This is a genomic window from Roseofilum sp. KMC-1 (assembly GCF_057802075.1).
The window spans coordinates 3,220,892-3,451,577 of the sequence record NZ_CM173605.1 but is presented as its reverse complement, the minus strand read 5'-3'; the positions used below and the strand labels follow the sequence as shown (position 1 = coordinate 3,451,577).

Below are 230,686 nucleotides of genomic sequence, written 5' to 3'. Positions count from 1 at the left end.
CATTGCTGCCCAAAATCCCCCCCAGGGGGTATAGATTTGGGCGATCGCCTCTTGAAAGACGGGACGGACAAATTCCGGTTCGACTTGCATCAGTTGTCGCCAATGGGGGATCAGATCGACCAAGTAGAAGTAGATATCGGTGATTGCTGTCCCCAACAGGGAACCGAGATAGAAGAAGTGACCGATTAATCCCCAAGGATGTTTAGCGGGTCTACAGCGCAGTCCTAAATCGAGTAAAACGAAGGGTAGGGCGATCGCCTCGATGGGTAAATGATAGAGGGGTTCCCACCTCAACCACCCCCAATAAATCGAACCTGCTAACCAACTCCAACTGAATCCTAAGCAGAGATCGCCCCAAACTTGACCCCAGGATCGAGTCCTCAGTGCCCAACTTACGCCTATCCAGAATAGGGTCATTACAAAACTTAACTCTGGGAACAGTCTTACTAAGGGAGCTTGGAAGAACACCGGCACAATCACCAACCCCCCAGATGCCAGCCAGATCTGCCAATGTTGGGGGAGTGCCAGACCTTTCCACCATTCCTTTACAGGATTTGGGGCTGACTGGGATGTTGAGGAAGAGTAGGGGGGGAAGGTTGGATGAACCACAATTAAGTTTCGTTACTTAACTTTACATTGTTTAAGATATCAGATTTTTCAATCCTGTCCATTATTGGAAATATCCCCCCAGGGGGGATAAGGTTATGATAACCGATCGCCAGAGAAATGAAAGGAAGAAACGATGACTCGCAGTTTTTAGCAATAATGGGACAGTTATTCATGGATGGTTTCCCATGCTCAAAAAAAGTGGCGATCGCCCCCTCCTAATACTGCTGATGTTCCTATCCGCCCTACTTTTACCCCCCCTCGCGCAAGCCCAAGAAAGTCCCACAGAAACCATTTCTGGACAGATTAATATCTTTCAAGCCTTCATTTTAGGCTTGGTACAAGGAATGACCGAATTTATTCCCATCAGCAGCACCGCACATCTCAAAGTCATACCCGTGGCGCTGGGATGGGGCGATCCGGGTGTAGCTTTCACTGCCATCATTCAACTGGGCAGTATAGCTGCGGTTCTCTGGTACTTCTGGGGAGATTTGAGCCAACTTACCCTAGGAACCCTTGAAGCCATCCAGAAGAAAGACTATCAATCCCATAGTGCCCGTATAGTATTCGGGATTGCGATCGGAACCCTACCCATTGTCATTATCGGTTTAGGGATTAAAATACTTGTACCCAACTTCGACGAATCGCCCATTCGCAAACTCTCTTCTATTGCGATCGCCTCCATCGTCATGGCCATCCTACTCGGATTAGCCGAAAAATGGGGCAGTCGCCAACGGGACTTCGATCGCCTCGGAATGCAAGACGGCATCCTCATGGGATGTGCCCAAGCACTCGCCATTATCCCCGGCGTTTCCCGCTCCGGATCGACTCTTACCGCCGGATTATTCATGGGCTTAGAACGCGCCAGTGCCGCCCGATTTTCCTTCCTCCTCGGCATTCCCGCCATCACCCTCGCCGGATTAGTCGAACTCGCCGGATTACTCGATGAAGGAATTAGCGGAGTGGGCTTATTTCCCCTAATTGTCGGCCTCATTTCTTCCGCCTTTTTCTCCTATGTCGCCATTGCTTGGCTGATCCGCTTTCTCCAAACCCGTAGCACCTGGCTCTTTATCTGGTATCGTCTCATTTTTGGCATCATTCTTTTAATCGCCCTTAGCACCCAACTGATCCCAAACAGCTAAACCATGAGTACCATTCATCCAGCTAAAATCTCCCAAGTTCTCCCCGACTCCATCGCCGCCGAAATCGGTTTTGAACCCGGTGATGCCATTGTTTCTATTAATGGGACAGCCCCACGAGACTTGATTGATTATCAGTTTTTATGTGCTGATGAAATTCTCGATCTAGAAGTCATTGATATTAAGGGCAAAACTCATCAAATCGAAATTGAAAAAGACTACGATCAGGATCTGGGTCTAGCCTTTGAAACTGCTTTTTTTGACAGCTTAATTCAATGCAATAATCGCTGTCCCTTTTGCTTTATCGATCAACAGCCCCCAGGAAAACGGAAAAGCCTTTATCTCAAAGATGATGACTATCGCCTTAGTTTTCTCTACGGCAGTTATTTAACCTTAACCAATTTATCAGAGCGGGAATGGAGCCGTATTGAAGCCATGCGCCTCTCTCCCCTCTATGTTTCCGTTCATGCTACGGAGCCAGAACTTAGAAGTCGCTTATTAAAAAATCCCCGCGCTGGTCAAATTCTTCAGCAATTGGCATGGTTTCAAGAACGGCGCTTACAAATTCATGCTCAAGTGGTTGTTTGTCCGGGAATTAATGATAAAAATCATTTAGAACAAACGATTTTAGATTTAGCCCAATTTCATCAAGGAGAGGTTCCTACAGTAGCTTCAATTGCCGTGGTTCCTGTGGGTTTAACTCGTTTTCGCCCTCCTGAAGATGAATTGATTCCGGTAACTGTGGAAAAGGCTCAAGAAGTGATTGCACAAGTGCAAAGATTGCAGGATAAATTTCAACAAGAAAAAGATGCGACGGTGGTTTGGTTAGCCGATGAATGGTTTTTAATTGCTGGAGTCAATTTACCTCCTGAATCCCATTATCAGGATTATCCGCAAATTGGGAATGGGGTGGGATCGATTCGGTTATTTATTCGGGAGTTTGAGGAGAAAATAAAAGAAAGAATGATTTCTGATGTTTCTCCCCCTAGAACTTTATCTTGGGTGGTGGGAAATACGGTAGAGAAAGCGTTTACTCCCCTGGTAGAACAGTTAAATCAGGTGTCAGGCTTGAGGATTCAGTTACAAGCTTTGAATAGCGACTATTGGGGACAAGAAATGACGGTTACTGGTTTGTTGACTGGGGAAGATTTGCTCAATAAGTTGTCGGGAAAAGATTTAGGGGATGGTATTTTATTGCCGACGGTGATGTTAAAGCATGGTGAACGTTGTTTTTTAGATGATCTGAGTGTAGAAGAGGTGGCAGAAAAGTTAGGTGTGCCTATTTTTTTGGTGGAAGATATTGATGCTTTGCTCGATAGGGTATTTTTATTTGAAAAGAATTAAGAGCAAGGGATTTTGGGGGAGTGAAAGCGTTGTTGCTCGGCGATCGCTTCTTCAGGGGTAAAAAAGTATCCGATCTCTAGAGGAAGCTCCACAGCTTTCTGGTAATAAACATCGGCAACTAATTCTCCCACCTGGGCCGCAAGATGTTGATTAAATCGAAACAATTGACCAAATTGGCGATCGCCCCCCACGACTACAAATGGATCGTTTGGGGAGCTATCCACTGTAAAAATAAATTCTTGCTGGTCATTCCCCAAAGAGATCAACACTCGAAAATCTTGAGTTCCTTGGATGGACTCGATTGAAATAACCTTAGTTTTCATACATTAGTTTCCTGATAAACTCCTCTCGTATTCCAATAATTGAAAAAGTCTTCTGGTTCCATTTTATATCTAGTGCCTTCCCAAGGATCTCGAATCAACACTTTTCCATATGGACATATAACATGCTATCTCATTTCCCAGCTATAAGATTTTATTAAAAATCCCAAAGAACGGGATGATATTCTAGATAATCTGTAACCCTGGAGCCGATCGCGGAAATCTGCTCTAAGTCTTCCTGTGAAAGCTCGATTTCGGTGGCTTTGGCGTTATCTTGCACCTGTTGTAGATTGCGAAAACCGGCGATCGCATGGGTGCGCGGTTGAGCCATTACCCAGGCGAGGGCTAGTTGTGCTAAAGTACACTCTTTTCGGCGGGCAATGGGGCGTAATTGTTCTAGGGTCTGTTGTACCCGTTGGTAATGAGCTGGATTGATAAATAGCTTATTTTTCGCCCGATGATCGCCAGGGAGAAATTGATGATCGGGGCCAAATTTGCCCGTGAGGAGTCCTTGACAGAGGGGAGAATAGGCGAGAATTGACCAGTTTTGCTCGATGCAATAGGTTTGAATTTCGGCTTCAATGGAGCGCCAAAAGAGAGAATAGGGCGGTTGTAAACTGTCGATGGGGCCATATTGCCGGGCTTCTTCCATTTGGTCTACGGAAAAATTAGATACACCGATCGCCCGAATTTTGCCCTGTTGCTTTAAGTCTACCATTGCCTGCATGGTTTCGGCGATCGGTACGATTTCACTGCCCCAACTGCCAGAGGGCCAATGCAATTGATACAAGTCAATATAATCGGTTTGTAAATTCTGTAAGGACTGCTCGCAGGCGGCGATCGCCGCATCATAGCGAAAATCACTCACCCATAACTTAGTGGCAAAAACCATGCGATCGCGCACATCCCGCAATGCTTTCCCGACTAAACGCTCCGAATCTCCCTCACCATACTCGGATGCCGTATCTACGGTCGTTATTCCCGCTTCAAACCCCCCTCTGAGTCCTTCCATGAGTTCCTCCTCATCCGTACCCACCCACATGGTTTTATCCCCTTGCCAAGTGCCCATAATGAGTGGGGTAATCTGAATATCGGTATTGCCTAAAGGGTAAGTTTGCATGGTTCTCCCTCTGTTCTAGAGTATCTTGTAGGGGTGAAGGGCTGGAAAGCGCCTAAATGATGTCTAATTGTTATTTTGACTGACGATAAAATCCATGGCCATTTATCTCGATTCTGCATTAATTTCTGAAGCCCAAACCGCTATTGAATGGGGATGGGTGAAAGGCATTACCACCAACCCCACCTTATTAGCGAAAAGCGATCGTTCACCGGCAGAAACCTTAACCCAACTGGCGGCGATCGCACCTCAAGAGTTATTTTATCAGCTCACCGCCTCTACTTATGAGGGCATGATCGCGGAAGGCAAACGAGCGTATGAGATCGTCGGCGAAAAAACCGTGTTAAAAATCCCGGCAACGGCGATCGGATTTCAAGCCACAGCCTACTTATCGCGCCATATGGACTGTTCGGTGACTGCTATTTATAGTGCCGCACAGGCGGCAATCGCCCAAGAAGCGGGAGCCAAATATGCGATCGCCTACGTCAACCGCGCCACCCGACTTTTAGGGGATGGACTCGCCCTCGTCCAATCCATGGCTAAAATTTTACAAGGCACGAATACTCAAATCCTAGCCGCCAGCCTCAAATCTCCCGACGAAGCAGCATCTGCCCTACAAGCTGGCGCAACTGTCATCACTGTACCCCTAAACCTGCTGCAACAGATGACCACCCATCCCCTATCGGAAAAGACCGTCCTGGAATTTAACCAAAACGGTCGAGGGATAGGGGGATAGGGGAATAGGGGGGGGGTTGCCTATTCAGCTACCCGCACCCTAGCCAAATAAGCATCTGTATAATAATGGCGGAGAATATCCTGATAGGTTGACCCTTGAGAAGCCATCGCATAGGCTCCATACTGGCTCATTCCCAAACCATGGCCAAATCCCCGGCCTTGAACTTGGAAACTTCTAGCCCCTGTCGCTTTATCCCCCGTGCTAACCGGTTGGATCGTAAACAAGGTACTTCTCAACCCTAATGCCTTTCTAAACTCGGCCCCAGTAATGACTTTTTCCCCCTGATCGCCAATAATTTTTAGCGTCCGAACCCGACCTTGGGGCGTTTTTTCTTGAGGGGTAATTGACACCACATTACCCACTCCTTCCGTTAACTCGCTGATATCAGCCAGGGTAAACATCTCTGTCCATTGATAAACGGGAGCTTGTTGATCGTAATCGGGAACGGCTCGCAAATAGGGACGGGCTTCTGACCAAACATCCTCCACATTTTCCGTATGGCCGCCAGAGGAGGAATGAAATACTGCTTCAATAATTGCGCCATTGTAGGCTAAGATTTGCCCTTGGGTGGCATCTACGGCTTGTTGAGTGCTGACATATTCATCTTGTACGCCACCATAGACCTGCCAGAAGGTATCATTACCCACATCATAAATTTTATCGGCTGTTTTTTCTCGGTGATAGAGGGCATAGCTGCGAGCCGATACGGCTTGAGCTTTCAGCGCTTCTAGGGGCCAAGAGGGGATCATTTCGCCGCCGACCACACTGTAGAGATAATGTTCAATATCGACATAATTAATGGCGGTAATTCCTTCATCTGTGGGCATAATGAGCAGTCTACCTCGATACCAGCGATCGCCAATCCACACCAACCCATTATTTTCTGGCTCAATCCACAGTTGTCCCGCTCGCCACTGGGCTAAAGAAACTCCATTATAATCAGACTGAGCCGTAAACCCATCCATGGGGTTTAACTCCCCAATCACCTGACCATTGCCATCTTTGACAATAGCGGCGGTAGAACTGCCAATTTTGACTTGATCGGCATCTTCCTGAATTGCGACCCGCAATTCTACTTCCGCCGCACTCGCCAAAGAAGCCATCACCATCCAGAGCAGGGTAGTGAGCCACCAATGGGGTTTAAGGGGTTTCAATAGGGACTGAAAGGGAATGAAGAAAATACTGAACACAGAAGCCATAGAAAATCAATCCTGAGTGGGAGTCGTTAAAGAATCTGTACGTTATCGAAAATCTTAATAGACCTTAACAGATCGTCGGCTCTTATGAGTCAATTTCCGGGAAATTTCCACAGCCCTTTTCGGTACTGATCCAATTTTGAATTAGCTAGAGAGGCGAAAAATTTTTCGCCCCTACTTCTCAAACCATCTATTCTCTGGCGACTTTGCCCACCCTAATTCTTAGATGATGGTTCTACGCTGCGGCAGGTTCTTCATAGGGAATAAAGAGCTTTTTCTGCGCTCCACAGATGGGGCAAGTCCAATCATCGGCAATGGCAGAAAATGGGGTTCCCGGAGCAATTCCCGAATCGGGATCGCCTTTGACGGGATCGTAGATCATGGAACATTGACGACAAATCCATTTTTGCGTCATTTCATCATCGCTAGGAGCTTGTTTGGTGGGGGGTTGACCGTCTAAACTACTCAGCGCATCCGTATATTGACGGGCATGATGTTGTTCAATGCTGGTGAGGAGGCCAAAATTGTGGGCTGCTTTACGGAAGATTCGGGCATGTTCTTGGGATTCTTGGGTTTGCGCTTCAAATTCAGCCACCGCGTCACTGTCGCGATCTTGCTTTGCTGCTTCAGCAAATTCGGGATACATGATGGTGTATTCGTAGGTTTCGCCTTCAATGGCTAATTCTAAGCACCGGGAGGCGATCGCCTTTTTCTGTTCCTCCGTCAAAGATGCCGCATCATCGACTACTAATTCGGGATGGATTAAGCGAAAATGGGCAAAGGCATGTTCGGTTTCCTGATTGGCTGTTTCTCTAAACAGTTTCGCCAGTTCTGACATCCCTAACTTTTTGGTTACTTCGGCAAAAAATAAATACTTACGGTTAGCCATTGATTCGCCCCCGAAGGCAGCTTCGAGGTTTTTCGCGGTATTGTTATTGGATAAGTCCATCGTTTATGTTTCTATTTTTTGGGCAGATCGTTGTATCAACTCTACCATTATAAAGGAACTCTTAAGCCAAAATAAGTCACGACTAATTCGGTTACACCCGTATTTCGCAGCTCATGAACTTCACCGACATCAATGGCAATACAAGTGCCTGGAGAAAGGGGATATTCCTGATTATCTACCGTAATTATTCCGGTTCCCGATTCAATAAAGAATACTTCACACATATCGGGATGGCTATGAGCATTAGCCACTTCTCCAGGGGGAAACTTGGCTTGGGAAAAGTTAGTTAAATGGGGTAAATCCCCCATGCGTAACATCACTTGTTTGCGAATCTTGAGATTGTGAGAAACCCCTTCTTGGGGGATGTTGTTTAAGGTGGTTATTTTCATCAGTCATCAAGGAGTTCAGACTCTAAAGATGTAGGCAAATTACGGACAACCTCAGCTTGAAACCAAACTCTGAGAATGGTTTGTAATTGAATTCGACTAATATAGGGCCATCCTCCTTCAGTTTCGATGTCTCGCAGCAGCGAATATAAGGCTTGACGGTTATCGGGAAGGGAGTCTTGAAACCAGGTGTCTCGAATATGACGATGCATGTGTTCGAGACTGCGAAGGATAGCTAATAAGGTAAGGGTATCTTGTTCGTGTGTCGCGGCTAAGGTTTCTATCCGCTCCAGAGTGGTGTTGAGTTCCTGTTTCCAGGGTTGTACACTAGGGTCTAAATCCTTGTCCATCCGTGATTGAGTTGACTTATATTCGGGAGTTCGATCGCTTCAGTGTAACCGAAAACTGGCGATCGCCGCTAATCCCCGATCTCAATTGTCCAGAGTGCTGGAGCAGTCGATCGACCTGTTGAAATAATTCGGACTCAGTAGAAGAGTTGTCTAATAGGCGATCGCCTCGCTGAACTTTCTCAGCTAACGGCATTTGGCTATTTATCCTCATCTGCGCTTGTTCAAAGGTTAAATGATTGCGGTTCATAAGTCGTTCGATTTGTTGCTCTTCAGAACAGTAAATCACCCAGATTTCTTCCACCAAATCAGTCATCTGAGCTTCAAACAGCAGGGGGATGGAGAAGACGAGGGTATCCTGGGGAGAGGATTGATTGAGGATAGTATAGAGGCGATCGAGTACATAGGGATGAATTTGTTCCTCTAACCATTGTCGCTCAACAGGGTTATTAAACACAATCTCCCCTAACTGCTGACGATTTAATCCCCCTTCCGGTAACTCGATGGACTCCCCATATCGTTGCACAATGCGCTCAAAAATGGGCGATTCGGGTTTTACTGCTTCCCGTGCGTAACTATCCGCATCAAACACCGGCAAACCATAACGGTGTTCCAGATATTGAGTCACCGTACTTTTACCCGTCGCAATTCCCCCAGTAATGCCAATTTGCGCTTGTTTTCGGCTCATTCCTTGATCGTTCCTTGTCATTTCTATTTAAAATTTAACATGAGTTAACCCATAATTTGTTGAGTTAATTTTTTGAATCTTTCGATCGCTATTTTCCAATTCAGTCGAGACTCGTATTCCTGAAATGAAGACAGAGCCAAAGACTGATAAGCTTCTCGATTCTGTAGCATCTCTAGGATATACTGACTGCACAGTGAACTTTCTACTTCTAAGGGAAAAGTCCTGCCATTCTTTCCTTCTTGAATAATCGTCGGAATTCCGCCAACATTGGTAGCGACGCAAGGCACACCATAGGAATTTGCTTCAATCAGAACATGACCATAAGTTTCAGCCTGTGAAGGTAAAATCAAGAAATGAGACGTAGAAAATAAATCATCTAATTGTTGTTTTCCAGATGCTGTAGACTTATCGATATATCCAATGACGTTCACAAAATCTAGACTCGATGTCCATTTAGGGGGTTGACATCCAACCACATTTAAGGTTGTTTTTACCCCTGCATTGTTTAAGTGTTGAGTAACTTCTACTGCAAAATCCCCTCCTTTTCTTTGCCAATCTACACCGATAAACAACAGTTGGCATTGATTGGGATTTCGCTTTTTAATCGATAATTCAATATCTGATAAAGTTCGGGTACTTTTTAGATTAGCGCCCCAAGGAATAACGCTAACTTTCTCAGGAGATAAATTATAAATTTTAATCGATTCATGAGCTGCCCAATCGGAAGTGAAAATGAGGCGATCGCATTTCTCAAAAGCGGCTTTTTCTAGTCTATAGATATTGCTTTTTGTTTCGTCACACAAATTCTTTAAATAAGAGTAAAAATTAATCAAACTACCTAAAGGCGCATCTGTCCATAGAACCAGGGGTTTAGGGCTTGTTAAGTAAGCAAGGGGGATGGCATTTTCTGGACAGAGTACCAGACTAGAGCCAGAAGTAGATAACTTTTTTTCAATCTGTTTAGCATAATATTTTAAAACTATCGGTTCTGCCCAGCTATAATAATCTTGCTTAAAGAACTTGCGATAAAACAGCCATTTTAAGCGTGTAACTGGAGTCTTGAATTTTGCTAACGGGCCGAGATAGTTTAGGGAAACTTCTTGATCTGCTAATTCTTGAGACAAATAAGAACCAGCCGTATACATTCCCGTATGTTGTTTGGGCCAGCTAGAAGGGTTAAATACATCATAGGTTGTTATATAATCGAGTTGCATCATTTGATCCCATTTCCAAGTTTTTCTATGAGGTCTTGCATCAGCTTATAGGCTAATTTTCCAGCCTTGTCCCAATTGAGGCGCTCTTGGTATTCTTGAAAAGAAGAAATAGCTAAAGCCTGATAGGTTTCCCAATCATAGAATGTGGATTGAATATACTGCTTATACTCTTCAATTTTGGCATTGAGAGAAAAGGTTTTGCCATTTTTTCCTTCTCGGATTAATGTAGGAATACCTCCGACTTGGGTTGATAAGCTAGGGAGTCCGAAAGAACTTGCTTCTCGGATGACGGCTGGTGTGACATCCGCTCTAGAGGGTAAAATCAAAAAATGAGATTGTGCAAAGATAGCATCAAGTTGTTCTCGTCCTTTGTCAGTGGATTTATCAATAAACTCAATGACGGTGACAAAATCGGGTAGAGGTTCATCCTGGGGAGGACGGGTTCCCACAAAGGTTAAGTGGACGGGAAATCCAGACTGATGTAGCGATCGCCCCACCTCTAAGGCAATATTACCCCCTTTACGATACCAGTCTACACCGATAAACAACAGATGGCACGTGGCTTTCGACTTTCCTTGAAGGATACGCTGAATCTCTTCCGGGGTGCGATCGCACTCTATATTTTCCCCTGTAGTCACCACCTTTAGCTTCTTCGGATTCACCCCATAGAGCTTTTGAGCCGTTTCTACAGCCCAATCTGATGAAAAAATAGCTAAATCACAGTTGCTTAACGCTAAACGATCGATATTTTGTAAATGGGTTTTAGAAGCCAAACAACTCTCTCCAAATCCTTCTGGAAAACCGCAATAAGTCGTATCTGTCCATAACACTTTAGGTCTAGGATATTCTAAATAAGCTAAGATGGTAATATTGGGAGAAAAAACAATATCTGGTTTTATATCAAGTAGTTTTTGCCTAATTTCTCTAGCATAATTCCGATTAACAGAAGGCTCTGCCCAGTAATGATAGAGTTGATCGGGAAATAGGGTTTCATAAAACCGCCGTTCCAGTTTCGCCACTAGCGAATGCTTTTCTGCAAGATTACCAATATAGGTAAAAGAATCAGCTTGTTTTTCTAGCGTTTTTGCCATCCGGTAACTACTTCCCCAGTTCCCCACCGCTTGACGAGGCCAACTTTTAGGATTGTAGAGATCCAAATGGGTCACAAAAGCCAGTTTCATGAAATACTTCCTAAACTTGATATTGACTTAGAGCATAATTTTTGATACAATTTTATCGTATCGTAACTTAATCTTTTCCAATCAAGTTCTTCTAAAGGTGCATGTTGAGATCTGGTGTTTTTTATCCACTCTAAGCTCTCTTTGAGTAGATTAGGATTTAACTCATTTTCATAGACTTTAATCCAATCAGAGCCGACCCAGGTTTGCAGTTCCGCCATGGCTCCTTGATTAGGAACCAAGATAGGACAATCGAAAGATAAAGCTAATAAGGCGCTTCCAGAGTTGAGAATTTCTGCAAATGGAAGCACCACTAAATCGGCTGCTCTATAATACAGTTGAAGATCTTCATTGGCAACGTATCCAAATGATAAGCGAATCCTTGAATCTCCTGCTGCTGCCTCTTCAACTTCTCCTTGAGTTTGAGGAAAGTTAGGACGGCCGGCAATTAAAAGAATAGAATTAGGCTCGTTAAGCTCTCGAAACTTTTCGATCAAAAGAGGGACATTTTTATACGGTGCAATATTCCCCAATAACACAAATACAGTGGCAGAGTCTGGAATATTTAGGATTTTCCTAGCCTTGCTCCGATCCACTTCATCAGTATATTCTCCTCGATAATGACCATGGGGAATAATAGCAGAGGGACAGTTCTTTAAGCTAGGATAGCACTCTTGTGCGATCGCCTGTCCGACTTTGCACATACTCACATAGCCATCAATACGCTTAAGTAACTCTGCTTGAAACCATTCGGCTAACTCTGGATGCAAGACTACATGGGGAATCTTATCATGAAATGTCCAAACAATTTTTGTGCCTCTAAACTTAGCCCAATCTATTAAAGCTAACATCAGGCGAGCGCGTAGAGCGGCCACCGTTTTTTGTGGATGGCGCACAATAGTTTCAGCAGCCCAATGGAGATGGAAAATATCATAGCCCTTTAGGAGTAACTGTTGGGGAGAAAATTCTTCAACGGTTACCCCTTGATGAGCCATGGGTTGATATAATAACCAATTATAAGGATTAAGATATCGAGTCTTAAAAGCTGGCCAGGCAAGAACTTTCATAATTTCAATACCATAAAAATTTAAGAGCCTTGTATGCGATTAAAATAACCTTGTTTCCACAGATATAATGGACTGCTTAAGCTTCCCATGAGCATTTCTAACTGACAGGCAGCCACCACATCAGACTTCACTTGATTTCGATACTGTAAAAGCAATATTAACAGCTTTCTTAGATCATTAAGCATATAAAGGGGATAAATCAAGGGTTTTTGCCAAGATTTAGCTTTCAATGTGCGAGTCACATAACGACTCAGACCAATTCCCCGAATCATCGGAATCAGATAATCTCGCTCTAAGCGCCATGGGGGAATTTTATGATCGAGTTCCATTTCTGGATTGTACCAAATTTCCCATCCTTTCTCTTGAATGTAGGATAATAATTCCAAGTCTTCAGCGCTAATGAATTTTCCGTTAATTCTGCCACTTAAGGTTAATTTTTCGGGCACACTTTTTGACCAAGCCTGTTTACGAATGACCATGCCAGCACCCGGTGGTAGTAGGTTATTCTGAGGAGAGTATAACAGGGGATCGGCCCCTCGTTCCACCAAAGCTAAATAGGGCAAAAGGGGTTGAATCTTCTCTGGAGGAGGGGATTCAAATAATCCGTGAATTTGCCCCCCAAATGCACCTAATTTAGGATATTTTTGGGAAAACTGGTAAGCTGAAGTCACCCAATTGGGATAGGGTAAATTATCATCATCGAGAAATCCCACCCATTCTCCTTGAGCTTCTTTGAAAGCACATTGTCGAGCAAAAGCAAGTCCTTGTTGTTGCTCAAAGACATATCGTAAGGGAATCTCTAAATCCCAAGTTTGTTGGTACTCTTGAAAAACTTGGGCAGTGTTGTCTGTACTGTTATTATCCACTAGGATAATTTCCCAGGAGAGCGCATCAACCCCAGTTTGTTGGCGCAATTTATCCAACACTTCTGGGAATCGATTTGCGCCGTTATAGGTGGGAATAGCAACTGTAAATTGTACAGACATTTTTCTAATCCTTACTCGGAGACAGAGGCAACCGGTTCGGGTTCTGGGGATAGGATGACATCCTTGAGTTTATTGAAGGTGAGCGCACCATCTTGGCAATCAATAGTAATGGTATCGCCTTCTATAAACGTATTGTCTAAGATTTGGGTGGCGATCGCATTCTCCACCTGTTTTTGAATCGCCCGCTTCAACGGACGGGCCCCATACACCGGATCGTAGCCCGCCTCTACCAAATGGTCAACGGCAGCCGGGGTAATTTTTAGGCTAATCTTTTGCTCCGCTAACAACTGCTGAGTGCGTTGTAGTTGAATATGGACAATACTAGCCAATTCCCCTTTACCCAAGGCATGGAAGAGGATAATATCATCCACACGATTGATAAATTCTGGACGAAACTGTTTGCGGAGAGCTTTTTGTACCCGCTTCCGCATCTCCTCATATTGGGTATCATCCCCAGAAACATCCAAAATATGCTCCGATCCAATATTACTGGTCATCACAATCACCGTATTGCGGAAATCAATCGTCCGTCCTTGGGAGTCCGTAATTCGACCATCATCGAGGACTTGCAGCAAAATATTAAACACATCCGGATGCGCCTTTTCCACCTCATCTAACAGCACCACAGAATAGGGGCGACGACGGACTTGTTCGCTCAACTGTCCCCCTTCCTCATATCCCACATATCCCGGAGGCGCACCCACTAAGCGGGAAACAGCATGTTTCTCCATATACTCGGACATATCAATTCTGACTATGGCTTCTTCCGAGTCGAACAAACTGGCAGCCAGCGAGCGGGCTAATTCCGTTTTTCCCACCCCTGTCGGCCCCATAAACAGGAACGAACCGATGGGACGACCGGGATCTTTCATTCCCGCCCTGGCACGGCGTATGGCTTCAGCAACCGCCTGTACCGCCTCATGTTGACCGACGACGCGCTCATGTAAATAATCTTCTAGGTGTAGCAGTTTTTGCCGTTCTGACTCTAATAAACTATTGACTGGAATACCCGTCCACTTGGCGACAATTTCGGCAATATCCGCTTCTGTGACTTGTTCGCGCAATAGAGTCGATCCAGTTTCTTGCAAGGCTTGCAGTTGCCCTTCTTTGGTTTCCCGCTCCCGTTCCGTTTTCTCCAATTTGCCATATTTAAGCTGGGCAGCCCGATTTAAATCATAGGCCCGTTCTGCTTGTTCAATTTGCACCCGCAACTGTTCCTCTAATTCTTTGAGGATCTTAATATCATCGATCAGTTGCTTTTCCATTTGCCATTGATCGTTGAATTTTTTCTGTTTTTCCTTCAGTTCCGTAATCTCTTGCTCAATGCGTCTGACTTTTTCTTGAGGTTCTTTCAACTGTTCCCCATCCAAGGAAATTTTTTCCATCTCTAACTGCATGATCCGGCGATCTATGGTTTCGAGTTCCACCGGTTTAGAGGTAATATCCATTCTTAATTTAGCCGCCGCTTCATCAATCAAATCGATCGCCTTATCCGGCAAAAACCGATCCGTAATATAGCGGTTCGATAACTTTGCTGCTGCAACCAACGCCGAGTCCGTAAATTTAACGCTATGGTGAACTTCATAGCGGTCTTTTAACCCCCGCAGAATAGAAATGGTATCTTCGACACCGGGTTGATCTACATACACCTGTTGGAAGCGACGCTCTAGGGCCGCATCTTTTTCAATATAATTGCGGTATTCATCCAGGGTACTGGCTCCAATACAGCGCAACTCGCCCCGCGCTAACATGGGTTTGAGTAAATTGGAGGCATCCATGGCACTCGATTGGCCGGAACCGGTTCCGACTACGGTATGCAGCTCATCGATAAACAGGACAATTTGCCCTTCGGAGTGGGTGACTTCCCGCAAAACAGCCCGCAGTCTGGCTTCAAATTCCCCGCGATATTTAGCTCCAGCGATTAAACTGCCCATATCCAGGGCGATCAGTTGCCGATTTTTGAGAGACTCTGGCACTTCATTATTGACGATGCGCTGGGCTAGGCTCTCGGCGATCGCCGTTTTTCCCACCCCCGGTTCCCCAATTAACACCGGATTATTTTTCCTTCTGCGGGAGAGGACTTGTATCACCCGCCGAATCTCCTCATCCCGCCCGATAACGGGGTCTAGATTGCCCGATCGCGCCAATTCTGTCAAATCTCGCCCGTACTTCTCCAAAGCGTCGTAGCGGTTTTCTGGGGCTTGATCCGAGACCGTCTGACTGCCGCGAATATCCTTAATGGTTTGTTCGAGTTGGGTGCGGGTGCGGTTAAATCGGCGCACCAATTCCCGCCCAATCCGTTGATCTTCGGCAAAAGCGAGTAAAATATGCTCGACAGAAATATATTCATCATTCCAAGTTTGCCGGGCAGTTTCGGCTTCATCCAGGAGTTTATCTAGACTGCGACCGAGATAGAGTTGGTCAACATTGTAGGTGGTTTTCTGACGACTATCAAACTGGGTTAACTGCTGTAATAACCGCCCTGGTTCAATTCCCACCTTTTCGAGGATCGTTTTCGCCAGTCCCCCTTGCTCCAAAAGGGCGATCGCCACATGCTCGACTTCCAACTGCTGATGTTTCCCTCGTCGAGCGATATCCTGAGAGTTGACAATGGCTTCCCAAGCTTTATTGGTAAATTTAGATGAGTCGGTTGGTTGCATGGTTTAAGATAACGGGCGATCGTTTCGCTATAAGCTTATCTATTATATAGAATCTTAAGGGGTGACCCGTCCATTACCCATTCCCCACATGAGGCGCTATAATTGCCTTTCGTACCGATTGACAGCAGGGAAATTTACAGGTATGTCAGACTGGCAAGTAATAGAAGGTGGAGTCACTGCACCCAAGGGATATCAAGCCGCAGGCATTACAGCCGGATTAAAAGCTTCAGGATTACCGGATTTAGCGTTAATTGTATCGGATGTAGAGGCGATCGCCGCCGGAGTCTTTACCACGGTACAAGTCCGCGCGGCTTGCGTAGACTATTGTCGTCAGCGCTTAGAGCAAAAACCGAACGCTAAAGCGATTTTGTGTAACTCCGGTCAAGCCAATGCCGCCACAGGGGAAGCCGGATGGCAAGATGCCCTAGAGTGTGCATCCCTCTTGGGAAACGCCCTCAATGTCGATCCCAATTCGATCCTCTTGGCTTCTACAGGGGTGATCGGTCAACGGATCAAAATGGATATTATGCGATCGGGTATTCCCCAAGTGGTTTCCAGTTTATCCAGTGACGGCTCAAATACAGCCGCTAGAGCTATTATGACTACGGATTTAGTGCCGAAAACTATTGCTCTAGAAGCTCAATTTGGCGATCGCCCCGTGCGTATTGGCGGTATTGCCAAAGGTTCTGGCATGATCCATCCCAATATGGCCACCATGCTCTCCTTCGTCACCTGTGATGCCACAGTTTCCCCCCATCTATGGCAAGAAATGCTCAGTCGAGCCGCTAACCGCAGTTTTAACCAAATTACTGTCGATGGAGATACCAGCACTAATGATACCCTGATCGCCCTAGCCAATGGTCAATCTCGCACTCCTGCCATTACTACTATGGGGCCAGAAGCCGAAAAGCTCGAAGCCATGCTAACTGCCGTTTGCCAGCATCTGGCTAAGGCTATGGCCCGTGATGGAGAAGGCGCAACCTGTTTAGTGGAAGTCGAAGTCACTGGTGCAGATAATGAAGAAGCAGCCAGTAAAGTAGCGAAAACCATTGTCGGTTCGTCCCTGGTGAAATCGGCTATTTTTGGTCGTGACCCCAACTGGGGACGCATTGCAGCAGCAGCCGGTCGCGCTGGAGTCCACTTTGAAGCCGAAAACCTCAATATTACGCTAGGTGAGTTCAAGATGATGGAAAATGGCCAACCCCTGGTGTTTGACCGCGATGGGGCTAGTGCATACATGAAACAAGCGGCCCAAGGGGCATATTTACAAGAGGATACGGTGAAAATTGGGGTTTCCATCGGTAATGGCCCAGGAAAATCGAAGGCTTGGGGCTGCGATCTCAGCTACGATTACGTCAAAATTAATGCTGAGTATACGACTTAAGGGTGATGGGGTAATAGGGAGTAGGTAAAAGGGAGTCATTCCCCAGATCTGCGTGTCCCCGCTCCCTATCTCCCCATTCCCCCACTCCCCTACTCCCAATAAACCTAAAAAGAAGATCGGGAAATGGCCCAACGGGGGTTAAAATAGGATGCCAATGATTGCATAATCTAAATCGACCCAGCGTTTTTATGATTTCGAGTAACGATTTTAGAACGGGCGTGTCCATCGAACTCGATGGCAGTGTATGGCGGGTAATCGAGTTCTTGCACGTTAAACCCGGTAAGGGATCTGCTTTTGTCCGCACGAAGCTGAAGAATGCCCAAACGGGTAGCGTGATTGAGCGGACGTTCCGGGCAGGGGAAACAGTCCCTCAAGCAAATTTGGAGAAGAACACAAAACAGTTTACTTATCGCGATGGAGATCAGTTGGTGTTCATGGATATGGCGACCTATGAAGAGAGTCGCCTGAATGAAAACCAAATTGGCAATCGCGTTAAGTATCTCAAAGAAGGTATGGAAGTGAATATTCTTACCTGGGGTGAGAGAGTAATCGATGTGGAATTGCCCAACTCCGTTATTTTAGAAGTGATAGAAACCGATCCCGGTGTGAAAGGAGATACGGCTACGGGAGGAACGAAACCGGCTACTGTGGAAACCGGCGCTCAGGTAATGGTTCCTTTGTTTATCTCCATTGGTGAAAAGATTAAAATTGATACCCGTGACGATAGCTATTTAGGCCGAGAAAAGTAATTCCATCAACTTAAACCGGTTAAAACCATTGTATACCAAGCACTAGAGAAAGGGTGAAGCAACTGTGAATTTGAACTTTGACGAACTCCGTGAACTACTTACTACTTTAAGTCAAACCGATATTGCGGAGTTGACGTTAAAGAGTGATGCCTTTGAGCTGACGGTTCGCAAGGGAGAAACTGGCCCGGTCGCCAGTGTATCTCATGTTGCCGTCTCTCCTCCAGTTGCCCAAAGTCCAGTGCCTACCCTGACGCAGATCGCTCCACCCACACCTCCGGTGAGTGAACCCTCTCCACCTCCTCTAGAGCAAAAACTAGAAGAGATTAAGTCCCCCATGGTAGGGACATTCTATCGCGCTCCAGCTCCGGATGAGCCGCCCTTTACGGAGGTGGGCGCTCGCATTCGGGTGGGAGATACGGTGTGTATTATTGAGGCGATGAAGTTGATGAATGAGCTGGAGGCGGAAGTCTCTGGAGAAGTGGTAGAAATCTTGGTGGACAATGCCCAACCCATTGAGTTTGGACAGGTGTTAATGAGAGTAAAACCGAATTAGGTTTAAACGCCCTGATTTCACTTTTTATCCTGCTCATTAAAACCGGCTAATCCTTGAAAGAGCATGACTAAACCGCCGATGGCAATGGCGATCGCTAATCCCCCGGCGATCCAGTCTAAAACTTGTGTATTTTCCATGATTCCTCTGAGTGTTGGCTATGTTTAATAGGGGCGAAGTGTGATTAACTCCGATTCAAAGGTTCAGAATATCACACAAACCCTTATCATTAAGTAACAAACCCTTGTTGCTAAAAAGATATGCCCCTTGCTCATGTCATTGGTTTAGGTAAATCGGGAATCGCAGCCGCTAAATTGCTACACCGCCAAGGATGGCAGGTGCAAGTGAGCGATCGCCAAATCTCCGACTCCTTACGCCAACAACAGAAAATCCTTCAGGATCTGGGAATTGCCTGTGAGATTGGACATTCCTTTAGTCTAGAGGATGCTCCGCTTCCTGAACAGATTTTGGTCAGTCCTGGGGTTCCCTGGGATCTTCCCCTGTTGGTGCAAGCTAGAGCGCAAGGCATTGAAACCCTAGGAGAAATGGAACTCGCTTGGCGAGATCTCAAGGATATTCCTTGGGTGGGAGTCACGGGAACCAATGGCAAAACCACGACTACGGCTTTAATTGCTGCGATTTTTCAGAGGGCTGGCTTCCATGCTCCCGCCTGTGGTAATATTGGCTACGCTGCCTGCGAGTTGGCCCTGGGGGAAAAACGGCCCGATTGGGTGATTGCGGAAATTAGTAGTTATCAGATTGAATCGTCCTCTACCCTGTCCCCGCAAATTGGGGTTTGGACAACGTTTACCCCCGATCATCTCAACCGCCATAAAACCCTGGACAATTATTACAATATTAAAGCGCAGTTATTGCGGCGATCGCATCAGCAAGTCTTGAATGGTGATGATGCCTATTTACATCAAGTTGGCCTCAAAGAATGGCCTGATGCCTATTGGACAAGCACTCAAGGCAAACAGCATTTAGTGGGTTCTCCCCAGAAAGGTATTTACATTCAAGACCGATGGGTGATGGTGCAAGGAGACCCCATTTTACCGGCTGCCAGCTTAAGGATGGTGGGGGCCCATAATCAGCAAAACCTATTAATGGCGGTGGCGGTGGCTCGGTTAGCGGGTATTGAACGGGAAGCGATTGCGGAGGCGATTGTCACTTTTCCCGGCGTTCCCCATCGTTTAGAACTCATTTGTACCCTGAATAAAATTGACTTTATTAATGATAGCAAAGCCACTAATTATGATGCTGCTGAAGTTGGCTTATCGGCGGTGCAAGCTCCCGTGATTTTAATAGCTGGTGGAGAAGCCAAAGAAGGCGATGATACCCAATGGTTGCATCGGATTAAATCTAAAGCAGCAGCAGTGTTACTCATCGGTGAGGCAGCACCCCATTTTGCCCAACGGTTAGAAACGTTCGGTTATGATGCCTATGAAATTATGGAAACCTTGGATCGAGCCATCCCCCGCTCCTTAATCCTAGCCCAACAGTATAAAGCTAAAGGGGTATTATTTTCTCCTGCCTGCGCCAGTTTCGATCAATATGCCAATTTTGAACAACGGGGCGATCATTTTCGCCAGTTGTGTTTAGAAATGACAGGAAAGAGCTAAGAATTTGGGGAAATCAATTTAAAAAATGAATCTAAAATGAATTCATAATGAAAGCAAAATAAAAAATTCAAAATAGCTTGCTTTTTAATCAGCATTGATGATGATTCCTCATTTTTGCCCTTACCCTGATAATCGGTAATGGGTAAACCTTTTTTAGGCTTAAAAATCCCCAAACTTTCAATTATTTTATCTCCCACTCACCTGTTGCAATTTCCGCAGTTCCCGATGAACACTAATGCCAATTTCCAAAGTTTCATTAATTAAGCGTCCATAATGACCATCTTGACCTTGGACATCAAAATCAATTAAATCCGATAAATTGCGATCCAATTGATGGAACAAATCATCGGGTAATTGGATTTGATGATACTCGCGCACCAGTCGTTCGGCTTTCAGGGCATGGATAAAGCTATCTTTCGTAATTTTCAGTGCTTCAATCATTTGATTACGATTCTCAGTATCTTGCTCCATATAACCGTCAGTAATCAACCCATCCATACGATAGAATATGGTTACAATGCGCTCATAATTGTCCAGTTCATTTAAAAGATTGAGTAAGTAAATCAAAGATTTAGAACTCAAATAAACGTACAGGTTAATGATGAAAAACAAAAAAGCAGTCAACCCCAAGCTAGAGGCGACGGGTATCCAGTAATTAGGATTAGCGCTATTCCAGGAATTTTTAATCACCAGTAGGGTTGTGCCAGAAGCAATCACTAAGGTAAGAAAAAATAAGCCTAACTCTAGTCCCGAAAATTTTAGCAAAGCTGCATTTCTTTTTTCCTCATTAGATTCCTGATGACTAACTTTCGCCCAAACCCGATAATATTCTCCCAGGAAACTATCATGGATAGAAATACCACTTATTTTTTGCAGAGTTTCATCGGATATTTGCAGATCTTCTGAGTCTGAATTCATAACAATTAGGGGACAAAATACAGATGGGATTGAGTGAAATTAGTTAAATAAAGAAATAAACGACTTGAAAACCGCACTATAAAAATTACTTTCTAAGGGACGGAAAAGTTCAAATTCTCTTCCTGGAGTTCCCATAAAAGGACGCAGTGTCCAACCGAGTTGACTACCAATGATGCCATATAAGAATAACCATCCTAAAAGTATTTTGTGGCGAATTTCATATCCAATTTCATCAACCTTCATTAGTTGTTTCATGCCTTGATAAAACCACTGAATTCCGAAAAATCCAGTCACTCCTAGAATAACAACATTTAAGAGGAGATAGAAGTGATAATCGGCGATGCTTAAGAGGAAGAAAACGGTAATGGGAGCAAAGGCACAGAGTAAAATGCTAATCAATCCCATGGCACTCATGAGTAAACAGAGATATTGTTCAACTTTACATTTAGAGCCAAATAAGACATTGAAGATATATAATGTGGGGAAACAGATGATTAAGGTGAGTAGGTAGAGTGCAGGGAGTTTCATGGCTGAAACTAAGGATTGATACCAATGACCATAGGCTCCCATAATCAATCCATAAAATCCGAAAAGTAGGGAACTAGAAATAAATAGACCCGTGATTTTGGATTTGATTTTAACACCTTGATAAATTTCCTCCATGAATGAATTTCGCTCCCGTAGCATCTGCATGATGATGGCAAAATAATTCATGACCATTGACTCCTGAAGTGATAGATTATAATAGAATGACTTAAAAAGTAATCTTTAAGTTCCCATTTTCCATTGTAAGCTGAACTTTGGGGATTAATATCAATTGTATGAAATATTCAAGCTTATTTAAGATACTATGGATGATGGCTATTTCTGTGCTAATGCAAAGTTCAGAAATAGCCTTAAGAAGGGATGGGGCGATGGCATTACCGATGGGTGGCATTATCGCTCAACCGGTGCAGCGTTTGCGTAGCGTTCCCCCTGGAATTCCACCCACGCAACGACTATCAGAACATACAAAAGCAGTGAAAGCCGTTGCGGTGAGTCCTAATGCTCGCATCGTTGCCAGTGCTGGGGAAGAGAATCAAATTTATCTGTGGGATTTGTGGGAAAGTCGGCCCATAGGGATGCTAACGGGTCATACGGAAGCGGTGTTAGCGTTGGCTATGAGTCCACGGGGTAAATTGATGGCTAGTGCTGGTTTAGACCGCACGATTAAGGTATGGAATACAGCAACAGGAGAGGAAATGACCACATTTACGGGTCATCGTAATGGTATTTTAGCCCTAGCCATTAGTCGGGATGGACGGATTTTAGCCAGTGGGGGCTTGGATCGGATGATTCATTTATGGAATCTGGAAACGGGAAAGGCGATCGGGGTTTTAGAAGGTCATGAAGATTGGGTGCAAGCGTTAACTTTTACACCGGATGGGAATACCTTAATTAGTGGCAGTGCAGATGCAACCATTCGCTTTTGGAATCTTTATACGGGTGAAGAACAACAGATTTTAGAGTCGCCAACCGGTGGTATTTTAGCTTTGGCCTTGAGTGAAGATGGACGGGTTTTGGCTAGTAGTGGGTTTGAGGAGGCGATCGCTCTTTGGAATGTGCGGACGGGATTACTTGAAACCCTGTTAACCGGTCATCGCTTGGGAGTTTTGTCCCTGAAATTTAGTCCCACTGGACATATTTTAGCCAGTGGTAGCGATGATGGCACGGTGAAGTTATGGAATATAGCCACGCGATCGGAAATTCAAACCTTTTCGGGTCATGAAACCGGAGTGAGCGCGATCGCCTTTACCCCAGATCGTCGCTCCCTCATTAGTGGGGGAGATGATGCTATCGTCAATCTCTGGAATCTCGATACTCGTCTCTTTCCCGATAATTTCACCCCCCATGGTGATATGATTTCGGCCCTAGGGTTTACCGGGACAGGAGATTTATTAATTAGTAGCAGTTTAGACCAAAGCTTGAAGATTTGGCCCGTTGCTACAGCTCATCATTCGTCTCCCCTGCATACCTTTTCTGGTCATGAAACCTCTGTTTGGTCTTTAGCCATCAGTCCCATTCAACCGGTGGTGGCTAGTGGCAGTTTTGACGGCAAAATTAAGCTGTGGAATTTGATTACCGGACGGTTAATTGAGACTCTTACCGCTCATCAGGGGGGAGTGTATAGTTTAGCCATTAGCGCCGATAGTCAACTGCTGGTTAGTGGAGGAGACGATCGCACCGTCAAGCTATGGGATCTGCAAACTGGGGTGTTGTTGACAACCCTAGATGGCCCCAGGGAAACGGTTTATACGGTAACCTTGAGTGGCGATCGCCGTTGGTTAGCCTGCGGTAGCGCCGATGGCAGGGTTCACCTGTGGGATTTAAATCGTTTAGAGTTGGTCTCCAGTTTTCCCGCTCATCGGGGAGCAGTATACGGGTTAGCCCTGAGTAGAGATGGTAAATTATTAGCATCTGGAGGAGAAGACGGCCAGGTACGGGTGTGGGATTTGCGACCAGTTGAGCAGGGAAAACTGGAGATTCCCACGAGTCGTCGTTTACAGGAAAATGGAGCGCAGGTGCGATCGCTTGCTATTACCCAAGATGCCCGCTATATCGTCACCGGGTCAAGTAGCCCAGAAGTCAAAGTTTGGAACTTAGTCACCGGGGAATTGATGCATACCTTAAAGGGTCATACCGGAGGTGTTTCAGCTCTCTCTATTCACCCCAATAACCGCACTGTAGCTACCGGTAGCATGGATCAAACCATCCGCTTATGGGACTTAATTACGGGAAAATCCCAGCAAGTTTGGCGTTAGGGGATCATAATAGAGATTAGTGTTTTATCCTTGAGGAGTGTGCGATCGTGAACAGTCAATCCTTAGCTCGCTATATAGAAGCCACCGATGGCATCTCAAAACCCTGGTTGCTCGTCCAGTTACGCTTAAAAAAGCTACAAGAGCGTCGCCACGAACTCGAACCCCAAGAGTACATGGAGCAATTAACCGAAATTCACCAAGATCTGATGAAACTCGGCCAGTGGTGGAAAGGCATTGAGGATCGGGTCTTTTAGCCGTTAAGGATACCATGCTCAATGAAGCTCAACAACATGAAATCCAATAGTTTTCCCCATCGAGTCATCCAATTAATAAGTCTTCTTCAGAATAGCGAATTACCTTGGGTTTTGTATTTTGATAAAATGAAGCCATCAGTAACAAAATCCCGACCCGACCAATATACATAATTAAAATGATAACCAACTTAGCAAACTGAGATAGACTCGCCGTAATTCCTGTAGATAAACCAACGGTAGCAAAAGCAGAAACGACTTCAAAAAGAATAGGTAAAAAATCGATGCCTTGAGAACCCACACTAACTAAGATTGTGCCACAAATAATTACAAACAAAGAAGCAACGATTACCCCTACTGCCTTAATCAATAAAATATTGGGAATTTGGCGCTTGTAACATAACACTTCTTCGCGCTCTTGCAAAGCGGCTCTGGTGGCACTGAGTAATATTCTAAACGTGGTGGTTTTAATTCCTCCTCCGGTACTGCCGGGACTAGCACCAATAAACATTAAGAGAATGGTAATAAACAAGGAAGTTGTGGTCATTTTACCAATATCAATGGTATTAAATCCAGCCGTTCTCGTGGTCACCGACTGGAACCAAGCTGCCAGAATTTTTTCCCATAAATTCAGGGGTTCTAAGGTTGCTGGGTTATAAAACTCTGTCTGTAAGAAGGCGAGTGTACCGATCAGTAATAAGGCAATTGTGGTACTGGTGACAATCTTGAAATGCAAAGAAAAATTAAACCCTTGATTGCGCTTAATGACACGGCGATAAAACCAAGTATATAACTCCATAATCACTTGATAGCCAATGCCCCCAACGATGATTAAGGCAGTAATCACAGCTACTAAGGGGGTGGATGTGGCATAGGAAGAGAGGCTATCACTAAACAAGCTAAATCCGGCATTATTAAAGGCACTAACACTGTGAAAAACGGCTAACCAGAATCCTTGAGCATCGCCATAATCGGATTGAAAAACTTGCCATAAGCAGAAAATACCGGTAATCTCACAAATTAAGGTGACGGCAATAATCGATCGCACCAACTGCCCTACCCCTTCCATCCCTTGGGTATCTAGGGATTGCTGAATGGCGAGTTTATCCCTCAAGCCTAATTGTCGCCCTAACAATAATAGTAGAAAGGTAGTTGCGGTCATGTAGCCTAAGCCACCCACTTGACAGAGCAAGCACAGGAATAATTGTCCCCAAAAGGAGTAGAATTTCCCCACATCGACGATAGATAATCCGGTGACGCAGACGGAGGAGGTGGAGGTAAATAGGGCCTTCATTACATAATCTAGGGGCCCGTCAATGGTGGTAACACCCTCTGGGGTAATAGCAAAGGGTAACATTAATAAAAATGTACCGATCGCAATGACGGCTAAGAAACCAAGACAAATGGTACGCGCGACACTCATATCAATTAACAATTAACAATTAACTATTCCCGAATTGGCTTGTTGCAATCGCTCTTTAACTCTCAGGGCTTTTTGCTTTATGATACAAATATTAACTTGATATTAAGGATTTTTGTGACCCGATCGCCCCCCAACTATGCGTCCGATCCATTTTACCGCTCTGCACCAGGTCTTGCGTTGGAAGATTGCCCAGACTAAGCCAGCAGAGATCAAGCTGGCGAGAACGGCGATGATAAAGGGATGGAGGCGATCGCCGTGATGCTCTTGCCAGGGAAATGTCCAGGGTTCCTGGAAGATGAGGGTGGAGGTGGATGCAACGATCGCACCCACGGCGATTCCCATACCAATAGCCTGAATTTGGTCTTGGAGTTGTTGGTTTTGTTCCTGTAAACTGCGATCGCGTTGCGTTTGCTCAATCTCCACAATCCCACGAATCGAGGCAATAGCTTTATCCGCTAAACTGGAACCCTCCACAAAATAGTTAATTTCGTCAGCGATACGAGTTTGAAAATAGGGAGCAGTAACACAGGTAAACTCGCGGAAAAACTCCAGTTCCTCCGGTTGCACAGCATGATCCTTATCCTGGAGTTGGCGAAGAATCGCCCCTAACGTCACTTCGTAATTTTTGGTATTGATGGCGATCGTATTTCGGTTATGCTTGTAATTCCGCAACAACCGCGCATATTCCAAATCCAACGCCGCCAATTCCTTTAACACCGTTTTCAGGTTTTTTAACTGCTCATTGCTTAACTCTATATCCTTGGGTTTCTGCACCAATAAATATCGAAAATCCTTGACTTGTTTCTCTAAATCTGTATATTCAGCATAGATTTTTCTATACAGCAAGCGGCTATCTCGATAAGCCGATAAAATCTTATTGCGATAGTAAAATAAATCGATAAATTGCCGATAAGCCGCCACAAACTTTTTACTCGGTAACTCTTCCCGAAACAACCAAATTAACACATGAGCGGTAACATCCGGTTCCCCGTGGGAGTCAAAATCCAAAATTTGCCCGCCAAACTCAAAAATCGGGCTGCCAAACAATTCCCCCATTTTGTGCAAAGGTGGACGGTTTTTTGATTCGGGAATCAACTGCCTTAAACACCGTTGGACAAACTCTGTTACACTTGCCTCCGATGGCTCTTGATATTCCTGGGGGAGAAACGCCGTCAACAACAGGGTTTGTCCTAATGAACTTTGGACAAACTCCGGCAAAAATATCCTTTGCTGATTGACTTGCTGGTTCAAATTTCGCCAGAAAGAAATCTCTACATCAGCAGTTTTTTCCCCGTTGACTTCCTCATCTCGCCGGAAATTCACCGTTAAGCTATAACTATCATACAACCGATGGGCAAATATTCTCCCAGTAATTTCTAGGTCATTATCGGCGAGTTTACCCTGTAACTTCACCGACTTATCGGGATAGAGATTCACCACCGCCCCCACAGGTTCTGATTTTTCCTCCGGATGATGATAACCATAGAGTTTAAGCCGTTCCTCAAACCCTAAATTTTCCAGTATTTCATCACCCTTTTGCCACAAAAAATGTGGATTTGGGGCGGTGGAATCGGTTTTACCCGTTAATCCTCGCCACAGATGAAAGGCAAACAGATGTAAATTAGGAGCATAAACCCGGTTGGCTATTGATTCTTTCCGATCCATGTTGTTAAACTTTGGCGAACATAGAGAAACAGAGACATTTTGGGAGCAGATGAACCCGGAGCAATGAGAATCACCTCAGCCACAGTCGTTTCTCCTGATTCGATGATTTGGAAATTGGGAATCGTGTACTGCATTTCCTGGTTATTTGGCTCCTCAATTTCACCCACTTGTCCGCGCAGTTTGGCAAGAGCATTTTCAAAAGCAAGAGCATTTTCAAAAGTTGTTAGCTCTTGGGGAAATTGCTGCATCCAAGTAATAATTTTTGCCGCCGCTTCCTCTGTATCTGTTTCCGGGAGACTTACCAACTCCGTGGCTAATTGCTGGACTGATTGATAGGCTGTTTTGGGTAATATGGAAGGTTCCGTTTCCAGCAGTTGCGCTAACATGAGCAGGGTTTCGGTTGAGTCTTTCATAATTATCCCGTCTTTAGAGCCTTTTTGAACCACTAAATTTATGTATTATAACAGAAAATGTCGGGTGGGCCATGCCCAAAGTGATTATCTAAACCGATAATTTTCGGGGACATTGCCCACCCGACAATTGACTCTTGGCAGGGCGAAGCATTCGGGTCATAAATTCTCGGTTTGTCGCGAGAGATTCTCCGCCCGAATGCTTCGCCCCTACAGATGCTTGGTGTTCATTTTCGATATTATTGCAGATTGCTGATTGCGTACTCGCAATATATGGCTAAACTAACATTATTCACCGTGCATTTTCACTATATCACAGAATGGGTCAATTTTATACACCACCAAAAAATTAAACGCCAATGGCACAAAATGCTCCCCAATGTATTGGGTGTTGATAGGGTTGATAGTCAGGCTGCTTGAAACCTAAATAGAGATTCTCCCGCAGCTTTTTTTTAGCCGGGGCAGTTAAATCTTCAGCCGGGGGGTTTAACCACTCAGTTAACTTCTGTTTCGTCACCGTTCTCATCCACTGTTGCGCCTGCTTTAAAGCCAGAGCAATCGAGGGTTGAGTCTGCATTTCCTCATAAAATTTTACCATTAAAATCGCCGTGGATAAGTCATTCACTGCCCAGAGGCTGCAAATCACGTTGGTGGCTCCGGCATAGAGGAAACCCAGTCCTAAACTGATGTATTCTTCTAACTGTGGGGAAAAGTCCATTAACCCGGTTTCGCACGCGGAGAGAATCACTAAGCGACAGGTGGGTAAATCAAGCTGGAATAATTCCCCCAAGGTGTAACATAAGGTTAAATCCAGGGTTTTACCTTTGCGCCAGGGAATATATCGAGTATTGGCGGTTAATTCTTCCCTTGATTGTTCCCTGGGTGATGATTCCGGTTGCCCGTCTTTATGTTTTACCACCGCTCCCGCTAAGACTAAAGGAGATAGTAAGGGACTGGCAAAGTTAAACGCCCCATGTCCGGCAAAATGGACATATTCTGCCTCGCGCAAATCCTTGACGGTGTTGGGTTCCTGGAGGGCGGTTTTGCTGGCTTGCTGGCGGGCGAGATGGCGGGGAGTGGTGGGGAATTTTGGTAAAATTGCCTCTACTTCTAAGTCGGCATAAGCTAAATCTTCCGTGGGATTTTGGATAGCAAAGAGGCGCTGGCTTGAGGTGGTTTTGCGGTTGCGGCGGGATACTTTTTGCAAAAATTGACAACTGGGGGCATATTTTACCCCATCGGCAAATTTATCCATTAAATATGGCGGGTTGCTGCTGTTGTCCAGGGGTAAAATATGCAGGGGAAATAGGTGCAAGTCCCGATAGGGCACTAAAATCAGTTGGCGATATTTGTCCGTCAGGGGGGCAATCAGTTCTGATATATGCAGGATATCCGCGAGACGATGCAGGTAGTGATTAAATTGCTCTTCCCAGTCGGATTTTTTCTGGGCATAGGTGTCGAGATAGGTTTGGCGGAGTTCTTGTAATTGGGTATAGGCTTCTGGGGTGGAAATCCACACTGAGATCCCCCCTGCCCCCCTTTCCAAGGGGGGTTCTGAGTCTCTTAGCCCCCCCTTTTTAAGGGGGGGTTGGGGGGGATCTCCACCCGTCACCACAAAGGCATAAATCTGCTCGCGGGTACAATACCACTCAATTAGGGCAGTATGTTCGTCCAGTAAACCCTGAATCTCAGAAAATTTGATGGGTTCCACTCGCTGCGTCAGGGAAAAAGTGGGGTCATAGGTTTTGATGATATCCAGGAGTTTGTTTAACTTTTGTTCTGCCTTTTGATATTCTTGGCGAATCGTCTCAATGGCATCAGGAGTCAAACCACTACTGCTGCTGCCCCGTTGCCCCAGAGAGATCCCCCCTGCCCCCCTTTCTAAGGGGGGTTCTGAGTTTTCTTGCCCCCCCTTTTGAAGGGGAGGTTGGGGACGATCCAAAGTTTCCAACAATTGCTGTTTGGCAGTGACTTCCCGACGCAGGGTATCCAGTTGGGTGAGGATTTCTGGGGGAATATCGCCTTTGGGATAGAGTTCCCGGTTTGCCAGAAGTTCGATGAGGTTGCGGGATTTGCTGCGTTCCACACTGGCTAAGGCTCTACCGATATCGCCGCTATTGATGCAGGCTTGTACCAGTTTCTCATAAACTCCGATTTGAGCGGTGCGGCGTTTTTGTTTTTCCTGGTTGGATGCGGCGAAAGTGCAACTGGTTTCTACGGCGGTGATGGCTGCTTCATAGCCATAGATGGCAGTTTCCCAGTCTTGAGTATCAAAGGCGGTATCGCCTAAGTTCCGAGCGAGACGTAAGGCTTCTACAGGGAATCGGTTTGGGGGACAAGCGGCTAAACCCGCCCTCCATGCGAGGAGAGCTTCGGGGATTTGGTTTAACCCTTTATAGACAAATGCCATACTATTGTAACTGTAGGCCATCCCGGAGCGATCGCCCAATTCGGTTTCAATTGCCAAGCATTGCTGAAACAGACGCTCCGCCTCATCCCAGTTGCCGCGATTTCGCTGGATATCTCCCAACAGTCCCCAAGAGGTTGCCATCCCCGCGCGATCGCCCAATTCGGTTCTCAATGCCAAAGATTGCTGATACAGACGCTCCGCCTCATCCCAGTTGCCGCGATTTCGCTGGATATCTCCCAACAGTCCCCAAGAGGTTGCCATCCCCGCGCGATCGCCCAATTCGGTTCTCAATGCCAAAGATTGCTGATACAGACGCTCCGCCTCATCCCAGTTGCCGCGATTTCGCTGGATATCTCCCAACACTCCCCAAGAGGTTGCCATCCCCGCGCGATCGCCCAATTCGGTACTCAATGCCAAAGATTGCTGATACAGACGCTCCGCCTCATCCCAGTTGCCGCGATTTCGCTGGATATCTCCCAACACTCCCCAAGAGGTTGCCATCCCCGCGCGATCGCCCAATTCGGTTCTCAATGCCAAACATTGCTGATACAGACGCTCCGCCTCATCCCAGTTGCCGCGATTTCGCTGGATATCTCCCAACAGTCCCCAAGAGGTTGCCATCCCCGCGCGATCGCCCAATTCGGTTCTCAATGCCAAAGATTGCTGATACAGACGCTCCGCCTCATCCCAGTTGCCGCGATTTCGCTGGATATCTCCCAACAGTCCCCAAGAGGATGCCATCCCCGCGCGATCGCCCAATTCGGTTCTCAATGCCAAACATTGCTGATACAGACGCTCCGCCTCATCCCAGTTGCCGCGATTTCGCTGGATATCTCCCAACACTCCCCAAGAGGATGCCATCCCGGAGCGATCGCCCAATTCGGTTTCAATTGCCAAACATTGCTGATACAGACGCTCCGCCTCATCCCAGTTGCCGCGAAGTTTCTGGATATCTCCCAACACTCCCCAAACGGCTGCCATACCGGAGCGATCGCCCAATTCGGTTCTCAATGCCAAAGATTGCTGATACAGACGCTCCGCCTCATCCCAGTTGCCGCGATTTCGCTGAACAGAACCTAACTGTCCCCAACATAAAGCGATGTTAGCCTTATCCCCGATTGCTTCATACAATGCGAGAGACTGTTGCAAAGATTCCCAGGCTTGGGAATATTCAGAATGTTCATACTGTTGAAAACCCTGCTGCAATAGAGCATCTGCTGTCAGTTTTATTTCTAGCCGTGGCAACTCATAATTAGCCGTTTCTATTTTTTGGGCAAAATTCCGCAACCACCCGGCATTCCCCCGCCCCTGTTGTGCCCTCTTGTCTGCTTCTGCACGCATCACCTGCACCAACCCCGCATCCACCAGTTCCGGATTAGCACTCAATATCGCCACTTCCTCCCCACTGTCACAGTCGAGGAGTTCTTGAATCAGGGAGAGATAGGCTTGCGCTCGTTGTTCATCCATCGCCACGCACCGGGTAGGATCTGCCACTCTGATTTTACCCCACCAGCCAGAAACCGGGTTGCTTCCACCGACTCGTTTTTCAAAAAACTTGTCCCAGAAACCCGGTTTCTTTCCCTCCACGAGCGACCTAGGAGACATGGTGGGTTCGTGCGGGTTTACTTGCAATAGTTGTCAGTCTACAAGATTTGGGTATAACCCGCCCCTACAATTACAGCGCAAAGCGCTGTATTTTTCACCATAGGGAGTAGTTTCGATGAGTTCAGCAGGTTGAGTGAGGACTTGGGTTCTTAAATCTTGTTCGAGTTGTTGCCAGTTCTCTATTTCTAGGGTGAGCATCATCAGAAGTTAACCGGGGGCGTTTTGGCGCTGTTTAATGTTCTCTAAACTCCCGGTGGGAATGGCTGCAATCAGTTGGCGGGTGTATTCTTGGCTGGGATGGTTGTAAATTTGCTCAGAGGGGCCAATTTCTTCTACTTTACCGCGATTCATAACCATGATGCGATCGCTCATAAACTTGACTACGCTTAAGTCATGGGAAATGAAAATATAGGTTAGGTTAAACTCGTCTTGTAGCTCTTTCAACAGGTTCAACACCTGCGCTTGTACCGAGACATCTAACGCAGACACGGACTCATCACAAATAATAAACTTAGGATTCAACGCCAGAGCGCGGGCAATACAGACCCTTTGGCGCTGTCCTCCAGAAAACTCATGGGGATAGCGACTCATCCAACTGGGATCGAGGCCTACCCTCTCTAAAAGATACCGCACGCGGTCGCGCCAGCGAAACGGAGTTTTATCGCGTCGTTTAGACCCAGATTCCAACTCCTGATGAATCACCAACGGCTCCATCACTGCATCCCCAATAGACATCCTCGGATCTAAAGAGCTATAGGGGTCTTGAAACACAATCTGCATTTGTCGGCGAAAGTAGCGCAAAGCCTTAGTGCTTAAAGATTGCAGTTCTTCACCTTCAAAGGCTATCATCCCACCCATGGAAGGAACCAACTGTAAGAGCGTCCGCGCTAGGGTGGTTTTGCCACAACCGGATTCTCCGACTAAGCCTAATGTTTCCCCCGGATAGACTTCAAAGGATACCCCATTGACCGCCATGGTATAGCGTTGGGTTTGTCCCCAGATGCCTTTCCTGGGAAAGCCCACTTTCAGGTCTTTCACCACCATGAGGGGGGATTGTTGATAGAGTTTTTCTAGGCGCTGTTCGACTTCCTGGGGATTAATTTCGGTAACTTTTGTGACACTTTCAGCAGACTTTTGTTCCAGAAAATCAGCCACGGTGGGCAAGTATTTTAAGCGTAAATCGGGTCGAGGGCGACAGGCTAAGAGACCTTGGGTGTAGGGATGTTGGGGGCGGGAAAAAATATCGAGAACGGAGCCAGATTCAACGATTTGCCCTTGATACATGACTACCACATTGTCGGCGATTTCAGCGATTACGCTTAAGTCATGGGTAATAAAAATCAGAGACATGCCCCTAGCTTTTTGCAAGTCCCGCAGGAGATTCAGGATCGTGGCTTGCACGGTAACATCTAAGGCTGTGGTGGGTTCATCGGCAAGTAATAGGGTAGGGTTGCAAGAGATGGCCATGGCAATCATCACCCGTTGCAATTGGCCGCCGGAGAGTTCATGGGGATAGCGATCGAGGATGGCTTGTTTGTGGCGATTGATTGCAGATTGCCGTTGGCGATCGCCGGGTGGCTCCGTAAATTCACCGACTATTTGTGGTTCTAAAATCTCATCCTTGGGCAACAATTGCACCTCTTGCAACAGAGCGATCGCCTGTCGTCTGGCTTCTGAAGGGGAAATCGATTGATGAAATCGTAGGGCTTCAATCAATTGAAAGCCAATCGTATACACCGGATTTAAGGAACTCATCGGTTCCTGAAAAATCATCGAGATTTGGCTTCCCCGATACCGTTGCATCTGTTGTGGGGAAAGATCCCGCAAATTCAGGCGATCGCCCTCCGGAGGATGAAACCAAATCTCACCACTAGCGATATTTCCCGGAGGTTGGGGAATCAGATCCATAATCGCCAGGGAAGTCACCGATTTTCCCGATCCCGATTCTCCCACAATGCCTAGGGTTTGTCCTCGCTTGACTGAGAAAGTAATGCGATCGACCGCTTGAATCACTTTTTCATCCGTCTTGAATTCAACTGTGAGGTTACAAACATCTAATACCGAGTCATTCATGGAGATGGTCGCTGACAAATAAGGGTAATTGGGGAGTAAAACAGTTAATCCACTGACAAATACAGGTATTTTATCCCAATCCCTACGGATTAGGATTAATCGCCTGTTGATTAGCGGCGATCGCCTCTGCATAGCGACCTAATTTTTGCAATGCGACCCCTTGATTAATCCAAGCATCCTGAAAATCCGGTTGCAGATCGGTTGCTCGACTCCAGCTTTTTAGAGCATCTTCCCATCGATCTAAGGCAGCTAAGACAATCCCTCGATTAAACCAGGTTTGTACATCCTCCGGTTGCAGTGCCAGGGTTTGGTCAAAACAACTGAGGGCTTCTTCAAATCGATTGAGTTTGACCCCTAGAACGATGCCTTTATTATGCCAAGTTTCGAGATCTTTAGGATTTAATTCTAGCGCTCTGTCCCAACTGGCGATCGCCTGTTCATAATCTTCAAGATCAAAGAATACATTGCCGCGATTTGCCCAAGCTAGATCGGCATTCGGGTTTAATTCTAAGGCATGGTCATAGGCGGCGATCGCCTCTTCATGGCGGCCCAAGTTCATCAGCGCATTCCCGCGATTAATGGCTGCGCGATCGTGATTGGGGTCTAGTTCCAGGGTGCGATCGAAGGCTTCTAAGGCCTTTTGATCGGCTTCATCGAGTAATTGTTTACCGCGATCGAACCAAACTTGAGGATTATCCTCATCTAAAGCCATTTTAGGACTGGCGGGTTGTAACTGTTCCCCAATTGCTTGAGCCACTGCTCCCAATTCACCACAACCGACTTCCCCTAAGCGGAGCAGGCGCTGTGCCAATTCTTCATTGGGTTCTGAACTTTGGGTGACTTTTTGGCCAAAGCGTTTTAACCAAGCGATCCATTGCTCTTCTGAATAGTCCTGTTTTAACTTTTCCCATTCTTGAAGGACTTGGCTTTTCCCCCGATCCACACCCTCTAGAAAGGACATAAACTGCATTTCATAGTCCGTATCTGTCGGCTCAGTCGTTGGGGTATTAGTTGAGGAGCTAGGGGAGGAAGAGAATAAACCCTTAAACCACTGCCAAACTTGATTCAACCAGCGCCGAAGTTGTCTGAACATCTCCCCATCCTCTTGTCATTTTACTGTTCCATTTTAAAGTTGGTTGGGGTCGATGCCGAGTTCTTGCAGTTTAGCAAATGCGCGATCGCGCTCTTGTTGAATGCGATCGCGCTCTTCCATCACCTCCTCTGGGTCTTGGAACGGTTCCCCATTCGGATAAAATACCGCTAAATCCTCCCCCAACCACTCAAAACGGATTTGTAACAAGGGCGAATTCCAGGGTAAATTCAGAGGCGTAATTAACCTAAACTCTTCCCCTTCACTCCCCCGTACAAATCCCCAAAAATCACGGGATTCTGGGTCATAAAAAAACATCTCCAGCACCCCATATTTTTGATAAAACCTTTGTTTCGCCATCATTTCATTACGGGAATTACTGGGGGATAAAATCTCAAACACCACTTGAGGAGCAATATTATCTTCCTCCCATTGTTTATAGCTTTTGCGATCGCCCCCAGGTCGGCCAAAAACCACCATCGCATCCGGAGCTTGCACGGGAACCGGAGGAGCTTCCACCTGGACGGGATACCAGAATAAATCGCCAGCCACAAAAACATTTTGGTTAGCAAATAAGCGCCTTAAATTGCTCACCAAGCGAACAATCCAGCGATATTGAACCGTATTTTCAGCCATAGGTAATCCATCAGTTTCTGGATAGAGAGTTTGGGGGATAGGGGGAGTTTGAACCATGGGATTCGGAGTCTCAGTTATGGAAGATACAGCAGTTTTCTTGCTCTATGGGGTATTCAGTCTAATTCCGATCGTCGGCTGATTTAATGAAAAAATCCTAAGTCAATTGCGATCTCTAAATTGCTCCAGTAACTCTTGCCGAGACTTTTGCAACATCAAGGAAAACACTTCTTCAGTCGGCAAAGCGACCAGTTTGGGTACAATCTCCTCTAATTCAGAGTCAATGGTCTGAAAACGCAACCTCATCAAGTTTTCCACCGTTTTTCGGCGCTCTTGTTCAATACCTTGTTCAATACCTTGTTGTAAAACCGTTTTTCTCGCCTGTTCCAGTAATTCTCGGTATAAAGGTGATGCTTCTAGTACCGACATATCCCACCTCAGAATTTGTTTAACTAGATTGGTGTCCAATACAAAATTAGCAAAAAAACCGAGCAACGTCTCGAAGTCTTGCAACTGTTCATCGGCTCTCAAAATTCGCACCGCTTCTTGCACCACGAGTTCTTGGTTACCATCTTTGAGCAAGGGCACAAAGGGAATCAGGGGGCGAATGGGAGGGTTGAGAACCGTTTGCACTTCGATTTCCCAAAGATTGATGACTTTGTATTCTCGTAGTGCCTGCAAACCCCCAAATTCCGATTCGTAACGAGTGGGAATGGGTTGCTTTCCGTCGGGTTTGAGCAGATTGACTAATACCGGGTATACAGGAAGTTGGTATTTCTCTTCGGCGAGGGCGGCATAGGCTTGCATCCGCCTGGGCATTTGAGCGTTGTAGTACAGTTGCAACTCATTGACGACGAGAAATTCTCCCTGTTGGGGAGACCGGACTCTCAATAAAACATCAGTTTGGCGGCTCACCCATTCAAAGCTGGTGGACTCCATACCAATGTACTGGAGGTCAGGCATTTGTGTTACCCATTCTACCCAGCGATCGGGATTCAATCCAATCAAGCGTTTGCTGCCAATATCTGCGGGTTTGGCCATTCTTCTAAATAATTAGTAAATAACTTAAACACCGGCAGAGGAGCTAAAGATCGAGCGATCGCCAGTTCCCCTACCGGTGCTTAGAAAAAAAAGGATTCAGAATTTAGAATAATCCCAAGGTCAGAGATTTATCGATGGGGAAAGCAGCTCCAACACCTAACCATAGGGTAACCAGGGTTCCAAACAGGAACACCGCAGTTGCCACAGGACGACGGAACGGATTTTGGAACTTGTTCACGCTTTCGATAAAAGGAACTAGGATTAAGCCAAGGGGAACGGAAGCCATCATGACAACACCCAACAGTTTATTGGGAACCGTTCTCAGGATTTGGAATACGGGATAGAAGTACCACTCTGGCAAAATTTCCAGAGGAGTAGCGAAGGGATCGGCAGGTTCGCCGATAAAGGCGGGATCGAGTACCGCTAAGGCAACGATACAGCCGAGGGTTCCCACAATTACAACGGGGAAAGTATACAGCAGGTCATTGGGCCAAGCGGGTTCACCATAGTAATTATGGCCCATGCCTTGGGCGAGTTTTTCCCGGAGCTTGGGATCGGATAAGGTGGGTGGCTTTTGAATGGACATAGTTCAACAAATGAGTAAATGGGATGATTATATCGAGGCAGTTGGGAGTGGGCAGTCGGGGGTAATCTCCAGGTGGAGCGTCCCCCCATTCCCCCATCACCTAGTGTTGGGCGCTTTACAAGGGGCCAGAGATCCCTTGTTTACGAATCATTAAGAAGTGAGCCAACATGAAGACGGCGATCGACCAAGGAAGGACGAAAATATGAAGGCTATAGAAGCGGGTTAGGGTGGCTTGACCTACACTTTCACCACCTCGCATCAGTTCAACTACGAGGTCTCCAACCACAGGAACAGCAGCAGGAACACCACTTACGATTTTAACGGCCCAATATCCGACCTGATCCCAAGGTAGAGAATAGCCGGTGACTCCGAAGGTTACGGTGATGACCGCTAGGACAACTCCGGTTACCCAAGTTAGCTCGCGGGGTTTTTTGAAGCCTCCGGTAAGGTAAACTCGGAAGATGTGCAAAATCATCATCAGTACCATCATACTGGCAGACCAACGGTGGATGGAGCGGATTAACCATCCAAAGCTGACTTCATTCATGATGTATTGAATGGAGCTGAAGGCTTCAGCTACCGTGGGTTTGTAGTAGAAGGTCATGGCGAATCCCGTGGCAAACTGGATTAGGAAGCACACGAGGGTAATTCCACCGAGACAGTAGAAGATATTAACGTGAGGAGGGACGTATTTACTGGTGATGTCGTCGGAGATGGCTTGGATCTCCAAACGTTCTTGAAACCATTGAAAGGTTTTTGAGTCTCTTACCTGCTTGGTAAACATGCGGTTAACGATCCTATCAAAGATTAATGCGCTCTTATAGAAATGTAACATAGCCAAAGTAATGATAAAACAGGTGATGGTAAAGCGATTTTTTGGGGTGGTATGTTTTCTGGTTTTGTATCTGGCGATCGCCCTTGGGGGTTGGATCTCCCCGGCCTATGCTCTGACTCAAGAACAGAAGCTCTATAATGAGGTCTGGCGCATTGTGAATCGGTCTTATTTGGATGAGACCTTTAATCATCAAAATTGGTGGTTTGTGCGCCAGAAGGCTCTGAAAAAGCCGCTCAGGACTCGTGAGGAGACCTACGCGGCCATTGACCAAATGCTCAAGAGTTTAGATGATCCCTTTACCCGGTTTTTACCTCCAGAATCCTATCGCAGCTTGCAGGTGACGACTTCGGGAGAGTTGAGTGGCGTAGGTTTACAAATTGCTTTGGATGCTCAAACGGGTCTGTTGACGGTGATTGCACCGATCGCCGGATCGCCCGCAGAAATGGCCGGACTTCAGCCGCGCGATCGCATCATAGCCATTGATGGCGTTCCCACCCATGAGTTAACTATTGAAGAGGCCGCTAACCGGATGCGGGGCCCCAGAGGAACGGTAGTCACCTTAACCATTGAACGCGATCGCCAAGAGCAGGAGACCTTGGAGATTACCCGCGACCATATTACCCTAAATCCGGTGGTTGCCGATTTGCGCTCCATCGACTCCCAATCTGCCTCAATTCCCATTGGCTATATGCGCTTAACCCAGTTTAATGCTTATGCCTCCCAAGAACTCGGCCAGGCGATCGCCCGTTTAGAAGAACAAGGAGCCGCAGGCTATATCCTCGATTTACGCAATAATCCAGGCGGATTATTAACCGCAGGCATTGAAATTGCTCGTCAATGGATCGATCGCGGTACGATTGTTTATGTGGTTAACCGTCAAGGAGTTTTAGAAAGCTTTGAGGCCACTGGATCGGCGCTGACTGACGATCCGCTCGTGGTTTTGGTCAATCATGGAACCGCTAGTGCCAGTGAAATTCTTGCTGGGGCCCTCCAAGATAATGATCGCGCTCAATTACTGGGCGAAACCACCTTTGGTAAGGGGTTAATTCAATCTTTATTTGATTTATCCGATGGTTCTGGGTTAGCCGTAACCATTGCCAAGTATGAAACCCCCGATCATCATGATATTAATCAGTTGGGCATTAAACCCGATCGAGTCGTTCCCATGCAGGCGATCGCCCGGAATCAAATCGCCACCGCTTCCGATCCCCAATATCAAGCTGCCCTAGAACTGCTCGCCCAACAAACCCACAGTTAAACTCTCCAAAGCGAGTTAATCGCGTTTACATAATCTGAACCATTTGGGTGCTTGTCCATGGATAAACAAACCCTTTTAGACTGTTATCGGGGAGGAGAACGAGATTTTCGCGGTCTGGATTTAGCTGGGATCGATCTCAGTTACACCGATTTAAGTGGTATTGATTTAAGTCAGAGTAATCTGGCCCGCGCCAATCTCTTTCATGTTAACTTTTCCCATGCTAATCTCAGCCACTCTAATCTGACCCATGCCGATTTGAGCTGTGCAAATTTGTTTTTGGCCTTGCTCAGTGGCTCGAATTTGACCCTAGCAAATCTCAGTAGTGCCTATTTATTTAATATTAGTTTGTCCCATGCCGATTTAAGTGGGGCAAATTTGATTTTTGCTAACTTAGTGCAAGCTGATTTGAACGGAGCTTGCTTACTTCAGGCTTCTTTGGCTCAGGCTAATTTAAGTGGGGCTAATTTAAGTGGGGCAGATTTAAGTCGCGCCAATGTCAGTGGAGCGAACTTAATTAAAGCAGACTTAAGTGAAGCCAATTTAAATCAGACCAACTTAGGACGCTGTAATGCCGCCTATGCCATTTTTCGTAGCACCAATTTGAATGATACGAATTTAACCGATACCCATTTGGTTCATGCGGAAGGTTTAGATCGATCTTTCAATGAGCCAGAAATTTCCCCCTATCAGTGGCAAGGCTTAGAATTTTTTTCTCAGGCTGAATTAGAAATTGCCCAAGCTCTACACCGAGAAAAAGTCTTATTTTATCCCCATGTGCGAACCATTTTAGATGGACAACTAGAGCATAGTCCTTATTTTTTGGTCATTGATCGAGGTAAATGTGGAATATTGCAAATTGACTCTGAATCGGGCTATCTCGATCTCAAACGCGATCGCCTATTGTATCAAAATGGCATAGTCCTCATTGACTCCTATGGGATGGCGCAATGCCAAAAGAACCCCCAAAAAGTTGTCCAAGAATTTCTCCAGCGTCTGAGAACTCTAGATTAACGGTTTGGGTTTCTGTTGTAGTGACCTAGGTTCAGAGGTATGATGGACTTTTCAATCCGATTTTAATATTAATTTAACCGATGAAACGCCGTAGACTCTTAGCCTATACAACCACAGGAGCAGCTACCACCTTAGCTCTGGCGGCTTGTAGCGCCCAAACCACCTCACCCCAGACGAGCAGCAGTCCTACCAGTAGCGCTCTCCCCAACATTCGGTGGAAAATGGCCACCAGTTGGCCCACCTCCCTAGAAACCCTCTATGGGTCAGCTAAAATGGTAGCCGAAAAAGTCGAAGCTATCACCGATGGCCGGTTTATCATCGAAGTCTTTGCGGCTGGGGAAATTGTCCCCGGACTGCAAGTTTTAGATGCCGTGCAAGCGGGAACTGTCGAATGTGGCCATAGTGCTAGTTATTACTATATCGGTAAAAATTCTGCCCTAGTTTTTGGGACTACTGTTCCCTTCGGTCTCAATGCTCAACAGCAAAATGCCTGGCTCTACTATGGCGGTGGCTTAGAGATGATGAATAAGCTCTATGCCGATTTTAATGTGATTGCCTTTCCTGCGGGCAATAGTGGGGTACAAATGGGGGGTTGGTTTAAGCGTCAGGTGAATAGCGTCGCTGACTTAAATGGCCTCAAAATGAGAATTCCTGGCTTTGGGGGCAAAGTCTTAGCCAGTTTAGGGGTAAATGTGCAAGTCTTACCTGGAGGCGAAATTTTCCTCGCTCTAGAGCGGGGGGCGATTGATGCAGCCGAATGGGTGGGCCCCTATGATGATGAAAAGTTAGGCTTGAATAAAGCGGCCCAATATTATTATTATCCTGGTTGGTGGGAACCCGGCTCTACGTTTGAGTTACAGGTAAATTTAAACCAGTGGAATCAGTTGCCGAAAGAATACCAAGATGTTCTCAAAAGCGCCACGGCTGATACTAATATTCATTGTTTAGCTCGCTATGATACCCTCAATCCGCAGGCATTGAAACGGCTTCGGGATGGAGGCACACAGTTACAGCCTTTCAGCCCGGAAATTTTAACGGCTTGTCGTACAGCCACTCAGGAGTTGTTAACCCAAGAAGCGAATAGCAATGCGGCTTTTAAGGAGATTTATGAGTCTTGGCAACAGTTCCAAGCTGATATTTTTGGTTGGCACGCTGTGAGTGAGTTGGCTTACTCTAGTTTTGCGATTAATCAGTCATAGTCAATGTAAATAACAGTGAGACATTTTTGTAGGGGCGGGTTTGAAACCCGCCCCTACTAGATTAATTGACCAATTCACCATCGCGGAAGCGTCCAGAGGTGCGTTGACCATTGGGAGCAATGATTACACCCTGTCCATGGGGAATGCCACCGCGTAATTCTCCTTCGTATCTTGTGCCATCAGGAAAGACGCATTGAACATTCGCATCTAATCCTTCATTGTAAAACCGACCTTGGCAACGGGTTCCATCCGGACGAATCAGCGTACCTTGACCAAAAGGTTGACCGGCAAAAAATTCCCCTTCATAGCGACTTTGATCGGGATAAACAAACCGTCCTCTACCATCTGGTTGACTACTGGTGACATTTGTACCAATGTTCGTTACTAATTCAAAGGTTCCTTCGTAGTATTGGCCATCGGGAAATACGGCCCGGCCAATCTTTAAAATTCCGTTTTCAAAGACTCCTTCTAGACGAGAATCGTCGGCTCTAAGAAAGACTCCTCGACCGTGGGGTTTACCGTTCAGAAATGTTCCTTGATAGCGATCGCCTTCTGCATAAACATAAACCCCTTGACCGTTGGGTAATCCGCCCCGAAGTTGCCCTTGATAATTATCTCCGTTGGGATAATTACATTTAGCGACCCCATCAGCAATGTCAGGGACGCAAGAGGGAATTAATTCTTCATCTGGAGTCCCCAGGGAATCTCCTCCCAATTGGGCGATCGCTCCCTCCGTCATCAGTGTTACACTCGCAAAGCTTAAACTCAAGGCAGCTAAACCCGAATATCCCAAGGTTTTTAAGCATCTCACCATAAGGTTTAGGCAGGATTGATTCTTGTTTATCAGTACCCCCATAATCTTACTCCCAGTCTAAAAGAATAGCGACCAATTGAGAGGCATCACGCCCCCCCAATACTACAGCTTTGACATTAGATCCTGTACGCGGAACCCGGAATTCCCGTTTTTGGTCAGGCTTGAGATTAGCGGTTACATTAATATCAATATCAGTAACAATTGTGCCAGTTCCCTTTTCCTGAAGTTGCAAGGTCAGGCGTTTAACCTCTAGATCTTCGTCGCCAATATTTTGCAGAGTTCCTGAAATCAGGAATCCACCTGAGATTTCCGTTAACTTCACATCTCCGAGTCGCACACCGCGAACCGTCGTTTCTACCGGCCCTCCTGCCGGTTGGGGAGGAGTTTCTGGGGGTAAAGGAGCAGCACCGACTGCACGAGCCACTTCTTGCCCAAACTCTTCTAAAATCACCACCGGTTCAGCCGGAGTATAAATATTAATATCTTTCACATACACCGAACCGCCGCCAATATATTCCCCAACGCCTACATACTGACTCTGTTCGCCAGGAGATTTAACAATGGCCTTCACCACCTGGCCCACTTGTACCACTGCCGACACTTCCACCGCTCTAGCCGTATTCGGAGGAGGTGGCCCCGGATTAAAGGGCACTTGAGCCACTACCGGTCGAAACCTTGGATTTATGCCTAAATTCGGTGGGGGTTCCACTTGGGGCAGTTCGGGTATGGAGAGAGGGGTAATTTTAGGGATCGCTGGTACTGCTGCTCTCGTCCTTGAACCGCCACGGACACCGGAACCTGAACCACCTCCCCCAGCCGCATTATTCGGGGGCGTTGGCGGTGGGGGCGCGACAATCTCGATCGCTGGCAAACCTCCTGCTGGCCCCCCTTCTCCCGTGCCAGAACCTTCCGCAACTCCTGTACCAGAACCCCCCGTAACGATAATCCCCGGAGGATTAAAAGGGTCTTTTTTCCCCGTGGTATTACCCACTGACTGAACGCGCTGTTCGGCATTGGTGGATTGTTCCAGAGCGGATTGGGGGGGAGGGGGCGCTGGCGGTTCTTCGGCCTTGGGTTCTTCTTCTGGAAATACTTCTGCTGGGGTGGTTTGGGGGGCAGCCGCTACGGGTTCCGGTGGGGGCGCTTCAGCGGCCGGGTCTTCTCCTCCCCCACCGAAGAAACCACAACTGGATAAGCCTAGCGTTAAGACGCTCAGAAATAGGAGTAAGAACGATGGACGCATGGAAAACCCCCCACGATTTAGCACGATTAGCTGGCGATTTGAGTTACTGGGTTAATGGTACTGCCATTTTAGGCTGATTTTTAGGGAACGACCAGAATTAAAGATCCCCCCTGACCCCCCTTAAAAAAGGGGGGAATCAAGAAAGTCCCCCTTTCTAAGGGGGATTTAGGGGGATCGAAACGGCTTTCAGATCTCCGTGGTCATCACTTTTTTCAACCGTTCTAGACCTTTTTTCACCTGACGAGAGACCGTCACAGCGCTAATCCCCATCCGTTCGGCGGTTTCTTTTTGGGTGAGGTCATAGAGAAAGACGAATTCTAAGACTTTGCGGGTGCGGTCTTCGAGTTTCACTAGGGCTTGTTGCAGGCGAATTTGGTCTTCTAGGGCTAACTGGAAGCTGCGATAGCGATGGTCGGGAACCAGTTCGCCTAAGCTGGTGGCTTGTTCGCCTTCGTCGCTGACGGGGGCATCTAGACTGAGGAGGGAGCGGTTTTTAGAGGCAAGCTTCACTTCCTGCCATTCTTCTACCGATAGGCCCATGGCTTGGGCGATTTCGGTGTCTTTGGGATAGCGGTTGAGTTGCACTTGCAAATCGCGAATAGTGGTTTCGGCTTGGCGCTGCATGGTTAACCAGCGTCGGGGAATACGGACGGTGTTGCTGCGATCGCGTAAATAATGTTGAATTTCGCCGCGAATGTAGGGAATGGCGAAGGAACTAAAGGCATGGCCTTTACCCGGTTCAAACCGTTCAATGGCGCGAATCAGACCAATACACCCAACTTGAAGTAAATCATCATACCCTTCACTGCATTGGTGCATCCAGTGATGGGCTTCTTTCCTCACTAAACCCATATTCGATTTGACAATTTTATTCCGCAATTCTAGGGAAGGCTGGTGTTGATAAGCAGAGAGCAAATCAATATTTTCATTTTTAAAATTTTGGGAAGCTGAAGTTGTCATAATCTCAGTTGGGTTTTGGTAGATTGGTTCAAGGTTGAGAAATAAATGGTGAGGTCATGCAAAAATACAATTAATATACCACTATATTTTTATTTTAAATGTTTTTATGATTTTAGGCTATGACTTCAGTAGCGATCCGACTGTGTTCTTTATCACAGTTTCTAGAGTAAGGATTATTCGCGATCGCTTGCACCCTGCTTCCGATCTGGGAATTGAAGGGAATAAGCTTGAGCCAAGAGTTGGTTTATTTTCCCATTCCTAGCTTATCAAGAATCTTCACCTGAAGGCAAGCTAATTTCTGCCAACGGCAACATAAAGCAACATATTGTATACTTCGTAAAAGTCCTTACTCCTATCTTATGACTGGTTCTGCCGTCGATCGCCCCCACATTACAGCTATTCTCGCCACGAGCGCCGATGGTAAAATCTCAGACGTGGCTCGCTCTCCGGCTCGGTTTGGCTCGGCGATCGATAAAGCCCATCTAGAACAACAAATCGCTAAAGTCGATGCGGTTCTATTTGGTGCGGGAACTCTTCGCGCTTACGGAACCACCCTAAGTATTAGCGATCCCCAACTCCTACGCCAACGCCAGCAACAATACTATCAGCCCCAACCCGTACAAATTGTAGTCTCCCAGACGGGTAATCTAGATGCTTCCTGTCGCTTTTTTCAACAACCGGTTCCCCGATGGCTTCTCACCACCCCAGAGGGAGCTATTCCTTGGGAAAATCAACGGGAATTAATGCCCAAATTTGACCACATTCTCACGGCTCCTACCCATGAAGGGGGCTTTTATTGGAGTGGAATTTTTGTCAAGCTTGCCCAACTGAAGATTAAGCGCTTGGCTCTATTGGGAGGAGGAGCGCTAGTAGCCAGTTTACTGGCTGGAGATTGGATTGATGAATTATGGTTAACCATATGTCCAGTGCTTTTAGGCGGCGCAACTGCCCCTACTCCAGTCGATGGGTTAGGCTTAAGTATACCTAAATCTTTAACTCTGCTCTCTGCTCACCCTGTAGGGCAAGAGGTGTTTTTACACTATCGGTTAGGTTAGGGAGATGGGGGAATGGGGGAATGGGGGAATGGGGGAATGGGGGAATGGGGGAATGGGGAGATGGGGAGGAATAACCCATTAATTGTTCATTGTTAATTGTTAATTGTTCATTGTTAATTAATTTATGGGATATTCAATTCGTTGGATTTCACAAATTTCTGAAGTTCCTCAACCTGAATGGGATGCTCTGGCGCAACCGTTGAAGACTCCTTTTTTAGAGTGGGAATGGTTGCACAATATGGAGTCCTCTGGTAGTGCTACAGTGCAAGCGGGTTGGCAGCCTTGCCATTTAACGGTGTGGAGAGAGGATACCCTCGTGTCTGCGGCTCCTTTATATGTTAAAGGTCATAGTTATGGTGAGTTTGTCTTTGATCACCAATGGGCAGATCTGGCTTATCGTCTAGGGATTGAATATTATCCGAAACTGTTGGGGATGAGTCCATTTACGCCAGCATTGGGCTATCGGTTTTTGGTGGATTTGGCTGAGGATGAGGATAAGTTAACAGAAATGATGGTAGGGGCGATCGATCAATTTTGCGATCGCCATAATATTTCTGGCTGTAATTTCCTCTATGTTGACCCCAAATGGAAACCGATGATTCAAAAATATGGATTTTCTGCTTGGTTGCACCATAGCAGTATCTGGCATAATCAAGGCTTCCAGACATTTGATGATTATTTGGGTATGTTTAATGCCAATCAACGGCGCAATATTAAGCGGGAGCGTAAAGCGGTTGAGAAAGCGCAATTAACGATGAAAGTCCATAGGGGAGAAGAGATTAGCCATCATCTGCTCTCGGATATGTACCAATTTTATAGCCATCACTGCGATCAATTTGGCTGGTGGGGGAGCAAATATTTAACCAAGACGTTTTTTGAGCGGCTGTATGATGGTTATCGCCATCGCCTGGTTTTAAGTGCGGCTTATCGGGAAGGAAACGATCGCCAACCGGTGGGGATGTCGTTTTGTGTGACGAAAGGCGATCAACTTTATGGACGCTATTGGGGCAGTTTTGAAGATTTTGATTGTCTACACTTTAACGCTTGCTATTATACGCCCATTGAGTGGGCGATCGCCAACGGGATTCAACGCTTCGATCCCGGTGCTGGAGGCAGACACAAGAAGCGGCGCGGGTTTCCAGCGACTCCCCACCATAGCCTGCATCGATTTTACAATCAGCGCTTAATGCAGATTATGAAAACTCACATCGATCAAATTAATGAAGCGGAGCAATTACAAATTGATGCTATTAATCAAGAGCTACCCTTTAATCAAAATCAAGAATGGGTTCAAAATCCTTATTAATGTGCTTCGTGGGGTAATGAGTCATCAGGAATTGGTAAAATAATGCAGTATTTTAAGATCGTTCAGTTATTTTGGGCAACATCCATCGCGGCTGAGTTGGAATATCGCCTCAATTTTGCGATCGCCACCTTAACCAGTCTCGGTAATCTCGCGGGCGGAATTTTTGGCCTATTCCTATTTTACCGAACCGGCTACACTTTTGACGGTTGGTCATGGGAAAAAGCTTTATTAGTCATGGGATTTTTTACCCTGCTGCAAGGCATCTCCAATGCCTTTCTTGCCCCTAATCTCAATCGCATTGTCAACCAAGTGGAAGAAGGAACCCTAGATTTTGTCTTGCTCAAACCCATTAGCAGCCAATTTTGGCTCTCTACCCGGATGATTTCCCCCTGGGGATTACCCGATGTGGCTTTAGGCTTGGGAGTGATTCTCTATGCTGGCGATCGCCTGAATTTAGTCCTATCTGACTTTATTTTCGGCTTATTTGCCCTGTTTTTCGGGATTCTAATTCTGTATAGTCTCTGGTTTCTCTTGGGTACAACTAGCGTCTGGTTTGTCAAAATTTATAACATAACGGAAGTCCTAAGAGCGTTTTTAGATGCGGGACGCTATCCGATCGTCGCCTATCCTGTCGCTTACCGGATTTTCTTTACATTTGTCATTCCCGTTACTTTTTTAACTACCGTTCCCACCCAAGCCCTGTTAGGGGAAATCAACATCATTTGGCTAATCGGTTCCCTGGGACTGGCGATCGCCCTCTTAATTTTCTCTAATGCCTTCTGGAAATTTGCCCTACGTTACTATACCAGTGCCTCTAGTTAATCCATTAAAAATTAAAAATTATTCCGGTGATGATAGCATGAATCTGTTGTCTATTTACAAGCATCTCCTTAATTTATGTTCTCATTTTCTGGAAAACGTCCCACAAATCTAGGGGTTAAAGATGGAAAACTCGCCCCCTGTCCATCCTCTCCCAATTGCGTTTGTAGCCAATGTTCAACCACCGATACTCAACATTATATTCAGCCTTTCTCTTATGCTGGCACTCCTTCAGAAGCAGTCAATAAATTAAAATCTATTATCCAAGGAATGCCCCGAACCGCCATTATTACTGAATCGGAGAATTATCTTTATGCTGAGTTTACCAGCAAACTGATGGGCTATGTGGATGATGCGGAATTTTATGTCGATCAAAATGCCCAACTGATCCAGGTGCGCTCCGCTTCCCGGTTAGGGCAATCGGATTTAGGAGTCAACCGCAAACGCATCGAAGAAATTCGCAGCTTGTTTAATTAACGTCAGTTTTGGTTAAGAGGCTATGTGCTTCGCCGTGGGGAACAGGGAATGGGGAACACTGGCGAGCCTGAGTTAGATCCAAGGTGTAATCTCAAGTCCGGTTTCCGCAAGCGGACATGAAAATGAGTTAAACTAGCGGGCAAGATGCCCGCACTCCCCCATTCCCCCATTCCCCCATTCCCCCATTCCCCAGCGCGTACATTGGAGAAGATACCGAAGCTGCTCTTCATTTTTCCGTGAGAGGTATCCTGCCATTTGGGTTTGCTTGACAATATCGCGAATGAAAACCATGGGATGGAACTCCTAGAGAATACTAAAACTGTGAAACCTTCATGAAGCCTTCATTAGATCTCTCAGGAAAATCACGGTAATTTTATGCAAAACCCTGGTAAATTGCAATAAAACTTAACATTAAACCCTAAAAATGTAAATTTTTGTAAAGTCTGCATAAAAACCGCCCTTAAAAACTGAGAACCCTATAGAGGTGTCATGCAGCACTTCGATCTTAGAGGTTCTCTCATGAGTGCGGAAAGCATGTCAGACTTACCAGAGTTCGACAAAATGTTAAGAGAATTGGCGATCGCCGCCAAACAGCAGCCGCCCAAAAGTCTGCACCGAAAGCGGCTTTTGGAAAAACTGCTCCGGATTCTGATCGGCTCCAATCAACTTGTAAAACCCAGACGCAATCAATTCAAAAACCACTATGCAGAGATTTATATAGAAGCAAAACAGCGACTTTTTTATCATCTTTGCTCCCGAATCGATGATTACGATCCCGACAGAGGCGAAGTCTTACAATGGGCGAACTATCTTCTAGACAGACGATTTTTCATTGAAGCCTCTTCTTGGGTATTGCAAAGCGTTCCCAGGGGTATACAACGACTTAGCCTTGATGATTTAGAAAAACAGTTCAATCAGCCAGAAAATCCGGTCACCTTAGAACAAATCTATCCAGAACGAATGCCCTTACTCTCGGAACAGGTGATTGCCTGGATTCGGGCCGATCCAGATGGACTCTTTAAGCAGACCCATATTGTAGGTAAACCTGCTGCTCACTTCCAGTTTCTTGCCCTCAGAATTATTGAGGGCTACTCCTGGCAGGAAATAGCCGATCAATTGGGCATTTCTCTAGCAACGCTCAATCGGTTTTATCACCGGTGTTTAGCTCGATTTTCTGCCCTAATCCAAGACTATATTTTGACCCAAACTCTCCCTAACTCGAACGATGATGAAAACTAATCCGAAAATGGCAATCCCCTTAACCCTAATTGCCCATGAGCAGGCAGCCAAATCTGCCCATACTCAAGCCGATCCCCGTAAGGGCAAACAGGTCTATTTGAATACCTTAGCGATCCAGGCAGTGAAAACCTATTTAGAATGGTTGGATCTCGCTCCCAATTGGGAAGACTCCAACAGTAGTAATCCCATTTTCCAATCCCTATCGGATAGTGCAGACTTGTTGATTGAGGGCAAAGGTCGGGTAGAATGCCGTCCGGTGTTGCCCGGAGAATCTAGGTGTATTATTCCACCGGAAACCTGGGGCGATCGCCTGGCGTATATTGCGGTTCAACTGAACGCAGATCTCACCGAAGCTACCCTTCTTGGATATCTCCCCCATGCTTATCGCTCAGAAGTCCCCTTAACTGAATTTCATGCCCTCGACACCTTCTTGGAACACCTGCATCCAGTGATACTCACCCAATGGTTAGATGACATGGTGGAATCCGGTTGGCAAATCTGGAGGGAATTCTGGTCATCCCAACCCCAATTCGCTTTTAGAAGTCCTAGTCCTATCCCCTCTGCACCTACCCTCTGCGAACGAGGAAAAAAGCTCCAATTAGACCCCAATGGCGAGCCAATTGGATTATTTGTCGGTATTCATCCGATGGTGCAGGAAGAGTTTGATATTTCTGTTCAAGTTTATCCCCTAGGGAACCAATCCCATTTACCCCCAGATCTACAATTGACCATTTTAGACGATCGAGATGAGGTGGTGATGCAAGCCTCTTCTCGGAGTACAAAATCTATACAACTGGATTTTAGCGCCGAAACGGGCGATCGCTTTTCCATCAAAGTATCCCTTGGGGATATTAGTCTGACTGAATGGTTTATGATCTAGAGCAAGCGCCTGAACAAGCTAGACTTTAAGGGAAAAAAAGTTAGCTGGGGGCAGGTTTACAAAAGTTATGGGTGGGAAATGAAGAGAGTCGGCCAACCTGCCCCTGCTTGTTGATGGTTACTTTTGACTCCTTAACGCGATCTATGACTGAAGACACTGCTTGTATTATTGAAACTTGGGATTTGAGTAAGGTTTACCGGACAGGGTTTTGGTTAAACCAGAAGATTGAGTCCCTGAAATCTTGCTCTTTGAGGGTGTATCCAGGAGAAACTTTTGGTTTACTCGGGCCCAATGGGGCAGGAAAGACCACGCTCCTGAAGACGTTACTGGGAATTGCTCGCCCCAGTTCTGGACGGGGGGTACTGTTGGGTCGTCCTTTGGGCGATCGCCAGATCAAGCAACGGATTGGTTATTTGCCCGAAAATGCCTATTACTACGATTATCTCACCGGTTGGGAGTTTTTGCAGTTTACGGCGGGCTTATTCCAAATTCCCACAACGGTTACTCGCACCCGTATTCCAGAGCTTCTAGAACAAGTGGGATTAGATCTTAAAACTGCCAAAAATAAACAACTGCGCCAATATTCCAAGGGAATGAAACAGCGTATTGGCTTTGCCCAAGCTTTGATTAACGATCCAGAAGTCGTCTTTCTCGATGAACCCATGTCTGGGTTAGACCCCATTGGCCGCTATCAGATCCGCGAGATCATTCTATCCTTGAAAAGACAAGGCAAAACCCTATTCTTTAATTCTCATATTTTGTCCGATGTGGAGCAAGTCTGCGATCGCATCGCCATCTTATCCCAAGGGAACTTAATTTGTTGTGGCTCCTTAGATGAGTTATTAGGTCAAGTGCAATCCTACCAAGCGCGAGGCAAAGGCGGCACTTTAGAGGTGATTAAGCGCTGGATTCCTGATCTCGCTTTCGATCGCGGCTGTTGGGTGGGTGAAGTTCAAGGGAATCCCTATGATTTTATCGCCAGTTTGCGGCTCATGGATGCTGAACTTCTGGAGTTAAAGTTAGCCCGTCAGTCCTTAGAGGAGTTTTTCCAGTCTAAGATTGGGAGTTTATCGAATCTATAGACTTAATCCAGAAACAAAGCGCCTAAATCCTTAAACTGAAAGCGTAAATGTGCCGGAATTCCCTTAGTATGATTAAACTCTGTATGAGTAAGAATGGTATCTTTCCAGGTAACATCCTGAACATTAGAGCGAGTGAAATCGGCTTCCCGCAAATTGGCATCACTTAAATCTGCACGGTAAAGATTCGCTTGGGAAAGATTGGCCCGACACAGGAGCGCCTCACTTAAAAAAGCTCGCTCCAAGTCAGCTTGAAATAACTCTGCTTCGGTTAAATTAGCCTGATTTAAGAAGGCTTGAGTTAAATCAACTCCCACCAAGTTAGCTTGGGAAAAATCCACTTGATTTAAAAAAGCGCCCATTAAATTACTCTGAAATAAATTAGCATGGGATAAATTCGCTTGAGTAAAAAAGGATTGGCTTAAATTGGTGCGTCGTAAAATGCCATGACTCAAATTAGCTCGTCTGAGATTGGCTTGATTGAGTAACGCGCCACTCAAATTAGCATGACTTAAATTAGAGTCACTTAAATTAATGCCACTCAGAAAACTATGGCGAAGAATTGCCCCAGTTAAATCCGCTTTGCACAAAAATGTCCCTTTTAAATTGGCTTTTTCTAAATGGGTTCCACTCCAATTAATGCCATTGAAATTTCCTTCTTTCAATATTGCTCCCCTAAGATCCGGTACAATTTCAGGATGGCTCTTGCGCCAAGTGTTCCAAGCATCTATTCCTTGATGAAGTAAATCTAAATGTTCTTGATTGGCCATAACAGGGATGACTAACGAGCTAAGGAGTGGATTGATTTTCCTCAAGGTGGACTTTCCTTCGGATCGTGAGAAAGTGGAGTTGTATAGGAACCTAAAGGCTTGCCAGATGAGAAGTCTTTATTTTAAATGAGAGGAGGTTGGCTTTGAAGCTAACGTCTCAAGGATGGGGTTTATGGGCCCCGGATGTAAAATTTAATGGTTTGTCCTGTTGCCAATCGCCTAGGGAGGGTCTGTGACCAATTGTCCTGTTTGTGGTACAGATTATATTGAAGGAACCACGAAACTCTGTAAAACTTGTGGTTGGGATTTAACCCCGGAGTCTATTCCCGATCAAGTCCTGCAAGTCCTCCTGCAACGAGAGCGTTTGCGCTTGGCCTGGGCCAAAGGGGTTTGGGCTAGGGCGAGGGAATTGGCCTCGCGGGTGAGGTTACAATCGAAACTGGGGGAATTACAGTCTCAGTTAGAGTTGGCGACTCAAGAGCGATCGCTCCTCCAAAGTCAACTGTCTCAAGTATATTCGCAAATCGAGGGAATTAGTCCAGCCCAACTCCAGGCCTTATTCGTCAATCAAACGGATGGGGGAGAAACTCTGTTAGAGTTGCAACAAACCCAAACCCGACTGCAACAGGAACTCAGTCAAGCTCAGGAGTTACTAGAATTAGCCCAAGCTCAAATTGGCTCGGATGGCTTAGATTTAATGATTGAGGCCCTACAGGATCGATCGCTTCAGATGAAACGAGTGGCCTATTTATTGCTGCAACGCAGTGCTTCGGTTAAGGCCCGCAGAGCAATAGAAGCCTTTAGACTAGAGAGTTATCAACTGTTTTCTTGTGTGTATACAGGCGAACATGATGCACCGGTACGGGCGATCGCTATTTCCCCAGATGGCCAATGGGTGGCCAGTGGCAGCAATGACCACACGATTAAACTTTGGCAGGCGGAAACAGGGGAACTGTACCGCACTCTCACTGGCCATAGTAGTTCAGTTTTATCCGTCGCGATTTCTTCTGATGGAGAAATTTTAGCCAGTGGCAGTAGCGACCACTCGATTAAAGTCTGGAATATACAAACGGGCGAGTTAATGAGTACCTTAGCTGGGTATTCTGGAGAAGTTTGGACGGTAGCCATTAGTCCTGACCATCAAATTGTGGCGGGAGGAAGTGAGGATAAAACGATTAAGCTCTGGAATTGGAAAACCGGAGAGTTAACCAGTACCTTAGCAGGCTATGCGGGGGGCGTGCGCTCGATCGCCATGAGTCGTCAAGGGGATAAAATTAGTGGGGCGAGTAACGATCAAAGTATTAAGGTGTGGAATTTAGACCGCAAGGAGTTACTCTATACTTTAACTGGCCATAGCGATCGCGTGCGCTCTGTAGCCATGAGTCCGGACGGTCAACGGTTAGCCAGTGGCAGTAGTGACCAAACCATTCGCCTATGGAATTTGGAAACAGGAGAAGTCGAACAGGTGCTTTCCGAGCATACAGCGGCCGTCACTTCGGTGATGATTACAGCTGATAATAAGATTCTCGCCAGTGCTAGTGATGACTCTACCGTGAAGTTGTGGGATTTACAGACGGGCAACTTATTACAAACTTTTACGGATCATCTCAATTATGTGGTTGGGGTGGCGATTAGTGCCAATGGTGACACCATGGCTACGGGAAGTTTCGATCGCACGGTGAAAATTTGGCGGGTGGTGGCTTAAAAGAAGAGAATGACCATTGAAATTAGGGGATAACGATAATGATTCAACAAAAGGAGCGTGATTTAAGAAAAATCTGGGCAATGCTGTTAAGTTTTGGCATGGTGTTAAGTCCCCAGTTGGCTTGGGGACAAGGGTTAGAAGATTTATTTCGCCAAGCGGAGGAAGCCCGAAAGGCGGGAGATCATCAAGGGGCTGAGGAAATTTGGCGACAAGTGATTGAGCAAGATCCGAATAATGCTCCGGCTTATTTGGGGTTGGGGAATCGTTTGCGCGATCAGAATAAATTGGAAGAGGCGATCGCCGCTTATGAGAGGGCGATCGCAGTCGATCCGAATTATGCTTTTGGCTATGTGGGGTTGGGGAATGCTTTGCGAGAAAGTAATCAGTTGGAAGCGGCTAAAGTTCAGTACGAACAAGCGATTGAGCTAAATCCAAATTTGCCAGGGGTGTATTGGAATTTGGGTAATGTGTTGGCGGATTTGGGGAGTTTTGAGGAGGCGATCGCCCAATTTCGGATTGCCCTGAAGCTCAAGCCCGATTCTGTACCGGTTTATAATGATTTGGGGGCTGCGCTGCTGAAGTTGGGCAGTGTGGAGGAGGCGATCGCGACTTATAATCAGGCGATTGGTCTCGGATCGCAGTATGTTTCTAGTTATGTGGGTTTAGGGAATGCTCTGAGAGAAAATAATCAACTGGATCGGGCGATCGAGGCTTATAAAAGTGCTATTCAGTTGGATGCTTTCGATCCCTCTGGCTATTTTGGTTTGGGCGATGTTTATTATGAACAACAGGATTGGCCGCAAGTGGTGGAGGTTTACCAAGCGGGGGTGAGGCTGCAAGCTGATTACCGGGTGTATACGGCTTTGGGCTATGGTTGGCAACAGTTGGGGAAATGGAAAGAGGCGATCGCGGCTTATCAAAGCGCTATTAATCAAAATCCGAATGGGGTGCTGGCCCACTACAATCTGCTTGAATCCCAGCGCTTATTGGCTCTAGAAGGTGGGTCTAACGCTTCGGATGACAAAAATGAGGTAACTTCAGAAGAGCCTGAAGAAGAGCCTGAAACTGCCCCTGCTTTAGCCCCCATTGCCCGGATTATTACTCCGATTCCTAATGGGGTGAATGTTGGTACGGGTTGGGTGGTGGAGCGGAGGGAGGATCGCGCCCTGGTTGTCACGAGTCGGGAGGCGATCGCCTATGCTTCTTCTTTAGAAAATAATCGCATTCAGGTGGAGTTTTTTCAATCTACGGATGCGGAAGTTTTACCCCGCTATAATGCCCAACTGATGCATATTACCCCAGAAAATGCGGCCACGAGTTTAGTCGTGTTACAAGTTACGGGGCTTCCTGAAACGATTCAACCGTTGGAGGTGAGTACGGAATTAGGCGATCGCGACGTAGAATTAATTGGTCATCCTTTTAATACTCACCCTTGGCAAACTCTGAGCGGCAATTTAGATCTTGATGCTCAACGGGTTAAGGTTGCAGCTAATTTAGCCCAAGGATATGCAGGTAGCCCCATTTTTAATGAAGATCGACAGGTGATCGCGATGTTAGGCTATGTGGGAGTCGTTAGCCCAGAAACTGAGACTCCCTTTACTCCAGCGATTACGGAGATGGGAGTTGTTTATCCTATGGCGTTAATTCAGGAACAACTCGAAGCCTGGGGTATTGGGGAAAGTGAGTGATGTTCGCGCTGTATTGGGGAATTGGGGATTGGGAATTGGGGATTGGGGGTTGGGGATCTTTCGTTTCAATCCCTAATAGGGATTTATGTTGGTTTCAACCTTGATCGTCATTTTCATATTGTTTCCTCTTGCTTTTGTTTCAATCCCTAATAGGGATTTATGTTGGTTTCAACGTCGATCCCATGGACTGGAGGCTGTATTTCAGGGAGTTTCAATCCCTAATAGGGATTTATGTTGGTTTCAACCTTCGTGTGATTGCCTGGGAGCAGTACAGGGTGGAAGTTTCAATCCCTAATAGGGATTTATGTTGGTTTCAACCCGGGTAGTCAAAAAGACCGAACAGCAAACCATCGACCTTGAGTTTCAATCCCTAATAGGGATTTATGTTGGTTTCAACCCCATTCAATCTGTAGGAATTCTCATCTGCCCATTTGTTTCAATCCCTAATAGGGATTTATGTTGGTTTCAACAGAAAGCCCCTCACAGTCAGGTTTTATTAGAATAGGTGTTTCAATCCCTAATAGGGATTTATGTTGGTTTCAACTCGCAGCAAACGGTTATTATCTTGGGTCGTTTGCGATGTACGTTTCAATCCCTAATAGGGATTTATGTTGGTTTCAACCTAGAGATTGGTAAAATGTGGTTAGCAAGCCAACAAGTTTCAATCCCTAATAGGGATTTATGTTGGTTTCAACCGGATTTCATATCCGAGAGGCCGAGCGCTTTATGTTTCAATCCCTAATAGGGATTTATGTTGGTTTCAACGATCGAGCTGGCTACCACCAAAAAAGCCTCTTGGGTTTCAATCCCTAATAGGGATTTATGTTGGTTTCAACTCGAGCCAAACCAGGATAACACCGGATAAATTTTCATCCCAGTTTCAATCCCTAATAGGGATTTATGTTGGTTTCAACGCTCGCATACATTCCGGCACAATTTCATGATATCTGTTTCAATCCCTAATAGGGATTTATGTTGGTTTCAACATGGCTCGACCCGTCTGAATCCACTCCTGTTTGTTTCAATCCCTAATAGGGATTTATGTTGGTTTCAACGATAGTACGCTCGTAGCTCTCTTGAGTGGGTACGAGGTTTCAATCCCTAATAGGGATTTATGTTGGTTTCAACTCTGGATGGAGATTGCAGACCGAGATATTTACAACAAGTTTCAATCCCTAATAGGGATTTATGTTGGTTTCAACATCAATTGCTGTTTTGCCCAGTCCTTCGCTTGTTTGTTTCAATCCCTAATAGGGATTTATGTTGGTTTCAACTTTAACTACGGTGCGACAACAATGGAAGTATCGTCGATAATGTTTCAATCCCTAATAGGGATTTATGTTGGTTTCAACAGTTACGCCGGACTTTCCGGATAAGGCAATGGGGTTTCAATCCCTAATAGGGATTTATGTTGGTTTCAACTTGACTCAATTTGGCGGGATGCTCTTCACCGCCCCAGAGAGTTTCAATCCCTAATAGGGATTTATGTTGGTTTCAACGAGAGATTGATAGCTAGGTCACCCGTATATCGGCAATCGATAGTTTCAATCCCTAATAGGGATTTATGTTGGTTTCAACTCACTTCGACTATATGCTAAAGGAGAATGGGACAGAGTTTCAATCCCTAATAGGGATTTATGTTGGTTTCAACCGCAGGCTCCTGAGACCCTTACCCTATTTAGTTTTCAAGGTACATTTCCGACGCACACCCCTAATCATAGCTCACCCGCGGCCAAAAAGCAAGCAGAAATCCCTGAAACCCTTGCCCTGTATAGTCCGACGCTACCTTTAAAATCAAAAACGCTGCAAGGCAGACTGAGCAAGCGATACAGCCATTTTAGACCCAAGGGCGATTTCCACACCCCCCTAGCGTCGGATTTTAGGCAAAAAAGATAGAGTTATCGCGGTGTGATTCACCGCCGAGATACTCCTCCTCCAGCGCTTGTTTTACCTGAAAGACAACAGTAAACCAATCTCCCGGTTGGGTTTGCCGAAACAGGCGCACAGTAGGATACCAGGGACTATCCACCCGCAAAACCATCCACCGCCAATCACAACTAAAATGTAATAGTATCCAGGTGGGTTTGCCTAATGTAGCCGATAAGTGGGCGATCGCCGTATCCACCGTAATCACTATATCCAGTTGCCGGATGATCTGCGCCGTATCCAGAAAATCCTCACAGTCTGGATGAAAGGGATAGATAGAGGTTGACTCCAGTTGCTGGCAATGCTCACCTTCAGAACCTTCTTTTTGCAAACTATAAAACTGCACCTTTTGGCAATCCCACAAAGGCGCTAAATCAGACAAAGAACAGGAGCGCAGATAATTATTAGGATGCTCCCGGTTCCCTTGCCAAGCTAACCCCACTTTCCGTTTACCCGGCGTTTCTGGAAGGAGCAGATTAACCGGCAGATCCGGCAAAGGGAAGGGAAGGGGGGGCGGAATGGTTTGTAATGAAGTCTTGCTCAGGTAAGGCAAACTCATGAAAGAGGCATGTTCAGCAAAAGGGGGTAGCGTCTCTTCCCTAGTAACAATTTGTTCAACATAGGGCAAAGTAGCAAACAGACGCTTCAAAGGTGGGCGACATTCCAGGATAATTTTAGCGCCCTGTTCCTGCACCCAAGGAAGATAACGGATCATTTGGATCATATCCCCTAACCCTTGTTCGCTATAGAGCATCAAGGTTTTTCCCCCTAGGGCTTCCCCCTGCCAAGAGGGTTGAGTCAGATTACTAGCGCTGAACTCTTCCGTTTTCCAGCGCCATTCATACTCACTAAACCCTTGTTCGAGAAAACCGAGACTCAGCAGAGCAAAAGCCAGTCCAGTATAAGCTTTAGGTTCTTCGGGGTTCAATCTTAGGCATTTCTGATAAGCAAGGATAGCTTCGGCGATATGCCCCTGTTGGATCAGGGCATGGCCGAGAGTATAATAAGCTTCTGTATAGTTGGGATTAGCTTGGATAGCACGCTGATAATAGGCGATCGCCTCTTGACGACGGTTAAGGTTAATTCCAGCAACTTTTTCTTGCTCTTGTAGGGTATTGCCCAGATTCAGCAGCCCTTGGGCAAAATTAGGATTGAGGCTCAAGGCTTGCTGATAATAGGCAACGGCTCGATCGAAGTCCTGCCCCGCCTTATAGAGATTACCCAGATTATAGAAGCTTTCCACCTGATGGGGATCGATCGCGATCGCCTGCATATAAGCCGATTCCGCCTCTTCCACCCGATTTTGCTGATGGTAGAGTAACCCCAGATTGCTGTAAGCTCCGGCATGATTGGGTTGTAGCTCTAGCAGCCTTTGATAGCAGGCGATCGCCTCTTCTCTCTTCTGACTGGCATTCAAGGCATTTCCCAAATTAAACCGCGCCTCAACAAAATCGGGTTTCAGGGCGAGGGCTGTTTCATAACAGGCGATCGCCTCCTCTAACTTTCCCTGTCCCCGTGCTACCATCCCCAATAAACACAACACATTAGTATTCTCTGGTTCCTGCTGCAAAATCTGCCCATAAACCACTTCCGCTTGGGCATATTCTCCCTGTTGGTGATAGCCCAATCCTTGCTTTAATAATTCCTCAGTAGACATAAGATTGATTAACCATTTTCCGCGAGAATGAAACCGATCCAGCTTGCATACAGCGTTTCGCGCCCTCTGTGGGGGAGTGGGGGAGTGGGGGAGTGGGGGAGTGGGGGAATGGGGGAATGGGGGAATGGGGGAATGGGGGAATGGGGGAGTGGGGCAGATCTCGATCAACCCAAGAATAACTTATAGGCAGGATTATGATTTTCGTCCCAATAGCGATAGCCTAAAGTCTCTAAAAAAGCTTGCCATTCTGCCATTTCTTGGGGCGGTACTTGCATCCCAACGACAATGCGCCCATAGTCTGCACCATTATTGCGATAGTGGAAAAGGCTAATATTCCAGTTTGGACTCATGGAAGCGACAAACTTCATCAGCGCCCCAGGACGTTCGGGAAACTCAAAGCGGTATATTAATTCATGTTCAGCTAGGGGCGATCGCCCGCCCACCATATGCCGCAGATGCATTTTAGTTAGCTCATCATCGGTTAATTCTAGAGTCTTAAACCCCGTTTCCTCAAAGGTTTTAGCGATTTGGGCAGCATCTAAGCGATCTTTAATTTGCACGCCCACAAAGATATGGGCATAGCTGCGATCGGCGATCCGATAGTTAAATTCCGTGAGATTGCGCGTACCTAAACAGTCACAGAACCGGCGTAAACTGCCCGGTTTTTCCGGAATGGTGACGGCAAAGATGGCTTCTCGGCGTTCCCCAAATTCCGCTCGTTCCGCCACAAACCGGAGGCGATCGAAGTTCATATTCGCACCGCAGGCAATGGCAACGAGGGTTTGTCCTTGGATGTTTTCCCGCTCTACATAAGCTTTTGCTCCGGCGATCGCCAAAGCTCCCGCAGGCTCCACAATGGAGCGTGTATCTTCAAACACATCTTTGATCGCTGCACAAGTATCATCAGTCTCTACCAGAATAATTTCATCCACATATTGCTGACAGAGGCGGAAGGTTTCCTCACCCACTTCCCGCACCGCTACCCCATCGGCAAACAAGCCCACTTGCGGCAATCTCACCCGTTTTCCCGCTTTCAGGGATTGATTCATGGCATCCGAATCCACCGGCTCTACCCCAATAATCTTAGTTTCTGGATGCAGGCGTTTCACGTAGGCAGCAATGCCAGAAATGAGACCGCCCCCACCAATGGCGACAAAAATTGCATGGATGGGCTGTTGATATTGGCGTAAAATTTCCATACCAATCGTTCCCTGTCCAGCAATCACATCAGGATCATTAAAAGGATGAATAAATGTTAACCCCTTCTCGGCTCCCAGTTCGCGGGCATGGCCATAGGCTTCATCGTAGGTTTCACCGTATAATACCACCTCTCCACCGTGCGATCGCACCGCATCCACTTTCACCTGCGGTGTCGTTACCGGCATCACAATTAACGCACGGGTTCCCAAATGTCGCGCAGCCAGAGCCACACCCTGAGCATGATTCCCCGCCGAAGAAGCAATCACCCCCTGTGTCAACTGCTCTGGAGGCAATTTCGCCATCCGGTTATAAGCTCCCCGCAGCTTAAATGAAAATACCGATTGCATATCTTCCCGTTTGAGCAACAGCCGATTCCCCAGTCGCCGCGAAAGGTTGCTCGCCACTTCTAGGGGTGTTTCTTGGGCAACATCATAGACGCGAGCCGTGAGAATTTGGACGAGATAATCACAAAACATGGATCTGGGGAAGGGGGCGAAGAGCAAGGGGGGTAATATTTAATTATATCATCTTTCGAGCCTCTGGGCAAAATCGGCGATCGGACTCACGAGAAGTATTATATCAGTTGTAAAATTAGAGAAATGCTAGATTTGTGGTGTACTCACTCGTAAAAAAGAGTTATAATTTTTAAGGTAGCCTCAATTGTACCTATTTCCTATTACTGAAAATACAAGCAATTCTATGAAGCCTACTACCATTAAAGCAGAAGAATTGTTGTGGACATAGGAATAATCGCAGAAAACAATGATATCAAAACCACTTGCAGGAAAAATTGCCCTAGTTACCGGAGCCTCTCGCGGGTTAGGAAAAGGGATTGCCACCGGGTTAGCAGAAGCCGGGGCAACCGTTTATATTACCGGTAGAACGCTCCATGCTTCCTCAGAAGGAATGGGAAGTTTAGAAGAAACCCAAAAAGAACTCGCAGCAGTGGGTGGGGTAGGCATTCCGGTACAAGTGGATCATGGCGATGACGAGCAGGTGCGCCTGTTATTCGAGCGTATCGCTGATGAACAAAACGGACAATTAGATCTGTTGGTGAATAATGCCTATTCTGCGGTTTCCACCCTTCGAGAGACCTACCGTCAAGCCTTTTGGGAATTAGAACCCAACTTATGGGATCGGGTGAATCACGTAGGATTGCGGGGGCATTATATTACCAGTGTGTATGCTGCGCGGATGATGGTTCCCCGCAAACAGGGAGTGATTTGTACTCTGTCCTCTTGGGGAGGATTGTTTCCGGTATTTGGGGTGCTGTATGGGGTAGGCAAAACGGGCTGCGATCGCCTAGCCTTAGAATTAGCCTTAGAACTCAAACCCCATAACATTACCTCCCTCTCCATTTGGCCGGGAATCGTGGGTACAGAACAATTCATCCAATTTGCCCAAGAGCAAGCATCAGGTGGAACTTTGCCAGAGAGAGGTAACCCTTTTGCCGATGGTTTTAATTGGGAAACTCCCTTATTAACCGGTCGGGTAATTGCCTGTCTTGCTGCTGATTCTAACATCATAAAACGCACGGGAAAAGTCCAGATTGTCGCCGAACAAGCCCGACGCTATGGTGTTGTAGACCGAGCTGGAAATCAACCGGCATCTTTGCGTTCTTTACAGTTTATTTTGCCCATGGTTCTGCCCCAGTTACGTCCCTATTCCTCTTGGCTTCCGAGTCTCTATGTTCCCTGGTGGATGTTAGTTTCTGGCGTGCTGAAATCTCCACAAGTTTAATTCCCCCTTGGACTTCTCCCCTTTTGCAAGTTCGGTTTGAGTTGTTTGCCGATGGTTTAGCGGTGTTTTATCCCAATGGGGAACCGTTCAAAGATCCACAAGCAGCGATCGAGGAGTACGATCTTGGACTAAGTGACGAAAACTCCGTATCGATCCGAACGAACTCTGAAATTTTTGTTTAGAATGTGTGTAGCGATTCAGGATTGACCATTATGTGTTGGAATGGACAAGCTTCGGCAACATTAGCAACGTTAGGGTTTACAAGCACTCTATATATTGCCATCAAGGGCGAAGACAAGAAACTGTGGATGCCTCTGGCTTATTTTTCCCTGATGGAAATGCTACAGGCAGCCACATATATAGTCATCGATCAATGTGGTTTACCTCTAAACCAAGTCTTAACTCTACTGGGAAGCTTGCATATTGCATTCCAACCCTTTTTTGTGAATGCATTTTCCATGCATTTCATACCGGAATCAGTTTATAAGCAAATTCGTCCCTTTGTCTATGGAACCTGCTTCGTCGGTACAATCATGCTACTGCTGATGATTTACCCCTTTGAATGGGCAAATCGATGTGATATTGGCCATGTTCCATTTTGCAGCGAACACCTATGTTCAGTTTCTGGAAACTGGCACATTGCTTGGGGAGCGCCTCTTAACGATATAAAATGGCTTTATTTAGGGTATTTTATTCCCGTTTTTCTGGTTCCTGTCTTCTATGGTTCTTGGAAGTTTACTGTTTACCATATTATGGTGGGGCCAGTCCTGGCTCGGCTTCTAACCGATAATATTAATGAATGGCCCGCAGTTTGGTGTTTAATGTCGATTGGATTATTATTAGTCGTGATTAAAAGTCCTTTGCGAAAACTACTCTATATCCAAAACTGGATATTATGGAAGCCATTCAAGTTAGTTTTACCTGAAGATGAGCCTGAGCTTCAAGAGCAAATCTAGCTCGAAACCAGTTCAAACCGATCTACAACTAGGCAATTACCCCTCTTTTTTGGAGAAGGACAAAAGAGGGGTATCCAAAGTATTCAGGAGCGCGGGCATCTTGCCCGCTTCTTAACCCATTAATCGGACTGACTATGACTTTAAAATTTATATCAAATCCGAATAATCAGTTACACTATGTCATTGCGTTTACGAAGTGAACGGAACGCAGTGGAGTGAAGCAATCTCATAATCTCCCTAGTCTCGGCGATTGCTTCTCTGTGGTCACAATGACAAGTGTTTAAACGGATTTGATATTAGCAATTAACCCTTCTACCCGTTCCTTAATTTCCCCTCGCACTCGGCGAAAAGTCTCTAGGGGTTGACCGTCGGGGTCGTCGAGTTGCCAATCTTCAAAGATTTCTCGTAAAACCCAATCTTGGGGCAAATTAACCCCACAGCCACAGAGGGATATTACCACATCATAATCTTCTGCTTTGAATTCACTAATGGGATCGGAGGTTTGACCGGTAATATCAATGCCAATTTCTTGCATGACTTCAATGGCAGTAGGATGAACTCTGGAGGCTTCTAAACCACAACTGGTGACTTCAATTTTATCTTTACCTAGGGTGCGAGCAAATCCTTCTGCCATTTGGGAACGACAGGAGTTTCTTTTGCAGACAAACATGACTTTTTTCATGGAAATTAACCTCAAACTATCTCAAAGAATCAATACAGCGCGGATCGAGTAAAGTTGCTTTTTCTGGATTTCTCGGAAACCAAAAAGCTGTTTTCTTACAAACTTCTACTAATAGTAACATCACAGGCACTTCGATTAAGACTCCCACAACTGTAGCTAAAGAAGCTCCAGAATTAAGACCAAACAACATCACGGATGTGGCAATGGCTACCTCAAAGTGATTGCTTGCACCAATTAAAGCAGCAGGGGCAGCATCTTCGTAGGTAAGGTTTAATTTCAATCCGGCAACATAGGTAATTAAAAAGATAAAGTTGGTTTGAATAAGTAAGGGAACTGCAATTAATAAAATATGCAGGGGGTTATTGACAATCAGTTCTCCTTTAAAAGCAAAAAGTAAAATTAAAGTTAATAACAGAGCTGTTGTGGCAATGGGACTCAGATAGTGTAAAAAACGACGCTCAAACCAGTCTTTTCCTTTGTATTTGAAGATCCAATAACGACTATAAATTCCAGCCGCTAAAGGCAAACCTACATAAATTAAAACTGAAAAGACGATGGTTTGCCAAGGAACCACTAAATTATTGACTGAAAGCAGCCATTTTCCTAGGGGAGCATAGAGGAAAAGCATGGCTAATGAATTGACAGCAACCATAACTAGAGTATGCCCTTGATTGCTATAGGAAAGATATCCCCACATCAGCACCATTGCCGTACAAGGTGCAATTCCTAATAAGATGCACCCAGCAATATAGGAATTAGATAGGGTTACTTCTGAACCTCGAATAATCTCCGTTGAGTTTAATAGAGGTAAAAACAACCATCCTAAAAAGAATTGGGCAAAAACCAGCATTGTAAAGGGCTTTACTAGCCAATTAATAACTAATGTCAAAAGCACAGGTTTTGGACTTTTCGAGGCTTTCACGGCTTGGGAGAAATCTATTTTTACCATGATCGGATACATCATGAAAAATAGACAGATGGCAATGGGAATTGAAACATTATAGATACTCATCGAGTCCAATGCTTCTGCGACCCTAGGAAAGATACGCCCTAAGATGATACCCAGAATAATACAAAGAGCCACCCAAAGGGTGAGGTAAGCTTCAAAGATACTGAGCGTTCCTCCAGCTTTGACTGCCTTGGGGTTAACTTTATTCGTCATAGACTTTTCTTCCCTTTTATATTAATACTTAGCTTGCTTACGCAGCAGCTCGGAAATAGAGAGGCCAAATTGAGATCGACCTTCAAAAACCGTGCCAACTTCTCCCTTATTATACGTGACTTGGTTAATATGATAAGCCTCCTCTGGGAGAGGAACATAACCGACTTCTTGTGCAATTCCCGCCGCTTGTTCTAAATAGTAATAGACAAATTCCCTCATCGCTGGATTTTCTTGAGCCGAGGTCAGATTAATATAGATGAACAAGGGACGGGCGAGAGGATTATATTCACTTTTTTCCACTGTTTCTTGAGAAGGAAAAACTGGCCCATTACCACTATCGACACTCAGGGCTTTTAACTCGTCTTTATTTTGCTCGTAATAGGCTAATCCAAAATAACCCAAACTATTAACATCTGAGCTGATTTGTTGCTCAAGTAATGTATCATCTTCACTAGAAATATAATCACTGCGACTCGATCCCGCAGTTCCCATAACGGCCTCAGTAAAATAATCATAGGTTCCCGAATCTGTACCGGGGCCATATAATTTCAAAGGAACCTCGGGCCAAGAGGGTCGAATTTGATTCCATCGAGTGATTTTTTGCTGGGCTTCAGGTTGCCAAATTTGTTGCAGTTCATTGATTGTAATGTCTTCAACCCAAGTATTTTGGGGATTAACCACTACGGTGATTGCATCAAAGGCAATGGGCAGCTCAATATAAGATACTTTTCCCTGCTTACAGGCTTCCATTTCGGATACGCTAATCGGTCTAGAGGCATTATTAATATCAGTTTCTCCCGCACAAAATTTATCAAAACCTCCCCCGGTTCCAGAAAATCCTACCGTTACTTCTACTGGAACATTCTGACCTTGGTTAAAGCGGTCAGCAGCCGTTTTCGTAATTGGATAAACGGTACTAGAACCATCAATATTAATGGGTTGATAGGATTGAGGACTAGAGGGTTGACACCCATTGAGTAAAGCGGTAGACGCTAGAGCTAAGATGAAGAACCCGATGAATGGTTTGGCCGTTTTCAGAATGAATCGCATAATTTACCACTCTACCGTTAGAGACCCACTTGTTATCATTTCAAAAAATGGTCAAATGTCAAGTTAAGCTTTGGTTAAGTTCTCGTTAATTTTTATCCCCCCATAGAGTCAGAGAGAAAGCTTTTTGTAGCTATAAGGTTTCTAAAAAAGGAGGAATGGGACAATCTAAGAGAATAACGATCGTGCGTAAGATTTCTGCTTCTTCAATATTGACTTGATGATTAAATAAAACGGTATGGGCGCAAGCATCGACAATGGCTTGTTTTAGTTTAGGTGTGGTGTTTATCAGCCGTCTTAGACTGCGACGAATACTAATAATATTCGTGGGGATGAGTTGATTGGGAAGTATTTTTTTATCTGCCCCAGGAAGTCGTTGTAATCCAGATACAAAGGACTGAATTTGTTGCTGCTCATCCTGATGTCCAACTTCGGCTAAGGCGGATAAAACGATCAGGCAATCATTCCAAATTTCATGGATAGTGGTGGATGCAGTTTTGGGATTGCGAGGAGGATGGAAATAGGGGGCGAGACGATGAAGTAAAATGACTTGTAAGGTATATTCTGATAAGGATAATTTGCCGTCTGCATCAATTAAGGTTTGTACTTGTTCGCTCAGATGTTGATAAAGTTCAATGGATAAATTTCTGAGGACGGGAATGGTTAAGTCAATTAGGGGTAAACGGTAAGGAGGATTTAAGTCTTGAAAATAAGGAAAAATCTGCCAGAGATGATCGAGGAGTTCTGGGGGTTCGGTGGTTCTGAGGTGACTGATTTGGCGCTCCTGGACGGCTTTATCCTGTGTGTTTAATAATAGTCCATAAATGAGGGCTTGGGAACCTTGCTCAGATTTGATGGCTGTTTTAATGGCTTCTGGAAGTTGAGAAAGTAAGGATTGGGCATAGTTGAGATGGGCGCGATCGGTTGTGCCAATTTCAGTGATAATGGATTTAGGGTTGGCGTGGATGGTGGTATGTTGTAATTGGGTAATTTCTGGCGTTTCTGGAGTTTCTAAAGTTGCGGTAAGTGGTCTTGCGGGTAAGGAAATATCCTCGGATAATATGCCCGCCGGTAGATTTTCTAATCGTTCAATTCGTTCAGTTAGGGGTGGATGGGTGGCGAAGAAGTGGTGATTGAAGTTGCGGATGGCTTCGCCAAAAAATAAATGGCTGGCTTCTTCGGCTGTAGATGTTTTGATTTTTGAGCCATCTTTTACGTTGCCAATTTTACGCAGAGCGCCGGAAAGTCCAAGGGGATTGCGGGTAAATTGAACGGCGGAAGCATCGGCTAAAAATTCTCGCTGACGGGAGATGGCGCTTTTAATCATTCGCCCGCAAAGAAAGCCGATATATCCGATGGCTAAAAGGGCTAAACCCCCGATTTCTAACAAGCCTTGGTTTTTTCGGGTGGTGCGGGGTGAATTTTGAATGACTTCTAAGATCTTGCGCCCTAGGATGTGAATGAGTAAAATGCCTTGAATGACTCCGATCAGATATAAATTGAGTCGCATATCGCCGTAAATAATATGGCTAAATTCATGGGCAATTACGCCTTGAAGTTGATCGCGGGATAGTTCTTTTAGGCAGCCTTGGGTTACGCCGATGACGGCATCATTAATGGTAAATCCGGCGGCAAAGGCGTTAATGGCAGGTTCGCTATCGAGGATGTAGACGGGGGGAATGGAGGTTCCGGAGGCGATCGCCATTTCTTCGACGATATTCAGCAGTTGTTGCTCCAGAAGATCGGGGGTGTCGGGTTTAACCAAACGCCCGCCCAGACTGAAGGCTACGATTTTACCTCCAGCTCGCAATTGCAGGATTTTATGGCCGCTACCAAAGCCGACAATGAGCAATACAGCGAGGGTAATGAGAACTAAGAGTTCGGGTGAAATGAGCGATCGCCGGGTTTGCAGTTCCATGTAAACGGTGATCGCTACTACAGCATAAAGGGCGAAAATCATCCCCAAAATGGCGATCGCAAACAAGAAAATCAGATAAACCGTTTTCCGCCGTGCTTGCTCTTGATGCTCAAAAAAGTTCATCGTTTGCTAAAAAGAAATGGTAGGCACATTTTTCACATCGGGATCAGTTTCTTGTAGTAACTGTGCCGCCCGAAAATTGAACATACCGGCAATGATATTACTAGGAAAAACTTCGCGCTTCGTATTGTATAGTGTCACTCCATCATTAAACGCCTGACGAGCAAAAGCAATTTTATTTTCCGTCGATCGCAACTCTTCCATCAACTCACTCATATTCCGATCCGCCTTCAAATCTGGATACGCCTCCGCTAGGGCAAACAACCGCCCCAAAGAACCCGTCAGCACCGCCTCCGCATTGCCTAACGTCTGCATGGCGGCTGGATCGCCTGGATCTTGAGAAGCTTGGGAAGTAGCCGTTACTGCCGCATTCCTGGCTTGAATCACCGCATCTAACGTTTCCCGCTCATGCTTCATATACCCCTTCACCGCTTCCAGCAAATTAGGAATCAAATCATGACGACGGCGCAACTGCACATCAATTTGGGCGAAGGCATTCTGATAGCGATTGCGTAACTTAACCAAAGAATTATAGGACTCAATGATAATAGAAGCCACCAGGGCCACCAATGTCCCTAGAACGGCTAGGGTAAGGAGTATTTTTGCCATAAGATGAAAACCCTTTTAGATGGCATTATATCATCGATCGAATTCTCCAAATTCAAGCTCAGATTAATTCCTTGTCCTAGGAAGCTGATATCCTGAAAGATAACCTTTAAAAATGGGACTTTACTACGATGTTAATCCTCATGGAAGCTGGATCGTTTCCTCTCGCCTTTACTCTGGTTTATGTGGTGGGATTTATTGCTGCGGTAGTGATTGGTTCGATCGCCTGGTACAACTCTAAGCGTCCCGCAGGATGGGAAAATGCGGAAAAACCAGATTATATTCCCGACATGAATAAAGATAAAAAAGACTCTTAAGTAGATTCTTCCCTGAGTTGCAAGCGCACCATAAAAAAGCCATCCATCTGATGACGGTGGGGCCAAACCTTAATCCAGCCTTCAGGGGTGGATAAAGGGGCTAGGGGGGAGGGCGATAATGCTCCGCATCGCTGAAGCGATCGCGCTGGTGCAATACTCCACTGGGAATTCTGGTCTAAAAAGTTGCTGATCACCTGCTCATTTTCCTGGGGGTCGAGGGTACAAGTGGAGTAAACCAAACTTCCCCCCGGTTTCACCCAAGAGGCGGCTTTTGCCAGCAGTTCTTGCTGTAGCAGGGATAACTGCACGATGGACTCTGGGGACTGTCGCCACCGAGCATCGGCATGACGGTGGAGCGTGCCTAACCCAGAACAAGGGACATCTAGCAACACGCGATCGCCTTTTTTGTCAAAATCCCCAATCTCCCGCAGATCTCCCACACGGGTTTTAATGCTGTGTAAATCCAGACGTTGGGCATTTTGGATCGCCTTTTTCAACCGCGAATGTTGGCGATCGCATCCCCAAATTGTACCGCGATCGCCCATTAACTCCGCTAAATGAGTCGTTTTACCCCCAGGAGCAGCACAGCCATCAATCACCACCTCCCCCGGTTGTGGATCGACCAAATAGCCCACCAATTGGGCGCTACAATCTTGGATACTCCACCATCCTTGCTCAAAACCGGGCAACTGCTGCACCGCTCCCACTTTTTTCAATAATCGCAACCCTTGGGGAGAATAGGGTAAACGCTCCACCGGAATACCGGCCTCCTGAAACGCTGTTTCCACCTCTGCCACCGAAACTTTATGGATATTAACCCTTAGATCCAGAGTCGGAGGACGGTTAAACCACTCACATAACTGTTGAGTTTCCCCTTCTCCCAGTTGGGTTAACCATTGTTCCACGATCCAATCCGGGTAACTATGGAGAATCGCCAACCGTTGGGCGACTGGATCGGGTAACTTCAGGGGATCGCCCGGTGACCTCATATACTGCCGCAATACCCCATTCACCACCCCCGATAAACCCCGCAAACCATTATTTTTGGCCAACTCCACCGTCGTATGCACTACCGCAGGGGCTGGAATTTGATTCAGATAGCGCAGTTGATACAATCCCAGATGAAAGATCAACCGTAAATCTGCCGGTTGTTCCTCAATCGGTTTACGGGCAAACTGACCGATCAGCGCATCAAGCGATCGCCTCCGTCGCACCACCCCATAAACCAACTCCGTCACCAAACCCCGGTCTACCGTCGCCAATTTCGCCCCACTCAACCCCCGATTTAAGGCCACATCAGTATAAGTATCCTGGCGATCGATCTCCTTGAGAATGGAAAAGGCAACTTGACGAGCATTAGGGTTAAGCATGTAAACTTTTCTCAGACTGACCTTTTAATGATAGGGGTTAGAGGCGATCTTAGGGAAGTCATTGGTCAAAAATCAGAAAATCTTCAGCTCACTAGAGTCTCAATTTTAGCCTCTCCCATGGTCTATAATAATATTCAATTATCTCAATTCTTATCCCTCAATATGGAGTCAATCTCATGGTTCAAAAGATTGCCCTTTTTAATCATAAAGGTGGGGTCAGCAAAACCACCACCACATTTAATCTAGGTTGGATGCTGGCTGAGAAAGGGAAAACCGTCATTCTCGTTGATACCGATCCTCAATGTAACTTGACCGGCATGGTTTTGGGGGAAGGAACAGAAGAGAATCAACAGAGAATTGCTGCCATTTACCAAACCTCCTCCAATATCAAAACTGCTTTAGCTCCCGCTTTTGAATCACAGCCCAAACCCATTGAAGCGGTCGATTGTATTCCGGTGCAAGATCGAGAAAGATTATTTTTATTACCAGGTCATGTTGGCTTTGCTGAATATGAAGTAACGTTAGGCATTGCCCAAGAGCTAAGTGGCTCAATTCAAGCTCTGAAAAATTTACCCGGATCGATTACAGAGTTATTAAACAAGACGGCACAAAAGTATAAGGCTGATTATATTTTGATTGACATGAGTCCCAGTTTGGGACCGATCAATCAGAACCTACTGATGACCAGCGATTTTTTTATCATTCCCACAACAGCTGATTTCTTTTCCGTCATGGCAATTGATTCTTTAAGTAAGGTTTTACCTAAATGGTATAGTTGGGCTAAAACCGCCAGCTCCCTTCCCATTCTCAAAGAAGCGGTTTATCCATTTCCCGAAGTGAACCTGAAATTTTTAGGAATCATTGTCCAAAATTATCGCATTATTAGAGGTAAGGAAACGGCAGCTTTTCAAAACTGGATCGAAACAATAGAAGAAAGTGTTGCTCAAAAAATGATTCCAGTTTTAGCCCATAATCACATGATAGACTCAAGTTATATAAACAACACACAGAACAGTATTGTTCTGGCAAAAATTCCAGATTTTAATAGTTTGATTGCCTTATCTCAACAGCACCAAAAACCAGTTTATGCCTTAACATCCGAACAGCTAAAATCTGCCCTTTGGTATGGTCGGGTTTTGGAGAAAGCCCAAGAAAAACAGGATCAATTTAGAGCAACCTTTTCAGAATTAGCCGATCAAATTATTACTCGTACTTCTTCTGCCCATGCAATCAGCGCTTGATCAATTCCAGATTAGCATTGCCCGTGTTCGCGATTTGATTTCTATTCATAATTCTGTTAAAGCACAATCCACTGCTGCTCTAGATTTATCCGATATTTTGAGAGCAGCTTTAGTGTTATCTGTGAGTGCTTTAGACTATTATATTCATGAAGTCGTCACCCTAGGCATGATACAGATCCATCAAGGGCAACGTACTGAACCGCAAGTCCCACCAAATAGTTTCCATTCCCCCTTTTCCCGGTTTCAGGTATCCTTGGGTGGGGCACGACAAGAACGAATAATCCTCAACGATATTGCCTCTTGGTTAGAGAATGAAATCCAGCAAAGTCAAGGTTCATCATTTTTGCAGCAATCTCATACAGTATCGTCCTTACTGCCTATTCTATCGGATAGCCTAGTCAATAAACTGAATCGTAGCTCTTGGTTAGAAGATGAAACTAGGCAGAAACTCAGTTACCAAAGTTATCAGCAACCGGAAAAGATTGCTGATGCAATTCGACTAATTTCAGATAAAAAGCTATGGGATGAGGTGTCAGCTCTCTTAGGGCGATCGGCAAAAGATATCAAGCAACAACTGAGCTTAATTGTGGATCGGCGCAATAAAATTGCCCATGAAGCTGATATCGATCCGAGTTTTGGCATCGGGAATCGCTGGCCCATTAATGCCATAATGGTTAATGATGCAGTTGATTTTATTGAACAAGTCGTTGAAAGCATTCATCAAGTCCTTTAAGGCTTTCACCTAAATAACCGTATATGACACAAGGAGGTTAGAAACTAGAAACCCGGTTTCTCTCCACTCCCCGTTCCCTGTTTCCTATATAATTAACAGTAAATTTAACAGCATAAATAGCATGAGTCAGTCTTCTATTGGTATCGGCATTGTGGGCACAGGATTTGGGCAAAAAGTCCATATTCCTGCTTTTGAGCATCACCATCGCACTCAAATAATGGCAGTCTATCATCGCGATCTCGCTACCGCTCAAAAGATCGCCGCCCAACATCAGATTCCCCATGCTGTGGATACCGTGGAGGCGATCGCCAATTTACCAGAAGTAGATGCCGTTAGCATTTCTACCCCACCCTTCCTACACTACGAGATGGCGAAAACAGTTCTAAAGGCAAAAAAACATCTATTACTAGAAAAACCCACCACCCTATCCGTTGAATCAGCCCAAGAACTTTATCAATTGCAGGAGCTTCAAGGGGTAGTTGCTGCCATGGATTTTGAATTTCGCTTTGTCCCCGCCTGGCAACGGTTTCAAGAACTGCTTACTGATAACTATGTGGGTAAAAAACGGTTCATCAAAATTGATTGGCTCGCCCCCTCACGCTCCGATCCCAGTCGTCCTTGGAATTGGTATTCCCAAAAAGAGAAAGGCGGCGGCGCATTAGGAGCGATTGGTTCCCATACCTTTGACTATATTGCCTGGCTCTTTGGAGACATCAAGCGCCTATCCGCTCGCTTGAGTACCGCGATTGCCGAGCGCCGAGATCCGACAACGGGGGAACTCAAACCCGTAGATGCAGATGACACTTGTTTACTCATGCTCGAACTCGCTGATGGTACACCCTGTCAAGTCTCCCTCAGTTCCATCGCCTATCAAGGACGGGGGCATTGGGTGGAAGTTTATGGCGATCGCGCTACCCTAATTTTAGGCAGTGCCAATCAAAAAGACTATATCTATGGCTTTACCCTGCAAGGAGCCAAATTTGGCGAACCCTTGAACCCACTAGAAATTCCCCAACGGCTAGAATTTCCCCAAACCTACCCCGATGGACGCATTGCCGCCTTTATGCGCGTCGTTGATGCTTGGGTAGAAACCCTGGAAAACCCATCTGCTCCACCCACCGTGCCCACCCTGCGAGAAGGGGTATACTCCCAACTGTTAATGGACTTAACCCATCAATCCCATACCACCAACCATTGGGTTGAAGTTCCTCCCTTAGCCGATGTTATCTAATCTGAATCAACACTCCAGACTAAGAACTCACTTTCTTCTCCGTCACTAAACTTAAGCTTTGCCAAGCACCCTGGCGATCATAACTGCGAATTAACCGTAGGCGCTCCCTGGGGGAAATGAGCCACCCCACTTCTAAAAAGAAGGGTTTTCCAGATTCCACGTTAACGGGGCTGGTGGTTGACCCCCCGTCGGGAAGCAAGAGAACTTGTACCGGTTGGTATCTTCCCGTAAATTCTAATCTAGACCCCTCTAGGGTTGCCGTTGAGGTAAGCTTAAAATCATTACTGTTCAGGGTTTGAGTGATTTGATTGCCCTCTCGCGAGAGGGACAGAGTGCTTTGAGTGCGATCTGGGGGACGTAGGTCAGGATAGAGAGTCGTCACTTCTCCTTCCCAGGTTCCTAAGAGTTGATCGATGGTTAACGGAGGACGTTCGGGAAGGGTTGTTCCTCGGAGTTTTTCCCGAATCAGGGTAATTTGATCGAGGTAGCTTTTTTGATACAGAATCACGAAGCGGAGGCGGCGCTGTTGGTGGATAAAGCCAAATTCACCGCCAAAGGTGGCAAAAGGGTTATGGTGGGCACTGCCTTGGGAAAAATGCCCATCATCGAAGAAGAGAATATTGCGATGGAGAGATTTGTATTCAAGTTCGAGCATGGGGGGTGGAGTTTCCCCAGGGGGAAATCGCTGCACGGTTTGATAAACGGTTTGGTTATTATCTCTGCCTTCGAGGGTAACCACGGTGGGGGTATCTTTTTCCAGGATGCCCAGGGGCGAGAATTGGGTAAAGGAACCGTCCCAAATGCCGAGGTTTTCTAAGAGGTTTTGCCACTGCGATCGCATAATTCCAGATAGAGTTATTTTTAAGGGATTGGTGTTACATTCCTACAAACTTGGGGAAGTTCTGCCCCATCCACACAAGCTTGTTCTGCCATGGCTGCGGCTACTGCGTCAAATACAGGCGTTGCCCATTGGGCAGCCCTCTCCCAAGATCCAACTTTAGCAAGAATTTCCCTGGCTTGGGCCACTTCTAGGATCGCAACATGGGGATTATATTCGGCTGCCCGCTCAATGAGGGGATGCCAAGCCAGGGCATGACCCTCGCGATCGCTTTTTCCTCCCCTTACTCTCGGCCCGATGTTGCGTAAACCTTGCTGTTGATAGAAGGGTTGCAGCTTGGCTTGAATACGATTTTCCCATTGGCGATCGCGCGGATGCAAGCCAGTCACTAACATTTGTGCCCCCGGAAAGGGATTGGCTTCACTGACAACATGGGCATCGGCGGTTAAAATTAGGGTCTGCACATTGCGGTTGCCTTTATGGACACCAGCGATATAGTGTTCTAAAGCTTGAAACCCGTCGAGATTTTCCCCATACATTTGAATGGTGGGAACCAGGACATAAAATCCAAGGGCGGTTAACCGTTGATAAAGTTCATTAGCGGTCACCGTATTCCAATAGAGTCCCACATGGTAATCATCAACTTTGGCTCCCGGTTGCATGGAGTTAGCGGTATACTGAATCGGTAAAATGGCGATCGGGCGGTTGGTGTTGATGCGAATGGGGGCAACATCGGCATGAGTCCAGTTTTTACCCGTGTAGTTATATCGCACCCGATAAATACCTTGCCCGGCTTCAAAGGCATAGTTGCGCCCATCCTCAACCAGGGTGAATTCGGGAGTTAGTGCGAAGGTTCGGGTTTGGGCGGGTGGGGTGAGTCCAGAGGATAGGCTTAAAACTAATGCCATGCCCAAGGTTTTGGATAAGACACTCATAAAATTCGTTCTTCATCGATCCTTAAGGTAACCATCATACCCTGCCTGCTCTGCCCTAAAATAGGATCATCTCTTTCCTCAGTGCTACCCATCCTTCTATCATGGTTTCAGTTCATCCTCAAATTGAGTATCCAGAAAGCGACGGGTTACCCTTGGCTGATAATACGATCCAGTTTCGCTACATTACCACCATTCAAGGCGGTCTAGATGCCCTGTATGCTAATGACCCTAATGTGTTTATCGCGGGAGACTTGCTTTGGTATCCTGTCGAAGGAGATAATCAAACTCGTGTGGCTCCGGATGTAATGGTGGCATTTGGTAGACCTAAAGGCGATCGCGGTTCCTATCGACAATGGGAAGAAAATAATATCGCGCCTCAAGTGGTATTTGAAATTGCTTCGCCAAGTAACACGCTCAAAGAATTAGAAGAGAAAAAGCTGAAGTTTTATAACCGTTATGGAGTCCAGGAATATTATCTGTTTGACCCAGAGCGAGTCAAGCTCAAAGGATGGATGCGTCAACAACAGGGTAATTTACTTCCTATAGCATCCATGCAAAATTGGGTCAGTCCCCTGTTAAATGTGCGGTTTGTGCTAACAGAAGCAGGAGAATTGCAACTGTATCGTCCTACGGGTGAGAGGTTTGCGACTTATGTAGAGGCGATCGCACGGGTAGAAAATACCCTGCTAGAACTCGAACAAAAAGACCTAGAACTCGAACAAAAAGACTTAGAACTCGAACAAAAGGAGGAAGAGATTGAACAAAAGGAGGAAGAGATTGAACAGCTCAAGCAAGCCCAGCGTCAGGCGATCGCCCCCTTAGCAGCAATGGGACTCGATGCAGAGGCGATCGCCCAAATCTTATCCTTACCCGTCGAGACCGTACAAGACAATCTCTCCTAAAAAAATGCTAGATTCAACCCATTGTCCCATGGGCAAAGCGAAGAGCTAACCCTTAGAGCGATCGCCGATCCATTCGCTCAATTTTGGGCAAGAGTTGAGAATACTGGTTAATATTCACCCGATCCGTAGAATTAAGGCTGGCTTGTTGCAGTTGAGTGAGTAAAGTCTTGCTTTGTAGGAGCAGTTGGCGAATATCTAATCCTGCATAGTCCGGTTGATAGCGACTCAAGCGGCCGATCCCTTCACCGAGTAAAATCATCGCTCCCCGTAAATTTTGATTGCCCAGATGATAAATGCCGACAGCCAGTTGTAAGATACCTTGATAAAAGGTGCGTTCTGGTTCCGAGGCTTCAAGCCAAATGGCTTCTAGGGTATCGTGACAGGCATAAAATTCCTGTTGATTAAATTGTTCAATGCCTTGCCAAAATTCAGGGGGCAGACGATCAGACATAGGCTTTAGCTTCTACGATAGGTCTTCAGATTCTTCTTGATCGAGATATTCTTGAATCTCTTCTAGATTATTATGATTATGACTTGAGGCGATCGCCATCGAACAAGACCAACTACTCGGTAACATGGCTGGCCATCCTTTGCGAATCGCTTCCGGACAAATAGCATGAATCGTCAATTGACAATCAATCATCTGTACCCCAGTTTTCGAGGCTTGTTTTAAGCTGTGCTTAAGAATCGCATCATTCTTAAACTCTAGGGTCTGGTTGCACTGAACACAGACAATGTGATGATGATGATGGGGGTAGGGATGATTCAATTCGTAGTGTTTATGACCTTCTGCCAGTTCCAATTCCCGAATAATCCCCATCCTGGCCATCAGTTTGACCGTGCGATAAATCGTCGATAGGCTAATCCGCTCACCCCTCTGTTTCAGCAGATCGTGGAGTTCTTCGGCGCTCAGATGATTTCCCCTAGGAAGATTCTGAAAAACATGCAGAATCGTTTCCCTCTGGGGGGTTAAGCGCCAACCTTTAGCATTCAGTTCAGCCTTGAGAGAGGTGGGAGTATATAGAGACATGGGGGATTCTCAACAATAGTGCTGTTTTCAAAATTATAAAGCGCGAATTACTGATTTGCAAAAAAACAATTTTATTGAGAATTATTCCAGTTTATCAACCCTCAAGAGTCCCCGTATCATCAAACAAGGGACTCCTCAATGGTTCTAAGCGCTTTTCACCTCGTCTTGGGATTCCGGTAAAGTCAGGATTTCTACGCCATTCTCCGTAACGGCGATCGTATGTTCAAACTGGGCCGAGAGCTTGCCATCTTTGGTCACTGCCGTCCAATTATCCTCTAAAACCTGCGCTTCATAAGTGCCTTCATTAATCATCGGCTCAATAGTAAACACCATCCCCTTACGCAACCGTTTCCCCTTACCCCTTACCCCATAATGGGGAACCTGGGGAGCTGTATGAAACTCACGATTAATCCCATGACCGACAAAATCGCGCACCACGGAAAAGCCATGACCTTCTGCATACTCTTGAATCGCTGCGCCAATATCCCCAATTCTGCCACCCGGTTTTACCGCAGCAATCCCGCGCATCATACATTCATAGGTCACTTCCACCAACTGTTTAGCTACCGGTGAAGGAGTTCCCACAAAAAACGTCCGTGATGTATCCCCATAATAGCCATCCAGAATCGGAGTCACATCGATATTAATAATATCCCCATCTTTGAGTTTTTGTTTGCTGTTGGGGATACCGTGACAAATCACCTCATTCACACTGGTACAAATGGATTTAGGAAACCCATGATATCCCAAAGGCGCACTGATAGCGCCATGTTCGCGAGTCCAGCGTTCAGCTTCATCATTTAATTCTAAAGTGGTTACTCCCGGTTGCACCATGGGCGCTAAGTGATCCAGTAATTGACTGGCTAAGATTCCGGCTTGGCGCATTTTGTCAATTTCGCGCCGCGATAATAATACGATTGTTTCGCTTCCCATGTTTCTAAGATCTCAAAGGTCATCAAGCTCTTCACTCTTTATCTATGATACGGGAATGGGGAATGGGGAATGGGGGAATGGGGAATGGGGAGATGGGGAGATGGGGAGATGGGGAGATGGGGAGATGGGGAGATGGGGAGATGGGGAGATGGGGAGATGGGGAGTGGCGTGTTTATAACTAGAGAGTAGGAGGTCAATTATGAGAATTATGTTAAAAAATGTCAAATTGTTACGAACTTTACTGTTTTTTGTTTTTCTTTATAATCCTGAGCTAACGTAAAGCTATAAGGTTGAATTAACACCATACATAAGAGGTAAACTCTGATGATGAACACCTCAGTTAAGATGCCCCAGCCTCCGACTCCGGCCCATATTTGCCCCATGGATCGCACCTGTAGTTACTTACAGCAAGCCGGTTCTGAACTCAATATCGATCGCGGCATCCTGACCGTTTTGGAAAATCCTCGCAAAGTCGTCACGGTTTCCATTCCCGTTAAGCTTGATACCGGAGAAGTGCAAGTTTTAGCCGGACACCGAGTCCAACATTGCGATGTTCTCGGCCCCTACAAAGGCGGAACTCGCTATCATCCCTCCGTCACCTTACAAGAAGTCTCAGCTTTAGCCATGCTAATGACCTGGAAATGTGCATTACTGGGCATTCCCTATGGCGGAGCCAAAGGCGGTATTGCCATTGACCCCAATCAATATAGTGTGGGTGAGCTAGAACGCATTACCCGCCGCTATACCAGCGAACTGATTAAAGACATTGGCCCAGCCGTTGATATTCCAGCTCCCGATATGGGAACTTCGGCGCGGGAAATGGCTTGGATGATGGATACCTATTCCATGAATGTCGGTCATGCTGTTCCGGGTATTGTCACCGGTAAACCCCTCTCTGTGGGGGGTTCTAAGGGACGACAACAAGCCACCGGTCGAGGAGTGATGATTGTGGTAAGGGAAGCTCTGGCGCAACAAGGGAAATCCTTGGCGGGTGTTTCCGTGGTCGTTCAAGGCTTCGGTAATGTGGGTAGCGCGGCTGCTCTGTTGCTCCATCAAGCAGGTGCTAAGGTGTTGGCGGTTTCTAATGTTTCCGGTGGCGTGTTTGCCAAAAATGGCTTAGATATCCCGGCTCTGTACAAGCATGTGGTTGAACATCACGGCCATATGGGCAACTTCCCTGGTGGCGAACTGATTACCAATGAGGAATTGTTAACTCTGCCTTGTGATGTGTTGATTCCAGCAGCTCTGGAAGATCAGATTACAGAAGATAATGCCCCTAAAATTCAGGCGCAAATGGTGGCAGAGGCAGCCAATGGCCCGGTGACTTTGGTGGCGGATCAAATGTTGCACAGTCGCGGCATTACCGTTTTACCCGATATTTTAGCCAATGCTGGTGGTGTGGTGGTGAGTTATCTGGAATGGGTACAAGGCCAGTCCTATGTGTTCTGGGATGAGGAACGGGTGAACCAAGAGATGGAAGGCTTGATGGTGCGAGCTTATCATCGGGTTTATGAAACTGCACAACAACGGGGAATTCCCTTACGGTTGGCGGCGTATACGTTGGGTGTGGGTCGTGTGGCTCAGGCTCTAAGCGATCGCGGTTTATATCCGTAGTTGAATTGTGTTTTTCTGTTACAAACTAGCCCAACTTTCTTGTCTCGTTTAAGATTCTTTTGCTAGAATTGAGATAATCAATTTTGAAATTGCCTTTTAACATCCAGGGATCAATTTTAAGTCCCTTTTATCCCATTTTATTCTCAGGTAAAGATTCCCGGTAGGGGTGGCGTTGCTTCCCCTCCCCTACCCCCCCTTAATTCATTCTTGGAATCTTTACCTCTTTGATTCAAGTTTTGATATTTCAGCGCTTTTGCTTCTCGATATCGTCTTTTGAGAGGGCATTGCCAATGAGTCGCAAACGGTTGCGCCCTCATCCCCCTTTCATGTCGGCGACAGCCGAAACCCCTTCTCCTGTGGGAGAAGGGGGGTAAAGTCCCTCTCCCACGGGAGAGGGATTTAGGGAGAGGGCGTATCTGATTTGAAAACGCTATATTATTCCAGTTTTTGGAGCGATCAAAAAAATGTTAAAAACTGTTGCTTTAAGAAACACTTATACCCCAGAAGCTAAAGCCAAGGCTTTGGTGTTGTGGAAAGAAAATGCTTTTATCCTTTGGTTCGATCAAGTCGGCTTGGAAGATATTGGCTTAGTTGGTGGTAAAAATGCATCGTTAGGAGAACTGATCCGTCAGTTAACGCCGAAAGGAATTAATGTGCCCCAAGGATTTGCGATTACGGCCCATGCTTATCGTTATTTTATCTCTTCGGCGGGGTTAGAGCCGCAATTGCGGGAACTGTTGACGGATTTGGATGTGGAAAATGGGCCATTGTTGCGTCAGCAAGCAGCAAAGGTGCGATCGCTGATTCTGAACACCAAATTCCCCAAAGAGATCGAAATGGCGATCGCCCTTGCCTATAAGCGCTTAGGCGAACTCTACGGTCAAGATCCGGATGTAGCAGTGCGCTCTTCAGCCACAGCAGAAGACTTACCCGATGCCAGTTTTGCCGGTCAACAGGACACCTATCTGAATATTTCCGGCTTAAACGAAGTGGTTAAAGCGGTTCATCGCTGCTTTGCTTCCCTATTTACCGATCGTGCCATCTCCTATCGCACCCATAAAGGCTTTGACCATTTTGAAGTTGCATTGTCTGTGGGCGTGCAAAAAATGGTACGCTCTGACCTCGCGACTTCGGGGGTGATGTTCTCCATCGACCCCGAAACCGGATTTAAGAATACAGCTTTGATTACCGCTTCCTATGGCTTAGGGGAAACCATCGTGCAAGGCTCCGTAAACCCAGATGAATATCTGGTGTTTAAACCGACATTACGGGAAGGGTTTCAACCGATTTTGCAAAAACGCCTGGGTCGTAAGGCGATTAAAATGGTCTATCGTCAGGATGGCAATCATGCGACCAAAATTGTACCGGTTCCTTGGGTAAGGCAACAACAATTTGCCCTCAGTGATGAGGAAATTCTGAAGTTGGCACAGTGGGCTGTGATGATTGAAGATCATTACTCTAAATTGCGCCAAACCTATACTCCCATGGATATTGAATGGGCGAAAGATGGGACAACGGAGCAGTTGTTTATTGTGCAAGCGCGGCCGGAAACGGTGCAGTCCCAAAAGTCGAGCCAGGTTTTGCGCCATTATCAGTTGCAAGAAAAGGGCGAGGTGTTGGTGCAAGGTCGAGCAGTGGGAGAGGCGATCGCCTCCGGCCCTGCACGAGTCATCCTGGATGTGTCGCAAATCGATCAATTCCAGTCCGGGGAAGTGCTGGTTACCCATCGCACCGATCCCGATTGGGAACCGATCATGAAGAAAGCGAGTGCGATCGTCACCAATACCGGGGGACGCACCTGCCATGCCGCCATTATTGCTAGAGAAATGGGCATTCCAGCCGTTGTCGGTTGCGAAAAAGCCACCGAGCGGTTAACCAATGGTCAGGAAATTACCGTCTGCTGTGCCGAAGGGGAACAGGGCAATGTTTACGCTGGTTTGCTACCCTTTGAAGTGCAAGAAACGGTGTTAGATGAACTCCCGAAAACCCGCACCCAGATTTTAATGAATGTGGGCAACCCAGAGGAAGCCTTCCGGTTATCGGCTATTCCCTGCGACGGGGTGGGTTTAGCTCGCCTAGAATTCATCATTGCCAACCAAATTAAAACCCATCCTTTGGCGCTCCTGCACTTTGACGAACTCGAAGATGCGGATGTAAAAGCCGAGATTGAGGAACTCACGGCACACTATCCCTATAAACCCGATTTCTTTGTCGATCAGTTAGCCTATGGAATGGGGGCGATCGCGGCTGCCTTTTATCCCCATCCCGTCATTATCAGGCTTTCCGACTTCAAGAGCAACGAATACGCCAATCTTTTAGGCGGTCGGCAATTTGAACCCCAGGAAGAAAACCCCATGATCGGTTGGCGCGGAGCCTCCCGCTATTATGACCCCCATTATCGAGAAGCGTTTGCCTTAGAATGCCAAGCTTTAAAACGGGTTCGTGATGACATGGGATTAGTCAATGCTATCCCCATGATTCCCTTCTGTCGGACTCCAGAAGAAGGGCGCAAGGTGTTAGCAGAAATGGCAAAACATGGACTGGAACGGGGTAAACATGGCCTGCAAGTTTATGTGATGTGCGAGTTACCCAGTAATGTAATTTTAGCCTCCGAATTTGCCCAAATTTTTGATGGTTTTTCCATTGGTTCCAACGATTTAACCCAACTCACATTAGGCTTAGATCGAGATTCTAGCTTAGTTGCGCCCTTGTTTGACGAACGTAATGAAGCAGTAAAACGGATGGTGAAAATGGCTATTGAAACGGCAAAAGCAGAAGGTCGAAAAATCGGCATCTGCGGTCAAGCACCGAGTGATTATCCAGAGTTCGCCCGCTTTTTAGTGGAGTTAGGCATTGATTCGATTAGTTTGAATCCCGATTCAGTGTTGAAGACAATGTTGGATATTGCCGAACTTGAGCGCGGATAATTTCCGGGATTGACTTGTTGGTGGGGGCGGGTTTACGACATGAATTGGTGGGTTTCCTAAATGTTGGTATAACCCGCTCCTACGAATCAATCGATCATTCCCAGATTAGGGTTCACTTTCGCCCATACTTTTGACGAATGCGATTCACCTGCTCTTGAAGTTGAGCGCCCTTTTCTGGATTCACCATAGCGATAAAATTGGCAAATCCCTGAATCGAAGCTAACAGATTGCCAGAGTGACCCCAATGTTTTCCTTCTAACCCCTGAGTTTCAATTTGGTGTAGGGTAGCGCGAAATTTTCTCAGGGTTTTGCGGTCTATATTTAAACCTTCATTGACCACAATTCCTGTAACATCCAATTGGGTAGACTTGCGGCGCAAAATGCGAGTTTTCTGCTCATTAAGGGTAAAGCTTTCATAGTCCAGAATTGATGCTGTGCGGCGCAAAATCCTACAAATATTTCTCAGGGAATCACCAGAAGCAGAAAAAGTGAGATCGTCAGCATAGCGGGTATAAGTAAAGCCGAGTTGCTCGGCAACCTGGGTTAAGCGGTCATCTAAACGACGACAAATCAGATTAGAAATGGCAGGACTTGCGGGAGAACCTTGGGGAAGATGGCGCTGATTGAGGGCAATATAATAAGTTTGACCATCTAAGCTCACTTCTTCTACATCCGGAGCAGTACAAATTAAGCCCAAAATTGTTGCTACGGCTTCTGAGTAACCCAAGGAGCGAAATAAACCTTTGACACGGCGATAGGAGATGGAGGGAAAGAAATCTTTGAGATCTAAATTAATAACCACCTCTGCGCCCACATGGGGAGTAGCATTGGTAACGATGGAGCGATCGCGCTGAAATCCATGGGCCGCTTCATGGACGGGGATCTTCTCTAAAATCTCAGCTAAAACCCAATATTGCGCCCGTTTTAACCGAGGCATCGGCACAGAAATCAACCGTTCACCCCCCGTCTTTTTCGGCATTTTGAAGCGAATATAGTGCGATACAGTAGCTGTTTTTCGGTCAAAGGCCAAAAACCTTAGCTCACCCAGAGTAACCCCCATAGCTTGGGCAATATCGGCGGCTGTGGCCAGTGGAGGGAGTCCCTGGCGATCGAGGGCTGAGGGGTTGCTCTGCTGCTCTCCTAAACCGCCAGAAACCTCTTCACCTAAATAAACAATCTCCTGTTGTTGACGCTCTTGCCAAGCTTGCGCCCTCCCTTGTCGTTCCTGTTCCCGTCTTTGCTTCGTTTCTTCCCGCTTACGCCGAGATTCGGCTAACCGTTGTTTTCGCAACTGCTGACGAATAGCTTGTTCGTTTTGCAGTTGATTGTTTTTTTCCCGTAGTTGTCTGAGCTGCTGATGCAATTCTGAGAGACGGCGAATATCATCGGCTGGATCTTGGGGCAGTTCTCCCTGTTCGGGCCAAAATCCATAGCGAATCATTTCTTCGAGGATGAAGGCTTCACGACCCATGGTACGAATGCGATCGTAAAGTTCTTGGCGGGTACGGGGTTGATCGGACATAGTAGGGGAATGGGGGAGTGGGGGAATGGGGGAATGGGGCAATAGGGGAATGGGGGAATGGGGGGACGTGGAGATAACCGATTATTGCTACTCCTTACTGGATTACTCCCCATCCCTAGCCCATGGTTTTAGATCTCTGTCGGATCGATGCCCAGCTCTTGCAATTTTGCGGCTAGTTTAGCTGCTTTTTGATTGGCTAGATTCGCCTCTTCTCTAGCGACAGTGGCCTCTTCTCTAGCGACAGTGGCCTCTTCTCTAGCGACAGTGGCCTCTTCTCTAGCGACAGTGGCCTCTTCTCTAGCAACAGTGGCCTCTTCTCTAGCAACAGTGGCCTCTTCTCTAGCAACAGTGGCCTCTTCTTGAGGGAGCAGAACCAACTCACCATCTAGGGTTCTCCAACGCAACCACAGGCGATCGAGACCTTGATAAGTCCCTTGCCACAAGCCTAAACTTAACTCAATTTGGGGAATTACCAAGCATCCATCAGTTAGGGGAACTCGTTGGTAACGACCTCCCACGAGCTGAAAGGCTTGTAATTCATTGGTATAGCGACTGAAGGTGAAGTAATAGGGAATGCGTAAAATCTGTTCGTAAACTTCCCATTTGGTTGCCGGTTCTCCTGGTTTTCGGGTCGTATTTCCCAGGTCTTCATCTTCGCTACTCGGAGACAGAAGTTCTACGACGATAAAGGGATTGACAGGTTCTTGCCAACAGACATAACTCAGCCGTAGGTCTTCTTGTTCCCCATAAAATCGAGGCACATCGATGGCGGCAAACCAATCTGGACGTTTATGCCATAGGGGATGGCTAGAATTGTAATAAACGTTCATATCTGCGGCTGAAAAGACGCGATCGCAATCCCAGTTCGGGGGTTTAAAGGTCAAAAGCAAAATTTGGGGTTGCCAAATATGAAATTCATCGGCCAAACCGGGTTCCTCCGGGTATTCACTCGGTAAATCATACATGGTTGGTAGGGTTTCACGAGCCGGTAAGGGTGGATCGCTGGGGGGAGAAGAGGTGAAGCTTAAGGTCATAGTTTAGGGTTAAGCCATGCTGCTTTTCCCTGTATAACATATTAGTCAATAATATTATTGATGTTTTATTCAAATTTGGCTCAAGCAGATGTTCAAAGTTTTTGTTTATGGGACGCTCAAACCGGGTGAGGTGAATTACCGGCGCTACTGTGAGGGAAAGATTGTCAAGGAAGAGGAGGCGATCGCCTGGGGTCGTTTATTTTTACTGCCTATGCCTATGGGTTATCCTGCCCTAACGGTAGGAGCCAACCCCATTCAAGGATACTTGCTCTATTTCCAGGATGCATATCTGCTCAATCAGCTCGATCAACTAGAGGGCTATCACCCCGACTCGCCCTTAGAGGATAACCAATATCTACGCCAGTCCATTCCTATATTTCGGCTGACGGGTGAACCTCTGGGTGATGCCTTTGCCTACTTGATGAGTGTAGAGAAGATTGAGCAATACGGGGGGACAGAATTACCGGATGGTTTTTGGTCTCCCGTATCTGGTTAGCGGTCTTTCTGGAGCATTTGATGGAGATCTCCGGTGGCATTAGGCATTCCCAAGGGATTACTGTCCGATTTGGGGATATTAATCAAGGGTTGATCGAGAGCAATACGCATCAGAGCTGCTCCTTCTTGAGCAGCAGGAGTGTTAGCGATTTTGGGGAACAGTTGCCCAGAATCCGCAAATGTTGTCGATAAGGCAGCCACAGCAGCCGCAGCGATCGCCCCTGTACCCCATAATAGGGCAGTGCGTTTGGGTCGTCGGTCTAAGCGGCCCATTACTTGAGTCACCATGTCCTCCACCGGTTGATCTTGGGGAGGAGTCGGTAGCCTTTCAAAACCTTGACGAAGTTTAAGCAGGCGTTGATAGAGACATTGAACCGTGGGGTCATTGTCTAGCCATTCTTCCACCTGTTTACTTTCTGAGGCACTGGCTTCGCCATCGAGATAGGCACTGAGCAGTTCAAAGCGATCGCGTTTTAACATATCCGGTACACCCATATGTGAATTGGGATTGGTGTCATTCCAGGAAGTCAGACGGGATAAATATCCTTGCTTCTGGGAATGGGGTTGACAATTAAAGTGAGGAGTCATGGGGGTCACCTACCAAGTTGATAAACTGAGGATCACACTTAGTGACTAACCCAAGATAGTGTACACCTAATGATCCTAAAAGGGGTATTTTAAGTTTCTAATTAATCTTAAGATTTCTCAACAGAAATTTTGAACGAGTAAGATTTTACTCTTAGCTGTTGAGATACTTTTGGAGTTGAATTTGTAGTCTTTGACGGGCCCTGGCAATCCGGGATTTTACCGTCCCCAGAGACACTCCAGTAATTTCGGCAATTTCTTCATAGGCCATCCCCTCAATTTCCCGCAACACGATGGTTGTGCGGAAAGTTTCCGGTAAATCCGCGATCGCCTGTTGCAATTGTTCATAAAACTCACTTGTGGTCAGGCTCTCTTCCGGCCCTGGATCATCAGAGGGAATATCCCAACTGATCTCCTCATCATCAAACCGGCGCGGCGCATCCAAAGAAATCGGGGGTCTTACCCGTTTACGTTTGCGGAGTTCATCATAAAACAAATTGGTAGTAATCCGACTTAACCAACCCCGAAATTTAGCCGGATCGTTCAGGCGTTTGACATTACGATAAACCCGAATCCAGACCTCTTGGCCTAGATCTGCCCGGTCTTGCCAATCTGGAGCTAAATGATAAAGCATCCGATTAACATGGGATTGATACCGTCTAACTAATTCAGCAAACGCCGATTTATCAGGGCGAAGACCGGCCTGACAGCGAAGGATAAGATCGGTGTTTGAGAGTTTTTCGGGCTGCACAGGCGCTTGAGGAACTCCTGCCCCAACCGTTGACCAGGATAAAGAAACAGATTGACTCATGGATACAATTTTAGGTCGCCAACACTCCAGTCTTTAATGACGGGAGGCTTAGATCTTAGGTTCCCATTGAATCTCACCCTAGTGTACCTGAAATGAGGTAATTCTCCCTAGGGTTGCCCCATCAATTATTCTAGGGGCTGAGATTTTTTTTCGTAATTCCGAGCATAATCTTGTAACAAATGGCTGACCTGAGAGAGGACATTTTCCGTTTTACCCAAGGCTTGCCGTTCCGGTTCTTGGGGTTTTTCTTGGTTTTTGGAGACAGCCGCATCCACTTGCTGTTGAATTAACTCCATTAGCTCTTTTTTAGCGCGATCGCGTTGATAGCTGGCCCCTTCTTCAGTGGTCGCATAGAGGGGTGGGAGGCGATTGAGGGCATAGGCAGCCACATCCCCCAAATCGAGTTTAATTCCCTCTTTTTCCTCGATCGTGGCTACCCGCGTCATAGACTCGGTTAGCACTAATTCTTCCATCACATTAATAAATTGTTTCCGGGGGACGGCCACGACTTCGCCCGTCAATAAACACCCCATTAACCGGTCTAAAGCCATGTATTCCTCAATAGATAGCTCTGAGGCGTTATCACAAATATTTCCCACCTCAGCTTCCATAGCTGGGGTTAAATAGCCATCCTTGAGGGCCTGTTCCACAATCTCTTGGATACTCATAAGGCTGATTTACTCCACAGTTTCCTTGCTCACCATTAACGATATAGTGTTCTTCCATCTTCCTCTAGTTTGCCCCAGGATTTTCTATGATCGGGATCAACTTGACATTGTGCAACACTTTCATTCCTGGGGATTCATGGGTTTATTCAATTCCTTCAGTGCGCCAAGGCACGGGATCGACAGCAACACCATTGACATAAAGTCCCCAATGGAGATGGGGGCCAGTAGATGCGCCAGTCGATCCTACTGTACCAATGACTTGGCCGGCTTTGACCATCTCTCCTTCTCGAACATTAATCGTGTGGAGATGAATAAAAATACTGAGGATACCTTGGCCATGATCTAGACCGATTGTGTTGCCATGGATTTCAAACCCGTTTGCCTCTTTATCTACCAGGGCAATTCTTCCCGCAGCCGGAGCGACCACAGGGGAACCGGTGGGCGCGGCATAATCCACACCTCGATGATAGTAATCGTCAGCAAACACTCCATTGTAGTACCGTTGAACCCCAAAGACGGTGGACACTTCGCCAGAGCTAGGACGCAAGAAGGGGCCATTCCAGAATTTTTCAGGTGTGACGAGGCGCTTAAATTCATCTACGCGGTCAAACTCGTAGTCGGTTCCTTCAAGAGCGGCATCACTTTCGGATAACCAAATGCTTTGGGTGGGAAAGGAGCGATCGCCCATTGGGACGCTAACGGTTTGGCTGGTTCCATCCCCTTGAACCTGAATCGACCAAGTACCGGGTCGATCTAAGGGACTTGACGGAATCAAGGCCCGGAATCGATTGCCACTTAAGGGAAATACAGGGTAAGTCTTATTGCCCATCTGCACAGTGGGAGGCTCAGGGTTGGTCACCTGAATTTGCACGGAAATGGTATCTCCGAGTTGGGCAGATTGGGGATTGACTTGAACTTGCAAGGCTTGTAGGGGCTGGGTTAGAGCCGCCCAAGAGACTAGGGTAAGCAGGGGAAAGGGATATGGGTTAAAGATATTCATCAGGCGATCGCGGGTCTAGGAAACTAAGGTGTAAGAACAACAAGTTTAGGGTTTGGGTTTCATGAAGACAATGGATTGTCGCCAGACGATGGTGGGTTGTTCGTAGTGATCCATTAAGCAAATACAGTTGGCATCTTGCCACACGATTTTACCTACAATCAGGTCATCGGTGACTAATTTGAGTTCCACTTCATTTTTATCTTGGATGAAGTTCTGGATATTACGAATACTGGGTAGGCTGGTATCGAACTCGGACATAGTTTAAGAGAGCTAATGATGGTTTAATTGGGAATGAGAGTCTCCCGAACAAAGTTTAACAAGGGATGTCTGAAAATGGGAGTAGGGGAGTGGGGGAATGGGGGAATGGGGAGATGGGGGAAGATTGCCTATTACCGATTACCATAATAAGAATTGAGTAGAGCAAGGTTATGGAACTGCAATTTACCAAGTATCAGGGATTGGGGAATGATTTTATTTTGCTGGATAATCGGGCCAGTGATGAAGCCCTCTTGATTACACCGGAGCAGGCGATTCGGTTGTGCGATCGCCATTTTGGAATTGGAGCCGATGGGGTGATTTTTGCTCTCCCTGGAGAAGAGGGGACAGATTACACCATGCGGATTTTTAATTCTGATGGTTCGGAACCCCAGATGTGTGGCAATGGGATTCGCTGTTTTGCTCAGTTTGTCGCCCACCTAGATGGCTCTGGAAAAGAGGAATATCGAATTTCGACTTTGGCCGGGGTAATGGTTCCCAAACTGGGGTCAGAGGGTCAGGTAACGGTGGATATGGGCATTCCTCGATTGGGCGGTACAGAGATTCCCACGACCTTGGGATCGGGAACAACTCCGGTAGTGGATCATACTTTGGAGGTGGCCGGACAATCTTGGCTAGTGACCTGTGTGAATATGGGAAATCCCCATTGTGTGACCTTTGTGGAGGATGTGGAGGCGATCGCCTTAGAACAAATTGGCCCCCAATTTGAACATCATCCGGTCTTTCCCGAACGAATTAATACCGAATTTGTACAGGTCATCGACTCCAACCGGGTAAAAATGCGGGTTTGGGAACGAGGAGCTGGGATTACATTAGCCTGTGGAACGGGGGCTTGTGCAACGGTTGTAGCTGGGGTACTCTCTAAGAAGTGCGATCGCCATACCACAGTCGAATTGCCCGGTGGCGATCTCGACATCGAGTGGGCTGCCAACGATCGACTATACATGACCGGCCCGGCTCAAGCGGTGTTTACTGGCCAAATTGTAATCTAAAGAGGACGATTCATGGGTGGGGGAATTTATCTGATTCAGGATGAGGATCATTTGGTGGAAATGATGGAACAATCCTATGATTCAGAAGAGCGCCTGCAAGAATTAATTGAAAAATATCCCAATCTTTTAGCAGGGGATCAAATCGATCGAGCCACCCCTAGACGCTGGTTAGGGATCACTCGTGAAGTCACCTCCACCCTAGATGAAGAAAATGATAACAGTTGGTCTTTAGATCATCTGTTTGTGGATCAAGATGGTATTCCTACCCTAGTTGCTGTTCAGGAAGAAGATAGTAAGCGATCGCGTCGGGAAATGATGGGCACAATGTTAGAATATGCCGCCCAACTTCCCCTACACTGGCCCGTAGAAGCTGTTATTGCCCAATTTGAACTCAATTGTCGGGAGCAAGGACGAGATCCAGAACAGGTATTTGAAGCCTTTTTAGGAATGGATGTAGATGAAGAAAAATTCTGGCAAAAGGTAAAAACTAATCTGCAAGCGGGACAAGTGCGCTTAATTTTCGTCTCCGATGACATTTCCCCAGAGTTTCGGGTAATGATTGAGTTCCTCAATACCCAAATCGATCCCTTGGAAATTTTAGCTCTAGAAGTCAAGCAATATGTCAGCGAAAATGGCTTAAAAACCTTAGTCCCTCGTGTAATCGGCAAAACTGCCGAATCCCACCAGAAAAAATCCAGTACAGCCCTAGAGCGCAGGCGTTGGGATAAAACCTCATTTTTCCGGGAATATGAGGCTCGACAAGGCCAAGAGGAGGCGCAAATTGTCCGCCGGTTATATGATTGGGTGAGCCAACATAAACCTTTGAAAATTAAATGGGGTATGGGAGATACCTATGGCGGTTTTTCGGTTTGGGTTTCACCCTCCAATGGGGAAATAAGTGAGTTTTTTAGTATTAGTATTGATGGTGTACTTCAGGTTTCCTCTAGAAGCTATGCCACCTTACCCCCTTTCAATCAAAAGAAAGAATGGGACTATTTAAGAAATCAGTTTAGCGCCATTGGATTATCCCTGCCCGTCGATCCTGTGGAACCCAGGTTAACCAGTTGTGTCTTATCCAGTTTACAACATGAATCTGCCTTGAATCGGGTGATTGATGTCCTAGAAGCCGTTCTAGGTAAGGTGATGAGCTAGGAAATCGGGACTGAATCATTACTCATTCCAGAGGTTACCCAGAATGTAGGTAGCTTCGATGTTGCGATCGTCTCCCAAAATCATTAAAGTAAACAGTTGATCCGCAAGTTGCGATAGATTTTCTGGCGGCATTGGGTTGTGATTTCGTAATTTCATTAAGGGAGTTGCCGATGGATTAATAATAATAAAATCGGCTTCTTTTCCCGGTTCAAAATTCCCAATTTTATCCTCTAAATGTAAGGCTTGAGCTGCGCCTAATGTAGATAAGTAAAAAGCTTGGAAGGGTGAAAAAGCTTGTCCTTGCAGTTGCAACACTTTATAAGCATCTCCCATGGTTTTGAGCAGGGAAAAGCTAGTTCCTGCACCCACATCTGTAGCTAAACCAACGGGAATGGGAGGAGCTTGGGTTTGGGTTGCTTGTAAATTGAATAATCCACTACCGAGGAATAGGTTAGAAGTGGGACAAAAAGCGATCGCACTTTGACTTTGACTTAATCTTTGCAGTTCCGAGTCACTGAGGTGAATTCCATGGGCAAAAATAGAGCGTTTTGTGACTAATCCAAATTGCTCATAAACATTGAGGTAATCAGATGCTTGGGGAAAAAGCTCTTTAATCCATGAAATTTCTTTAATATTTTCCGATAAATGGGTGTGAATATACAGATCTGGATATTCACTGAAACTACCCGCCATTTCTAATTCTTCTGGGGTGGAAGTCGGAGCAAATCGGGGTGTAATTGCATAGAGCAATCGATCTTGATGATGCCATTTTTGGATTAAACTTTGAGTTTGCTCATAGGCAGTTTGAGGAGCATTTAACAAGAAATTAGGAGCATGGCGGCTCATGAGCATTTGTCCGGCAATAATTCGCATCTTTCGTGCTTTTGCTGCGGCAAACAAAGCATCAACCGATTGAGGAAAAATAGTGGTTAAAATGACGGCTGTAGTTGTGCCATTGCGAAGCAGTTCATCGAGGAAAAAATTAGAAATTTTTTGGGCATATTCTGGATCTTGAAACTTTTGCTCTACTGGGAATACATATTTTTCCAGCCAGGCTAATAACTGCTCTCCATAGGAGGCGATTATTTCGGTTTGCGGACAGTGGATATGGAGATCGATAAAGCCGGGGAAAATGAGTTTTCCCGAATAGTCGGTAATCTCTAAATTATGATATTGAGAACGCAGGGTTTGATAATCGCCAATAGCTTTAATTTGTCCCTTTTCTAGAATGAGTAAGCCGTCAGGAAAATAGCGCACCGTCTCTGATTCTCGATCATGAAAGGGGTTATGGATAAAATCGGCGATCGCCCCCCGGAAGGCTCGGTAGGTATCAGAAAGATTAGACATGGAAAAAATAGGTTAGGGTAAATTGAGGATAATATATCTTGACTTTGGTACAATTATTCTAGTATAAACAAGTATTGCGTCATCAAAACTTAGCCATGGAAACGGTGCAACTGGGTCAAACGGATATTCGGGTCACTCCCTTGGGAATTGGCACATGGGCTTGGGGTGATAAACTATTTTGGGATTATGGTAATACCTATGGCGAAACAGAAATTAGAAAGGCATTTGAAGTAACCCTAGAGGGGGGAATTAGTTTTTTTGATACGGCGGAAGTCTATGGGTTAGGCGAGTCAGAATCTTTGATTGGTCGATTAATGAAAGAAACTGGGCGATCGCCGCAAATTGCCACCAAATATTTTCCCGTCCCTTGGCGCATTAAACCGGAAACCGTATCCGAGGCAATCACCAATAGTTTAAATCGCCTGCAAGTCGATTATATTGAACTCTATCAGATCCATCAACCGGTCAGTTTTTTGATGAGCCAAGAAACTCTGCTCAATCGGTTAGCTGATGAAGTGACAAGAGGCAGAATTCAAAGTATAGGAGTGAGCAACTATTCCGCCAAGCAAATGCGGGAAGCTCACGAAATCTTAGCCGAAAGAGGGATTCCCTTAGCCGTAAATCAGGTGAAATATTCCTTACTGAGTCGGAAAATAGAGGTGAATGGAATCCTAGAGGCTGCCCACGAGTTAGGTATTACCATTTTAGCCTATAGTCCCCTAGCTCAAGGGTTATTAACCGGAAAATATACCTCAGTTAATACGCCTACGGGAGCAAGAAGACTTAGCCCAGAATTTGGCCGGGAAGGGTTACGCAAAATTGCCCCCGTGATTTCCCGCTTAAAGAGAATTGCCGATCAATATAAAAAAACTCCCTCTCAAGTGGCGCTCAATTGGCTGATTTGCCAAGGGGTAATTCCGATTCCAGGGGCAAAAAATGCCAAGCAAGCTCAAGATAATGCGGGTGCTTTGGGATGGAGTTTGAAACCAGAAGATGTGGATGATTTAGAAGAAGTCACCCGTCCTTGGTTGAGTTAGATTTACCCTATGTAGGGGTGAAAAAATTTTCGCCCCTACATGCTGTCTGTAAAGATCTCTTCAGTACAGCAAAAGTCAAGTTAACTCAGTTTTTTCACCATCCAAGTCGATAGGGGTTGAAAGCCCAACTTATTGTACAAGGCGATCGCCGGTGTATTCTGACAAAAGACCTGTAGACTAATTTGCTGCTCTCCATGCTGCTTGGCGTAAAATTCCGCTTGCTCCATCAATGCCGAGCCGAGTCCTTGGCGGCGGTGTTCCGGTAAGATATAGAGCAGAAAAATATGGGTATGCTGCTGTCCATTCACCTGATCGACGGCTTTCCCCATCCATAAACAGCCAAGGGGTTGAGAACGAGGAGTCGAAGAGAGAAAATCGGAAATTTGCGGATCTTCCACCTTCTCTACCCACCAGAGGGGAGTGGTTTGGGCAAAGTGTAACTCGATCGCCTGATTTAAATGGGCAAAATCCTGTCCTGGAAATAACTCCCCATAGGTTTTGTGCATAAAACTAATCAGCAATTCGCGCTCCATCACCCATCCAGCGCGAATGCGATAGCCTGGAACCAATTCATTTTTTGCCATGTACAAAAGAGAAACAGATAGTCAACCTCCATCCTAGGCTAAAACTGAACCCTATACTTAGAAACCGGGTTTCTCACTTTACTATTCTTGAGATCCGCGCAATTTCAGCGTTTCTACTTGATGTTTGAGAGCCGATGGATCATCTGGGTTAATGGCAATGGCTCGATCAAAAGATGCGATCGCCTCATTAATTTGCCCCAGTTCCCGCAAGGCTAACCCGCGATTATCCCAAGCTTGATGATAATCAGATTTGAATTCAATGGCTCGATCCAAAGCGGCGATCGCCTCTTCACACTTCCCTAAGTTCAGTAGAGCAACCCCTTTATTTCCCCAAGCCTCATACAGTCCCGGTTGCAATTCTAAAGCTTTATCATAAGACTCGATCGCCGCTTGGGGTTGCCGCAACATCACTAAGGCATTGCCACGATTTAACCAAGCTTTATAAAGTCCCGGTTGCTGACTTAGGGCGCGATCCCAAGTAGCGATCGCATCCGCATATCGTCCCGCGTTAGCTTGTTGTATTCCCTCATTAAATAACAGCATGGCTTCATCCACAGTGCTATTGCCTTGACGTTGTTGATAAATTTGATAAAGCTGCCGATAAATTGCTTCCACAATTTCTTCAGGACTTTGGCTATTGATGCCCACTTGCTGCGAAAATTGCGCGATTAAATTAGGCATTTCCGTTAATTTTTCCAACAATTCATTCAGGCTAACCGTTTCTGTCCATTGTTTTCCATGGGCATTGTAGGCTAAGTTAATCACCGGTTGTTGCCGAAGATAATCTTCTAGGGAAGTAGCCGATTCAGGTTGAGGATCGCTCACTGGTTCAGATAGGGGTTGTGCCGGTGCTATCTCCCTCTCCCCTGGCGCATCTATCGGCGCTTCATTCACCAGTTCCGGGGTTTCTGGGGAATCATCCCATAAATCAGCCACCATTGCTGGGTAAAACAGAGGACTACTCTTAGAATCGCTTGAATTCACATTAACCGTATCAATGCCATCAACTTTTTCCTGTAGAAGTTCCGAAGAGATAGGGGGGACAACAGTCTTTGAAGCAGGAGGTGGAGATGGGGGAATTTCTGATGGGGTAGGCGCAGCATTGGCGGTTAGACTCGGACTCATATATTCCCATAAAGAACTGCCTTGGGAGCGTAAACGCAGTTGCAGTCCAATTTCATAAGTCGCTTCTCCTACCGGTTGCCATCGGGGGAGCGATCGCATCATTTCCCCAACTTTCATCATCTGATTGGCGTGCTGAGTTTGGGGCGATCGCATACCTAATAATCGAGCGCGATAGACTTTTAACCAATCTAGCCATCGATCCGAATTCGTGCGATCGCCTAATTTTTCAAAAAAGAGCGCCACCCTCTCCGCTTGCCATCCCTGGGCAACCCCTTCCATTAACTGGGAAAACAAAAACTCATAATCCGCATCACTCAGAGGCACAAGCACTGCTTCTGATAACGTCTGATGCGGATTGGATTGCGAAGAACTCCCCTGGGGAGGACTCCCGGTTAAAATCTTGTCTCCAGGATTAAAGATTTGCCCCAAGAAACTCTTAAACCATTGCCAAAGCTGCCTCATGATTGCCCCATCCTGTTGCACATTTAGCTTCTATGATAGATTAGCAGTTTTTGGAATTGGCTTGAGGTATTAGGGGTCGCTTTCAAGTTAAAACCAGTTGCAAGTCTTTTCAAACCCATTTGAGGGTAGGGGGCACAAACATAAAAGTGCCCCCGATTCAGTTTTCCAGATAGAAATTAACAGGAGACAGGGTTTAAGCTAACAATGACGTTCTCTGGCGAGAAACGCCTGTCTGAGGATTCATCTTCTGGTTTTTTATTGGGATCTGCTGTAACCAACAGACGGTTGGTTGGACAAACCTCCATTTCTCCAGCTTGCAGGGCATAGCGCCATTGTCGTCCTAACCGCCAAGCCCGAAATTTAAAAATATTCCATCGGGGATTAGAAGGATAAAGGGAAAACCCAGCTCTTAATGCAGGAATATGTTCTGGAGAAAGAGTTGTACGGACATTAATCGATTCCGTCAGTGGTATAACAGCAGCAGTGCGGTGTTTGATGGTCTGAGTCACTCATTGTACCCCCTGCTTGTTATTACCTATACTATTTTAGTGTACATTAGACAAAGCCATTTGACCATAGTTTAAAATCACCCCATTCCCCCATTCCCCCATTCCCCCATCCCCCCATTCCCCATTCCCCTATTCGCACCCAATCTCATATGAATATGGCTTCTTCGCCTGATTTTTCCCTCTCTTGCCCCATTCCCCTACAAAACTATCCCCAGGTGCTATTAGCCCATGGTGGGGGCGGTAAACTCATGCATCAGCTCATTGAGCAGATGTTTTTACCGGTTTTTGGCCGTGCTGAAGTTTCTCATGATGCCAGTGTATTTGCTGTGCCAGGCGATCGCCTAGCCTTAACCACAGACTCCTATGTTGTCCATCCCCTCATCTTTCCAGGGGGCGATATTGGCTCCATGGCGGTTTATGGAACAGTCAATGACTTAGCCATGGCAGGAGCAAGGCCCTTGTATCTGAGTGCAGGATTTATCCTAGAGGAAGGCTTATCGATGGAGACGCTCTGGCATGTGGTGCGATCAATGCAAGCCGCCGCCCAGAGAGCCGGAGTACGGATTATTACCGGCGATACCAAAGTCGTAGATCGGGGAAAAGGGGATGGTATGTTTATTAACACCTCTGGGGTAGGAGTGATTGAGTCGCCCACCGTCATTTCTCCTCAACAGGTGCGATCGCAAGATGCCATGATTATTAACGGAGATTTAGGCCGACATGGCATCGCCATCATGGCTGTGCGCGAAGGCTTAGAATTTGAAACCACCATCAAGAGTGATTCCGCTCCAGTTGCCGAGCAAGTGCTGCGGTTACTCGAAGCCGGGGTTAACCTTCACTGTTTGCGCGATTTAACCAGAGGAGGATTAGCCAGTACCTTAAATGAAATTGCCCTCAGTTCAGGATTGAACTTGCACATTGATGAATCCTTAATTCCGGTTCGGGAAGATGTGCGTGGAGCCTGTGAAATTCTCGGTTTCGATCCCCTCTATGTCGCCAATGAGGGGCGATTTATCGCCTTTATTCCCCAGTCAGATGTGGACTTAGCCCTATCCATCTTAAAAGAAACTTCAGAAGAAGATACCACTCCATCAGTGATTGGGGAAGTCAGAGAAGCATCTGCTTCTGAGTATTCCCCTCAAGTGAGTCTCAAAAGTCAGATTGGCGCGAGTCGGATTCTCGACTGGTTAAGTGGGGAACAGCTACCGCGTATTTGTTAACCAGTGAGCCATATTGACCCCCATCCCCCCATTCCCCCATTCCCCCATCCCCCATCCCCCATCCCCCCCTCTCAACTAATCAGCAGTAGCAGCCAAAACGCGATCGGCAATTTTATCGGGAACTTCTTGTAAATGGTCATACTTCCAATCAAAGAAACCCACCCCTAAGGTCAAAGAACGCAACTCAATAATAAAGTTTTGCATTTCCGCTTGGGGAAGATAAGCAGAAGTGCGATCCCATCCCTTCCAAGAGTCGAAGGGTTCATAACCGAGAATTTGGCCCCGATGACCACTAAGCAGTTGTAGAACCTTAGCCGTAAATTCCGTAGGTGCGGAAATAGTGATAGCTGCGATAGGTTCGAGTAGGGTAGGTAACCCTTGACTCATACCCGTAGTCATAGCTAACCGAGCCGCTTGTTTAAAGGCTTGCTCGGAACTATCCACACTGTGGTAACTGCCATTGGTGAGGGTAACACCCACATCAACGACGGGGAAGCCCAGAGGCCCTTGGCTGAGGTATTCCCGTACCCCCGTTTCCACACCAGGAATATACTGTTTGGGCACTACCCCACCAACGATCGTTTCATTAAAGCTAAAGCCATCTCCCCGATCTAAGGGCTGGATATTGAGGTAGACATCCCCAAATTGGCCATGGCCCCCACTTTGGTGTTTATAGCGGCCGTGAACATTGGCAACGGGTTTGCGGATAGTTTCCTTGTAGGCAACCTTGGGTAAATGGGTAGCCATGGGGAGGTTGTACTTACGGTTGAGGCGCTCTAGACTAACTTTGAGATGGATTTCCCCTTGTCCCCAAAGGATTACCTCGTGGGTATCGACCTGTTGTTCCCAATAGAGAGAAGGGTCTTCTTCCAGGAGTTTGTTGAGAGCTGGAGTGAGTTTTACTTCATCTTTGCGGTTTTGGGGAGCGATCGCCAGAGCATAGACTGGTTGGACAACATGGGCCTTCGGCATCGCTTCCACATCTTTAGTTGGCGAAAGGGTATCACCGGTGTATACGCCATCCATCCGGGCTAGGGCGACTATTTCTCCCATTCCAGCTTTAGGAACCGACTCTTGTTGTTGTCCGAATAGGCGATAAATTCCACCAGGACGCACCCCATTGAGGAATAAACCTTCAGTAATTTCTCCTTGCCAAACGCGAACCAGAGAGATTTTGCCCCCTTGGGGAGTGTAAAACGTTTTTAAGACTTGGGCAATGGGGGTATCGCTGGCTAAGTCAACGCCTCGCCGCTCTGAGGTGACATCCGGTGAGGGAGCCTCCCGTTTGAGGGCATCCAGGAGGGGACGCACGCCATGGCCTTCGGTAGCGACACCAAGGAATACGGGCACGATTAAATCGGCTCCCAATTCCATTTTTAGGTCTTTGATAATTTCTTCTTGGGGAGGTTCAATTTCTTCCAGGAGTTCTTCTAACAGATGGTCATCAAAGTCAGCTAGGGTTTCCAGCATCTGGCTTCTGGCTTGATGTTCAGCTTCTTTGAGGGATTCGGGAAGGGGAACGGGATCGGCGGGTGCATCGGGGTGATAATGATAGGCTTGTTCGCTTACGAGGTCGATATAGCCGATAATTTGGTCAAGTGCTGCGATCGGGAATTGGTGGGCGATGATGGGGCGAGAGGATACAGATTGCAGAGCAGTAAGTAGAGTGGAAAAACTGGTTAAACAGCGTTCTTCGTCGGTACAGACGCGATCCATTTTGTTGATGAAGACGAGATGGGGAATTTCCCAGTCATCTAGGAATTTGAAGAGGGGGGCAAGGGTGAGAATGCGATCGGGTTCAGCTTCGCAGACGATAATGGCTGCACCGACACCGATGAGAGCGTTGTAGGTTTCTTGGGCAAATTCTATGGAACCGGGACAGTCCAGAAAAGTGAAGTGAATGTCTTCGTAATCTGTGGAGGCTACATTAATTTCAACCGTCATTTGTTGCGATCGCGCTTCAGGCGATCCATCTCCGATCGTCGTTCCCTCTTTGATCGAGCCTTTGCGTGAGATTGCCCCACTAACATATTCCAAACTTTCGAGCAGCGTCGTTTTCCCACTCATGTATGGGCCAACAATGGCCACATTACGGGCCGCAAATACTCCTGTTTCTTTCATCAGATTCTCCTCAATTCTGTAAGGTAAAGGAGGGTGCGATGGACACTCCTGCTTATGGGAGGGCAGCACCATCGATTCGTTACATTAGAGGTTACCTCTTCTCGGTTGAGATTGAACCAATTGCAATCTCTTTTAAAGCAATTGGGCTAGTTTCTTGAACTAAAATGAACGAGTATGATTTTTAATAAATTTTAATGAATTTTTATCAATTTTTTACATCTTTTCGTAATCAATTCCCCATCTCCCCATCCCCCCATTCCCCCATCCCGACCGATCTTAAAACAATCTTTAGTTCCAACCCGGCAAGGGGTGTGCCACAATAATGAACGGTTTTCAACCAGAAATAGGACATTTTCAAGTTGGCTGATCTTCAATGGAATACCTCTATGAATACGCCTGGTTAATCCCCGTGCTGCCCCTAGTGGGCGCAATGCTGGTTGGCCTAGGTCTCATCTCCTTCAACAAAGCAACGAACGGCTTACGGCAGGCCAATGCTGTGGTGATTGTATCCCTATTAGGGGCTGCCATGGCAGGGTCTTTTGCCTTATTGTGGAGCCAAATTCAAGGCCATGCTGTCTATACTTACACCCTAGACTGGGCATCGGCTGGTGATTTTCATCTAACGATGGGCTATACGATCGATCCCCTAACTTCAGTGATGTTGGCGATCGTCTCCACTGTAGCTTTCCTGGTGATGATCTACACCGATGGCTACATGGCCCACGATCCCGGATATGTGCGCTTCTATTCCTATTTGAGCCTGTTTAGCTCATCCATGTTAGGTTTAGTCGTCAGTCCCAACCTGCTGCAAGTGTATGTCTTTTGGGAATTAGTGGGTATGTGTTCATACCTACTCATCGGATTTTGGTACGATCGCCCCGCCGCCGCCGAAGCCTGTCAAAAAGCCTTTGTGGTTAACCGCGTCGGTGACTTTGGCCTCCTCCTCGGTATCCTCGGCCTCTATTGGGCCACCGGTAGCTTCGAGTTTGAAGCCATGGGTGAGAACCTAGCCGATTTAATCTCAGAGGGCGTAATTTCTAGCTTTTTGGCTGGTCTATTTGCCATTTTGGTCTTTTTAGGCCCCGTAGCCAAATCAGCCCAGTTCCCACTCCATGTATGGCTGCCTGACGCAATGGAAGGCCCCACCCCCATCTCTGCCCTCATCCATGCTGCCACCATGGTAGCGGCTGGTGTGTTCTTAGTGGCTCGCATGTACCCCGTCTTCGAGCATACCCCTGTCGCCATGGATACAATCGCCTGGACAGGAGCCTTTACCGCCTTCTTAGGCGCGACTATTGCCATTACGCAAAATGATATTAAGAAAGGATTAGCCTATTCCACAGTTTCCCAACTGGGCTACATGATTATGGCCATGGGCATTGGAGCCTATAGCGCGGGATTATTTCACCTGATGACCCATGCTTACTTCAAAGCCATGCTCTTCCTCTGCTCCGGTTCCGTCATTCACGGCATGGAAGGAGTCGTCGGTCATGACCCCGTTTTAGCCCAAGATATGCGGTTAATGGGGGGATTGCGTAAATATATGCCTATTACCTCAACCACCTTTTTAATCGGTACTCTGGCCATTTGTGGCATTCCTCCCTTTGCGGGATTCTGGTCAAAAGACGAAATTCTCGGCAACGCCTTTGCCGCCAATCCCCTCCTGTGGGCCATTGGTTGGGGAACGGCTGGAATTACCGCCTTCTATATGTTCCGCATGTATTTCTCCACCTTTGAAGGCGAATTTAAGGGCAATGATGAAGCCATCCGCCAACAGGTGCGCGAGTCAGCCGGTGTTGCTGGTTCAGGGAGCCACGATCATCATGACGATCATGGACATCATCATGCCCATAGTCCCCATGAGTCCCCCTTCTCTATGACCTTTGCCCTGATGACGCTGGCCATTCCTAGCGTGTTAGTTGGCTTGGTGGGCACACCCTTTGCTAACTATTTTGAAGCCTTTATCCATGCTCCCGGTGAAACCTTCGACATGGCTGAAGCGGCGGCTGAGTTTGAATGGTCAGAATTTTTGCCCATGGCAGGAAGCTCGGTCGGTGTGGGTTTAATCGGCATTACCCTGGCATCCCTGATGTATCTGAGTCGTAAAATCGATCCAGGGGCGATCGCCAAATCCATTCAACCCCTGTATCAGTTGTCTCTTAACAAATGGTATTTTGACGAGATTTATGATTCCGTCTTTGTGATGGGAATGCGCCGGGTTGCCAGACAGGTGATGGAAGTCGATTTCCGAGTCGTCGATGGTGCGGTGAACTTAACCGGGTTTGTTACCCTAATTACCGGTGAAGGTCTCAAATATCTAGAAAATGGTCGCGCCCAATTCTATGCTCTCATCGTCTTTGGCGCAGTTTTGGGTTTAGTGATCTTCTCTGGAATCAGTTAATTGGGTAATGGGGAATAGGGAACAGGGAACAGGTAATGGGTAATAAGGTATTGGGAGTTCTCCATCCCCCCATCCCCCCATCCCCCCATCCCCCCATCCCCCCATCTCCCCATCTCCCCATCTCCCCATCCCCCTACCCCTACCTACTAAACACGCTATGACTGATATACCTTGGTTAACGATCATCATTCTGTTTCCCATTGCGGCTTCTCTACTGCTGCCGATTATCCCAGACGAGGAGGGGAAAACAGTACGTTGGTACTCTCTGATTGTCGGACTGATTGATTTTGCCTTTATTGTCTATGCCTTCTGCACGGGCTATGACTTAAACAACCCAGATTTGCAGTTAGTGGAAAAATATGCCTGGGTTCCCCAAATTGACCTCAATTGGTCAGTGGGCGCAGATGGCTTATCTATGCCTCTGATTATTCTCACGGGCTTTATCACCACTTTAGCCATGTTAGCCGCTTGGCCCGTGTCTATGAAGCCCAAGCTCTTCTACTTCCTGATGCTGGCGATGTACGGCGGACAAATTGCTGTATTTGCGGTTCAGGATATGTTGCTCTTTTTCCTGGTTTGGGAATTGGAGTTAATCCCGGTTTATCTGCTGCTCTCTATTTGGGGCGGGAAAAAACGGCTCTATGCAGCCACCAAGTTTATCCTCTATACCGCAGGTGGCTCCCTATTTATCCTGCTGGTGGCTTTGGCAATGGCGTTTTATGGGGATACGGTTACGTTTGATATGCAGGCGATCGCCGCTAAGGACTATAACCTAAACTTAGAACTCTTCCTCTATGCTGGCCTCTTCATTGCCTACGCCGTCAAACTCCCCGTTTTTCCCCTCCATACCTGGCTCCCCGATGCCCATGGTGAAGCCACAGCCCCCGTACACATGCTACTTGCTGGTATCCTCCTCAAAATGGGAGGCTATGCCCTCATCCGCATGAATGCCGGTATGTTACCCGATGCTCATGCCGTCTTTGCTCCCGTTTTGGTCATCCTAGGGGTAGTGAATATCGTCTACGCTGCCCTCACCTCTTTTGCCCAACGGAACCTGAAGCGCAAAATTGCCTACTCTTCCATTTCCCACATGGGGTTTGTCCTCATTGGCTTAGGTTCCTTTACCAACTTGGGACTCAGTGGCGCAATGCTACAAATGATTTCCCATGGCTTAATTGGGGCGAGTCTCTTCTTCCTTGTGGGAGCAACCTACGACCGTACCCATACCCTCATGTTGGATGAAATGGGCGGAGTTGGTCAAAAGATGCGGAAGATGTTCGCCATGTGGACAGCTTGCTCCATGGCTTCTTTAGCTCTGCCCGGTATGAGCGGTTTTGTGGCTGAGTTAACTGTATTTATCGGCTTTACCACCAGTGATGCTTACAGTTCCACCTTTAAGGTTTTGGTGGTCTTCCTGGCTGCCGTTGGCGTGATTTTAACCCCAATTTATCTGTTGTCCATGCTGCGGGAAATCTGCTATGGCCCAGAAAACAAGGAGTTAGTCGAACATGAGGTATTAGTCGATTCGGAACCCCGCGAGGTCTTTATTATTGCCTGTTTGCTGGTTCCCATTATCGGGATCGGACTTTATCCCAAAATTGTGACCCAAATTTACGATCCAACCACAGTCGAATATACGGCAAGGTTACGCAATGCAGTACCCACATTGGTTGAATCTTCATCGGTTGCGGTTCAAGAACTTCCTGGTGATATCGCTCAAGGGATGACTGCACCTCAGATTTAACTGAAATTAAAAATTTCCTCCTTTTCAAGCCAGTAGTGATTACTAACACTACTGGCTTCTTTAATTGTTAATTGTTAATTGTTAATTGATTCGCATAAACCCACTGATTCCGTCCCTGAGCTTTTGCCTGATATAGAGCTTCATCGGCAGATTTGAGTAACGCTACTGGCTCCATTTCTGGATAGGGAATACAGGTGGCTATTCCTAGACTTAAGGTCACCACTAGACTGACGCTGGAATTCCGATGGCCAATTTGCAAGACTTGCACTTGGTTTTGGATGTTTTGGGCAATAGCAATCGCTCCTGCTGCTGGAGTATTGGGCAGCATTACCACAAATTCTTCACCCCCATAGCGAGCGACTAAATCCGCAGGACGTTTAACCACTTTTTTAATGGCTAGAGCTACTTGTTTAAGACAATCATCTCCGGCTTGATGGCCATAGGTATCGTTATAACGCTTAAAGAAATCAATATCACACAAAATTAAAGAGAGCGGTTGTTTTTCTCTGGTCAATCGTTGCCATTCTTGGCAAAGGGATTGATCGAAATGACGACGATTAGCCAGTTGGGTTAATCCATCACTGGTGGCTAAACCATAGAGTTCTTGATTGGCTTTCTCTAGTTGTTGATAGAGAAACGATTGGTCGATGGCAATCGCCACTTGAGCTGCCAACTGTTTAAGCAAATCAATATCTAATTGTTTCCAATGTTGGTGATGGGCGATCTCCCCCAGGGATGGATCGCATTCATGGACAATTAAGAGTCCCCAAAGATAATGGGATTTATGGGCTTCATCCTCTAGATGGCAGAAGGAAAAAGGGCGATCGTTATGAGTCGGTAGGGCGGTTAAAATAATGGGTACACTCAGTTGTGCTTGGACTTGAAAAGCTTGCAATAATTGGCAATACGCAAGATCTAAGCCCGCTTTGGATATATCTTCAATTACTTGAATCTTACCTTGACAATAGTGTTTCAACCATTCCGGAGAAAAAGTCCGTAAATTACTCATTTTCCAGCCTAACATTGAGGCAGTCCCTAAACGGCAAGATTCGGCCATAACGACACCACTAGTATCGGCATTAAAGCGATAAATGATTGCTCGATCGCTATTTAAGATTAACCGAACTTCGGATACCGTAGTCTCTAGAATTTCTTGTAAATTTAGGCTTTGACGGATTTTTTGAGTAATGATCCGCATCAATTTTTCTCGTTCTGCCTGCTTGGTTAAGGCTAAATCGGCGAGTTTTTGAGCCGTAATATCACTATAACTTAAGATATTGCCATATCCCCTGAGAGCCATAGGATAAACATCTAGTTGTAACCAAGTCATTTCCCCAGCAGGACTTAAAATCCCAGCTTCATAATGTTGATTTTTTTGCCTGTCATATTCTGCTTCTGAAAAAAAGATAACTTGCTCAAAGGTTTCATAAGACCATTGCTCAATTTGGTCTTTAGGAACGCCTAAAATGGTTTCAGCAGCAGCATTGATTTCTATAAATTTTCCCTGTTCATCAGTGAACACAATACCAATGGGGAGGAGGTCAAAGAGGGTTTGGTATTTTTGCTGACTGGGGGAGATTTCTTGAATGAGGATGATACCAAAAGGGATGGATTCAGGGGCGATTGCTTGGGAAAAAGAGCCTTGATAGAGGCGATCGCCAACGGGCCATATTTGCGATTTATCTTGTTCTTTACCCTTGAGTAAGCATTGGATTAGGGGATCGAATGCATCGGAGTTGTCCCCGGTTTGCCAAAGTTCACCCATGCGTAAGACTTCTTGGTCGCGATCTAAGATCGCAATTGCTACATGGGGTAACTGGGCCAAAACCGAAGATAATAGGGGTTTTACACAGGATAACCAGCTTTCAAGGGGATCGGGGAGATCGACTGGAGGATAAACGCTTGTGGTAAACCCTTGGAGCATACTTGGGTAGTGAACTCCACTACCAGAATTTACTCGATCGGTACTGAGTAGTCGCACTTGAGTTTGTACCCATTGAATTTGTCCGGTGCGGGTGAGAATACGGTAACGGAGTTTGAGCAGAGATGGGTTATGGTGGGAGAGATGGGTAAGCTGCTGTTGAACACCTGGCCGGTCTTGAGGATGAATCAGATCCAGCCAAAAATGGGGATTTTCCTGGAATTTCTTGAGGGGATAATGGGCGATCGCTTCAATCTGTGGACTGATCTCTTGCAGATTGAGGGTGACGGGATGAGCTGACCACAAAACTCCCTCAATCCAGTCTAGTTGAGTGTGGTTAGAGTTCAGGCTAAGGGGTATTTGTCCAAAGCTGATGGCGGTTTTAGCAGAGGGGGAGGAAGGGAAAGATGTAGGATCGTTTCGGGTTTCATGATCAGTCATGTTAAAAGATGACACAACAACAACAAGTAATACAATGGGATTTAAGGGGATATTTGTACTATAGTGTCTGCAATTCTCCGATGTGGCGATTGTCAAGTAAACTTCATGAAGGATTGAATGAGAGGGGAAGGGTGACTCAGAGGAAGGGTGAGGGATTGGTCAAGGATTAGAGGTAGATTTTAAGAGGTATCAACTGTACAACCGGGTGATGCTATGTTAAGAGGAAGTATCGATCGAGGCTAAGGGAGAAAACTTAGGGTCTAATGATAAATGTGTTCCTGGCAGAGCAATTGATTCAGTTGATTAACCAGAAGACGGGATTGGCGATCCGGGATAAAGATCGGGAGCGGTTATGTGAGAACATTATTGACCGGACTCGGTGTTTACGGATGCCTTCAGTTGACGATTATTATCGATTGTTGACCAATCGCAGCGATCGCAGCGATCAAGAGTGGGAGACTCTGATTGATATCCTGACGACGGGAGAAAGTTATTTTTTCCGAGATCAGGGACAAATTCAGCTCCTGCGTAACGATTTACTGCCAGAGTTGATTCGTAAGCAACGGTATCAGGATGAGGAGCAAAGAGGCGATCGCCCCAGTTTAAATATTTGGAGTGCTGGATGTTCTACAGGAGAGGAAGTTTATTCTTTAGCTATTTTGCTCATGGAGTTGCTCCCGGACTGGAGAAATTGGCATCTGCGAGTTCTCGGAACCGATATCAATGCTCTGGCGATCGCTAAAGCTAAAACAGGATTATACAATGATTGGTCATTTCGATTGGTGGAACCCCGATTAAAAAATTCCTACTTTCAAGCTCAAAAAGGATACTGGAAAATCAATTCAGATGTGCAAAAAATAGTTGATTTTCAAACCCATAACCTGAGTCTAGATTCTGTCCCCAAACACAAGGGTCAACCCATAAGTTTTGATTTAGTCATCTGTCGTAATGTATTTATCTACTTGACCAAAGAAGCGATTGATATTTGTTTGGAAAAATTCTGCCATGCTCTCAAAGATAATACCTATTTGATCACCAGCCACACAGAACTATATGGCCATAACTTAAATTGCTTTCAAGTTAAAGTTCTTCCCGAATCAATTGTTTATCAGAAAAAATGTTCTTTGGGCAAAGAAAATCATCTTTATCCAAAGAAAAAAAGCAACTCTTTTGATCGCTACTTACCCCATCAACCGGTTTTTCCTTTGCCCTTTCCTCCCGCTCAAGGGAATCAAGGCTTACCCTCTAACCCTTCCACAACCCCTTACCCGCTAAAATCCTATGCTTCAAAACCTCCTGTAGTCCGTAATTTACCTCCAAAAAACAATCAGAAAAGCCAAGAGCTAGAACATCTGTTTAATCAAAAAGATTATACAAATATAATCAAAAAATCCCGGATATACTTACAGGAGAATCCCAAGGACTTTGTTACCTTACTGTCCATGGCTAAGTCCTATGCTAACTTAGGCCAATTAGATTTGGCCATTCAGTATGCGAATGAGTGTTTATCCGTTAGCGCTTTTGCCATCGATCCTTATTATTTACTCGCCCAAATTGCCGAAGAAAAAGGGGAACTAGAGCAAGCAAAATTATACTTAAAACGGATCATTTATCTAGAACCGAAGTTAATCTCTGCTTACTTAGATTTGGGTTCGCTCTACGCTCAACAAGGAAATAAAATACAAGCCCGTAAGTTTTGGAACATTGCCCTAGACTTATTACAAAAACATCCCCAAGATGCTAAAATAACAGCATCAGAAGACTATTCTAATGAAGAATTGTTGATGTTTATTAAGAAGTGCTTAAAAGAACTTCAATAAAGTTCAGAATGGTGAGTATGGAAAAACAACCGTTTATTACTTTTAGCCTGAACGGTTCACGCTACGGGATAGATGCTCTCTATGTAGAAGAAATTTTCTTCTTACCGGAGTTAACCCCAGTCACTGAAGTTGCACGAGATATTGCTGGAGTTCTCAATCTCAGGGGTGAAATTATTCCCGTTATGGATCTTGAGTGTAGACTCGGATATGCAGTTCAGGAATACAAAGTCAGTGATAGTGTAATCGTCTTGCATTATGAAGACATGCGAATGGGTATTATTGTTAATCAAGTCCATGAAGTGGAGATGATTGATATATCGCAAATTTCAACTCAATTTTCCCAGAGACGACTAAACCGTACTCTCGGCAAAAAAAAATCCCTTCATTTGCTCTCCCTTACCCCTTGTTTACAGGGACTAGCTCAAGTCGATCAAGATATTATCATGGTTTTAAATGCTGAAGCCTTGATTCAACCAGTTGAAAATATCGATCTGACTCCTGTTGATTCAGAGATTCAAGAAGAAGAAGCAGCCGATGCTGAAAATGAGACGATTTATACCCTAAATCGGCCTTTATTTTGCCCCCATGCTAATGAAAAAGAGCGAGAAATTTTTCGCTCTAGGGCGAAAAACTTAAGAGAGACTCTAGCTCATGAAGATCTAAAAGGCTTAATGCCGATTGCGGTGATTGGCTTAAATGAAGAGTATTTTGGTATAGATTTAGAATTGGTGCGAGAATTTACGCCTATTGAACGAGTCACCCCCATTCCTTGCTGTCCTAGGCATATTGTGGGCAATATTAATCTCCGAGGTGAAATTGTTACCTTAGTGAATATTGGCTCTGTTTTAAATCTAAACTATGATCGGGTTCCTGTGCGAGCAGTGGTGGTTTCTACCGAAGGCTTAGTGGTTGGTGTAGTTGTTGATGAAGTCTTTGATGTCATCTACTTATCCAAATCCCAAATTAAACCGATTCCCACAGCAGTGCATGTAGTCGATGAAGAATATCTAAGAGGAACAGTTACTTACGACAAAAAAATGATGGGATTACTCGATTTGAAAAAAATTTTGAGCCGATCAGAATTAAGGGTAAATGAAGCTAGTTAATTATATTTTTGAGGAGAAGATATAGATGTTTTCTAATTTAAAACTAAGAGAAAGACTGCTGTTTAGCTATGCCATACCTATTGGTTTTACAGCGTTAGTTTCAGGCTGGGTTTATGTGACAGCAGAGCAGGTTTTTGATACATTTCAAACGGTGGAGCGAGTTCAAAAAATCATTATAAATATTGGGAGTTTAAGCTTGAATGGACAGGGAATAATTCGCAGCAGCAGAGGATATCTGGCGGTTGAAAATTCCCAGTTTTTACAAGAATATGAACAATATTCTCGTGAGTTTGATGCGGTGGCGATGGATTTAAGGGCTGTGGTAGAAGATCCGGAGCAAGAAGTTCGTTTAAATGAGATGATCGATCTGAAAAATCAATATCAACTGTTTTCAGATCGGACACATACTTTAATCAATCAAGGGAAAAAGAATGAAGCAATTGCCCTGTTTAATTCTGGTCAGGGTACGGAGTTTGTAACAGTATTCGATCAGTTAGCCAATCAATTTTCGGCGGTGGAAGAAGATGTTCTCAAGTTAGAAACTCAAAATGCAACTGATGCTCTGAATACATTGATTTGGGTGATTTCTTTAGGAACGATTTGTTTAATTGTGGTGACGGTATCTTTCGCCTTGTGGATTGCTGGGGGATTGGCTAAGGTGATTAATCAATCTACAGAAGAAATTGCCTCTTCTTCTTCAGAAATTGCGGCTACGGTGGAGCAGCAAGAGCGGACAGCGACTCAACAGGCTTCTTCGGTGAATGAAACGACGACAACGATGGATGAATTGGGGGCTTCTTCGCGCCAGGTTTCGGAGCAAGCGGAAGCATCGGTATCGGCGGCTCAACAGGCGTTGGCGTTGGCCCAAGGGGGCAGTCAAGCAGTGGACAATACTCTGCAAGGGATGGAGGATTTACGGGAAAAGGTGAGTGCAATCGCCCAACAAATTGTTTTGCTCAGTGAACAAACCGGACAAATTGGTAATATTTCCGCTTTGGTGAGTGATCTAGCTAATCAGACGAATATGTTAGCCCTCAATGCTGCGGTAGAAGCAGTACGGGCGGGAGAACATGGTAAAGGCTTCGCTGTCGTCGCTAGTGAAATCCGTAAATTAGCCGATCAAAGTCGCAAATCAGCCGATAAAATTAATGCCTTAGTAATGGATATTCAAGGGTCGATTAATTCAACGGTGATGGTGACGGAAGAAGGAACAAAAACGGTGACGACTGGGGTAGATATTGCCCAAAAAACGGCTCAAGCCTTTAGTGGAGTGGCTGAAGCGATTAATGATGTGGTGTTGAATAACCAGCAAATCTCTTTAAACATCAAACAGCAGGCGATCGCCATTCAACAAGTGGTAGAAGCTATGAATGCCATTAACCAAGGAGCCAAAGAAACCGCCACCAGTATCTCCCAAACCCGCATCGGCACACAAAAACTCAACGAAGCCTCCTTAAGCTTAAAAAGCATTATTTAGGAGAATTTCGCACTCCTATTTGAGTGATCTCCATCAACCCAAATCTTGATGAACATCACACCCTGTCCCGATAGTCATCACCCCGATCCTCTTCATTTTCTCTCATACTAAAAATAGTATGAGTTCTAATCCCTAATTATGATTCAACTACGCCTACTCCCCTTTGCCATACCCGAACTCTTCGCCCAAGCCAGCACGACGCGAACCCTTACCCAAGCTGACTGTTATGGACTCTTAGCTGCTGTCCTCGAAGATTCCCTCGTTGATGAAGAACGTGCTGCCATCGATCGGTTATTGCACGCTGTCTACAAAGGCCGCATCCATACGGTTAATGAAATTTCCGCTATCCTTTAGAAATTGCCTTGACTGATTTACTCTCAACCCCACTCTTAGAAACCGGATTAAATGCGATCCGCAGCCAGTTACGGGCAGGACAGCGAGAAATGACAGACTGGCAGGGTGGAGAATTGGCCGTCTCTGCTGTGCCTGGATCGGGTAAATCTACGGGGATGGCAGGAGCTGCGGCGATCGCCATTGCCCAAAATCGTCTCCATATCCGTCATCAACTGGTTGTCGTCACCTTTACCCGTTCAGCCGCCGCTAGTCTGAAGGGCAAAATTCGCCGCCATCTGCAAACCCTGGGTTTACCCTCCACCGGCTTTGTGGTGCATACGCTCCATGGATTAGCCCTACAAATTGCCACACGCCACCCAGAGTTATCTACCCTCAGTTTAGATGCGCTTACCCTAATTTCCCCCAATCGATCGCACCAACTGCTGCGCCAAAGTGTGGAATACTGGGCTAATAGCCATCCCCGACTCTACCAAAGGCTCCTAGAAGGCAACCAGTCAGAGGGAGAAGAAACGGAACGGTTGCGCCGTCAAGGGGTGCTGCGGACTGAAGTATTACCCAACTTAGCCTATACGGCGATCCATGAAGCCAAAAGCTCCGGTTTATTGCCCTCAGATCTCTTGGAGCTGGCGCAAATTCAGGAAAGCCAACACTCAGGAGATGACTACCCGATTTTACGCATTGCTGCTGGACTCTACGAAACCTATCAACAGCAACTGCGATCGCGCTCTTTAATTGATTATGATGACATGATTCTGGGAGCCTTGCGGGTTCTGGAAGATGTGGGCGCGAGACGGTTATGGCAAAACCAGGTGTTTGCTGTGTTTGAAGATGAAGCCCAAGACTCCAGTCCCCTACAAGCGAAATTGCTAGAGATTTTAGCCCAAGAGGATGGTGCTTTTGTAGGGGCGGGTTCCGTAGGGGCGGGTTCCGTAGGGGCGGGTTCACCCAGATCTTGGCTTCCAAACCAGAGAACCAGTGAACCCGCCCTTACCTCTAGCGAAAATACAGATCAACCCACCTCTAAACCCACCATCAATCTGATGCGGGTGGGCGATCCCAACCAAGCCATTAACTCCACATTTACGCCAGCCGATCCGATTTATTTTCGCCAATTTTGCGATCGCCTACGCACCCAAAACCAACTGATCGCCCTTGACTGTGCCGGGCGGTGTAGTCTCATTATTCTCGACGCTGCTAACTTCATGTTGCAATGGGTTAACCGGCATATTCAGCGCCAAAATCAATCCGCCCCCTTGCCCTTCAGCGTCCAACTCATTAAACCCGTACCCCCAGAAGACCCGCAACCGAACGCTAACCCAGCCCCTGAAGGCAAGGGTTTAGAACTCTATACTCCCCGTGATGTCTTCCAAACGGTAGAATGGATTGGCGATCGCATTAAAAGCCTATTTATCCAAGACCCCTATCACAATGCCGCCGTCCTAGTACGCACCAACGACCAAGGCAGGTTTATCGCCCATCAACTGCGGGAACTTTACGGAACCGAAATCAACCTCTTTGAAGTGGCTGAAAGCGATCGCCACTCCCACGTTCCCGCCGAAATCCTCAATCTCCTCAACTTCCTCCAACGTCCCCATTCCTCCGACGCACTCAAAGCAGCCCTCACCGTCCTCGTCCAGCGTCGCCTCATTCCCCCCCAAGACCTCAACGCCCTCGCCAGCTTACCCGAAGTCTTTCTCTATCCCGGCCCTCTTGACTCTCCCGGAGACGAGACCAGCAAAAGCGCCCGGCGCACCTGTCGTGCCCTCCTGCGGGCCCAACTAGACCTCCCCCCTCACCAACTCATTCCTTTTCTCGGTCTCACCCTACGCTATAGCCAAAACGAACTCGCCACTGCCGATAAACTCGCAGAACGAGTCGCCCAGCAAACCCTAGGCGAGGAGTCCCTATCAGCCCTGTTGAGAGTTCTAACTGAAATTGTGCAATCAGAACGATTTGAGCCAGTGGAAGTAGAGACCGCCGATGATTCCCCTTATATGCGGCCCAATCAGCTTACCATTATTACCATGCACAAAGCCAAGGGATTGGACTGGGATTATGTCTTTTTGCCCTTCTTGCACCAAAACATGATTCCTGGCAGTTTCTGGACTCCTCCCCAAACCCAATTTTTAGGAGAATTTAGTTTAGCCGAAGTCGCTCGCGCCCAAATACGCGCTTATTTGCATGGTGAAGCCATTCCAGAGGGAAACGAAGCTTGGGAAAAAGCAGAACAATTGAAAACTGCCGAAGAATATCGCCTACTCTATGTCGCCATGACTCGTGCTAAACGCCTCTTATGGATGTCTGCGGCTCAGAAATCTCCTTTTACTTGGAGTAAGTTTAATGTCAATCGCCAAATGAGTCTTCAAGCGCAACCGGTTTGTCCTGTATTTAATGCCTTAAAGCGTCAATTTCCTGACTCTGTGATGTCAGTTAAAAATTGAAAGTATCATCAAAGAAACTGATTGAGAGCTATACAGCAGTTTTCGCTGCTATGCGGTACATTTCGATCCCCCCAACCCCCCTTAAAAAAGGGGGCAGTAAAAGTCCCCCTTTTTAAGGGGGATTTAGGGAGATCTTTTCCGACTGTACCTCATTACCGCGCGAAGCGCTGTAATGATAAACCACTTCATGAAACCTAACGCTTTTACCAGATTACTTTTCCCACTGGCGTTTGCTCCATAGATAGCTGCGCTCTTGAGCAGTTTTAGATTTTCATTGACCTTAAAACTCTTATCTTCATCAATTTCTTCATGTTTAGAGACGAGATTAGCGGCAACCATACTGAAAGTGACAGTCTCTTTAAAAGATCTGTAGTTGCCAACACGAAACTCGATAAGCATGAGTGACTCTTGGTACTGGGTCTTTAAATCAGGAATAGGTGACCATTTTTCACCTATTGCCTGTTGACTATAGTAGCATCACCAGGAGGGAATTATGGCACACTCTTCAGGCTTATGCAATGAAGCCCTACTTTCCGCCTCCCATTAAATACAGTAGGGCCATTCTGACGGCGACTCCACTACTGACTTGTTGAGAAATGAGGCTAAATTGGGGATCGTCCATGAGATCGGAGCTAATTTCAACGCCTCGGTTGACGGGGCCGGGATGGAGAACTTTAACACTAGGTAAAGAGAGTTTGAGGCGATCGCGGGTAATGCCAAAGCGATGATGGTATTCCCTGGCACTAGGTAGTAAATGTTGAGTCATGCGCTCTTTTTGCAGACGCAAGGTCATCACAAAATCAGCATCCTGTAAAGCCGGTTCTAATGACCAATGGACAAAGACTTTTCCGGGTCTTTCTTGAGATTGAGATGATACATAGTGGGCAAAGTATGGGGGTAATAAGGTGGGCGGTGCAGCTAGGTGAACTTCACATTGAGTCGCGGTTAAACTCCAGAGATTAGAACGGGCGACCCTAGAATGAACAATATCGCCGACAATGGCAATTTTTTTACCAGAAAGTAACTCTAACCGGGGCGCTTGAGGATCGAGAAGGAAGCAGAGAGTAAAGAGATCGAGCAGTGCTTGGGAGGGGTGTTCGTGTTGACCATCCCCCGCATTGAGAACGCCGACATTAGCATTCAGGCGATCCAATTCGGCGGCGATCGCCTGGGGAACTCCTGATTCTTGATGGCGGATCACCATAATATCGGTTCCCATGGCTAGATAGGTTTTGGCGGTATCTAAGATGGTTTCCCCTTTGGAGAGGGAAGAGGAACCGGGGGTAAAATTGAGGGTGTCAGCAGATAAGCGTTTAGCGGCTAACTCGAAACTGCTGCGGGTGCGGGTGGAGGGTTCAAAAAAGAGGTTAGTGACGACTCGTCCCTGAAGCGTGGGCAGTTTTTTGGCTTTTTTAGTGGGTCGAGAAAGGACATCAGAAAAACTGGCGGCGGTCTGTAAAACGGTGTTGTAATCGTCTGGAGTGAAGTCAGCTAAGGACAGGATATGGGGATGATTAAACGACATGGGGAGAAATGGGTAATCGCTAAACTGCCATAGCTACTCTACAGGAAATTAGGCGGATCGAATCTAGGTTTTGATGAAGGGTCTGAAGTGTCACTCATTACTCCCGGATCATGCCCTTAATCTATCGCCAAGCGATCGCCCCCCTAAGTGTAGCCATCGCCCTGAGTCTGTCTGGATGTATCTCCACCCATCCCACAGAACCCACTCCTACCCCTGTGTCCCTGTCCGAACTCGCCCAAAACCCTGATGCTTCTCCGGTGGAGACGATCGCGGTGACAACATACCAGCTCGATCTCTTTTGTGAAACCTTTGTCAAAAAGGAGATTAAAGTCCCCGAACAAAATGCCCTACAAGCAACGATACATCAGCTCATAGAAGAGGGAACAACGGCTGATTTTGCGATCGCCGGTTATCGTTTGCAACCCAACCCAGCACACCATAGCCTCACTATTGATTTTCGCCTCTCTCCCCAATCTGAGCGTCTGTTTGTCTCCCTCTCTACTTGCGAGAGAATGGCCCTCTTGGGTAGCTTAGAGCAAACCTTAACCCAGTCTTCCCAGTGGAATATCCAAGAGGTAAAATTTACCGATCGCGGTGAACCGATTGGGTTTTAATGGTAAACTTTTAAGAATAATCCATTGTTTTTAAGATTGGTACTGTGGCATATAACATTGGCTTGCTAGGCTTAGGAACCGTAGGAGCAGGAACGGTTGATATTTTATTGAACCCGGAAGGACGGCATCCCCTCTTAGGTGACCTAAACTTGTATCGGGTTGGTGTGCGAGATCTGCATAAACCGAGAGCGGTAAAAGTGCCCGATGAGTTACTCACTACCGATCTCGAAGCCATTGTGACTGATGAAGCCGTGGATATTGTGGTGGAATTAATCGGCGGTTTGGAACCAGCGCGATCGCTCATTCTTCAGGCGATCGCCCATGGTAAGCATATCGTCACCGCCAACAAAGCCGTAATTTCCCGCTATGGTGATGAAATTTATGATGCGGCTAATGCCCAGGGCGTATATGTGATGCTCGAAGCGGCAGTAGGGGGAGGAATTCCGGTGATTAATCCCCTCAAACAAGCCTTGGGGGTGAACCGAATTCAATCGGTCACTGGTATCATTAACGGCACAACCAATTATATTTTGTCCCGGATGCAGCAGGAAGGCTCGGACTTTGGGGAAGTTCTCGCCGATGCCCAAAGTTTAGGCTATGCAGAAGCCGATCCGACAGCAGATGTCGATGGCTTAGATGCAGCCGATAAAATAGCCATTTTAGCCGCTCTAGCCTTTGGCGGTCGAGTCAAGCGGGAGCAAGTCTATTGTGAAGGCATTCGCTCCATCAATGCAGCCGATATTAGTTATGCTGAAAAACTGGGATTTCGGATTAAACTCTTGGCGATCGCCCGTCGAGATCCCTCCCCAGATGCGATCGATCATCTCCAAATTCGCGTCCATCCCACCCTACTACCCCATACCCATCCCCTAGCCAGCGTTAATGGTGTATTTAACGCCATCTTAGTCGAAGGTGACCCCATCGGCCCGGTGATGTTCTACGGCCAAGGAGCAGGATCTGGCCCCACCGCCAGCGCGGTTACCTCTGATATCATCAATATTGCCGCCATCCTCAAAACCGAAAGCGAACCCATTCCCCACCCCCTGCTCAGTTGCACCCATCAGCACTATTGCACCCTAACCCCGATTGAAGAGCTAGAAAGCCGCTTTTATATCCGTCTTATTGCCAAAGATCGTCCCAAAGTCATCGGTCATTTGGGGATGATTTTTGGCGATCAGGGAGTGAGTTTAGAGTCGGTGGTGCAAATTGGATTCAGGGATGATTTAGCGGAGATCGTCATTGTCACCCATGAAACCCGTGAAGGCAATTTTAGACAAGCATTAGCCGAAGTCCAGGGTTTAGAGGCAATTGACTCTGTACCCAGTGTCATCCGGGTATTATGAATATCCCGGTAGGCGGTTTCATCTAAATTTATCTAAAATAGGGTGGGCAGGAGCATAAACTCAATTAATGACCCTTCACCCTTATGCCGAGGGAAGCACGGTGACTAATCCCGAATGGCGATAATTTCAGTATACTCAAATTGATTATCGCTGGCTTTGACCAGGGGATATTGTTGACCGAATCTAGAGAGAAAGTCAGCTTCACAGCCGGGTTTAGGAGAATGATAGACTAACACATACTCTTCCTGAATGCGATCGCCCATTTCTTCCTCCACTTCCCCTCTCCACTGAGTTTTACTCACCAAAACCACAAGCTGAGAAGCCAATTTCGGCAAACTCTTCGCCACTTGACGACGATAAACCTCATCCAAACTGCCAAAAGGAGAATCCATCACCATCGGAAACGTGCTACTATCTGGCCCCAGATGCATTTGATCCTGGCTCCATTGTCTCACCCGATCCATAATTGCGCCAATAAAGGATAAACTCAGAATCTGATTTTCTCCCGTAGATGCAGCTACCGGTTGTTCAAATAACGTCGTTTTATCCAGCAAGCTTAACTCATATTTTTCACTCAGTTGGGGAGAATAAGGCGTAAAAGAAATCTCCTGAAAAATGTCTTGCACCCGCCGTTCTAGCTCTAAACGAAACTCCGTATCCAAACGATTTTTCATTTCCGTAATACAACCAATTGCCTCCGACGCTACCCGAATACGGTTTTGTGCTAACTGCTGTTTTTTCTCATTGGATTGATGCTTAGAAATTTGCTTATCTTTTTGGGCAATTTCTCCATCTAAACGTTGAATTTTCTGCTCATTGCCTCCCGTTTCCCGCTCCAACTCACTCATGCGGGATTCTGTTTGATCCAAACGTTTTTGCAGGTTTTGAATATCCAAATCAGGATAATTTCTCAAGTTGGATCTTATCGTATCTAATTGAGTTTCAATGGCAGATAAACCTTCCCGCGTTTTCATCGTTTCATCGTGCAATGAGTCAAGATTTTTCCAAAATGAATCCGCCCTATTTTCCAGCTCAGAGACTTCTCCCAACAGCTTTAAAGCACTTTCCTCTACATCCCCTACTCCTGCTTTATTCATCCATTGTGCGACTAAAGTATAAGCTTGACTTCCTGCCGCTAAATGGGTTCCACAGATACATTTTTGTTGGGCGAGTAAATCTTGAACAAATTGCTGTTTAATTCCCCTCGGTAACTCCCCCCGGTGGCGTAACTGCTCCATTAAGGCTCTAAACTTTTCAATTGCTGAGGGTAAAAATACAGTATAAGCTTGATTAGAAATTTCTCGCTTTAGATCCGATTTAAGCTGCTTTAATCTTTGCCTTAACTCCTGTTGTTGCTTCTCCAAATCAGCGCGGCGCTGTTGTAAATCTTCCGCACCACTAAGATTGCGTAACTCATTATTTAACTCTTCCTTAATATGACCATGATAACTCAACTCTTGGTCTATTTCTGCTTGGCGATCGCTTAAACTTTTCCGTTGTTTTTCTAAATCACTTTTTTCTCTTAAAAATTGTTTGGTTTGTGGATCGCCAATACTCTCTAATTCCCCTTCCAAACTTTTCTGGGCTTCCTTCAAATGTCGCAGGGCACGTTCAAAAACTTCCACCCCTAACAATTCCTTTGTTGCTTCCGAAATTTCTCCTTTTTTATCTTCCCGTCCCCAAGACTCAATTCGCTCCCCATCAAAAAAGAAATATTGATGTAAACTCTTGGGTAAAATTCGCCCAATCACCTCATCTAAAGGATGCTTGGTTAACTGCCAACGTCCATCATCTCCAGATACCCACAGAGAACACTCCGTTTGACTATATTCTACGGTTTTTCCCCGATTATAAGCTCGACAAAGCCGCTCAACCCGATAGCGCTGATAATCATGTTCAAACTGTAATTCTACAGAACATTTAACGGGTTTACCCGGCTCTACTTCCGAGAGAGAGCGTTTATTGACTAACTGATCGGGAGCTGCAAAAGCTGCTGTAAATCGTTCATATAATACCCAAGTAAATGCATTTAAAAGTGTTGTCTTACCTGCTCCATTATTGCCATGAATAACAGTAATATTCCGATCACCACTGGCAAATTTAACCTCTGGTGTTTGACCATAAAATTGCCGGAAGTTGCATAGCCTAATCGATAGTAATTTCATAGTTTATCCCCCTGATTTTTGTCCTCTCCTTCAATTCCTCTCCCACGACGCTATCCCCCCATTCCCCTATGCCATCACTAAGGTTCTCGCACTTCTTCCTTAATAATATTAAGAATATCCTCCTTAATATTACGAGGACTAGACAAATGTAGCTTATCTTTTTCCGCTTGCAATACCCGTTTGACTACCTCTTGTACCTCTGGAGAGGCTTGTTTAAGGGGTTCTAAAACCGAATCATGGGTTGAATGGGAGTGAGTAGAGGTGGTTTCATAGCCCGATTTCTTCGCGGCGAAAATTCGGGAAATCCGCCCCATAAAACCATTAGAATAAGTCACACTCATAAGCGATCCATACAAGACTGTTCTCTATTGTACCCAATCTTACAGATCTAAAAGTCCGTATTCTTTCTGAAGTCCTAATAATTGCCTGCGAGCTTCTCCCGCATTATCGGCTAAATCAGCAAACTCGACAAAGCGCTGTAACTCTTTCCTCAAGAGGTTACGCTCCACATCCCAGGTTTGTCTATCTAAAGGGGGTGGAACGACAATCATATCAAATAAGGTGGCCCGTTTTTTATGGGGATGGGGGCGTAAAATTCGCCCGCGACGCTGGATGAATTGTCGGGGATTGCGACTACTGGCGAGAATAATGGCTGTTTGAATGGCGGGAATATCAACGCCTTCATCTAAACAACGCATGGCAATTAAGCCTTGTAGTTCTCCTTGTTCAAATTGGTGGCGCAGGGTTTCCCGTTGAGATAAGGAGCTATGAGCGGTATAGGTATTGACTCGATAGCCCAATTCTACACCCAATAATTGGGTAACGGCAGCAATTTGCCGATTGGAGGCACGGCTTTGGTTTTCGGTTGCTCCATCACCACAATAGAATAGGGTATGGCTGGTTTTCAGGCGAGGTTGCATAATTTCTCGCAGTTTCTTGAGTTTATCTTCTGCATTGGCAATTAACCGCGATCGCCGGATCAATAATGCGGTTAATGTCTCATTGTCCTCTAAATCTTCCCCCGCCGCCAATGCCCAACCAATACGGGTGGTTAATTTGGCATATTTATAGGCTTCACTTTCCGTTAAATTCACCAAGACGGGATAATACAAATAATGTACCAATGCCCCTTGATCTATGGCATCTTTTAAGGTTAGTTCTGGAGGAATTACGGGGCCAAAATAGTTAAAAATAGCATCGGTTCCTGTTTGATCGAAAAACCGCTCTGGTGTTGCCGACAAACCTAACCGCAGTCCGATTTGGACAGGTAAACTTTCCTCTAGTTTCACCGTTCCCAAATTATGGACTTCATCTCCGACGATTAAAGTTTTGGGGGGAAAATAGGGCAATTGGGACTGAAAGCCATCCCCCATTAATGTAGAGTTGGTGGTAATCACACTAAGAAAGGGTTGCCTCTGGGTTTGGATATTATACAGTTGGGTGGATAAGGCTTGTTGCCAATGGCGTACACTTTCAAAGGCTAAAATGGGCCTCAGTCCAAAACGCTCACATTCTCGCCCCCATTGGGCAACTAAATGACGGTAGGGACAAACTACAATTAGGGCTTGTAAGTCAATGCATTGATAAAGTTCTGTGGCCATGGCTAAAGCGGTAATGGTTTTACCGCTTCCAGTGGCCATTTTCAGGGTTCCCCGTCCTTGATTGGCCAACCAATTTTTCACCGCTTGCTGTTGATAGGGTCGCAGTTGAATGGCATCAGGAATACGAGGAAACATCTTAAAACTGTGATAATTTTACTGAAGGAGCGCCTTTACCACCCGATCTAAACCGACGGAATGGGACGCTTTGAATAAAATGCGATCGCCCGGTTGTAGAATGGCTTTGATCCGCTCAATTACCTGTTCATGGGTTATATAGACTTCGCAGGGAATCTCCCGGATACCCTCATGAAGACCTTCTACATCTGGGTCATTTTGTAAGACGATTACTTTATCTAAAAATGGCAGTTTTTCGGCCCATTCCCCTAGTTGACGATGATATTCAAAGGAATTTTCGCCTAATTCCTTCATGGTTCCCAAGACGGCGATATGGCGTTTTCCGGGAGTTTGATCCAATAGCTCTAAGGCTGCTTTCATGGATTCTAGACCGGCATTATAGGTTTCATCGAGCAGGATGATATCGTTGGGTAGAACATAGCGTCCTGCTCGTCCCGTGGGTAGAGTGACGGATAATCCCCGTTGTAGCTGCTTCCAGTCTAATCCTAAAACCTTGGCTACGGCGATCGCCGCCAAATAGTTGGAGGCATTATGACGGCCCGGAAGCGGTAGGGGTAAGCGAATTCCTTCTAATTCCAGGGTTTCTGGATCGATCAGTTTGCCATGACAGTCTCCTCCCGTGAATCCGTAGGTGATGGTTTTTCCTGACCAGACTGTGGGCGCAGTTTTCATTAACCGCTCATTATCCGCGTTTAAAATCGCTACCGACTCTTTAGGCATTTTTGCTAATAACTCACACTTGGCTTCGGCGATCGTCTGTTCCGACCCCAACAGCCCAATATGAGCCGTTCCCACATTCACAATCACCCCTATAGTCGGCTGGGCCAACTCCGAAAGTAAGGCAATTTGACCCCGGCCGCGCATGGCCATTTCCAGCACCGCATACTTATGGGTTGCTGATAATTCTAATAAGGTTTTCGGAACTCCAATTTCATTATTGAAATTTTGTTGCGTTTTTAGAATATCCCCTGTAAAATTGCTACCCTGAAGATATCCGAGAACAGCAGCAATCAACTCTTTCGTGGTTGTTTTGCCACAAGATCCGGTGACGGCAATCACTGGAATCTTAAACTGCTTTCTCCACCAACTGCCTAGGGTTTGATAGGCAGCTAAGGTATCTTCAACTTGTAATTGAAGACCGTCATGGGGAAGAGGAGTATCGACAATGGAGGCGACTGCACCCTTGGCGATCGCCCGATCCACAAAATCATGGCCATCAAAGGTTTCTCCTCGCAAAGCCACAAAAGCCGATCCAGGAACGAGAGAACGAGTATCTGTCGAGATCGCCGTCACCTCTAAGGTTGGGTCTAATTGCGGGCCCATGATGACCGTAGCCCCTAAAACGTCAATTAACTGGGCAAGGGTTAGCTGAAATGTCATAAAAACTTAATTATTTCTTTAAGCAAGACGCGGGCCTTCATGACTGAAGTCTTACCTTTCCAGGATAGCTCATAAATTCACGTAATCTTTATAGAAAACTCGGATAAAAAGGAGGAACTTTATCAAAAATTTACAAAAAATTGGCTCAACTACGGGTAAATTGTAGAAAGGTATCATTAACCCGAATCATTTGATCCGTCAGATCGACCCGTTACTCGTGGTTTCTCCCGATCAGGCGATCACTATCTATGATCGAAAATTACCAAAATCAACGGATGCAGGGTGACCCCATTCAGGGAGAAAATAGGGAATAAACACAGTTATATAATTTACTCAAAAAAAATGGGTTAGTCTGGTTTTGAGGCTAGAAGCAGCCCCTTTACTGAAAATTATTAATCTATAGGGTCAACATACTGATTGAGTAAAATATTAAGGGGATAACCCCCACACACATGGAAACTAGGGGGATGTACAATGAATAGGACGATGATTACTGGTTATAATCCATCCAATCGAATGGCACAGGAACAGGTCATCTATGACCACTTATTGGCCTGTGTCCAAGCGGAAACACCCGATCAACTCGTCGATCGCTTTAAAAGATTATTTATTCATGGACTCGGATACGATAATCAGGAAGTGGTAGCTGCCTTAAATAGCCTAACAGCGAGTAAAGGAGCAGAAGAAGATTTCAAATTTGTGATTAATCGCTGTTGTCACATCCTGATTAACCAGTGGCGAACCCATCCCCAACACCAAAGCAGCATTCCCGATTTAGTGAACCTCTTTGACCATACCCGCAATAGTGCTGGTGGAGGCTTATCTCACATGCGCTCGGTTCATCGTCTGCGCTCCCTAGTCCAATCCTTTACGGACACAGAACAATATGTAACCCTATCTCGGTTAGCAGAAGTCTTTAGTGAATCATCCTATAAAGCTGGGGATCAAGTTCCTCTAAAACAGCTCATCCACCGCTATCCCTACCTCTATTCCCACTGCATGTTAAGCGACCAAAGCAGTTCAGAGCAACAGAATACGGTGAGACAGGTACAAACTCAAATGCAACAAAAATTTGAGCAAAACCTATCCCACTATGTCACCTATCGAGTTCGCCAAAGCCAACTGGTGCGCCTATCTTCCCCAGAAAAAGCCAAACGAATGCTCAAACCCCAAGAAAATCCTACCTTACTAGGCGATCGCGAATTAGTCGGGGCCCTTAAACATTATGTGGGTAAAGTGGAAGGATCGTATACCCATCAAGACCTAGCCCAATCCTTTATCGCCCATACCCATCAGGTGAGAACCTTCAAAGAGTACAAAGATACCCTCTATGAATATCTCTCCACCTCCGTAGACTCTAGCTATGGTAAGCGGAAATTTAACAATCAGCTTTACGATCAGCTCAGTAATACCCTCTCCGACAGCGACAATCAAAAACCCAGTGATTTCCTAGTCATCCGTACTTGTAGTCAACTGCTCAACTTTATGGTGGTTCAAGGTCAAAAAAATCCCCAACACTACACCTTTATTGACCTGCTCTCCAACAATGGGCCCACGGCTACCATTGGATTATTGCTCAAAATTGTCCTAGTCTGTCGTAAAGTTAAACCCTACTTAGAAAAGCGGTTAGCCATTCTCTATAACCACTATGAAACCTCCACTCAATCGGCTGTTTCCTGGTTGGTTCATGCTCTCGAACATATGAATATCGCTCTGAGTACCAACTTCGGTAAAGTCGATCTCTCGATCATTCGGTGAAGAGTTTTCACGCTGTAGGGGCGAAAAAATTTTCGCCCCTACCTACTGTTAAGCCGTTACCAACTCAGGACGCTTACTATTACGAATACCTGAAATCGCCTCAGCGTAGCTCGGAGCCTTAAATACGGCAGAACCAGCAACAATCGCATTCGCCCCAGCTTCCAAAACTTGCCAAGTATTATTACCCTTCAAGCCACCATCCACTTCAATCCAAGGATCGAGTCCGCGCTCATCGCAGATTTGGCGTAACTTACGAATTTTGGGAACCACTTCCGGAATAAAACTCTGTCCCCCAAACCCAGGGTTAACACTCATGATCAGAATCAAGTCGCATAATTCCAGAACATACTCAATCAACTCTAGAGGTGTAGAAGGATTCAGCACAACTCCTGCTTGCTTGCCCAACTCTCTAATCTGTCCTAGAGTCCGGTGTAAGTGGGGAGAAGCATTATGTTCAGCATGAACTGAGATAATATCCGCACCTGCCTTAGCAAAGTCTTCCACATACTTTTCGGGTTCCACAATCATCAAGTGGACATCCAGAGGTTTTTGGGTGACAGGGCGAATGGCATCTACAATTAACGGGCCGATGGTAATATTAGGAACGAACCGGCCATCCATGACATCCACATGAATCCAGTCCGCACCGGCTTCATCCACAGCTTTAATTTCTTCTCCCAGACGGCTGAAATCGGCTGACAAGATCGAAGGGGCAATAACAATGGGTTTGGACATGACGATTGGTATTCTCCAAGGCGTTGTGAATCTCTATTATTTTAACAAAGTCTTTAGCATTACCCTAGCCCTTGGTCAAGGAATTCTACAGAAACCCAGTTTTTAGGAACGCTATAATAAGCTAACCCTTATTCACCGTTGTGCGTAGGATTCATGGTTCAAACTGCCCTTTCTCCAGACCTCCTCTATCCAGATTCTGACGGGTTACCGATGGCCGAAAATACGGAGCAATATCAGTGGATTGTCCGTTTAGTGAGCAATCTCAAACATTTATTGAAAGATCGAGAAGCCTTTGTAGCCGGAGATTTGTTGTGGTATCCCCTGCAAGTACAGGAACCCCCTGCACCCTGCCAAGCACCCGATGCGATGGTAGCTTTTGGTCGTCCCCCCGGTTACCGAGGCAGTTATAAACAATGGGAAGAAGATAATATTGCTCCGCAAGTGGTGTTTGAGATTCTCTCACCGAAGAATACCCGCCGGGAAATGGCAGAAAAGCAGAAGTTTTATGAGCAATATGGGGTTTTAGAAGCGTATTACTATGATCCTGAACGCCGAGATTTTTGGGGATTTGTGCGTGAAGCTCCGGATGAGGTTTGCACGTTAATCACGGCATTATATTTACCTTGGACATCGCCCCTGTTAGAGATTCGGTTTGAGTTATTTGAGGATGGGTTATCGGTGTTCTATCCAGATGGGGAGGAGTTTAGGGAACCGGAAGCGGTTTTGCTAGAGCGCGATCAAGCGCGATTGGCACAAGAGCAGGCGCAAGCGGAACGAGATCAGGCACAAGAGAAGCTTAACCAAGCTTTGGCGAAACTTCGGGAGTTGGGTATCGATCCGGATACGCTTTAGGGGATTTAAGGGCGATCGCCCAAATCTATTGGTAAATTAGGGGTTAACTACAATTTCCTAGGAGTTATAGCCGATGATCGACAAGCTGAAATTAATGCTCTGCACCCTAGCAATTTCTGGGTTAGGGATTCCCGTATTTGCCTTTCCCCTGCTCCGATCATCGGTGGGAGATGCGGGAATTGAAGCTCAACGGTTGCATGAGTTTCCGTATAACCTAACAGGGAAAAAGATCGCCATTGGCCAGGTAGAAATCGGTCGTCCTGGGATGTTTGGCGTTGATAAGAGAATAGATCCGAGTCAGCAGATTAGCCCGATGCGGGTGTTTTTTCGGGATGCTTTTGCGGAACATAATAAGCATGTTGACCCCCATGCCCAAAATGTAGCCAGTGTGATGATTAGCTCCAATAAGCAGTTTCCTGGGGTGGCTCCAGATGCGCGACTGTATTCGACTGCTGTGGGGTCTTTGCGGCGTAGTGGCCAAGCGGAGGAGTGTCTGGCTTCCCAACATCTAGCGATGCAAAATAGCGGGGATTTAAGGGCGATTAATTTTAGTTTTGGGGAGTCTTTGAATCAAGATCCCCGACCGAATGCTGTGTTGGATGGTAATGCGCTGTTGACTCAATGTATTGATTGGTCAGCACGGGTACATAATGTGTTTTATGTGATTGCAGGCAATCAGGGCCGGGGGGGGATTTCGATTCCGACGGATACTTATAATGGGGTGACGGTGGCCTTCTCGAAGCTCTATGAGGATCGCTATTCTAAGATCGATTTTGCTAATATTGGCGATCCGAATTTGGGGAATTCGAGTCGTATTATTGGCTATGAAACGAATACAGATAACCGGCGCTCTATTGGTTTGGTGGCTCCAGGACATCAGGTTCCTTTGGTGAATTTGGATGGTACGGTGGGCTATTCGAGTGGGACGAGTTTTGCGGCTCCCCATGTGACGGCAACGATCGCTTTGTTACAAGAGTATGGAGATCGCCAATTGGCAAAAATTAAAGCCGATCCCTTAAAATCAGAACTGAGTCCCCCCTGGACGATGGCTGCTCGTCAACAAGAGGTGATGAAGGCGGTTTTACTCAATAGTGCTGATAAGATTGAGGATTTGGGGAATGGCTTAAATTTGGGCATGTCGCGCACGTTGTACGATCAAAATCATCAGTCTTGGTTGACTTCAGAAGCTTATAGTAATGCTCAGATTCCTCTGGATATTCAGATGGGGGCGGGTCATTTAAATGCCAGTCGTGCCTATGAACAGTTTAGTGCGGGCCAGTGGACTCCAGATAACCCGGTTCCGGCGATCGGTTGGAATTATGATAGTCTTGAAAACCCTGGGACTTATAAAGATTATGTGTTAGCAGCAGATTTGCCACAGGGGAGTATGCTCAGTGTTACCCTGGCTTGGAATCGTTTAGTGGAACTTCAAGATGGCAATCAAAATGAGGCTTATGATATTGGGGAAACCTTTGAAGACCGGGGACTGAATAATTTAGATGTTTTCTTGATGCCCGCAGAGTCTACGGATATTCGCGATAGTATTGGGTCTTCGATTAGTGATGTTGATAGTGTGGAACATATTTTTTATCAAATTCCCCGCACAGGAAGCTATAAAATCCGGGTTTACTATCGTCAACAGGTGAATGAGGCACAACAACCCTATGCGATTGCCTGGTGGACAGCACCGGTTAAAAATTAATATGAAAATTCTACAATCTTTGCATATGGCGATCTTAGTTTCAGACCTAGACAAAGCCGAGCATTTTTATAGTAGGGTTCTGGGTTTAACCCCAATTGATCGCCAACTCAAATTTCCGGGTATTTGGTATCAAATTGGTGACTATCAACTGCACTTGATGATCCAACCTGATGTGGAAATTACCCGATGGGATGGGCAAAAGTGGGGGCGCAATGCCCATATGGCTTTTGCTGTTGATTCCCTAGAGGAAGTGAAGCAACAATTAACTGCCTATGGCTGCAAATTTCAACTGAGTTCTTCCGGGCGATCGGCTTTATTTACGGCAGATCCCGATGGCAATATTATCGAGTTACAAGAGGCTTGAGGGAATGAATAGCTGACTCAATCTAGGGAGTGAGCTATTATATCTCCCCTTTTGTGAAGTCTATCCGAGCGTTTAAATCTATAGGGAGAGGACGATTTGCGCTCGTTCGATGAGTTCGGGAAAGAGAGCGCTAAATTCTGTTTCGGCTTGCTTTTGTGCTAGTAAGGTCATGAGGGTGGTGTAGGAAAAGAAACAGACTCCGGCTAAGTTGCGATCGCGCACCTGTTGTAGAGTTTGTTTAATTTGTCCTAGGGAGGTGTTTTGAGTGGATAGACCGAGACTGACCGGGATTTTATACTTGGCTAGGGCGATGGTCGGATGGTCTAAGGATAGCTTGGAGTCGGAGTGGATCATCAGTTCTTGAATAAAGCGATCCGTTTGCCACAGTTGCGGATCTTGGAGGGTATCGGAGAGGGAGAGATCCGCCACAAAGCTGAGGATAGCGTAGGGTTTGTGTTCTTTGATGCGGGTAGAAATTTGTTTGAGGAAGTCGGTGAGGCGATCGCGTCTCCATTTGACCCAGGCTGAATCTGGAGGGTTACTGGGGGGTTGTTTTCCCCCATGGTCTTGTTGATAAAGTTTTAGGGTGACGGCATCATAGCCTAATTCAATGGGGGGACAGAAGGAGGAGTCGAGTTGAAGGCCTTCTATTTCGTACTGACTGACCATTTCCTTGACTAAATTGAGAATAAAGGCTTGCACTTCGGGATGAAAGGGGTTGAGCCAAACATAGCTTGATGCTGCTGCGCCAAATTGGAAACTGCCATCTTGACGGGTGGCGATCCAATGGCGGCGGTTTTCTAATAAGGGGGAGTTGGCGGGAAGTTTTAGCCCCCCTTGCCACCAGCCAATGATGGCGATCCGCTTGCGCTGAGAGGCTCCGATCAGTTCTATTAGGGGATCATCCGAGGGTTGAGCCAAGCCAGTGAGCTGTTGCAGGAGGGTACTGGGGTACGGGGTTTGCCCTTGAGTCCAGAGGCTGGGATAGAGGGTGTTGAGATTAAATTGGGATAAATAGTCGATGGCGGTTTCGGTGCTGTTGGGAAAGAAGCGTAGGTGGGGAGGCAGTTGGGTTAACCAGAGTCCCCGCAGTTCTCCCGTCAGTTGTACGGGAGGGGAAAGGGTGACTTTGGCAATATATTGGTCGGGAACGGGGGAGACGCTGTTGGCTGTTTGTAGCGCTTGGGCGATCGTAGCGGCAATTTCGGCGCGGGTGGCGATCGCATGGGGACGCAGTTGTTTGACTTCTGGATAGTTGACGACTAATTCGTTTTCCGCAGCAGCCGCGATCGCCGATCGGGCATATTCGGGAATCTCATCCGCATCCTCAAAGGTTTCATTTAAGGTCATCTCTACCAGGTTTTTGGCTTCATACTTTAAGCCATTACTTAAGGCTAGTAAGGCTTGTAAGCGCGAGATCTGATCTGTGGGCTGAAAACGCCCAGTGGGATAACCGCGCAGAAATCCGGATTCATAGGCGTTGCGAATGACTCCATAGGCCCAATAGGAGGGAGGCACATCCTTAAATTGAACCCCGGTTTGCCCCGTTTTGGCATGATGGGGAAAAGCACGAGAGAGTAAGGACGCAAATTCTGCCCGGTTCATGGGAGCATCTGGCTTAAATTGTCCATTGAGATAGCCACTGATGATCTTTTGATCTGCTAGTTGTTCAATTACTGCTTGGGCCCAATGGTTGGTAATATCGGTGAATTTAGCCATAAGAATTTACACTCAAATTTCCGTTATGTAACAGCAGATCCTTATATTGGCAATCAGATGCTTGCATTTGCGTAAAGTTTAGTTGCAATTCCTTGATCTGAACTAAACCCGTGTTTATAGTAAGAACATGAAGCAAGTAAAGCTTCGTTGGCAGATTAACAGCCACTTTGTACAAAACCCAGTTAAAAGTTAAGAGGTAAATAAATCGCTGATTAACTGTTATCTGTCTCATGATAGCACGGCAGCACCCCTACTGAAACTTGAAACTTCCTAAATTAAAGAAGCAGGGAGGCAAATCAATCGTTATTCACGCCCATTTTGGTGAAGAAGGTTGGACTCCAGATAGGCTCAAATAATAACAGGAAGTTGCTCAAGAAGTAAGTAATCTGGGTGCTGTTGTCGTTTTAAAGCAATGAATCATGAATTATTAATATATTCGTAATCAATTACTTGCAATTCAGTAAAGTTTAGTTGCAATCCCTTGATCTCATTCCCAGAAATGTTTATAGTAAGAACATGAAGCAAGTAAAGCTTCGTTGGCAGATTAACAGCCACTTTGTACAAAACCCAGTTAAAAGTTAAGAGGTAAATAAATCGCTGATTAACTGTTATCTGTCTCAAGGCAAAACGGCAGCACCCCTACTAAAACTTGAAACTTCCTAAACTAGAGAAGCAGGGAGGAAAATCGGCAAGTATTCGCGCCCATTTTGGTGAAGAAAGTTGAACTCCAGATAGGCTCAAATAATAACAGGAAGTAGCTCAGGAAGTAAGTAATCCGGGTGCTGTTGTCGTTTTAAATGGCTTTAAATCAATCATAAATAGGCTGAAATTTAAAGATTAGTGATTGTGTAAAGTTTAGTTGCAATCCCTTGATCTAATGCCGAGAAATGTTTATAGTAAGAACATGAAGCAAGTAAAGCTTCGTTGGCAGATTAACAGCCACTTTGTACAAAACCCAGTTAAAAGTTAAGAGGTAAATAAATCGCTGATTAACTGTTATCTGTCTCAAGGCAAAACGGCAGCACCCCTACTAAAACTTGAAACTTCCTAAACTAGAGAAACAGGGAGGAAAATCAGCAAGTATTCGCGCCCATTTTGGTGAAGAAAGTTGAACTCCAGATAGGCTCAAATAATAACAGGAAGTCGCTCAGGGAGTAAGTAATCCGGGTGCTGCTGTCGTTTTAAACTCATTAATGACTGATCGTCGATCGACCCGGTTGCCAGCAAATAGTGGATTAGACGGGGGAGTAGGGGCGAGAATTTTTTCGCTCCTACTGCTATTGTCCTAGCTATAATTCTTCATTCTTCCCTTTTGTTTTTGGTGATGTTTTCCGAGTAAAAAAGCGCTCTAGTTGTTCAGTCCCTTCTTGGAAATGGATCAGGGTAGTGACGATCGCGATCGCTCCATAAACGACTCTTAGCAACCATCCTTGAACGGCAAACACCCAATCGAGCCATTGGGCGCGATCGCCTAAAAAATTAGCTAAAATCGACTTGAGGCGGTTATCTTCAGCCTCTAACTGATTCAGGCGATCCAATTGAGTAGGTAAAAGGGGGAATTTAGCGGTATAGAGATAAAAGCCAAACATGCCGGTTTTTCCTGTTTTCTCTTCTAGAAACTGATCGGTTTTTTGCACAATTTCCGCAGAAGACAACTGAGTATTTTCGGCAATATCATTGAGCCAGTTATTATAGCGAACGACGGTGGGGATGCTGAGAATAAAGGGAATGGTGGGAATGAGTAAGAGGAGACTGACTTGTTTGCGGATACGAGGGGGCAAAAAGACGGTCGAGAGTCCAAACCCCAAGCCCAAAATGGCAAAGGAAATTAAGTTAGACAGCTCGCTCAAGTCTAACATGCGAAAAATATCGCCCACGATCGGTAGGGAATAGATATGCTGATCGGCCAGAAAGATAAACAGTAGTTTACTTAAGACCACCAAACTGACCACCAAAGGAATGATCAGGATATAGAGGACAATGCGAAAAAGAAGTTTTAACCGATCCATGGGGGTAAGGGGTTAAAGATTCAGAAAAAAATGTTTAGCGGCTAGGGTGTATTGATCGATTGTAGACACATCTAGCTTTTGCGAGCGATCGCCGGAAGTCATCTGTAACCAAAGCAGATATTCAATATTTCCGGCTGGGCCCGTAATGGGAGAATGGGTTAAGCCTTGATAAGACCATCCCAGACTGCACGCGCTCTCGTAAACTGTGGCGATCGCCTGACTGTGGTCTTTGGGATCGCGGACAACCCCCTTTTTACCGACACGCGATCGCCCCACCTCAAACTGGGGTTTCACCAAAGCAAGCAACTCCCTCGGAGGAGCTAACAAAGTCCATAAGGCCGGCAAAATTTTGGTTAAAGAAATAAACGACACATCGACCACCGCTAAGTTGGCGGGTTCTTCCCCACTATATAACGCTTCGGCACTCAAATAGCGTAAATTGGTTCTCTCTTTCAACACCACTCTAGGATCGTTGCGAATACGCCAATCCACTTGGCCATAACCCACATCCACCCCATAAACCTGTTTCACTCCCTGTTGCAATAAACAGTCTGTAAACCCTCCGGTAGAAATGCCTCCATCGAGGGCAATTCTACCGGCTACATTTAGATGAAAATACTTAAGAGCATGGGCTAACTTTTCTCCTCCTCTAGAGACAAAGGGCGATCGCTCCTTGACGGCGATCGTCGCTTCTGTAGAAATCAAAGTCCCCGGTTTATCAATCACCACCTGATTAACCATCACTTCCCCAGCCCGGATCAAGCGCTGGGCGAGTTGTCGAGAGTCACAGAGGGACTGCTCTACCAGTAAAATATCGAGTCGTTGTTTAGCCAAAATCAATCAAAAATTACCAATACAAAATGCAAAATTCAAAATGATTCTATCTTCCCATAGATCATATCCTGATATCGATCAAAAACTCAGTATCAAGGAATAGCGCAATTCTAAGAATTTTAAGGGCGAACCACAGTTCGCCTCTACTGGAGATGAATGGGAGTGGATGTTATGCGGATGTCAACCGTTGCCCTTGTTACTTTAGCGGCATTGATCGCACCAGAATTTCGGTCTTCGTCCGATCTGAGCCAATCTCCAATTCAACCCATAGGGGATAATGGAACTGGCCAAAAATCGGATATTGATCCTCAGTTTATTCAGTCTATTGTGCAACAGGTGATGCCGGTGGCCCTAGCTTCTATTAGCCCACCGGAAGTGCTTCCTCTAGTCCCCCAATCGAGGGATGAAGCTTTTGATCGCACTTCTTTATCCCAGGAAGATATTCAACACCTGAAGACGATGATTGCTCAGGTGGTTGATACCTCTATTGCCCAAGAAAATTTAGCCTTAGTGGGAGGGGACGATCGCCTGCCGAAAATTGAAGGAACGATTACCGTTTTAAATTTGTTGATGGCCTTAATTGTAAGTGTGCCAGTGATGGCGGTGATTTTGTTTGGGTTCATTCGGGGTTGGGTGGTTCAAGATTTAGTGAAAATGATCCATTCTCAATTAGAAGAATTCAACGATTTAGATCGGGAGTTAAAGGATTATCAGTTGCGAGCGGATGATTGGATGGGTGAGTTATATCGTCATCTGAATTTATATAAACAACATATTCGCGATGAGTTAACCACGGTTCATGAACAGTCACAACAGTCTCAGATTTCCTTGGAGGAAATCGATAAAATTAAGCGGCAAATGATGCGTCAGTTTCAGGAAATGCTAGGGGAAGCGAAAGCAGAAAAAGAGAGTTTATTCCGGGAAATTTCCCAAACTCGGCCCTCCCAAATGCTGGAGACTGTGCCAGTCAATTTATCTTCTGAAGTGCCTAATTTTTCTCCCCCTCAGTTAAACCGGACGGTTGTTTCGGGTGCTTCTAAGGCTTTACCTGCGGTGAATCCGGCAGAGTTGACGATGGAAGATTATTTACACCAAGCTCAGGAATTAACGGAAGTTCATCGCTATGAGGATGCGATCGCTGCTTATTATAAGGCTTTGGAATGGGTTCCTGATTCCTATGAAACTTGGTTAGCCATTGGGAAACTCTATGTTAAGCAACAGAATTATTATCGCGCTCTAGAAGCCTATCAAAAAGCTATTGATATTGATGGGAATCGAGATGAAGCCTGGTATAATTTAGGAAATACTTTAAGTAAATTGGAAAACTATCCCCGCGCTCTGACTGCCTACGATCGGGCGCTCTCAATTCATCCGGGACGCTATGAAGCTTGGTATAATCAAGGTAGTATTTTAGCGAAATTAGGCCGTTATGCAGAGGCGATCGACTCTTATGATCGCGCCTTAATTCTCCATCCCCAAAGTTGGGAAGCTTGGTATCATCGGGGCAATTTATTGGGATGGATAGGAGAGTACGAAAAGGCGATCCTCTCCTATGATAAATCCGTTAATCTGAATTCTCAGAATAGCGAGTCTTGGTATAAACAGGGTTTAGCCCTAGCCAAATTAGGTCGCCATCAGGAGGCTCTGGCTGGTTATGATATCGCGGTGTCTTTAGGCAAACAGGGAGAGGGGTTATGGCGCAATCGGGGGGTTACCCTGGAGGGCTTAAATCGATATGAAGAGGCGATCGCATCCTATGAGCAAGCCTTAGCTCTTCAACCGGAAATGGTCGATTTATGGTTAAGAATTGCCCATCTTCTAGACCAAATCAATCGTCCAGAAGAAGCTCTAAAAATCTATAATCATGTCTTGTCGATTCAACCCAATCATCCTGAAACTTTAAGGCTCAAAGGCAATATTTTAGCAGAATTACACCAGTATAAAGAAGCGGTGGATTCCTTTAGTCAAGCGATGAAAGCGCAAGAAATGCTTAAGGGTAGTCGTTTAGTAGAAGTTTCTACCCAGTTTTAAAAGGAGAGGGGATCTTAATTGAAGAATAGGCTCAAAACCGTTATGATAGCGGTTACCCGTGCGTTTTCTATTAGTGGGGGGCCAAAAGCCTAGCTCATGAAGTGGTCATGAAATCTAAGTATACTCGCAGTCAAGAAAAAATTATTACCCTGCTCAAAAGCATACAGCGATCGCTCTCTGCTCAGGATATCTATATTGAACTCCGCAGTCGCAGTCAAACCACTGGACTAGCAACCATCTATCGCGCTCTCGAAGGACTCAAACAAAAAGGTGCGATCCAATCTCGCACCTTAGCCAACGGAGAAGCCGTCTATACTTCTATTGAGCAAGATCGACACCATTTAACTTGTCTAAGATGTGGTGAGTCGATCTTGCTTCCTGAATGTCCCGTGCATGACCTAGAAATCGCCCTGCAAAAAAACTACGAGTTCAAGATTTTTTATCATACCCTGGAATTCTTTGGACTCTGTGAGCAGTGCCAACTCTTACCCGCTTCCGAGTTTTAAATAACCAATTTGGTAAAACCGGGGGATAACAATGAGCAAAACTTCACCAAGACAAGCATTAAACAAAGCTTTTCTGAAAGTTAAGCCTAATCGTACTGAGATTGAACGCTTTAAAACCAATCTCAAGACCTTACTGGTGCAAATTAATCCCGCAGAGTCAGAAGAATTTCATAAAAATCTGATTGCTGATTTTTTGAAGAACACCTATTATCAGGAAAATTACTTTAAATAGTTGCTCTTTCTGATGGTCGTGGGTTGCCTAGGCTATAATTAAAACACTGCTTAATTATTGGAGGTCTGCCCATGAAACTAACCGGGATTAAATATGGCAACACTATTGAAATTTCAGAAAATCTGAATATTCCCGACGGAACTCAAGTGGTTATCGAAGTTAAACAGGTTGAGACAATGACCATTGAGGACAAGCTAGAAAAAATGAAAGAATTCTTAGAGAGCGATCGCGAAGGTAGACAAGAGCTAGTAAAAACTTTAATGCAACTAGATGAGGAACGCCATGATGCCTTTGAAAAAAGAATGAACAATGTAGATGATTAAGGTGAAAAATTTGTGTATTTGTTGGATACTAATATTTGCATCGCCCTAATTGATCGACATCCCCAGGTATTACAGCAATTCTACCGTAAATATGCTCAGTGCTGTGTGCCGACAATTGCGATCGCGGAACTGTATAAGGGGGCTTACCGTTCTGAAAAATTGTCAGAAAACTTACAAGATATTGAGGATTTTCTCAGTTTAATCCCTACAATTGTCGAATTTGACTACAAGGCAGCAGTGGAATTTGGCCAAATTCAAGGCGAATTGAAACAATTGGGAAAACCGACCGAAGACTTAGATGCCCTGATTGCGGCGATCGCCCGATCACGCCATGATATTGTGGTGACCAATACAGCAATTTTCGCTGCTATGCGGTACATCTAGATCCCCCTGAATCCCCCTTAAAAAGGGGGACTTTCCTATTCCCCCCTTTTTAAGGGGGGCAAGGGGGGATCTTTTTTTGCTGTACCTCATTACCCCGCAAAACGCTGTAATATTCGTCATTTTCGAGAAATTCCCAATTTGCAGCTAGAGAATTGGTTGGCGAGCGATTCTGCTGGCAAGCCTTGAAAAGCCGCATTTTTCCGCAAGCGGACATGAAAAGGGAAAAATGGGTTAAACTCTTACTTATTACTTATTACTTATTACTTATTACTCATTACTTATTACTTAACAGCGCAAAGCGCTGTAAGGTGGGCAGGGTTTGCTTGTAAAAGTTGAATCCTGTCGTTTATCCTCCTGCCCACCCTACTTGAGAGGTTTAAGAATGCGATCGCAGCGCTTGTAAATCTTGGTCTAAATCAGCAGACATCGTACTCAACTCTCCTGAATCCAGGGAGGTTGCCGCATCACCGACAATTGCCCGCATTCCTTCGAGTGCAGACGGAATACTACGAGGGTCCATAAACATCACCTTACTACTGCCGCTACTGCCAATTTTCATGCCCATGTCCATATAGTTTTGGGCGATTAAAAATTGCAGGGCATCTTTAGCTTTTGGATCGGCTTTCAGCATCTTAGTAATAATTTGCATGGCTTCCGCCGTTCCTTGGGCTTTTAAAACAGCTTGTTGCCGTTCCGCTTGCGCCCTTAAGACCGTCGCTTTTTGTTGTGCTTCCGCATCTAAAATTGCCGCTTTTTGCCGTGCTTCTGCATCTAAAACCTGGGCTTCTGCTCGTCCTTTAGCACTGTTAATCGCAGCATCTCTTTCCCCTTCCGAAGTTAAAATCGCTGCCCGTTTTTTCCGTTCCGCAGACATTTGCAGTTCCATGGAATCTTGCACCGCCTTAGATGGCACAATATCCCGCAATTCTACCCGCGTGACTTTGATTCCCCAAGGATCAGTGGAAATGTCTAATTCTCGTAAGAGGACTTCATTCACTTCTGAACGAGCTGTAAAGGTTTGGTCTAACTCCAGTTTACCCATTTCGGCGCGGATTTGAGTGAGGACTAAATTGGTCATCGCCGCGTGCAAGTTTTCCACCCTATAATAGGCTTTTTCCAAGTCCATAATCTTCCAATAGACTACCGCATCCACGCTAATTGAGACATTATCACGGGTAATACACTGTTGGGGCGGCACATCGAGAACTTTCTCGCGAGTCGTTTCTTTGAAAGAAATGCGATCGACAAAAGGCATTAAAAAATTCAATCCCGGCTCTAGCTTTTTACCGTTGTATTTACCGAGGCTTTCTACCAGCATCTGATCGCTTTGTTTAACAATTTTGACGCAAGATAAAGCGCTACTTCCTAAAAAAAGAGCAACCAGTAGACCAAATAATTCACCCATGAGTAGACCTCCAGAAAATTAAAATTAGATTATTTAAGAATTGAGCATTTTTTGGGGAATCACAATTAAGGTATTCCCTTCTCGACGGAGAACATAAACCATTTCATCGGCGGCGATCGCCAATTGAGGATCATCACACTTAGCCCGCCAAGAATTCCCTTCATATAACACTCTGCCCGGTTGACCGGGTAAAATTTCGGTTAAGGTTTGTGCTTCCTTAGAGTCTTGAATGCTATAGGCAGTCCGCTTTGGTAAGAGTTTGCGAGTTCCCAAAACCAAACCCAAAGAGAACACCATCCAGAGCAGAATTTGTATTCCTAACCCCAGTTGAGGAAACAGCAAGGAAACCCCAGCCACCGCAAATGCTCCGAGTCCCATCAGCAACTCAATAAAGGCGGTGGGGGTTACCAGTTCCATCACACAGAGGATAAAGCCAGCAATCAGCCAAATTAATATCGGATTGAGAGCCATGCAGATTGATGAACCAAGAGTTCTGTAATAAAAGGGGATCGATGAATCCCTAAAAATAGCCTAATCTATGCAAAGAGCGATCGCACAGAAGAATTAACCTAATCTTTAGGGTTGGAGGGTTTACATGAACACATCGGAGTGTTATCTCTGGGCCGTCAATGGATCGTCGGTTCCTGTGGGGGAAATTGTCGCCAACCGCTATCAGGTGGTTGGGTCACAAATTTGGCGGGATACCCAACCGCAAGAGATGCCCGAAATTCCCGATCGCTCCGACCCAAAAGTATTAGCCTATTTAAAACTCTCTCCCTATCATCTCCACCTGCCCCAACTCTACGGAGCAGTGGAAATCCCCGGTCATCCTCTCATTTTACTGCTCGATCGCATCCCCATTACTTCAGAAGGAACCCTCTACCCCTCCCTTACCGAAGCTTGGAGCCAAACGGCTCCCGTGCGTCAAGTCTATTGGTTATGGCAACTGAGCCAACTCTGGAACCCCTTAAATACTTTTGGAGCAGGTGCGAGTCTGCTAACGGCTGATAATATCCGCGTCCAAGGCTGGCGAGTTGGACTACGGGAACTGATTTTTACTCGTTCAAAGTTGAGTTTAAGCGCCCTCTCCCGGTGTTGGCAAACCTGGATAGAGTCTTGCGATCCAGATATCCGGGAGCAGCTTAGTCCCCTCTGTGAAGACATGGGGACAGGTCAAAATTGGAACAAGATTACAGCTTCCCTGAATCAAATCTTATTAGAATTGGCGGCCGAATTGCCCTTAAAGATGACTACGGCTGGGGGGACAGATGGGGGCACAGTGCGATCGCATAATGAAGATAGCTGTTATCCGGTCACCGTTTCCCAAAAAGGGAATCTTACCCCAGAATTCGATCGCATCTCCCAACTGGGGATCATCTGCGATGGACTCGATGGCCATGAAGGGGGGGAAGTGGCCAGCGAATTGGCGGTTCGCAGCGTCAAATTACAAGTCCAAGGCTTACTCTTAGAATTGGCAGAGCAAACCGAAATCATCGAGCCAACCATCTGGATCGACCATATCACCTCTGTAATTCGCATTGTCAATAACTTGATCGCCACCCAAAATGACGCTAAGGGGCGCTCCAGTCGGGAAAGGATGGCTACCACCTTAGTGATGGCTCTACAAATTGCCCAAAAGGTGAAAACCAGCTTTGGTTTAGAGTTTCCCAATGGTCATGAACTCTATTTAGCCCATGTGGGAGATAGTCGTGCCTATTGGATTACCCGCGATTATTGTCAATTATTAACCCAGGATGATGATTTTGCCCATTGGCAAGTCGCCAAAGGGGAATGTTTGCACCGTCAAGCCGTTGCTAGGGACAATGCCATGCAACTCATTCAGGCTTTGGGAACTCAACACGCCGATCATCATGAATTAGTGCCCCATGTACAACGGCTGATCATCGAAGAAGAGGGAATTTTACTCTTATGTTCAGATGGATTAAGCGATCGCCAAACTATACAACAGTATTGGCAACCAGAGATTAATCGAGTTTTGAGCGGTGAGATTACCTTAGAAGAGTCCATTAATCGCTGGTTAGCGTTAGGAATCTCAGACCAGAATCCTGATAATGTATCGGTGGTCTTAATGCATTGTCAGGTTTCTCCACTACAGGAAAGAGAAGGGTTAATTCCCCAGGCAGGAACTGGGCAAAAATCCTTATCCCCAGGAACCATTAATGCCCAGTTATCTTTACCAGATTCTCCAGAGTTTGTCTTGCAGCAAGTTGCCCCAGAACCCGAAGCCGAGCCAGTGCCTGCCCCCTCCCCACCAGAGAAAGTGCCATCCCAGGGAGTTGGGCTAATGCTTTGGGGATTACTGCTGCTGTTACTCCTTGGAGCAGGGTTCGGACTCTGGTATTCCGGGTTAATGGATATTCCTGGGTTAAATACTCCCCAACCGACACAGGAGAAATAATTTTCCCTTTTTATGAGAGAATCAAACATTGTACTCAATCAACAGAAAAGTTAACTGAAAAGCAAGTTAAGCTTGTATTATTGTGGAGCAAAAGTTTATGAATCTGAAAATTGGCGATCGCGTTCGGGTTAAAACTTCTTTAGTCATTTATCACCATCCCCAACATCGGAATGAACCGTTCGATCTGCAAAATCATGAAGGGGATGTAGTTGATTTAGCTTCTACATACAATTTAAAAGGTCAAGAAGTCGCCATCAGCGCTAATTTCCCTGTGGTCGTTCAATTTCCAGAGATTAGTAAACGGTTTAAAGCCCATTTGAAAGAAGATGAATTAGAAGTCATTTAATGGGGAATAGGGAATAGGGAATAGGCAAAAGGCAATCCTCCCCATCTCCCCCATCCTCGCTCCAGTGCTACAGTATGGGTATCCTGGCGATCGCCCCCTAGCATAAGTGTAACGAGTCTATGGCAGATGTAAATTTTAAGCCATCTCTGCTCAGAGGTTTAGTCTTGAGTCTTTTGAGCGGCATCCTGATTAAGGAAAGTTTTGCCTTCTACCAAAATTCTCAAAATCCTGCTTCTAGCCCTACTCCTGCCTCCATAAGACTCGATTCTGAGGAGGATTCTAGCCCTCCTCCTATACCAGACATTGCCCCTTCTAAATTGCCAGAATCCCCTACCCCACCAGAGCCGCCCCCCCCAAGCGATCGCTGGTCAATTCAACTGCCCTCTGAGTCCGCATTGATTGCCAATTATGAGCAATGGTTCACCGGATCGATTCCCTCCTCAACTCCAGATCCGTCCCCAATTGACCCTGCTTTAAACCAGCCTCTAGTAGAAAATCAGACGATTGCGGCAACCCCTTCAATTTTGGCAACCCCCCACGCACCTGTAGCAGAGGCAAAAGCAGTGGGAAATAAAGCATACCTAGAAGCCCTCTCTGCTCCCCTCCCCATCAGTCAAGCACCCGAAAGAGCAGTTTCCTCTGGTTCCCTCGCTCCCGATAGCACTCCCCAAAACTCCGAACTTTTCCAACCCTCAAGCCTTCCCGTCTCCCATCCCACTCAAACTCCAGTTGCTGCTTCTCCCACCGCTACAATTACCATTCCCTCAGCCTATGGTCAAGAGTGGGGCAAAGTAGGCATGGCATTAGGTTTACAATCTCGTACCCGCTATACCCATCATGCTGATGGGGGTTTAGGCATTGGTATGGGATTGGGAAACCCCCAAACTGGAGTCGGGGTTGATGTGGGGGTCAGCATTGTGGATTTAATTGGCGATACGGGGCAAGATGGATCGGTCAGTGTAAAAATCCATCGCCAACTGCCCCAAAATTGGGCGATCGCCGTTGGAGTCCATAATGCGATTCAATGGGGCAATACAGACGGCGGATCGAGCGTTTATGGTGTCGTCACGAAACGGTTCGATCTGCGGGACAATATCTCCGATCCTTTCAGTCGCGTTTATGTCTCTGCTGGAGTTGGTGGGGGACAATTTCGCTCAGAAGACAACATTATGCAGCAACAAGACGCGATCGGTGTATTTGGGGGGGTAGCGGTGCGGGTTATTCCTTCAGTCAATGCGATCGTTGAATGGACAGGTCAAGACCTCACCCTAGGCGCATCCATCGTCCCCATTTCCAAAATTCCCTTCGTCATTACCCCTGCCCTCACCGATATTACCGGCAGTGCCGGAGATGGCAGTCGCTTCATCTTAGGCATCGGCTATGTTTTCTCCTTTTAAACCCTTAAAATATCCTCCCCTATATCATGAAAATTATTCATTTTTTAGCCTGGTTTAGCTGCATCCTCATCCTCATCTTCATCCAATCCTCCCTACAAAGTGCCCACCCCCAAAGTGGCAATCAATCCGATATTACCGGCCCCAATATTCAAGAAACCTTTTCCTTTCCCCCCTCAGAATCCGATCCCACTTCTCAGGATAACAACAACACCTCATTCAAAGAAGTAGAAATCGATCGAGAAGCCTTTGAAAGTCAATTTCTCCAATCCGACTTTGAACAAGCCATTCAACTCTTTGAAGAATTTCAAGCCGTCGAATACGCCAAATATTTCGATCTCAAACTTTATGGTCGAACCGCCAGCGCCTGTGAAATTGCCCAAACTCTCGACAACTTAGCTCAAAAAACTCAACAAAAACCCGCTATTGTTTATGTCGTTGCCCTCGAAAACCAACTCGACATCCTCACCATTTTCCCCCAAAATAACGCTTGTTCCTCTCCCAAATTCTTAAACAAACAAAATTCCCAATCCTCTCCTTTTGCCCAAATTCAAGTTCAAGACCTTACTCGATCTTCTCTAGAAGAAACCATCAATCAATTCCGCCTAGAAGTCAGTAATCCTAGAAAAGTCCGCACCACCAGCTATCAACCCTATGCCAGTCAACTCTACCAATGGTTAATTCAACCCTTAGAAGAATCCCTATCCACTCAAAAAACAGATACCTTAATCTTTTGTTTAGACAAAAAAATTCGCTCTCTTCCCATTACTGCTCTCTACCATGACCAACATTTTCTCATCCAAGACTATCAAGTCGGTTTAATTCCCAGCTTTAGCCTCATCGATCCCACCTATCGCTCCATTGCATCCGCAACCCTTTTAGGATTTGGGGTATCCGATGGCGGACAAAATCAAGAACTCCCTCCATTGCCTGCTGTTCCCATTGAACTCTCTTGGTTACAAAAAATTTGGCAAAATCAAACCTTTTTAGATCGACAAGCCACCGTTGAAAACTTACAGCAATATAGCAAAGATCCAGATACTCGGATGATTCATATTGCTACCCATGCCGAATTCAGACCTGGAGATGTGAGTAACTCTTTCATTCAATTATGGAATCGCAATGTGGGCTTAGATCAACTGCGTCAATTATCCCAAGCTTCGGAATGGAATCAAAATCCTAGAGTTGAATTATTAACCCTTAGTGCCTGTCGTACTGCCCTCGGAAGTGAAGACGCAGAATTAGGATTTTCTGGATTAGCCTTGCAAGCAGGAGTGAAAACCGCTCTCGGTAGTTTATGGTATGCATCCGATGAAGGCTCCCTAGCATTAATGGCAGAATTTTATCATCACCTCCAAAATGCCACAGTAAAGATTTCTGCCTTAAGAAAAACACAACTGAATATGATTAACGGCTTAATCCGTATCGATCATAATCGCCTTTTTCTATCTTCAGATTTATCGATTGAAATGCCCGATCAATTTTCTAGAACTCAAAACTTCATCCATCCCTATTATTGGTCAGCCTATACGTTGATTGGCAACTGGAATTAAGTCATCAATTGATCTAATCACCCATTACTCATGAGTAGAACCATCGGGCATAATTGTGCTGGTCATATCCGTATTCCGCAAATTAGCTTGATTGAGTTTAGCATCAATCATCATCGCTTGAGCTAGACTCGCTTCCCCCAAATTCGCCCAATTTAAGTTAGTCCGAAATAAATTGGCCACGCGCATATCGGCTTGACGCAAAGTTGCCCAACTTAAATTAGTTTGGCGCAGATTCGCTTGATATAAAATTGCTGCCCTTAAATTAGCTCCACTGACATTAGCAAAACTTAAATCTGCCTTGGTAAGATTGGCTTCTTCTAAATTCGCCCCACTGAGCATGGCATTGGTCAGATTAGCTTCTTCTAAATGGGCCTTAGTCAGTAAAGTATAAGTCAGATTTGCCCCTTCTAAATTAGCCTTAGTTAAAATGGCCTCGTCTAACTTCGATCGCGTCAAGGTTGCCTTACTTAAATTGGCATCATAAAGGCGAATTTCCGTTAAAATCGATTCACTGAGATTCGCTTGGGTTAAATTGGCCCCCGTTAAATCTGCATCATGTAAATCTGCCCCTCGCATTCCTGCCCCGCTTAAATTAGCTCCCATTAAGTTAGCACCTTGAAGATTAGCACTAATCAAATTAGCCTCTTGTAAATCAATCCCACTTAAATTTGCCCCTCGTAAATCCGCTTCTCTGAGGTTTACACCCTTGAGTTTGGCTTTGCTCAAATTGACCTGCATCAATTTCGATTCTCGTAGATTAGCTTGGTTAAGAGAAATGCCGACTAAAAGTTGGCGACTCAGATCCACTTGGCGAAAATCTCGTTGTCCTTCTGCGTATAGCTGCTTGAGTTCGTCTAGATCCATGGGTTAGCGTGAGGCTTGAGTTGCTAGGGAAAGAGATACGCTTAAAGAAGCCTATGAAAAATTTTAGAGTATCATACTGACTCTAACCCAATAACTGATCTCACTCAAAGGTTTTCAAAGGGTCTTTCCTTTTGAGACAATAGGAGGGGAGAGTATAATTCTTATTCAGTTGTCACGAATGGATATCAGGATGTCTGATAATTTTAGAAGTCAAGTGGTCACCCAGGGCGTACAAAGAGCGCCTAACCGAGCGATGCTGCGAGCTGTGGGTTTTGGTGATGAGGATTTCACCAAACCGATTGTGGGGATTGCTAATGGCTATAGCACGATTACGCCCTGTAATGTGGGTCTGAATGATTTGGCTCTGCGGGGGGAAAGTGCCCTGAAGGAAGCGGGAGCTATGCCCCAACTGTTTGGTACGATTACGGTTAGTGATGGGATCTCCATGGGGACGGAGGGAATGAAGTATTCCTTGGTGTCTAGGGAGGTGATTGCGGATGCGATCGAAACGGCTTGTAATGGTCAGAGTATGGATGGGGTTCTGGCGATCGGCGGTTGTGATAAGAATATGCCAGGGGCGATGATTGCGATCGCCCGGATGAATATTCCAGCCTTGTTTGTTTATGGGGGAACGATTAAACCCGGACGTTACAAGGATTGCGATCTCACCGTAGTCAGTGCTTTTGAAGCGGTGGGCCAATATAGTGCCGGTAAGATTGATGAGACCGAATTAAATGCGGTCGAGAAAAATGCTTGTCCGGGGCCGGGATCTTGTGGAGGCATGTTTACCGCGAATACCATGTCTTCGGCCTTTGAAGCCATGGGCATGAGTTTACCCTATTCTTCGACGATGGCGGCTGAAGATGAGGAAAAGGCCGATAGTACGGCGGAGTCGGCTAAGGTTTTGGTCGATGCCATTCGTAAGCAAATTTTGCCCCGCCAGATTTTAACCCGGAAGGCGTTTGAAAATGCGATCGCCGTGGTCATGGCTGTGGGAGGATCGACCAATGCGGTATTGCATTTACTGGCGATCGCCCATGCCGCCGGTGTAGAGTTAACCCTGGATGACTTTGAAACCATCCGCGCCAAAGTCCCCGTCCTCTGCGACCTCAAACCCTCCGGTCGCTATGTGATCGTCAATCTCCATCAAGCGGGCGGCATTCCCCAAGTGATGAAGATTTTACTCGAAAATGGCGTACTCCATGGGGATTGCCTCACCATGAGCGGTCAAACCATTGCCGAAATTCTCGCCCATGTGCCCCCAACCCCTAGGGAAGACCAAGACGTAATCCGTCCCTGGAATAACCCCCTCTATACCACCGGCCATTTGGTCGTTTTGCGGGGCAATTTAGCCACTGAGGGCAGCGTGGCCAAGATTTCTGGCGTAAAAAACCCTAAAATCACGGGGCCGGCACGGGTGTTTGAATCTGAGGAGGAATGTTTAGCCGCCATTCTCGCGGGTAAAATTAAACCCTCGGATGTGGTGGTGGTGCGCTATGAAGGCCCCAAAGGCGGCCCGGGAATGCGGGAAATGTTAGCTCCAACTTCCGCCATTATTGGTGCAGGATTGGGCGATTCGGTCGGCTTAATTACCGATGGTCGCTTTTCGGGTGGAACCTATGGCATGGTGGTGGGTCATGTGGCTCCCGAAGCAGCCGTGGGTGGGGCGATCGCTTTAGTCCAAGAAGGCGATACTATTACCATTGATGCACCAGAGCGGCGCTTAGAACTCCATGTTTCCGACGAAGAGTTAGCCCAACGTCGCGCCCAATGGCAACCCAAGGAACCGCGCTATACCAGAGGGGTGTTAGCCAAGTATGCTCAGTTAGTCTCCTCCAGCAGCCGGGGTGCAGTGACCGACGATTTATAATTCTGTCGCTTCGGATTTCACCGTAGGGTGGGCACTGCCCACCCTACTTGCTCCTCGCTTTACCTCATTTGAGTGCCGTCACGCCACTCCTCCCGTCAACCCTGACTCCGCATCTTTTCCCACAGGTTTTGAGTGCTGCTGAGGGTTTGCTCTGACAGAGGTAAGAGAAATTCACTCTTGGATAAAACCGTAGGATCGGGGAATTTGATCCCAGAGTTCAGAATAGATGGGGTGAGCTTCTCGCGGTTAGCCGTAATTAACAGGGGTGAAACCGCATCACTAAATTGGGAGAGTTTGAGGGCTAAATCAGGATTCAAAAACTGATCGATCCATTCCTGAATACCAGAGTTTTTAGGACTGAGGTTCGGACTTACCCAAATATTTGCCCAAAGTGCGGTTCCCGATTGGGGAATGATGGCTTTAAGTTTATACCGATTTAAGATCGGTAAAATGTCCGTTGACCATCCCAATGCTAACCAAGTATCGCCTTCAATTAAGGGTTGTAAGTATTGGTCAGAACTATAAAACTTAACTTGTTGATTCAGTTGTTTCAGGGTTTGAGGGAGTTCAGGAATACGGTCTAAATCGGGATAATTATAGGAATAACCGAGAGATTTTAGGGTTAAACCAATGACTTCCCTGGGTTGATTGAGTAGGGAGATATGACCTTGTAATTCTTTGCGCCACAAATCAGACCAATCGGTGGGTTCCCAACCCAAGGATTTAAATTTATCGGGTCGATAAACGATCGCCGTAGTGCCCCAACTGTAGGGGACTCCCCAGACTTCTCCATTGGGATCGAGATTCCCTTGGCGATCGCGCCTAACGAGGCTTTGCCAACCCGTAGGTAATCGATCCCAAGCCAGCAATGAGGTATCAAGGGGTTGAATAAGTTCATTGGCGATCGCCTCTGTTAACCAAGCATCTCCAAGGGTGACCAAATCTGGAGGAGGGGGAGCGGTTTGCCAAAAAGCTAAACCCTGAAATCCCCCATTGCTAGAAACTGTCGGTTCTTGCTTCAGAGAGGCAAACAGGCGATCGAGTTGGCTCACGGGGATTACTTCTAAACTCGCGCTCTCAGGTACTGCTTTTTTGAGTTCATTAATCAATGTGGCCGGAATCGACCCCTTTAAGATATAAATCCTTAAGCGGGTAGTGGGACTACATCCGGTAGTCAAAACTGAGGACAACGAGAGGCTTGAGAGCGCTAAACCGGTTGTTTTCAGACTTCCTGACAAAAAACTTCGACGATCCATAACTGAGAAAATATTAAGTATTTATTTACATTTTTTACTAAAAGTTAAATGATTCAAAAATAAATCAAGAATCTTCTCAAAGCCTATCTAAAATCATAATGAACAATCCTCACCTATAACATCTGGAGTCCCCAATGGAAATCCTAGAAACCCAAATCATGATGCTGATGGAAAAAATAGAAAGCATGTCCCATGCGATTGAACGGCTTAATTCTAAATTCTCTTCCCTAGAATCGCAAGCTGGATCAGCCGATCTCCCAGAAGAGGGGATTCGTCTACCAGAACGGACTTCCAGTAGCCACTCCTATGCTCATGATTTAGCCGATCTACCCATTTGGGATCATAAAGATGTGTTAGTGGATGACGATTATGAGATTCGTCGGGATTTTTCGGATTCGCGATCGGATGCCTATTTATCCCCGGAACTCCAGGTTCAGCGCTTAACGGCTCAACTAACTGCGGCTTATAATCGGATTGCGGCTCTAGAAGAGCAATTACTCTCTAAGCGGATTCATTTATAAGCTGGCTCTAAAGACTGAGGAATATAGCTCAACTAAGGTTTCGATCGCCTTAAGGAGGTCTTTTCCTGTCCAATTTTGCCCTAGGGTGGCGGCGATCGCACAACCTCCTGCGCCTACTCCTTCTTTGACGAACCCCTGTTCATAGACTTGCAATTGCGGATAATTAGACTGTGCAAAACTCAGTTGAGTTGCCATTAGGGGAACTGGAGATAACAGTTTCGCTAAACCCACCGTATCTCCAGTGGGATCTTCCGCTACCCATCGCGTCGTCCCTACTACCACTTCTGTCGTATCCCAAATGCAGTTTTCTTCCTGAGCAATGGCTTGGATTAATGCATAAACCGCTAACATTTGAGTACCGCCAGCCAAAAGTACGCCACAATGTTGTTGACTGGCGGCGATCGCCATCCCAGCAGCTACCGGTTGCATGGGATCGCCTACTGCTGCGATTAATTCCCACACCGATCGCTGTTTTTCCCAACCTCCTGCTCGTTCTAAACCCTGCTTGACTACCTGGATCTTCTGATGATGGTTGCAGGTGGGATGACTGCTGTTCACTTTACCCGATGCTGGCCATCCTAACCCGGTTAAAATCGCCAAAGCGGTAGTTGTTCCCCCAACCACACATTCACCGATAATCAAATAATCGGTTTGTTGCGCCAATTGCGCTCCCCATTTTCGACCTTGGTTAAATAAATGACGGACTACTTCTAGATCTAATGCTTGTCCGCTACTGACACATAAGGCGGGATTTCCCCCTAATTCGACTGCTTCTACGGGAGGGCGATCGGGTAATCCTGCATTAAACAGGGTAATGGGAATCTGAAGCGCTTCACCAATGGCACGGGAAATAAACACGGGAGAAATGCCTGCATGTAGGGGAGGTAAGGGATAAGCATATTCAGGACTCACCCCTTTAAGCAAAAATTCAGCATCCGCTAAACAAGTATAACGTCGGTCTGCTGGTGTTGCTCCTGCCGCCGAAATTCCTGGAATTAAGGCTGTTTCGGTAAAGCCGAGAATACAAGCGAAATGGGGCCGACTGCCTCGATACTTTTTTAACCAATGCTCTCCCCGTTCGATTTCCGTATAAACCCTAATCACTGCTGTCCCCCTATCTCCCTATCTCCCCAAACTACTCTCGATCTAATAAAACTTCAACCCAAGCAGGGGGTAGGGGAATGGGGTTACCGAGCTTTTCTAGGAGTAGACTGGAGACTAAATGGACGACGAACAGATAGATAAAATTGTTAATTAAAACCATAACGACGGCGATCGCCTGTACCACCATTATATCTGGCTCGGCCAAGAGTCCCAACTTCAGGAATGCCCAATCGAGTAACCCCGTCACCTGTGCCATCAGATACAGCCATAAATCCTCACCGAGGAGAATGGAAACTAACCAAATTTTGAAGAAAAACCCGATCGCCCCCAACAGCGTTCCTAACCCAATAGACAGACACCAACTTGATCCCCGTCGCCACATCATCCCCAACTGTACCCCTAACAGTCCAAAGGGAATCAGAAACAGGATACTGCGGGTTGGCCCCATTAGCACGGTTAACAGCAAACCCGTTACCGTCATTGTCATCCAAGCATTGCGACTTCCCCAGCGCAAATAGGCTAAGGCGATCGGTACGGGAAAAAAGATCCGCAACAATGGCCCTGGGGGAAAATAGTAATTAACCAACCAAATTAGACTAGAGGTACTCGCTAAAAATGCTGATTCTACTAGAGGTAAGGTGAGATTAACCTGACTCTCCTGCTTCTGATTACCCATTACCTATTACCTAATTACTCATTACCGGTGCATAGCGCTATACCATCAAGCGCTCTAAAGCACCCAAATCAGGAATACATAGGGTATCGCGATCGGGGCGCACAATCAGCTTTTTCTTTTCTAATTTACTCAGAACCCTAGTCACCGTTTCACGGGCTAATCCACTCAAAGAGCTTAATTCTCGATGGGGTAAATTGGGAATTTCCACCCCTTCAGCCGTTTTAGTTCCTTGACCATCGGCCAAAAATAACAGAATATCCGCGACACGGGAGGTACTATCGGATTCTCGCAGTCTTAAACGTCGGTTGACTTGGCGTAAGCGTCGAGCCATCAATTGGGCCAAGCGGATGCCTGCCTTTGGTTCCGTATGGATCAAGTTAACAAAATCACTAGCGGGCATATTACCAATCGTTGTTGGGGCCAGGGTAATCACGTCCGTAGAGCGGGGGACTTCTTCTAGGGGAGCCATTTCTCCAAACAATTCCCCCTTACCAATAATATTGAGGGTTACTTCTTTACCATCTAAATTATAAGTGCGAATTTTAACCCATCCTTCCAGAATGAAATAAACAGAACTCCCCCAATCATTTTCCAATAGAATGACTTGGTTAGAAGGATGTTCTCGTATTACGACTTGTGCTGTTGTCCGTTCAACAATCTCCTCCGGTAAGCCTTCAAAAAAGGGTGCTGATTTAATGAGTTCACGCTGGTTCAATTCACCACGGGACTTGTGTCGTTCTACCATAAGGGTAATATCAATTAAAAATTAAAAATTAAAAATTAAAAATGGGTTTGGAGGGCAGGCCATGGGTTTACACCTAAACAATAAGGGCCATCATAACGTAAAGTGCTTCAAAATCTACAAGATTTACCGGTCAATAGGGGGTCAATAGGGGGGATCGCCCTCAATGACCCTAACCCATAACGTGAGATAAAGTTAATTTTCGCATCAAATCTGCCATAGCCGTCCAATTTTGACTTACACTGCTTGCAGTATGCCTACCTTCAGCAGAACCGAGCGAACTTATAGTTAGGGATGACGATTGTGACACCTCAGACTGACCCGCGTCAAGCACTGATAACGGAAATCGATAGCGTGCTATCCAAAACCCAGTCTCGCCTCCCTTGGGTGATGGCGGGAGAGGTGACCCAACAACGTCGGGTGTTAAGACGGGTTCGGGACTATTTGGCGAGTTTGCCGACCTCCCCAACTGGACATCCGGCTCTCAAAGGTCAACTCCCTTCCTCCACCCGTCCGACTCCTCAGAGTCGCCGTCGTCTTTCCCTATTGGGGGCGGATCTCTCCCAAGAGAGCCAACCCGCACCCCAACCCCAGAATGCGGCCAATCAAGAAATTGTGCAAGCGGTGGTGCAGGATTTGCGCTCTAGTATTCTCATGCCCTTACAGGCGGAAATTGCGGCTCTGTCTAGCCAACGGGAACAAATGCGTCAAGAGCTGCAATATATGGATCAACAGCGCCGCAATAGTTCGATGTCTGGTCAATCTCAGAAAATGATGACGGAGTTTTTCCAATCTCTGATCGATCGCTGTGCGGAAAGTTTAACGGAACAAGTGGCTGAAAATTTGGCGAATTTGCAGGTGGAGTACCTGCAATATCGATCCTCTGAACCCCATGATCCGATTTTGGCTCCCGATAGTAATGCTGATCCGGCGCTGTTGACTCCCCAAGAACGGCTAGAGCAACTGCGGGCGCTGCAAGCTCAATCGGATAAACTACTCAAAACGCTAGATGCGTCGATTAATGTGGTCTTTGAGACGCTGCAAAGTAATCTTCAAAGCTATGGTGAGTCGATGACTCAAGGCATTGAACATATGTATAGTTTGGGCCAACAGGGTGAGGTGATGTTTAGTGCTTTGGTGAACCGGTTGGCATCCCAGTTAGGGCGAGAAGCGTCATCTTATATTCAAAATCGCTCAGAAGAGAGTTCTGGGGGAACATTAGAACAATCGAGTGGGGGTAAATCTTTGAATCCTTCGGTGCGCTCTCCGGAAACGGATCGAAGTGCCCACCTCTCTACTTCAGATCACCTTGTTTCCCAACCAACCGATCCCCAGCCCCAGGAAATGACAGAAGTGGAGGATTGGGATAATTTTGAAGCGGAATCCATGAAGGAGGAAGAGCCGGAGGATTTAGAAGAGTTAGGGGTTCTGGATGAGGAGATGGCGTTGGAATTTTTTGAACAGTTGGAGGAGTCAGAAGATGCTGTTGATGTTACGGAGGAGGTGGAAGATCGACCCTCTGATGAGTCTTCAGCCGATGTGGATTTAGAGTCAGAAGAGCTGGAACCGGAAGCAGTGATTGAAGGGGATGAGTTTTATGATGCTTTGTTTGGCTCGGATCAGTTTACGACGGCTGAGGTTCTAGAGGAGGGAGAGTCGGGCGATCCCCTGCAAGAGTTAGTTCGGGCAGCAGAATCGGATCGGATATTACCGGAGGCGGAGCCAGAACCTGATTTAGGGGCGATCGTCCAGATGGAAGAAGCAGGAGCAGTAGAGGGAGAGGCGATCGCCGAAACTTTAGAAACAGATTTGTTTGAAGGGTTAGATGAGGGGGAAGCAGCCAGGGAAGACTCAGCAGAAACTGCCCAAGTTGAAGACTTACCCTCAAAGAGTGCAGTGGTCGAATCGAGCCTGTTTGAATTAGCTCCTCCTCCCTCCCAAGTGGAAGATCCGGTTTCCCTAGAAACCTTCATGGAGCTATTTGGTGAAGAAGATCCCCCACCCCAGATGACTTCAGAGAACCTAGAAACGGACTGGGCAAAGGAAATGCCCTTGAACTCCACAGAAGATGTTTATATTCCCGCTTCTCCCGATGAAGTCTTGTTGCCTACGGATCTCGAAGAAACCCAGGGGGTTAGTCAGTTAAACTTACAGGGCGAAGTCTTAGAGCAGTTAAGTCAAGATTTATTTAGTCTCGAAGGTGAGGGAACTGCGCCAGTGCCTCCTCCAGCTTTTCGAGAGGAGGATCTTTTTGGTACTTTAGAGTCGGTGGAGGCTGCTCCTTCTCTTCCTGAAGAAGAGACGGCGTTGAATACCGAGAATTTCCTCAATGAAATTTTGACCCCTGAGCCAAAGAGTCCAGAGGCTACAGAAGCACTTGAAGATCGAGGGAATGCTGAAACGGCAGAAACTGGAGAGAGTTTATTTGCAGGATTCAGAGAAGATCCAGAATTGCCTCTGCTGCTTCCAGAGGAAGAAGCAACCGATTTGAATCCTTTGTGGGAGGATGAAAACGGGTTGCCGGAATCTTTAACGATCGATACGGTGTTTGGGGAAGAAGCCGGAACTTTAGACCCACAATATGACAAATCGATTAGTTTAGATCAGGCTTTTGAGGGAGACAATCAGGAGAATCGGGACGCTATCGATCCATCAACTGGGAGAGGGAGATCGACGCTAGAAAATATGTTTGATGGGTTTTTGCTGGGGGAAAATAGAAGTATAGATCCAGATCGGCGTTTTCCTGCCTCAAGTGATATGGATAGCCAAACTCAGGAAGAAACCTTTACTCTAGAGGATGTCTTTGAAGGGTTTGCAGATGATAACGATCCCGATCCACCATTGAATTTTTTGAATAGAGATTAATTCTGAAGATGTGAGAGAGGGTTTAAGTGTGACGTATCACTCATGGGCACAACGTAGCCCCGATCGCGAGCCTGGACTCTGGTATTTGGGAATTGATTGGGGAACTACGGGTATTTCAGCCGTCTTACTGAATTACTCAACACGCTGTTTTTATCCCTTGGAGCGTTTCCCGACTCGGCTAGGTGCGGCGGGAGTCTCCCTGAAGCCTTGCTTAGATTGGGGTTTAGCGGGGATAGCTCCTGGGCGCTTTTGCGATCGGGCAATCCTTGAGGAGATGGCTAAACAGTTGCAGGGGATGAGGGATCGAGAAGGCTATAACCCAGAGATTTGGAGTCAGTTGCGGGGGGTGATTGTGGGCTGTCCGGCCCGTTGGAGTGATGCCTATCGATTTAATCTGCGAGAGGCGATTTTAAGGACGGGTTGGGTTGAGCGGCCTTACCAAGTTTGGTTTTTGGAGGAGCCAATTGCTTTGGTGATATCGGAGTTGCGGGATACGGCCCAGGGGACGCAATGGCAAGGAGGGACGTTGATTTTGGATTCGGGGGCAACGAAGACGGAGTTTGCTGTGGTGGATCTGCCGTTGCCAAGATCTGAGCTTAAGTATGAGGATTTCCATCTGGGATCTTTGGCTTATGGGGGAGATGCGATCGATCAGGATATTGTGGGTCAGTTGTTGTTGAGTGGGGAGAATCGATTTTTACCGGGGGCATCCGGTGGGGAACTGGAGATAAGCTTTCCTAAGCCGGGAGAGGTGGATTTAGAAGCTCGTTATCGGTTGGCGGAGTATTTGGCGGGTTCAGAGTGGGGTCGGGGATTATTGGAAATCGCCAGAGAGGCGAAATATAGACTTCAGATCGAAAATGAGATTACGGTTCGCCTAGAGCAGCAGCAATGGAGGCTTAAGCGCCGGGATTTGGAGATGAAGGTGTTTGTGCCTTTTTTACGGGCGCTGAGTCGGGAGGTTAATCGTCTGTTTAGTCAGACGGGAGTTGCTCCCCAAGGGATACGTCAAGCCTTATGTACGGGGGGCAGTGCGTCTTTGGTGGCGATCGCCCGTTGGTTGCGGCAAAAACTACCTAGTGCGGCGATTATTCAAGACCGTATTCCACAGGGACAATTGCCTAAATGTAGTCGGGTGGCTTATGGATTGGCGAATTTACCCCTTTATCCTCAAGTCCTGAATGCGGTTCGCCATCAATATAGTGATTATTTTCTCTTGTTAGAATTACTGCGGGTGATGCCCGATGAGGCGATCGCCGAAAGTCAAATTTTCCACTTATTAGAGCAACGGGGGATTAATACGGCTGTTTGTGGCGATCGCCTACGGCAATTACTTAGGGGGGATCTTCCCCCTGGTTTACGTCTTGAATCTGGGCAAAGTTGGGGAGATAGGGCGTTGAATCAACCCTTATTTAGCCGACAAACAGAAACCGGATTATATATCCTCAATTCGGAGCAAAATCGGATGATGCATCATCAATTTCAGGCCGTTTTGGAAGGCTCATACCAAACCTTGGACGATCCCTATTTACTCCTTTGGTAAATCTCAAGGGTTGCCAGACCTGCGGGAGGCGATCGCCCATTTAGCCCTTAAACATAACTTTTATATCCTCTCATCCGGGAAAAAGTGAAGATTAATTAAATATTCTTGCATTCGGCTTTGTCAACTGTTAATAAAGACCTTAAATTGATGCTACAAATTAGGAGACTTTCATCGCATTCAGTCAACAAACATAATTATTGCGTTTGATGACTTTAACGGAGTGAACGCATCAAACACCGATCGTTGTTGTGTTCGTCCCTCAACCTAACCTACAAGCTACGTTCTGAAGGACGTAGAAAATCCAAAATCTAAAATCCAAAATCCAAATGACATTACTATCGCAAAAAGCTTCAACGATTGGACTCGTCGAAGTCCCCGCCTTGGGACTATATGACGAAGATGGGCATAACTGGACGGCTTTGTATCGACGCAATACTCTACTCAGTAAGCAGGTTTTAATCGCTGACTTACAAGCGGGTGGTTTCGATGCTCAATTGGTTAATCTCAAAGATGGTGATTGTCAAGAACCGTTTGGAGAAGTCACCTGGAAAGGGATGAATCTGACCAAAGCTTATGTGGGGCGGCGAATTTTTGATGTCGATCCAGAAGCTTATGACGCTTGGGGTGTTACTGTTAACTACACCCAAGAACGGCAAGTGACCTGTATGGCGATCAAGCATCTTGCTAGTCAAGGTAAACCCGTTGTTGTCGGGGGTTCTGATGCCATTGCCGAACCCGATCATTATCTCAAAGCGGGTGCAACAGCAGTTGTACTTGATAAGTCGGGTGCTGCGAATTGGCCGATTTTCGACTATGTATTGGGAAAAACACCACGAGAAAAGCTGACGGGTGTGCTTTTTGCGGATGGTCGTTATCATCCCAACCGCACTAAAGCCATGAGTCCCGATGAGTGGGCACTGCCATCGGTGGAAGTCGCAAGGGAATGTCTGGGTCAAGAATATTCAGAAGAACCTTTTATTGAAGACTTAGTACCCATCGGCTCAGTTTATCCGGATATTGGCTGCGATCGCAAATGTGATTTTTGCCAAACCCCAACTTACACATCAGGTTATCGGCGGATGTCACCGGAAACTACCCTCAAATGGATTGCCCGTCAGAAGGAAGCTGGGGCAAAATGTACAGTTATGGGTTCCGATCAATTTCTCGGTCGCGTTTTGTTTCCAGAGGGACGAGAAGAAGTGCTAAAAATTACTAAAGGTGCTAGAGAACTTGGAATGCCGCTGTTGTGGCCCAATGGTTTAGAACTGAGAAAAGCGACGGTCGGACGAGGACGTAACTATGATCATACCGACCTCACACCGGACGAAGAATTGATCGAAGCGCTTTGGGGATGGGATGGCAAAGTTGGGGGGTTTCTGGGTTATATTCCCGCCGAACGTCCGGTTTTTGGCCGAGAATCCTATGCAAAGCTTCTCCCTTGGCAACAACATTGTGAGATGATGCGAGCGATCGTTCGAGTGGGTCTTCCGGTTATTGTTTATGGTTTGATCATTGGGTTTCCTGATGACAACCACGACAGTTTATCGCGTCTTGAGGAAGCAGTTTTAGAACTCCATCAACAACTCAGAGAAATTAACCCAGACTTAGAATTTCAAGTCGCCTCCTATTCCATTTCCCCCATACCTGGAACACCCCAAGGAGAAAATATCCGCAAATCGGGTTTATTGCGCTTTGACGATCCCTCAATTATTGGTGGTTTTTGGACACCTAGTTGTGACACTCACCACCTCAGTTATGAAGATATTTCTGAGTGGCAATTTCGGTTAGCTCAAATCGGCAAAGCTGAATCTAAATTAATTAACTATCACGGAGGATTGACTAAACTCAGTGCTGTTAGTTAATTCAGGGCTGTTTCGTTCTCAAGACTGATTCCTCTGACCCCTCCCCCAGCCCCTCACCTTACAGGAGAGGGGATAATTTTTGTTCCTAAGTTCCTTAATATTGTATTGTTTTTATCAAAAGAAAGAGGGGAATCTAAACACACTTTTTACAAATTTGGCGATCTCTTTAGACGGATTGCGTTCATTTAGGAATTCTTGAGTACTGATTTTTTTATCCCTAAACCGTTTTACAAAGTCTCGTATTTTTTCTAATTCGACTAAACGATCTTTACTTTTTTGTTTCATATAAGCAATGGGATGAACTCCTTTTTCTTCTAGAGTGTGATAAGTTTTAACGAGTTTAGCTTCTGGGGTACGGCGCTGGGATTTCCAATTTTGCTTGAGGGTTTGATACTGGGTGTTCAAAATTTGATTTTCTTGTTGCAGTCGATGGATCTGTTCTTTTAAATCTAAGTTGGAATCTTGACCGATCGGGCGAATTTTCCCCTGATGGTATTGTGCTTCAATTTGGAGTAACTTGGCTAAGTCTCCAGTCTTGTAGGCTTGGTTCACTTCCTTCATCACTTCTGTATAGTAATCCCGGTCTTGATCCTGGGCTACTTTATCCGGGTGAAAAATAGCGGCTAGTTGCAAAAATTTTTGTCGAACCTGACTGAAATCTGGATTAGCTTTCAAGTTTTCCCAGAGTATATGCTCATCACTTTCTGGGGTTCGCTCTTCTGCTTTTACTTGGCGATCTAGGCGATTACTAATTAAACCTACTTCCTGAATACTGTGGTAAATATCTAGGACTTTTTGCTGTTTTTTGTTGCTCAATCCACGGTTTTTAAAGATATCTCTGAATAAATCATGAATTTCTCGATCGACTTGGCTAATTTTCGTTGATATGGGATGAATATTCTGAACGATTTTAGCAATGATTGCTCTTTGATCTTCCTGAAATTGATCGATTTTATGTTGTTGCTTTTCTATTTTACTTAACAGGTTCAGGCGATCGCGATTGAGGGTATCAATTCGATCCTGGAGTTGATCGACAGATAAGGAGGAAGAGGCAGAAGATGGGGATTTCACGATCGGTGATCAGCAAGGGTACAAGGGTTCAATCTCTATTATGGTATCTTTGTTGCCGCTGTTTCATTCTGCTTCGGGTTGGGATTTTAGGGGTGGCTCCGATTTCTGGCGCTCCTGTTCTTGGGCGGCTAAACCACTTAGTCGGGCTTGGGCTTTACTCCAATAGGAAATGGTGGTTTCATGTTCGGGTTCGAGTTGCAAGGCTCGATCGCAACAGGCGATGGTTTCGTGATAGCATTCTAAAGCATATAAACAAATGGCCTTATGTTGCCAAGCGTCGGCTAGGGTTTCATTGAGGGCAATTACTCGATCCCAAGCGGCGATCGCCTCCTCATAGCGCTGAAGCGTCGTTAAGATTCGCCCTTTTCCCACCCACCCTTGAAAGGCATCGGGGCGAATTTCGGTAGCCTTCTGAAAACTTTGCAGAGCTTCCTCAAACCGTTCAAAGCCACTCAGAACTGTTCCTCGATTGAGCCAAGGATCGAAAGCATCGGGTTGTAATTTTAGCGCTTGTTCATAACTATCCAAGGCTTCCTGATAGCGTCCTAAATTTCTCAGGGCGACCCCGCGATTACTCCAAGCCATGTCATAATCGGACTTAATGGCTAGAGCCTGATCGTAACTGGCTAATGCCTCTTCATAACGTTTAAGCTGATTGAATGCTACCCCCCGATTCGTCCAAACTTGATAAAAATCAGGTTTCATCTCCAATACCCGATCCCAAAGGGCCAAAGCCCTGGCATACTGGCTCTGTTCATAGAAACTATTGGCTTGATAAAATAGCTCCTGAGCCTCCGTTGTCATTGGTTGCACATTGTCGGGGGTAAAGGTTTTTTGTAATAGCGATCGCCCCACTTGAGTCGCTTTTTGGCCTATGGCTCCGAGTTCCACTGCTCCCAACTTCAACAACCGGGAAGCTAGTTGATGATTGGGAACCGGATTTTCTAGGAGGCGATCGCCAAATTCTGTTAACCAATTGAGCCATCCTTCTGGGGTAGTGCGATCGGATAAGGTACTCAAATATTGCTGTACTTGAGGGATTTCCCATCCTTGATCGACTCCTTCGAGCAGTTGCATAAATACAAACTCATATCCCGTGCGATCGAGTGGCGTTGGAGACTCTTTCCTCTGAGGAGGGGTTGCTCCTAAACTCCCTCGATCGCCAAATAACTGCCCCCATAATCTCCTCACCCAACCGATCAATGAGTCCCACAATCGTTTCCACATAGCGATAACCGAGTATTGATTTCTCTTTCATGATTCCCTATTATCAATGAAAAATTAAAAGCTATTAACCCGACTTGTATGGATTCCTGAACGGTAGGCGCTTCTTGCGGGACGGATTTTAGGGTAAGATTTAGCACTTCCAGGCTAAGGTTAAGCCATCGCCAATGGGGACTAAAGTTAACTCAATGCGTCGATCTGCCTGTAGAGTTTGATTCAATTCTCGAATGGCTTGGGTGTGGGGATCGTCTGCTTGGGGATCGGCGACTTTTCCTGACCATAACACATTATCAAGGGCAATGATTCCTCCTGGACGCACTAAAGTTAGGGCTTTTTCGTAGTAATTTAGATAATTGCGTTTATCGGCATCAATAAAGGCAAAATCAAAGGTATTTTCTTCCCCGTTTGCTATTAATTGATCTAGGGTGTCTAGAGCGGGAGCAATGCGTAAGTCGATGCGATCGCTAATTCCTGCTTTTTGCCAATAGCGACGCGCTATATTCGTTACCTCTGCATCCAGATCGCAAGCCACCATCCGACCCTCTGGAGGCAAGGCTAAGGCTACCACCAAGCTACTATATCCCGTAAATACCCCAATCTCTAAGGTTTTTTTCGCTCCCATCAACCGCACCAGAAAGGCCATAAACTGACCTTGTTCCGGGGAAATTTGCATCTGTGCCCTAGGGTTTTGAGTGGTTTCTGCTCGCAGTTGGGCTAAAATTTCCGGCTCTCTGAGGGAAACTTGTAGTAAATAATTGTACAGTTCAGGGGTTAGATTTAAGGTTTGTCGGGACATAGAGTCAATTGGTATAAGAATGAGAGATGAGAGTTTTGATAGGGCGAAGCATTCCGGTATTCAGATTAATATTTTCAGCAATAACTTGTCTCCCAGAATGCTTCGCCCCTAAAGGTATTTGGGGTTTACACCACAAAATATTCAGTGATTTCGGCATCACCCAAAGCCAATTTTACCCCAAACTCATCCCCCCGCATCAAAATCATTAGGCTAATTGATAAAACCCATAACCTATATACGGTCATGCTTCGCCCTCTTTAAGGGAAGCATGACTAGAAACCGGGTTTCTTTTTCGCATCCCACAGATAACTCTTGATACCCACAACAGAAACCCGGTTTCTTCCCTAAAATTCCTCTAACCAACTTTGCATCGCCCCTAACAAATTATCCTGACTGGGGGGAAACCCCCGCAAAGGTGCTTCCAGGGGTTCATCGGTTATCCAGAGAATGTGTAAACCCAGGATAGAATCGGCGATTTTGCGACAGCAGGTGAGGAGTGGGGGATGAGGTTTACAGTTATGGAAAATTAGGGCTAGGTGGCGTTTTTGCAGTTGTTTTTTTACGGTGAGAATCTGTTTTTTGAGTTGGGCAAAGTTGCTGACAGTGGGGATGTCTGTATCGGGGAGTGCGAGGGAGTAAATTAGGGTGCAAAGTTCTTGGCAAATAGCGCTGGTGTCTGTTTCATCGGTTAGGGATTGAATGTTGAGAGATAGGGGGTAAGTTTGGGTAGTTGGTTGGAGTTGGGAGAGGATATCATTAATTTGGGTTTCCAGAGATTGAGTTAAAAGAGTGTTGCCAACGGGGATGTTATCGGGTGCTTCTGGATGAGTGCTTGTCTGTTGGTGATGCCATGCCGTATAAAATTCTGGGTAAGAGAGGTTTTGGGCACAGTGCCAAATAAGTTTGTAGGATTCTTCGTAAAGATTAAAATTATTATCATAAACTTCATCGGTTAGGTTATGCTTGAGGGAAAAAACAACATCTGCATATTGGTTTTTTGTTTTGATTATTTTTACCAAGCTGTTGGCAATTTCCATGTAAGCACCTTGATCTGTAGTGGTTTCTAACATTTGGATTAATTCCAGTATTCCTCGCTCATTAATCATCTCATTTGTATCAATCTGATTGGTTTGATAATTACTCGACATCAATTCAAATACTTCAAAAACTTGCCTCTGTATTATGGGATCATTGGACAATTTTTCTAAAGCTAAAATAACCTGTTCATTGTTGAGTGCTATTTGCATTAAACTGCTGGTCACTTCACGCCAACTGTCGAAATCAGGGTGAGTTAACTGTGACACTAACATAGTAATACTTTGGTTATTCACAGATGCAGATTCTTCCAATATTAAGGAGACTGCTGTTTTAGAGTCTAAATTCAACCAACCCAAATCTAAAGCCAACTGACATAACGGCTCATCAGTTTCCCCCAAAACCTCCGTTACCAAACCTTCCCTTAACCGAAACCGAGACTCAGATTGCTCCATCCCCCGCAGCGCCAACCTGCCCAACCCGGCATTCAAATCCTTTCGCTGCTTGGATTTCGTAGGAAAAGCCTCCTGCTTCCACTCATACAGCGCCTCCGCAAACTGCCCATATAGCCCCGCCTTGGTTTCCGGTAAACCCCCCTGGCGAATTTGCCAAGCGCGACACAACAGCGCCAACCGCAGGGGATTTCGCACCGTATCCCGAATCCGCTCTTTTCCAGCTTGGGCTAATTCTGCCAGCAACCGCTCCCCTAACTCTGGGTGACGCGCAAACCAGCGCCCAATAAATTGCCCCACCCCCTCCGGGTAGTCAAAATCGAGATTGCGATAAACATCAAACCCTTCCAGAGCATTTTTCCCCGCATCCCACACATTCTGGCGACAAGTCACCACCACTCGCGCTGAAGCCACCCAACCGCTAATCTGATTCGCCACCGTCGCCAGGGGGTTGTCACTCCCCATTTCATCCACCCCATCCAGCAACAGCCACACTCGCCCACTGTTAAACAGCAACGCCAGCGCCTCTTTCATTTCCGGCGTTACCCGCACCGCCCCCAGAGCATCCTTGAGCCACTTTTGCAGTAGGTAATCCTCAACAGTTCGCTCCTGCAAATCTGCCAAAGACACCCAAATTGCCACATCTTGCTCTGTCTCTGCGGCTACCCATTGGGCTATTTTCTGTAATAGCGTGGTTTTCCCCGCCCCCGGTTCCCCCGTCACCCCTAACCTGCGCCCTTGACTTTTGGGACTTTGCCCCTGTTTCAGCACTTGCGCGAAAAACTCATCATTTTTATAAGTGCGGGTGACTTCATACTCCTTTTCTGGCTGATAAAATTGGGAACCTTCCTCTGGCGAAACCTCCCCAGGGCGTTTTTCTTTCTTTACCTTTTCCACCAATCCCAGAGGCACATAAATATCATCAAAAGTATGCTCTAACCCATCGCCCGTAGTGAGGGGATTAGTAGTGAGTTTTTGTCTTTCTGCTAATGCGTTTTGACAGATTTCGCACCAGTCAATATTAGAAATTGAGGATACAGGTGTTTGGGTTTTTTGCCATTCAGGAAATTTAGTTTGCCATAACCAATTTCTGGCGATTTCTGTACGGTTGCAACCTCTAGCTTGTCGTCCACGTTGGCCATCTGGTAATTCGCAGCCTTTCTTCTGTAAGACGGGATAAATATTTTTTCTTAACTCATCTAAAATTTTTTGTTCGCCATTTTGTGGCGATTTCCCCCATGTAATATATTGCGCTAACCTTTCATTGGTTAAACTCTCCTTACCCGGTTCAAATCTCTTCAGAAAAATCTCCAGAGTATCGCCATAAAACTCACACTCTGCGGCGAACTCCTGCAAAAATCCTTGTCTCTCTGTTAAGTTGTTGTCTGCATTCATAACAACTCTGCAATTTTTAGTAAGAGCAATTTATATTCTACACAACATAACCAAACTTGTCAATAAATCGATCTAATTTTTTCTGAAAACAGGATTTTTGGCTAAATTCTATTTAATTCTATTTAACTCTATTTGCTGCTAATTTTATTTCTATTTGGCTGGCTCGATCATCGAATAGTCGAATGATTGAGGACAGTAAAATGTTTACTAAATCCCAACTTTTAGGCATTCTCTATGCCATCATTGCCCCTTTATTTTATGGACTGCTGCCTTTATTCTGGCGTTATGTCCCCCTCCCCACAGAACATTTAATTGGTTTTCGCTGCTTATTTACCTTTCTCACCTTGGGGACAATCCTATTGATCACTCGTCAATGGGATACCCTTCGGTATTTCAGTGGCAGTCTAATTGTAAAGGTGGCTAAATCTGCCTTTTACTTAACATTACACTTAGGCTTTTTTATGGGGGCGATTTCCCTGGGCTATCAAGTAGAAGCGGCGATCGGAATGTTCCTCGCCCCGGCTGCCACGGCGATTTTAGCTGCAATTTTCTTAAACGAAAAACTCAACCCTTTTAAACTTTTTTGTGTTGGCATTTCTGTATTTGCCGTAATTATTTTCTTCCATGAGGCACACCAAGTTCCACGCTTTGCCCCATTAATTGCGTTAACTTGGGGGGGATATTTATGTGGAAAGAAAGATGCGCTAAAAGAGGTGGATAACCCCATGTCCTATAGCTGGCTTGAACAAAGTTTGATCGCGGGAGTGTTAATTGTAGTTTTTCTTTGCCATGGGGTAGTTAATTCTCAACCCTTAGCTGCTGTTAATGGGAATGCTTTATTGGTGTTGGTTGGCGGTTGTGCCTTAGCAACAACCGCAAGCTTTCTACAAACCAAAGCGAGTCAACTGATAGACTGCTCTCAGGTAGGAATGTTAGGCGTGTTGTCTCCAGTGGTGCAGTTTATTTCTGCGGTATTAATTGATCACAAACCGGTCAGCTTATTACAAGGAACTGCAATTTTATTATTATTAATAGCTGTGGTTCTCTACAACTCCCGACCTCTCAACCCTATTGTCTCAAAAGCAAATTAATCACACTGATTCCCCCCTTTTTGGGGGGTTAAGGGAATCAACGATCATCATTTTTAATAGGAGCTAATCGTGTTATGTCGTCTTGCGATCAAGTCGGTTGCAAACTGAGAAAAATATCAGGCAATCAAGCTGTTTGTTTAAAAAATGGTTGTGTTTTTAAGTTAGAAAAACAGCAAATCCATGACTCTAATGGCAATGAGGTTTTTTTGTTTATATTAATCGCCTTGGTAGTATGTTTTATTATTGTTTCTACAGGCTTGTAAACCAAAAAGCCGTATAATATCACCTCAGACCTAAGTATGGCTTTCCAGCAATTTTAAGATCCCACGCTCATCAAACTCAGCCGTTAACTCTAAAAGGCGATCGCTAAACGCTTCATACTCCCTTTCCTCTTCTTTAAGTCGGTACGCTGTCTTCTCAATCGCCTCAATATCCCCAATTTTGAGCGCTTTATAGAGAGGTTTCAAGGCTTCTGGCTTGGGTATAACCATCGGGGATGATGAGCCTGCCATAGGCGATCGCTTCTGGTCATAAATCCATTGTAATTTAAGATACTTCTGCAACGCCTTAAACAACTTCTCCATATCCAACGGCTTATCCAGAAAATCATCACATCCAGCAGCAATCGCCAAATTTTGATCTCCCAAAGACACACTCGCACTCACAGCCAACACCGGCAAAGTTTCTGAATAAACTTCACGAATCTTCCTCGACAACTCATAACCATCCATCTCTGGCATCATAATATCCGTCATCACCAGATCCGGATTAACCTCCGGCAACTTTTCTAACCCCTCCCGTCCATTTTTAGCCTCCGAAATTACAAATCCCAAGGGCGTTAAAATTTCATAAATTACCGTCCGATTCAGAGTTTGATCGTCCACCACTAAAATCTTTTTCCGCTCCCCTTCATAACCCATAATTTTGCCTTGCTCTAAAACAGTAGCACGACTAACCCATTCATCCGAAACCTCTAACTCCACTTCAAACCAAAACCGGCTCCCCCGATCTAACTCACTTTCCACCTCAAGGGTACTTCCCATTATCGCCACAATTTGCCGACAAATCGTTAATCCCAAACCCGTTCCCTCTGACTTCCGAGACTGAGATCCCACTTGTTCAAACGGCAAAAAAATCTTCTCCAATTGCTTAGGAGTCATGCCAATACCCGTATCTTCAATAGTAAAGCGAATTTTAGCCTGTCGAGACTCTAGATCCTTTCTACACAGATCCACCTTAAATGTCACCACTCCTCGATCTGTAAACTTAACGGCATTACCCAATAAATTTAATAACACTTGTCGCAGACGCTTTTCATCTCCTTTTACCCCCACAGGTAAATTTTCAGCCATCAAAACCTGCAAATTAATTCCCTTACTGGTTGCCCGCACTCGCGCAATTTCTGCTACAGCGATCAAAAAAGAGGGTAAATGAAAATCGCTGTTGACTAAATTCATTTTCTTGGCTTCAATTTTAGCCAGATCTAAAATATCATTAATTAAGGTCAACAAATGAGAACCCGCTTGGTGAATAATAGCAACCCCTTTGCGGTGATCGTTGAGATCCTGAGCGCGATCCATAATTTGGGCATAACCCAGAATACCATTTAAAGGAGTCCGCAATTCATGGCTCATATTAGCTAAAAATTCACTTTTAGCTTGATTGGCACTATCGGCTACTTTTTTCGCTTCTACTAATTCTGCTGTACGTTCTTCTACCCGTTGTTCCAAATCAGTAAAATAAGCTTTCAGTTGAGTAGCCATGCGATTAAACGCATCAGCTAAGGTCTTCAGTTCAGAAATATTACCCTTTTTGACTTGCCGATCTAAATCGCCATGAGAGATAGCCTCTGAAGATTCGATCAGGGCTAAAATGGGTTGACTAATCCAACGAGAGGTATAAATTCCCAGTGCTGTAGCAATTCCCAATGCGGCTAAACAGAGCCAGATAGTTCTTACTGTATTGGCATTAATTTCTGTCATGAAATCTGATTCTGGAATCAGCACGACAATCAACCAATCTAATCCATCCTCATTAACTAAAGGAGTGACTTGTAAAAAATATTTTTCCCCATCGATAAAAAATTCTAACTGTTGAGTTTGGTTGATTTGACTCAGTTGTGAGAATTTTTGTTCTAAAAATTGACTCGCTTTGCGAAGGGGTAAAATTGAGCTTTTACTAGCTTCTAAGCGATTAAATTCTTTGGTCTTTGGATTTTGAATATAAGGTGATTCCTGGGTAGAAGATCCAATCACATAACCGGATTTTTCTAGAATTAATACTTCTCCTGATTGACCCACCTTGATAGAAGCTAAAAATTGATTAATAACATCTAAGGGAATATCGACACCGGCAACCCCAATTAATTGTGCTTGGCGATCCCAAATAGGTTGAGCGGCTGTAATGCCTAGAATATTATCAGCGTAGGTATAGACCTCGCTCCAGATGGGGCGATTTTCTTGAACGGCTTTTTGATACCAAGGTCGTTTTGTGGCATCAAAAAAATCAGAGATGATCGGTAGTTCAGCTAAGTTACCTTGGAGATCAACTGGATAACCCATTAATTCTCCAGGTTTCAGATTTTCGGTAAATTCCCAAACAAAGACCTCTTTGAGATCGTATCGACCAGCACCTACAAATCCTCCAACTTTATTCCCTACATAAATATAAAGTGGGTGATTTTGACCAAAGGCATAACTCTGATTTAAGAATTGGCGATTTAATGCCTGAATATTGTTAAAATCTAGCCATCCTTGTTGAATAGCATGGGCATTGGCTGAGTTGATTTTATGGGGAATGGCTAAATAGTTGTTTAGATAACTCTGAACTCGCTCGGTGACTTCCGTTCGCAGTTGAGAGGCAACATTATTAACTGCTTTTTTCCCATTCATTAAGGAAAAATAACCGGTTAATCCTACTGCGGCGAAAATCTGGATCGCGAAGGGAATAACCAGAACAAGGCGTAGAGGAAGCGATGGTGAGGCTTGAGAATCGCTCATGAGTTGGTCTCCAGTGTTTAGTCGCTCAGTTACTGGTGGTTACCCAACTATGTTAACTCTATGGGATCAGTTTTTATGTTATGTGGATTACGCTCTACTGTATTGGAAAGGTAGCGAGCAAGATGCTCGCACTCCTTGCTTTGTATTAGCGATCGCGGCTAATCAGTAGTAATTGTGCCAGTTGCAACACGGAATAGAGGGCAGTGGCGACATAAGTCCAGGCAGCCGCTTGTAGAACGGCTTTAGCTGCTCGATTTTCCTGTCCTTGTAGAATGCCAAGCTGGTCAATTAACTTCAGAGCGCGACCAGAGGCATCAAATTCTACCGGAAGGGTAACCAGATGAAAGGCGATCGCACCTACAAATAGGGCAATTCCTAAATTAATCACTAAGCTAGAAATCGTGCCTAAACCGCTAATAAATAACCCTAAAATCACCAACATCGGGCCCAACTGAGAGCCTAAATTAGCCACTGGCACTAAATTTGCCCTCAGATTCATAAAACTATAACCCTGCTTATCTTGTAGCACATGACCGCATTCATGGGCCGCCACGGCCGCCGCAGCTAAAGAAGAGGAATTATAGATACCCTCCGAAAGGCGAACGGCTTTAGAATTGGGGTCATAATGGTCAGTTAATTCCCCAGAAACCGGTTCAATACTAATATCTGTTATTCCCATTTGATAGAGAATGGTTCGAGCCACTTCTGCACCCGTCATCCCCATACTAGAGGGGATTTGGGCATAGCGCTGATAAGTGCTACGAATTTGGTTTTGTGCCCAAAACATTAACAGTATTCCTGGGATCAGAATGAGATAGGAGCTATAGTAAGACATACAATTTTCAATCTCCAAAACGCTCAACGCTATAGCGCGGTGCGCTGATTATGGGTAATGGTTATTGCATCTAGTATAGTCTTGAAGTTTTGGAAACGGCGCGATCGCCAAGATACGGTTTTCCATACTGTGAACCGTATCTGCGATTAAACCTTGAACTCCACTGACAGCCAAACGATCATGCTAGAGGGGCGATCTCTCATCAAAAAAACCGATCGCCTCTCTAGCTGTTATTGAAAGCAACAAAATCTCCGTAGTCTAGCGGATTCTACTATCGACATCAGAATATCCGTGGCTAGGGGTTTGACTAAGTATCCATCAAGTCCGAGATGGGATTCTTGATGTAGCCAACTGGGAGCATGACAATCAGTTAGGGCAATAATCGTCACCCCACACTTTTTAGCTTGCTCCCGCAATTGATAAACAAAATCTGACGACCATTGATGACAATTGCCAGATAGAATCACCAAAGACGGAAGGGTTTGACTCGATAGAGTAACCGCTTGTTCGGGTGACTTAGCGATCGCGACTTGACAAGGCACATGATTAAGCATCGATTGCAAGAGATTGAGATCGTCTAGCTCTTGCCCTAAGACTAAAACGCTGTTTGTTAAAGTTTCCATATTCCCGTTAAACCAAGTGACTGGTGGCTCAAGAGCTGCTAACGGTTTGGGTTCTCTTGAGATAGATATGTTATTGATCCTCTAACCCTATCATTTCAGACGATCTCGATCGATCCTCAATAATTTCCAGTTTTTTTCGGTTTTACTGCTTAATTTATCAATAATGAATATTTATAAGAGATGGATAAGAGAAATACTCACAAGGATTCTAAGTTTTATAAAGAATTGGATCGAGGTTTGAAGCGCCTGAATTCACCGACTAGCTCTTATATGCGTTTTGCCAATCTTAATTTTGCCGATCGCGCACGGGAATTGTTTTGGATTTCTTCTGCTTGGGGAATAATCGGTTTTTTGGTCAGAACCGCAAGCTGTGCGGAGTCCTTAAAGTAATGCTTAACACAACGATCTTCTAGAGAATGAAAACTAATCACCCCCACGATCCCCCCTGGTTTTAACCAGTCTGAAGCGCGATCGAGGAACTGGGGCAAAACCGTTAACTCTCCATTCACCGCAATGCGTAGGGCTTGAAAAACCCGTGTTGCCGGATGAATCCGCCCATGACGGGCGCGAGGGGGATAACACGAAGCGATCGCCTGGGCCAGCTCAGTCGTTGTATTAAAAGGCCGCTTGGCCACAATATGGCGAGCAATGCGTCGGGACAAGCGCTCCTCCCCATACTGATAAAAAATATCCGCCAACTCCTTCTCATCCCCATGATTAACCAAATCCGCAGCCATCAAAGACTGCTGTTGATTCATCCGCATATCCAAAGGCGCACTATGGCGAAAACTAAACCCCCGTTCCGGGATATCAAACTGGGCAGAACTCACCCCTAAATCAGCAATAATGCCATCAAACTGTCCTGTCTCGCCAGGATAATCCACAAAATTACCATGCCAAAAAGTTAGGCGATCGCCATACTCTGATAGAGCCAGTTTAGCCGCCTCCAGTGCTTGCCGATCCTGGTCAACCGCAGTCACCCAGATATCCCCACATTGGGCAAACAACAGCAAACTATGGCCGCCCCCTCCCACCGTCGCATCCAGATACTTACCCCCTGGACGAACGCCTAAACCTTCGATTAACTCCGACCCTAAAACGGGAATATGTACAAACTCTGTCACGTTATATCAATTAAAAATTAAAAATTAAAAATTGGGGGAACAGGGAACAGGGAACTGGGAACTGGCAACAGGGAACTGGCAACTGGCAATTTCTCCGTGTCTCCCCATTCCCCCATTCCCCCATTCCCCCATTCCCCCACTCCCCCACTTCCCCATTCCCTAACCTAAAACTCTCCAGCTCCCCAACCTTCAACTTCTTGAGCCGCACGAATCACAAAAGCCGATAAATTCTCCAACTCCTCCGAAGACATCCACTCTGGACTAACTTCACGACAGGCATACTTTTGGTATTCCCCTTTTTGCTTCAAGGGAGCGCGGAGATAGCCCACCATATTACTGATGTTATCTAAGGGAGGGGTAGCATTGTGCAGAGACTCTAGAGACAAAGACTCAAATTCACTCAGCAGAGTTGTCCCCCCTAAATGGCAATTTTCACAATTTTTATTAAACAGGATTTTGCCTTCGGATAACTGATCTGGAGTCACCGTTTGCATATTACCTGCCGTATCTAAGGGAACCTCTACCGGTTCCAAAGCTTTCAGGAAACGGATCACATACCGATCCGATGCCAAGGCAGATGGAGTAGCCAGAGTCCAGAGGAAAGCGATCGTTAAGGCGATCGCCACCACCGAACGCATCCAACTCATCCATCGTCGGCTACTCTCAGCCGCAGAAGCGTTTAAACCCAATTTGAATTGAGGGAAATTAATCATGAACTTTAGATAAATAAACATTAAGAGCAGCAGTACCCAGGACTGCTGCTATTGAACCGGGAAAAGAGCCACTCCTACCCCCAGGAGTAGGAATGCCACCCTTGAGAATTAACGAGTATTTTTACCCGCTCCCCACTGATTCGGACGCACATTCATTTCCACCAGAATATAGGAGCCGATCGCTTCTAAATCCTCATCACTGAGGTTTCTCATTTCTGGGAAAATATCCGCACTCCGGGTACTCGGATGGAGTTCATAAATTTCAACCTCTCCATCATAGGTCGTGGGATTCTTCATATAATCGACTAAAGCCGTTAAATTATCACGGCGGGGTTCTGCCCCAGCCATAGCCTCAACCCCCAATCCCACATTCGGGTTAGTTTTGGTCATCCCGCTTGCATGACACTGGGAACAGGTATCTACAAACAGTCTCTTGCCTAATACATACTCTTCTTGAGCAATTGTAGTTGTCTCACCGGATTCATTAATGGGAATGGTGCGGTTCTGTTCCGAAATATTGGCAGCCGTCGCACTCCCGACAACAACGTTCAGGGCCAGAAATACAGTGGCTAATATCAGCACAATGTATCGTTTTAGCATGGTTCTCCCTCAAAGACTATGACATTTTGTTATTGGAATTTTCAACACCTTGGCCGACCCAAGACCGATAATCGGTAAAATACCTACTGGACTTGGGATCATCACCATCACTGTTGATCTTCATTATGAATATCATGCCACTGTGGGGTCTTTAGACCAACTCTCAAGGGAGATTTTCACCAATATTAAATGTGAACCGGTTAATGCATAATCTAAAGGTTTTGTCAATAAACACGGAATAGGCAAAAGACCATTCCCCCACTCCCCCACTCCCCCACTCCCCCACTCCCCCACTCCCCCACTCCCCCATTCCCCCACTCCCCCACTCCCCCACTCCCCCACTCCCCCACTCCCCCATCTCCCCATTCCCCCATCCCGTCCGATAAACTGGGAAAAAATTCAGTCTGAGATGAAAACGAAGATGAGTAATGGGTTTGTGGCCTCTGATTATCCGAATCTATCACCCGCAGAAAAGGCAAACTTAAACCATGCGGTCAATTATAGCTATCTGGGGTCGATCGCCCAAATTTGGCCGATCGCCGCTCAGAAGTTTGGCGATATTGTGGCGCTCGAAGACATTCACAGTCAGGAAAAGATCGCCCTCACCTATCGCCAGATGTGCGAACAGATGCAACAGGTGGCGATCGCCCTACAACAGCTTGGGGTGAATCCGGGCGATCGCATTGCCCTCTTTGCCGATAACAGCCCCCGATGGTTTGTGGTGGATCAAGGAATCATGATGGCTGGAGCCGTAAATGCGGTTCGCAGTTCCCAGGCAGATGTGGAAGAACTGATTTATATTCTCCAAGATAGCGGCAGCAGCTTTCTGATCGTCGAAAATCTCAAAACCCTAGATAAACTCGCTCCTCGCTTAAACTCCATTACCCTACAAGCAATTATTCTCCTCAGTGATGAAGATCCGCCACCCTCCTCTTCTGGAGATGCTCCCCAATATCTGAATTTTGGGCAATTGTGCCATCATGGCCAAGGACAATCTTATCAACCCGTAGACCCTAATCCCAAGCAGTTAGCCACCCTCATTTATACCTCTGGAACCACGGGTAAACCCAAGGGGGCGATGCTCTCCCATGGCAATCTGCTCTATCAAGTGAATACCTTAGCGGTAGTAGTGGCTCCCGATCCAGGCGATCGCGTCTTGAGCATTCTGCCCTCCTGGCATGTGTACGAACGCACCATTGAATATTATCTGCTCTCCCAAGGCTGTTCCCAAAGGTATACCAGTATCCGCCACTTCAAACAAGACCTGAAGAGCTACAAACCCCACTACATGGTTGGCGTGCCTCGGTTGTGGGAATCCATTTATGAAGGCATTCAGAAAGAATTCCGGGAACAGCCCCAGAGTCGGCAAAAATTAATTCAAACCTTCCTCAGCATTTCTGAGCAATATGTCAGCGCCAAACGGATAAAGGAACAGCTAGAACTAGAGAACCTCAGCCCCTCTTGGTCGGAACGGGCCTCGGCTACAGTAAAAGCAGCGCTGCTGGCTCCTTTACACTATTTAGGCGATCGCCTAATTTATCAAAAAGTGCGACAAGCCACCGGTGGACAGATGAAACAGGTGATTAGTGGGGGCGGTTCTTTGGCCAAGCATATCGATCAGTTCTTTGAAATGATCGACTTCGAGATTTTAGTCGGCTATGGACTCACAGAAACTTCTCCTGTATTAACGGCTCGGCGCAGCGATCGCAATCTACGCGGATCGTCAGGTTTCCCCCTACCCGGAACCGAAATCCGCATTATCGATCTAGAAACCCGCCAACCCCTTCCCCAAGGCGAAACCGGATTAATTGTCGCCAGAGGCCCCCAAATTATGCAAGGCTATTATGGCAATATCCAAGCCACCGCTAAAGCCATTGACCTCGACGGATGGTTTGATACTGGAGATTTAGGCTTCCTGACTCCAGAGGGACAACTGGTGATTACCGGACGGGCAAAAGATACTATTGTCTTGACCAATGGGGAAAACATCGAACCCCAACCCATTGAAGATGCTTGTACCCGCAGTATATATATCGATCAAATGATGCTCGTCGGACAAGATCAGCGATCGCTCGGAGCCTTAATTGTGCCCAACCTCCCAGCCTTAGAAAACTGGGTGAAACAACATCATGCCACCGATGCTGCGATCGCCGAAACCCTCGACGATGGAACCTTGAAACTCAACCTGGAGCATCCAGCCATTCAAGACCTATACCGAGCCGAACTCAACCGGGAAGTCAAAAATCGCCCAGGATATCGACCCGACGACCGCATCGGCCCCTTCCGTTTGATTACCGAACCCTTCTCCATTGACAATGGCATGATGACCCAAACCTTGAAAATTAAACGTCCCCTTGTCAAAGAACAGTATCGCGATATGATTAACGGGATGTTCACTTAATCATCTGGAAAACAGGATCGCCTGTTTTTGACCCTCAATTGCACTGGACTTAAATAGAGTGAATTTGCTAAACATGGATACCCAAAAGCTGCTGCTCAAACGACCCGTTCGGATTAAAGTGATTGTGACTCCTCGATGGAAAGAAGAAGTCCAAGAACAACTCCAAAACCAACTCAACCAGATGGATGGACAAATCCAACAGGTCGAGATGCAGGGCCAGAGCGTGATTGTCAACATGCAAAATCAAAATCCCCAACAGGTTCCCCAGATTCAAGCTCAGTTGAATCAGAAGAAAAGTGAGTTACTGCAACAAAAAAATCAACTTCTGAACCAACTCAATCAGGTACAAACCCTAGAGTTAGACCGGGAAGTCGATCAAGGTCAAATGGAGAGCTTCTTTACCATTACCCCAGGAGAAAACCTGATCCAGAAAATGCAGGTAGAAATTGTCCTCCGAGATGGGATCGTTGAGGAAATTCGCGGTCAGATTTAGTCTAGAATGAACGATAATTTTTAAGGATAACAGCGCCATGATTCATGAAGTATTCATGCCTGCCCTCAGTTCTACCATGACTGAAGGCAAAATTGTCTCTTGGGAAAAGTCCCCAGGAGATAAAATTGAGAAAGGGGAAACTGTGGTTATCGTCGAGTCCGATAAGGCAGACATGGATGTGGAATCCTTCTATGAAGGCTATCTCGCCACCATTATTGTAGATGCAGGTGGGGTTGCCCCCGTCGGGGAGGCGATCGCCCTCATTGCCGAAACCGAAGCCGAAATCGAAACCGCCAAACAACAGTCCAAGAGCGCCCCTAGTGCCGCCCCAACTCCAGCCCCAGCCCCCGTTGCTGACCCAGCTCCAGCCCCCGCTCCCGTTGCCGCAACTGCCCGCAGCAATGGCCGCATTATTGCCTCCCCCAGGGCCCGGAAACTCGCCAAAGACTTAAAGGTAGATTTAGGGATTTTAGTCGGTAGTGGCCCCCATGGACGCATCGTCGCCCAAGATGTCGAATCTGCTGCTGGTGTAGCTGTTAGTGCCGCCCCTGTAGCCGCCCCGGCTGCTCCTCCTGCCCCTAAACCCGTAGCTCCTCCTGCCCCCAAACCCGCAGTTACCCCCGGTCAAGTAGTACGCTTCAATACCTTGCAGCAAGCCGTTGTCCGTAACATGGTGGCCAGCTTAACTGTGCCCACATTCCATGTAACCTACAGCATCACCACCGATGGCCTAGATCGACTCTATAAACAGATTAAGTCCAAGGGAGTCACCATGACCGCCCTGCTGGCTAAAGCCGTAGCCGTAGTTGTCGCCAAACATCCCATTGTTAATGCTAGTTATACAGAGGAAGGGATTCAGTATCCATCCAGTATCAATGTGTCTGTAGCTGTGGCGATGGATGATGGGGGCTTAATTACTCCCGTACTGCAAAATGCCGATCAGATGGATATTTATTCCCTCTCGCGCACCTGGAAAGATCTGGTGGCTCGCTCCCGCACCAAGCAATTACAACCCGCAGAATACAATAGCGGAACCTTCACCCTTTCCAATTTGGGGATGTTTGGGGTCGATCAATTTGATGCAATTTTACCTCCTGGTCAAGGGTCAATTCTGGCCATTGGTGCATCTAAACCCCAAGTGGTAGCGATGGATAATGGTTTAATGGGTGTACGCCAACAAATGAAGGTGAATATTACCTGCGATCATCGCATTATTTATGGTGCAGATGCGGCGGCATTCCTGAAAGATTTGGCTGATTTAATTGAAAATAATCCCGAATCTTTAACTCTATAGCAGACAGACTAGAAACCGGGTTTTTGCTGACCGCTCTATACAAGGAAGAAGCGAGATCAAAAACCCGGTTTCTTACAGCAATTTTAGTTAGTTTTCACGGCTTAAAAACGCCACGGCTTCCACATGAGCGGTTTGGGGGAAAAAATCCACTGGTTGTACTCGTGTCAGACGATAGGTTCCATCCTCACAAAGAATTTGAAGATCTCGCGCCAAAGTTGCCGGTTTGCAACTGACATAAACCAGATGAGCAGGGCGCAGTTTTAATAAGGTTTGCAGCACTTCCGGTTTACAGCCTTGACGGGGGGGATCGAGTAGGACAATATCGGGTTGATGGTCTAATTGGGGTAAAATATCCTCCACTTTGCCAGACTCAAAGGTAACATTCTCGATGTTGTTTAACTGGGCATTTTCCCTGGCTTGTTGAATGGCTTCTGCTTGGACTTCTATTCCCATCACCTGCTGTGCTTGACGGGCTATGGGTAGGGTGAATGTGCCAATGCCACAATAGGCATCAATTACCCGTTCTGTACCTTGTAAGTTGAGATGCTCCATAGTCATCTCTAACAAGGCTTCTGCGGCTTGGGTATTGACCTGAAAAAAGGTATCGGCTCCCAAATGGAAGGTTAAACCGGCAAATTCCTCGCGCACATAGGGTTGGCCGATAATGGGAAAGGTGCGATCGCCAAAAATGCGATTGGTTTTATCAGGGTTAACATTCAGACAAACCCCTACTACCCCTGGATATTGCTTTAACCAGTTCTGGCTATGGGTTTCTAAACCGGGTAATCGGCGCTTGGTCGCCACTAGGGTAATTAAAATTTCTCCTGTGCGTTGCCCAATACGCAGACATAAATGGCGCAAGAGTCCTTGATGGGTCTTCTCATCATAGGCTGACCACTGAGCCAGATCGAAGTGTTCTTTGAGTAGCTCTAAGAGGGGGTTTAAGCGCTCATCCTGGACGGGACATTGATTGAGGTTAATCAGTCTATGGGTTCCTTTTTGGTAATATCCTGCTTTAAAGATGCCAATATCCGAGATTTCCAGGGGATAGGAGACCTTGTTGCGATAGCCGAAGGACTGGGGAGAGCCGATAATAGCAGAAACAGGAGGATCGGCAAATTTGCCAATCCGAGTTAAGGCTTCTGTCACTAGGGTTTGTTTGGTCTGTTGTTGATACTCATAGCGTACATGCTGCCATTGGCATCCCCCGCATTTATCGGCGACGATGCAAGCTGGACGAATGCCATGGGGGGAGGGTTCGAGGAGTTCTTCGATCGCTCCTTTGGCAAATTGGGGCTTAACATAGAGTAACCGAACTCGGAGGCGATCGCCCGGAACCGTATTCGGCACAAACACCACCCGGTTATCCACCCGTCCCACCCCATCACCTGTATCGCTTAAGGAAGCGATCTCGATTTCCACCACTTCACCTTGTTTCCAGTTCGATTCTGTTTTCATGTTGTTAAGTATCTCTTCCCTTGTGTCCCACCCAATAGTTAAACTAACAGGATATTGATATTCTGTTTAGGATAGGGACTCAAACATAATCATGAGCGTCGTTACTCAAATCATTCTCAATGCGGACGAAGAACTGCGCTATCCGAGCGCAGGGGAACTGCAAAATATTGAAGCCTTCTTAACCACCGGAGAAAAGCGCACTCGTATTGCCTCCACTCTCACGGAAAATGAAAAGAAGATCGTAGACAAGGCTACTCAAGAGCTGTGGCGCAGACGACCCGATTTCATTGCTCCTGGGGGTAATGCCTCTGGTCAACGGGAACGGAGTCAGTGTATCCGTGATTATGGCTGGTATTTGCGTCTGGTGACCTATGGGGTTCTCGATGGTAGCATCGAGACCATTGACCAGATTGGTGTGTTAGGAGCGCGGGAAATGTACAATTCCCTCGGCGTACCCCTAGCAGGTATGGCAGAAGCCATGCGTTGCTTAAAGCAAGCGTCTTTAGCTCTGTTGAGTGTGGACGATGCTCAGGAAGCGGCTCCTTATTTTGATTTTCTGATTCAAGCCATGTCTTAATCAGAGGGTTGGGCGGGTTTATCAAGGTTCTTGGTAAGTTTCCTAATATAGGGTGAACCCGCCCCTGCTCTTCCCCAGCATAAGGGCGAAGCATTCCGGTAGATAAATTATGGTTGGGAATATTGAATTAACTGCCGGAATGCTTCGCCCCTACGGAATGCAACAGCCGATAATGGTGAATTCGTCCAGGGACAGCCGTTGCATGGTCTGCATCATCAACATCTCTAGAAAGAGCGGGTCGTGAGAGACTGGCCTTGTCCGTAGCTAGTGCCAGAATTATTAGAGTTGCGCTGTTCAATGATTTGATCGGCTTGGCGACAAGTGGCGGAAACTGAGGAGAAGGTAAGAAGCGCCCCTGCTTGATCTCCGTTAGACATTTCACTCATTCCCTCGACTACCCCTTGGAGGCAAGTGCTGAGAGTATCGATTTGTCCATCGAAAGCGGCGATCGCTCTTTCCCTCTCACCCAGTTGACCTTGCAAGTTACTGACGGAGCTATTGCTACTGCTAACTTGCTGCTCTAAATCTCTTGCCTGTTGTTGCAGGTCATCCACTTGTTTGGTTAACTGATCCCGTTCTGTTTGAGTGGTTGTGAGACGGGTTTCGGTTTGATCCAGTTGGTTGCGGGCATCTATATAAGCGAACCCACTAGCGGCGAGAAGAGCGGCTAAACCAACGGCGGCGGCTGAACTGGTGGTGATAGTCATAATCGGCTCCTAATTAAGTAGCTTTGTTTTACCCTTTGCCTACTTATTGGGAGCAAAATGAAAAAGTATGCAGCTTGTGTGGGGGGAAATGAAAAAATTTGTTGGGGGTGGGTCCCTGGCGGGGATGTCCTCTCTGGGTGAGAAAGGGCTGCCGCCGTGTTGCGAGGTTGCCTCGGGTGCATCCCGACGTATGTAGGGGCGTTGGCGCAGCCTGCGCGCAGCGCATAGCATTCTGGCGAGGAGTCTCTCGCTAAACCCAAGAATTTATTCTCAGAATGCTTCGCCCTCCTCTGAGCAGTGGCAGTTAGTAGGGTGGGCAACAGCCGATAATGCTAGAATAAACTATCAGCTCCAATCAGAGGCCGACTGGTACAGGCGCCAAAGATTAATATGACTCCTATAACTGCTGTTTCATCTCCCATGACTCTAGCTCTCCCCCAATGGCAACCCGCTACCTGGGATGATTATGTCGTATGGCGGGACAATCCTGATTTAGATAAAGACGTAAGACTGTTTTTTCACCAGGGGTATCTGTGGGTTGATATGGGTAATGAAGGAATTAACCATGCGAGGTTTAACGATTTATTCACACTGGTATTCGGTTTCTGGTTTGCTCGACAACCGGGTTTACTGGTGGATTCTTTGAGCGGTTGTGTAATTGAAAAACCACGAACCCAAGCGGCGGCTCCTGATAAAGTTTTATATATCGGGGGTAATTCTCCTCAATGGTCTGAGGGGGAACCCCGCCGAATTAATCTGGATAAGTGGCGAGTTCCCGATTTAGTGGGGGAAATTGCCGATACCACTTTAGCCACGGATTTAGATGAGAAAAAACAGCTTTATGCGGCGTTGGGAATTCCTGAATATTGGGTAGTGGATATTAAGGGACGGCAAGTGCTGGCATTTCGGTTACAATCGGATGGGAAATATCAGCAAATTGCCGTTTCTGTAGCTTTGGCAGGATTGCCGATTTCCCTGTTATCAGAAATGTTAGAACAGATGACTGAGGGGAATAATATTAATGCGGCGGTTTGGTTTAATCAGCAGCTTGCTGATTTGGAGCAAGAAGGTTAAGAAAAAACCGGGTTTATGGGGCGATCCGATGGCGGCGATCGCCCCTACATACAATAAATCCGGTTTCTCAACACCCCAATCAACCGGGTTTCTGCGGATAAAAAGAAACCTGGTTTCTGGCCTCTGGGATAGGAGAAAATCTCGCCTGAGATTAATTTGGATCGGGAACGCAAATAATTCCTAATCCTGACATTTGACGAATATGTTCATCAAAAGCAAAAACCCTAAAGACATTCAACCGATTAGCCATGACTAAAATAGAGCAATCTGTATAACTCCATTTTTTATCACTATACTTACAAAAAACTGACCAAATCATCCGATCATCTTGATCGGAGATATTGACATAGCGATGTTCTAGTCTTAAAACTTGACCAATTTTAATCGAAGCCTCACTAGAAATTTTAGTTCTAATCCAAGTTACGGTTTCATCAAAGACTGTTTCTAAAATAATCCAAGAATCATTTTGATGATTCAACACATATTCTTTCGCTCTTTGATGATGAGTTTCCGATTTGACGAAAAAAGCAATCAATGCCGACGTATCAACAATTATATTTTGAGTCATATTATTGGTTTAATACAGAGTTAGATCGCTGTTTTCAGCATAGTTGGTGGAGAATTCCGTTCCGCTTTGCTTGACAATAAATTCGGGTTCAGGATTAGAAACTTCCAGAGTTCCACAGAGGTTCCATGTCTGAGTTTTGGTAATATCTGACTCTTCTCGCTTTAAATAATCCTCTAATGCTTTAAGCAAAATATCTTGGATAGAATCGGATTTATTTTGTAATTGATTCATTAATGCTTCGGGAATTTCTAAGGTAATTTTACTCATAAAAAATGATAGCATCTACTAGAGTTGGATTGGAAAAAGCTGACAGCAAGTTAAACATTATCTATTATAGACTTTAATTTAAAAATATTCAATAACCGAGTTTGTTCACATTTCGGGGCTGATGCTTCATGTTATTTTTTGGATCCTGGTTTCTGGGTTCTGGGATAGGGGGCTTTTGGGGCGATCGCTTCCCTGAAAAGAAACCGGGTTTCTGCGTTAACTGTTGCATCACAACCAAAATTTTGGTTAAGAAACCCGGTTTCTGAACACCCAGGAATCAACCCGGTTTCTGGGTTCTGAGATAGGGTGATTTTGGGGCGATCGCTTGGGAAAATGACGAGATTTTAGCTATAATTTAGTAGAAAGGCTAACCGCTTAAGTTATTAAAGGTTACTGACTAACTTATAATGATGAAAATAAATCTTTCTAATCATGTCAGCCAAAGATATCTTTCACGATACCGTGCGTTCAGCCCTGGAAAAAGATGGATGGACAATTACTCACGATCCTCTGTTTGTCAAAGTCACTGTGCAAGTTAGCATTCAGATAGATTTAGGCGCAGAAAAATTATTATCGGCTGAAAGGGGAGAACAAAAAATAGCAGTGGAGGTGAAAAGTTTTGTTGGCCGATCGACTATATCAGAATTTCATACTGCTGTTGGTCAGTTTCTTAACTATCAATTAGCCTTGGAAAAATTGGCACCAGAACGAGTTCTGTATTTGGCTGTACCCAACGATATTTATCAAGAGTTTTTCACAGATTCGTTTGTGCAAACGGTGTTGGAACGATATCAAATAAAACTATTGGTATTTCATGCAGAAAAACAGGAGATCATCTTATGGAAAAGTTAAATTATCCAGATTTAGTTCAGAAAGTTATCTCTCAACACGCCAGCGATCGATTAGAAAAAGATGTAGAAACTACTGAAATTGTTTTTGATACAGAACGCGATCGCTATTTATTGTTGTATGTGGGATGGCATGATGAAGAACGAATGTATGGATGTCCGATTCATATCGATATCAAAGATGGCAAGATTTGGATTCAGCGCGATTTTACAGAAGAAGGATTGGCAAATCAGTTGATGGAATTAGGAGTGCCAAAAACCGATATTGTTTTGGGATTTCGTTCCCCTTATGTGCGGCAGTTTACTGAATTTGCCGTGGCTTAATTTTTGATGGGAAAAAAGAAACCGGGTTTCTTAATTAAATCTTGGTAGGGATGCAGAGATTATGCTACAAACCCGGTTTCTGGGTTGAAAGCGGGAGAACAAAAATCGAGTTTTTTGATAATTTTTTTATGCATAATTTATTCAAAGACTTAGCCACTACTGCCGCTCCAACTTGGCTTGGCAATCTCGCTGAAAATTCTCAATAGATTTTCTGGTGCTATAGGCCAAAATTCCATCTATTTCACCTTGATAGAAACCAACAGATTGCAAAGTTTGCTGAATCCTCATAACTCCGTCAGGATTTAACGCGGCACCTTCCCAGATGACATTGTTAATTTCCCCGATTAACTTAACGCATTTACTTCCTTCAGTAACTTGCTGATCCCGTTGTTGTAATTTATTCTTGGTTTGAGTCAATTTTTGATTGGTTTGCGTCAAATTAGACTGGGTGTTTTGCAGTTGCTGTTTGGTTGAATCTAATTTATTCTGAGTGTCTGCCAGTAACTTTTGTAGTTCAGGAACTTGTTTGAGTATTTCTTTGGCGTTCTCTAAGTCTTGTTTTGCTTTCTCTAAGTCGGCATTGACTTGATCAAGTTCAGCCTGTGTCTGCTTAATCTGACTAATTGCGCGATCGGCTTCCGCAAATTTTTGTCTTGCATACATACCAGCAGAAATAAGTAGCAATAAGGCAGCGATCGCGGCCATACCAGAATAGGATAGTAGTCTTTTCTGAAAAATCTCAAGTTTATTGTCTTTGAGATAATCATCGTATGTTCTATCACAGTATTGGCACTTTTTAGTATTATTAATCGCCTCCGCGTGTGGATTGGTAGAAACGCCGGTGCATTTCCAAGTTGTCCTAAAGTTAGGTGGTTGTGCAGTCATTTGAGTTTCCTTAAAATTAGGTGCTCTGATTTCTTCGGGCATCATAGAATCACTGTGTAATTTGAGTCGGAGCGATCGCTCTTCAGAACTTGCTTTGCTTTGACATTTGGTTAACAATTGCATTTTTAACTTCAATTCCTATCTCTGGCTTTATTGCTCCTTCTGCAATCAAGGCATTTATTTTGGCTATAACAATTTGGTCTTGGTTTTTTCTAGCTAATTTACTAAATTTCGCACTATAGAAAAAACGGAATGCGAGTCCAGAACCAATTCCCGAAATCAATATGAGTATTACCCATTCACCAAAAGCAAAACCTACGGTGACACCGAACAATCCTAGGAATATTAAGGTTACCAGGGCAGCAATTAAGCCGTCTATAATGCTTTTTCTCATCATCTTTACTCCGTGGTCTATACCACAGTTAAATATTATATCAGCTTGATATGCACCCTGCTTTTCACCTAAATAAAGAAGCCTATTCCTCCTTTTGATGGCAGCTTTATGGTCTTTGAGATAATCATCGTATGTTCTATCACAGTATTGGCACTTCTTAGTATTATTGATCGCCTCCGCGTGTGGATTGGTAGAAACGCCGGTGCATTTCCAAGGTGGACTAGAGTTAGGTGGCTGTGCAGTCATTTGAGTTTCCTTAAAATGTGGAGTTAGAAATACACTCAATGATGGGTTTAATTAAAGATTCTGGTACTGGTATCCAGCTAAATGTTGCCTTGAACATCAAGCCAGACTCTTCAACTAGCGAGGCTGTTTTCAAATCTTGAATGTAATTGAAAAAATCCGTTATAGAGATGTTCTGCACATATTTTTGAGCAGCACTGTAAAATGCTTTTTTGTAAAGCTCTTTTTCGACCGCTTTATCTCGCCACCACTTGAGCAGGGTCATATTTTTGTTGGGTAATATGTATTGAGTAAAAACCTCAACAGATAATTTTTCTAAATCAGGTCTTTCTCGGTCATTTAATTGCAGTTGAAGTAACAATCCTATTAACTGCTGTTCTTCCGCAGGATTAATGGCTTTACCTTCACGATAGAGGTAGGGAATTATTAGGTCAACATTGCAGGTTGAAGGTTGAACAACTTTGAGAATCTCTTTTTGTTCAATTAAACCCAAACTCCATCCTGCACAATGATTAAGCAACCTGCGCGTTTGTTCGGGACGAGTGTAGCCATCTACTATTGTCTTAGCATCGTTCTGCAAAGACTTCTTCTGCTCAGGTGTCAAAGCAGTTTTCACCCCTAATGGCAGTTCTAGTTCAATTTCAGGTTCCCAACTCAGGCGTTGTAGAATTAACCAATCCTGAGTTGTAAATGTATCAGTCACGCTAGGACTGGTGATTACATTTATCAAGTCCGCATCAACTCTCTTTTGTCGTATCCAGGTTTGGCAAAGGTAATGCAGTAAGTCACCCTTAATCCAGTCAAGGCGCGAGCCATCTCGCAAACAGCGCGTCAACGGAGTAACATACTGTTGGGAACTAGGAACAAGCTGATTGAAATCGTCAATGGTGAGACTTTGCCATGCAGAAGATGTGATAAGAAAATTTTTCCTGATATTCTCACTATCATCGATTAGCGGTAGCCATTTTTGCATCACCTTAATAGGAAAGCTCTTTCCTACTATGCTGTCCACAAATTCAGTCTGCTCTTGTGGATTGTCATAAACAGCTTGAGCCAGTTTATCCCAATTTTCCCAGATAGGATTTTGCTGGAGACTGTCGAAAATTGCCTTGAGTCCAGGCTGCTGTTGCTCAAACCAAGTATAGGTTTGACTAAACTCATGCCGACTGAAATTGTTAGGGAGGTTTTGATTTTCTTTAATCACCGCCACTAACAAGGGTCTTGCATTCTCCTTACTTGGCGACCATGTTCTCAGAAACGCCTCGTACAAATTATTTTTTGCCCCATAGTTCATCTCTGTTAACTTGGCTATCTGCGGCAGTTTTGCTAGACCTGAATTGCGCTCTGCAAGTAAATCAGTAAGCCAATTAGCTACTTGTAGATTTTTTGTTGTAAGCTGTTGGGACAAATTACTCTTTCTGAACTGTTCCGCCTCAATACTAGGCAACAAAATTGCCAGCTTTAAGGTGAAACAGTTGTATAACTCTTTAACAGTAATTTCACCTAACAGGGTAGTATCAAGTAACGAAAAAGTCTCTTTCTCATCGGCAAAAAATTTGTGAGTCGCAAGATTAGTAGCAAATTTCCATGACTCTAACCAATTAGATCGAGCTTTATCAGCTACGACATTTTTACAAAGTGCAATTAATTTTTCTACAATTGCAGTAGATGACAAACTAGAACTAGGGGGAATATTAGATATCCCTGATGGATTATCGGGACAATAACCCTCTGAATAAACATTCTGTGGCAATGGTTGATATGGTTGATATGGTTGAGGTTCTGATGTGTTAAAGCTATCTGATCTCCTTGGAATTGTAGTAGTTTCAGATTTGCGGATGGGCTGATCTAATAAGCTCTTGTCCTTAAGTAATATCCCCGCTAGTGGCAAATTATTATTGAGTTCATCTAACAACAGGATTAACTTTGCATGGACAAGGTGACTCCAAGCCTGCAACATTAGGGTAATCGCTTGAAGTTCTGAAATTGCCTTTTTACCTAATTCTTTCCAGGCAAACATAAGTCCATGTTGATAATCTTCCTTGCTTATCAGTTGAATTAACACATCCCAAATATCGATACTCAATCCAGAGAGATATTTAGTCAAGCACTCATCTTGCTTTTCTTTAGGTAATGCGGGAATTAACCGGACAATTTCTTTACAGCCAAACACAAATCCCTGTTGATAATCTTCCTTGCTTATCAGTTGAATTAACACATCCCAAATATCGATACTCAATCCAGAGAGATATTTAGTCAAGCAATCATCTTGCTTTTGTTTAGGTAATGCGGGAATTAACCGGACAATTTCTTTACAGGCAAACACAAATCCCTGTTGATAATCTTCCTTGCTTATTAGTCGAATTAACACATCCCAAATATCGATACTCAATTCAGAGAGATATTTTGTCAAAAACTTGTTTTGTTTTTCTTCAGTTAATGCGCGAATCAGGCGGACAATTATTTTGGGGTCAGCTAGGGACTCCAGGGTAATATCATTGTCAGCAATTGTATCCAGTTGTTCAAGCAGTTGCTTAAGTGTCTCTGGGGCTGTTGCTATATGGTCGCGTATATAATCAACATAAGGATTCTCAAATGTATTATCGTCAGCCTGTCCCTGAAATGTTTGATTAGCACGATTCAGCCAAATCATATTTTCGGGCAATGAGCGAGAAGAATGTTGATTAGTTTTCACCACCAGTGTTGCCCAAGGGCATTGCTGCTCATCAAGGGTTCCGACGGCAACGGATATTTGAGGGCGAATACTAGCAGGTAGTAGGAGCAAAATGCTCTCCATCCAGTTCTGAAAAGGAATACCTGTTTGCTCATTGGTGAGCAGGAGCCTTTTGCCGTTAATTATTGCTGCTAACGCCGATAAAACTAAAGGCTTTTGCTCGTTGCCATCTGGCCAGCATTGCCGAATTTTATCAATTTCTTTATCTATAGTAGTTTCGGCTGATATTGGCTCTTCTACAATTGGAATAGATAAAGGTTCTAAATTGGCATTAAACCCTGTCAAGAGGGGGATGGGTTGATTAAGCATCCAGACAAGTAGTTTGAGTGTCCGACCTTGCAACGCTGACATGGATGTGACGGGAATAAAAACATAGCGGTGCTGATCAAATCCTCTGTCTCCATTGACAGCCAACTGATTGTTTTGGTCTACAGCAGTTTCGGCTTTAATTAATACCAAATTATCCCCTTCACAAAAGATACCAACTGCTTTTACCATTCTCTCTGGCGGTGTTGCACCCCAAAAACGATGGTTTCCTTCTGCCATAGTTTTGAGGTTAAGTTCATTGGTCAAGTCAGCGCTGCGAGCAACAAGCTGATACTCAGAGCCTCTGTTGCTAACCAATTTCCCGTAAATAAACTGTGAGTACATAGATCAAAAGGTTTTATGTTGTGTGAATGTAGCTGTTCTAAAATGCTCCGACCACTAGCTATCACTTTTGTTTAGGTTGTGGCCGAGATGGTGGTTGTTTTTGAATGCCATCGATTAACCACTCAATCGGTGCGATGACATTGAATGGCTCATATTGCACTTTTGTATTAATAGTCGGTAGGGGTATCGAAGGTGGTTCTGGAGTGTTTGATGTCTGGTTGAGCGATCCCCATTCATCATCTGATGACAAACTAGGTGGAGTATTAGGTTCTTCTGACGAAGCATCAGTAGCTTGTGAGTTTTGAGATTTCCCTTGTGAATATCGGCGCCTTGGCGATGGTGGCGATGATAGATTTGTCTGAGTTTCTGAGGTTTTTGAGCTATCTGGGATGTCTAGGATGTCTGGGTAAATTACAGCTTCTTTCCATGACTTGCCATCTTTATCAAGATAACGACCAATAGATGCTACAGAATAAAACTTATACCGATTTTCTAAACAAAAACCAGTTTCCAGACTGGTAAATAGAGCCTGACCCATCACATCTTTAGCTAAATCTGCTGATTCCTTTGCTTGACTCCATATCTCCTCTTTGTCAACCTTTGTCACGCAGAATGCCATGTACTGCTGTAGTCGCGCATTCGTCATGTTTTCTTGTTGAGATTGTTCCTGAAACTCCAGAAATAAATCGAATAACAAACGCCAGTACAAATTACCTTCTTCCTTGCTTCGCATGGGATCTAGTAAGAAAATAATTCCATCGCAACTAAGTAAATAATCCACGATGCCCATTGAATTGTCCTGGTTTTGACCGACTTGCGTCTCTGCACTTGTAACCTGACTCGGAGGTTCAACTATTTGCACTTTTGTTGAATGTATGTCTTCATAAAACCCTCCTGGAGCATCAATAAAATTCAGGACAACTTTAGGGCCTATTGTCGTAGAAGAATTTTGCCATCTTAGGGTATAAGTGAAAATATTGAGCTTTTCAGTCGGTTGGGTGGCAGGTGGGAAGTTTCCTTCTTTGATTTCATTAATAGATTTTGTTACAAACTGGCGAGCTTCATGATCCGCAGTAACTTGCCAATCCTTTGATAGAAGCAGCGCATAGTAAAGCATTGCTAAGTAAGTCGTCTTTCCAGAACCGGACGTTCCCCAAATTCCTATGCGTATATCCTGTGGTCTGATTGGTGAAGTCTGTTGATTTCTCACGAACAATTGGGTGAAAGCCGTTCGTAATTGTAATAACTGGTTGTTGTTGTTCATAAATCTCCTGATTGAGCTATAGCAAAAAATTGATTGATGGTGGTTTCCTGTTTCGGAATACTGACTTGATTACGACTTGATGGGTTTAAGGGCAGTGATTTTATGTTCGAGTGAATACTGTCGCTGCCAGTTGGGGTCAAGATTCAGACTCTCCCGAATTTGAGATTTTAGATGAGAATTATCATTTTTACGGATTTTCCCAAATATTTTTCGGATCTGAGCCAACAGAACATTCTCAATCAACAACATTTCATAGCGATAAAGATTTAGCAAGGCAATCACACATTCAGTAATTGTGTCTTGGTAATAATTGCGAAATTCTGCAACAAATGAGCGAAAAGTTTCCGGTGTACTCTGGCGAGGAATAGACTGAATAATATCATATAGTTTCTGGTTCTTTAGTTTACCCTCAGCATCCTTAGCTGTTAAATCAAATTCTGGATCTGTAATTAAGGTTATGGCAATGCGACTAGCTACTTCCCTCATGGTGTGCTTCATCTTTTTGTCAATCAACTGTTTAATCATTGACTCTAATTCTCCAGCTTTTACATCATAGCCACCGCAGCCATTGGCAATTTTCTGTGCAAGTTGGTACGATTGTAAGTTCGACTGGTAAATTACTACTAATTGCTGGGCTAGTCTTGGTACATAGAACGTTAGTTGTTTCCAAAGTTCAAGCTGAGTTTCGCTGACGATGAATTCCTCATTTCTTTGACTGATCTGTTGAGCAACTACAAGATTCCATTTGTCATCAAAGCTATTTTCCCAAATATGGGGCATTTTTTGCTTCAACACATCATCGATCTCGTTGCAAATTTTTACGGCTTCTTGTTCCAATTGCTTGTGCCAATCTTCAAAGCGTTTGATTTGTAACCTTCGGAATTCAATTACTAACTGTTCAACCTCCTTTTGTTTCTCGTTTAGCTTCTGCTCTTCTTGACTCGGAACGTCTAGTTCTCCTTGGTCTTGCTTTAGTTTATCCAGTTCACTTTCATAGTTGCTCAAAAGGTTTTCTACAATACTGTCCAAAGCCAACTTCCCGTCGCGAATTTGTCCCTCAATCCGATGCTCGCGGGCAAATTTAGTCAATTCTTCTACCAGCTTCGGAATTTGGCTGGCTTCTAGGACTTCGCGATCGCTTTTCCCTCGAACACCTAGTTTGAGGGTGGCGGCTTCATAAGTGTTAGTATCTTCAATTGTCTCTCCTTTAAGTTTCTTTTGAACGTAGTATGCAATCCAAGAGGATGTCTCAAAATAAGGACGATCTCCCCCGCGATTTGAAAAATTTATCGCATAATTTGAAACCAACAATTCCATCAACTCGCCCATCTGTCTCCGCAGAATATTCTGTTTCTCTGGGCTGTCTGTCATAATGCTATCTTTAGCATTAAGGACTAGAAATATCCGCTCGCCCGCCCGCTCGTTTCCTTCAAAGCTAATATATTTTCGCGATCTATCAAGCAGATAACCATCGCCACGAGTGAGAATCCCGTTTGGGCTTTGAATAAAAATTACAGCATCAGCTTCTTTAATTCCTTCACTGATAATAATATCGTGTAGGGGAGTGCCATCAAGCCCTGGTAAGTCAACTAAACATACATTCTTGGGCAATTTTAGTGTAGCGATTCCATCAGGGCTTTCGCTTGGCACAATGTGATATGTAACGGACTTGACTAAGCCGATTCGACGATTCAAAGAACCAGGGCTGTTGATGTCGCTATTCTCATCAATTAAATTCATCAATTCTTCAATATCTCTTCGGTTGGCAAGAGAAAAATTCTGCCGCAATTCCTTCCCAAGATTATTGGCATACTGTCTAACAATATCTGCCAAACTCAACCGTAACTCCTCAAAATCTCTGTTTGCTTGATCGGGAAGTTGAATGGCTGGCTGTAACTTTTCCAGTGCTATAGCGTAACCTGCATCAAGATTGCCAGTCAGCCCGGATTCGTTCAATCTATATGCTTTATAGCGACTGACAAAATCTGCGACCAGGCTACGAATATTGGCTTCATCACGGTAAATAACTTGGGCTGTTTCCTGTTGAGCATTAGCTGCGTCAAAGAAAATTTCTAAAGCTGCTCCTGTTGCTGGTTTACCTGATATTTTTGCCAGCACTAAATCCCGTCCTAAGATGGCGTTAATTGTTGTGCTTTTGCCAGTTCTTGCCTTGCCAATCACAGCTATGCGGTAAGGCTTTTCGTATTTAAGTGCTTTTTGAGCAAGTTCCAGCTTATCTTTAAAGTCTTCTTGCTCTTCAGGATAATCTGTAAAAAAATGTTGCAGCTTTTTCAGTCGCTCAACCTGAAGGGCAAAACGTCCTACCTGATCGGGCGTAGCATCAGGTAAGTGTTTTTGGATTTTGTCACGCAAACTTTCCAAAGGGGCTGATGTCACCATGTTATGAACTCCTAAAGACTAAAATGATTGAATAATGATTGCGATCGCTTGAAGCGCCGAAAGTTTATGGGGTTATCGGCGATCGCTACAATCAGATGCCAAATCTTGATTCAGATTGTTTAAAGGTGAATCAATATTCGTGAATCAATTATTGACTAAAAACGCCAATTCCGTAATAACAATCAGAAGTTGAACAACTATACATATCTACCTCTAAACTGAACTCTCCTGTCCAAGTAGGAGAAATCTGGAGGATTGGGTAGTCATCAGATCCGCGATCGACCGCAATTGAATTCCCATTTTCGTCATAAATTTCCAGGTCGATATCGCTGCAATCTTCATCGCAAACGCCAACAATGGCATAAGTCCCGCCTTTTTTCAGGGTGAAAGTTAGGCGATCCTCACTGTTAGCGCCCAAGCTATCAATATAAGGGTCGTAAAAAAGCTGATAATCCTCCAATCCCAACGCCATTGCGGCCATCATTAGCTGACCGCGTATTTGCTCTTCGTAACGGTTGCCTGCGATCGCCACCGTGGGAACAAGAAGCGAGGCACTAGCAAGCAGAGCAAAAGTGACTTTAGCCGTATGATTGACTTGCATGGTTTTGACTCCATCTATTTATTGCGTTCACTAACTTATCGGGCAAGAATTGAAAATTTATGCAATTCGCGGTTAGCGCAACCAATCTTTAATCCTGAATCCCCAAATGTTCTTGCCATCAATTTGTCCAAATGTCCAGATCATTCACAAATCATCAGATACCCACAGGCAACCCTACGGGAATCGCAACCCTGTAAATTCAACGAAAAATTAGATTATGTTCATCTTGCGCGATCGCCAATTGCTTGCCTCGATCGCAGGAAAAGCGCTAAAATCTCTAGCGGCCCAAGATGCTGCCAAAACTCGTGCTTTTTCCCCATCCAGGCGATCGCCAAATATCCCCTGCATCTTAGTCAGCAAATCTGGACTGGTCGCCAAACTTTTCAGAGAATTCTCAACATCTTGCAGCGCATCTGAAACTTGAACATTCAACAATTCAGCATCACTTATCAGCGATTTCATAATCTCAATTCCTCATCAAGCTACTGAGTGACAAACATAAAAAGCTGGATATATTCAGAAACCGGGTTTTTTGGCAAAGCAAATTCACCGAAGTAATATCCCTGGAAAAACTCGGTTCCTTAGCCACTTTCCCCAGTCCCGCGAAACTCCCATTCGTCTCAGACTAGATGAGCTAACTATTCAGTTGATTTAAAATGATTAGCTGTCGATACTTACAACCGTACAGCGTCGTTGCTTTTGAATCATCCCAATCAAGGCATGGGCTTTATATTTCCGGTTGTTTCCGGCATTTTGCCCCATTGATTGATGTGATATTGGTGCAGGCTTTTCCTCGCACCAATATGGCAATCATACCACAGATAATAATTTCCTATTGTTAAGATTTATTGCCAAGCCACCGCCTCACTTCTTCATCGGTAATCACATAACGATAATGGGTTCCTCCCTTAATCACAATCCTAATTTTTTCATTTCTAGGTCGATCGCTTTCAATGGATAAACAGCCAAAACCTGTCTCTTGCCAAGTCTGAAGCAAAAGGTCTTGAATTCGGGCAAAAACCTCGTCAATATTAGTCTGCTTACTGTCAGGTTCATGTGACATCATATTTGGGTGAAAAGTTTAAAAGTAAGTGGTCATAGAGTCAGAGGATTCAGAAACCGGGTTTTTAGGGTCAGCGACCGAGAAAATGAATTTTTCCTGTGTTCTTATCAGCTATAACGCTCGATCGAGCCAAAACTTTCCAAAAATTCCCAAAAATTCCCAAAATCTTTTCAGAGATGAGGATTTTACCCTGCCACCGGCTTCTATTGAGAGACGATCGTAGGGGCACGATCTTTCCGGGAGTAAGGGCGAAGCATAACCGTAATAAATCTTTGCTTTCAGGAACTCAGAAACCGGGTTTCCCCCGCCTTCGCGGGGGCAGGCTTAACCAACTTATCGGTACGAAGCATAGATTATTGTGATGCTCCCTGGTGCGATCGCCTCCTGGTAAATTCAACTGACGATTAACTTACTTTCATTTTCAGCGATCGCCAATTAGTTGCCAAGATCAGTAAAGATCACTTGGAACCGATCTTTACTGATCTTGACAAAATGCCACCGATGAAGTAAAAACCGGGCTAGAAACCGGGCTTCTTCAGCGATATTATTAGTTGAAAGGCAAAAGCTATGATAGAAATCCGGTTTCTTGGCTGTAGGATATAATAAACGATGAAGATCCATAGCGGAGCGGATCATAATGACTCCTACAACTGCTGAAAAACCCACCATTAATCTGGCTTTCCCCCAATGGAAAACCGCCACCTGGGATGATTACTTGGCATGGCGGGATAATCCTAGTTTGGAGCAGGATGTAAGACTGTTTTTTAACCAGGGATATCTTTGGGCTAACATAGGTAACGAAGGAATTAACCACGCCAGATTTAACGATTTATTTACTATCGTGTTTTTTGTCTGGTTTGCTCGGAAAAAAGGGTTGCTAGTGGATTCTTTGAGCGGTTGTGTGATTGAAAAACCGCCAAAGCAAGCGGCGGCTCCTGATAAAGTTTTATATATCGGTGGTGGTTCGCCTCAATGGTCAGAGGGAGAACCGCGCCGAATTAATCTGGAACGTTGGCGAGTTCCTGATTTAGTGGGGGAAATTGCTGATACTACTTTAGCCACGGATTTAGATGAGAAAAAACAGCTTTATGCGGCGTTGGGAATTCCTGAATATTGGGTAGTGGATATTAAGGGACGGCAAGTGCTGGCATTTCGGTTACAATCGGATGGGAAATATCAGCAAATTGCTGTTTCTGTAGCTTTGGCGGGGTTGCCGATTTCCCTGTTATCGGAAATGTTAGAACAGATGACTGATGGAAATAATATTAATGCGGCGGTTTGGTTTAATCAGCAGATTGCTGATTTTTAAGAAAATCAAGTTTTGATGAAATCTACTTTTCAGTGTTTCTGGGCGAGATTATTGAGAACTATCCTGATGAAAAGCCGTATCCTCAATGCTTACAGCAATTTTCTCCGCAAATAAACCACAAATACCTGTAGGGGCGAAGCATTCCGGCAGATAACCTATTGCTGAAAATATTCATCTGAATACCGGAATGCTTCGCCCTACCGTGGTTCAGTAATCTGAAAACCGCTGTAAACACGATTTGAGGATGGTTGATTTAGGAGCTAATGGGCAGTTGAACAGAATGTAAAGGGCGAAGCATAACCGCTGATAATTTATCGGTTTTGAACCCAAAATTAACTGCGGTCATGCTTCGCCCCTACAAAATAGCAAAAACGGCTTGGGCTATCATCAGAGAAACCTTATTCGCGGATCGTCACGACTGTTCCAAGACTCACTTGGGAAAATAGCTCCTCCACATCCTTGTTATACATCCGTAAACAGCCGTGAGTAATTGCCTTTCCTATGGATTCAGGCTCGTTAGTGCCGTGAAAGCCATACCAAATCCAACCTTCAGTCCAAAATCCAATCCAATATGACCCCAATGGATTTTCTGGGTCTCCTGGAAGGAGAATATCGTCTGTGATGGGATTTTTCCAAGCTGGGTTATGCAGCAATTGAGTGATGGTAAAATTGCCGGTTGGTGTTTCCCATCCAGCTTTTCCAACGGCAACTGGGTAACGATTCACCTCAGCCGAGTCCCGATATACGATGACCTGACGCTGAGGAAGAATAACTTCTAAGCGAGTAGCTCGTACATCTGGAATTTCCGGGTGAATAGTTGGTTGACTTATGGTTTGAGCTAGGAAAAATGGTTGGGAGCTTATAACTAAAACTCCGGCTATTGCCCAGCCAGCCAACCATTTTGAAATTACCAGATAAATTTTAATCATTTGGCTGTCAATAGTTACCAACCTCCTGGAACTACAGTGTCATCCCATGTGGGTGCTGTATAATTCCTGAAAACAGGAGCATTAGCCATTACTCCCGGTTGGAGAGTGAGCGTGAATTCACCATCCACTACCCCATTAGTTGCTACTGTAGTATCGGCTGCACTGCGAGAAGGTTTCGCTCGCCACCTGGCTTGACTGGAAAACTTGCCCTGAATTTGATTGCCTTGCTTAATTATGGTTCCCTGAGTTTGAATCCCATCTTTAACCAAAGCATTTATCACCAGATTAGGAAATTGTTGAACATAACTCCAGCTTGAATCTCTCACATCTCTTGGGATGATTCTGGTGACAGTGAAGGGAATGGGCGTGCCATCATTTAAAGGAGCATTGAGGGTGATTTCGGCTTGTCTGCCTTCAATTTCAAGCAGAATTTTGCCCGCAGATGGGTTGTATGCCCCATTTACCTGACTGACGCTGGTTCCCACGGGGAAAACGTTGGGATATTCACTGCGGGTAATGCGACCAGAGCCACTGGCGATCGCAATGAGATTGCCTGCCACTGGCGACCCCTGTCCCAAAGCAGTACGCATTTCTCCCAACTGCTGGCCAATGCCATCAGCTACCCTGGGGGGCAAGTCGGGGGATGACCAATTATTCGGATTCAAAAAATCCTGCATCTCTCGTGAATTGGCTATGGCATTCCGGTCTATGGGCATCGTGCTATCTTGAGGATAGGAATATCTTTGCCCTTCGGAGATAAGTCGGCCTTGGGGATATTTGGCGGACTTGACCAAAATATTTCCCAGAATAGTTTCTACCTCTATGCCATTGGCTGACTCATAAGCCTGGATCATACTGCTATCGCTACTCGGTGGGGCTACTATCACCTCTTCACTACCCCCTTGCGCCTTTAAAATCCCCTTGGCTCCTAGAATACTCTCCCTATTCAGGTCAATTTGCCCCTGACTCCTAGCCCCACTGCGGGTGACCCGCACTCCTTCTTCACATCCCCTGTCGCTGCCTCGTTTCCAAGCAATTCTGAAACCACCGCTGGCAGTGCAAGGAAAACTCCATTGAGAGGCGACATTATGGGGACCTGCTTGCACCAACAGACCAGCACTATCTAAAGGGGCGTTAAAGATAAAACCGAGAATTGCCCAACCCCGACTCCCTCCGGGAACGTATAAAATGCTATTGCCCCGCAGTTCAGCTTTTACCTGTGCTGCTTGCCGGGAACGGCTGGCTCCAGTGCCTACGAATAGGTCAGTGCCATTGACTCCGGCAATAATGGCTGCTTCTGGCATAGAAGCATAGCTGTGAATGCCTGTGACTAGGACTAACATCAGTGCCAGTATCCCGGCTAATACCAGCCGGACAGGTTTGAGATGTTTGTGGAAGTTGAATCGATTGGTGTCTGCCATAGTTTTCGGTAAATTCAAGTGAGTAGTTAGTTGCCCATCCCGTATGTTCGGTTCTGTCAAGGGCGAAGTTAGTAGGGTGGGCAACAGCCGATCATAGTGAATTCACTCAGGGATTGATGGGGTCGCTGTTGCCCACCTTACGCTGCGGCTACGGGGATGGATGGGGATTAGCGGCCGATAATGCCTCGAATTCCCCTGAATACACCAATGCCTCGATTAATGGTGTCGAGTGTGCGGTTTACGTTATCGATGGTGTCTCGCTCATCGGGAGGTTGAGCGACGTAAACTTCACCAAGTTCGGGTGCGGGGGAGTTGTCTACTTGGACGCTGAGATAAATGCCTGCTTGGGGGGCAAGGCGCAAGAAGGTGCTGACGGGAATGGCATAGTTAAATCCAGTTTTAATCTGTCCTGCTACGGCCAAAGCTTCCGGGCTGAATCCTGCCTCTTGTAAGGATTCTATATTCTCTTTCTCCCCCATACCATGAATGCCGACAACACGACCGCCAGCATCTAAAACCGGGCCTCCACTCATACCGCCGCGAGTAACATTGGTATAGGTCATGCTATAGCCTAAGTGAGGTTCGGATAAGTAACCAGAAATACGGCCATCTGTAAATTGGCGAGTAGTTCCTCCTGTTTGTTGTCCAGAAGCTCCTGGTTTTGGCCAACCGGAAACAAAGACATCTTGACCTTCTGAGGTTTCGGCTGTGCCGAGTTTGGCGACTTGATACTCTTTGTCGCTGGTAAATTCAACCACAGCTAAATCAACACCAGGCAAGCGCTGAATCTTACTATAGTCAATTTCATAGGCCTGTTTATCGGAAGTAATTAAACCATATTCACCCTGCCCAGCAACGACATGATAGGCAGTGAGAACGGAGTAGGTATTACCGTTACGAGCAATAATAAATCCCGATCCATTCTCTCCATGTTTACTCTGAATGAGAACGGTGATTTCTCTGGCGATGTTGCTGACTTCGCGTCCGGTGAGGGAGTGCGCTGCTTGGGGAATGGTGATGACTAGGGCGGTGGCGATCGCCGTTCCGCCTAAAATAGCTTGAAGATGTTGGTATGTTCTCATGATGGTTTCTCCATAATATGAGGTCATTTGGTTTGATTTTTCGGTGGTGGGATGGTATACCGGGTTTTGGGGGGTGGTGGGGGCGGGTTTAGGGAAGGTAGGGTTGGGTGGCCTGGATTTGGGTATAACCCGCCCCTACGGGGTTTGATGGTGTTTTTGGCTGGGGTGGGGGCGGGTTTAGGGAAGGTATGGTTGGGTGTCTTGGATTTGGGTATAACCCGCCCCTACGGATGGTGTGCCGGATTTTTGGCATGGGTTCACCAATAGAGGGGTTGGGGTCTTTGCCTGGGATAGGGACGGGTGACACGATAGGTATCGATGGGAATACCCCAACTGGCTTGTAAGATTTGTTCTAACAAGGCTGGGGAGGGGGCAGTTCCGTCCTCGAAGACATAGACCCCGAAACCGGGATCGCGATTGGCTAAACGGCCGTTGATACCGAGCAATAAACCGCGATCGCTAAAAATCGGGCCGCCACTCATGCCGGATTCGATGCGGTTGGTATAGCCTAAACGATACCCTTGAGCTAGGGATTTATTCAGTACGAGGGAAACATTTCCCCAGGTTAAGCGAAAGGCATGTACCCCTAAATCAAAGGTGGTTTGCACCGTTCCCCAGTGATACATGGGAAATCCAGCCGCATAAACGGGTTCTCCAACGGTGGCTGGATAGGGACTCAAGGGGGCGACTTCATAGGGAAGGTGACTGGAAAAGCGGGCGATCGCCATATCTGCACCGCCCAACTGTTGGGGCGCTTCGAGCAGAGCATATCGCTGTCCATCGGCGGTGAGAATGGAGGGGCGATCGCTAAAGGCGAATACATGCCAGTTAGTCAATAGGGTATAAATATTGCCCTGGCGCTGCACCAGAATCCCGGAACCTGACGATCGCAAAGTTAAAATCCGAACTGAGGTCAATCGGGCTAACTGCTCCACATCCACGGGAACCGGGGCGATCTCCTGTGCGGTGACGGATGTCGTTAAGCGCGATGCGGCGATCGCTCCGAAAGCGGCGATCGTGCCTTTCCCCACCAGAGACAAAAACCTGCGTCGATTCTTCATCTGTACCCATCCCATTTTCCATAACATCAACCCCGTAGGGGCGGGTTATACCCAAATTTACGATACCCACAAATCAATAATATAAATCCGCCCCCATCCACGCGATCGCCCCATGGGGTGGGGCGGGTTTACCCAGGTTATCGGTGGGATTCCCAATGGGTTGGTTAACCCGCCCCTACAACCCATCAAACCCCGTAGGGGCGGGTTATACCCAAATCTACGACACCTGCAAATTAATGTCCTAAACCCGCCCCCATCTCACCGATCGCCCCATGGGGTGGGGCGGGTTTACAAAGGTTATCGGTGGGATTCCCAATGGGTTGGTTAACCCGCCCCTACCGTGGCATCGGCCAAAAAATGCGGCTCTACAATTCCCGCATTCCACCCGAATTGCTCGGAGGAGGAGCTACCGGTTGAGATGGGGCAACCGGTTGGCGACTGGGAGTCACCGGGTTAGAGGGTTGGGTAACGGGAGCAGCAGGAGCGCTATCATCGCCTAAACGATCGCGCACATCAATATAGGGAACTATAGATTGGGAACTCTCAAACAACGACGGGGTAGCGGCTTGCCCTTCGCGCCATGCCAACAAATTGTACAAAGTGGCGATCGGATCTTGACCCGCTTTCAGGGTATAAATCAGATTTTCGCAGCGTCCATTGATCTGACTCGCGGTGCAAATCACCCTCTGATTATTTATCCGTCCCACCGTGATAAATTGCAATTGGCGATTGCGGCGATAGGTTTCTAGACGAGAACTGACTTCCTGACAGCGACGCTCCGGAGTATACCCGGAATCAGAGAAGGCATCAGAAGTCCAATAGATCCAAGGTTCAACCCCTCCTTGCCGATTTTGGTACAGGGTAGCAGGCGCTCCGGAAGACATGGCACACCAGAATCCAGCTTCCCCAGGAGCCGGTTGTGCATTGCTTGATGGAGTGCCGATCGTTGCCGTAGACAGGGCGATCACTCCAGCAGTCAACAGTTGTATTACAGATAACTTTTTCATCTCGATCTTTTCTCATAAACACATACATTCATAGTAATCTTCTATGCTCAATTTGTCAGTAGCATTTAGGGGCATTTGGTAGCGTTCGGTGCAACTTAACAAAAGCTTAAAATCCTCTCAGGAACTCTCCTCAGCCTCCCGATCTTCCAAGTAGCGCTCTAGAGCGCCACAAATGTTATTTTTATGAATCTCTTCCCCAAAAACTACAGATAACTTTTTCCACAAACGAGCGCCAATCCTCTTCAGTTGCTCCTGACTTCTCGGTATCTCTTTACTCATTGTTTTGTAAGAGATGCCCCGTAGGCAGGCAGATAACACCTGTCGCTCAATATCCGTCAGGTGTTTTTGGGTTTGGCGATAAAGCTGGGCATCTGCAACCCGTAGCAGTTGTTTGGTGTTCATTCATCCCGAATTTGAGACCTTCTATAGATCTCTCAGGAAAATCTGGGTTATTTTATGCAGTATTGAGGAAAATTGTGATAAATCTTAAGATTTACAGACTTTTAAGTAAGGTTTTGTTACATTACCGATAGACTATAAGTTAGCAGTGGAGAGATGGGGAGACAAAGAGAAAAATAGGTATACAATCATTTTTAATTTTAAATTTTTAATTGATCTCATGCGTTTAGGTAAAGTTGTTAAATCGAATTCCCATTGTGATTATGTGGTGCAATTGGATGCCAAGGGTGAGTTCTTGCATCCACCAGCACCAGAGGATTATGGGTTTGGTTGTTTTGTCAAACTCGAAGAGATAAACGATCGCCATTGGGCGGTGGGTTTGGTGTATAATTCCCAATTGTTTAATCCCCAATTTCTCAACACCGGCCCTCGGTTATCCAACGATCCCGATCCCTTATTTACACCAGATTTGATTGTGGAAACACGGGTGTTACTGAGTACAATTTTGATTGGGGAATTGATGCCAGGGGGCGATCGCCTTTACGGAGAGCAAGGTATCCCTAGGGTCGTAGTTCCCGTCAATACCCCAGTGTTTAAAATGAGTCCCCAAGAAATTCACCAGTTTCACCTAAACGCCCAAGGTCGCCCCCATTTAGGCTACTATGCCCATGTCCTACGCAGTGGGGGCATATTTGCCTCCCAGTTGGTGCAACAAGTGATTGGGGAACTCATTGAGCAAAATCTATTTTCGGGAGCCGATCAAAGGGCACTAGAAATCCTCCGCAAGGAATTAGCCTGGAAGAATACCCTAGGCTCGATTAAAGGTTAAAATGAATCTTGAGTGGGACGAAGAGCTTAACGGTTTTTAATTAGGGTAAGCAAAACCAATAAGGTCATGTGAGTATCTATCTAGAAAGGCGATATCAGTAGGAGCAAAAAATGCCCCTACTATGTATTTTTAATGACTTGACTATCCTAAAAGTGCTTTATAATATAGCCTATTAAATAATAGTCTACTCCTTTAGCCCTAACCTATGACAACCTTTTCTCTTTCCGGATATGAAGCGGGTGTTCAAATCCATAATGGGAGAAATTCCCAGGTTTATCGTGCCCAACGAGTAAAAGATGGTTGCAGTGTTATCATCAAAGTTTTAAATGCCAATTATCCCACACCAGAACAACTGAAGTGCTATAGACAGGAATATCATCTCACATCTGGTCTTGATCTACCTAATGTGATTCAAGCCTATAGTTTAGAAGAGCAGTATAGAACTCTAGCCATTGTTTTTGAAGACTTTGGGGCTATTTCTCTGAAAGAATGGTTGAATGCTCATGGGGAAGGATTGAAAATTGAGGATTTTTTACCTTTAGCGATAAAAATTGCAGATGCTCTAGGACAACTCCATAGTCAGAATATCATTCATAAAGATATTAATCCTAGCAATATTGCCCTGAATCCAGAAACTCTAGAATTGAAAATTATTGACTTGGGACTAGCGACGCAATTAAGCCAAGAAAATCCATCTTTACAGTCTGCAAATACGCTAGAGGGTACGCTCCTTTATATTTCTCCAGAGCAGACGGGGAGAATGAATCGGGCTTTGGATTATCGCACAGATTTTTATTCGTTGGGGGTAACTTTTTATGAAATGCTGATGGGAAAGTTGCCCTTTAAGAGTGATGATTCTATGGAGTTGGTTCACGCTCATTTAGCCCAGTATCCCCAAAGTTTAGAGGGGGAGGGGGTAGAAAAGAATATTCCGGCTGTGTTGGCAGATCTGGTGTTAAAATTGATGGCAAAAAATGCAGAGGAACGCTATCAAAGTGCTTGGGGACTGAAGGCAGATTTAGAGCAATGTTGGAGACAGTGGCAAGAAACGGGTTGTATTGCTTCGTTTGTGTTAGGAACTCAGGATTATTCCCATCGCTTGCAGATCCCGCAAAAATTATACGGTCGAGAGAGGGAAATTGTGACTCTGCTGGGGGTGTTTGATCGGGTAGCATCTCCGGCAGAAAATGCGGTAGCTCAGGGGGCTGAAGTGGTGTTGGTGCGGGGATATTCCGGAATTGGGAAGTCGGCTTTGGTGCGATCGCTCTATAAACCCATTACCCAGAAGCGCGGTTATTTTATTTCCGGGAAATTTGACCAGTTTCAGCGTAATATTCCCTATTCCGCTCTGGTGGATGCGTTTGCAGGGTTAGTGAAGCAACTGCTGGGAGAATCGGATGAGAGTTTGCAACAATGGAAAGACTCCCTGCTGCAAGCTTTGGGGAATAATGGACAGGTGATTGTGGATGTGATTCCCGATCTAGAGCGGATTATTGGGGCGCAACCTCCTATTCCCCAATTAGGGGGAACGGAGGCTCAAAACCGATTTAATTTGGTGTTTCAAGATTTTGTCAAGGTGTTTTGTCGTGCAGAGCATCCTTTAGCGATCTTTCTGGATGATATGCAATGGGCTGATTCGGCGACATTGCACTTGCTGGAAATTCTCCTAGCCAATACTCAAATTCGGTATTTTTTGCCCATTTTAGCCTATCGGGATAATGAGGTATTTGAAGGGCATCCTTTTAATATCACCCTGGGGCAACTTCAGCGCCAAAATGTGAGGATTGAAGCCATTACTTTAACTCCCTTATCTCAAGAAAAAGTTGAAGAATTAATTGGCGATACCTTGTATGAAAAGCGGGAAGCCGTCAGCCATTTAGCTCAACTCATTATTCGCAAAACGGGAGGTAATCCGTTTTTCGTCAATCAGTTTCTGAAAACCTTGTATAACGAGGGTTTGCTAGAGTTTAATCGCGATCGCCGAAAATGGCAATGGAATCTGCAAGCGATCGAAACCATGGGATTCTCCGATAATGTGGTGGAACTCATGCTAAGACAGTTACAAAAATTACCGAAAACGGTGCAGGCTGTCCTCTCAACCGCCGCCTATTTAGGGACAGAATTTGATTTACAGACCCTCTCCTGGGTTCAAGAGCGAACTGCAAAAGAAGTGTTCCCTCACCTAAAAATTGCCCTAGACCAAGAATTAATCATGGGGCAATCTAACCTGGATGAAAATTTGCTCATTCAAGCCTATAAATTTTCCCATGACCGCATTCAACAAGCGGCCTATGCTCTGATTCCAGAAGTGGAAAAAGCCCAGACCCATTATCATATTGGCCAAAGACTGTTAGACCATATTCCCCCAGAGTCTAGAATCAATCATATTTTTCAACTGGTGAATCAACTCAACTATGGAACTGGCTTAATTACTGAACCAAAAGAACGAGATCAATTCGTCCATCTCAATTTATTAGCCAGTCGGAAAGCCAAGGATAATAATGCCTATGAAACAGCTCTAGAGTATGTGAGAACGGGTCTATCTTTGTTAGGTGAAACCGCTTGGACAGAGAGCTATGATCTGGCGCTGGAGTTTAATGAATTAGGAGCAGAATTAACCTTTCTCTCCAGTGACTTTGAGTTAATGAATCAGTTTATCGATACGGTCATTGATCAAGCCCATTCTTTATCCGAACAGGTTAATGTTTATCGGATTAAATTTCAGTATTATAACATTCAAGGACAAGCCACAGAAGCGATCGCCATTGCCCAAGAGTTTTTAGCACAATTTGGCGTGACTTTCCCAGAACACCCAACCCCCCAAGATACGGATAACATTGTTGGCGAAATCAAAGCCTTAATTGGCGATCGCCAAATTGCTGACTTAGTGGATCTGCCTCTCATGAGCGATCCTGAACAAATCGCCATCATTGAAACGATCAATAGCATTATCCCAGCCGCCTATCTTTCCGGATCTTTATTGTATCCTTTATTTGTATCTTTAGGCGTTAAATTATCGATTCAATACGGCAATACCTCTGCTTCTGCTCATATCTACTCTTGCTATGGAATTGTCTCTTGTAATCTCCTCTCGGATATTGATACCGGTGTAAAATTTGGTCGTTTGTCCCTAGAAGTTATCTCGAAACTGAATATTAAAGCCGTTGAACCATTAGCCTTGCATGTCGTCATGTTTTTCCTCGTTCATCGTCAATTTCATATTCGAGAAACCATAGCCCCTTCCCATGATGGCTATCGTATTGGTCTAGAAGTCGGTACATTAGAGTTTGCCGGATATAACGCCCATGCAGTTTGTTTTCAAGCCTTTTGGTGCAGTCAACCCCTTGTCTCTTTAGAAGAGGATGTGCGGATATACTATAATGGGTTAATTCAAATCAATCAATTAGCAGCAAGTGATTGGTGTCGCAGTTGTTTGCAATGTATAGTAAATTTACTAGAGAAGGAATTATACCCCACAATTTTATCTGAAGATGTATCAACCGAAGAGCAGTTTATATCGGCGATGACTTCGGTCAATAATTCCCTGGGATTATATGTTTTTTGTCTCTACAAAATGTTTTTATGTTACCTATTTGGAGAACTAAAAATAGCCCATAGCTATGCTGAAAAGGTCAAAACATATCTGCGGACTTCTCCCGGATTAATTGCTGAACCGGTACTCTATTTATATGATTCTTTGATTCTTCTTGGTCAAGTGAGTGACTCCTTAGAAGACGATACTCTTATTTTACAGCGAGTGGAAGACAATCAACGGAATTTACAACAGTATTGGGCAGATTATGCCCCCATGAATCATCAGCATAAAGTGGATTTAGTGGCAGCAGAGAAACACCGAGTTTTAGGCAGAAGAGTTGATGCTCTCGAAGCCTACGATCGCGCGATCGCAGGAGCAAAAGAACATGGTTTCTTACAAGAAATGGCTCTAGCGAACGAACTCGCAGCTAAATTTGCCCTAGACTGGGGCAAAGAAAAAATGGCGGCTGGCTACATGCAAGAAGCCTATTATGGTTATGCTCAATGGGGAGCGCAAGCCAAAACCACTCACCTCAAAGAGCAATATCCCCAACTGCTTGCTTCCGTTGCCAAAAGTTCGAGTCGCCCAATCAGTAATGAAACCCTTAGCCATACATCATCAAGCAGTTCTCATAATCTCGATCTGAAAACAGTGATGAAAGCCTCTCAAGTGATTTCTGAGGAAATTTCCTTAGATGCCTTACTCTCAAAACTGATGCGTATTTTGATTGAAAATGCGGGAGCTGACGAAGGAATTTTAATTTTAAACACTGATGAAAATTGGGAAGTAACTGCTGAATATAAAAACAATGCTTGTAATGTCATAGCCAGAAATTTAATAGAAGTAACTAACCTACCTCAAGCGATTATTAATACAGTCAAACGAACACAAAAATCCCTATTAATTGATGATCTGGAAGAAGATCATCCCTTCACAACTGACCCCTATTTACGAAAAAAGCCACCAAAAAGCCTGTTTTGTACTCCAATTCTCAACCAAGGTCAATTAATGGGTATTCTCTACCTAGAAAATCATCTGGCAGTGAATGCCTTTACCCCAGACCGGATCGAAGTTCTCAGCTTGCTGACGACTCAAGCGGCGATTTCAATTAATAATGCTCGGTTCTATCAAACCTTAGAAGATAAGGTGGCTCAGAGAACTTCAGAATTGGCAGAAAAAACAGCTCAACTAGCAACAGCCAATGAAGAAATCACCCAACTCAATGAAAGACTCAAAGCAGAAAATTTGCGTTTAGGTGCAGAACTCGATATTGCCCGCAGAGTCCAAGAAATGATCCTACCCAAAGCAGAAGAACTGCGAGGGATTCCCCGCTTAGATATCGCTGGGTACATGGCTCCAGCCGATGAAGTGGGAGGAGATTACTATGATGTGTTAATCGAAGATGATGTCACCACTATTGGGATTGGGGATGTTACCGGTCATGGTCTGGAAAGTGGGTTAGTGATGATGATGGCTCAAACGGTAATCCGGGCAATGAAGGAAGTGCAAGAAAAAGACCCCGTGAGATTTTTAAATACGGTGAATCGGACGGTGTACAAAAACTTGCAACGGATGGAAGTAGACCGGCAATTGACCTTAGCTATTCTCAATTATACAGAAGGATATTTAACGATTAGCGGACAACATGAAGAGGTGTTAGTAGTGCGTGGCGATGGCAACTTAGAAATGGTCGATACGATGGATTTGGGGATGACAGTGGGGTTAATTGATGATATTGCTGAGTTTGTGTCTCAAGTGACGGTGAAACTGGAACCAGGAGATGGCATAGTTTTGTATACGGATGGGATTCCGGAAGCAGAAAATGAAGCCGGTCAACTCTACGGATTAGAGCGATTATGTGAGGTCATTCAAGAGCATTGGTCTCAGTCGGCTCAAGATATTCAAGAGGCGGTTATTGGTGATGTGCAAGGGTTTATTGGGAATCATAAAATATTTGATGATATTACTTTGTTGATTTTGAAGGAACAAAGTAATATCTTGAGTCAAGAAGTGGCATAATTAAGTACGGATCAATGAGTCTTTTGGGCGATCGAACGGGATTTCGGAGTAATTATGCTGAACTTAGCGGGTTATCAAGCAGATGAGCTGGTCTATGATGGCAGCCGTACCTTAGTCTATCGCGGAGTCCGAAATAGCGATCGCCAGCCAGCAATCATCAAAGTGTTAAGCAATCCCAACCCCAGCTTTAAGGAATTAGTACAGTTCCGTAACCAGTATGTCATTGCTCGTGAGCTAGAGCATCCCAACATTGTGAAACCCTTGGCATTAGAACGCTATGGCAATGGCTATGCTTTAATTATGCCTGATTCAGGGGCGATCGCTCTGTCCCAGTATTGCCACTCATTGAAACCTTCACCCAAAGACGTTTTTATTCTTAGCATTCAACTGACAGAAGCCCTACATTATTTAAGCAGACAACGGATCATTCACAAAGATATCAAACCCGCCAACATTATCATTCACCCAGAAAACCATCACATTCAACTGATTGATTTTAGTATTTCTACTCAGCTCCCCAAAGAACAACAACAACTCCTCAGTCCCAACGTCCTCGAAGGAAGTCTATCTTACATATCCCCAGAACAAACCGGACGCATGAACCGGGGAATTGACTACCGTACCGACTTCTATTCCCTTGGAATCACCTTATACGAACTGCTGACTGGTCAACTACCTTTTATCAGTGATGACCCCATCGAAGTAGTCCATAAGCATATTGCCCAAATCCCCCAATTTCCTACAGATAGCAATGTTCCTCTCATTCTGCAACAGATCGTCTTGAAACTGATCAGCAAAAATGCAGAAGACCGCTATCAAAGCGCCTTGGGGTTAAAATATGACTTAGAGAGATGCTTACAGCAGCTAGAAACCACGGGAGAGCTAGTTTTATTTACTCTGGGACAAGAAGATCGCAGCGATCGCTTTATTATCCCCGAAAAACTTTACGGAAGAGAAGCTCAAGTGCAAACCATCCTGCAAGCCTTTGACCGTGTAGCAGAAGGGCAAACCGAAATGATGCTAGTCGCCGGATTTTCCGGTATTGGCAAAACCGCAGTCATCAACGAAGTCCACAAACCCATCGTCAAAAAAAGAGGCTACTTTATTAAAGGCAAATATGACCAATTCAATCGCAACATTCCCTTTTCCGCCTTTGTGCAAGCCTTTAGAGAACTCATGGGTCAACTCTTAGGAGAACCCGATCAAGAATTAGAGAAATGGAAACAGAAAATCCTACAAGCATTAGGAGATAACGCCCAAGTCGTGATCGAAGTGGTTCCCGAATTAGAAAAAATCATCGGCCCCCAACCCCCCGCACCAGAACTCGAAGGTAATGCCGCACAAAATCGGTTTAATTTTATCTTTGAAAAATTTGTCCATGTGTTCACCACACCAGAACATCCCTTAGTCATATTTTTAGATGATTTACAATGGGCAGACTCTGCCTCATTAAATCTATTAAAGCTACTCATGGATGATACCAACACTGGCTATTTACTCATCCTAGGAGCCTATCGAGATAATGAAGTCTTTCCCTCTCATCCTTTAATGTTGCAATTGGAGAAAATTCAAAAAGAAAAAGCCATTATTTCTACCATCACCCTAGACCCCTTAGCCTCTCACCATATCAATAAACTGATTGCCGATACCCTCAATAATTCATTAGAAAAAGTAGAACCTTTAACCCATTTAGTCTATCAAAGTGCCCAAGGTAATCCCTTCTTTACCACTCAATTTATCAAAGGACTATACAACGAAAATCTGCTTCGATTGGATCAAGTTTCAGGAGACTGGACTTGGGATCTAACCGAAATTTATAATACAACCTTGCCCGATAATGTTGTTGATTTTATGGCAAGACGCTTACAGAAATTTCCACAAGCAACACAAGAAGTCTTAAAATTAGCCGCTTGTATTGGCAATAAATTTGACTTAGAAAACTTATCAGTAGTCTGCGAACAGACCAAAGAAGAAGTTGCTGATTATTTGTGGTATGCTCTGCAAGAAGGTTTGGTTTTACCCGTCAACGAAAGCTATAAATTTTTCCAAAAATTAACTGAGAATGAAAACGAAACGATTCCCATTATTTCTGTAAGCTATAGTTTCCTACATGACCGAGTTCAACAAGCGGCTTATTCTCTAATTGCTGAAGACAAAAGACAGGAGATTCATCTAAAAATTGGTCGTCAACTGTTGCACAACTTAAGGGACGAAGAAAAAGAAGATCAATTTTTTAATATCGTTAACCACCTGAATGAAGCGCGAGACTTAATTACCGATCCCAACGAGCGCAAAGCAATTGCCCAACTCAACCTGCAAGCAAGCAAAAAAGCAAAATTATCTGTGGCTTACGAAGCCAGTCTTTCTTACTGCTATGAAGGGCAAAAATTATTAGATGAAAAAGCTTGGGAAACGGATTATAATTTCCAGTTTTCGTTAGCCCTAGCAACCCTTGAAAGTGAGCATCTTAATCACAATTTAGAGGCAGCCAGAATCCTCTGTAAAAAAATACTGCCGAAGGTTGAAAGCGTAGTTGATCGCGCCAAAATAAATGCCTTTGAAATCCTGTTTGAAATTAATCAAAATAAAATGTATGAGGCTATTGATATTGCTCGACAAGCTCTCATTCCTCTAGGGATTAATTTACCTACAGATCCAGAAGAGATCAAAGCTGATGTTGAATCTCTTCGTAAGCAGGTTGAATTAGCAATCGAAGAAATTGCCAATCTAGAGCATCTCCCCATACTTGAGGATGAAGAAAAATTAACAGCGATCCAGATTCTGATGAATATGGCATCTGCGGCCTATATTTCCCAACCCAACCTCTATCCCTTGATTATTCTTCATGGAATTCGATACTTTATCCACTATGGACAAGCTCCAGTAGCGGCTCCATTCTATAGTTGGCATGGCAGTGTATTGTGTGGAGTATATGATGAGATTGAAGCGGGATATGCGTTTGGCAAGCTCTCTTTAAGAGTGCTTGAGAAACTCAACGCACGGGAATTTGAAACCAAGGCTAGAAATATGATGAATGTTTTTATTCGACCTTGGAAAGAACCGCTTATAAATGCTGTGGATGATTTTATTGAGGTGGTTAAAAGTGGGTTTGAAAATGGCGATCTAGAATTTGGTTTTTATGGAGCAACTCACCGCTCTAATTATTTTTATTTTAGTGGTGGAGTGTTGACAGAAGTCCGGAAAATGCATCAGCAATATTTTCCCGCAATTGTTAAAGCAAAATATGAGTTTCAGAAAAGTTTCTTCCTGATGTATGGACAGATTATTTCTAATCTGCTAGGGGAAAATGAAACGCCAGAAATCCTTGCAGGCTCTATATTTGATAGAGAGTTGTATCTAGAAGAGTGGGAAAAAAATAATATTCATTTAGCATACTGCTTTTATGAGGCTCAAACCCGACTCTTCTATTGGTTTGAAGATTATCCTAGGGCGTTAGAAGTAGGCGAAAAAGCTTGTAAAAATAGAGGGGCAGCCCTTTCTATGCCTTATGTTTCTGAGAATCTATTTTATTACAGTTTAGTATTGTTATCTCAGCAAAGTTTAACAGAACAGCAGTGGAAAATCCTAGAAGATGATCGGCGCAAGTTGCAAATGTGGGCTGGGTTTGCACCGATGAATTTTCAGCATAAATGCGATCTCATTGAAGCGGAAAAGTGTCGGATTTTAGGGAAATTATTTGAAGCAGCAGAACTCTACGATCGCGCGATCGCCGGAGCTAAAGAAAATAAATTTCTCCAAGAAGAAGCTTTAGCCAATGAGTTGGCAGCTAAATTTTACCTCAACTGGGGTAAAGAAAAAGTAGCTGCCGGTTATATGCAACAAGCTTATTATGTTTATGCCCAATGGGGAGCTAAAGCGAAAACTGACTATCTCGCAGCCAAATATCCCCAACTTCTTGCTCCCATTATTAATCGTTCCATCCAAGCATCTGAACAGAAAACTCTGACGAGTACCTCTACAGGCAGCTCTAATATACTGGATCTGACCAGTGTGATCAAAGCATCTCAAGTGCTATCAGAAGAAATTTCTCTGAGTAGTTTACTCTCTAAGTTAATGCATATTCTGATTGAAAATGCAGGAGCGACTCAAGGAGTTTTAATTTTAAATAATGCTGGTACTTGGGAAATCATGGCTCAGTATCTTCAGGGGAATTGTAATCTATCTATTGTTCCTCTTGAGCAGGTTGAGGATTTACCCCAAAGTGTGATTAATTGGGTTAAACGGACAAAAGAAATTGTGCTGATCAATAATATCTCAAATCATCATGCATTGAGTACGGATTCATACTTATTGCAGCAGCCGACCCAAAGTTTAGTCTGTACTCCAATTCTCAATCAAGGTCAGTTGGTTGGTATTCTATACCTGCAAAATGATCTGACTTCAGATGCCTTTACTCCAGACCGAATTAAGGTGCTAAATCTGCTGATGACTCAAGCGGCAATTTCGATCAATAATGCTCGATTTTATCAAACCCTAGAAGAGACAGTAGCGCGACGCACGGCTGAACTGGCAACTGCCAATGCAGAAATCATGCAACTGAATGAAAAATTGAAGGCAGAAAATCTGCGTTTGGGGGCAGAATTAGACATCGCTCGCAAAGTGCAGCAGATGATTTTACCGAGACCGGAAGAACTTGAAAAAATACCCACCTTGGATATTTCTGGATACATGGCTCCTGCTGATGAAATTGGTGGAGATTATTATGATGTATTGGTCGAAGATGGGATCGCCACTATTGGGATTGGGGATGTCACGGGTCATGGGTTAGAAAGTGGGTTGGTGATGATGATGGCTCAAACTGTAATCCGAGCGATGAAGGAAGTGCAGGAAAACGATCCAGTCCGATTTTTGAATACGGTCAATAGTACCCTCTATAAAAATGTGGAACGGATGCAAGTAGACCGACAATTGACTTTAGCCATACTCAATTATACCCAGGGTTATTTAACGATTAGCGGACAACATGAAGAAGTGTTAGTGGTGCGTGCTGATGGAACATTAGAAAGTATTGATACGATGGAGTTGGGAATGACGGTGGGCTTGGTTAATGATATTGCTGATTTTATTTCTCAAGTGACGGTGAAACTGGAAATGGGAGATGGGGTGGTTCTGTATACAGATGGCATTCCGGAAGCCCAAAATGAAGCAGGTGAGTTCTATGGATTAAAACGATTATGTAAGGTGATTCAACAACATTGGCATCAATCGGCTCAACAGATTCAAGAGGCGGTGATTGCTGATTTGCAAAGGTTTATTAGAAACCATAAAGTGTTTGATGATATTACTTTGTTAGTTCTGAAAGAAAAAAATTAACCCTTACTAATTACTAATTTTTATGATACTCAGCTCACCTAATTATGAAGAAATGGCACTGATCTATACAGGAAGCCAAAACCTAGTGTATCGAGGAGTCCGAAAGAGCGATCGCCAGCCAGTTGTGATTAAAGTCTTACGCCATGCCAACCCTAGCTTTAATGAATTAGTCCAGTTCCGCAATGAGTATGCGATCGCTCGCAAGCTACAACATCCCCACATTATACAACCCCTAGACCTAGAACGCTATGGTAACGGATATGCACTCATTATGCCAGATTCGGGAAGCCTCTCCCTCGCCGAGTATGGACATTCATATCAACTTTCTGTACCAGAAATCCTCACTCTCGTGATTCAATTGACAGAAGCCCTCCATTACTTAAGCGGAAAACGAATTATCCACAAAGATATCAAACCCGCTAATATCATTATTCAGCCAGAAATTCATCAAATTCAACTCATCGATTTTAGTATTTCCAGCTTATTACCCAAAGAAGAACAACAACTCCTCAGTCCTAATGTTCTCGAAGGAAGTCTCTCTTATATTTCTCCCGAACAAACCGGACGGATGAATCGCGGAATTGACTACCGTACCGACTTCTATTCCCTAGGAGTGACCCTATTTGAGCTACTCACCGGTCAACTGCCCTTCACCAGTAATGACCCCATGGAATTAGTTCACAGTCATATTGCCCAAATTGCCCAATTTCCTGGGGAAACAAACGTCCCTGAAATGGTGCAAGCAATCGTGCTAAAACTGATGGCCAAAAATGCCGAAGACCGTTATCAAAGCGCCCTAGGATTAAAGCACGACCTAGAACAGTGTTTAGATCGATTAGAAACCACAGGAGCGATCGCCAGTTTTCTTCTAGGGCAAGAAGATCGGAGCGATCGCTTTATCATTCCTGAAAAGCTCTACGGCAGAAAAAATCAAGTAGAAACCCTACTCAAAGCTTTTGATCGAGTAGCAGAAAATCAGACAGAAATGATGCTCGTGGCCGGATTTTCTGGCATCGGCAAAACCGCAGTCATCAACGAAGTTCACAAACCCATTGTCAAAAAAAGAGGCTACTTTATCAAAGGCAAATATGACCAATTCAATCGCAACATTCCCTTTTCCGCCTTTGTGCAAGCCTTTAGAGGATTAATGGGTCAACTCTTAGGAGAATCTGATCAAGAATTAGAAAAATGGAAACAGAAAATCCTACAAGCATTAGGAGATAACGCCCAAGTCGTGATCGAAGTGGTTCCCGAATTAGAAAAAATCATCGGCCCCCAACCCCCTGCACCAGAACTCGAAGGTAATGCCGCACAAAATCGGTTTAATTCACTTTTTCAAAAATTCATTTCTATATTTGCTACCCAAGACCATCCCCTGGTTATATTTCTGGATGATTTACAATGGGCAGATTCTGCTTCACTCAATTTGATGGAAGTCTTGATGTCTAATCCTAATACTGGATATCTATTACTCCTGGGAGCCTATCGAGATAATGAAGTATTTCCTACACACCCCTTAATTTTATCTCTAGAAGAATTAGCACAAAATAAAGCATTAATTTCTACAATAACCTTAGAGCCATTATTTGTTGATCACATTAATAGATTGATAGCAGATACTCTATTTTTAAGTGAAAATAGAGTTCAAGAACTTACTCACTTTATTTATAAACAAACCAAAGGAAATCCTTTTTTTACTACTCAATTTCTTAAGGGATTGTATGAAGATAAATTTGTAAAATTTAATTTTGATTTAGGCAATTGGCAATGGGATTTAAGTGAAATCAATAAAGCTTCTTTATCCAATGATGTTGTCAAGTTTATGGCTAATCGGTTGCGTAACTTACCAGAACATACGCAGACTATGCTAAAATTAGCCGCTTGTATTGGCAATCAATTCGATCTGGAAACCTTATCCATTGTCTGTGAAAAATCCACACAACAGGTAGCAACCGATCTTTGGGAAGCTCTAGAAGAAGGTTTGGTTTTACCCATTAGTGAAAACTATAAATTCTTTCAAAAATTTAATTTCCAAGAAGAATTAGATGAGCAGATGTTATGGGTAGGCTATCGGTTTTTACACGATCGCGTTCAACAAGCTGCTTATTCTTTGATTGCAGAAGATCAAAAAAAAGTTACACACTTAAAAATCGGTCAGCAATTATTACATAATTTAACAGAAGAAGAGCAAGAAGATCAACTTTTTACCATAGTCAATCACCTCAATCAAGCGCGAGAACTGATTATAGAAAAAAGTGAACGAGAAATGTTAGCTAACTTAAATTTAAAAGCAAGTAAGAAAGCCAAAAATGCGGTTGCTTATGAAGCCAGTCGAGGCTATTGTTATGAAGGAAAAAAGTTTCTGGATGAACAAAGTTGGGAAACAAATTATGATTTGCGATTTGATTTAGCCATAGCGACCATTCAAGCTGAACATCTTAATTATAACTTAAAAAAAGCTACAGAACTCTGTCAATCTGCTTTACAAAAAGCGAAGACTTTATTGCATAAAACTCATATCCATGAATTTGAAATTATATTTAAAATTAATGACAATAAACTCAATGAATCAATTGCTCTAGCTCGCCAAGTCCTTATTCCCCTTGGCATCACGTTACCAACTGATCCACAACAAGTTAAAAATGAAACTGACATACTTCGTAAAGCTGTTGAAATCCCTACAGAAGAAATTGCTAGATTAGAACATCTTCCTGTAATTAGCAATCAGGAAAAAAAAGCAGTGATTAGTATTATGATGAATACCGGATCTGCGGCTTATATTGCCCAGCCCACTCTCTATCCCCTCATGATTCTTCATAGCGTCCAATACTGTATGGAATATGGTAATTCCGATCTTGCTGCACCTGCATACACTTGGCATGGAAGTATTTTATGTGGCATTCACGATAATATTGAAGATGGATATGAATTTGGATTGCTCTCATTAAAACTGATCGATAAATTCAATGCACGATCCTTTGAAACCAAGGTACGAAATATGTTTAATTTGTTTATTCGGCCTTGGAAAGAACATCTGAAGAATGCTGTCGAAGATTACCCGAAAGCAGTTCAAAGTGGATTTGAGAATGGGGATATCGAATATGGATGCTATGCCTCCGCTCACCTATGTAATTATCTCTTCTACACTGGCGCTCCATTAGAAACTGTTATTCAAGCTCATCAACGGTACTTGCCCCCCGTTATTAAGGCTCAATATTACTACCAGGAAAATGCCATTCGTATTTATCAACAAGCGGTTGCTAACTTGCTCGGAGAAAATGATGATCCGAAATATCTTCAAGGCGAACACTTAGATTCAAAAAGTAATTTACCGGTATGGATCGAAAAAAACATTGCTCTTTTAGTTTTCTCATTTTATGAAGCTCAAACTCGATTATTCTATTTGTTTGACGATCAAATACAGGCTCTAGAAGTAGCTCAAAAAGGTTGGCAGTATTACGAGGCAGCTGTATCAACAACTTATTTATCTGAGTATGTATTTTACTATAGCCTAGTTATTTTAGCTCAAGATGAGTTAAATACAGAGCAGGAAGAGTGGTTAGAAACCTATGAGCAAAAGCTAAAAATATGGGCTGAATTTGCACCGATGAATTTCCAACATAAATATGACTTAGTACAAGCAGAAAAAAGTCGTGTTTTCAATCGAAAAATTGAAGCAATGGAACTCTACGATCGCGCCATTGCCGGAGCTAAAGAACATGGTTTTTTACACGAAGAAGCTCTGAGTAATGAACGCGCAGCTAAATTTTATCTTAACTGGGGTAGAGAAAAAGTAGCCGCAAGTTATATACAAGAAGCCTACTATGGCTATGCTCAATGGGGAGCCAAAGCAAAAACCGACGATCTGGAAAATCAATATCCCCAACTGCTCTCTGCTATTCTTAGTAGTTCCAGCCAACCCAGGAAAAACGAAACTCTAAAAAGTACATCTACAGGAACTTCGGATTTCCTGGATCTAACCAGTGTAATTAAGGCTTCTCAAGTTCTCTCGGAAGAAATATCACTCAATAGTTTACTCTCTAAGTTAATGCATATTGTGATTGAAAATGCGGGAGCGGATTGGGGTAGTTTAATTTTGAATAATTCTGGGAATTGGGAAATTACAGCCCAGTATACTGAAGGAAATGTTCAAGTTTTAAGTATTCCCTTAGAAGAAGGACGAAAGCTACCCAAAAGTTTGATTAACTGGGTAAAACGAACTGAAGAAACGGTACTAATTAACCATAGTGAAGAAGAGCATTCATTTAGTCTGGATACTTACTTCTTGGAACAAAAACCCCAAAGTTTGGTTTGTTCACCGATTCTCAATCAAGGTCAATTAATGGGTATTCTTTACCTAGAAAATTGTCTGACTTCAGATGCCTTTACCCCAGACCGAATGAAAGTTCTAAATGTGCTGATGACTCAAGCGGCGATTTCGATTAATAATGCTCGATTTTATCAAACTCTGGAGGATACGGTAGCCCGACGGACGGCTCAACTAGCAACAGCCAATGAAGAAATCACCCAACTCAATGAAAGACTCAAAGCAGAAAATTTGCGTTTAGGTGCAGAACTCGATATTGCCCGCAGAGTCCAAGAAATGATCCTACCCAAAGCAGAAGAACTGCGAGGGATTCCCCGCTTAGATATCGCTGGGTACATGGCTCCAGCCGATGAAGTGGGAGGAGATTACTATGATGTGTTAATCGAAGATGATGTCACCACTATTGGGATTGGGGATGTTACCGGTCATGGTCTGGAAAGTGGGTTAGTGATGATGATGGCTCAAACGGTAATCCGGGCAATGAAGGAAGTGCAAGAAAAAGACCCCGTGAGATTTTTAAATACGGTGAATCGGACGGTGTACAAAAACCTGAAACGGATGGAAGTAGACCGGCAATTGACCTTAGCTATTCTCAATTATACGAAAGGCTATTTAACGATTAGCGGACAACATGAAGAGGTGTTAGTGGTGCGTGGCGATGGTAACTTAGAAATGGTCGATACGATGGATTTGGGGATGACAGTGGGGTTAATTGATGATATTGCTGATTTTATCTCTCAAGTGACGGTGAAACTGGAACCAGGAGATGGCATAGTTCTGTATACGGATGGGATTCCGGAAGCAGAAAATGAAGCCGGTCAACTCTACGGATTAGAGCGATTATGTGAGGTCATTCAAGAGCATTGGTCTCAGTCGGCTCAAGATATTCAAGAGGCGGTTATTGGTGATGTGCAAGGGTTTATTGGGAATCATAAAATATTTGATGATATTACTTTGTTGGTTTTGAAGGAACAAAGTAATCAAGGCAAAAATTCATTCTATAATTAAGAGAATTTCTGATTTTTAATTGATTATGGTGCGCTTTAAGCTGTGGCAATGGGTCATTTTAATTACCCCGATCGCCTCCATCCTCATTTTACTGCTCCTCGCTGCTGCATGGCAGATCCACACCTGGGGTATAAGTTGGATCTGGGCAGTCTTTATTCTGGTCTTCCTAGGATGGCGCTGGTTGTTGGTGCTGTGGACGCGCCCCATGGTGGAGCAGCTCGAAGCCGCCGTTGCCGCAGTCAGTGCGGATATGGACGCAGTGACGGCAGAAACCCAATCAGCCATCGGCAATGCGGAAATCGGAGCAAAAATTGAGACTCAGTTGGAGAAGATTCTCAAGGAGTCAAAAGGCGATCGCCCCCTTTGGCAAGATCAAACCGCCTTTTTCCAACGCTGTCAAGCCGTGGTGGTCTGTGTAGCCGAAGCTTATGGCCAGAATGCCCAATATCCCCTGCTCAATATCTACATCCCCCAAGCCTACGGGTTAATTCAAGGCACAGTGGAGGATGTGGGACGGGCCATTACCCAACTCTCCCCCGTTCTCAATCAAGTGACCGTTGGCCAAGCCTATCAAGCCTATGAAATGTATCGCCAGTTAGAACCCTCGGCGCGTAAAGTGCTACAGGTTTGGGATTGGGCCCAATGGTTGCTCAATCCGGCCGCAGCCGTAGCGAAACGAGCAACAAAGAAGTGGGGCAATCAAGCAACTCAGGAATTATTGGTAAACTTGGGTCAAATGTTACGGGAGTCGGCTCTGCGGAATCTCTGTCGCCAGGCGATCGCCCTCTACGGTAACATCACCCCCCCGGAACTCAATGTTTCCGCCTCCGAATTAACCCTACCCAAAGCCAAAACCGAAACCCTCCGCGCCATTATTGCTAAAGCCTCTCCAGAGGAACAGGTCGAGCAACAACCCCTCAATCTGCTCTTAGTCGGACGGACAGGGGCGGGTAAAAGTAGCCTGATTAACACCTTATTTCAAGCAGAACAGGCGGAAGTCGATGTTTTGCCCAGCACGGACAAAATTCAGAATTATCACTGGCAGGGAGCCAATGGCGAGGGGTTGAATCTGTGGGATACTCCCGGTTACGAACAGGTGAACCGGGCAGACTTGGCGGAGCAGGTGTTGGAATTTGGCGCTAAAGCCGATTTAGTCTTATTGGTGACTCCTGCCCTCGATCCCGCCTTGCAAATGGATGTGACGTTCCTGAAGCAACTGCGGGAAGCGAATGGGGAGTTACCCGTGATTACCTTGGTGACTCAAGTTGACCGCTTGCGCCCCATCCGGGAATGGTCGCCCCCTTATTACTGGAAATTTGGGCAGCGACCGAAGGAGGTAGCCATTCGGGAGGCGACCGAGTATCGTCAGCAACAGTTATGGGAGTGGTGCGATCGCCTCCTCCCTGTGGTTACTGCGGATACTCAGATGGGTCGCCAGGGTTGGAATACCGACAAGCTTTCTGCAATGCTCGTGGAGGCGATCGGGCCGGTGAAAGAAGAGAGACTAGCCCGATTTTTACGCGATCGCGATGCCCGTACCCTCGCCGCCGCCAAAATTATCGACCGCTACACCTTCCAAATGGCGACGACTCAAGGCCTAACTGCGCTCCTGAAAAGTCCCGTCCTCCGGTTTGTATCAACTCTTGCCACCGGTTCCCCCACCCTCGCCTATCTCCTGGCCGAACAAATCCCCATTGAGCAGTTACCGGTAGTCATTGGCAAGTTACAGATGGCCTACGATTTATTTTTGCTCCTGAGTAATGACCCAGAATTAGAAGTAAAATTTGAACTTTTGACCCTCTGGCCCCAACTGTTGGAGAACCCCGCAACCCCCGATAAAAACGCCTGGGCCTTCGGTCATGCCCTGGTAGAATACTGGGTTCAAGGACTGAGTATGGATCAATTGGGCGATCGCATCAAATTTTATCTAGACATGCGAAAGTAGGATATAGCGCCACGCTCTAGGCAAACAGCAAATAAGGACAAAATAATGGAAATTCTATTAACCCCTGAGTTAGAAAAACTGATTGCCAATCAAATTGAGACGGGTCAGTATGCTTCACCCAGTGAAGTCGTTTGGGCAGGAGTCAAGCTCTTACAAGAAATTAACCGCATCTACCAAGGACGGTATGCAGAACTGCAAAAAGAAGTACAAATAGGCACAGAAGCTGCAAATAGGGGTGAATTACTAGATGCAGAAGTCGTCTTCGGGCATCTAGAGCAGAAACTAAGGGCTAAACGGGGTTTAAGCTGATATAATGGCTCAAATTTGTCGCTTTACCATTCCAGCCAGTCGAGATTTAGAAGCAATTCTTGACTACATTGCTGAAAATCAGAGTATTGATGCTGCCGAGAAACTGATGGAGCGTGTGAACCAAACTTGCCAGAGACTCACTCAGTTTCCAGGATTAGGTCGCAGACGAGATGAACTTTGGCCAGATGCGCGAAGTTTTCCCATTAGCAACTATCTCATATAGCAATTTCCTCTGCTATGCGGTACATAAATAGCGGTTTTTAACGATAGCCAGAATAGCCCAAAGCTAAATTGAGTCTGTTGTTCACTCCCCCCACTCCCCCATTCCCCCATTCCCCCACGGAGGGCGCGAAGCGCTGTATTTTATCGGGCATCCGCCGAGGGAGTCGAAATTTTAAGGATTGTTAGCGGGTATCGAGATCTAAAAGCCTTATTTGAAATGGACGAGTGATATCAAGTCTATCCCTTATTCTCCTGCCCACCCTACCCGCTACTCAACTCCACTAATCGGTAATCACCTGCTGAGTATCTAAATTAAATAAAGCATCCAAACTAACGTAAACCGTTCCTCTAGGGCTTTGTCGCTCAATTACTGCTAAACCATCATCAACCAGAACCACGATTTTAAAGGGTGTTAATTCAATTTCATTATCATTCATCGCTGATATGCCTTCATCGGGGATACTTCGGAATGTATATTGAGTCGTTAACGGCCCCTCCTGTGTAGACGATCCCATAATCGTTTTACCATCCGTAAAAGTTGTCCCTTTAAGAACTTTAGGCAAAGCAGCATATCTTGCCCGATTTAATTCAGCTTGCTGTCTTCTTTGTTCCGCTTGCTGTCTTCTTTGTTCCGCTTCTTGTCTCTTACGGTTCTCATTTTGTATATAATCAGGATCTTCTGTATAGTCTACATCCTTTCCAGAAGCCAAAGTCACCGGCTTTTTAATCACCGTCCCGGCTGAAGCTTCATCAATTCCAGCCGCTTTCAGTACCACTTCCCCAAAGCGGGCACAATTAATTGCCTGTTTAATAAAAGGAGAAACCCCTAATAGGGTATAGCTATATTTGGCTTTATTGGCAGCCACGTCATTCGCTTTATCTTGAGCCTTCTCAATGTTATCTGGAGTCGTTACCCAGCTTCGTCTGACTGGACTAGAGCGAATCCGATCTAAACTATCGTCTGAAGCTGGCTTATTCGTAATCTGAATTTCTTTATATCCTACCCCACTAGAACTACTCACAGTTCCCGTAGAAGACGCATCCGTTTTAGCCGACAACCCATCAGATTTTCCAGCCACTCTTAATTCAATTTTATGGCTTTCGGGGACACCACCTTTCAATCGTTCCGTAAATAGCATAGTATGCCCCATGGTTGAAGCTGTAGAAACAGCAGTAATTACACCATTAGAATCATCAATGACTTGTCCTTTGAGAGCATGGCTGTAATGTTTATTCAGATCTGCATCATGATACACGCGCTGTATCATGGATGTATTCTCAGCGTTCGCGGAGTCCTTTAACGTTTTTTTTTACGCTGTACACTTGCCCCCTTTTGCTGCACCACATGGGTGAGTTCATGGGCAATTAACTCCTGACCTTGAGGACTTGATGGCTTATACTGTCCCTCATTGAAAAACACATCCTGTCCCGTGGTAAAGGCTTTCGCTTGTATGGATTGACTCAAACTATGGGATTTGGGATCGGTATGCACCTTCACCCCACTAAAATCAGCCCCCATCGCTTCTCCCATTTTGGTTTGCAACTTAGGATCTAAGGGTTTTCCCCCTCCTTTGGCTTGTTTGAGTTCTCCTTCAAACTCTGGGGTAGCCCTTCCTCCTCCTAATGCATCCCGTTGCACTCCCGGTTTAGGCTTCATTTCTACATCTTCGTCATCTCCTTCTCGCTGCACCGCAGAATCAAGGGGTTTCATCTCCACATCCTCATCCTCACTTCGCTGCACCGCAGAATCAAGGGGTTTCATCTCCACATCCTCATCCTCACTGCGCTGAATACCCAGTTGTTCGGGTATTCCCATGCTCCCCTCATCTTCTTTAGTCTGTACTCCTTCCGTGGATACTGGTTCGGGTTGATTAATTTCTTGAACCACCTGACTGGCTACTGCATCCGCTTGTTGTTCGTGAACATCCTCCGGTTCCCCAATGGTGAGTTTGGCTTGTACGGGAGCGGGATGGCCATACATTTCATGGAGGCTGGTATAGTTATAGTTCGATGCGGGTTTAAAGGGCGGTAGGGTTTTTTCTTGGCTCTGCTTGCGCTGTACGGAGGGCAAAATTTTGGGCGCAAACCGAGTGGAGGACTTCTGAGGAGCAGAACTCTGTTGGGCGGTTTTTTTGCGACGGATGTAGGAACGCATAATGGAGGAACCCATAGAAACAAGCTTGCTATTATTATATCAGTTCAATTTAAGCTTAAGGGTTGCTTGCAGCCCCAATTGCATCCAACTTAAGAATATGATGGGTTGAAGTGGAGATTTAAGTGTTAAGTTTTGATGGTTAGAGGTGAGTATCGAGAGCCTATGGAGTATTTGAGTCTTTGTATTGGTGAGATCCATCGTCGTCTCGATCGCCACATTAGTCAACGGCAAAATCCCGATCTGGCTCTTCCCGATACTCCCCTCATTAATCTTGATATTCTCCCCTCCGATACGGGTGAACCGCTTCCCGCTCTAGAGCAGTTATGTAAAGTGTTTGAACTCTCCCCCTTTGAGCGTAAGGTGCTATTGCTCTGTGTAGCGCGGACGTTGCATCCCCAAGTTCCGGCGCTTTGTGCCCATGCTCAGGGAGATCCGAATTTAACCTATCCTACGTTTCAGTTGGCGATCGCCCTTTTTCCCGATCTCCATTGGGAAGCCCTTCATCCCCAAAGACCACTCAGATTATGGAACTTGCTCAATTTAGCCGAAAACGAAGATATTACCCACACTAAACTAGAGATAGATGAGAGTATTTTACATTATTTATTGGGAAGTCTTTATCAAGATCAAGACTTAGCCCTCCTGCTCGAATCCCTTGCGCCCCCAGCTCCCTCTTTATCTCTATCCCATCAAGAGATTGTGGAGTTAGGAATTTCGGGTTTATTAACCTCCCATCCAGTGCAACTCTGCGGCTGGAATGTCGAGGATAAACGGGCGATCTGCCAACAGATTGGCGACTATTTTCAAATGCCCGTAAAAGTGCTTTCTAGTCGCCATCTACCTAGCGATCCTAAAGAGCTTAAACATCTGGTGTATCGCTGGCGACGGGTGATGCTCTTGGCTCCTACTTTACTATTATTGGAATACGATCCAATCAAGGGTTCAGAAGTGAGCCAACAGGCAATTTTAACCGATTTTATCCGGGACTTAAAAACGCCGGTTATCATCTCGACTTCGATCCGGTTTTCTTCTCCTTATCTTCCCCTGCTGACGTTTGATGTGCCCAAGCTTTCTTATTATGAACAATTGCATCTGTGGCAAACCCATTTAGGAGAAGCAACGAAGGAATTGAACGGTCATTTAGAGGTGATTACCTCCCAGTTTAATTTACCCTCAACGACGATTAAGGCGGCTTGTTCGACATTAGAAATCGAACCTAAAGAAGGAGATTCAGTGGGCGATCGCCTCTGGCACTTTTGCCGCCTACAAGCTCGCCCCCACTTAGATGATCTAGCGGTGCGGATTGAAACTAAGGCAACCTGGGAAGATTTAATTTTACCAACGCAACACAAACAAACATTGTATCAAATGGTGGCTCATTTACGTCAGAGAGTACGAGTCTATGAGGATTGGGGCTTTGCCGGGAATGAGCGCCGTGGCTTGGGGATTAGTGCCCTCTTTTCGGGGACAAGTGGCACGGGAAAAACTTTGGCGGCAGGAATTATTGCCCGCGAGCTAAAGTTAGATTTATATCGCATTGATTTGAGTTCAGTAGTCAGTAAATATATTGGGGAAACCGAGAAAAACTTAAAACAAGTGTTTAATGCTGCCGAAACCGGAGGCGCGATCCTGCTGTTTGATGAAGCCGATGCTCTCTTCGGGAAACGCTCCGAAGTGCAGGATAGCCGCGATCGCTACGCTAATATGGAAGTGAGTTATTTACTACAAAGCATCGAGGCATATCAGGGATTATGCGTACTCACCACTAACTTAAAAGGGGCGATCGATCAAGCCTTTTTGCGCCGTATCCGCTTTATTGTTCAATTTCCTTTCCCAGATCGGGACAGTCGCGAAGCCATTTGGAAGCGAATTTTCCCCACCAAAACCCCTACAGAAGGCTTAGATCCCCGCAAACTCTCTAACCTGAATGTGGCTGGGGGAAACATCCGCAATATCGCCCTCAACGCCGCATTTTTAGCCGCCGATGCTGGCGAACCGGTGAGCATGAAACATTTGTACGAAGCGACAAAAAGTGAATATATTAAACTAGAGCGCTTGTTAACCGAAAAAGAGACTAAAGGCTGGAATAGTTAATTCTTATACTCTCTCCAAAGGAATTTAAGGATAACGTAGGGCTACAGCACTTTGGGCTGTAAGAGGGACTGGGCGATCGCTGTTTCACTTGTTGCAGAAACGCTAATGCCGGATTCGCAGGTTCTAAGGAAAATTGTATCTCTCCCTGCAATATTGCATAATTCTATAAAACTACCCTAATAAATAGATAGGCTTGATTATGTAAAGTTTCAATAACACATCAAGGATGAAGGAGATGAATGTACCATGAAATCGCGCAAAGATATTGTTGAATTATTTTCAACATTTCTTGATATTGATGACCAATTTGACCGAATTGGGCCGGGGTGGCAAAAATCGCCCCGTTTGGCCAAGTCCATGACTCAGAAGGTGGAGAAAGAGCCAGGAATGCACAAAGAATATTGGGCCCAATACTGGCTCAGAGCATCGATGGTAGAAGCCTCAGTTAATCGACTGGCACGAGAACATCTGGCTGCCTATTTAGAAGAAGCCTGTCATCGGACAGCGTGGAAAGTCTCCCAGCAGCATTCAGAGCGAAAAGTGGATGTTTTCCAGATGGCTAGAATGGTGGTGCTGAATCCAGTCAAGCTGTTCAGAAGCTATGATTATAAAAGTAGCAGTGTAAGAACTTATGCTCATTTTCCCTTGGAAAGTGCTGTTCGCGAACAACTGCGTCAAGGTCTGGAATTAGGTAAATATAGTTGGCCGGCACTGCTACGAAACATCACGAAAAAGAAACTCAAAGATGCTTTGTCTAAAGCTAATGTCAAAGAGCCTACTTTTTCTCGTTGTTTGCAAGCTTGGCAATGTTTTCGGGAACAGTATGTACCCAAGAAAGCTGATGGTAGCAAACAATTGCAACCCCCGAATCGGCAAGAACTAGACACAATCGCCTCTTATTATCGCCAACACTATCCTTCCGAGGACTTTATCCCGGATGGTGCAATGATTCAAACCTTACTCGATCTAGCAGTTCAAGCGATTCGAGAGAGTTTTAATACCAAGACTGTAGCGCTAGATGATAGTCCGTATGAACCGGTGAGTATGTCTGAGCCATCTCTAGAAGAGGTAGAAGAGACAGAAGCAGAAACGGAGCGCTTTAGACAAATTGGTGCAGTTCTGTCTCGGACTTTGGAGGAATTTCCAGTAGCAGATCGCAGGCTACTTAAGCTCTGGTATGGCTTGGAGATGACTCAATCAGATTTGGCGCTGATTTTTGGCTTTGAAAAGCAGTATCAAGTGTCTCGTCAAAAAGACAAACTGAAAAAAATATTGCTGAAATCTTTAGCTCAATGGTGTCAAGAAACTCTGGCGATTGCAATTAGCTCTAACCAACTGGGTGAGATGTCCAAAGTGTTGGATATTTGGCTAGAAAAAATGAGTTTTGCTAACTTGTGCAGTCCCTTAAAACAATCTCTAATCGATCGCAGCCAGTCGGATGAACTAAAACTCCTTAAGTTACACTTTGGTAAAGGCTTGAAGCTTGAAGATGTTGCCCAGGAAATGGGATGGGGACAAGGGGAAATTGTGCAGGCGATCGCCGAAATCAGATCGAGGCTAGAGCAAGAATTATACCATCAGATCGAAACGGAGTTTCAGCTTTCTTTACAAGAAAATAAAGCAGCCCAGAAAGCGATCACTAATTTTGTGGAGACATATTTGTATAAATTGCCTTATGGCTCTCTTTAACTAATCAACAGGAGGAATTAGACCATGTTAACGATGAATGAATCACTGACACTCAATTCTAACCAAGTTTGGCTGGAAATCTCACCGCAGGAGAGGGAAGCAGCTTGGCCGCCCCATGATCGATTTGCGACGGAAATTGGAAGATGGAATGCCTATTTGAACTGCCTCTGTCTCCAGGCGGTTTTGTCTTGGATGGCTGAAGAATCGGGAATTGAACCGCAAATTTTGCCCAATGAGAGGGACGCTGAAAAATTGTGGGAAGGTATCAATGGAACGGCGATCGCCCTGGGAGAGACTAGAATTGTGGTCATTCCCAGTGAAGCTATTGATACTGAGGAATTTATTGTCCCCCAAGAATGGGTGGATATTCCAGATTGGACAGCTAATTATTATCTCGCTGTACAAGTTTGTCCCGATGATAGCTATGTGCGAATTTGGGGATATGCCACCCATCAACACTTAAAAACCTTGGCCGTCTATGATACAGGCGATCGCACCTACAGTTTAGATGGAGTGGATGTCATTCAAGACCTGAATGTGATGTGGGTGGCGATGGAACTGTGTCCGAATGAACAAGTGGCAATCGAAGCTTTACCGGTTTTATCTGCCCAAGAAGCCGAACAGTTGTTAGCACAACTGAGTTCGCAAGCCATTAATTCACGCCGGTTTAGGCTTCCTTTTCCCCAGTGGGCCGCCTTGTTGACTCAATCCCATTGGAGAGAGCAGGTATGGAAAACAACTACTCCTCTAGAGAGAGTAGAGGCGATCGCCACTGAAACCCTAACTCATTTATCCAATTGGTTAGAAAACCAGATTGAAGCTCAGTGGCAAACCCTGGAGCAATTTATGGCATACTCAACAGGTAATTTAAGTTTGGCCTTTCGCAATTTAGAAATGACCGTAAATCCAGAAGAACGTATTCCCATTTTGATTAACCGGATACAAACCAGTGCCGATGAAGGTCAAGTGAAAATCGCGGCGGAAGAGTTAGGCACAATGGGTCAAGGTCATCCCGAAATTATTCCCATTCTGGTCAATTTAATTCAAACTACAGAGGACGAAGAAACTCGTTGGGCCGCAGCCGAAAGTTTATGGACAATTTCCCCAGACCATCCCGGATCGGGAGTTCGCAGAATTGCTGATTTAGGAATGCAATTTGGCGATTATCCCCTAGCCTTAATGGTGGCGATTTTGCCCAAAGGAGACGACAATCGGGCGATTCTCCTGCGATTAAATCCGATGGGAAACCAGACCTATCTCCCTCCTGGAGTCCAGTTAACGGTGCTGGATGACGAAGGGGATATGTTCTTGGAAACCGAAAGCCGAGAGCGCGATAATTACATTCAGCTTAAATTAGGGGGCGATCGCGGCGAACACTTTAGCGTCCGAGTCGCCCTTGGAGAGACGGCAATTACAGAGGCATTCGTGATTTAACGGACTTGCCCTCTCCCGACGCTTTTCTAGGGGCTTTCCGTCCGGAAAGCCCCTACATAGAAAAACAGGGTGTCTCAAAAGCGTAACGCACCCTGCGGAAAGAAAAGAATCAGAGTTTGACCCACTTTTTTCGGAGAATCTCAAAAGAGGATTAATTGGTGGGAACAATTGGCTCATCAGGAGGAGGTGGTGGTGGTGGGCTAACGAATCCTTGTTCACTTGCCAATGAAGTTCGAGCAAAAGTCAGTCCAGATTGAGCAAGCATTAGCACCAGAAGGACATTGGCAATTGGTCGTGATTTCAGAGCGTTCATAACACTTGTTTATTGCGATCTACACTCTGTTATTGGAAAGGATTCAGCCAATTATGCAGGTGTTATTCTCCTAGGAAATCTTTAAATGCTGGCTACATCTAAAAAGACGGGATCGGACTGAGTGCATAAATCGATTAGGTCATCCCAATAAGTAGATGTCGGGAAAAATTTAGGAGTCACTCCGATGTCTGCTTCTGAAACTGTCATGCACCAAATTTTTGCTAATCTGGTTGCCGAATATCATCCCTTTGCCAACTACCTCGGTTATCAAGAAGGTGAAAATGGCTTTATTATCATCTATGATGGCGGCAATGGCCGGCAAGCGATGGTGGTTGATACCCATGGCAATATTGTCCAAGATACGACCTTGGGAACCACCCGCACACTGGGATTACTGGCCCTAGGCGCTTGGTTATTGGGCGATCGCTAATCCTGAGCTGTATTCACATTCTGAAACATTCGCTGACAAGAAAAGTTACATTCTTGTCAGCGAATTTAGTGTATACTCCGTGACTATAAGGATAGCGGCTAAAGTCAAAGACTGTTGACCCTACACAATTAAGGCCACATTCATGACTCAATTAGTCATTCTCAAACTAGGGAGCGGTAGCTTTGCCCAAGGGTTTCCGGTTACGCTCCAGATCGGTGAAGAGACTTCGCGTCCGTCAGTCGAAGTAACTGGGACATTGCCTCCAGCTCCGAAATTGGGCGATCGCTATACGCAATGGCAAGTCGCCTATCGCAGCTTAGGACTATCAGCACGGCTAGAGAAACCGAAAAAACAAAAGACCCAAGTTTCAGTCACTCAACCTTGTACTGAGGCAGCCCAACAGCTTAAAGATCACCTCAATCAATGGCTCAACTCGGAAGAATTTCGGCCCGTCAAAGAAGCACTGCTGAAAAAATTGCAAGCTTCAGAAATCATTCGCTTTATTATCCAAACCCAAGACCTGCAAAATCAGCAACTACCTTGGCACTTTTGGACACTTTTAGTTGAAGACTACACCAAAGCCGAAATTGCCCTCAGTTCCCCCGAATACCAAGAGGTTGAGAGGATCGAGCATCCCAAAGAGAAGATTAAAATTCTGGCCATTTTGGGCAATAGTGAAGGCATTGATATTCAAGCCGATCGCCGCTTACTTGAACAACTCCCTGGGGCAGAAGTCACCTTTCTGGTGGAACCGAAGCGCCAAGAACTCACAGATACTTTATGGGCCCAAGGATGGGATATTCTCTGTTTTTCTGGCCATAGCTCAACGGAGGGCGAGACCGGAAAATTAGCGATTAATCAGACGGATAGTTTAACCGTTGCTGAACTAAAAAATGCCCTGAAAACTTCTATTGCCAAAGGATTGCGCTTGGCCATTTTCAACTCTTGTGATGGCTTGGGATTAGCTCGAAATCTAGCCGATTTGCATATTCCCCAGGCGATCGTCATGCGCGAACCCGTGCCCGATGTGGTGGCTCAGGAGTTTCTTAAATATTTCCTCAAAGCCTTTGCCAGAGGTCAATCCCTATACTTATCGGTCAGAGAAGCTAGGGAAAGACTGCAAGGCATAGAAGATCGATTTCCTTGCGCCACTTGGTTACCAGTTATCTATCAAAACCCGGCAACTCTTCCTCCCACTTGGGAAGATTTGGGGGGAATTTGTGCCGATATTAGCCAAGAAAAAATCCTTGCTTGTCCCTATCGCGGGTTATCTGCTTTTCGGGAAGAAGATGCGCCCTATTTCTTTGGTCGAGAAACCTTTACTGAACAGTTAGTCGAGGCGGTTCGCGAGAAGCCTTTGGTGGCCGTTATTGGCGCATCAGGTAGTGGGAAATCTTCTGTGGTGTTTGCCGGTTTAATTCCTCAATGGCGCTCAGATTATCGCCTCATTCTCACTCTACGTCCTGGAGATCAGCCCTTTGTCTCTCTCTCCACTGCTCTTATCTCCCACCTAGACCCCCAACTGAGCGCAACTGACCAACTGATTGAAGCGAAAAAACTGGCCAGCGCCTTATCTTCTCAAGCCATATCACTGCGAGCAGTCATCGAACGCATTTTATCGAGATCCACCAATATTACCGAAATCTTGTTAGTGATTGACCAGTTTGAAGAATTGTATACTCTGGTTGAGAATCTTCAAGAGCGCCAGGACTGGTTAGACAGTTGGTTAAGCGCCATTAACCTCATTCCCCAACTGAAAGTCGTCATCACTTTACGAGCTGATTTTTTCGCTCCAGCTATCAACGACCGACCCTTAACCGATGCCTTGCAAAATGCCGATGTCAAACTCGGCCCCATGAATCGGGAGGAGTTGGAGCGAACCATTACCCAACCCGCAGCTAAGGCGGGAATGCTGATTGAGCCAGGGTTAAGCGATCGCATTTTAGAGGCTGTGCAAGCAGAACCGGGCAATCTCCCCCTGCTCGAATTTGCTTTAACTTTACTCTGGGAACAGCCCCGAAATGGTCGTCTCAATCATGCAGCTTATAAAGACATTGGCGGCGTAGAATTTGCCCTAACTCGCTATGCTCAGGAGGTTTACGACCGACTTGATGTTACTGAGCAAGAGATTGCCAAACGGATAGTTCTGGAGTTAACTCAGTTGGCAGCAGGAGCGCAAGAAACGCGCCGCCAAGTCTCGAAGCAAGAGTTACAGCAAATTGCCCCCTTTCCTTCTGTGTCGGGTACAGAAGAGTTGGTCGAGTCCGTAATTCAGAAATTAGCGGCGGCTAAGTTGGTGGTGACGAATGAAACCTCGGTGGATATCGTCCATGAAGCTCTAATTCGCCACTGGCCTTTGTTGCGGCAGTGGTTAGACGAAAACCGAGAACAATTGCACCGTCAGCGAGCCATTGAGGGAGCTGCGAAAGAGTGGCAACAGCAGGGAGAACCAGAGGAGTTAAGTTATTTGCTCCAAGGGGTGAAGTTAGCTGATGCGGAGGGTTTCCTAGACTCGGAAACGGAAGGGATGGCGCTGTCAAGTTTGGCGAGAGATTATATTATTGTCAGCCAGGCTGTGCGTGATCGCCTCCTCCAGGAAGAAGAAGAGAGACGGGAGCGGGAGTTACAGCAGGAGCGCAAAGCCAGAATTGCCGCCCAGAGAACGACCCTCGCCGCAGTTGCATCGTTTTTGATTATACTCATTGCTGGGGGATTTTCCTGGTGGCAGCGACAGCAGTCTCTTCGCATTCTTCAGGATGTTTCGGCGGGGATTGAGGTGGGGACACCCCAACTGTTATCGCTTTTGCCGGATTTTCTCAAGATTGCCAACCGACAGCAGCGTAGGGGAGACCTTGACCGCGCTCTGGCCTACTACCGCACAATTTTAACTGAGTCCAAGCAATTACTCCAGCCTGCCGAAAATGAGGTGATTCAACTGAGTGCTACCGAGCGAGAGCAGCTAGAAAACCTGGCTCTAGACACTGAACAAGCCTTAGTCGAAACCATTATCAGCGATCGCCTACCTCAACTGGAAGCACAACTGAGTCAGGGCGAAATCGGTCAATTGCGCGATGAGACTTCTTTACTCGATTATGAGGAGCAATATACGGAAGGAGCGCTAAAGACGACTTACGCCATTTTGCTGCGGGAATGGGGGACTAAAGCGGATTTGAATGACAATGGGGAGCTGCAAACCCCAGAAGAAGCCGACTATCTCCCTTGTGAGCTATTAAAGGCGATCGACGCGCTCTGGCGCAAGCATACTGGCGATCGCTGTGGTTGGTTTGCTCAAGATTCTGCTTATCAAGCTGCCAAATGTGAAGAATTAGATGGATTAACCCTAACCATGAAAATATTCCTCGTTCCTCCTTTTGATGCGGCGATTAATCGCCTGAATAGTTGTGATGTTACCCATGCTCCTGCCTCTCTTAACTCTTCTAGCCATTTTCCCTCTTATTCGGTGAATTTCGATCCCCCTAAATCCCCCTTAAAAAGGGGGACTTTATTGATTTACTCACCCTTTTTAAAAGAGACTTTCTCCATTTCCCCCCTTTTTAAGGGGGGCTAGAGGGGATCAAAACCTCTCTCACAAAAGCACCAAATTCTGTACTTAAATTCAACCCTCAAACAACCATGATTAACCTACTCCATACCATCAAGAAAACCAAGAAAATTCTATTCGCTCTGGTGAGCCTTCTGACTTTGACCTTGATTCTCCTAACCAGTATTCCCAGTCACGGACTCATCCCCGATGCTGCCTACATCGTCAAATTCCAAGGAAGTCGCCTAACTTTAGGTGCAGGAAACAGCCGCAACCGTCAACCGGTCCAACTGCAAGACCGACTAGAATCAAATCGCATTCTCTATATTCCCGGCGATAATCAACATTGGGCAAATCTGGCATTTATCGCCAATGCGCCGAAAGATTCAACCGGATTAATTGTCCGAGCCGGCCCCCATCGTACTGCCTCACAATGGAGCTTTCCTTGTACAGCCAGAGGCGGTTTTACCATTGCTTGGCAACGAGGCGGCGATAGGGGATGTGAATCAGGCATTCGAGTGCAACCGAGTGGTTCTACAACCAGCCAATTATCAGCAGGCAAAGCTGTAATAGCTCAAGGCAGAAATGAAGTTACAGTGGTTCCCACTCCCAACCACAATCTTCTTCAAACTTCAGATAGTCCTACCGGAGTTGTGGTTGATGTTTTAATTGGAGACGTGCAAGTTCAGTCAGACCGATATCCCCAAGGCAGATTGATTAGAGCAGGACAAAGATATGCCTATCCTCAAGATACTGTAACTCCCATAGATTCCAATGCGATTCTCAATTCTCCAGAACTGCAAAATTTCCGCAATCCCAATAACTGGACATCACCCGATTTACCGGATAGAGCCGCCAGTAGTATTGTGGCACAGTTAACTGAATTAGAAACAGCTTTGAGGCAATTGCCACAGCAAACAGCCAGTCAATCTACACCCACTCAGACCAGTCATAAGTGGAATCTATCATTTACTGCACATAATGTACATTTCGATGTTAATACTTGCGGTCAAAGCTATGAAAGTAATCTAGAATTAAATTTAATTGGTTCTTCCTTCAATGGTGAAGCCATGTGGGTTGACGAGAATAATTCTCTGGTGGGAACTACTCCTATAAATAGTTCAATTAATGGAGATCAAGTAGAATTAAGATTCTCAGAGCCAGGTAATACTTATGGTTATATACTAAATGGTTCAATTAAGGAACAAGGAGTAGTTGAAGGAACTGCAAGAGTAGTAGGCAGCGCTTGTGATGGTAGATCTGGCCCTTTCACATTAAGGAAGAGCGATTAATTCTTAGCGCTTTTAATCAACACGAATTTGTACTTAGAATCATGATCAATAGACTTTATATTCTAGGCAGAGTTAAGCGATTGTTCTTTGCTTTTGTCAGTCTCCTGACCTTAACCTTGATTCTCCTAACCAGCCTTCCCAGTCACGGACTGATCCCCGATGCTGCCTACATTGTCAAATTCCAAGGTACTCGCTTAACCCTAGGCATAGGAAACAGCCGCAACCGCCAACCCATCCAACTGCAAGACCGACTAGAATCAAATCGCATTCTCTATATTCCCGGCGATAATCAACATTGGGCAAATCTGGCATTTATCGCCAATGCGCCGAAAGATTCAACCGGATTAATTGTCCGAGCCGGCCCCCATCGTACTGCCTCACAATGGAGCTTTCCTTGTACAGCCAGAGGCGGTTTTACCATTGCTTGGCAACGAGGCGGCGATAGGGGATGTGAGGAAGGAATTCGAGTGCAACGGAGTGATTCTACTACCAGTCAATTATTAACACAGAGAGCCAAAACTGCTCAAAGTGGAAATGAAGTTGTTGTTGTCCCTACTCCAGGAGAAAGTTTACTGCAAACTGCCGATAGTCCTACTGGAGTTGTGGTTGATCTTTTAATTGGAGATGTGCAAGTTCGGTCAGACCGATATCCCCAAGGCAGACTGATTAGAGCAGGAGAACGATATGAATATCCTCAAGATACAGTAACTCCCATAGATTCTAATGCTATTCTCAATTCTCCAGGAATGCGAGACTTCTTAAATCCCAATAACTGGTCATCACCTGATTTACCAGATAGAGCAGCAAGTAGTATTGTCGCCCAGTTAACTGAATTAGCGACGGCTGCAAGATCGAGTTCTCCAGTAATCGCTTCACCCGCTCCAAGTAGTCAACCCAATACCCAACCTACAGCATCAACCACTGGAATTGATTTAAATGGTAGTTGGCAATTTG

At 45.5% G+C, this 230,686-nt stretch carries 189 protein-coding genes, 2 pseudogenes and 1 CRISPR repeat array (2 of these 192 cut by a window edge); of the genes and pseudogenes, 87 read left to right on the top strand and 104 right to left on the bottom strand.

Annotation, left to right across the window (positions count from 1 at the left end; all coding sequences use genetic code 11):
• A protein-coding gene (locus AC3FZD_RS15895) for a DUF3120 domain-containing protein (protein ID WP_488736973.1) crosses the window boundary here: on the bottom strand, positions 1-609 show its 5' portion. 135 nt of this gene lie to the left of the window's left edge; 609 of the gene's 744 nt are visible here — the first part of the coding sequence; the start codon lies at positions 607-609; its stop codon lies off the left edge, out of view.
• 185 nt (positions 610-794) lie between these two features.
• On the opposite strand from AC3FZD_RS15895, the gene AC3FZD_RS15890 reads away from it, so the two are divergent.
• Positions 795-1,748, top strand: a complete 954-nt coding sequence (locus AC3FZD_RS15890) for an undecaprenyl-diphosphate phosphatase (protein ID WP_488736972.1) — start codon at positions 795-797, stop codon at positions 1,746-1,748.
• 3 nt (positions 1,749-1,751) lie between these two features.
• Positions 1,752-3,089, top strand: coding sequence for a TIGR03279 family radical SAM protein (locus AC3FZD_RS15885; protein WP_488736971.1), 1,338 nt, complete (start codon positions 1,752-1,754; stop codon positions 3,087-3,089).
• Here the strand turns inward: AC3FZD_RS15885 and AC3FZD_RS15880 are convergent.
• Both AC3FZD_RS15880 and AC3FZD_RS15875 read right to left on the bottom strand, forming a co-directional pair.
• Positions 3,086-3,412: a hypothetical protein gene (locus AC3FZD_RS15880; RefSeq protein ID WP_488736970.1), complete on the bottom strand. Its 327-nt coding sequence runs from the start codon at positions 3,410-3,412 to the stop codon at positions 3,086-3,088. The two genes, AC3FZD_RS15885 and AC3FZD_RS15880, sit on opposite strands and share 4 nt — an antisense overlap.
• Before the next feature lie 154 nt (positions 3,413-3,566).
• The gene (locus AC3FZD_RS15875; protein ID WP_488736969.1) at positions 3,567-4,529 is read right to left on the bottom strand and encodes an aldo/keto reductase; all 963 of its coding nucleotides are present in this window, start codon (positions 4,527-4,529) and stop codon (positions 3,567-3,569) included.
• Between the two features lie 94 nt (positions 4,530-4,623).
• On the opposite strand from AC3FZD_RS15875, the gene AC3FZD_RS15870 reads away from it, so the two are divergent.
• Positions 4,624-5,262 (top strand): transaldolase family protein, encoded by a 639-nt coding sequence (locus AC3FZD_RS15870; RefSeq protein ID WP_488736968.1) that lies wholly within the window; start codon positions 4,624-4,626, stop codon positions 5,260-5,262.
• 20 nt (positions 5,263-5,282) lie between these two features.
• Here the strand turns inward: AC3FZD_RS15870 and AC3FZD_RS15865 are convergent, their stop codons facing one another.
• The 10 genes from AC3FZD_RS15865 to clpB all read right to left on the bottom strand — a co-directional run bounded on the left by AC3FZD_RS15865 (position 5,283) and on the right by clpB (position 15,933).
• On the bottom strand, positions 5,283-6,461 hold the full coding sequence (locus tag AC3FZD_RS15865; protein ID WP_488736967.1) for a SpoIID/LytB domain-containing protein: 1,179 nt from the start codon (positions 6,459-6,461) through the stop codon (positions 5,283-5,285).
• Positions 6,462-6,693: 232 nt separating this feature from the next.
• Positions 6,694-7,407, bottom strand: coding sequence for a rubrerythrin family protein (locus AC3FZD_RS15860; protein ID WP_488736966.1), 714 nt, complete (start codon positions 7,405-7,407; stop codon positions 6,694-6,696).
• 47 nt (positions 7,408-7,454) lie between these two features.
• Complete coding sequence (locus tag AC3FZD_RS15855) at positions 7,455-7,796, bottom strand: cupin domain-containing protein (protein ID WP_488736965.1); 342 nt, start codon at positions 7,794-7,796, stop codon at positions 7,455-7,457.
• Entirely contained in the window at positions 7,796-8,143 is a 348-nt protein-coding gene (locus AC3FZD_RS15850; RefSeq protein ID WP_488736964.1) for a hypothetical protein, read from the bottom strand. Before AC3FZD_RS15850 ends, AC3FZD_RS15855 begins: the two co-directional genes overlap by 1 nt.
• Before the next feature lie 16 nt (positions 8,144-8,159).
• A complete protein-coding gene (gene coaE, locus AC3FZD_RS15845) occupies positions 8,160-8,849 on the bottom strand; it encodes a dephospho-CoA kinase (RefSeq protein WP_488736963.1) in 690 nt (229 codons plus the stop codon).
• A 23-nt stretch (positions 8,850-8,872) separates the two neighbouring features.
• Entirely contained in the window at positions 8,873-10,045 is a 1,173-nt protein-coding gene (locus tag AC3FZD_RS15840; protein WP_488736962.1) for a glycosyltransferase family 4 protein, read from the bottom strand.
• On the bottom strand, positions 10,042-11,223 hold the full coding sequence (locus AC3FZD_RS15835; RefSeq protein ID WP_488736961.1) for a glycosyltransferase family 4 protein: 1,182 nt from the start codon (positions 11,221-11,223) through the stop codon (positions 10,042-10,044). Before AC3FZD_RS15835 ends, AC3FZD_RS15840 begins: the two co-directional genes overlap by 4 nt.
• Positions 11,220-12,287 carry a glycosyltransferase gene (locus tag AC3FZD_RS15830; RefSeq protein ID WP_488736960.1) on the bottom strand — a complete coding sequence of 356 codons (1,068 nt, stop codon included), beginning with the start codon at positions 12,285-12,287 and terminating at the stop codon, positions 11,220-11,222. Before AC3FZD_RS15830 ends, AC3FZD_RS15835 begins: the two co-directional genes overlap by 4 nt.
• A 20-nt stretch (positions 12,288-12,307) precedes the next feature.
• Positions 12,308-13,273 carry a hormogonium polysaccharide biosynthesis glycosyltransferase HpsE gene (gene hpsE / locus AC3FZD_RS15825; RefSeq protein WP_488736959.1) on the bottom strand — a complete coding sequence of 322 codons (966 nt, stop codon included), beginning with the start codon at positions 13,271-13,273 and terminating at the stop codon, positions 12,308-12,310.
• Between the two features lie 11 nt (positions 13,274-13,284).
• Entirely contained in the window at positions 13,285-15,933 is a 2,649-nt protein-coding gene (gene clpB / locus AC3FZD_RS15820; protein WP_488736958.1) for an ATP-dependent chaperone ClpB, read from the bottom strand.
• 142 nt (positions 15,934-16,075) lie between these two features.
• On the opposite strand from clpB, the gene argJ reads away from it, so the two are divergent.
• The 3 genes from argJ (at position 16,076) to accB (ending at position 18,619) form a co-directional block, all read left to right on the top strand.
• Positions 16,076-17,317, top strand: coding sequence for a bifunctional ornithine acetyltransferase/N-acetylglutamate synthase (argJ, locus tag AC3FZD_RS15815; RefSeq protein ID WP_488736957.1), 1,242 nt, complete (start codon positions 16,076-16,078; stop codon positions 17,315-17,317).
• A 188-nt stretch (positions 17,318-17,505) separates the two neighbouring features.
• Positions 17,506-18,066 (top strand): elongation factor P, encoded by a 561-nt coding sequence (gene efp / locus AC3FZD_RS15810; protein WP_488736956.1) that lies wholly within the window; start codon positions 17,506-17,508, stop codon positions 18,064-18,066.
• Positions 18,067-18,130: 64 nt separating this feature from the next.
• A complete protein-coding gene (gene accB, locus AC3FZD_RS15805; protein ID WP_488736955.1) occupies positions 18,131-18,619 on the top strand; it encodes an acetyl-CoA carboxylase biotin carboxyl carrier protein in 489 nt (162 codons plus the stop codon).
• Positions 18,620-18,636: 17 nt separating this feature from the next.
• On the opposite strand, the gene AC3FZD_RS15800 is transcribed toward accB, so the two are convergent.
• On the bottom strand, positions 18,637-18,756 hold the full coding sequence (locus AC3FZD_RS15800; RefSeq protein WP_347179296.1) for an NAD synthetase: 120 nt from the start codon (positions 18,754-18,756) through the stop codon (positions 18,637-18,639).
• A gap of 120 nt (positions 18,757-18,876) precedes the next feature.
• On the opposite strand from AC3FZD_RS15800, the gene murD reads away from it, so the two are divergent.
• The gene (murD, locus tag AC3FZD_RS15795) at positions 18,877-20,238 is read left to right on the top strand and encodes a UDP-N-acetylmuramoyl-L-alanine--D-glutamate ligase (RefSeq protein WP_488736954.1); all 1,362 of its coding nucleotides are present in this window, start codon (positions 18,877-18,879) and stop codon (positions 20,236-20,238) included.
• A 186-nt stretch (positions 20,239-20,424) separates the two neighbouring features.
• Here the strand turns inward: murD and AC3FZD_RS15790 are convergent, their stop codons facing one another.
• Positions 20,425-21,156, bottom strand: a complete 732-nt coding sequence (locus AC3FZD_RS15790; RefSeq protein ID WP_488736953.1) for a hypothetical protein — start codon at positions 21,154-21,156, stop codon at positions 20,425-20,427.
• Between the two features lie 39 nt (positions 21,157-21,195).
• Positions 21,196-21,870: an actin-binding WH2 domain-containing protein gene (locus AC3FZD_RS15785; protein ID WP_488736952.1), complete on the bottom strand. Its 675-nt coding sequence runs from the start codon at positions 21,868-21,870 to the stop codon at positions 21,196-21,198.
• Between the two features lie 140 nt (positions 21,871-22,010).
• On the opposite strand from AC3FZD_RS15785, the gene AC3FZD_RS15780 reads away from it, so the two are divergent.
• Positions 22,011-23,957: a WD40 repeat domain-containing protein gene (locus AC3FZD_RS15780; RefSeq protein WP_488736951.1), complete on the top strand. Its 1,947-nt coding sequence runs from the start codon at positions 22,011-22,013 to the stop codon at positions 23,955-23,957.
• A 47-nt stretch (positions 23,958-24,004) separates the two neighbouring features.
• Positions 24,005-24,211: a hypothetical protein gene (locus AC3FZD_RS15775; protein WP_488736950.1), complete on the top strand. Its 207-nt coding sequence runs from the start codon at positions 24,005-24,007 to the stop codon at positions 24,209-24,211.
• A gap of 64 nt (positions 24,212-24,275) precedes the next feature.
• On the opposite strand, the gene AC3FZD_RS15770 is transcribed toward AC3FZD_RS15775, so the two are convergent.
• The 11 genes from AC3FZD_RS15770 to petB all read right to left on the bottom strand — a co-directional run bounded on the left by AC3FZD_RS15770 (position 24,276) and on the right by petB (position 37,928).
• Positions 24,276-25,631, bottom strand: a complete 1,356-nt coding sequence (locus AC3FZD_RS15770) for a TrkH family potassium uptake protein (protein ID WP_488736949.1) — start codon at positions 25,629-25,631, stop codon at positions 24,276-24,278.
• A 102-nt stretch (positions 25,632-25,733) separates the two neighbouring features.
• Positions 25,734-27,296: a hypothetical protein gene (locus AC3FZD_RS15765; protein WP_488736948.1), complete on the bottom strand. Its 1,563-nt coding sequence runs from the start codon at positions 27,294-27,296 to the stop codon at positions 25,734-25,736.
• Positions 27,275-27,709 (bottom strand): hypothetical protein, encoded by a 435-nt coding sequence (locus AC3FZD_RS15760; protein WP_488736947.1) that lies wholly within the window; start codon positions 27,707-27,709, stop codon positions 27,275-27,277. The genes AC3FZD_RS15765 and AC3FZD_RS15760 overlap by 22 nt, the downstream gene beginning before the upstream one ends.
• Before the next feature lie 346 nt (positions 27,710-28,055).
• A complete protein-coding gene (locus AC3FZD_RS15755) occupies positions 28,056-31,583 on the bottom strand; it encodes a CHAT domain-containing protein (protein WP_488740360.1) in 3,528 nt (1,175 codons plus the stop codon).
• Positions 31,584-31,754: 171 nt separating this feature from the next.
• The gene (locus AC3FZD_RS15750) at positions 31,755-31,922 is read right to left on the bottom strand and encodes a hypothetical protein (RefSeq protein ID WP_488736946.1); all 168 of its coding nucleotides are present in this window, start codon (positions 31,920-31,922) and stop codon (positions 31,755-31,757) included.
• A gap of 6 nt (positions 31,923-31,928) precedes the next feature.
• Complete coding sequence (locus AC3FZD_RS15745; RefSeq protein WP_488736945.1) at positions 31,929-33,794, bottom strand: ABC transporter ATP-binding protein; 1,866 nt, start codon at positions 33,792-33,794, stop codon at positions 31,929-31,931.
• Positions 33,795-33,876: 82 nt separating this feature from the next.
• Entirely contained in the window at positions 33,877-34,887 is a 1,011-nt protein-coding gene (locus AC3FZD_RS15740; protein ID WP_488736944.1) for a tetratricopeptide repeat protein, read from the bottom strand.
• A 33-nt stretch (positions 34,888-34,920) separates the two neighbouring features.
• Positions 34,921-35,577, bottom strand: coding sequence for a Uma2 family endonuclease (locus tag AC3FZD_RS15735; RefSeq protein ID WP_488736943.1), 657 nt, complete (start codon positions 35,575-35,577; stop codon positions 34,921-34,923).
• Between the two features lie 102 nt (positions 35,578-35,679).
• A complete protein-coding gene (locus AC3FZD_RS15730) occupies positions 35,680-36,558 on the bottom strand; it encodes an Rpn family recombination-promoting nuclease/putative transposase (RefSeq protein WP_488736942.1) in 879 nt (292 codons plus the stop codon).
• Positions 36,559-36,661: 103 nt separating this feature from the next.
• Complete coding sequence (gene petD, locus AC3FZD_RS15725) at positions 36,662-37,144, bottom strand: cytochrome b6-f complex subunit IV (protein ID WP_488736941.1); 483 nt, start codon at positions 37,142-37,144, stop codon at positions 36,662-36,664.
• A 115-nt stretch (positions 37,145-37,259) separates the two neighbouring features.
• Positions 37,260-37,928 carry a cytochrome b6 gene (gene petB / locus AC3FZD_RS15720; protein ID WP_283753927.1) on the bottom strand — a complete coding sequence of 223 codons (669 nt, stop codon included), beginning with the start codon at positions 37,926-37,928 and terminating at the stop codon, positions 37,260-37,262.
• 76 nt (positions 37,929-38,004) lie between these two features.
• On the opposite strand from petB, the gene ctpA reads away from it, so the two are divergent.
• The 3 genes from ctpA (at position 38,005) to AC3FZD_RS15705 (ending at position 41,447) form a co-directional block, all read left to right on the top strand.
• The gene (gene ctpA / locus AC3FZD_RS15715) at positions 38,005-39,237 is read left to right on the top strand and encodes a carboxyl-terminal processing protease CtpA (RefSeq protein ID WP_488736940.1); all 1,233 of its coding nucleotides are present in this window, start codon (positions 38,005-38,007) and stop codon (positions 39,235-39,237) included.
• Between the two features lie 57 nt (positions 39,238-39,294).
• Entirely contained in the window at positions 39,295-40,248 is a 954-nt protein-coding gene (locus AC3FZD_RS15710; RefSeq protein WP_488736939.1) for a pentapeptide repeat-containing protein, read from the top strand.
• Between the two features lie 80 nt (positions 40,249-40,328).
• Positions 40,329-41,447 carry a TRAP transporter substrate-binding protein gene (locus AC3FZD_RS15705; RefSeq protein ID WP_488736938.1) on the top strand — a complete coding sequence of 373 codons (1,119 nt, stop codon included), beginning with the start codon at positions 40,329-40,331 and terminating at the stop codon, positions 41,445-41,447.
• 61 nt (positions 41,448-41,508) lie between these two features.
• Here AC3FZD_RS15705 and AC3FZD_RS15700 read toward each other — a convergent pair whose 3' ends face one another.
• The 3 genes from AC3FZD_RS15700 to AC3FZD_RS15690 all read right to left on the bottom strand — a co-directional run bounded on the left by AC3FZD_RS15700 (position 41,509) and on the right by AC3FZD_RS15690 (position 44,464).
• Positions 41,509-42,261 carry an MORN repeat-containing protein gene (locus AC3FZD_RS15700; RefSeq protein ID WP_488736937.1) on the bottom strand — a complete coding sequence of 251 codons (753 nt, stop codon included), beginning with the start codon at positions 42,259-42,261 and terminating at the stop codon, positions 41,509-41,511.
• Between the two features lie 46 nt (positions 42,262-42,307).
• A complete protein-coding gene (locus AC3FZD_RS15695; protein WP_488736936.1) occupies positions 42,308-43,504 on the bottom strand; it encodes a hypothetical protein in 1,197 nt (398 codons plus the stop codon).
• Positions 43,505-43,690: 186 nt separating this feature from the next.
• Complete coding sequence (locus tag AC3FZD_RS15690; protein ID WP_488736935.1) at positions 43,691-44,464, bottom strand: RNA polymerase sigma factor SigF; 774 nt, start codon at positions 44,462-44,464, stop codon at positions 43,691-43,693.
• Positions 44,465-44,570: 106 nt separating this feature from the next.
• On the opposite strand from AC3FZD_RS15690, the gene AC3FZD_RS15685 reads away from it, so the two are divergent.
• The 8 genes from AC3FZD_RS15685 (at position 44,571) to AC3FZD_RS15650 (ending at position 51,322) form a co-directional block, all read left to right on the top strand.
• Positions 44,571-44,726 carry a hypothetical protein gene (locus AC3FZD_RS15685; protein ID WP_488736934.1) on the top strand — a complete coding sequence of 52 codons (156 nt, stop codon included), beginning with the start codon at positions 44,571-44,573 and terminating at the stop codon, positions 44,724-44,726.
• A 97-nt stretch (positions 44,727-44,823) separates the two neighbouring features.
• Positions 44,824-45,519, top strand: a complete 696-nt coding sequence (locus tag AC3FZD_RS15680; protein ID WP_488736933.1) for a RibD family protein — start codon at positions 44,824-44,826, stop codon at positions 45,517-45,519.
• A gap of 124 nt (positions 45,520-45,643) precedes the next feature.
• The gene (locus AC3FZD_RS15675) at positions 45,644-46,825 is read left to right on the top strand and encodes a GNAT family N-acetyltransferase (RefSeq protein WP_488736932.1); all 1,182 of its coding nucleotides are present in this window, start codon (positions 45,644-45,646) and stop codon (positions 46,823-46,825) included.
• 39 nt (positions 46,826-46,864) lie between these two features.
• A complete protein-coding gene (locus AC3FZD_RS15670; protein WP_488740359.1) occupies positions 46,865-47,647 on the top strand; it encodes an ABC transporter permease in 783 nt (260 codons plus the stop codon).
• 75 nt (positions 47,648-47,722) lie between these two features.
• Complete coding sequence (locus tag AC3FZD_RS15665; protein ID WP_488736931.1) at positions 47,723-48,121, top strand: DUF1499 domain-containing protein; 399 nt, start codon at positions 47,723-47,725, stop codon at positions 48,119-48,121.
• Between the two features lie 534 nt (positions 48,122-48,655).
• Entirely contained in the window at positions 48,656-49,360 is a 705-nt protein-coding gene (locus AC3FZD_RS15660) for a sigma-70 family RNA polymerase sigma factor (protein WP_488736930.1), read from the top strand.
• Positions 49,347-50,240: a DUF1822 family protein gene (locus AC3FZD_RS15655; protein ID WP_488736929.1), complete on the top strand. Its 894-nt coding sequence runs from the start codon at positions 49,347-49,349 to the stop codon at positions 50,238-50,240. Before AC3FZD_RS15660 ends, AC3FZD_RS15655 begins: the two co-directional genes overlap by 14 nt.
• Before the next feature lie 143 nt (positions 50,241-50,383).
• Positions 50,384-51,322, top strand: a complete 939-nt coding sequence (locus tag AC3FZD_RS15650; RefSeq protein ID WP_488736928.1) for an ABC transporter ATP-binding protein — start codon at positions 50,384-50,386, stop codon at positions 51,320-51,322.
• Positions 51,323-51,324: 2 nt separating this feature from the next.
• On the opposite strand, the gene AC3FZD_RS15645 is transcribed toward AC3FZD_RS15650, so the two are convergent.
• The gene (locus tag AC3FZD_RS15645; protein ID WP_488736927.1) at positions 51,325-52,089 is read right to left on the bottom strand and encodes a pentapeptide repeat-containing protein; all 765 of its coding nucleotides are present in this window, start codon (positions 52,087-52,089) and stop codon (positions 51,325-51,327) included.
• Positions 52,090-52,321: 232 nt separating this feature from the next.
• Between AC3FZD_RS15645 and AC3FZD_RS15640 the strand changes: the two genes are divergently transcribed.
• Both AC3FZD_RS15640 and AC3FZD_RS15635 read left to right on the top strand, forming a co-directional pair.
• On the top strand, positions 52,322-53,794 hold the full coding sequence (locus AC3FZD_RS15640; protein WP_488736926.1) for a WD40 repeat domain-containing protein: 1,473 nt from the start codon (positions 52,322-52,324) through the stop codon (positions 53,792-53,794).
• Between the two features lie 38 nt (positions 53,795-53,832).
• Complete coding sequence (locus AC3FZD_RS15635) at positions 53,833-55,482, top strand: tetratricopeptide repeat protein (protein ID WP_488736925.1); 1,650 nt, start codon at positions 53,833-53,835, stop codon at positions 55,480-55,482.
• Positions 55,483-55,544: 62 nt separating this feature from the next.
• A CRISPR array of direct repeats spans positions 55,545-57,133; the repeat unit is 37 nt; unit sequence GTTTCAATCCCTAATAGGGATTTATGTTGGTTTCAAC.
• Between the two features lie 228 nt (positions 57,134-57,361).
• Here the strand turns inward: AC3FZD_RS15635 and AC3FZD_RS15630 are convergent.
• Together AC3FZD_RS15630 and ilvA are read right to left on the bottom strand one after the other, a co-directional pair.
• Entirely contained in the window at positions 57,362-59,065 is a 1,704-nt protein-coding gene (locus tag AC3FZD_RS15630; protein ID WP_488736924.1) for a tetratricopeptide repeat protein, read from the bottom strand.
• 164 nt (positions 59,066-59,229) lie between these two features.
• A complete protein-coding gene (ilvA, locus tag AC3FZD_RS15625) occupies positions 59,230-60,741 on the bottom strand; it encodes a threonine ammonia-lyase, biosynthetic (protein ID WP_488736923.1) in 1,512 nt (503 codons plus the stop codon).
• Between the two features lie 286 nt (positions 60,742-61,027).
• On the opposite strand from ilvA, the gene AC3FZD_RS15620 reads away from it, so the two are divergent.
• Genes AC3FZD_RS15620 through AC3FZD_RS15610 form a run of 3 tightly spaced genes read left to right on the top strand, consistent with a single transcriptional unit; the run spans position 61,028 to position 62,961 of the window.
• Entirely contained in the window at positions 61,028-62,005 is a 978-nt protein-coding gene (locus AC3FZD_RS15620) for an SDR family NAD(P)-dependent oxidoreductase (protein ID WP_488736922.1), read from the top strand.
• A gap of 23 nt (positions 62,006-62,028) precedes the next feature.
• Positions 62,029-62,187, top strand: coding sequence for a hypothetical protein (locus AC3FZD_RS15615; RefSeq protein ID WP_488736921.1), 159 nt, complete (start codon positions 62,029-62,031; stop codon positions 62,185-62,187).
• Between the two features lie 30 nt (positions 62,188-62,217).
• On the top strand, positions 62,218-62,961 hold the full coding sequence (locus tag AC3FZD_RS15610) for a DUF5765 domain-containing protein (RefSeq protein ID WP_488736920.1): 744 nt from the start codon (positions 62,218-62,220) through the stop codon (positions 62,959-62,961).
• Positions 62,962-63,241: 280 nt separating this feature from the next.
• Here the strand turns inward: AC3FZD_RS15610 and arsC are convergent, their stop codons facing one another.
• The 5 genes from arsC to AC3FZD_RS15585 form a co-directional block, all read right to left on the bottom strand.
• Positions 63,242-63,643, bottom strand: coding sequence for an arsenate reductase, glutathione/glutaredoxin type (arsC, locus tag AC3FZD_RS15605; RefSeq protein ID WP_488736919.1), 402 nt, complete (start codon positions 63,641-63,643; stop codon positions 63,242-63,244).
• A gap of 16 nt (positions 63,644-63,659) precedes the next feature.
• Positions 63,660-64,805 carry an ACR3 family arsenite efflux transporter gene (gene arsB / locus AC3FZD_RS15600; RefSeq protein WP_488736918.1) on the bottom strand — a complete coding sequence of 382 codons (1,146 nt, stop codon included), beginning with the start codon at positions 64,803-64,805 and terminating at the stop codon, positions 63,660-63,662.
• Positions 64,806-64,826: 21 nt separating this feature from the next.
• Positions 64,827-65,855 carry a PstS family phosphate ABC transporter substrate-binding protein gene (locus AC3FZD_RS15595; RefSeq protein WP_488736917.1) on the bottom strand — a complete coding sequence of 343 codons (1,029 nt, stop codon included), beginning with the start codon at positions 65,853-65,855 and terminating at the stop codon, positions 64,827-64,829.
• Positions 65,856-65,985: 130 nt separating this feature from the next.
• On the bottom strand, positions 65,986-67,893 hold the full coding sequence (locus tag AC3FZD_RS15590; RefSeq protein ID WP_488736916.1) for a M48 family metallopeptidase: 1,908 nt from the start codon (positions 67,891-67,893) through the stop codon (positions 65,986-65,988).
• Between the two features lie 6 nt (positions 67,894-67,899).
• Complete coding sequence (locus AC3FZD_RS15585; RefSeq protein WP_488736915.1) at positions 67,900-68,499, bottom strand: LemA family protein; 600 nt, start codon at positions 68,497-68,499, stop codon at positions 67,900-67,902.
• 128 nt (positions 68,500-68,627) lie between these two features.
• Here AC3FZD_RS15585 and psb35 point away from each other — a divergent pair, with 128 nt between their 5' ends.
• On the top strand, positions 68,628-68,813 hold the full coding sequence (gene psb35 / locus AC3FZD_RS15580; protein WP_488736914.1) for a photosystem II assembly protein Psb35: 186 nt from the start codon (positions 68,628-68,630) through the stop codon (positions 68,811-68,813).
• Here psb35 and AC3FZD_RS15575 read toward each other — a convergent pair.
• Positions 68,810-70,183, bottom strand: a complete 1,374-nt coding sequence (locus tag AC3FZD_RS15575) for a 16S rRNA (cytosine(967)-C(5))-methyltransferase (RefSeq protein ID WP_488736913.1) — start codon at positions 70,181-70,183, stop codon at positions 68,810-68,812. The two genes, psb35 and AC3FZD_RS15575, sit on opposite strands and share 4 nt — an antisense overlap.
• Before the next feature lie 176 nt (positions 70,184-70,359).
• Between AC3FZD_RS15575 and AC3FZD_RS15570 the strand changes: the two genes are divergently transcribed.
• From AC3FZD_RS15570 to AC3FZD_RS15560, 3 genes are all read left to right on the top strand, one after another.
• On the top strand, positions 70,360-71,424 hold the full coding sequence (locus AC3FZD_RS15570; protein ID WP_488736912.1) for a ParA family protein: 1,065 nt from the start codon (positions 70,360-70,362) through the stop codon (positions 71,422-71,424).
• Complete coding sequence (locus AC3FZD_RS15565) at positions 71,408-72,157, top strand: HEPN domain-containing protein (RefSeq protein WP_488736911.1); 750 nt, start codon at positions 71,408-71,410, stop codon at positions 72,155-72,157. Before AC3FZD_RS15570 ends, AC3FZD_RS15565 begins: the two co-directional genes overlap by 17 nt.
• Positions 72,158-72,278: 121 nt before the next feature.
• Positions 72,279-73,388 carry a Gfo/Idh/MocA family protein gene (locus AC3FZD_RS15560; protein WP_488736910.1) on the top strand — a complete coding sequence of 370 codons (1,110 nt, stop codon included), beginning with the start codon at positions 72,279-72,281 and terminating at the stop codon, positions 73,386-73,388.
• Positions 73,389-73,407: 19 nt separating this feature from the next.
• Here AC3FZD_RS15560 and AC3FZD_RS15555 read toward each other — a convergent pair whose 3' ends face one another.
• Both AC3FZD_RS15555 and AC3FZD_RS15550 read right to left on the bottom strand, forming a co-directional pair.
• Entirely contained in the window at positions 73,408-74,229 is an 822-nt protein-coding gene (locus AC3FZD_RS15555; RefSeq protein WP_488736909.1) for a DUF3598 family protein, read from the bottom strand.
• 20 nt (positions 74,230-74,249) lie between these two features.
• Positions 74,250-75,161 carry a hypothetical protein gene (locus tag AC3FZD_RS15550; RefSeq protein ID WP_488736908.1) on the bottom strand — a complete coding sequence of 304 codons (912 nt, stop codon included), beginning with the start codon at positions 75,159-75,161 and terminating at the stop codon, positions 74,250-74,252.
• 101 nt (positions 75,162-75,262) lie between these two features.
• Here AC3FZD_RS15550 and AC3FZD_RS15545 point away from each other — a divergent pair, with 101 nt between their 5' ends.
• Entirely contained in the window at positions 75,263-76,063 is an 801-nt protein-coding gene (locus tag AC3FZD_RS15545) for a Uma2 family endonuclease (protein WP_488736907.1), read from the top strand.
• 52 nt (positions 76,064-76,115) lie between these two features.
• On the opposite strand, the gene AC3FZD_RS15540 is transcribed toward AC3FZD_RS15545, so the two are convergent.
• The 3 genes from AC3FZD_RS15540 to map form a co-directional block, all read right to left on the bottom strand.
• Positions 76,116-76,514, bottom strand: a complete 399-nt coding sequence (locus AC3FZD_RS15540; RefSeq protein ID WP_488736906.1) for a DUF309 domain-containing protein — start codon at positions 76,512-76,514, stop codon at positions 76,116-76,118.
• A gap of 12 nt (positions 76,515-76,526) precedes the next feature.
• A complete protein-coding gene (locus AC3FZD_RS15535; protein ID WP_488736905.1) occupies positions 76,527-77,093 on the bottom strand; it encodes a Fur family transcriptional regulator in 567 nt (188 codons plus the stop codon).
• Positions 77,094-77,237: 144 nt separating this feature from the next.
• A complete protein-coding gene (map, locus tag AC3FZD_RS15530) occupies positions 77,238-78,026 on the bottom strand; it encodes a type I methionyl aminopeptidase (RefSeq protein ID WP_488736904.1) in 789 nt (262 codons plus the stop codon).
• A gap of 324 nt (positions 78,027-78,350) precedes the next feature.
• Between map and AC3FZD_RS15525 the strand changes: the two genes are divergently transcribed.
• A complete protein-coding gene (locus AC3FZD_RS15525) occupies positions 78,351-79,640 on the top strand; it encodes a Glu/Leu/Phe/Val family dehydrogenase (protein WP_488736903.1) in 1,290 nt (429 codons plus the stop codon).
• A 464-nt stretch (positions 79,641-80,104) separates the two neighbouring features.
• On the top strand, positions 80,105-82,567 hold the full coding sequence (gene ppsA, locus AC3FZD_RS15520; RefSeq protein WP_488736902.1) for a phosphoenolpyruvate synthase: 2,463 nt from the start codon (positions 80,105-80,107) through the stop codon (positions 82,565-82,567).
• 112 nt (positions 82,568-82,679) lie between these two features.
• On the opposite strand, the gene AC3FZD_RS15515 is transcribed toward ppsA, so the two are convergent.
• Positions 82,680-84,089 (bottom strand): reverse transcriptase family protein, encoded by a 1,410-nt coding sequence (locus AC3FZD_RS15515; protein ID WP_488736901.1) that lies wholly within the window; start codon positions 84,087-84,089, stop codon positions 82,680-82,682.
• A gap of 128 nt (positions 84,090-84,217) precedes the next feature.
• Entirely contained in the window at positions 84,218-85,123 is a 906-nt protein-coding gene (locus AC3FZD_RS15510; RefSeq protein ID WP_488736900.1) for a Uma2 family endonuclease, read from the bottom strand.
• An 88-nt stretch (positions 85,124-85,211) separates the two neighbouring features.
• Between AC3FZD_RS15510 and AC3FZD_RS15505 the strand changes: the two genes are divergently transcribed.
• Positions 85,212-85,619, top strand: a complete 408-nt coding sequence (locus tag AC3FZD_RS15505) for a gamma-glutamylcyclotransferase family protein (protein ID WP_488736899.1) — start codon at positions 85,212-85,214, stop codon at positions 85,617-85,619.
• On the opposite strand, the gene AC3FZD_RS15500 is transcribed toward AC3FZD_RS15505, so the two are convergent.
• From AC3FZD_RS15500 to AC3FZD_RS15480, 5 genes are all read right to left on the bottom strand, one after another.
• Entirely contained in the window at positions 85,616-86,206 is a 591-nt protein-coding gene (locus tag AC3FZD_RS15500; RefSeq protein ID WP_488736898.1) for an anti-sigma factor family protein, read from the bottom strand. The two genes, AC3FZD_RS15505 and AC3FZD_RS15500, sit on opposite strands and share 4 nt — an antisense overlap.
• 151 nt (positions 86,207-86,357) lie before the next feature.
• Entirely contained in the window at positions 86,358-87,014 is a 657-nt protein-coding gene (locus AC3FZD_RS15495; RefSeq protein ID WP_488736897.1) for a sigma-70 family RNA polymerase sigma factor, read from the bottom strand.
• Between the two features lie 125 nt (positions 87,015-87,139).
• Positions 87,140-87,682, bottom strand: a complete 543-nt coding sequence (locus tag AC3FZD_RS15490; RefSeq protein WP_488736896.1) for a late competence development ComFB family protein — start codon at positions 87,680-87,682, stop codon at positions 87,140-87,142.
• Positions 87,683-87,824: 142 nt separating this feature from the next.
• Positions 87,825-88,682 (bottom strand): M23 family metallopeptidase, encoded by an 858-nt coding sequence (locus AC3FZD_RS15485; protein WP_488736895.1) that lies wholly within the window; start codon positions 88,680-88,682, stop codon positions 87,825-87,827.
• A 45-nt stretch (positions 88,683-88,727) separates the two neighbouring features.
• A complete protein-coding gene (locus AC3FZD_RS15480) occupies positions 88,728-88,940 on the bottom strand; it encodes an Hfq-related RNA-binding protein (protein ID WP_283753631.1) in 213 nt (70 codons plus the stop codon).
• 170 nt (positions 88,941-89,110) lie between these two features.
• On the opposite strand from AC3FZD_RS15480, the gene dapF reads away from it, so the two are divergent.
• A complete protein-coding gene (gene dapF, locus AC3FZD_RS15475; protein WP_488736894.1) occupies positions 89,111-89,950 on the top strand; it encodes a diaminopimelate epimerase in 840 nt (279 codons plus the stop codon).
• Between the two features lie 12 nt (positions 89,951-89,962).
• Positions 89,963-91,102 carry a hypothetical protein gene (locus AC3FZD_RS15470; protein WP_488736893.1) on the top strand — a complete coding sequence of 380 codons (1,140 nt, stop codon included), beginning with the start codon at positions 89,963-89,965 and terminating at the stop codon, positions 91,100-91,102.
• Positions 91,103-91,120: 18 nt separating this feature from the next.
• On the opposite strand, the gene guaD is transcribed toward AC3FZD_RS15470, so the two are convergent.
• A complete protein-coding gene (gene guaD / locus AC3FZD_RS15465) occupies positions 91,121-92,449 on the bottom strand; it encodes a guanine deaminase (protein WP_488736892.1) in 1,329 nt (442 codons plus the stop codon).
• A gap of 95 nt (positions 92,450-92,544) precedes the next feature.
• Between guaD and AC3FZD_RS15460 the strand changes: the two genes are divergently transcribed.
• On the top strand, positions 92,545-93,486 hold the full coding sequence (locus AC3FZD_RS15460; RefSeq protein WP_488740358.1) for an aldo/keto reductase: 942 nt from the start codon (positions 92,545-92,547) through the stop codon (positions 93,484-93,486).
• Between the two features lie 80 nt (positions 93,487-93,566).
• On the opposite strand, the gene AC3FZD_RS15455 is transcribed toward AC3FZD_RS15460, so the two are convergent.
• The 3 genes from AC3FZD_RS15455 to AC3FZD_RS15445 form a co-directional block, all read right to left on the bottom strand.
• Positions 93,567-94,070, bottom strand: a complete 504-nt coding sequence (locus AC3FZD_RS15455; RefSeq protein WP_488736891.1) for a GNAT family N-acetyltransferase — start codon at positions 94,068-94,070, stop codon at positions 93,567-93,569.
• A gap of 81 nt (positions 94,071-94,151) precedes the next feature.
• Complete coding sequence (locus AC3FZD_RS15450) at positions 94,152-95,657, bottom strand: tetratricopeptide repeat protein (RefSeq protein ID WP_488736890.1); 1,506 nt, start codon at positions 95,655-95,657, stop codon at positions 94,152-94,154.
• Between the two features lie 176 nt (positions 95,658-95,833).
• Complete coding sequence (locus AC3FZD_RS15445) at positions 95,834-96,166, bottom strand: hypothetical protein (RefSeq protein ID WP_488736889.1); 333 nt, start codon at positions 96,164-96,166, stop codon at positions 95,834-95,836.
• Positions 96,167-96,321: 155 nt separating this feature from the next.
• Between AC3FZD_RS15445 and hypE the strand changes: the two genes are divergently transcribed.
• Positions 96,322-97,386 (top strand): hydrogenase expression/formation protein HypE, encoded by a 1,065-nt coding sequence (gene hypE / locus AC3FZD_RS15440; protein WP_488736888.1) that lies wholly within the window; start codon positions 96,322-96,324, stop codon positions 97,384-97,386.
• Between the two features lie 75 nt (positions 97,387-97,461).
• On the opposite strand, the gene AC3FZD_RS15435 is transcribed toward hypE, so the two are convergent.
• Positions 97,462-99,507: an elongation factor G gene (locus AC3FZD_RS15435; RefSeq protein ID WP_488736887.1), complete on the bottom strand. Its 2,046-nt coding sequence runs from the start codon at positions 99,505-99,507 to the stop codon at positions 97,462-97,464.
• A gap of 373 nt (positions 99,508-99,880) precedes the next feature.
• Here AC3FZD_RS15435 and AC3FZD_RS15430 point away from each other — a divergent pair, with 373 nt between their 5' ends.
• The gene (locus tag AC3FZD_RS15430; protein ID WP_488736886.1) at positions 99,881-101,908 is read left to right on the top strand and encodes an NAD(P)H-quinone oxidoreductase subunit 5; all 2,028 of its coding nucleotides are present in this window, start codon (positions 99,881-99,883) and stop codon (positions 101,906-101,908) included.
• A 157-nt stretch (positions 101,909-102,065) separates the two neighbouring features.
• A complete protein-coding gene (locus AC3FZD_RS15425; protein WP_488736885.1) occupies positions 102,066-103,652 on the top strand; it encodes an NAD(P)H-quinone oxidoreductase subunit 4 in 1,587 nt (528 codons plus the stop codon).
• 67 nt (positions 103,653-103,719) lie between these two features.
• Here the strand turns inward: AC3FZD_RS15425 and AC3FZD_RS15420 are convergent, their stop codons facing one another.
• The gene (locus AC3FZD_RS15420; RefSeq protein ID WP_488736884.1) at positions 103,720-106,014 is read right to left on the bottom strand and encodes a diguanylate cyclase domain-containing protein; all 2,295 of its coding nucleotides are present in this window, start codon (positions 106,012-106,014) and stop codon (positions 103,720-103,722) included.
• A 263-nt stretch (positions 106,015-106,277) separates the two neighbouring features.
• Between AC3FZD_RS15420 and AC3FZD_RS15415 the strand changes: the two genes are divergently transcribed.
• The 5 genes from AC3FZD_RS15415 to AC3FZD_RS15395 all read left to right on the top strand — a co-directional run bounded on the left by AC3FZD_RS15415 (position 106,278) and on the right by AC3FZD_RS15395 (position 113,212).
• A complete protein-coding gene (locus tag AC3FZD_RS15415; RefSeq protein ID WP_488736883.1) occupies positions 106,278-107,834 on the top strand; it encodes a CheR family methyltransferase in 1,557 nt (518 codons plus the stop codon).
• A gap of 17 nt (positions 107,835-107,851) precedes the next feature.
• Positions 107,852-108,940, top strand: coding sequence for a chemotaxis protein CheW (locus AC3FZD_RS15410; RefSeq protein WP_488736882.1), 1,089 nt, complete (start codon positions 107,852-107,854; stop codon positions 108,938-108,940).
• Positions 108,941-108,965: 25 nt separating this feature from the next.
• Complete coding sequence (locus AC3FZD_RS15405) at positions 108,966-110,417, top strand: methyl-accepting chemotaxis protein (protein WP_488736881.1); 1,452 nt, start codon at positions 108,966-108,968, stop codon at positions 110,415-110,417.
• Between the two features lie 138 nt (positions 110,418-110,555).
• Positions 110,556-110,771, top strand: a complete 216-nt coding sequence (locus tag AC3FZD_RS15400) for a hypothetical protein (protein WP_488736880.1) — start codon at positions 110,556-110,558, stop codon at positions 110,769-110,771.
• An 8-nt stretch (positions 110,772-110,779) separates the two neighbouring features.
• The gene (locus AC3FZD_RS15395; protein WP_488736879.1) at positions 110,780-113,212 is read left to right on the top strand and encodes an ATP-dependent helicase; all 2,433 of its coding nucleotides are present in this window, start codon (positions 110,780-110,782) and stop codon (positions 113,210-113,212) included.
• A gap of 165 nt (positions 113,213-113,377) precedes the next feature.
• Here the strand turns inward: AC3FZD_RS15395 and AC3FZD_RS15390 are convergent.
• Together AC3FZD_RS15390 and AC3FZD_RS15385 are read right to left on the bottom strand one after the other, a co-directional pair.
• Positions 113,378-113,611, bottom strand: a pseudogene (locus AC3FZD_RS15390) (AAA family ATPase); the annotation flags it as partial.
• 127 nt (positions 113,612-113,738) lie between these two features.
• Positions 113,739-114,737, bottom strand: a complete 999-nt coding sequence (locus AC3FZD_RS15385) for an aspartate carbamoyltransferase catalytic subunit (protein ID WP_488736878.1) — start codon at positions 114,735-114,737, stop codon at positions 113,739-113,741.
• A 110-nt stretch (positions 114,738-114,847) separates the two neighbouring features.
• Between AC3FZD_RS15385 and AC3FZD_RS15380 the strand changes: the two genes are divergently transcribed.
• Both AC3FZD_RS15380 and AC3FZD_RS15375 read left to right on the top strand, forming a co-directional pair.
• Positions 114,848-115,351, top strand: coding sequence for a hypothetical protein (locus tag AC3FZD_RS15380; protein ID WP_488736877.1), 504 nt, complete (start codon positions 114,848-114,850; stop codon positions 115,349-115,351).
• A 44-nt stretch (positions 115,352-115,395) separates the two neighbouring features.
• Positions 115,396-116,694 (top strand): homoserine dehydrogenase, encoded by a 1,299-nt coding sequence (locus AC3FZD_RS15375; RefSeq protein WP_488736876.1) that lies wholly within the window; start codon positions 115,396-115,398, stop codon positions 116,692-116,694.
• Between the two features lie 104 nt (positions 116,695-116,798).
• On the opposite strand, the gene AC3FZD_RS15370 is transcribed toward AC3FZD_RS15375, so the two are convergent.
• The 4 genes from AC3FZD_RS15370 to AC3FZD_RS15355 form a co-directional block, all read right to left on the bottom strand.
• The gene (locus AC3FZD_RS15370; RefSeq protein ID WP_488736875.1) at positions 116,799-118,859 is read right to left on the bottom strand and encodes an AAA family ATPase; all 2,061 of its coding nucleotides are present in this window, start codon (positions 118,857-118,859) and stop codon (positions 116,799-116,801) included.
• Positions 118,860-118,936: 77 nt separating this feature from the next.
• Positions 118,937-119,200 carry a hypothetical protein gene (locus AC3FZD_RS15365; RefSeq protein WP_488736874.1) on the bottom strand — a complete coding sequence of 88 codons (264 nt, stop codon included), beginning with the start codon at positions 119,198-119,200 and terminating at the stop codon, positions 118,937-118,939.
• Between the two features lie 39 nt (positions 119,201-119,239).
• A complete protein-coding gene (locus tag AC3FZD_RS15360) occupies positions 119,240-120,595 on the bottom strand; it encodes a DNA phosphorothioation system restriction enzyme (RefSeq protein ID WP_488736873.1) in 1,356 nt (451 codons plus the stop codon).
• Between the two features lie 18 nt (positions 120,596-120,613).
• The gene (locus AC3FZD_RS15355) at positions 120,614-121,975 is read right to left on the bottom strand and encodes a UDP-N-acetylmuramoyl-tripeptide--D-alanyl-D-alanine ligase (protein WP_488736872.1); all 1,362 of its coding nucleotides are present in this window, start codon (positions 121,973-121,975) and stop codon (positions 120,614-120,616) included.
• 516 nt (positions 121,976-122,491) lie between these two features.
• On the opposite strand from AC3FZD_RS15355, the gene AC3FZD_RS15350 reads away from it, so the two are divergent.
• Positions 122,492-123,733 carry a hypothetical protein gene (locus AC3FZD_RS15350; protein ID WP_488736871.1) on the top strand — a complete coding sequence of 414 codons (1,242 nt, stop codon included), beginning with the start codon at positions 122,492-122,494 and terminating at the stop codon, positions 123,731-123,733.
• Between the two features lie 48 nt (positions 123,734-123,781).
• On the opposite strand, the gene rpe is transcribed toward AC3FZD_RS15350, so the two are convergent.
• Complete coding sequence (gene rpe / locus AC3FZD_RS15345; protein ID WP_488736870.1) at positions 123,782-124,468, bottom strand: ribulose-phosphate 3-epimerase; 687 nt, start codon at positions 124,466-124,468, stop codon at positions 123,782-123,784.
• Positions 124,469-124,621: 153 nt separating this feature from the next.
• Here rpe and AC3FZD_RS15340 point away from each other — a divergent pair, with 153 nt between their 5' ends.
• From AC3FZD_RS15340 to AC3FZD_RS15330, 3 genes are all read left to right on the top strand, one after another.
• Positions 124,622-125,320, top strand: coding sequence for a Uma2 family endonuclease (locus tag AC3FZD_RS15340; RefSeq protein WP_488736869.1), 699 nt, complete (start codon positions 124,622-124,624; stop codon positions 125,318-125,320).
• 73 nt (positions 125,321-125,393) lie between these two features.
• A complete protein-coding gene (locus AC3FZD_RS15335; protein ID WP_488736868.1) occupies positions 125,394-127,022 on the top strand; it encodes a S8 family serine peptidase in 1,629 nt (542 codons plus the stop codon).
• A gap of 1 nt (position 127,023) precedes the next feature.
• Positions 127,024-127,386: a VOC family protein gene (locus tag AC3FZD_RS15330; protein ID WP_488736867.1), complete on the top strand. Its 363-nt coding sequence runs from the start codon at positions 127,024-127,026 to the stop codon at positions 127,384-127,386.
• A 78-nt stretch (positions 127,387-127,464) separates the two neighbouring features.
• On the opposite strand, the gene AC3FZD_RS15325 is transcribed toward AC3FZD_RS15330, so the two are convergent.
• The 3 genes from AC3FZD_RS15325 to AC3FZD_RS15315 all read right to left on the bottom strand — a co-directional run bounded on the left by AC3FZD_RS15325 (position 127,465) and on the right by AC3FZD_RS15315 (position 131,948).
• Positions 127,465-129,105, bottom strand: a complete 1,641-nt coding sequence (locus AC3FZD_RS15325; protein ID WP_488736866.1) for a glycoside hydrolase family 10-like protein — start codon at positions 129,103-129,105, stop codon at positions 127,465-127,467.
• Positions 129,106-130,394: 1,289 nt separating this feature from the next.
• The gene (locus AC3FZD_RS15320; protein ID WP_488736865.1) at positions 130,395-131,114 is read right to left on the bottom strand and encodes a hypothetical protein; all 720 of its coding nucleotides are present in this window, start codon (positions 131,112-131,114) and stop codon (positions 130,395-130,397) included.
• Between the two features lie 12 nt (positions 131,115-131,126).
• Positions 131,127-131,948, bottom strand: a complete 822-nt coding sequence (locus tag AC3FZD_RS15315) for a TlyA family RNA methyltransferase (RefSeq protein ID WP_488736864.1) — start codon at positions 131,946-131,948, stop codon at positions 131,127-131,129.
• A gap of 156 nt (positions 131,949-132,104) precedes the next feature.
• Here AC3FZD_RS15315 and AC3FZD_RS15310 point away from each other — a divergent pair, with 156 nt between their 5' ends.
• From AC3FZD_RS15310 to AC3FZD_RS15290, 5 genes and pseudogenes are all read left to right on the top strand, one after another.
• The gene (locus AC3FZD_RS15310) at positions 132,105-133,979 is read left to right on the top strand and encodes a tetratricopeptide repeat protein (RefSeq protein ID WP_488736863.1); all 1,875 of its coding nucleotides are present in this window, start codon (positions 132,105-132,107) and stop codon (positions 133,977-133,979) included.
• A 107-nt stretch (positions 133,980-134,086) separates the two neighbouring features.
• On the top strand, positions 134,087-134,485 hold the full coding sequence (locus tag AC3FZD_RS15305) for a Fur family transcriptional regulator (RefSeq protein ID WP_488736862.1): 399 nt from the start codon (positions 134,087-134,089) through the stop codon (positions 134,483-134,485).
• Between the two features lie 31 nt (positions 134,486-134,516).
• Positions 134,517-134,711, top strand: a pseudogene (locus AC3FZD_RS15300) (DUF7149 domain-containing protein); the annotation flags it as partial.
• A 77-nt stretch (positions 134,712-134,788) separates the two neighbouring features.
• The gene (locus AC3FZD_RS15295; RefSeq protein ID WP_488736861.1) at positions 134,789-135,040 is read left to right on the top strand and encodes a hypothetical protein; all 252 of its coding nucleotides are present in this window, start codon (positions 134,789-134,791) and stop codon (positions 135,038-135,040) included.
• A 12-nt stretch (positions 135,041-135,052) separates the two neighbouring features.
• A complete protein-coding gene (locus AC3FZD_RS15290; RefSeq protein ID WP_488736860.1) occupies positions 135,053-135,424 on the top strand; it encodes a type II toxin-antitoxin system VapC family toxin in 372 nt (123 codons plus the stop codon).
• A 376-nt stretch (positions 135,425-135,800) separates the two neighbouring features.
• Here the strand turns inward: AC3FZD_RS15290 and AC3FZD_RS15285 are convergent, their stop codons facing one another.
• Together AC3FZD_RS15285 and AC3FZD_RS15280 are read right to left on the bottom strand one after the other, a co-directional pair.
• A complete protein-coding gene (locus AC3FZD_RS15285) occupies positions 135,801-136,829 on the bottom strand; it encodes an SPFH domain-containing protein (protein ID WP_488736859.1) in 1,029 nt (342 codons plus the stop codon).
• 33 nt (positions 136,830-136,862) lie between these two features.
• Positions 136,863-137,300: an NfeD family protein gene (locus AC3FZD_RS15280; protein WP_488736858.1), complete on the bottom strand. Its 438-nt coding sequence runs from the start codon at positions 137,298-137,300 to the stop codon at positions 136,863-136,865.
• Positions 137,301-137,424: 124 nt separating this feature from the next.
• Between AC3FZD_RS15280 and AC3FZD_RS15275 the strand changes: the two genes are divergently transcribed.
• From AC3FZD_RS15275 to AC3FZD_RS15260, 4 genes are all read left to right on the top strand, one after another.
• Complete coding sequence (locus AC3FZD_RS15275; RefSeq protein WP_488736857.1) at positions 137,425-139,248, top strand: PP2C family protein-serine/threonine phosphatase; 1,824 nt, start codon at positions 137,425-137,427, stop codon at positions 139,246-139,248.
• A 97-nt stretch (positions 139,249-139,345) separates the two neighbouring features.
• Positions 139,346-139,594, top strand: coding sequence for a ferredoxin-thioredoxin reductase variable chain (locus AC3FZD_RS15270; protein ID WP_488736856.1), 249 nt, complete (start codon positions 139,346-139,348; stop codon positions 139,592-139,594).
• Between the two features lie 119 nt (positions 139,595-139,713).
• Entirely contained in the window at positions 139,714-140,991 is a 1,278-nt protein-coding gene (locus AC3FZD_RS15265) for a hypothetical protein (RefSeq protein ID WP_488736855.1), read from the top strand.
• Between the two features lie 26 nt (positions 140,992-141,017).
• The gene (locus AC3FZD_RS15260; protein ID WP_488736854.1) at positions 141,018-142,541 is read left to right on the top strand and encodes a CHAT domain-containing protein; all 1,524 of its coding nucleotides are present in this window, start codon (positions 141,018-141,020) and stop codon (positions 142,539-142,541) included.
• A 24-nt stretch (positions 142,542-142,565) separates the two neighbouring features.
• Here the strand turns inward: AC3FZD_RS15260 and AC3FZD_RS15255 are convergent, their stop codons facing one another.
• A complete protein-coding gene (locus AC3FZD_RS15255; RefSeq protein ID WP_488736853.1) occupies positions 142,566-143,405 on the bottom strand; it encodes a pentapeptide repeat-containing protein in 840 nt (279 codons plus the stop codon).
• A 190-nt stretch (positions 143,406-143,595) separates the two neighbouring features.
• On the opposite strand from AC3FZD_RS15255, the gene ilvD reads away from it, so the two are divergent.
• Positions 143,596-145,275: a dihydroxy-acid dehydratase gene (gene ilvD / locus AC3FZD_RS15250; RefSeq protein WP_488736852.1), complete on the top strand. Its 1,680-nt coding sequence runs from the start codon at positions 143,596-143,598 to the stop codon at positions 145,273-145,275.
• Positions 145,276-145,370: 95 nt separating this feature from the next.
• On the opposite strand, the gene AC3FZD_RS15245 is transcribed toward ilvD, so the two are convergent.
• A complete protein-coding gene (locus AC3FZD_RS15245) occupies positions 145,371-146,531 on the bottom strand; it encodes an extracellular solute-binding protein (protein ID WP_488736851.1) in 1,161 nt (386 codons plus the stop codon).
• A 134-nt stretch (positions 146,532-146,665) separates the two neighbouring features.
• Here AC3FZD_RS15245 and AC3FZD_RS15240 point away from each other — a divergent pair, with 134 nt between their 5' ends.
• Positions 146,666-147,052, top strand: a complete 387-nt coding sequence (locus tag AC3FZD_RS15240) for a hypothetical protein (RefSeq protein WP_488736850.1) — start codon at positions 146,666-146,668, stop codon at positions 147,050-147,052.
• Here the strand turns inward: AC3FZD_RS15240 and cobT are convergent.
• The 3 genes from cobT to AC3FZD_RS15225 are packed head-to-tail and all read right to left on the bottom strand — an operon-like array spanning position 147,047 to position 149,577.
• Positions 147,047-148,156 carry a nicotinate mononucleotide-dependent phosphoribosyltransferase CobT gene (gene cobT / locus AC3FZD_RS15235; RefSeq protein WP_488736849.1) on the bottom strand — a complete coding sequence of 370 codons (1,110 nt, stop codon included), beginning with the start codon at positions 148,154-148,156 and terminating at the stop codon, positions 147,047-147,049. The two genes, AC3FZD_RS15240 and cobT, sit on opposite strands and share 6 nt — an antisense overlap.
• Before the next feature lie 31 nt (positions 148,157-148,187).
• Positions 148,188-148,832, bottom strand: coding sequence for a DUF2232 domain-containing protein (locus AC3FZD_RS15230; protein ID WP_488736848.1), 645 nt, complete (start codon positions 148,830-148,832; stop codon positions 148,188-148,190).
• Positions 148,833-148,869: 37 nt separating this feature from the next.
• Positions 148,870-149,577: a Crp/Fnr family transcriptional regulator gene (locus AC3FZD_RS15225; protein WP_488736847.1), complete on the bottom strand. Its 708-nt coding sequence runs from the start codon at positions 149,575-149,577 to the stop codon at positions 148,870-148,872.
• A 300-nt stretch (positions 149,578-149,877) separates the two neighbouring features.
• Here AC3FZD_RS15225 and AC3FZD_RS15220 point away from each other — a divergent pair, with 300 nt between their 5' ends.
• The 3 genes from AC3FZD_RS15220 to AC3FZD_RS15210 all read left to right on the top strand — a co-directional run bounded on the left by AC3FZD_RS15220 (position 149,878) and on the right by AC3FZD_RS15210 (position 155,844).
• A complete protein-coding gene (locus AC3FZD_RS15220) occupies positions 149,878-152,439 on the top strand; it encodes a hypothetical protein (protein ID WP_488736846.1) in 2,562 nt (853 codons plus the stop codon).
• A 28-nt stretch (positions 152,440-152,467) separates the two neighbouring features.
• Positions 152,468-153,982 (top strand): hypothetical protein, encoded by a 1,515-nt coding sequence (locus AC3FZD_RS15215; protein ID WP_488736845.1) that lies wholly within the window; start codon positions 152,468-152,470, stop codon positions 153,980-153,982.
• A 326-nt stretch (positions 153,983-154,308) separates the two neighbouring features.
• Positions 154,309-155,844 (top strand): radical SAM protein, encoded by a 1,536-nt coding sequence (locus tag AC3FZD_RS15210; protein ID WP_488736844.1) that lies wholly within the window; start codon positions 154,309-154,311, stop codon positions 155,842-155,844.
• Positions 155,845-155,958: 114 nt separating this feature from the next.
• On the opposite strand, the gene AC3FZD_RS15205 is transcribed toward AC3FZD_RS15210, so the two are convergent.
• The 4 genes from AC3FZD_RS15205 to AC3FZD_RS15190 form a co-directional block, all read right to left on the bottom strand.
• On the bottom strand, positions 155,959-156,915 hold the full coding sequence (locus AC3FZD_RS15205) for a hypothetical protein (protein ID WP_488736843.1): 957 nt from the start codon (positions 156,913-156,915) through the stop codon (positions 155,959-155,961).
• A gap of 63 nt (positions 156,916-156,978) precedes the next feature.
• Positions 156,979-158,142: a tetratricopeptide repeat protein gene (locus AC3FZD_RS15200; protein ID WP_488736842.1), complete on the bottom strand. Its 1,164-nt coding sequence runs from the start codon at positions 158,140-158,142 to the stop codon at positions 156,979-156,981.
• A gap of 130 nt (positions 158,143-158,272) precedes the next feature.
• The gene (locus AC3FZD_RS15195; RefSeq protein ID WP_488736841.1) at positions 158,273-158,935 is read right to left on the bottom strand and encodes a class I SAM-dependent methyltransferase; all 663 of its coding nucleotides are present in this window, start codon (positions 158,933-158,935) and stop codon (positions 158,273-158,275) included.
• Between the two features lie 344 nt (positions 158,936-159,279).
• Positions 159,280-161,817, bottom strand: a complete 2,538-nt coding sequence (locus AC3FZD_RS15190; protein WP_488736840.1) for an NACHT domain-containing protein — start codon at positions 161,815-161,817, stop codon at positions 159,280-159,282.
• Positions 161,818-162,017: 200 nt separating this feature from the next.
• Here AC3FZD_RS15190 and AC3FZD_RS15185 point away from each other — a divergent pair, with 200 nt between their 5' ends.
• Positions 162,018-162,908 carry an EamA family transporter gene (locus AC3FZD_RS15185; protein ID WP_488736839.1) on the top strand — a complete coding sequence of 297 codons (891 nt, stop codon included), beginning with the start codon at positions 162,018-162,020 and terminating at the stop codon, positions 162,906-162,908.
• Between the two features lie 293 nt (positions 162,909-163,201).
• Here AC3FZD_RS15185 and AC3FZD_RS15180 read toward each other — a convergent pair whose 3' ends face one another.
• The 6 genes from AC3FZD_RS15180 to psbV form a co-directional block, all read right to left on the bottom strand.
• Positions 163,202-165,907 carry a hybrid sensor histidine kinase/response regulator gene (locus AC3FZD_RS15180; RefSeq protein WP_488736838.1) on the bottom strand — a complete coding sequence of 902 codons (2,706 nt, stop codon included), beginning with the start codon at positions 165,905-165,907 and terminating at the stop codon, positions 163,202-163,204.
• A 145-nt stretch (positions 165,908-166,052) separates the two neighbouring features.
• Positions 166,053-166,742: a zinc metallopeptidase gene (locus AC3FZD_RS15175; protein WP_488736837.1), complete on the bottom strand. Its 690-nt coding sequence runs from the start codon at positions 166,740-166,742 to the stop codon at positions 166,053-166,055.
• A gap of 230 nt (positions 166,743-166,972) precedes the next feature.
• Positions 166,973-167,365, bottom strand: a complete 393-nt coding sequence (locus tag AC3FZD_RS15170; protein ID WP_488736836.1) for a response regulator — start codon at positions 167,363-167,365, stop codon at positions 166,973-166,975.
• A 266-nt stretch (positions 167,366-167,631) separates the two neighbouring features.
• Positions 167,632-168,489 (bottom strand): 16S rRNA (cytosine(1402)-N(4))-methyltransferase RsmH, encoded by an 858-nt coding sequence (gene rsmH / locus AC3FZD_RS15165; protein ID WP_488736835.1) that lies wholly within the window; start codon positions 168,487-168,489, stop codon positions 167,632-167,634.
• A gap of 164 nt (positions 168,490-168,653) precedes the next feature.
• On the bottom strand, positions 168,654-169,202 hold the full coding sequence (gene psbV2 / locus AC3FZD_RS15160; protein WP_488736834.1) for a photosystem II cytochrome PsbV2: 549 nt from the start codon (positions 169,200-169,202) through the stop codon (positions 168,654-168,656).
• Positions 169,203-169,310: 108 nt separating this feature from the next.
• The gene (psbV, locus tag AC3FZD_RS15155) at positions 169,311-169,802 is read right to left on the bottom strand and encodes a photosystem II cytochrome c-550 (RefSeq protein WP_488736833.1); all 492 of its coding nucleotides are present in this window, start codon (positions 169,800-169,802) and stop codon (positions 169,311-169,313) included.
• 409 nt (positions 169,803-170,211) lie between these two features.
• Here psbV and AC3FZD_RS15150 point away from each other — a divergent pair, with 409 nt between their 5' ends.
• The 3 genes from AC3FZD_RS15150 to AC3FZD_RS15140 all read left to right on the top strand — a co-directional run bounded on the left by AC3FZD_RS15150 (position 170,212) and on the right by AC3FZD_RS15140 (position 173,990).
• The gene (locus AC3FZD_RS15150; RefSeq protein WP_488736832.1) at positions 170,212-172,203 is read left to right on the top strand and encodes an AMP-dependent synthetase/ligase; all 1,992 of its coding nucleotides are present in this window, start codon (positions 170,212-170,214) and stop codon (positions 172,201-172,203) included.
• A 73-nt stretch (positions 172,204-172,276) separates the two neighbouring features.
• Positions 172,277-172,696, top strand: a complete 420-nt coding sequence (locus AC3FZD_RS15145; protein WP_488736831.1) for a YlqD family protein — start codon at positions 172,277-172,279, stop codon at positions 172,694-172,696.
• A 37-nt stretch (positions 172,697-172,733) separates the two neighbouring features.
• Positions 172,734-173,990: a dihydrolipoamide acetyltransferase family protein gene (locus tag AC3FZD_RS15140; protein ID WP_488736830.1), complete on the top strand. Its 1,257-nt coding sequence runs from the start codon at positions 172,734-172,736 to the stop codon at positions 173,988-173,990.
• 87 nt (positions 173,991-174,077) lie between these two features.
• On the opposite strand, the gene rlmD is transcribed toward AC3FZD_RS15140, so the two are convergent.
• Positions 174,078-175,448, bottom strand: coding sequence for a 23S rRNA (uracil(1939)-C(5))-methyltransferase RlmD (rlmD, locus tag AC3FZD_RS15135; RefSeq protein ID WP_488736829.1), 1,371 nt, complete (start codon positions 175,446-175,448; stop codon positions 174,078-174,080).
• 91 nt (positions 175,449-175,539) lie between these two features.
• On the opposite strand from rlmD, the gene apcD reads away from it, so the two are divergent.
• A complete protein-coding gene (gene apcD, locus AC3FZD_RS15130) occupies positions 175,540-176,025 on the top strand; it encodes an allophycocyanin subunit alpha-B (protein ID WP_488736828.1) in 486 nt (161 codons plus the stop codon).
• Positions 176,026-176,249: 224 nt separating this feature from the next.
• Here the strand turns inward: apcD and AC3FZD_RS15125 are convergent, their stop codons facing one another.
• A complete protein-coding gene (locus AC3FZD_RS15125) occupies positions 176,250-176,732 on the bottom strand; it encodes a hypothetical protein (RefSeq protein WP_488736827.1) in 483 nt (160 codons plus the stop codon).
• A 420-nt stretch (positions 176,733-177,152) separates the two neighbouring features.
• Between AC3FZD_RS15125 and AC3FZD_RS15120 the strand changes: the two genes are divergently transcribed.
• On the top strand, positions 177,153-177,806 hold the full coding sequence (locus AC3FZD_RS15120) for a Uma2 family endonuclease (RefSeq protein ID WP_488736826.1): 654 nt from the start codon (positions 177,153-177,155) through the stop codon (positions 177,804-177,806).
• 151 nt (positions 177,807-177,957) lie between these two features.
• On the opposite strand, the gene AC3FZD_RS15115 is transcribed toward AC3FZD_RS15120, so the two are convergent.
• A complete protein-coding gene (locus AC3FZD_RS15115; protein ID WP_488736825.1) occupies positions 177,958-178,374 on the bottom strand; it encodes a type II toxin-antitoxin system VapC family toxin in 417 nt (138 codons plus the stop codon).
• 9 nt (positions 178,375-178,383) lie between these two features.
• Entirely contained in the window at positions 178,384-178,641 is a 258-nt protein-coding gene (locus tag AC3FZD_RS15110; protein WP_488736824.1) for a hypothetical protein, read from the bottom strand.
• 432 nt (positions 178,642-179,073) lie between these two features.
• Between AC3FZD_RS15110 and AC3FZD_RS15105 the strand changes: the two genes are divergently transcribed.
• Positions 179,074-179,493: a XisH family protein gene (locus tag AC3FZD_RS15105; RefSeq protein WP_488736823.1), complete on the top strand. Its 420-nt coding sequence runs from the start codon at positions 179,074-179,076 to the stop codon at positions 179,491-179,493.
• Positions 179,481-179,813, top strand: a complete 333-nt coding sequence (locus AC3FZD_RS15100; RefSeq protein WP_488736822.1) for a XisI protein — start codon at positions 179,481-179,483, stop codon at positions 179,811-179,813. The genes AC3FZD_RS15105 and AC3FZD_RS15100 overlap by 13 nt, the downstream gene beginning before the upstream one ends.
• Before the next feature lie 156 nt (positions 179,814-179,969).
• Here AC3FZD_RS15100 and AC3FZD_RS15095 read toward each other — a convergent pair whose 3' ends face one another.
• From AC3FZD_RS15095 to AC3FZD_RS15060, 8 genes are all read right to left on the bottom strand, one after another.
• Positions 179,970-180,743, bottom strand: coding sequence for a peptidoglycan-binding domain-containing protein (locus AC3FZD_RS15095; RefSeq protein ID WP_488736821.1), 774 nt, complete (start codon positions 180,741-180,743; stop codon positions 179,970-179,972).
• A 37-nt stretch (positions 180,744-180,780) separates the two neighbouring features.
• Positions 180,781-181,338 carry a hypothetical protein gene (locus AC3FZD_RS15090; protein ID WP_488736820.1) on the bottom strand — a complete coding sequence of 186 codons (558 nt, stop codon included), beginning with the start codon at positions 181,336-181,338 and terminating at the stop codon, positions 180,781-180,783.
• Positions 181,339-181,348: 10 nt separating this feature from the next.
• Positions 181,349-184,720 carry a hypothetical protein gene (locus AC3FZD_RS15085; RefSeq protein WP_488736819.1) on the bottom strand — a complete coding sequence of 1,124 codons (3,372 nt, stop codon included), beginning with the start codon at positions 184,718-184,720 and terminating at the stop codon, positions 181,349-181,351.
• A gap of 61 nt (positions 184,721-184,781) precedes the next feature.
• Positions 184,782-185,984 carry a TRAFAC clade GTPase domain-containing protein gene (locus tag AC3FZD_RS15080; protein WP_488736818.1) on the bottom strand — a complete coding sequence of 401 codons (1,203 nt, stop codon included), beginning with the start codon at positions 185,982-185,984 and terminating at the stop codon, positions 184,782-184,784.
• Between the two features lie 69 nt (positions 185,985-186,053).
• Positions 186,054-188,384: a P-loop NTPase family protein gene (locus AC3FZD_RS15075; RefSeq protein WP_488736817.1), complete on the bottom strand. Its 2,331-nt coding sequence runs from the start codon at positions 188,382-188,384 to the stop codon at positions 186,054-186,056.
• A gap of 148 nt (positions 188,385-188,532) precedes the next feature.
• Positions 188,533-188,985 carry a hypothetical protein gene (locus tag AC3FZD_RS15070; RefSeq protein WP_488736816.1) on the bottom strand — a complete coding sequence of 151 codons (453 nt, stop codon included), beginning with the start codon at positions 188,983-188,985 and terminating at the stop codon, positions 188,533-188,535.
• 210 nt (positions 188,986-189,195) lie between these two features.
• Positions 189,196-189,447 carry a hypothetical protein gene (locus AC3FZD_RS15065; protein ID WP_488736815.1) on the bottom strand — a complete coding sequence of 84 codons (252 nt, stop codon included), beginning with the start codon at positions 189,445-189,447 and terminating at the stop codon, positions 189,196-189,198.
• Positions 189,448-189,823: 376 nt separating this feature from the next.
• On the bottom strand, positions 189,824-190,051 hold the full coding sequence (locus tag AC3FZD_RS15060) for a hypothetical protein (RefSeq protein WP_488736814.1): 228 nt from the start codon (positions 190,049-190,051) through the stop codon (positions 189,824-189,826).
• Positions 190,052-190,685: 634 nt separating this feature from the next.
• Between AC3FZD_RS15060 and AC3FZD_RS15055 the strand changes: the two genes are divergently transcribed.
• Complete coding sequence (locus AC3FZD_RS15055) at positions 190,686-191,357, top strand: Uma2 family endonuclease (protein WP_488736813.1); 672 nt, start codon at positions 190,686-190,688, stop codon at positions 191,355-191,357.
• A 398-nt stretch (positions 191,358-191,755) separates the two neighbouring features.
• On the opposite strand, the gene AC3FZD_RS15050 is transcribed toward AC3FZD_RS15055, so the two are convergent.
• From AC3FZD_RS15050 to AC3FZD_RS15025, 6 genes are all read right to left on the bottom strand, one after another.
• Complete coding sequence (locus tag AC3FZD_RS15050) at positions 191,756-192,286, bottom strand: L,D-transpeptidase (protein WP_488736812.1); 531 nt, start codon at positions 192,284-192,286, stop codon at positions 191,756-191,758.
• A 14-nt stretch (positions 192,287-192,300) separates the two neighbouring features.
• A complete protein-coding gene (locus tag AC3FZD_RS15045; RefSeq protein WP_488736811.1) occupies positions 192,301-193,707 on the bottom strand; it encodes a hypothetical protein in 1,407 nt (468 codons plus the stop codon).
• Between the two features lie 167 nt (positions 193,708-193,874).
• Positions 193,875-194,789 carry a S1 family peptidase gene (locus AC3FZD_RS15040; protein ID WP_488736810.1) on the bottom strand — a complete coding sequence of 305 codons (915 nt, stop codon included), beginning with the start codon at positions 194,787-194,789 and terminating at the stop codon, positions 193,875-193,877.
• A 257-nt stretch (positions 194,790-195,046) separates the two neighbouring features.
• Complete coding sequence (locus tag AC3FZD_RS15035; RefSeq protein WP_488736809.1) at positions 195,047-195,850, bottom strand: S1 family peptidase; 804 nt, start codon at positions 195,848-195,850, stop codon at positions 195,047-195,049.
• A 365-nt stretch (positions 195,851-196,215) separates the two neighbouring features.
• Complete coding sequence (locus AC3FZD_RS15030) at positions 196,216-196,857, bottom strand: COP23 domain-containing protein (RefSeq protein WP_488736808.1); 642 nt, start codon at positions 196,855-196,857, stop codon at positions 196,216-196,218.
• 117 nt (positions 196,858-196,974) lie between these two features.
• Complete coding sequence (locus AC3FZD_RS15025) at positions 196,975-197,259, bottom strand: helix-turn-helix domain-containing protein (RefSeq protein ID WP_488736807.1); 285 nt, start codon at positions 197,257-197,259, stop codon at positions 196,975-196,977.
• 217 nt (positions 197,260-197,476) lie between these two features.
• On the opposite strand from AC3FZD_RS15025, the gene AC3FZD_RS15020 reads away from it, so the two are divergent.
• The 7 genes from AC3FZD_RS15020 to AC3FZD_RS14990 all read left to right on the top strand — a co-directional run bounded on the left by AC3FZD_RS15020 (position 197,477) and on the right by AC3FZD_RS14990 (position 216,785).
• The gene (locus AC3FZD_RS15020) at positions 197,477-198,085 is read left to right on the top strand and encodes a DUF8166 family protein (protein ID WP_488736806.1); all 609 of its coding nucleotides are present in this window, start codon (positions 197,477-197,479) and stop codon (positions 198,083-198,085) included.
• Between the two features lie 205 nt (positions 198,086-198,290).
• The gene (locus AC3FZD_RS15015; protein ID WP_488736805.1) at positions 198,291-203,639 is read left to right on the top strand and encodes an AAA family ATPase; all 5,349 of its coding nucleotides are present in this window, start codon (positions 198,291-198,293) and stop codon (positions 203,637-203,639) included.
• A 54-nt stretch (positions 203,640-203,693) separates the two neighbouring features.
• Positions 203,694-208,973 carry an AAA family ATPase gene (locus tag AC3FZD_RS15010; RefSeq protein WP_488736804.1) on the top strand — a complete coding sequence of 1,760 codons (5,280 nt, stop codon included), beginning with the start codon at positions 203,694-203,696 and terminating at the stop codon, positions 208,971-208,973.
• A 22-nt stretch (positions 208,974-208,995) separates the two neighbouring features.
• The gene (locus AC3FZD_RS15005) at positions 208,996-214,308 is read left to right on the top strand and encodes an AAA family ATPase (protein ID WP_488736803.1); all 5,313 of its coding nucleotides are present in this window, start codon (positions 208,996-208,998) and stop codon (positions 214,306-214,308) included.
• Between the two features lie 25 nt (positions 214,309-214,333).
• On the top strand, positions 214,334-216,253 hold the full coding sequence (locus AC3FZD_RS15000) for a GTPase family protein (protein WP_488736802.1): 1,920 nt from the start codon (positions 214,334-214,336) through the stop codon (positions 216,251-216,253).
• A 45-nt stretch (positions 216,254-216,298) separates the two neighbouring features.
• Positions 216,299-216,562: a ribbon-helix-helix domain-containing protein gene (locus AC3FZD_RS14995; RefSeq protein WP_488736801.1), complete on the top strand. Its 264-nt coding sequence runs from the start codon at positions 216,299-216,301 to the stop codon at positions 216,560-216,562.
• A 4-nt stretch (positions 216,563-216,566) separates the two neighbouring features.
• On the top strand, positions 216,567-216,785 hold the full coding sequence (locus AC3FZD_RS14990; protein ID WP_488736800.1) for a type II toxin-antitoxin system RelE/ParE family toxin: 219 nt from the start codon (positions 216,567-216,569) through the stop codon (positions 216,783-216,785).
• A gap of 280 nt (positions 216,786-217,065) precedes the next feature.
• On the opposite strand, the gene AC3FZD_RS14985 is transcribed toward AC3FZD_RS14990, so the two are convergent.
• Positions 217,066-218,052 (bottom strand): hypothetical protein, encoded by a 987-nt coding sequence (locus tag AC3FZD_RS14985; RefSeq protein ID WP_488736799.1) that lies wholly within the window; start codon positions 218,050-218,052, stop codon positions 217,066-217,068.
• Positions 218,053-218,081: 29 nt separating this feature from the next.
• A complete protein-coding gene (locus AC3FZD_RS14980; protein WP_488736798.1) occupies positions 218,082-218,939 on the bottom strand; it encodes an eCIS core domain-containing protein in 858 nt (285 codons plus the stop codon).
• Between the two features lie 162 nt (positions 218,940-219,101).
• On the opposite strand from AC3FZD_RS14980, the gene AC3FZD_RS14975 reads away from it, so the two are divergent.
• The 7 genes from AC3FZD_RS14975 to AC3FZD_RS14945 form a co-directional block, all read left to right on the top strand.
• A complete protein-coding gene (locus AC3FZD_RS14975) occupies positions 219,102-221,033 on the top strand; it encodes an ATP-binding protein (protein ID WP_488736797.1) in 1,932 nt (643 codons plus the stop codon).
• A 246-nt stretch (positions 221,034-221,279) separates the two neighbouring features.
• Positions 221,280-222,722 carry a sigma-70 family RNA polymerase sigma factor gene (locus AC3FZD_RS14970; RefSeq protein WP_488736796.1) on the top strand — a complete coding sequence of 481 codons (1,443 nt, stop codon included), beginning with the start codon at positions 221,280-221,282 and terminating at the stop codon, positions 222,720-222,722.
• A 24-nt stretch (positions 222,723-222,746) separates the two neighbouring features.
• Positions 222,747-224,156: a DUF1822 family protein gene (locus AC3FZD_RS14965; RefSeq protein ID WP_488736795.1), complete on the top strand. Its 1,410-nt coding sequence runs from the start codon at positions 222,747-222,749 to the stop codon at positions 224,154-224,156.
• A gap of 497 nt (positions 224,157-224,653) precedes the next feature.
• Positions 224,654-224,899, top strand: a complete 246-nt coding sequence (locus AC3FZD_RS14960; protein WP_488736794.1) for a hypothetical protein — start codon at positions 224,654-224,656, stop codon at positions 224,897-224,899.
• Positions 224,900-225,041: 142 nt separating this feature from the next.
• The gene (locus tag AC3FZD_RS14955) at positions 225,042-228,467 is read left to right on the top strand and encodes an nSTAND1 domain-containing NTPase (protein WP_488736793.1); all 3,426 of its coding nucleotides are present in this window, start codon (positions 225,042-225,044) and stop codon (positions 228,465-228,467) included.
• A 65-nt stretch (positions 228,468-228,532) separates the two neighbouring features.
• Complete coding sequence (locus tag AC3FZD_RS14950) at positions 228,533-229,732, top strand: hypothetical protein (protein WP_488736792.1); 1,200 nt, start codon at positions 228,533-228,535, stop codon at positions 229,730-229,732.
• Positions 229,733-229,773: 41 nt separating this feature from the next.
• On the top strand, positions 229,774-230,686 hold the 5' portion of the coding sequence (locus AC3FZD_RS14945; protein WP_488736791.1) for a hypothetical protein. It continues 305 nt past the right edge of the window; only the first 913 of its 1,218 coding nucleotides appear in the window; its start codon is at positions 229,774-229,776; its stop codon lies beyond the right edge, outside the window.

Excerpts from the sequence above, each read along its gene's own strand:
- AC3FZD_RS15105 (WP_488736823.1), top strand. The coding sequence starts at position 179,074 with ATGTCAGCCAAAGATATCTTTCACGATACCGTGCGTTCAGCCCTGGAA.
- clpB (WP_488736958.1), bottom strand. The coding sequence starts at position 15,933 with ATGCAACCAACCGACTCATCTAAATTTACCAATAAAGCTTGGGAAGCC.
- AC3FZD_RS15875 (WP_488736969.1), bottom strand. The coding sequence starts at position 4,529 with ATGCAAACTTACCCTTTAGGCAATACCGATATTCAGATTACCCCACTC.
- AC3FZD_RS15125 (WP_488736827.1), bottom strand. The coding sequence starts at position 176,732 with ATGACTATCACCACCAGTTCAGCCGCCGCCGTTGGTTTAGCCGCTCTT.
- AC3FZD_RS15870 (WP_488736968.1), top strand. The coding sequence starts at position 4,624 with ATGGCCATTTATCTCGATTCTGCATTAATTTCTGAAGCCCAAACCGCT.
- AC3FZD_RS15280 (WP_488736858.1), bottom strand. The coding sequence starts at position 137,300 with ATGGCTCTCAATCCGATATTAATTTGGCTGATTGCTGGCTTTATCCTC.
- AC3FZD_RS15570 (WP_488736912.1), top strand. The coding sequence starts at position 70,360 with ATGGTTCAAAAGATTGCCCTTTTTAATCATAAAGGTGGGGTCAGCAAA.
- AC3FZD_RS15285 (WP_488736859.1), bottom strand. The coding sequence starts at position 136,829 with ATGGGTGAATTATTTGGTCTACTGGTTGCTCTTTTTTTAGGAAGTAGC.
- AC3FZD_RS15755 (WP_488740360.1), bottom strand. The coding sequence starts at position 31,583 with ATGGATGAACAACGAGCGCAAGCCTATCTCTCCCTGATTCAAGAACTC.
- AC3FZD_RS15480 (WP_283753631.1), bottom strand. The coding sequence starts at position 88,940 with ATGTCCGAGTTCGATACCAGCCTACCCAGTATTCGTAATATCCAGAAC.
- AC3FZD_RS15790 (WP_488736953.1), bottom strand. The coding sequence starts at position 21,156 with ATGAATTCAGACTCAGAAGATCTGCAAATATCCGATGAAACTCTGCAA.
- AC3FZD_RS15650 (WP_488736928.1), top strand. The coding sequence starts at position 50,384 with ATGACTGAAGACACTGCTTGTATTATTGAAACTTGGGATTTGAGTAAG.
- AC3FZD_RS15490 (WP_488736896.1), bottom strand. The coding sequence starts at position 87,682 with ATGAGTATCCAAGAGATTGTGGAACAGGCCCTCAAGGATGGCTATTTA.
- AC3FZD_RS15735 (WP_488736943.1), bottom strand. The coding sequence starts at position 35,577 with ATGGTTCAAACTCCCCCTATCCCCCAAACTCTCTATCCAGAAACTGAT.
- AC3FZD_RS15505 (WP_488736899.1), top strand. The coding sequence starts at position 85,212 with ATGTTCAAAGTTTTTGTTTATGGGACGCTCAAACCGGGTGAGGTGAAT.
- AC3FZD_RS15260 (WP_488736854.1), top strand. The coding sequence starts at position 141,018 with ATGAAAATTATTCATTTTTTAGCCTGGTTTAGCTGCATCCTCATCCTC.
- AC3FZD_RS15360 (WP_488736873.1), bottom strand. The coding sequence starts at position 120,595 with ATGTTTCCTCGTATTCCTGATGCCATTCAACTGCGACCCTATCAACAG.
- AC3FZD_RS15010 (WP_488736804.1), top strand. The coding sequence starts at position 203,694 with ATGCTGAACTTAGCGGGTTATCAAGCAGATGAGCTGGTCTATGATGGC.
- AC3FZD_RS15170 (WP_488736836.1), bottom strand. The coding sequence starts at position 167,365 with ATGGAAACTTTAACAAACAGCGTTTTAGTCTTAGGGCAAGAGCTAGAC.
- AC3FZD_RS15060 (WP_488736814.1), bottom strand. The coding sequence starts at position 190,051 with ATGATGTCACATGAACCTGACAGTAAGCAGACTAATATTGACGAGGTT.
- AC3FZD_RS15535 (WP_488736905.1), bottom strand. The coding sequence starts at position 77,093 with ATGTCTCTATATACTCCCACCTCTCTCAAGGCTGAACTGAATGCTAAA.
- psbV (WP_488736833.1), bottom strand. The coding sequence starts at position 169,802 with ATGCTAAAACGATACATTGTGCTGATATTAGCCACTGTATTTCTGGCC.
- hypE (WP_488736888.1), top strand. The coding sequence starts at position 96,322 with ATGGCTTCTTCGCCTGATTTTTCCCTCTCTTGCCCCATTCCCCTACAA.
- psbV2 (WP_488736834.1), bottom strand. The coding sequence starts at position 169,202 with ATGATTAATTTCCCTCAATTCAAATTGGGTTTAAACGCTTCTGCGGCT.
- AC3FZD_RS15685 (WP_488736934.1), top strand. The coding sequence starts at position 44,571 with ATGATTTTAGGCTATGACTTCAGTAGCGATCCGACTGTGTTCTTTATC.
- AC3FZD_RS15760 (WP_488736947.1), bottom strand. The coding sequence starts at position 27,709 with ATGAAAGACTCAACCGAAACCCTGCTCATGTTAGCGCAACTGCTGGAA.
- AC3FZD_RS15555 (WP_488736909.1), bottom strand. The coding sequence starts at position 74,229 with ATGCGATCGCAGTGGCAAAACCTCTTAGAAAACCTCGGCATTTGGGAC.
- guaD (WP_488736892.1), bottom strand. The coding sequence starts at position 92,449 with ATGTCTAATCTTTCTGATACCTACCGAGCCTTCCGGGGGGCGATCGCC.
- AC3FZD_RS15210 (WP_488736844.1), top strand. The coding sequence starts at position 154,309 with ATGACATTACTATCGCAAAAAGCTTCAACGATTGGACTCGTCGAAGTC.
- AC3FZD_RS15855 (WP_488736965.1), bottom strand. The coding sequence starts at position 7,796 with ATGAAAATAACCACCTTAAACAACATCCCCCAAGAAGGGGTTTCTCAC.
- AC3FZD_RS15575 (WP_488736913.1), bottom strand. The coding sequence starts at position 70,183 with ATGCTTAACCCTAATGCTCGTCAAGTTGCCTTTTCCATTCTCAAGGAG.
- arsC (WP_488736919.1), bottom strand. The coding sequence starts at position 63,643 with ATGAAAAAAGTCATGTTTGTCTGCAAAAGAAACTCCTGTCGTTCCCAA.
- AC3FZD_RS15370 (WP_488736875.1), bottom strand. The coding sequence starts at position 118,859 with ATGAAATTACTATCGATTAGGCTATGCAACTTCCGGCAATTTTATGGT.
- map (WP_488736904.1), bottom strand. The coding sequence starts at position 78,026 with ATGGGAAGCGAAACAATCGTATTATTATCGCGGCGCGAAATTGACAAA.
- AC3FZD_RS15420 (WP_488736884.1), bottom strand. The coding sequence starts at position 106,014 with ATGACTGATCATGAAACCCGAAACGATCCTACATCTTTCCCTTCCTCC.
- AC3FZD_RS15470 (WP_488736893.1), top strand. The coding sequence starts at position 89,963 with ATGGGTGGGGGAATTTATCTGATTCAGGATGAGGATCATTTGGTGGAA.
- AC3FZD_RS15350 (WP_488736871.1), top strand. The coding sequence starts at position 122,492 with ATGGCACAGGAACAGGTCATCTATGACCACTTATTGGCCTGTGTCCAA.
- AC3FZD_RS15460 (WP_488740358.1), top strand. The coding sequence starts at position 92,545 with ATGGAAACGGTGCAACTGGGTCAAACGGATATTCGGGTCACTCCCTTG.
- argJ (WP_488736957.1), top strand. The coding sequence starts at position 16,076 with ATGTCAGACTGGCAAGTAATAGAAGGTGGAGTCACTGCACCCAAGGGA.
- AC3FZD_RS15840 (WP_488736962.1), bottom strand. The coding sequence starts at position 10,045 with ATGATGCAACTCGATTATATAACAACCTATGATGTATTTAACCCTTCT.
- AC3FZD_RS15240 (WP_488736850.1), top strand. The coding sequence starts at position 146,666 with ATGGAAATCCTAGAAACCCAAATCATGATGCTGATGGAAAAAATAGAA.
- AC3FZD_RS15695 (WP_488736936.1), bottom strand. The coding sequence starts at position 43,504 with ATGCGTCCATCGTTCTTACTCCTATTTCTGAGCGTCTTAACGCTAGGC.
- AC3FZD_RS15080 (WP_488736818.1), bottom strand. The coding sequence starts at position 185,984 with ATGAACAACAACAACCAGTTATTACAATTACGAACGGCTTTCACCCAA.
- AC3FZD_RS14965 (WP_488736795.1), top strand. The coding sequence starts at position 222,747 with ATGTTAACGATGAATGAATCACTGACACTCAATTCTAACCAAGTTTGG.
- AC3FZD_RS15500 (WP_488736898.1), bottom strand. The coding sequence starts at position 86,206 with ATGACTCCTCACTTTAATTGTCAACCCCATTCCCAGAAGCAAGGATAT.
- AC3FZD_RS15185 (WP_488736839.1), top strand. The coding sequence starts at position 162,018 with ATGTTTACTAAATCCCAACTTTTAGGCATTCTCTATGCCATCATTGCC.
- AC3FZD_RS15200 (WP_488736842.1), bottom strand. The coding sequence starts at position 158,142 with ATGTGGAAACGATTGTGGGACTCATTGATCGGTTGGGTGAGGAGATTA.
- AC3FZD_RS15090 (WP_488736820.1), bottom strand. The coding sequence starts at position 181,338 with ATGACTGCACAGCCACCTAACTCTAGTCCACCTTGGAAATGCACCGGC.
- AC3FZD_RS15630 (WP_488736924.1), bottom strand. The coding sequence starts at position 59,065 with ATGTCTACTGAGGAATTATTAAAGCAAGGATTGGGCTATCACCAACAG.
- AC3FZD_RS15780 (WP_488736951.1), top strand. The coding sequence starts at position 22,011 with ATGATGGCTATTTCTGTGCTAATGCAAAGTTCAGAAATAGCCTTAAGA.
- AC3FZD_RS15025 (WP_488736807.1), bottom strand. The coding sequence starts at position 197,259 with ATGAACACCAAACAACTGCTACGGGTTGCAGATGCCCAGCTTTATCGC.
- efp (WP_488736956.1), top strand. The coding sequence starts at position 17,506 with ATGATTTCGAGTAACGATTTTAGAACGGGCGTGTCCATCGAACTCGAT.
- AC3FZD_RS15065 (WP_488736815.1), bottom strand. The coding sequence starts at position 189,447 with ATGAAATCGCTGATAAGTGATGCTGAATTGTTGAATGTTCAAGTTTCA.
- AC3FZD_RS15005 (WP_488736803.1), top strand. The coding sequence starts at position 208,996 with ATGATACTCAGCTCACCTAATTATGAAGAAATGGCACTGATCTATACA.
- AC3FZD_RS15380 (WP_488736877.1), top strand. The coding sequence starts at position 114,848 with ATGCCCTTAATCTATCGCCAAGCGATCGCCCCCCTAAGTGTAGCCATC.
- AC3FZD_RS15180 (WP_488736838.1), bottom strand. The coding sequence starts at position 165,907 with ATGAGCGATTCTCAAGCCTCACCATCGCTTCCTCTACGCCTTGTTCTG.
- AC3FZD_RS15265 (WP_488736855.1), top strand. The coding sequence starts at position 139,714 with ATGGCAGATGTAAATTTTAAGCCATCTCTGCTCAGAGGTTTAGTCTTG.
- AC3FZD_RS15415 (WP_488736883.1), top strand. The coding sequence starts at position 106,278 with ATGATAAATGTGTTCCTGGCAGAGCAATTGATTCAGTTGATTAACCAG.
- AC3FZD_RS14970 (WP_488736796.1), top strand. The coding sequence starts at position 221,280 with ATGAAATCGCGCAAAGATATTGTTGAATTATTTTCAACATTTCTTGAT.
- murD (WP_488736954.1), top strand. The coding sequence starts at position 18,877 with ATGCCCCTTGCTCATGTCATTGGTTTAGGTAAATCGGGAATCGCAGCC.
- AC3FZD_RS15330 (WP_488736867.1), top strand. The coding sequence starts at position 127,024 with ATGAAAATTCTACAATCTTTGCATATGGCGATCTTAGTTTCAGACCTA.
- AC3FZD_RS15140 (WP_488736830.1), top strand. The coding sequence starts at position 172,734 with ATGATTCATGAAGTATTCATGCCTGCCCTCAGTTCTACCATGACTGAA.
- AC3FZD_RS15550 (WP_488736908.1), bottom strand. The coding sequence starts at position 75,161 with ATGAGTGTCTTATCCAAAACCTTGGGCATGGCATTAGTTTTAAGCCTA.
- AC3FZD_RS15190 (WP_488736840.1), bottom strand. The coding sequence starts at position 161,817 with ATGAATGCAGACAACAACTTAACAGAGAGACAAGGATTTTTGCAGGAG.
- AC3FZD_RS14975 (WP_488736797.1), top strand. The coding sequence starts at position 219,102 with ATGGAGTATTTGAGTCTTTGTATTGGTGAGATCCATCGTCGTCTCGAT.
- AC3FZD_RS15430 (WP_488736886.1), top strand. The coding sequence starts at position 99,881 with ATGGAATACCTCTATGAATACGCCTGGTTAATCCCCGTGCTGCCCCTA.
- AC3FZD_RS15335 (WP_488736868.1), top strand. The coding sequence starts at position 125,394 with ATGATCGACAAGCTGAAATTAATGCTCTGCACCCTAGCAATTTCTGGG.
- AC3FZD_RS15890 (WP_488736972.1), top strand. The coding sequence starts at position 795 with ATGCTCAAAAAAAGTGGCGATCGCCCCCTCCTAATACTGCTGATGTTC.
- AC3FZD_RS15655 (WP_488736929.1), top strand. The coding sequence starts at position 49,347 with ATGATGAAAACTAATCCGAAAATGGCAATCCCCTTAACCCTAATTGCC.
- AC3FZD_RS15565 (WP_488736911.1), top strand. The coding sequence starts at position 71,408 with ATGCAATCAGCGCTTGATCAATTCCAGATTAGCATTGCCCGTGTTCGC.
- AC3FZD_RS15880 (WP_488736970.1), bottom strand. The coding sequence starts at position 3,412 with ATGAAAACTAAGGTTATTTCAATCGAGTCCATCCAAGGAACTCAAGAT.
- petD (WP_488736941.1), bottom strand. The coding sequence starts at position 37,144 with ATGTCCATTCAAAAGCCACCCACCTTATCCGATCCCAAGCTCCGGGAA.
- hpsE (WP_488736959.1), bottom strand. The coding sequence starts at position 13,273 with ATGTCTGTACAATTTACAGTTGCTATTCCCACCTATAACGGCGCAAAT.
- ilvA (WP_488736923.1), bottom strand. The coding sequence starts at position 60,741 with ATGTTTTGTGATTATCTCGTCCAAATTCTCACGGCTCGCGTCTATGAT.
- AC3FZD_RS15355 (WP_488736872.1), bottom strand. The coding sequence starts at position 121,975 with ATGACATTTCAGCTAACCCTTGCCCAGTTAATTGACGTTTTAGGGGCT.
- AC3FZD_RS15175 (WP_488736837.1), bottom strand. The coding sequence starts at position 166,742 with ATGTCTTACTATAGCTCCTATCTCATTCTGATCCCAGGAATACTGTTA.
- AC3FZD_RS15745 (WP_488736945.1), bottom strand. The coding sequence starts at position 33,794 with ATGAATGACTCGGTATTAGATGTTTGTAACCTCACAGTTGAATTCAAG.
- AC3FZD_RS15885 (WP_488736971.1), top strand. The coding sequence starts at position 1,752 with ATGAGTACCATTCATCCAGCTAAAATCTCCCAAGTTCTCCCCGACTCC.
- AC3FZD_RS15830 (WP_488736960.1), bottom strand. The coding sequence starts at position 12,287 with ATGAAAGTTCTTGCCTGGCCAGCTTTTAAGACTCGATATCTTAATCCT.
- AC3FZD_RS15410 (WP_488736882.1), top strand. The coding sequence starts at position 107,852 with ATGGAAAAACAACCGTTTATTACTTTTAGCCTGAACGGTTCACGCTAC.
- AC3FZD_RS15045 (WP_488736811.1), bottom strand. The coding sequence starts at position 193,707 with ATGGCAGACACCAATCGATTCAACTTCCACAAACATCTCAAACCTGTC.
- AC3FZD_RS15750 (WP_488736946.1), bottom strand. The coding sequence starts at position 31,922 with ATGATGCTCACCCTAGAAATAGAGAACTGGCAACAACTCGAACAAGAT.
- AC3FZD_RS15115 (WP_488736825.1), bottom strand. The coding sequence starts at position 178,374 with ATGACTCAAAATATAATTGTTGATACGTCGGCATTGATTGCTTTTTTC.
- AC3FZD_RS15740 (WP_488736944.1), bottom strand. The coding sequence starts at position 34,887 with ATGTTCAGACAACTTCGGCGCTGGTTGAATCAAGTTTGGCAGTGGTTT.
- AC3FZD_RS15560 (WP_488736910.1), top strand. The coding sequence starts at position 72,279 with ATGAGTCAGTCTTCTATTGGTATCGGCATTGTGGGCACAGGATTTGGG.
- AC3FZD_RS15485 (WP_488736895.1), bottom strand. The coding sequence starts at position 88,682 with ATGAATATCTTTAACCCATATCCCTTTCCCCTGCTTACCCTAGTCTCT.
- AC3FZD_RS15860 (WP_488736966.1), bottom strand. The coding sequence starts at position 7,407 with ATGGACTTATCCAATAACAATACCGCGAAAAACCTCGAAGCTGCCTTC.
- AC3FZD_RS15675 (WP_488736932.1), top strand. The coding sequence starts at position 45,644 with ATGGGATATTCAATTCGTTGGATTTCACAAATTTCTGAAGTTCCTCAA.
- AC3FZD_RS15305 (WP_488736862.1), top strand. The coding sequence starts at position 134,087 with ATGAAATCTAAGTATACTCGCAGTCAAGAAAAAATTATTACCCTGCTC.
- ilvD (WP_488736852.1), top strand. The coding sequence starts at position 143,596 with ATGTCTGATAATTTTAGAAGTCAAGTGGTCACCCAGGGCGTACAAAGA.
- AC3FZD_RS14990 (WP_488736800.1), top strand. The coding sequence starts at position 216,567 with ATGGCTCAAATTTGTCGCTTTACCATTCCAGCCAGTCGAGATTTAGAA.
- AC3FZD_RS14960 (WP_488736794.1), top strand. The coding sequence starts at position 224,654 with ATGTCTGCTTCTGAAACTGTCATGCACCAAATTTTTGCTAATCTGGTT.
- AC3FZD_RS15075 (WP_488736817.1), bottom strand. The coding sequence starts at position 188,384 with ATGGTGACATCAGCCCCTTTGGAAAGTTTGCGTGACAAAATCCAAAAA.
- AC3FZD_RS15680 (WP_488736933.1), top strand. The coding sequence starts at position 44,824 with ATGACTGGTTCTGCCGTCGATCGCCCCCACATTACAGCTATTCTCGCC.
- AC3FZD_RS15425 (WP_488736885.1), top strand. The coding sequence starts at position 102,066 with ATGACTGATATACCTTGGTTAACGATCATCATTCTGTTTCCCATTGCG.
- AC3FZD_RS15085 (WP_488736819.1), bottom strand. The coding sequence starts at position 184,720 with ATGTACTCACAGTTTATTTACGGGAAATTGGTTAGCAACAGAGGCTCT.
- AC3FZD_RS15195 (WP_488736841.1), bottom strand. The coding sequence starts at position 158,935 with ATGTCCCGACAAACCTTAAATCTAACCCCTGAACTGTACAATTATTTA.
- AC3FZD_RS15365 (WP_488736874.1), bottom strand. The coding sequence starts at position 119,200 with ATGAGTGTGACTTATTCTAATGGTTTTATGGGGCGGATTTCCCGAATT.
- AC3FZD_RS15095 (WP_488736821.1), bottom strand. The coding sequence starts at position 180,743 with ATGATGCCCGAAGAAATCAGAGCACCTAATTTTAAGGAAACTCAAATG.
- AC3FZD_RS15030 (WP_488736808.1), bottom strand. The coding sequence starts at position 196,857 with ATGAAAAAGTTATCTGTAATACAACTGTTGACTGCTGGAGTGATCGCC.
- AC3FZD_RS15325 (WP_488736866.1), bottom strand. The coding sequence starts at position 129,105 with ATGGCTAAATTCACCGATATTACCAACCATTGGGCCCAAGCAGTAATT.
- AC3FZD_RS15585 (WP_488736915.1), bottom strand. The coding sequence starts at position 68,499 with ATGGCAAAAATACTCCTTACCCTAGCCGTTCTAGGGACATTGGTGGCC.
- AC3FZD_RS15405 (WP_488736881.1), top strand. The coding sequence starts at position 108,966 with ATGTTTTCTAATTTAAAACTAAGAGAAAGACTGCTGTTTAGCTATGCC.
- AC3FZD_RS15455 (WP_488736891.1), bottom strand. The coding sequence starts at position 94,070 with ATGGCAAAAAATGAATTGGTTCCAGGCTATCGCATTCGCGCTGGATGG.
- psb35 (WP_488736914.1), top strand. The coding sequence starts at position 68,628 with ATGTTAATCCTCATGGAAGCTGGATCGTTTCCTCTCGCCTTTACTCTG.
- AC3FZD_RS15450 (WP_488736890.1), bottom strand. The coding sequence starts at position 95,657 with ATGAGGCAGCTTTGGCAATGGTTTAAGAGTTTCTTGGGGCAAATCTTT.
- AC3FZD_RS15070 (WP_488736816.1), bottom strand. The coding sequence starts at position 188,985 with ATGCAAGTCAATCATACGGCTAAAGTCACTTTTGCTCTGCTTGCTAGT.
- AC3FZD_RS15610 (WP_488736920.1), top strand. The coding sequence starts at position 62,218 with ATGTGTTGGAATGGACAAGCTTCGGCAACATTAGCAACGTTAGGGTTT.
- AC3FZD_RS15660 (WP_488736930.1), top strand. The coding sequence starts at position 48,656 with ATGTCAGACTTACCAGAGTTCGACAAAATGTTAAGAGAATTGGCGATC.
- AC3FZD_RS15000 (WP_488736802.1), top strand. The coding sequence starts at position 214,334 with ATGGTGCGCTTTAAGCTGTGGCAATGGGTCATTTTAATTACCCCGATC.
- AC3FZD_RS15385 (WP_488736878.1), bottom strand. The coding sequence starts at position 114,737 with ATGTCGTTTAATCATCCCCATATCCTGTCCTTAGCTGACTTCACTCCA.
- AC3FZD_RS15620 (WP_488736922.1), top strand. The coding sequence starts at position 61,028 with ATGATATCAAAACCACTTGCAGGAAAAATTGCCCTAGTTACCGGAGCC.
- AC3FZD_RS15540 (WP_488736906.1), bottom strand. The coding sequence starts at position 76,514 with ATGTCTGATCGTCTGCCCCCTGAATTTTGGCAAGGCATTGAACAATTT.
- AC3FZD_RS15705 (WP_488736938.1), top strand. The coding sequence starts at position 40,329 with ATGAAACGCCGTAGACTCTTAGCCTATACAACCACAGGAGCAGCTACC.
- AC3FZD_RS15765 (WP_488736948.1), bottom strand. The coding sequence starts at position 27,296 with ATGGATCGGAAAGAATCAATAGCCAACCGGGTTTATGCTCCTAATTTA.
- AC3FZD_RS15690 (WP_488736935.1), bottom strand. The coding sequence starts at position 44,464 with ATGACAACTTCAGCTTCCCAAAATTTTAAAAATGAAAATATTGATTTG.
- AC3FZD_RS15515 (WP_488736901.1), bottom strand. The coding sequence starts at position 84,089 with ATGTCCGATCAACCCCGTACCCGCCAAGAACTTTACGATCGCATTCGT.
- arsB (WP_488736918.1), bottom strand. The coding sequence starts at position 64,805 with ATGACGAATAAAGTTAACCCCAAGGCAGTCAAAGCTGGAGGAACGCTC.
- AC3FZD_RS15495 (WP_488736897.1), bottom strand. The coding sequence starts at position 87,014 with ATGAGTCAATCTGTTTCTTTATCCTGGTCAACGGTTGGGGCAGGAGTT.
- AC3FZD_RS15710 (WP_488736939.1), top strand. The coding sequence starts at position 39,295 with ATGGATAAACAAACCCTTTTAGACTGTTATCGGGGAGGAGAACGAGAT.
- rpe (WP_488736870.1), bottom strand. The coding sequence starts at position 124,468 with ATGTCCAAACCCATTGTTATTGCCCCTTCGATCTTGTCAGCCGATTTC.
- AC3FZD_RS15040 (WP_488736810.1), bottom strand. The coding sequence starts at position 194,789 with ATGAGAACATACCAACATCTTCAAGCTATTTTAGGCGGAACGGCGATC.
- AC3FZD_RS15595 (WP_488736917.1), bottom strand. The coding sequence starts at position 65,855 with ATGCGATTCATTCTGAAAACGGCCAAACCATTCATCGGGTTCTTCATC.
- AC3FZD_RS15055 (WP_488736813.1), top strand. The coding sequence starts at position 190,686 with ATGACTCCTACAACTGCTGAAAAACCCACCATTAATCTGGCTTTCCCC.
- AC3FZD_RS15645 (WP_488736927.1), bottom strand. The coding sequence starts at position 52,089 with ATGGCCAATCAAGAACATTTAGATTTACTTCATCAAGGAATAGATGCT.
- AC3FZD_RS15700 (WP_488736937.1), bottom strand. The coding sequence starts at position 42,261 with ATGGTGAGATGCTTAAAAACCTTGGGATATTCGGGTTTAGCTGCCTTG.
- coaE (WP_488736963.1), bottom strand. The coding sequence starts at position 8,849 with ATGACAAGGAACGATCAAGGAATGAGCCGAAAACAAGCGCAAATTGGC.
- AC3FZD_RS15230 (WP_488736848.1), bottom strand. The coding sequence starts at position 148,832 with ATGGGTAATCAGAAGCAGGAGAGTCAGGTTAATCTCACCTTACCTCTA.
- AC3FZD_RS15100 (WP_488736822.1), top strand. The coding sequence starts at position 179,481 with ATGGAAAAGTTAAATTATCCAGATTTAGTTCAGAAAGTTATCTCTCAA.
- AC3FZD_RS15255 (WP_488736853.1), bottom strand. The coding sequence starts at position 143,405 with ATGGATCTAGACGAACTCAAGCAGCTATACGCAGAAGGACAACGAGAT.
- AC3FZD_RS15050 (WP_488736812.1), bottom strand. The coding sequence starts at position 192,286 with ATGATTAAAATTTATCTGGTAATTTCAAAATGGTTGGCTGGCTGGGCA.
- AC3FZD_RS15400 (WP_488736880.1), top strand. The coding sequence starts at position 110,556 with ATGATTCAACTACGCCTACTCCCCTTTGCCATACCCGAACTCTTCGCC.
- AC3FZD_RS15545 (WP_488736907.1), top strand. The coding sequence starts at position 75,263 with ATGGTTTCAGTTCATCCTCAAATTGAGTATCCAGAAAGCGACGGGTTA.
- AC3FZD_RS15145 (WP_488736831.1), top strand. The coding sequence starts at position 172,277 with ATGGATACCCAAAAGCTGCTGCTCAAACGACCCGTTCGGATTAAAGTG.
- AC3FZD_RS15835 (WP_488736961.1), bottom strand. The coding sequence starts at position 11,223 with ATGAAACTGGCTTTTGTGACCCATTTGGATCTCTACAATCCTAAAAGT.
- AC3FZD_RS15800 (WP_347179296.1), bottom strand. The coding sequence starts at position 18,756 with ATGGAAAATACACAAGTTTTAGACTGGATCGCCGGGGGATTAGCGATC.
- AC3FZD_RS15525 (WP_488736903.1), top strand. The coding sequence starts at position 78,351 with ATGATGAACACCTCAGTTAAGATGCCCCAGCCTCCGACTCCGGCCCAT.
- petB (WP_283753927.1), bottom strand. The coding sequence starts at position 37,928 with ATGTTTACCAAGCAGGTAAGAGACTCAAAAACCTTTCAATGGTTTCAA.
- ctpA (WP_488736940.1), top strand. The coding sequence starts at position 38,005 with ATGGTAAAGCGATTTTTTGGGGTGGTATGTTTTCTGGTTTTGTATCTG.
- AC3FZD_RS15295 (WP_488736861.1), top strand. The coding sequence starts at position 134,789 with ATGAAACTAACCGGGATTAAATATGGCAACACTATTGAAATTTCAGAA.
- AC3FZD_RS15850 (WP_488736964.1), bottom strand. The coding sequence starts at position 8,143 with ATGGACAAGGATTTAGACCCTAGTGTACAACCCTGGAAACAGGAACTC.
- AC3FZD_RS15020 (WP_488736806.1), top strand. The coding sequence starts at position 197,477 with ATGCGTTTAGGTAAAGTTGTTAAATCGAATTCCCATTGTGATTATGTG.
- AC3FZD_RS15320 (WP_488736865.1), bottom strand. The coding sequence starts at position 131,114 with ATGGATCGGTTAAAACTTCTTTTTCGCATTGTCCTCTATATCCTGATC.
- apcD (WP_488736828.1), top strand. The coding sequence starts at position 175,540 with ATGAGCGTCGTTACTCAAATCATTCTCAATGCGGACGAAGAACTGCGC.
- AC3FZD_RS15770 (WP_488736949.1), bottom strand. The coding sequence starts at position 25,631 with ATGAGTGTCGCGCGTACCATTTGTCTTGGTTTCTTAGCCGTCATTGCG.
- AC3FZD_RS15635 (WP_488736925.1), top strand. The coding sequence starts at position 53,833 with ATGATTCAACAAAAGGAGCGTGATTTAAGAAAAATCTGGGCAATGCTG.
- AC3FZD_RS15865 (WP_488736967.1), bottom strand. The coding sequence starts at position 6,461 with ATGGCTTCTGTGTTCAGTATTTTCTTCATTCCCTTTCAGTCCCTATTG.
- AC3FZD_RS15665 (WP_488736931.1), top strand. The coding sequence starts at position 47,723 with ATGTTCTCATTTTCTGGAAAACGTCCCACAAATCTAGGGGTTAAAGAT.
- AC3FZD_RS15110 (WP_488736824.1), bottom strand. The coding sequence starts at position 178,641 with ATGAGTAAAATTACCTTAGAAATTCCCGAAGCATTAATGAATCAATTA.
- AC3FZD_RS15310 (WP_488736863.1), top strand. The coding sequence starts at position 132,105 with ATGGGAGTGGATGTTATGCGGATGTCAACCGTTGCCCTTGTTACTTTA.
- AC3FZD_RS15730 (WP_488736942.1), bottom strand. The coding sequence starts at position 36,558 with ATGGCCAAACCCGCAGATATTGGCAGCAAACGCTTGATTGGATTGAAT.
- AC3FZD_RS15150 (WP_488736832.1), top strand. The coding sequence starts at position 170,212 with ATGAAAACGAAGATGAGTAATGGGTTTGTGGCCTCTGATTATCCGAAT.
- AC3FZD_RS15435 (WP_488736887.1), bottom strand. The coding sequence starts at position 99,507 with ATGAAAGAAACAGGAGTATTTGCGGCCCGTAATGTGGCCATTGTTGGC.
- AC3FZD_RS14985 (WP_488736799.1), bottom strand. The coding sequence starts at position 218,052 with ATGATACAGCGCGTGTATCATGATGCAGATCTGAATAAACATTACAGC.
- AC3FZD_RS15015 (WP_488736805.1), top strand. The coding sequence starts at position 198,291 with ATGACAACCTTTTCTCTTTCCGGATATGAAGCGGGTGTTCAAATCCAT.
- AC3FZD_RS15590 (WP_488736916.1), bottom strand. The coding sequence starts at position 67,893 with ATGAACTTTTTTGAGCATCAAGAGCAAGCACGGCGGAAAACGGTTTAT.
- AC3FZD_RS15120 (WP_488736826.1), top strand. The coding sequence starts at position 177,153 with ATGACTCTAGCTCTCCCCCAATGGCAACCCGCTACCTGGGATGATTAT.
- AC3FZD_RS15340 (WP_488736869.1), top strand. The coding sequence starts at position 124,622 with ATGGTTCAAACTGCCCTTTCTCCAGACCTCCTCTATCCAGATTCTGAC.
- ppsA (WP_488736902.1), top strand. The coding sequence starts at position 80,105 with ATGTTAAAAACTGTTGCTTTAAGAAACACTTATACCCCAGAAGCTAAA.
- AC3FZD_RS15225 (WP_488736847.1), bottom strand. The coding sequence starts at position 149,577 with ATGGTAGAACGACACAAGTCCCGTGGTGAATTGAACCAGCGTGAACTC.
- AC3FZD_RS14980 (WP_488736798.1), bottom strand. The coding sequence starts at position 218,939 with ATGCGTTCCTACATCCGTCGCAAAAAAACCGCCCAACAGAGTTCTGCT.
- AC3FZD_RS15275 (WP_488736857.1), top strand. The coding sequence starts at position 137,425 with ATGAACACATCGGAGTGTTATCTCTGGGCCGTCAATGGATCGTCGGTT.
- AC3FZD_RS15245 (WP_488736851.1), bottom strand. The coding sequence starts at position 146,531 with ATGGATCGTCGAAGTTTTTTGTCAGGAAGTCTGAAAACAACCGGTTTA.
- AC3FZD_RS15035 (WP_488736809.1), bottom strand. The coding sequence starts at position 195,850 with ATGAAGAATCGACGCAGGTTTTTGTCTCTGGTGGGGAAAGGCACGATC.
- AC3FZD_RS15785 (WP_488736952.1), bottom strand. The coding sequence starts at position 21,870 with ATGAATTATTTTGCCATCATCATGCAGATGCTACGGGAGCGAAATTCA.
- AC3FZD_RS15510 (WP_488736900.1), bottom strand. The coding sequence starts at position 85,123 with ATGACCTTAAGCTTCACCTCTTCTCCCCCCAGCGATCCACCCTTACCG.
- AC3FZD_RS15270 (WP_488736856.1), top strand. The coding sequence starts at position 139,346 with ATGAATCTGAAAATTGGCGATCGCGTTCGGGTTAAAACTTCTTTAGTC.
- rlmD (WP_488736829.1), bottom strand. The coding sequence starts at position 175,448 with ATGAAAACAGAATCGAACTGGAAACAAGGTGAAGTGGTGGAAATCGAG.
- AC3FZD_RS14995 (WP_488736801.1), top strand. The coding sequence starts at position 216,299 with ATGGAAATTCTATTAACCCCTGAGTTAGAAAAACTGATTGCCAATCAA.
- dapF (WP_488736894.1), top strand. The coding sequence starts at position 89,111 with ATGGAACTGCAATTTACCAAGTATCAGGGATTGGGGAATGATTTTATT.
- AC3FZD_RS14950 (WP_488736792.1), top strand. The coding sequence starts at position 228,533 with ATGATTAACCTACTCCATACCATCAAGAAAACCAAGAAAATTCTATTC.
- AC3FZD_RS14955 (WP_488736793.1), top strand. The coding sequence starts at position 225,042 with ATGACTCAATTAGTCATTCTCAAACTAGGGAGCGGTAGCTTTGCCCAA.